General features: G+C 62.7%; 204 protein-coding genes, 3 tRNA genes, 1 other RNA gene, 4 pseudogenes and 1 riboswitch (1 of these 213 running past the window's edge). Of the genes and pseudogenes, 85 read left to right on the top strand and 127 right to left on the bottom strand.

The window, feature by feature from the left end; genetic code table 11:
• Nucleotides 1–55: 55 nt before the first annotated feature.
• Complete coding sequence (gene tnpA, locus NKJ17_RS02085) at nucleotides 56–409, bottom strand: IS66-like element accessory protein TnpA (protein ID WP_352686684.1); 354 nt, start codon at nucleotides 407–409, stop codon at nucleotides 56–58.
• Nucleotides 410–781: 372 nt separating this feature from the next.
• Between tnpA and NKJ17_RS02090 the strand changes: the two genes are divergently transcribed.
• Nucleotides 782–857: transfer RNA gene (locus NKJ17_RS02090), tRNA-Phe, on the top strand.
• 37 nt (nucleotides 858–894) lie between these two features.
• On the opposite strand, the pseudogene NKJ17_RS33995 reads toward NKJ17_RS02090, so the two are convergent.
• Nucleotides 895–1,076: pseudogene (locus NKJ17_RS33995) on the bottom strand (transposase); the annotation flags it as partial.
• A gap of 126 nt (nucleotides 1,077–1,202) precedes the next feature.
• On the opposite strand from NKJ17_RS33995, the gene NKJ17_RS02095 reads away from it, so the two are divergent.
• Nucleotides 1,203–1,568, top strand: a complete 366-nt coding sequence (locus NKJ17_RS02095) for a VOC family protein (RefSeq protein ID WP_352506221.1) — start codon at nucleotides 1,203–1,205, stop codon at nucleotides 1,566–1,568.
• Between the two features lie 76 nt (nucleotides 1,569–1,644).
• Here the strand turns inward: NKJ17_RS02095 and NKJ17_RS02100 are convergent, their stop codons facing one another.
• Nucleotides 1,645–2,118, bottom strand: a complete 474-nt coding sequence (locus NKJ17_RS02100) for a hypothetical protein (RefSeq protein WP_352686687.1) — start codon at nucleotides 2,116–2,118, stop codon at nucleotides 1,645–1,647.
• Between the two features lie 106 nt (nucleotides 2,119–2,224).
• On the opposite strand from NKJ17_RS02100, the gene NKJ17_RS02105 reads away from it, so the two are divergent.
• Nucleotides 2,225–3,109: a sigma-70 family RNA polymerase sigma factor gene (locus NKJ17_RS02105; protein ID WP_352506220.1), complete on the top strand. Its 885-nt coding sequence runs from the start codon at nucleotides 2,225–2,227 to the stop codon at nucleotides 3,107–3,109.
• A 149-nt stretch (nucleotides 3,110–3,258) separates the two neighbouring features.
• Here NKJ17_RS02105 and ggt (NKJ17_RS02110) read toward each other — a convergent pair whose 3' ends face one another.
• The 8 genes from ggt (NKJ17_RS02110) to NKJ17_RS02145 all read right to left on the bottom strand — a co-directional run bounded on the left by ggt (NKJ17_RS02110) (nucleotide 3,259) and on the right by NKJ17_RS02145 (nucleotide 10,278).
• Complete coding sequence (gene ggt / locus NKJ17_RS02110; RefSeq protein WP_352686692.1) at nucleotides 3,259–4,851, bottom strand: gamma-glutamyltransferase; 1,593 nt, start codon at nucleotides 4,849–4,851, stop codon at nucleotides 3,259–3,261.
• A gap of 21 nt (nucleotides 4,852–4,872) precedes the next feature.
• Nucleotides 4,873–5,592, bottom strand: coding sequence for an ABC transporter permease (locus tag NKJ17_RS02115; RefSeq protein ID WP_352506235.1), 720 nt, complete (start codon nucleotides 5,590–5,592; stop codon nucleotides 4,873–4,875).
• Nucleotides 5,589–6,302, bottom strand: coding sequence for an ABC transporter permease (locus tag NKJ17_RS02120; RefSeq protein WP_352686695.1), 714 nt, complete (start codon nucleotides 6,300–6,302; stop codon nucleotides 5,589–5,591). The genes NKJ17_RS02115 and NKJ17_RS02120 overlap by 4 nt, the downstream gene beginning before the upstream one ends.
• Nucleotides 6,303–6,371: 69 nt before the next feature.
• On the bottom strand, nucleotides 6,372–7,217 hold the full coding sequence (locus NKJ17_RS02125; RefSeq protein ID WP_352506234.1) for a transporter substrate-binding domain-containing protein: 846 nt from the start codon (nucleotides 7,215–7,217) through the stop codon (nucleotides 6,372–6,374).
• Between the two features lie 83 nt (nucleotides 7,218–7,300).
• Nucleotides 7,301–7,972: a GntR family transcriptional regulator gene (locus tag NKJ17_RS02130; RefSeq protein ID WP_352506217.1), complete on the bottom strand. Its 672-nt coding sequence runs from the start codon at nucleotides 7,970–7,972 to the stop codon at nucleotides 7,301–7,303.
• A gap of 547 nt (nucleotides 7,973–8,519) precedes the next feature.
• Nucleotides 8,520–8,897, bottom strand: coding sequence for a VanZ family protein (locus NKJ17_RS02135; protein WP_352686698.1), 378 nt, complete (start codon nucleotides 8,895–8,897; stop codon nucleotides 8,520–8,522).
• 637 nt (nucleotides 8,898–9,534) lie between these two features.
• Nucleotides 9,535–9,801: a DUF6894 family protein gene (locus NKJ17_RS02140; RefSeq protein ID WP_352686701.1), complete on the bottom strand. Its 267-nt coding sequence runs from the start codon at nucleotides 9,799–9,801 to the stop codon at nucleotides 9,535–9,537.
• 102 nt (nucleotides 9,802–9,903) lie between these two features.
• Nucleotides 9,904–10,278, bottom strand: coding sequence for a DUF3606 domain-containing protein (locus NKJ17_RS02145; RefSeq protein WP_352686704.1), 375 nt, complete (start codon nucleotides 10,276–10,278; stop codon nucleotides 9,904–9,906).
• Between the two features lie 229 nt (nucleotides 10,279–10,507).
• Here NKJ17_RS02145 and NKJ17_RS02150 point away from each other — a divergent pair, with 229 nt between their 5' ends.
• From NKJ17_RS02150 to NKJ17_RS02160, 3 genes are all read left to right on the top strand, one after another.
• Nucleotides 10,508–10,807, top strand: a complete 300-nt coding sequence (locus tag NKJ17_RS02150) for a DUF1236 domain-containing protein (protein WP_352686707.1) — start codon at nucleotides 10,508–10,510, stop codon at nucleotides 10,805–10,807.
• Between the two features lie 136 nt (nucleotides 10,808–10,943).
• Nucleotides 10,944–11,393 carry a hypothetical protein gene (locus tag NKJ17_RS02155; RefSeq protein WP_352686710.1) on the top strand — a complete coding sequence of 150 codons (450 nt, stop codon included), beginning with the start codon at nucleotides 10,944–10,946 and terminating at the stop codon, nucleotides 11,391–11,393.
• 178 nt (nucleotides 11,394–11,571) lie between these two features.
• Entirely contained in the window at nucleotides 11,572–11,913 is a 342-nt protein-coding gene (locus tag NKJ17_RS02160; RefSeq protein ID WP_292663955.1) for a hypothetical protein, read from the top strand.
• Between the two features lie 90 nt (nucleotides 11,914–12,003).
• On the opposite strand, the gene ggt (NKJ17_RS02165) is transcribed toward NKJ17_RS02160, so the two are convergent.
• The 3 genes from ggt (NKJ17_RS02165) to NKJ17_RS02175 all read right to left on the bottom strand — a co-directional run bounded on the left by ggt (NKJ17_RS02165) (nucleotide 12,004) and on the right by NKJ17_RS02175 (nucleotide 17,529).
• Nucleotides 12,004–13,740 (bottom strand): gamma-glutamyltransferase, encoded by a 1,737-nt coding sequence (ggt, locus tag NKJ17_RS02165; protein ID WP_352686713.1) that lies wholly within the window; start codon nucleotides 13,738–13,740, stop codon nucleotides 12,004–12,006.
• 279 nt (nucleotides 13,741–14,019) lie between these two features.
• A complete protein-coding gene (rhaI, locus tag NKJ17_RS02170; RefSeq protein ID WP_352686716.1) occupies nucleotides 14,020–15,312 on the bottom strand; it encodes an L-rhamnose catabolism isomerase in 1,293 nt (430 codons plus the stop codon).
• A 114-nt stretch (nucleotides 15,313–15,426) separates the two neighbouring features.
• Entirely contained in the window at nucleotides 15,427–17,529 is a 2,103-nt protein-coding gene (locus tag NKJ17_RS02175) for a bifunctional rhamnulose-1-phosphate aldolase/short-chain dehydrogenase (protein WP_352686718.1), read from the bottom strand.
• 187 nt (nucleotides 17,530–17,716) lie between these two features.
• Here NKJ17_RS02175 and NKJ17_RS02180 point away from each other — a divergent pair, with 187 nt between their 5' ends.
• From NKJ17_RS02180 to NKJ17_RS02210, 7 genes are all read left to right on the top strand, one after another.
• On the top strand, nucleotides 17,717–18,526 hold the full coding sequence (locus NKJ17_RS02180) for a DeoR/GlpR family DNA-binding transcription regulator (RefSeq protein WP_352686721.1): 810 nt from the start codon (nucleotides 17,717–17,719) through the stop codon (nucleotides 18,524–18,526).
• A gap of 54 nt (nucleotides 18,527–18,580) precedes the next feature.
• Complete coding sequence (rhaS, locus tag NKJ17_RS02185; RefSeq protein ID WP_254820009.1) at nucleotides 18,581–19,576, top strand: rhamnose ABC transporter substrate-binding protein; 996 nt, start codon at nucleotides 18,581–18,583, stop codon at nucleotides 19,574–19,576.
• Between the two features lie 83 nt (nucleotides 19,577–19,659).
• Entirely contained in the window at nucleotides 19,660–21,201 is a 1,542-nt protein-coding gene (locus NKJ17_RS02190; protein WP_352686724.1) for a sugar ABC transporter ATP-binding protein, read from the top strand.
• Nucleotides 21,198–22,175, top strand: a complete 978-nt coding sequence (locus NKJ17_RS02195) for an ABC transporter permease (RefSeq protein ID WP_254820007.1) — start codon at nucleotides 21,198–21,200, stop codon at nucleotides 22,173–22,175. Before NKJ17_RS02190 ends, NKJ17_RS02195 begins: the two co-directional genes overlap by 4 nt.
• A complete protein-coding gene (locus NKJ17_RS02200) occupies nucleotides 22,172–23,173 on the top strand; it encodes an ABC transporter permease (RefSeq protein ID WP_352686727.1) in 1,002 nt (333 codons plus the stop codon). Before NKJ17_RS02195 ends, NKJ17_RS02200 begins: the two co-directional genes overlap by 4 nt.
• Nucleotides 23,173–23,490 carry an L-rhamnose mutarotase gene (rhaM, locus tag NKJ17_RS02205; protein ID WP_352686730.1) on the top strand — a complete coding sequence of 106 codons (318 nt, stop codon included), beginning with the start codon at nucleotides 23,173–23,175 and terminating at the stop codon, nucleotides 23,488–23,490. Before NKJ17_RS02200 ends, rhaM begins: the two co-directional genes overlap by 1 nt.
• A complete protein-coding gene (locus tag NKJ17_RS02210) occupies nucleotides 23,487–24,857 on the top strand; it encodes an FGGY-family carbohydrate kinase (RefSeq protein ID WP_352686732.1) in 1,371 nt (456 codons plus the stop codon). Before rhaM ends, NKJ17_RS02210 begins: the two co-directional genes overlap by 4 nt.
• A 36-nt stretch (nucleotides 24,858–24,893) precedes the next feature.
• Here NKJ17_RS02210 and NKJ17_RS02215 read toward each other — a convergent pair whose 3' ends face one another.
• A complete protein-coding gene (locus NKJ17_RS02215; RefSeq protein WP_352686735.1) occupies nucleotides 24,894–26,144 on the bottom strand; it encodes a D-amino acid dehydrogenase in 1,251 nt (416 codons plus the stop codon).
• A gap of 43 nt (nucleotides 26,145–26,187) precedes the next feature.
• Nucleotides 26,188–27,183 (bottom strand): UDP-glucose 4-epimerase GalE, encoded by a 996-nt coding sequence (gene galE / locus NKJ17_RS02220; protein ID WP_352686738.1) that lies wholly within the window; start codon nucleotides 27,181–27,183, stop codon nucleotides 26,188–26,190.
• A 265-nt stretch (nucleotides 27,184–27,448) separates the two neighbouring features.
• Here galE and hemA point away from each other — a divergent pair, with 265 nt between their 5' ends.
• The gene (gene hemA / locus NKJ17_RS02225; RefSeq protein ID WP_254816350.1) at nucleotides 27,449–28,726 is read left to right on the top strand and encodes a 5-aminolevulinate synthase; all 1,278 of its coding nucleotides are present in this window, start codon (nucleotides 27,449–27,451) and stop codon (nucleotides 28,724–28,726) included.
• Between the two features lie 36 nt (nucleotides 28,727–28,762).
• Here hemA and NKJ17_RS02230 read toward each other — a convergent pair whose 3' ends face one another.
• Both NKJ17_RS02230 and mscL read right to left on the bottom strand, forming a co-directional pair.
• A complete protein-coding gene (locus NKJ17_RS02230; protein ID WP_352506201.1) occupies nucleotides 28,763–29,929 on the bottom strand; it encodes a pyridoxal phosphate-dependent aminotransferase in 1,167 nt (388 codons plus the stop codon).
• A 112-nt stretch (nucleotides 29,930–30,041) separates the two neighbouring features.
• Nucleotides 30,042–30,464: a large conductance mechanosensitive channel protein MscL gene (gene mscL / locus NKJ17_RS02235; protein WP_352506200.1), complete on the bottom strand. Its 423-nt coding sequence runs from the start codon at nucleotides 30,462–30,464 to the stop codon at nucleotides 30,042–30,044.
• Nucleotides 30,465–30,697: 233 nt separating this feature from the next.
• Here mscL and NKJ17_RS02240 point away from each other — a divergent pair, with 233 nt between their 5' ends.
• Nucleotides 30,698–34,186: a PAS domain-containing hybrid sensor histidine kinase/response regulator gene (locus NKJ17_RS02240; protein WP_352506233.1), complete on the top strand. Its 3,489-nt coding sequence runs from the start codon at nucleotides 30,698–30,700 to the stop codon at nucleotides 34,184–34,186.
• 3 nt (nucleotides 34,187–34,189) lie between these two features.
• Here NKJ17_RS02240 and NKJ17_RS02245 read toward each other — a convergent pair whose 3' ends face one another.
• Together NKJ17_RS02245 and NKJ17_RS02250 are read right to left on the bottom strand one after the other, a co-directional pair.
• Nucleotides 34,190–34,852 carry a response regulator transcription factor gene (locus NKJ17_RS02245; protein ID WP_502896127.1) on the bottom strand — a complete coding sequence of 221 codons (663 nt, stop codon included), beginning with the start codon at nucleotides 34,850–34,852 and terminating at the stop codon, nucleotides 34,190–34,192.
• 119 nt (nucleotides 34,853–34,971) lie between these two features.
• Entirely contained in the window at nucleotides 34,972–35,403 is a 432-nt protein-coding gene (locus tag NKJ17_RS02250; RefSeq protein ID WP_352506198.1) for a hypothetical protein, read from the bottom strand.
• A gap of 126 nt (nucleotides 35,404–35,529) precedes the next feature.
• On the opposite strand from NKJ17_RS02250, the gene NKJ17_RS02255 reads away from it, so the two are divergent.
• Together NKJ17_RS02255 and NKJ17_RS02260 are read left to right on the top strand one after the other, a co-directional pair.
• Nucleotides 35,530–35,880, top strand: a complete 351-nt coding sequence (locus tag NKJ17_RS02255; RefSeq protein ID WP_352506197.1) for a DUF952 domain-containing protein — start codon at nucleotides 35,530–35,532, stop codon at nucleotides 35,878–35,880.
• Nucleotides 35,877–36,953 carry a quinone-dependent dihydroorotate dehydrogenase gene (locus NKJ17_RS02260; protein WP_352506196.1) on the top strand — a complete coding sequence of 359 codons (1,077 nt, stop codon included), beginning with the start codon at nucleotides 35,877–35,879 and terminating at the stop codon, nucleotides 36,951–36,953. Before NKJ17_RS02255 ends, NKJ17_RS02260 begins: the two co-directional genes overlap by 4 nt.
• Before the next feature lie 3 nt (nucleotides 36,954–36,956).
• Here NKJ17_RS02260 and NKJ17_RS02265 read toward each other — a convergent pair whose 3' ends face one another.
• On the bottom strand, nucleotides 36,957–38,381 hold the full coding sequence (locus NKJ17_RS02265; protein WP_352506232.1) for an MATE family efflux transporter: 1,425 nt from the start codon (nucleotides 38,379–38,381) through the stop codon (nucleotides 36,957–36,959).
• 50 nt (nucleotides 38,382–38,431) lie between these two features.
• Between NKJ17_RS02265 and NKJ17_RS02270 the strand changes: the two genes are divergently transcribed.
• A complete protein-coding gene (locus NKJ17_RS02270; RefSeq protein WP_352686741.1) occupies nucleotides 38,432–39,334 on the top strand; it encodes a histone deacetylase family protein in 903 nt (300 codons plus the stop codon).
• A 3-nt stretch (nucleotides 39,335–39,337) separates the two neighbouring features.
• On the opposite strand, the gene NKJ17_RS02275 is transcribed toward NKJ17_RS02270, so the two are convergent.
• A complete protein-coding gene (locus tag NKJ17_RS02275; RefSeq protein ID WP_352475918.1) occupies nucleotides 39,338–39,601 on the bottom strand; it encodes a DUF6460 domain-containing protein in 264 nt (87 codons plus the stop codon).
• A gap of 133 nt (nucleotides 39,602–39,734) precedes the next feature.
• On the opposite strand from NKJ17_RS02275, the gene NKJ17_RS02280 reads away from it, so the two are divergent.
• Nucleotides 39,735–39,808: transfer RNA gene (locus tag NKJ17_RS02280), tRNA-Gly, on the top strand.
• Between the two features lie 287 nt (nucleotides 39,809–40,095).
• Here NKJ17_RS02280 and NKJ17_RS02285 read toward each other — a convergent pair.
• Nucleotides 40,096–41,085: a LysR family transcriptional regulator gene (locus NKJ17_RS02285; protein WP_352475919.1), complete on the bottom strand. Its 990-nt coding sequence runs from the start codon at nucleotides 41,083–41,085 to the stop codon at nucleotides 40,096–40,098.
• 317 nt (nucleotides 41,086–41,402) lie between these two features.
• On the opposite strand from NKJ17_RS02285, the gene chvE reads away from it, so the two are divergent.
• The 4 genes from chvE (at nucleotide 41,403) to araD1 (ending at nucleotide 46,572) form a co-directional block, all read left to right on the top strand.
• Complete coding sequence (gene chvE / locus NKJ17_RS02290; RefSeq protein ID WP_023719486.1) at nucleotides 41,403–42,467, top strand: multiple monosaccharide ABC transporter substrate-binding protein; 1,065 nt, start codon at nucleotides 41,403–41,405, stop codon at nucleotides 42,465–42,467.
• Nucleotides 42,468–42,566: 99 nt separating this feature from the next.
• Nucleotides 42,567–44,099: a multiple monosaccharide ABC transporter ATP-binding protein gene (gene mmsA, locus NKJ17_RS02295; protein ID WP_352506194.1), complete on the top strand. Its 1,533-nt coding sequence runs from the start codon at nucleotides 42,567–42,569 to the stop codon at nucleotides 44,097–44,099.
• A complete protein-coding gene (mmsB, locus tag NKJ17_RS02300) occupies nucleotides 44,096–45,388 on the top strand; it encodes a multiple monosaccharide ABC transporter permease (protein ID WP_352506193.1) in 1,293 nt (430 codons plus the stop codon). The genes mmsA and mmsB overlap by 4 nt, the downstream gene beginning before the upstream one ends.
• Before the next feature lie 191 nt (nucleotides 45,389–45,579).
• The gene (gene araD1 / locus NKJ17_RS02305; RefSeq protein WP_352475920.1) at nucleotides 45,580–46,572 is read left to right on the top strand and encodes an AraD1 family protein; all 993 of its coding nucleotides are present in this window, start codon (nucleotides 45,580–45,582) and stop codon (nucleotides 46,570–46,572) included.
• Between the two features lie 55 nt (nucleotides 46,573–46,627).
• Here araD1 and NKJ17_RS02310 read toward each other — a convergent pair whose 3' ends face one another.
• Nucleotides 46,628–47,722, bottom strand: coding sequence for a 2'-deoxycytidine 5'-triphosphate deaminase (locus NKJ17_RS02310; RefSeq protein ID WP_352506192.1), 1,095 nt, complete (start codon nucleotides 47,720–47,722; stop codon nucleotides 46,628–46,630).
• 135 nt (nucleotides 47,723–47,857) lie between these two features.
• Nucleotides 47,858–47,935, top strand: a riboswitch (SAM riboswitch).
• Between the two features lie 69 nt (nucleotides 47,936–48,004).
• Here NKJ17_RS02310 and NKJ17_RS02315 point away from each other — a divergent pair.
• Nucleotides 48,005–49,195: an O-succinylhomoserine sulfhydrylase gene (locus NKJ17_RS02315; protein WP_352506191.1), complete on the top strand. Its 1,191-nt coding sequence runs from the start codon at nucleotides 48,005–48,007 to the stop codon at nucleotides 49,193–49,195.
• 35 nt (nucleotides 49,196–49,230) lie between these two features.
• Here NKJ17_RS02315 and NKJ17_RS02320 read toward each other — a convergent pair whose 3' ends face one another.
• The gene (locus NKJ17_RS02320; RefSeq protein WP_352506190.1) at nucleotides 49,231–50,385 is read right to left on the bottom strand and encodes a ceramide glucosyltransferase; all 1,155 of its coding nucleotides are present in this window, start codon (nucleotides 50,383–50,385) and stop codon (nucleotides 49,231–49,233) included.
• A gap of 228 nt (nucleotides 50,386–50,613) precedes the next feature.
• On the opposite strand from NKJ17_RS02320, the gene apaG reads away from it, so the two are divergent.
• The gene (gene apaG, locus NKJ17_RS02325) at nucleotides 50,614–51,006 is read left to right on the top strand and encodes a Co2+/Mg2+ efflux facilitator ApaG/CorD (protein WP_352506189.1); all 393 of its coding nucleotides are present in this window, start codon (nucleotides 50,614–50,616) and stop codon (nucleotides 51,004–51,006) included.
• 6 nt (nucleotides 51,007–51,012) lie between these two features.
• On the opposite strand, the gene NKJ17_RS02330 is transcribed toward apaG, so the two are convergent.
• The 3 genes from NKJ17_RS02330 to NKJ17_RS02340 form a co-directional block, all read right to left on the bottom strand.
• Entirely contained in the window at nucleotides 51,013–52,023 is a 1,011-nt protein-coding gene (locus NKJ17_RS02330; RefSeq protein ID WP_352506188.1) for an Hsp33 family molecular chaperone, read from the bottom strand.
• Nucleotides 52,024–52,200: 177 nt separating this feature from the next.
• The gene (gene argF, locus NKJ17_RS02335) at nucleotides 52,201–53,112 is read right to left on the bottom strand and encodes an ornithine carbamoyltransferase (protein ID WP_352506187.1); all 912 of its coding nucleotides are present in this window, start codon (nucleotides 53,110–53,112) and stop codon (nucleotides 52,201–52,203) included.
• 14 nt (nucleotides 53,113–53,126) lie between these two features.
• Nucleotides 53,127–54,326, bottom strand: a complete 1,200-nt coding sequence (locus NKJ17_RS02340) for an aspartate aminotransferase family protein (protein ID WP_352506186.1) — start codon at nucleotides 54,324–54,326, stop codon at nucleotides 53,127–53,129.
• A 355-nt stretch (nucleotides 54,327–54,681) separates the two neighbouring features.
• Between NKJ17_RS02340 and NKJ17_RS02345 the strand changes: the two genes are divergently transcribed.
• A complete protein-coding gene (locus tag NKJ17_RS02345) occupies nucleotides 54,682–55,206 on the top strand; it encodes a GcrA family cell cycle regulator (RefSeq protein WP_352475925.1) in 525 nt (174 codons plus the stop codon).
• Between the two features lie 110 nt (nucleotides 55,207–55,316).
• Here NKJ17_RS02345 and NKJ17_RS02350 read toward each other — a convergent pair whose 3' ends face one another.
• The 3 genes from NKJ17_RS02350 to NKJ17_RS02360 form a co-directional block, all read right to left on the bottom strand.
• The gene (locus tag NKJ17_RS02350) at nucleotides 55,317–56,324 is read right to left on the bottom strand and encodes a magnesium and cobalt transport protein CorA (protein ID WP_023677347.1); all 1,008 of its coding nucleotides are present in this window, start codon (nucleotides 56,322–56,324) and stop codon (nucleotides 55,317–55,319) included.
• A 117-nt stretch (nucleotides 56,325–56,441) separates the two neighbouring features.
• Nucleotides 56,442–57,167, bottom strand: coding sequence for a phosphate signaling complex protein PhoU (gene phoU / locus NKJ17_RS02355; protein ID WP_352506185.1), 726 nt, complete (start codon nucleotides 57,165–57,167; stop codon nucleotides 56,442–56,444).
• Between the two features lie 117 nt (nucleotides 57,168–57,284).
• Complete coding sequence (locus tag NKJ17_RS02360; protein ID WP_352506184.1) at nucleotides 57,285–58,550, bottom strand: sensor histidine kinase; 1,266 nt, start codon at nucleotides 58,548–58,550, stop codon at nucleotides 57,285–57,287.
• A 213-nt stretch (nucleotides 58,551–58,763) separates the two neighbouring features.
• Here NKJ17_RS02360 and ppk2 point away from each other — a divergent pair, with 213 nt between their 5' ends.
• Nucleotides 58,764–59,666, top strand: a complete 903-nt coding sequence (gene ppk2 / locus NKJ17_RS02365) for a polyphosphate kinase 2 (RefSeq protein ID WP_352506183.1) — start codon at nucleotides 58,764–58,766, stop codon at nucleotides 59,664–59,666.
• 24 nt (nucleotides 59,667–59,690) lie between these two features.
• On the opposite strand, the gene NKJ17_RS02370 is transcribed toward ppk2, so the two are convergent.
• The 3 genes from NKJ17_RS02370 to NKJ17_RS02380 all read right to left on the bottom strand — a co-directional run bounded on the left by NKJ17_RS02370 (nucleotide 59,691) and on the right by NKJ17_RS02380 (nucleotide 61,923).
• Nucleotides 59,691–60,440, bottom strand: coding sequence for an enoyl-CoA hydratase-related protein (locus NKJ17_RS02370; protein ID WP_352506182.1), 750 nt, complete (start codon nucleotides 60,438–60,440; stop codon nucleotides 59,691–59,693).
• Between the two features lie 15 nt (nucleotides 60,441–60,455).
• Nucleotides 60,456–61,094 (bottom strand): acyl-homoserine-lactone synthase, encoded by a 639-nt coding sequence (locus tag NKJ17_RS02375; protein WP_023677342.1) that lies wholly within the window; start codon nucleotides 61,092–61,094, stop codon nucleotides 60,456–60,458.
• 97 nt (nucleotides 61,095–61,191) lie between these two features.
• Nucleotides 61,192–61,923 (bottom strand): helix-turn-helix transcriptional regulator, encoded by a 732-nt coding sequence (locus tag NKJ17_RS02380; RefSeq protein ID WP_352686753.1) that lies wholly within the window; start codon nucleotides 61,921–61,923, stop codon nucleotides 61,192–61,194.
• Nucleotides 61,924–62,193: 270 nt separating this feature from the next.
• Between NKJ17_RS02380 and NKJ17_RS02385 the strand changes: the two genes are divergently transcribed.
• Nucleotides 62,194–63,045, top strand: coding sequence for an ABC transporter substrate-binding protein (locus NKJ17_RS02385; protein ID WP_352686756.1), 852 nt, complete (start codon nucleotides 62,194–62,196; stop codon nucleotides 63,043–63,045).
• An 8-nt stretch (nucleotides 63,046–63,053) separates the two neighbouring features.
• On the opposite strand, the gene NKJ17_RS02390 is transcribed toward NKJ17_RS02385, so the two are convergent.
• Nucleotides 63,054–63,464 (bottom strand): tellurite resistance TerB family protein, encoded by a 411-nt coding sequence (locus tag NKJ17_RS02390; RefSeq protein ID WP_352506179.1) that lies wholly within the window; start codon nucleotides 63,462–63,464, stop codon nucleotides 63,054–63,056.
• A gap of 248 nt (nucleotides 63,465–63,712) precedes the next feature.
• Between NKJ17_RS02390 and NKJ17_RS02395 the strand changes: the two genes are divergently transcribed.
• A complete protein-coding gene (locus NKJ17_RS02395) occupies nucleotides 63,713–65,368 on the top strand; it encodes a lysine--tRNA ligase (RefSeq protein WP_352506178.1) in 1,656 nt (551 codons plus the stop codon).
• Here NKJ17_RS02395 and NKJ17_RS02400 read toward each other — a convergent pair.
• The 8 genes from NKJ17_RS02400 to NKJ17_RS02435 form a co-directional block, all read right to left on the bottom strand.
• The gene (locus tag NKJ17_RS02400; RefSeq protein WP_352686759.1) at nucleotides 65,331–66,170 is read right to left on the bottom strand and encodes a thermonuclease family protein; all 840 of its coding nucleotides are present in this window, start codon (nucleotides 66,168–66,170) and stop codon (nucleotides 65,331–65,333) included. The two genes, NKJ17_RS02395 and NKJ17_RS02400, sit on opposite strands and share 38 nt — an antisense overlap.
• A gap of 11 nt (nucleotides 66,171–66,181) precedes the next feature.
• Nucleotides 66,182–66,826, bottom strand: a complete 645-nt coding sequence (locus NKJ17_RS02405; protein ID WP_352686762.1) for a S24 family peptidase — start codon at nucleotides 66,824–66,826, stop codon at nucleotides 66,182–66,184.
• An 81-nt stretch (nucleotides 66,827–66,907) separates the two neighbouring features.
• Entirely contained in the window at nucleotides 66,908–69,127 is a 2,220-nt protein-coding gene (locus NKJ17_RS02410) for a 3-hydroxyacyl-CoA dehydrogenase NAD-binding domain-containing protein (protein ID WP_352686765.1), read from the bottom strand.
• Nucleotides 69,128–69,139: 12 nt separating this feature from the next.
• Complete coding sequence (locus NKJ17_RS02415; RefSeq protein WP_352686767.1) at nucleotides 69,140–70,348, bottom strand: acetyl-CoA C-acetyltransferase; 1,209 nt, start codon at nucleotides 70,346–70,348, stop codon at nucleotides 69,140–69,142.
• A 17-nt stretch (nucleotides 70,349–70,365) separates the two neighbouring features.
• Nucleotides 70,366–70,821, bottom strand: a complete 456-nt coding sequence (locus NKJ17_RS02420; protein ID WP_254816313.1) for an OsmC family protein — start codon at nucleotides 70,819–70,821, stop codon at nucleotides 70,366–70,368.
• 8 nt (nucleotides 70,822–70,829) lie between these two features.
• Nucleotides 70,830–71,999 carry an acyl-CoA dehydrogenase family protein gene (locus NKJ17_RS02425; RefSeq protein ID WP_352686770.1) on the bottom strand — a complete coding sequence of 390 codons (1,170 nt, stop codon included), beginning with the start codon at nucleotides 71,997–71,999 and terminating at the stop codon, nucleotides 70,830–70,832.
• A gap of 237 nt (nucleotides 72,000–72,236) precedes the next feature.
• Nucleotides 72,237–74,033 carry an acyl-CoA dehydrogenase gene (locus NKJ17_RS02430; protein ID WP_352686773.1) on the bottom strand — a complete coding sequence of 599 codons (1,797 nt, stop codon included), beginning with the start codon at nucleotides 74,031–74,033 and terminating at the stop codon, nucleotides 72,237–72,239.
• 248 nt (nucleotides 74,034–74,281) lie between these two features.
• Nucleotides 74,282–74,743 (bottom strand): MerR family transcriptional regulator, encoded by a 462-nt coding sequence (locus tag NKJ17_RS02435; RefSeq protein WP_352506231.1) that lies wholly within the window; start codon nucleotides 74,741–74,743, stop codon nucleotides 74,282–74,284.
• Between the two features lie 551 nt (nucleotides 74,744–75,294).
• On the opposite strand from NKJ17_RS02435, the gene NKJ17_RS02440 reads away from it, so the two are divergent.
• The 4 genes from NKJ17_RS02440 (at nucleotide 75,295) to NKJ17_RS02455 (ending at nucleotide 82,430) form a co-directional block, all read left to right on the top strand.
• Nucleotides 75,295–79,158 (top strand): peptidoglycan-binding protein, encoded by a 3,864-nt coding sequence (locus NKJ17_RS02440; RefSeq protein WP_352686775.1) that lies wholly within the window; start codon nucleotides 75,295–75,297, stop codon nucleotides 79,156–79,158.
• Nucleotides 79,159–79,349: 191 nt separating this feature from the next.
• A complete protein-coding gene (locus NKJ17_RS02445; protein WP_254816309.1) occupies nucleotides 79,350–80,273 on the top strand; it encodes a sulfite exporter TauE/SafE family protein in 924 nt (307 codons plus the stop codon).
• Nucleotides 80,273–81,064: a TIGR02186 family protein gene (locus NKJ17_RS02450; RefSeq protein WP_352686777.1), complete on the top strand. Its 792-nt coding sequence runs from the start codon at nucleotides 80,273–80,275 to the stop codon at nucleotides 81,062–81,064. The genes NKJ17_RS02445 and NKJ17_RS02450 overlap by 1 nt, the downstream gene beginning before the upstream one ends.
• Before the next feature lie 109 nt (nucleotides 81,065–81,173).
• Entirely contained in the window at nucleotides 81,174–82,430 is a 1,257-nt protein-coding gene (locus tag NKJ17_RS02455) for an Hsp70 family protein (protein WP_352686779.1), read from the top strand.
• A gap of 5 nt (nucleotides 82,431–82,435) precedes the next feature.
• Here the strand turns inward: NKJ17_RS02455 and NKJ17_RS02460 are convergent, their stop codons facing one another.
• Complete coding sequence (locus NKJ17_RS02460; protein WP_352506168.1) at nucleotides 82,436–83,338, bottom strand: LysR substrate-binding domain-containing protein; 903 nt, start codon at nucleotides 83,336–83,338, stop codon at nucleotides 82,436–82,438.
• Between the two features lie 279 nt (nucleotides 83,339–83,617).
• Here NKJ17_RS02460 and NKJ17_RS02465 point away from each other — a divergent pair, with 279 nt between their 5' ends.
• Genes NKJ17_RS02465 through NKJ17_RS02475 form a run of 3 tightly spaced genes read left to right on the top strand, consistent with a single transcriptional unit; the run spans nucleotide 83,618 to nucleotide 88,228 of the window.
• Nucleotides 83,618–86,551 (top strand): molybdopterin oxidoreductase family protein, encoded by a 2,934-nt coding sequence (locus NKJ17_RS02465; protein ID WP_352686781.1) that lies wholly within the window; start codon nucleotides 83,618–83,620, stop codon nucleotides 86,549–86,551.
• The gene (locus tag NKJ17_RS02470; protein ID WP_352506166.1) at nucleotides 86,548–87,282 is read left to right on the top strand and encodes a 4Fe-4S dicluster domain-containing protein; all 735 of its coding nucleotides are present in this window, start codon (nucleotides 86,548–86,550) and stop codon (nucleotides 87,280–87,282) included. Before NKJ17_RS02465 ends, NKJ17_RS02470 begins: the two co-directional genes overlap by 4 nt.
• A 10-nt stretch (nucleotides 87,283–87,292) precedes the next feature.
• Nucleotides 87,293–88,228, top strand: a complete 936-nt coding sequence (locus tag NKJ17_RS02475; RefSeq protein WP_352686783.1) for a dimethyl sulfoxide reductase anchor subunit family protein — start codon at nucleotides 87,293–87,295, stop codon at nucleotides 88,226–88,228.
• 2 nt (nucleotides 88,229–88,230) lie between these two features.
• On the opposite strand, the gene pdeM is transcribed toward NKJ17_RS02475, so the two are convergent.
• The 5 genes from pdeM to NKJ17_RS02500 form a co-directional block, all read right to left on the bottom strand.
• Entirely contained in the window at nucleotides 88,231–88,947 is a 717-nt protein-coding gene (pdeM, locus tag NKJ17_RS02480; protein WP_352506163.1) for a ligase-associated DNA damage response endonuclease PdeM, read from the bottom strand.
• A complete protein-coding gene (locus NKJ17_RS02485) occupies nucleotides 88,944–91,466 on the bottom strand; it encodes a ligase-associated DNA damage response DEXH box helicase (protein WP_352686786.1) in 2,523 nt (840 codons plus the stop codon). The genes pdeM and NKJ17_RS02485 overlap by 4 nt, the downstream gene beginning before the upstream one ends.
• 67 nt (nucleotides 91,467–91,533) lie before the next feature.
• A complete protein-coding gene (locus NKJ17_RS02490) occupies nucleotides 91,534–92,394 on the bottom strand; it encodes a C40 family peptidase (protein ID WP_352686789.1) in 861 nt (286 codons plus the stop codon).
• Between the two features lie 29 nt (nucleotides 92,395–92,423).
• Complete coding sequence (locus NKJ17_RS02495; protein WP_023676939.1) at nucleotides 92,424–92,774, bottom strand: MarR family winged helix-turn-helix transcriptional regulator; 351 nt, start codon at nucleotides 92,772–92,774, stop codon at nucleotides 92,424–92,426.
• 69 nt (nucleotides 92,775–92,843) lie between these two features.
• On the bottom strand, nucleotides 92,844–94,208 hold the full coding sequence (locus NKJ17_RS02500; protein WP_352506160.1) for a leucyl aminopeptidase family protein: 1,365 nt from the start codon (nucleotides 94,206–94,208) through the stop codon (nucleotides 92,844–92,846).
• A gap of 123 nt (nucleotides 94,209–94,331) precedes the next feature.
• Between NKJ17_RS02500 and NKJ17_RS02505 the strand changes: the two genes are divergently transcribed.
• A complete protein-coding gene (locus tag NKJ17_RS02505; RefSeq protein WP_254816398.1) occupies nucleotides 94,332–95,153 on the top strand; it encodes a tetratricopeptide repeat protein in 822 nt (273 codons plus the stop codon).
• 114 nt (nucleotides 95,154–95,267) lie between these two features.
• Here NKJ17_RS02505 and NKJ17_RS02510 read toward each other — a convergent pair whose 3' ends face one another.
• The 9 genes from NKJ17_RS02510 to NKJ17_RS02550 all read right to left on the bottom strand — a co-directional run bounded on the left by NKJ17_RS02510 (nucleotide 95,268) and on the right by NKJ17_RS02550 (nucleotide 104,331).
• The gene (locus tag NKJ17_RS02510; RefSeq protein WP_254816298.1) at nucleotides 95,268–96,284 is read right to left on the bottom strand and encodes a type II secretion system F family protein; all 1,017 of its coding nucleotides are present in this window, start codon (nucleotides 96,282–96,284) and stop codon (nucleotides 95,268–95,270) included.
• Between the two features lie 9 nt (nucleotides 96,285–96,293).
• Nucleotides 96,294–97,307, bottom strand: a complete 1,014-nt coding sequence (locus tag NKJ17_RS02515; RefSeq protein ID WP_352506159.1) for a type II secretion system F family protein — start codon at nucleotides 97,305–97,307, stop codon at nucleotides 96,294–96,296.
• Between the two features lie 29 nt (nucleotides 97,308–97,336).
• A complete protein-coding gene (locus NKJ17_RS02520; RefSeq protein WP_352475953.1) occupies nucleotides 97,337–98,842 on the bottom strand; it encodes a TadA family conjugal transfer-associated ATPase in 1,506 nt (501 codons plus the stop codon).
• Between the two features lie 29 nt (nucleotides 98,843–98,871).
• On the bottom strand, nucleotides 98,872–100,155 hold the full coding sequence (locus NKJ17_RS02525) for a CpaE/TadZ family protein (RefSeq protein ID WP_254816295.1): 1,284 nt from the start codon (nucleotides 100,153–100,155) through the stop codon (nucleotides 98,872–98,874).
• Nucleotides 100,156–100,210: 55 nt separating this feature from the next.
• Nucleotides 100,211–100,945, bottom strand: a complete 735-nt coding sequence (locus tag NKJ17_RS02530) for a CpaD family pilus assembly protein (RefSeq protein ID WP_352506158.1) — start codon at nucleotides 100,943–100,945, stop codon at nucleotides 100,211–100,213.
• A 14-nt stretch (nucleotides 100,946–100,959) separates the two neighbouring features.
• Nucleotides 100,960–102,489 (bottom strand): type II and III secretion system protein family protein, encoded by a 1,530-nt coding sequence (locus NKJ17_RS02535; protein WP_352506157.1) that lies wholly within the window; start codon nucleotides 102,487–102,489, stop codon nucleotides 100,960–100,962.
• The gene (gene cpaB / locus NKJ17_RS02540; RefSeq protein ID WP_254816292.1) at nucleotides 102,486–103,301 is read right to left on the bottom strand and encodes a Flp pilus assembly protein CpaB; all 816 of its coding nucleotides are present in this window, start codon (nucleotides 103,299–103,301) and stop codon (nucleotides 102,486–102,488) included. The genes NKJ17_RS02535 and cpaB overlap by 4 nt, the downstream gene beginning before the upstream one ends.
• Before the next feature lie 188 nt (nucleotides 103,302–103,489).
• Nucleotides 103,490–104,008 carry an A24 family peptidase gene (locus NKJ17_RS02545; protein WP_254816291.1) on the bottom strand — a complete coding sequence of 173 codons (519 nt, stop codon included), beginning with the start codon at nucleotides 104,006–104,008 and terminating at the stop codon, nucleotides 103,490–103,492.
• A gap of 152 nt (nucleotides 104,009–104,160) precedes the next feature.
• Entirely contained in the window at nucleotides 104,161–104,331 is a 171-nt protein-coding gene (locus NKJ17_RS02550) for a Flp family type IVb pilin (RefSeq protein WP_254816290.1), read from the bottom strand.
• 335 nt (nucleotides 104,332–104,666) lie between these two features.
• On the opposite strand from NKJ17_RS02550, the gene NKJ17_RS02555 reads away from it, so the two are divergent.
• The 3 genes from NKJ17_RS02555 to NKJ17_RS02565 all read left to right on the top strand — a co-directional run bounded on the left by NKJ17_RS02555 (nucleotide 104,667) and on the right by NKJ17_RS02565 (nucleotide 106,453).
• Nucleotides 104,667–105,089: a pilus assembly protein N-terminal domain-containing protein gene (locus NKJ17_RS02555; RefSeq protein WP_352506156.1), complete on the top strand. Its 423-nt coding sequence runs from the start codon at nucleotides 104,667–104,669 to the stop codon at nucleotides 105,087–105,089.
• Nucleotides 105,090–105,241: 152 nt separating this feature from the next.
• Nucleotides 105,242–105,802, top strand: a complete 561-nt coding sequence (locus NKJ17_RS02560; RefSeq protein WP_352506155.1) for a TadE/TadG family type IV pilus assembly protein — start codon at nucleotides 105,242–105,244, stop codon at nucleotides 105,800–105,802.
• 30 nt (nucleotides 105,803–105,832) lie between these two features.
• Entirely contained in the window at nucleotides 105,833–106,453 is a 621-nt protein-coding gene (locus tag NKJ17_RS02565) for a TadE/TadG family type IV pilus assembly protein (RefSeq protein ID WP_254816287.1), read from the top strand.
• Between the two features lie 102 nt (nucleotides 106,454–106,555).
• Here the strand turns inward: NKJ17_RS02565 and NKJ17_RS34000 are convergent.
• Nucleotides 106,556–106,684 (bottom strand): annotated as a pseudogene (locus tag NKJ17_RS34000) (phosphate/phosphite/phosphonate ABC transporter substrate-binding protein); the annotation flags it as partial.
• A gap of 157 nt (nucleotides 106,685–106,841) precedes the next feature.
• Here NKJ17_RS34000 and NKJ17_RS02570 point away from each other — a divergent pair.
• The 9 genes and pseudogenes from NKJ17_RS02570 to NKJ17_RS02610 all read left to right on the top strand — a co-directional run.
• On the top strand, nucleotides 106,842–108,083 hold the full coding sequence (locus NKJ17_RS02570) for a phosphopentomutase (protein WP_352686796.1): 1,242 nt from the start codon (nucleotides 106,842–106,844) through the stop codon (nucleotides 108,081–108,083).
• A complete protein-coding gene (gene mutM / locus NKJ17_RS02575; protein WP_352506154.1) occupies nucleotides 108,076–108,966 on the top strand; it encodes a bifunctional DNA-formamidopyrimidine glycosylase/DNA-(apurinic or apyrimidinic site) lyase in 891 nt (296 codons plus the stop codon). Before NKJ17_RS02570 ends, mutM begins: the two co-directional genes overlap by 8 nt.
• A 24-nt stretch (nucleotides 108,967–108,990) precedes the next feature.
• Nucleotides 108,991–109,764, top strand: a complete 774-nt coding sequence (locus tag NKJ17_RS02580) for an enoyl-CoA hydratase (protein ID WP_352506153.1) — start codon at nucleotides 108,991–108,993, stop codon at nucleotides 109,762–109,764.
• A gap of 159 nt (nucleotides 109,765–109,923) precedes the next feature.
• A complete protein-coding gene (gene rpsT, locus NKJ17_RS02585) occupies nucleotides 109,924–110,190 on the top strand; it encodes a 30S ribosomal protein S20 (RefSeq protein ID WP_023676922.1) in 267 nt (88 codons plus the stop codon).
• A gap of 839 nt (nucleotides 110,191–111,029) precedes the next feature.
• Complete coding sequence (gene dnaA, locus NKJ17_RS02590) at nucleotides 111,030–112,577, top strand: chromosomal replication initiator protein DnaA (RefSeq protein WP_502899814.1); 1,548 nt, start codon at nucleotides 111,030–111,032, stop codon at nucleotides 112,575–112,577.
• Between the two features lie 199 nt (nucleotides 112,578–112,776).
• Nucleotides 112,777–113,895: a DNA polymerase III subunit beta gene (dnaN, locus tag NKJ17_RS02595; protein WP_023676920.1), complete on the top strand. Its 1,119-nt coding sequence runs from the start codon at nucleotides 112,777–112,779 to the stop codon at nucleotides 113,893–113,895.
• 26 nt (nucleotides 113,896–113,921) lie between these two features.
• Complete coding sequence (gene recF / locus NKJ17_RS02600; protein ID WP_352506151.1) at nucleotides 113,922–115,070, top strand: DNA replication/repair protein RecF; 1,149 nt, start codon at nucleotides 113,922–113,924, stop codon at nucleotides 115,068–115,070.
• Nucleotides 115,071–115,149: 79 nt separating this feature from the next.
• Nucleotides 115,150–115,911: a molybdopterin-synthase adenylyltransferase MoeB gene (locus tag NKJ17_RS02605; protein WP_352506150.1), complete on the top strand. Its 762-nt coding sequence runs from the start codon at nucleotides 115,150–115,152 to the stop codon at nucleotides 115,909–115,911.
• Nucleotides 115,908–116,390: pseudogene (locus tag NKJ17_RS02610) on the top strand (GNAT family N-acetyltransferase); the annotation flags it as partial. The gene NKJ17_RS02605 and the pseudogene NKJ17_RS02610, both read left to right, overlap by 4 nt.
• A 71-nt stretch (nucleotides 116,391–116,461) precedes the next feature.
• On the opposite strand, the gene NKJ17_RS02615 reads toward NKJ17_RS02610, so the two are convergent.
• Nucleotides 116,462–117,463, bottom strand: a complete 1,002-nt coding sequence (locus tag NKJ17_RS02615) for a 2-hydroxyacid dehydrogenase (protein WP_254816279.1) — start codon at nucleotides 117,461–117,463, stop codon at nucleotides 116,462–116,464.
• 155 nt (nucleotides 117,464–117,618) lie between these two features.
• On the opposite strand from NKJ17_RS02615, the gene NKJ17_RS02620 reads away from it, so the two are divergent.
• Nucleotides 117,619–118,176, top strand: coding sequence for an SH3 domain-containing protein (locus NKJ17_RS02620; protein WP_023676915.1), 558 nt, complete (start codon nucleotides 117,619–117,621; stop codon nucleotides 118,174–118,176).
• Nucleotides 118,177–118,429: 253 nt separating this feature from the next.
• Here NKJ17_RS02620 and irrA read toward each other — a convergent pair whose 3' ends face one another.
• Nucleotides 118,430–118,861, bottom strand: a complete 432-nt coding sequence (gene irrA, locus NKJ17_RS02625; RefSeq protein WP_023676913.1) for an iron response transcriptional regulator IrrA — start codon at nucleotides 118,859–118,861, stop codon at nucleotides 118,430–118,432.
• Between the two features lie 240 nt (nucleotides 118,862–119,101).
• Here irrA and fabA point away from each other — a divergent pair, with 240 nt between their 5' ends.
• The 3 genes from fabA to fabI all read left to right on the top strand — a co-directional run bounded on the left by fabA (nucleotide 119,102) and on the right by fabI (nucleotide 121,791).
• On the top strand, nucleotides 119,102–119,620 hold the full coding sequence (gene fabA / locus NKJ17_RS02630) for a 3-hydroxyacyl-[acyl-carrier-protein] dehydratase FabA (protein ID WP_352506149.1): 519 nt from the start codon (nucleotides 119,102–119,104) through the stop codon (nucleotides 119,618–119,620).
• A 124-nt stretch (nucleotides 119,621–119,744) separates the two neighbouring features.
• The gene (gene fabB / locus NKJ17_RS02635) at nucleotides 119,745–120,965 is read left to right on the top strand and encodes a beta-ketoacyl-ACP synthase I (RefSeq protein ID WP_352686801.1); all 1,221 of its coding nucleotides are present in this window, start codon (nucleotides 119,745–119,747) and stop codon (nucleotides 120,963–120,965) included.
• Between the two features lie 13 nt (nucleotides 120,966–120,978).
• Nucleotides 120,979–121,791, top strand: coding sequence for an enoyl-ACP reductase FabI (gene fabI, locus NKJ17_RS02640; RefSeq protein ID WP_352475969.1), 813 nt, complete (start codon nucleotides 120,979–120,981; stop codon nucleotides 121,789–121,791).
• 36 nt (nucleotides 121,792–121,827) lie between these two features.
• On the opposite strand, the gene NKJ17_RS02645 is transcribed toward fabI, so the two are convergent.
• The 10 genes from NKJ17_RS02645 to rimP all read right to left on the bottom strand — a co-directional run bounded on the left by NKJ17_RS02645 (nucleotide 121,828) and on the right by rimP (nucleotide 134,210).
• Nucleotides 121,828–122,841, bottom strand: coding sequence for a class I SAM-dependent methyltransferase (locus tag NKJ17_RS02645; RefSeq protein WP_352686806.1), 1,014 nt, complete (start codon nucleotides 122,839–122,841; stop codon nucleotides 121,828–121,830).
• An 88-nt stretch (nucleotides 122,842–122,929) separates the two neighbouring features.
• Nucleotides 122,930–125,077, bottom strand: coding sequence for a polyribonucleotide nucleotidyltransferase (gene pnp, locus NKJ17_RS02650; RefSeq protein WP_352686808.1), 2,148 nt, complete (start codon nucleotides 125,075–125,077; stop codon nucleotides 122,930–122,932).
• Nucleotides 125,078–125,485: 408 nt separating this feature from the next.
• Complete coding sequence (gene rpsO, locus NKJ17_RS02655) at nucleotides 125,486–125,797, bottom strand: 30S ribosomal protein S15 (RefSeq protein ID WP_280940423.1); 312 nt, start codon at nucleotides 125,795–125,797, stop codon at nucleotides 125,486–125,488.
• A 140-nt stretch (nucleotides 125,798–125,937) separates the two neighbouring features.
• Nucleotides 125,938–127,032, bottom strand: a complete 1,095-nt coding sequence (corA, locus tag NKJ17_RS02660) for a magnesium/cobalt transporter CorA (RefSeq protein WP_352686811.1) — start codon at nucleotides 127,030–127,032, stop codon at nucleotides 125,938–125,940.
• A gap of 147 nt (nucleotides 127,033–127,179) precedes the next feature.
• Entirely contained in the window at nucleotides 127,180–128,133 is a 954-nt protein-coding gene (truB, locus tag NKJ17_RS02665; RefSeq protein ID WP_352686814.1) for a tRNA pseudouridine(55) synthase TruB, read from the bottom strand.
• Nucleotides 128,133–128,558, bottom strand: coding sequence for a 30S ribosome-binding factor RbfA (gene rbfA / locus NKJ17_RS02670; RefSeq protein ID WP_352470068.1), 426 nt, complete (start codon nucleotides 128,556–128,558; stop codon nucleotides 128,133–128,135). The genes truB and rbfA overlap by 1 nt, the downstream gene beginning before the upstream one ends.
• 124 nt (nucleotides 128,559–128,682) lie before the next feature.
• Nucleotides 128,683–131,250 (bottom strand): translation initiation factor IF-2, encoded by a 2,568-nt coding sequence (gene infB, locus NKJ17_RS02675; protein ID WP_352686817.1) that lies wholly within the window; start codon nucleotides 131,248–131,250, stop codon nucleotides 128,683–128,685.
• Nucleotides 131,247–131,897, bottom strand: coding sequence for an RNA-binding protein (locus tag NKJ17_RS02680; RefSeq protein WP_352644408.1), 651 nt, complete (start codon nucleotides 131,895–131,897; stop codon nucleotides 131,247–131,249). The genes infB and NKJ17_RS02680 overlap by 4 nt, the downstream gene beginning before the upstream one ends.
• Before the next feature lie 38 nt (nucleotides 131,898–131,935).
• Complete coding sequence (gene nusA / locus NKJ17_RS02685) at nucleotides 131,936–133,531, bottom strand: transcription termination factor NusA (protein ID WP_352686820.1); 1,596 nt, start codon at nucleotides 133,529–133,531, stop codon at nucleotides 131,936–131,938.
• Nucleotides 133,532–133,577: 46 nt separating this feature from the next.
• The gene (gene rimP / locus NKJ17_RS02690) at nucleotides 133,578–134,210 is read right to left on the bottom strand and encodes a ribosome maturation factor RimP (RefSeq protein ID WP_254816265.1); all 633 of its coding nucleotides are present in this window, start codon (nucleotides 134,208–134,210) and stop codon (nucleotides 133,578–133,580) included.
• Nucleotides 134,211–134,491: 281 nt separating this feature from the next.
• On the opposite strand from rimP, the gene NKJ17_RS02695 reads away from it, so the two are divergent.
• On the top strand, nucleotides 134,492–134,656 hold the full coding sequence (locus NKJ17_RS02695; RefSeq protein WP_254816264.1) for a hypothetical protein: 165 nt from the start codon (nucleotides 134,492–134,494) through the stop codon (nucleotides 134,654–134,656).
• 59 nt (nucleotides 134,657–134,715) lie between these two features.
• Here the strand turns inward: NKJ17_RS02695 and trmB are convergent, their stop codons facing one another.
• From trmB to NKJ17_RS02780, 17 genes are all read right to left on the bottom strand, one after another.
• Nucleotides 134,716–135,417 (bottom strand): tRNA (guanine(46)-N(7))-methyltransferase TrmB, encoded by a 702-nt coding sequence (gene trmB, locus NKJ17_RS02700; RefSeq protein ID WP_352686823.1) that lies wholly within the window; start codon nucleotides 135,415–135,417, stop codon nucleotides 134,716–134,718.
• An 11-nt stretch (nucleotides 135,418–135,428) separates the two neighbouring features.
• A complete protein-coding gene (metK, locus tag NKJ17_RS02705) occupies nucleotides 135,429–136,718 on the bottom strand; it encodes a methionine adenosyltransferase (RefSeq protein ID WP_023719567.1) in 1,290 nt (429 codons plus the stop codon).
• A gap of 331 nt (nucleotides 136,719–137,049) precedes the next feature.
• A complete protein-coding gene (locus NKJ17_RS02710; RefSeq protein WP_023676895.1) occupies nucleotides 137,050–137,469 on the bottom strand; it encodes a helix-turn-helix domain-containing protein in 420 nt (139 codons plus the stop codon).
• Nucleotides 137,470–137,606: 137 nt separating this feature from the next.
• Nucleotides 137,607–139,193: an apolipoprotein N-acyltransferase gene (gene lnt / locus NKJ17_RS02715; RefSeq protein WP_352686826.1), complete on the bottom strand. Its 1,587-nt coding sequence runs from the start codon at nucleotides 139,191–139,193 to the stop codon at nucleotides 137,607–137,609.
• A 69-nt stretch (nucleotides 139,194–139,262) separates the two neighbouring features.
• The gene (locus tag NKJ17_RS02720; RefSeq protein WP_352448597.1) at nucleotides 139,263–140,336 is read right to left on the bottom strand and encodes a hemolysin family protein; all 1,074 of its coding nucleotides are present in this window, start codon (nucleotides 140,334–140,336) and stop codon (nucleotides 139,263–139,265) included.
• 28 nt (nucleotides 140,337–140,364) lie between these two features.
• Nucleotides 140,365–140,862, bottom strand: coding sequence for an rRNA maturation RNase YbeY (gene ybeY / locus NKJ17_RS02725; RefSeq protein ID WP_352506137.1), 498 nt, complete (start codon nucleotides 140,860–140,862; stop codon nucleotides 140,365–140,367).
• Nucleotides 140,863–140,879: 17 nt separating this feature from the next.
• Nucleotides 140,880–141,872, bottom strand: a complete 993-nt coding sequence (locus NKJ17_RS02730) for a PhoH family protein (protein WP_352464821.1) — start codon at nucleotides 141,870–141,872, stop codon at nucleotides 140,880–140,882.
• A gap of 83 nt (nucleotides 141,873–141,955) precedes the next feature.
• On the bottom strand, nucleotides 141,956–143,365 hold the full coding sequence (gene miaB, locus NKJ17_RS02735) for a tRNA (N6-isopentenyl adenosine(37)-C2)-methylthiotransferase MiaB (protein WP_352686829.1): 1,410 nt from the start codon (nucleotides 143,363–143,365) through the stop codon (nucleotides 141,956–141,958).
• A 62-nt stretch (nucleotides 143,366–143,427) separates the two neighbouring features.
• Nucleotides 143,428–144,228: a lyso-ornithine lipid O-acyltransferase gene (gene olsA, locus NKJ17_RS02740; protein WP_352506135.1), complete on the bottom strand. Its 801-nt coding sequence runs from the start codon at nucleotides 144,226–144,228 to the stop codon at nucleotides 143,428–143,430.
• A gap of 21 nt (nucleotides 144,229–144,249) precedes the next feature.
• Nucleotides 144,250–144,744, bottom strand: coding sequence for a ribosomal protein S18-alanine N-acetyltransferase (gene rimI / locus NKJ17_RS02745; protein WP_254816257.1), 495 nt, complete (start codon nucleotides 144,742–144,744; stop codon nucleotides 144,250–144,252).
• Complete coding sequence (tsaB, locus tag NKJ17_RS02750) at nucleotides 144,744–145,436, bottom strand: tRNA (adenosine(37)-N6)-threonylcarbamoyltransferase complex dimerization subunit type 1 TsaB (RefSeq protein WP_352506134.1); 693 nt, start codon at nucleotides 145,434–145,436, stop codon at nucleotides 144,744–144,746. Before tsaB ends, rimI begins: the two co-directional genes overlap by 1 nt.
• A 159-nt stretch (nucleotides 145,437–145,595) precedes the next feature.
• A complete protein-coding gene (locus NKJ17_RS02755) occupies nucleotides 145,596–146,702 on the bottom strand; it encodes a DUF1513 domain-containing protein (protein ID WP_352506133.1) in 1,107 nt (368 codons plus the stop codon).
• 2 nt (nucleotides 146,703–146,704) lie between these two features.
• Nucleotides 146,705–147,778, bottom strand: coding sequence for an imelysin family protein (locus NKJ17_RS02760; protein WP_352644427.1), 1,074 nt, complete (start codon nucleotides 147,776–147,778; stop codon nucleotides 146,705–146,707).
• A complete protein-coding gene (locus tag NKJ17_RS02765; RefSeq protein ID WP_352506131.1) occupies nucleotides 147,778–149,382 on the bottom strand; it encodes a di-heme oxidoreductase family protein in 1,605 nt (534 codons plus the stop codon). The genes NKJ17_RS02760 and NKJ17_RS02765 overlap by 1 nt, the downstream gene beginning before the upstream one ends.
• A 12-nt stretch (nucleotides 149,383–149,394) precedes the next feature.
• The gene (gene bfr, locus NKJ17_RS02770; RefSeq protein ID WP_023676883.1) at nucleotides 149,395–149,880 is read right to left on the bottom strand and encodes a bacterioferritin; all 486 of its coding nucleotides are present in this window, start codon (nucleotides 149,878–149,880) and stop codon (nucleotides 149,395–149,397) included.
• Nucleotides 149,846–150,157 (bottom strand): (2Fe-2S)-binding protein, encoded by a 312-nt coding sequence (locus NKJ17_RS02775; RefSeq protein WP_352506130.1) that lies wholly within the window; start codon nucleotides 150,155–150,157, stop codon nucleotides 149,846–149,848. The genes bfr and NKJ17_RS02775 overlap by 35 nt, the downstream gene beginning before the upstream one ends.
• A 54-nt stretch (nucleotides 150,158–150,211) precedes the next feature.
• On the bottom strand, nucleotides 150,212–151,504 hold the full coding sequence (locus tag NKJ17_RS02780; protein ID WP_352506229.1) for an imelysin family protein: 1,293 nt from the start codon (nucleotides 151,502–151,504) through the stop codon (nucleotides 150,212–150,214).
• 422 nt (nucleotides 151,505–151,926) lie between these two features.
• Between NKJ17_RS02780 and NKJ17_RS02785 the strand changes: the two genes are divergently transcribed.
• Together NKJ17_RS02785 and NKJ17_RS02790 are read left to right on the top strand one after the other, a co-directional pair.
• Nucleotides 151,927–153,177 carry an NAD(P)/FAD-dependent oxidoreductase gene (locus NKJ17_RS02785; protein ID WP_352506129.1) on the top strand — a complete coding sequence of 417 codons (1,251 nt, stop codon included), beginning with the start codon at nucleotides 151,927–151,929 and terminating at the stop codon, nucleotides 153,175–153,177.
• A 120-nt stretch (nucleotides 153,178–153,297) separates the two neighbouring features.
• A pseudogene (locus NKJ17_RS02790) lies at nucleotides 153,298–153,900 on the top strand (sulfotransferase family protein).
• Between the two features lie 63 nt (nucleotides 153,901–153,963).
• Here the strand turns inward: NKJ17_RS02790 and NKJ17_RS02795 are convergent.
• The 12 genes from NKJ17_RS02795 to ffs form a co-directional block, all read right to left on the bottom strand.
• Nucleotides 153,964–155,241: a 4-aminobutyrate--2-oxoglutarate transaminase gene (locus tag NKJ17_RS02795; protein ID WP_352686833.1), complete on the bottom strand. Its 1,278-nt coding sequence runs from the start codon at nucleotides 155,239–155,241 to the stop codon at nucleotides 153,964–153,966.
• Nucleotides 155,242–155,385: 144 nt separating this feature from the next.
• The gene (locus NKJ17_RS02800; protein ID WP_352686836.1) at nucleotides 155,386–156,135 is read right to left on the bottom strand and encodes an ABC transporter ATP-binding protein; all 750 of its coding nucleotides are present in this window, start codon (nucleotides 156,133–156,135) and stop codon (nucleotides 155,386–155,388) included.
• Nucleotides 156,132–156,965: an ABC transporter ATP-binding protein gene (locus tag NKJ17_RS02805; RefSeq protein WP_254816190.1), complete on the bottom strand. Its 834-nt coding sequence runs from the start codon at nucleotides 156,963–156,965 to the stop codon at nucleotides 156,132–156,134. The genes NKJ17_RS02800 and NKJ17_RS02805 overlap by 4 nt, the downstream gene beginning before the upstream one ends.
• On the bottom strand, nucleotides 156,962–157,882 hold the full coding sequence (gene nikC, locus NKJ17_RS02810) for a nickel transporter permease (RefSeq protein ID WP_352686838.1): 921 nt from the start codon (nucleotides 157,880–157,882) through the stop codon (nucleotides 156,962–156,964). The genes NKJ17_RS02805 and nikC overlap by 4 nt, the downstream gene beginning before the upstream one ends.
• Entirely contained in the window at nucleotides 157,879–158,946 is a 1,068-nt protein-coding gene (locus NKJ17_RS02815; protein ID WP_352686841.1) for an ABC transporter permease, read from the bottom strand. The genes nikC and NKJ17_RS02815 overlap by 4 nt, the downstream gene beginning before the upstream one ends.
• Before the next feature lie 18 nt (nucleotides 158,947–158,964).
• On the bottom strand, nucleotides 158,965–160,608 hold the full coding sequence (locus NKJ17_RS02820; RefSeq protein ID WP_254816193.1) for an ABC transporter substrate-binding protein: 1,644 nt from the start codon (nucleotides 160,606–160,608) through the stop codon (nucleotides 158,965–158,967).
• Between the two features lie 200 nt (nucleotides 160,609–160,808).
• On the bottom strand, nucleotides 160,809–162,086 hold the full coding sequence (locus NKJ17_RS02825) for a lytic murein transglycosylase (RefSeq protein ID WP_352686843.1): 1,278 nt from the start codon (nucleotides 162,084–162,086) through the stop codon (nucleotides 160,809–160,811).
• A 191-nt stretch (nucleotides 162,087–162,277) separates the two neighbouring features.
• Nucleotides 162,278–162,883 carry a recombination mediator RecR gene (gene recR, locus NKJ17_RS02830; RefSeq protein ID WP_352686846.1) on the bottom strand — a complete coding sequence of 202 codons (606 nt, stop codon included), beginning with the start codon at nucleotides 162,881–162,883 and terminating at the stop codon, nucleotides 162,278–162,280.
• Nucleotides 162,884–163,029: 146 nt separating this feature from the next.
• On the bottom strand, nucleotides 163,030–163,968 hold the full coding sequence (locus tag NKJ17_RS02835; RefSeq protein WP_352686849.1) for a cell wall hydrolase: 939 nt from the start codon (nucleotides 163,966–163,968) through the stop codon (nucleotides 163,030–163,032).
• 420 nt (nucleotides 163,969–164,388) lie between these two features.
• Entirely contained in the window at nucleotides 164,389–164,712 is a 324-nt protein-coding gene (locus NKJ17_RS02840; RefSeq protein ID WP_254816197.1) for a YbaB/EbfC family nucleoid-associated protein, read from the bottom strand.
• A gap of 31 nt (nucleotides 164,713–164,743) precedes the next feature.
• Complete coding sequence (locus NKJ17_RS02845) at nucleotides 164,744–166,570, bottom strand: DNA polymerase III subunit gamma/tau (RefSeq protein WP_352686851.1); 1,827 nt, start codon at nucleotides 166,568–166,570, stop codon at nucleotides 164,744–164,746.
• Between the two features lie 104 nt (nucleotides 166,571–166,674).
• Nucleotides 166,675–166,771, bottom strand: an RNA gene (gene ffs, locus NKJ17_RS02850) — signal recognition particle sRNA small type.
• A gap of 359 nt (nucleotides 166,772–167,130) precedes the next feature.
• Here ffs and NKJ17_RS02855 point away from each other — a divergent pair.
• The 3 genes from NKJ17_RS02855 to NKJ17_RS02865 are packed head-to-tail and all read left to right on the top strand — an operon-like array spanning nucleotide 167,131 to nucleotide 168,858.
• On the top strand, nucleotides 167,131–167,550 hold the full coding sequence (locus NKJ17_RS02855) for an HIT family protein (protein ID WP_023676868.1): 420 nt from the start codon (nucleotides 167,131–167,133) through the stop codon (nucleotides 167,548–167,550).
• 38 nt (nucleotides 167,551–167,588) lie between these two features.
• Nucleotides 167,589–168,530, top strand: a complete 942-nt coding sequence (nudC, locus tag NKJ17_RS02860) for an NAD(+) diphosphatase (RefSeq protein ID WP_352686854.1) — start codon at nucleotides 167,589–167,591, stop codon at nucleotides 168,528–168,530.
• A 25-nt stretch (nucleotides 168,531–168,555) separates the two neighbouring features.
• Nucleotides 168,556–168,858, top strand: coding sequence for a Dabb family protein (locus tag NKJ17_RS02865; protein WP_254816201.1), 303 nt, complete (start codon nucleotides 168,556–168,558; stop codon nucleotides 168,856–168,858).
• Between the two features lie 25 nt (nucleotides 168,859–168,883).
• On the opposite strand, the gene NKJ17_RS02870 is transcribed toward NKJ17_RS02865, so the two are convergent.
• The 9 genes from NKJ17_RS02870 to NKJ17_RS02910 form a co-directional block, all read right to left on the bottom strand.
• Complete coding sequence (locus tag NKJ17_RS02870; protein ID WP_352686856.1) at nucleotides 168,884–169,825, bottom strand: 2-hydroxyacid dehydrogenase; 942 nt, start codon at nucleotides 169,823–169,825, stop codon at nucleotides 168,884–168,886.
• 95 nt (nucleotides 169,826–169,920) lie between these two features.
• On the bottom strand, nucleotides 169,921–171,549 hold the full coding sequence (locus NKJ17_RS02875; protein WP_352686858.1) for an ABC transporter ATP-binding protein: 1,629 nt from the start codon (nucleotides 171,547–171,549) through the stop codon (nucleotides 169,921–169,923).
• Complete coding sequence (locus NKJ17_RS02880) at nucleotides 171,546–172,046, bottom strand: type II toxin-antitoxin system VapC family toxin (protein ID WP_352506117.1); 501 nt, start codon at nucleotides 172,044–172,046, stop codon at nucleotides 171,546–171,548. The genes NKJ17_RS02875 and NKJ17_RS02880 overlap by 4 nt, the downstream gene beginning before the upstream one ends.
• Nucleotides 172,046–172,279 (bottom strand): hypothetical protein, encoded by a 234-nt coding sequence (locus NKJ17_RS02885; RefSeq protein WP_352506116.1) that lies wholly within the window; start codon nucleotides 172,277–172,279, stop codon nucleotides 172,046–172,048. The genes NKJ17_RS02880 and NKJ17_RS02885 overlap by 1 nt, the downstream gene beginning before the upstream one ends.
• A 224-nt stretch (nucleotides 172,280–172,503) precedes the next feature.
• A complete protein-coding gene (locus tag NKJ17_RS02890; protein WP_352506115.1) occupies nucleotides 172,504–173,643 on the bottom strand; it encodes an ABC transporter permease in 1,140 nt (379 codons plus the stop codon).
• A complete protein-coding gene (locus NKJ17_RS02895; RefSeq protein ID WP_254816205.1) occupies nucleotides 173,643–174,737 on the bottom strand; it encodes a microcin C ABC transporter permease YejB in 1,095 nt (364 codons plus the stop codon). Before NKJ17_RS02895 ends, NKJ17_RS02890 begins: the two co-directional genes overlap by 1 nt.
• Before the next feature lie 30 nt (nucleotides 174,738–174,767).
• Entirely contained in the window at nucleotides 174,768–176,636 is a 1,869-nt protein-coding gene (locus NKJ17_RS02900) for an extracellular solute-binding protein (protein ID WP_352686862.1), read from the bottom strand.
• The gene (locus NKJ17_RS02905) at nucleotides 176,636–178,519 is read right to left on the bottom strand and encodes an extracellular solute-binding protein (RefSeq protein ID WP_352686864.1); all 1,884 of its coding nucleotides are present in this window, start codon (nucleotides 178,517–178,519) and stop codon (nucleotides 176,636–176,638) included. The genes NKJ17_RS02900 and NKJ17_RS02905 overlap by 1 nt, the downstream gene beginning before the upstream one ends.
• 173 nt (nucleotides 178,520–178,692) lie before the next feature.
• Nucleotides 178,693–179,346: a c-type cytochrome gene (locus tag NKJ17_RS02910; protein ID WP_352476004.1), complete on the bottom strand. Its 654-nt coding sequence runs from the start codon at nucleotides 179,344–179,346 to the stop codon at nucleotides 178,693–178,695.
• A 192-nt stretch (nucleotides 179,347–179,538) separates the two neighbouring features.
• On the opposite strand from NKJ17_RS02910, the gene NKJ17_RS02915 reads away from it, so the two are divergent.
• On the top strand, nucleotides 179,539–180,267 hold the full coding sequence (locus NKJ17_RS02915; RefSeq protein WP_352686866.1) for a 3-deoxy-manno-octulosonate cytidylyltransferase: 729 nt from the start codon (nucleotides 179,539–179,541) through the stop codon (nucleotides 180,265–180,267).
• Nucleotides 180,268–180,300: 33 nt separating this feature from the next.
• A complete protein-coding gene (locus tag NKJ17_RS02920; protein WP_254816209.1) occupies nucleotides 180,301–181,164 on the top strand; it encodes a prephenate dehydratase in 864 nt (287 codons plus the stop codon).
• A gap of 7 nt (nucleotides 181,165–181,171) precedes the next feature.
• On the opposite strand, the gene NKJ17_RS02925 is transcribed toward NKJ17_RS02920, so the two are convergent.
• Together NKJ17_RS02925 and NKJ17_RS02930 are read right to left on the bottom strand one after the other, a co-directional pair.
• A complete protein-coding gene (locus NKJ17_RS02925; RefSeq protein WP_352476005.1) occupies nucleotides 181,172–181,528 on the bottom strand; it encodes a hypothetical protein in 357 nt (118 codons plus the stop codon).
• Between the two features lie 55 nt (nucleotides 181,529–181,583).
• Nucleotides 181,584–182,528 carry a class I SAM-dependent methyltransferase gene (locus NKJ17_RS02930; RefSeq protein ID WP_352686870.1) on the bottom strand — a complete coding sequence of 315 codons (945 nt, stop codon included), beginning with the start codon at nucleotides 182,526–182,528 and terminating at the stop codon, nucleotides 181,584–181,586.
• 108 nt (nucleotides 182,529–182,636) lie between these two features.
• Here NKJ17_RS02930 and NKJ17_RS02935 point away from each other — a divergent pair, with 108 nt between their 5' ends.
• Nucleotides 182,637–183,647 (top strand): ligase-associated DNA damage response exonuclease, encoded by a 1,011-nt coding sequence (locus NKJ17_RS02935; RefSeq protein ID WP_352686873.1) that lies wholly within the window; start codon nucleotides 182,637–182,639, stop codon nucleotides 183,645–183,647.
• Nucleotides 183,648–183,885: 238 nt separating this feature from the next.
• A complete protein-coding gene (locus tag NKJ17_RS02940) occupies nucleotides 183,886–185,487 on the top strand; it encodes a cisplatin damage response ATP-dependent DNA ligase (RefSeq protein ID WP_352686876.1) in 1,602 nt (533 codons plus the stop codon).
• 101 nt (nucleotides 185,488–185,588) lie between these two features.
• On the opposite strand, the gene NKJ17_RS02945 is transcribed toward NKJ17_RS02940, so the two are convergent.
• Entirely contained in the window at nucleotides 185,589–186,734 is a 1,146-nt protein-coding gene (locus tag NKJ17_RS02945) for a hypothetical protein (protein WP_352686879.1), read from the bottom strand.
• Between the two features lie 341 nt (nucleotides 186,735–187,075).
• Between NKJ17_RS02945 and NKJ17_RS02950 the strand changes: the two genes are divergently transcribed.
• A tRNA-Thr gene (locus NKJ17_RS02950) sits at nucleotides 187,076–187,151 on the top strand.
• Nucleotides 187,152–187,343: 192 nt separating this feature from the next.
• Here the strand turns inward: NKJ17_RS02950 and NKJ17_RS02955 are convergent.
• The 5 genes from NKJ17_RS02955 to NKJ17_RS02975 form a co-directional block, all read right to left on the bottom strand.
• Complete coding sequence (locus tag NKJ17_RS02955; RefSeq protein WP_352686882.1) at nucleotides 187,344–188,933, bottom strand: indolepyruvate oxidoreductase subunit beta family protein; 1,590 nt, start codon at nucleotides 188,931–188,933, stop codon at nucleotides 187,344–187,346.
• The gene (locus NKJ17_RS02960; protein WP_352686885.1) at nucleotides 188,926–191,079 is read right to left on the bottom strand and encodes a thiamine pyrophosphate-dependent enzyme; all 2,154 of its coding nucleotides are present in this window, start codon (nucleotides 191,077–191,079) and stop codon (nucleotides 188,926–188,928) included. The genes NKJ17_RS02955 and NKJ17_RS02960 overlap by 8 nt, the downstream gene beginning before the upstream one ends.
• A gap of 44 nt (nucleotides 191,080–191,123) precedes the next feature.
• A complete protein-coding gene (locus tag NKJ17_RS02965) occupies nucleotides 191,124–191,603 on the bottom strand; it encodes a MarR family winged helix-turn-helix transcriptional regulator (RefSeq protein ID WP_352455076.1) in 480 nt (159 codons plus the stop codon).
• Entirely contained in the window at nucleotides 191,603–193,174 is a 1,572-nt protein-coding gene (locus NKJ17_RS02970; RefSeq protein WP_352686888.1) for a phytoene desaturase family protein, read from the bottom strand. Before NKJ17_RS02970 ends, NKJ17_RS02965 begins: the two co-directional genes overlap by 1 nt.
• A gap of 312 nt (nucleotides 193,175–193,486) precedes the next feature.
• Nucleotides 193,487–194,278, bottom strand: coding sequence for a cyclase family protein (locus NKJ17_RS02975; protein ID WP_352506100.1), 792 nt, complete (start codon nucleotides 194,276–194,278; stop codon nucleotides 193,487–193,489).
• Nucleotides 194,279–194,395: 117 nt separating this feature from the next.
• Here NKJ17_RS02975 and NKJ17_RS02980 point away from each other — a divergent pair, with 117 nt between their 5' ends.
• The 16 genes from NKJ17_RS02980 (at nucleotide 194,396) to NKJ17_RS03055 (ending at nucleotide 211,359) form a co-directional block, all read left to right on the top strand.
• Nucleotides 194,396–195,970: a phytoene desaturase family protein gene (locus NKJ17_RS02980; RefSeq protein WP_352686891.1), complete on the top strand. Its 1,575-nt coding sequence runs from the start codon at nucleotides 194,396–194,398 to the stop codon at nucleotides 195,968–195,970.
• 108 nt (nucleotides 195,971–196,078) lie between these two features.
• On the top strand, nucleotides 196,079–197,605 hold the full coding sequence (locus NKJ17_RS02985; RefSeq protein ID WP_352686894.1) for an ABC transporter substrate-binding protein: 1,527 nt from the start codon (nucleotides 196,079–196,081) through the stop codon (nucleotides 197,603–197,605).
• Between the two features lie 64 nt (nucleotides 197,606–197,669).
• Entirely contained in the window at nucleotides 197,670–198,677 is a 1,008-nt protein-coding gene (locus NKJ17_RS02990; RefSeq protein WP_352506097.1) for an ABC transporter permease, read from the top strand.
• A complete protein-coding gene (locus NKJ17_RS02995) occupies nucleotides 198,670–199,518 on the top strand; it encodes an ABC transporter permease (RefSeq protein ID WP_352506096.1) in 849 nt (282 codons plus the stop codon). The genes NKJ17_RS02990 and NKJ17_RS02995 overlap by 8 nt, the downstream gene beginning before the upstream one ends.
• Complete coding sequence (locus tag NKJ17_RS03000) at nucleotides 199,515–200,405, top strand: ABC transporter ATP-binding protein (protein ID WP_352506095.1); 891 nt, start codon at nucleotides 199,515–199,517, stop codon at nucleotides 200,403–200,405. Before NKJ17_RS02995 ends, NKJ17_RS03000 begins: the two co-directional genes overlap by 4 nt.
• Nucleotides 200,398–201,228: an ATP-binding cassette domain-containing protein gene (locus tag NKJ17_RS03005; RefSeq protein ID WP_352686898.1), complete on the top strand. Its 831-nt coding sequence runs from the start codon at nucleotides 200,398–200,400 to the stop codon at nucleotides 201,226–201,228. Before NKJ17_RS03000 ends, NKJ17_RS03005 begins: the two co-directional genes overlap by 8 nt.
• 80 nt (nucleotides 201,229–201,308) lie before the next feature.
• The gene (locus NKJ17_RS03010; protein WP_352686901.1) at nucleotides 201,309–201,908 is read left to right on the top strand and encodes a VOC family protein; all 600 of its coding nucleotides are present in this window, start codon (nucleotides 201,309–201,311) and stop codon (nucleotides 201,906–201,908) included.
• Between the two features lie 143 nt (nucleotides 201,909–202,051).
• Nucleotides 202,052–204,346: a bifunctional salicylyl-CoA 5-hydroxylase/oxidoreductase gene (locus NKJ17_RS03015; RefSeq protein WP_352506092.1), complete on the top strand. Its 2,295-nt coding sequence runs from the start codon at nucleotides 202,052–202,054 to the stop codon at nucleotides 204,344–204,346.
• The gene (locus NKJ17_RS03020; protein WP_352506091.1) at nucleotides 204,343–205,116 is read left to right on the top strand and encodes an SDR family NAD(P)-dependent oxidoreductase; all 774 of its coding nucleotides are present in this window, start codon (nucleotides 204,343–204,345) and stop codon (nucleotides 205,114–205,116) included. Before NKJ17_RS03015 ends, NKJ17_RS03020 begins: the two co-directional genes overlap by 4 nt.
• A complete protein-coding gene (locus NKJ17_RS03025) occupies nucleotides 205,110–205,580 on the top strand; it encodes a MarR family winged helix-turn-helix transcriptional regulator (protein ID WP_254816232.1) in 471 nt (156 codons plus the stop codon). The genes NKJ17_RS03020 and NKJ17_RS03025 overlap by 7 nt, the downstream gene beginning before the upstream one ends.
• Entirely contained in the window at nucleotides 205,577–206,389 is an 813-nt protein-coding gene (locus NKJ17_RS03030; RefSeq protein WP_352506090.1) for an enoyl-CoA hydratase family protein, read from the top strand. The genes NKJ17_RS03025 and NKJ17_RS03030 overlap by 4 nt, the downstream gene beginning before the upstream one ends.
• Nucleotides 206,390–206,626: 237 nt before the next feature.
• The gene (locus NKJ17_RS03035) at nucleotides 206,627–207,775 is read left to right on the top strand and encodes an acyl-CoA dehydrogenase family protein (protein WP_352506089.1); all 1,149 of its coding nucleotides are present in this window, start codon (nucleotides 206,627–206,629) and stop codon (nucleotides 207,773–207,775) included.
• 73 nt (nucleotides 207,776–207,848) lie between these two features.
• Nucleotides 207,849–208,244, top strand: a complete 396-nt coding sequence (locus NKJ17_RS03040; RefSeq protein ID WP_352506088.1) for a RidA family protein — start codon at nucleotides 207,849–207,851, stop codon at nucleotides 208,242–208,244.
• A 176-nt stretch (nucleotides 208,245–208,420) separates the two neighbouring features.
• Nucleotides 208,421–209,212 carry an ABC transporter substrate-binding protein gene (locus tag NKJ17_RS03045; RefSeq protein WP_352506087.1) on the top strand — a complete coding sequence of 264 codons (792 nt, stop codon included), beginning with the start codon at nucleotides 208,421–208,423 and terminating at the stop codon, nucleotides 209,210–209,212.
• A gap of 108 nt (nucleotides 209,213–209,320) precedes the next feature.
• Nucleotides 209,321–209,995 carry an amino acid ABC transporter permease gene (locus NKJ17_RS03050; protein ID WP_292656040.1) on the top strand — a complete coding sequence of 225 codons (675 nt, stop codon included), beginning with the start codon at nucleotides 209,321–209,323 and terminating at the stop codon, nucleotides 209,993–209,995.
• 71 nt (nucleotides 209,996–210,066) lie between these two features.
• On the top strand, nucleotides 210,067–211,359 hold the full coding sequence (locus NKJ17_RS03055) for a cysteine desulfurase-like protein (RefSeq protein ID WP_352506086.1): 1,293 nt from the start codon (nucleotides 210,067–210,069) through the stop codon (nucleotides 211,357–211,359).
• Here the strand turns inward: NKJ17_RS03055 and NKJ17_RS03060 are convergent.
• Nucleotides 211,290–212,162, bottom strand: coding sequence for an NAD(P)H-dependent oxidoreductase (locus NKJ17_RS03060; RefSeq protein WP_352506085.1), 873 nt, complete (start codon nucleotides 212,160–212,162; stop codon nucleotides 211,290–211,292). The genes NKJ17_RS03055 and NKJ17_RS03060 overlap by 70 nt on opposite strands.
• Nucleotides 212,163–212,255: 93 nt before the next feature.
• Here NKJ17_RS03060 and NKJ17_RS03065 point away from each other — a divergent pair, with 93 nt between their 5' ends.
• The gene (locus NKJ17_RS03065; protein WP_352506084.1) at nucleotides 212,256–213,176 is read left to right on the top strand and encodes a LysR family transcriptional regulator; all 921 of its coding nucleotides are present in this window, start codon (nucleotides 212,256–212,258) and stop codon (nucleotides 213,174–213,176) included.
• A gap of 22 nt (nucleotides 213,177–213,198) precedes the next feature.
• Here the strand turns inward: NKJ17_RS03065 and NKJ17_RS03070 are convergent, their stop codons facing one another.
• The 6 genes from NKJ17_RS03070 to NKJ17_RS03095 all read right to left on the bottom strand — a co-directional run bounded on the left by NKJ17_RS03070 (nucleotide 213,199) and on the right by NKJ17_RS03095 (nucleotide 218,924).
• Entirely contained in the window at nucleotides 213,199–214,029 is an 831-nt protein-coding gene (locus tag NKJ17_RS03070) for a dipeptide ABC transporter ATP-binding protein (RefSeq protein ID WP_352506083.1), read from the bottom strand.
• A complete protein-coding gene (locus NKJ17_RS03075) occupies nucleotides 214,026–214,901 on the bottom strand; it encodes an ABC transporter ATP-binding protein (RefSeq protein WP_352506082.1) in 876 nt (291 codons plus the stop codon). Before NKJ17_RS03075 ends, NKJ17_RS03070 begins: the two co-directional genes overlap by 4 nt.
• Nucleotides 214,902–214,905: 4 nt before the next feature.
• Nucleotides 214,906–215,823: an ABC transporter permease subunit gene (locus NKJ17_RS03080; protein WP_023676823.1), complete on the bottom strand. Its 918-nt coding sequence runs from the start codon at nucleotides 215,821–215,823 to the stop codon at nucleotides 214,906–214,908.
• A 1-nt stretch (nucleotide 215,824) separates the two neighbouring features.
• On the bottom strand, nucleotides 215,825–216,832 hold the full coding sequence (locus tag NKJ17_RS03085) for an ABC transporter permease subunit (RefSeq protein WP_352506081.1): 1,008 nt from the start codon (nucleotides 216,830–216,832) through the stop codon (nucleotides 215,825–215,827).
• Nucleotides 216,833–216,890: 58 nt separating this feature from the next.
• A complete protein-coding gene (locus NKJ17_RS03090) occupies nucleotides 216,891–218,483 on the bottom strand; it encodes an ABC transporter substrate-binding protein (RefSeq protein WP_254816244.1) in 1,593 nt (530 codons plus the stop codon).
• Between the two features lie 165 nt (nucleotides 218,484–218,648).
• On the bottom strand, nucleotides 218,649–218,924 hold the full coding sequence (locus NKJ17_RS03095) for a hypothetical protein (protein ID WP_352506080.1): 276 nt from the start codon (nucleotides 218,922–218,924) through the stop codon (nucleotides 218,649–218,651).
• A 39-nt stretch (nucleotides 218,925–218,963) separates the two neighbouring features.
• Here NKJ17_RS03095 and NKJ17_RS03100 point away from each other — a divergent pair, with 39 nt between their 5' ends.
• Entirely contained in the window at nucleotides 218,964–220,925 is a 1,962-nt protein-coding gene (locus tag NKJ17_RS03100; RefSeq protein WP_352506079.1) for a long-chain fatty acid--CoA ligase, read from the top strand.
• An 86-nt stretch (nucleotides 220,926–221,011) separates the two neighbouring features.
• Nucleotides 221,012–221,668 carry a class I SAM-dependent methyltransferase gene (locus tag NKJ17_RS03105; protein ID WP_352506227.1) on the top strand — a complete coding sequence of 219 codons (657 nt, stop codon included), beginning with the start codon at nucleotides 221,012–221,014 and terminating at the stop codon, nucleotides 221,666–221,668.
• Here the strand turns inward: NKJ17_RS03105 and NKJ17_RS03110 are convergent.
• The 3 genes from NKJ17_RS03110 to NKJ17_RS03120 all read right to left on the bottom strand — a co-directional run bounded on the left by NKJ17_RS03110 (nucleotide 221,652) and on the right by NKJ17_RS03120 (nucleotide 224,272).
• On the bottom strand, nucleotides 221,652–222,374 hold the full coding sequence (locus NKJ17_RS03110) for an HAD family hydrolase (RefSeq protein ID WP_352506078.1): 723 nt from the start codon (nucleotides 222,372–222,374) through the stop codon (nucleotides 221,652–221,654). The genes NKJ17_RS03105 and NKJ17_RS03110 overlap by 17 nt on opposite strands.
• Nucleotides 222,375–222,379: 5 nt before the next feature.
• Nucleotides 222,380–224,023, bottom strand: coding sequence for a glucose-6-phosphate isomerase (gene pgi, locus NKJ17_RS03115; RefSeq protein WP_352686912.1), 1,644 nt, complete (start codon nucleotides 224,021–224,023; stop codon nucleotides 222,380–222,382).
• Between the two features lie 93 nt (nucleotides 224,024–224,116).
• Entirely contained in the window at nucleotides 224,117–224,272 is a 156-nt protein-coding gene (locus tag NKJ17_RS03120) for a hypothetical protein (protein WP_254816186.1), read from the bottom strand.
• A 5-nt stretch (nucleotides 224,273–224,277) separates the two neighbouring features.
• Between NKJ17_RS03120 and pdxR the strand changes: the two genes are divergently transcribed.
• Nucleotides 224,278–225,771, top strand: a complete 1,494-nt coding sequence (gene pdxR / locus NKJ17_RS03125) for a MocR-like pyridoxine biosynthesis transcription factor PdxR (RefSeq protein ID WP_352506076.1) — start codon at nucleotides 224,278–224,280, stop codon at nucleotides 225,769–225,771.
• A gap of 191 nt (nucleotides 225,772–225,962) precedes the next feature.
• Nucleotides 225,963–226,790: the 5' portion of a trimethylamine methyltransferase family protein gene (locus NKJ17_RS03130; protein WP_352686915.1), read on the top strand. 762 nt of this gene lie beyond the right edge of the window; only the first 828 of its 1,590 coding nucleotides appear in the window; its start codon is at nucleotides 225,963–225,965; its stop codon lies beyond the right edge, outside the window.

Here is a 226,790-nt window from a genome sequence, read left to right on the forward strand (position 1 = left end):
CGCATATCGGTCCGGCCGACCGCCAACCAGATCCGCACCTGGCTCGGAACCGGGATCATGAAACGCCCAGCGCCTTCACCATCGCCGCCGCCAGTGTCGGCGGCGTGGTCAGCGGAATCCGCAGCCGCACCTTGCCGGCGATCTCCAGCTCGATCACCGCTGGCGGCGCCGCCGGCACCGAAGCGGCGACAGGTTCATCGGGAACCACGACAACTTCGGCAAAGCCCGTCTCGCGGGCTCTCACCGTGCGGCGCCACTTATAGATCAGGCTGGTCGCGACATCGCACTGACGCGCCACCGCCGCCACCGTGGCTCCGGGCGCGAATGCCGCGGCCAGTATCCGGCACTGATCCTCTTCACTCCAACGACGCCGCCGCTCCGGCCCGGTCAATAATGTCACATGGCTCATGCTGTGCTGCTAGCTACGGTCGTAAGGACGATCTTAAGAGCGCAGCCTCGCTACCGTGCCGTGCTCGCGCAAGGCGGCCTTCGCCGGAGGCGTACTTTTGTCTGAGCATGATCTTTTCCGAAAACCGGATTCCACTTTCGGGATCATGCTTTTTGTCTGAGCATAATCTTTTTCCGAAAACCGGATTCCACTTTTCGGGATCATGCTTTTTGTCTGAGCATAATCTTTTTTCCGAAAACCGGATTCCACTTTTCGGGATCATGCTCTAAGCGCTGGACAGGCCGAATTCCCGTGCTATAACCCACGCGCTTTCAAGGGGTGCCGACGGCGCTTTCATGAACCCGGTGTGCAGATTGCCGCCCGCCGGAGCAGGCCCAGATAGCTCAGTTGGTAGAGCAGCGGACTGAAAATCCGCGTGTCGGTGGTTCGAATCCGCCTCTGGGCACCATCCACCTCCGGTCCATTCTGGACACATAGGTTACGGTTTATACCGGAGACATGGGTGACAACCTCGTGCCGAACGGGTTGTCGATGGTCTGCAACGTTCTCTGTTCCAGGTCGATATATCCCAGATCATAGTCCACGAAACTGACCAGCCAGATATGGTCCTCGCCCTGTTTGATGCCGACGGTCTGGTCAGCGAAGACCTGCTGAGGTTGATCTTTTTGTCCAAAAACCTCATCCGACTTTTTCGGCTGGCATCCAGAAGGCCCGCTTCTGCACTCAGCTCGACCGACAGGGAAACCTTTGCCGAAGTTGACTGTTGTAGCTCCAAGACAGAGGAGAAGGTTGAATGGCTTCCGTCCGATACATCGTTGCGGACGTCGATGAGGCGGTCGCATTCTATCGAGACTATCTCGATTTCAAGATCGAAATGCACAATCCGGGCAAGTTCGCCGCGCTGCTGCGTGACGACTTGACGCTGTATCTCAGCGCCCCAGGTGCGGGGAGCGGTGGTCAGGCGGGCGGCGATCCGAAGCCGGGCGGGTGGAACCGATTTATGATCGTTACGAAGGGACTCGATGTGCTCATTGAGCGGTTGCGCCGGGCTGATGCAAGATTCCGCGGCGACATCAGCGACGGCGGTGCCGGTCGCGCCATCTTGCTCGAAGATCCATCGGGCAACGTCATCGAGCTATTCGAGTTCAAGAAGGACTGAGCTTGAACAAATAGCCGGTGGTTGAGGGAATACGAATTCCCGCGATCAATGTGGATTGCCGCGCGTTTGCGAGTTGTTACGCCATAGTTCGACTCAGAACCACGCAGAGGAGCGCGAGCCCAAGCACGACCGTTGTCACGACGTTGACCCTTTCGGCTTTGGCGATTGCTGTCGCCACGTCGCTGCCTTGGTCTCCTGTTGCAGAGCCCCGGATGGTCCCGACCAGGTGGACCCACTTCCTCTCGGCGATCCGATTGGCCGATGCACCGAGAAACAGCGCCAGTGTTGCCAAGCCTACGCTCAGCGTTGTCCACACGCCGCGGGCACCGGCCACGTACATCCACATGCCGGTCGCAACCGTCAGAAAGGCCAAGACGGCATAGAAGGGGCCGGTGCCGTAGCGTCGCGCGAGCGTCTGCAGGAATCCGACGCCGGACGGCCCCGCTTGAACGACGGCGGGGGCTATGACCACCACATAAAACACGGCTGCGCCGAACCAAGTCCCGAGCAAGGCAACAAAGATCGGAATCAGTGGGTTGGTCGGTTCCATGATGATATCTCCTTTGTCTCACCCCAGGCCGTTGAAAGGGAGTTGTCACATCGGATGAGCCTCCTCCGTCATCACTGTGACGGACAGCGATGGGAAAATGTGACAGATGGAACCGGATGAATGGCTGGCAGAGCGCTTCGAAGCTGACCGCACGCGTCTGCGGAAGGTTGCATACCGCCTGCTCGGTTCATCGACAGAGGCCGACGATGCAGTGCAAGAAGCGTGGCTGCGCCTCAGCCGCTCAGATGCCCGGAGCGTCGACAATCTTACCGCTTGGCTCACTACTGTCGTTGCGCGCGTCTGCCTCGACATGCTGCGGGCGCGCAAATCACGCGCGGAGACTCTGCAGGCGCTCTCCGCGTGGGGCGCGGATTCGGGAGACGCCGCGGACCTCGACAAGGAATTAGCGATTGCCGATTCGGTCGGCCTTGCGTTGAGTGTCGTACTCGAAAAGCTTGCTCCTGCCGAACGTGTCGCCTTCGTGCTGCACGACGTCTTTGATGTGCCCTTCGAAGAGATTGCCCCTATCGTCGGCCGCACCCCGGTCATGGCGCGGCAACTGGCAAGCCGAGCTCGTCGTCGCATACGGGGTCAGCCCACTGTTTCCGCTGCTGAATTGAACGGGCGGCGGCGGCTTGTGGATGAGTTTCTTAACGCAGTTCGTTCCGGCAACATTGATGCGATCGTGGCCCTCCTCGACCCGGACGTCGTTATCCGTGTTGATTCGTCTGCGGCTCCTGACGGAAGAGCGGTGGAAGCACATGGGTCCACAACAGTTGCGAGGGGGGCTCTTGCCTTCGCGGCACGTACGCAATTCGCGACGCCAATGCTTCTGAACGGGGCGCCAGGGATTGTTGTGGCGCCGACCGGACGTGCGCGATATGCACTGACGATAGACGCGGCAGGGGAGAAAATCCGAGCCATTGAAGTGATCGGCGATCCCGCTCGCCTGAGTCAGATCGATTTTGCCACGCTCAATTCACCAGATTAGCCCAAGTCGCGACTTATGATTTGTCGCTACATCCGGCTGCCTGCCGTTGTCGATGGCGTGCGAGAATTATCTGGACCATGGCGCCAGCGACGCCGGTCAAATGTCGATGAAAACGTCTTCGGCATCTCGGATCCCGCTCTGGCCACAACCTACAGACCGAGGGCGCAGCCGTCCTTGCGCGGTTCAGAACCGCCCAGCAGGGTCCCGTTTGCCCAATCGATGCGAATGGCCTGCGCACCGCCGATCGGGTCCGTGGCGGGAATGATTTCGAAACCGCGTCGGCTAAGTTCAGCTAGGGTTTCGCCAGCAAGCCCGTGTTCGGCCTGGACCTTCATCGTGCCGCTGACGGGGGCGATCCGCGGAAGATCGATCGCCTCCTGCAGATCCATCCCGAAGTCGAGCACTTTCGTCAGCAGGTGCGCATGGCCCATTGCCTGGTAGTAGCCACCCATGACACCAAAAGGCATTTCTGCCCGGCCGCCTCTCGCAAGCATCCCGGGTATGATGGTATGCAAAGGTCGCTTGTTCGGTGCCACCGCATTGGGGTGCCTGGGGTCAAGCGAAAAGCTTTGCCCGCGATTGTGCAGGACGACACCGGAGCGTGGCGAGACCAGGCCCGAGCCAAAGCTGTCGAAGACCGAGTTGATGAAACTGACCGCATTGCGATCCTTGTCGACAACCGAAATATAGACCGTGTCGCTGTGCAGCGGCATATCGAACGCCGGCAGATCCGCGCGGGCGCGCTTTAGGTCAATCATGCCGGCCAGACGATCGGCCCAGGCATTCGACAACATGTCGGCCACCGGGACCTCGGACATGTCGGGATCGGCGACGAGCAGGTCACGCGCGGCGTAAGCGAGGCGCGTTGCTTCAATTTCCAGGTGAAGCCGGTCCGCGGATTGCGGATCGCCGTGGGCTTCGAAGCGCGAGAGGATGTTTAGAATCAGCAGGGCGATCACACCCTGGCCATTCGGCGGACATTCGAACACATCGCAGCCTCGAAACGCCGCGCTGATCGGGGTCACGTACTCGCCTGTTGCCGCGGCGAAATCTTCGAGTGTGTGCAATCCGCCGAGCCCACGAAGATAGGCGACCATGTCTTCGGCCACAGGGCCAGTGTAGAAGGCCTCTCGTCCCTTCTTGGCGATCAGCCGCAGCGTTGCAGCCAACTCAGGCTGGCGATGCACTTCGCCAACGTCTGGCGCGCGGCCGTTTGGCAGGAAAATCCGTTTCGCCGTAACATCAGAGGCCAGAAGTTCTTCTTCCAACGCCCAATCACGATGGACCCGCGGTGAAATGGCGTAGCCTTCCTCGGCGAAACGTATAGCGGGGGCCAGGATTTGATCGAAGGGCATATGCCCGTGATCAGCGTGCAATCTGGTCCAGGCATCGGTCGCCCCCGGGATGGTGACGGAGCCAGGAGAATTACGGGCCACCTCCGCCATGCCACGTTCAAGGAACCAGTCAATTGTCAGGGCGGCGGGTGTCCTGCCCGATCCGTTGTAGGCGATGACCTCGCCGGATCCGTTTCGCGACAGAAGAGCGAAGCAGTCGCCTCCAATGCCGGTCGAGGCTGGCTCGACGACACATTGCACCGCGCAGGCTGCGATGGCGGCATCCATGGCGTTGCCGCCGGCCGCCATGATCTCCACCGCCGTCAGGGTCGCCGACGGATGAGAGGTGGCGGCCATGGCCTCGCGTGAAACGACAACCGAGCGCGTTGGTTTCTCAAAATTTCGCATGCTATGCCCTTCTGGTCGTGCTCAAGAGGCGGCGTCGCTCATCGTCGAGGGGCGGTGCCGCAGATGCCGCGACATCCAGTATTCGAGTGCCGCCAAGGCACGGATGATCGCGAAGTTCAAAGTGAGATAAATGGCGCCCGCGCAGATGAAGACTTCAAAGGCGCGGTAGGTCTGGGAGATCAATCCCTGGGCAATTCCAGTCACCTCCATCAAGGTTACGATGGAAGCCAGAGACGTGCCCTTGATCATCAGGATGATTTCATTGCCGTAACTCGGCAGCGCCTGGCGAAAGGCCAGCGGCAGGATAACGTGCCGATAGGTCAAACAGGTGGACAGGCCGACAGACCGGGCCGCTTCGACAAGGCCGTGTGGCACCGATTGAATCGCGCCGCGCAGGATTTCGCTGCCATAGGCGGTGGTGTTGAGTGTCAGCGCGATGATTGCGCACCAGTAGGGTTCGCGGAAAACGGCCCATAATCCAATTGCCGACAGTTGGTGCCGGAACTGACCAAGGCCATAATAGGTCAGAAAAATCTGCACCAGCAGGGGCGTCCCCCTGAACACGGCAACGAAGCCACGGATCGGTAGGACGACGAAGGGCGATTCCGATTGCTGGGCAAGCGCCAATGTGACGGCAAGAACGAAGCCGGCAACGATGGAAGTCAGGGCCAGTTCCATCGTAAGCGGCAGGCCGGCGAGTAGTTTCGGCAGGATTTCGAGGAAAAACCTGAAATCTATCATGCCGACCGGACGCGCCACGGCGCCTTTCCTTCCAGACGGTAAAAGGCATTGCCCGTGACGGAAGCGATAGCCAGATAGAGCAAGGCTGCAGCAATGTAGAAGATGAACGGTTCACGGGTCGAACCTGCGGCGATCTGTGCCTGGCGCATCAGTTCAACGAGGCCGATTACCGATATCAGCGACGAGTCCTTCAGAACCAATTGCCACACATTGCCGAGGCCTGGCAGCGCGTATCTCAGGAGCTGGGGAAAAATAATCTGGCGCAGCCGCTGCAGCCGGTTGAGACCAAGCGCGCAAGCGGCATCGTGCTGTCCCTGGTCGATGGCGACGTAAGCCCCTCGATAGACCTCGGCTTGATAGGCGCCCGAGATGATTGCGATAGCCAAGGTTCCAGTGGCAAAGGCCGGAACGCCAACGAATCCGGACCCGCCCAGGCTATGACCAAGCGAGGTCAGGGCGACACTACCTCCATAGTAAAGCAGATAAATGGTCAGAAGGTCGGGCACGCCCCTGAAAACCGTGCAATAGCCAAGGGCCAAGAACCTTAGCAGTTGGGAGTTGTGGAGACGCCCGGCCGCTGCCAGCCCGCCAAATACAGCGCCAAGCGCAAAGCCCAGCACAGACAGGAGCACGGTGATCGAGGCCGCCATGAGAAGAGCAGCCCCCCAACCTCCGTTCTGGAAACCAAGCAGCCGGAATGCGTCAACCATTGATATCCCCGGCAGGACGAACGGCTCAGCTCCGAAACGGGTCAGGAATGGCCGTTCGCCGGCAAGCGCCTACTTGACTGGAGTGACGTCGCTCTTGAGCCATTTAAGCGACAGGGTTTTGATCGTGCCGTCGGCGGTCGCGGCGTCGATGGCGCCGTTGAGCATGTCTTTCAGCTTGGTGTCCTCTTTGCGGATACCGGCCCCGGAGCCAAGACCGAAGAGACCCCCGACAAATCCTGGTCCTGCAAGCGTATAGTCGCTGAACTCCGGTTTGCTCAGCGTGGCAGCCAGCGCTGTCTGCTGTGCGAAGAGCGCGTCGATGCGACCCGCGGCGAGATCGAGATCGTGTTGCTCGGTGGTCTTGTATTCGCGAATCTCGGCGACGTCCGAGAAGTATTTTCTTACAAATTCCAGGTTTGCCGTCGCAGCCTGAACTCCAATGATCTTTCCCTTCAGCAATGGCTTGAGCCTGTCGATTGCCGCTTGCGCAGAGGCTTCATTGTCCAGCTTGAACCGCTCGTTGGAAATGCCGAGCTTGCCCAGTTCGCTATCCTTGGCGACCGCGAAACCTGAGGGATCCACCGCATATGGCTGGGTAAAATCGATGACCTTCAGACGTTTTTCGGTGATGAACATGCTCGCCATGATCACGTCGAACTTGCCGACGGTCAGCGCGGGGATCATGCCGTCCCAGTCCTGTGCGACTATCTTGCACTCGATCTTCATTCGCCCGCACAGATCATTGGCGAGATCGACCTCGAAGCCGTCCAGTTTGCCGTCGGCCGTTGTGAAGTTCCAAGGCGCGTAGGCTCCTTCGGTGGCAATGGTAATTGCCTTTGGCGTTTCTTGTGCGACAGCGGCGTGGACCAGGCCGAACAGGACCGACGCAATGGCTGCGATGCGGCTAATTTTCATGTCAATCTCCTCTTTTGCCGGTGTGGCAGTTCCCTTTCGTCGTGCCGGATTATCTTCCGGCTTCAACGATTTAGATGGTATTCCTAGCGGCGGCCGGGACTTGCAAAGCTAGCCAGAAGCGGCGCTGTCTCGACGATATGATCCCGCATGACGATCTCTGCCTTGCCGGCATCACCTGACCGCAACACCTCGATCAGGATCTCGTGCTCGGCGCGCGCGCTGGCGGGTTTGTCGACATAGTCGAACCAGATGCGCAGGTAGGGCTCGATCACGACGTGCAGGCTGGCAATCTGCCGGACCAGCTTGGCTCTGTTGCTCAATTGGCAAATCTGCAGATGGAAGGCCTGATGGCGCACGACCCAGTCGCTGCTGCCGGTCTGGCTGGCGCGCTCCATCCGGTCGAGCTGGCGTTCCAGTTCTTCAAGCACTTCGACATCGATGTGCGGCATGGCAAGCCTCACCGCCAACCCTTCGAGCACGGAGCGTATTTCAAAGGTTTCGTAGATCTCATCGAGGGTAAGCCCGGCGACGATGCAGCCACGGTTCGGGCGAATGACCACAAGACCTTCCGCAGCCAGTTGGCGGAATGCTTCGCGAACCGGCATGCGGCTCATGCCGATTTCCGTCGCGATCTCTTCCGGGATCAGCCGGTCCCCGGCCCGGTAACGCCCCATCCTCAGAGCCCGCTGAATGTGGCGATAAGCCTCCTCCTCGGCGGTCGTGATACCCAACGGCTCGATTGCGTCTGCTGCCACGTCCTTGGTCCGGTCAAAAGCGTATCTGTGTATCCACTTATCCAATTGTCGAGACCTGTGTCAAGCACAGAAGCTTGCGCGCGTTAGAATTTCTCTTGTGAGAATAAGCACTTGATCGGGGAAATCGGGCAAGCGCACCGTGGTCAGCTAAGCCGCTGATCGGCCGCTTTTCGACGCCCACGCGTCGGAAACCTTCGACGCCACCGAACTTTCAAAAAAAGGCCCGCCGCTCCATTTGCGAAGCGGCGAGGCCCCATATTCGGGGACGATCGCCGGAGTGTTCCCCGGCATTGCTTACAGTGCAATTCAGGTGCCAGAATTGTTGACCCAAAACGGGTCACCGCACCGGAGGCGCGAGCGCGGACATTCCGCGATCACGCTACTGCCGCGCATTGCCATTCCTGCTACGTTACTTTGCGGCGGATCTGATTTTTCCGCCTGGCCGGCGCCCGATCAGGCAACTTACCCCAACGCGCCCCCCAAGTGGCGCCGGCCATTTTCACAACCCTGGAGCGCGGGTGCGCCGGCGACGTTAGGCTCTCAGCACCTATGGCAATCCGCCAGCGAGCCGCTTTGTCCAGCCTGCAACCATCAGTCCGCACGCAATTCCCACGCAGTCGGCAACCCAGTCGAACAGATCCGGGTCGCGCCCTATCAGTTGCACGGCCTGAAGCCCCTCGATCGCTGCGCCCGTGAGAACGAGCAGTACGATCAGCTTCGCCTTGCGTTCCGGCCAGCCGAGACTTCCGAGAGCCGCCAAGACGACGAAGGCGGCGGCGTGATTGAGCTTGTCGTGATCAAACGTGAAAGCCAGGCCAAGACCCAGCAGGAGCTGCTCCGGCAAAAGGGCGAACAGCAGAACGCCGGCAAACGCGGCCGGAAAGGCAATCCTTGCCACGATCTGATAGGAATCCAGGCGCAACAAGGATAAAATGGCCTTTCGTCCGAAATCTGCGGGGGAACACCACCGGCCAGAGCGAGCGCGGCGTCCAATTTCCGCCGTCGGGGCGTCCGGTGCATCGTCAGAATGAATGAATGCCTCGGGTCAGCCGCTGCACAGGCGGGCTCGTGGCGAGTGCAATAGGCCAGCGGCAGCTTCCGCGATCACGCAATTCCCTGCCGCGCTGACCCGGCTACTATCTGGCTGCGGCGGACCTGATTTCCGCTTGGCCGGCGCTGCGTCGGGGCACCTCATCCATGCCACACGAATTGGCGCCGGCCAGAATTCCACCGATTGCGCACAGCGTCAAAAGCCCGCCGCCCTGTCGGACGACGGGCTCCGTTGCCTGGGCGCCAGGGCGCCGCGGTAGCGACTGATGCTACGAATGCTCCCGCAGGTCTCCAATATGCTGCTGCCGAACGGCGTTGCGCATCGGCTAAACAAACGAAGCCCGCGCCTCTGGCGGAGGGCGCGGGCCGACCGGGTTTGCACCCCGATCTGCAGCAGAAACCCGGGAGGTTCCCGCTGCTTAGGATAACAATTAGAGACTTCTAATGTTCCAGTCTAGAGAAGATGCGGCTGCACCAGAAACCTCATGGTCGGCGCGATGACGATCGAGGCGTCAGTTCGTGCGCAAGTCGATCTGGAAAATACGCTCGTCGAAATGCCGCGTTTCGACGGCAAAGGTCAAAGCCACTTCAAGGACCAGACCGCCACGGTCGTCCCGGACCTTGACTGCAATCCTGCGGTGAGGAAGGCCATCCCTGGCCATCTCGGCCAATGTGCGAAGGGCTTCTTTCCTGACCAGCGGGAAATCGTCATATAAGGTTCCCTGATCGTCGGAATAGACGATTCCGTCTTCATCGGAATCAAGGAAGTAGCGGGGCATTGCGCTTGGCCGAAGCTCGGCATCCGGGAACGTTGTCGGCCGATGGCCGCGATCTCGGCCAATCGCGATCAGTGCCTCTCCACCGTTGGCTTCGCCACCATCTCACTTGCGCTCGCGCAATGCCTTCACCGCCTGCGAGAGGATCATCCGGTCACCGCCGGTCCTTTTGATCAGCTTGCTCACCTGGCTGGGCGAAACACCATTTTCCCGCGCGAAATATTCGACCTCGTAATACTCATCCACCGAAACACGCTTGCGGTCGCTGAAGTCTCGCTTGCTCTTGTCGTCGGCCATTTCTGTTCTCCTCGCCCCTTCTCTTCGGGGGTCAGCTTTGATGCACGCAGCAATTTGAGGGTTCGCTCGCCGCAAGGTGACGGGCGAACCTATCGGCGCAGGAAGGGACAGGCTGCGCAGCAGCCGGGTTGGATCGGAGTGGAAACAGCCAAGATCGGTGCGAGCAACCGTCGACTTTTCCATGGAATCCTCCCGGAACGTGCAGCCAGCAACGGCTAGGCGCCGCCGCGGTTCCGGGTCACGCGGCGAACCCACCCTTTGCGCGCAAGGATCAGACTTAGGTCCTGCGGCAACACGTCGGTTGGTCCCTGCCGGACGGGACCGAAGCCCCGTCGACGGAACGTTTTCAGCTGCCTTCCGTTCGAGTGAGCCTTGGCGTGAAGAGCGGACCGAGTTCGCAAAGGAGACGACCATGAGAATGCATTTATCCACCGCAGTGGCGGGATTTCTGCTGCTGGCAGGCGTCGGCGCCGCTGCGGCGCAAGACGTCGTGATCGAGCCGGAGCAGGAAACGGTCATCAAGGAGTATGTGAAGAAGCAGCCGCTGGCCTCGGTGAAAATCCCTGGGGTGGAGCTCAATATCGGCTCGACGCTTCCCGATACCGTCGAGCTTCATGAGGTCCCCAACGTCAAATACCGCTATGTCGTCGTCGACAACCGCACCGTCGTCGTCGACCCCGGCACGCGCAAGATCGTCAAGATCATCGAGTGACGTGAAATTCAGGCAGCCGTCACCCGCCGCTCAGAACGAGCGGCGGGTGACGTTTGCGTTAGGCGGCTCCGCGGCGTCGTCGCTCGGCAGGAACCCGCCGTACATGGACGGCCGGGGGTCCTCACAGGCAGTTTCAATGCGAACAATCAGCAGACTTTTCGATTCCCATGACCAGGCCGCGCGTGCCGTCGAAACGCTTCAGGCGGCAGGAATTGCGCGCCACCAGATCAGCGTCATCGGACCCTACGATGATGAAATCGGCGCCGTCTTGCGCGGTCCAGGCAGCGGTGCCGCCCTTGGCGCGGCGGCGGGTTTGTTGGCCGGCCTCGGCGCCTTCGATATCCCAGGCATCGATCCCGTCGGCGCGGGATGGCTGGCATCGGCCCTCGTCGGCGCGGTCCTGGGCTGCGTTGCCGGCAGGCTTTTCGACACATCGTCCGCTAGCGGCAGGCAGCCAGGCCGGCGGGATGCCGAACAGGGTGTGATTCTGGTGCTGGCGCATGTCGATGAAAGGCAGGCCGACACCGCACAGGCGGTGCTTGGAGCTTCCGTTCAGGCAACGCAGTCTTTGGCCAGAGCGGCATGAAGATTCAACTCCTGCAAAGCGCTTGACCAGACCGCACAGCGGGGCGATCAAGGCACGCACCCAAAAATCTCTGGCAAGCCGCCGCCAGAAAGTGTTGAACACCGTGCCAATCACATTCGGCGAGCGGTTGCGCTCGGCGAGGCTTGATGATTTGCTGTCGGTTTGCGGAGAACGAATAATGCATGAGCCTGTCGGTCAAGACGAATATGGGTCGACCAGCCCGTTCGATCCGGACGATCTGTCGAGGTTGAACGCAATCGGCCCGAGCGCCGGCAGCAACGATTTCGAAAAATACGCAGTCGCCGTGATCATCGTGTTCGGCGCTCTGATCATCGGCGGCCTGATGGCTGCGGGCTTGAGCTTCGGGCGCCGCAGCACCTTCTTTTTCGCCCTTGGCGGCGCCACCGCGGCATGGATCTCCGGCAATGCGCTTCTGCTCGACCGGCCGCGCATCTATGCGCTGTTCGTCGGCATCGCGGCGCTGATGCTGATTGCGTCGACGATCGCGCTGGTCACCTGAAGCAAGGCGCAATCTTCTTGTTGACCATGATCTTATCCGAAACCGGTTCCCACTTTTTGCTGCGCTGACCCTTCGGTTCGGGATCATCGTCTAATACCCGATGGCCTCGCCGGCTGCGGCGCGGCTGTCGATGGCGCCATTGTAGCGGGCGCCGCCACCTTTCTCGATTTCCGCCAGGCTCTTGCCGCCGACCAGGATGCCAGCCGCCTGGCCCCAGGTCGTGTCGGCAATATCGAGGCGGTAGCCCATGCCGGTAAGCAGCTTTTCAGTATCCGGCGACAGGCCGAAGGGTTCGATATAGACCGTGTCGGGCAGCCATTGGTGGTGGATGCGCGGCGCGTCGATCGCCTCCTGGATGTTCATGCCGTGATCGATGACGTTGACGATCGCCTCCAGCGTGATGGTGATGATGCGTGAACCGCCGGGGCTGCCGATGACCATGAACGGCTTGCCGTCTTTGGCGAGGATGGTCGGGCTCATCGACGACAGCGGCGTCTTTTTCGGCGCGATCGCATTCGCCTCGCCCTGGACCAGGCCATAGAGATTGGGTACGCCGGGTTTCTGCGTGAAGTCGTCCATCTCGTTGTTGAGCAGGAAGCCGGTGCCGGCGGCGACGACGCCGGCGCCGAAAGAGCCGTTCAGCGTGTAGGTCACCGCGACGGCGTTGCCGTCCTTGTCGATGATCGAATAATGCGTCGTCTCGCTGCTCTCGCCAAAGCCCTTCGGCATCAGTTCCTGCGACACCTCGGCCCGGAACGGATCGATCTTTTCGCGGATTTCCCTGGCGTAATTCTTGTCGAGCAGTTTTGCGACCGGATTGTCCACGAAGCCGGGATCGCCGAGCGCCGAATTGCGGTCGACATAGGCGTGGCGCATCGCCTCGACCATGACGTGAACCGTCTCGGCCGAACCGGCACCTAGATAGGACAGCGGGTAGAACTCAAGCACGTTGAGTATCTCGCAGATGATGACGCCGCCGGAGCTTGGCGGCGGCGAGGAAATGATCTCGTAGCCGCGATAATTGCAGGTCACCGGTTTGAGCTCGCGCACGGCATAATTTTCGAAATCCGCCTTGGTCAGAATGCCGCCCTTCTCGCCGCTAGCCTTGACGATGGCGTCGGCGATCGCACCTTTATAGAAGGCATCCACGCCGCGTTCCGAAATCGCGGCAAGCGAGGCCGCGAGATCGGTCTGGATGAGGCGCTCGCCGACGGCATAGGGCTTGCCGTCCGGCTTGAGGAAAATGGCGGCCGCCGCTGGGTCCCTGGCCAGCCGCTCGGCGCCGCCCAGGAGCGAGGCCACATCGCCCTGCTCCAGCACGAAACCGTCCTTGGCATAGCGGATAGCCGGCGCCAGCAAATCCTGCCGCGTCAGCGTGCCGTATTTCTCCCGCGCCATCTCGAAGCCGGCCACCGAACCGGGCACGCCGACCGCCAGATAGCCGTCGAGACTGGCGCCCTTTACCGGCTTGCCGTCCTTGTCGAGATACATGGTTTTGGTCGCGGCGAGCGGCGCGCGCTCGCGGAAATCGACGAAGGTCGAACGGCCGTCCTTGAAGCGGATGGTCATGAAGCCGCCGCCGCCGATGTTGCCGGCGGTCGGGTAGACGACAGCCAGAGCGTAGCCGACAGCGACCGCTGCATCGACCGCGTTGCCGCCCTTCTTCAGCACCTCGACGCCGACTTCCGACGCCAGATGCTGGGCGGTCACCACCATGCCGTGCTCGCCCTTCGCCGGCTGCGGCGAGGCGGCAAAGGCGAGGAACGGCACGAAGGTCAGGGTGAGGGAAAGGGTGACGGCGATTAGGGTTTGGCGGGTGTTGTGCATGGCCGTTCTCCGAGGCGTGGGTTGGCCTAGGAAACGCGCTTGGAGAGGTTGAGTCTACTGACATTAATGGGAAGATACGGCGACGCTTGCACCTTCTATCGACACCATTCATGGCACCCATTCATGGCGGAGAGGAACCCAAGCTGAAATGAAGCCACGATCCAACGCTGACAAGCAATTTTGTTCTTGCTTTGTGCCGGCAGCTATGCTACTAATTTGGGTATGGTGCTATTTGGCTCCAACGACCCGCCTCAGGCGGGTTTTTCATTTTCACCAGCATCAAACAATCCCGCCGCCGACGCTCGCCACCGCCGGCCGTTCCGCTGCAACCTTCGCCCGGTAGCCGGCGGCGCGGTAGGCGGCGACCGGATCGATGGCGCCGCCTGTCTTCAGCCGTGCCGTGGCAAGTATCGGCTCGACATCGGTGCGATAGGCTATCTTCAGCGCCTGCGTCGCCATCAGCGCGTCGTTGGTATCCTGGAAGCCTTCGAGCGCCCTGCGGTCGACCAGCAGCGCCTGCGCATAGGCGCGCTGCACTTCTATCGCCGACAGCATCAGGCTTTCGATCGGATCGGTGATGTTGTGGCTCTGGTCGAGCATGTGGGCCGGATCGAAGCCTTCGGAGCCTGAAAGCTCGGCATCGACCAGTTCGTTGAAGACCAGAAAGAGGCGGTAGGGATCGATCGAGCCGGCGTCGAGGTCGTCGTCGCCATATTTCGAATCGTTGAAGTGGAAGCCTCCGAGTTTTTTGAACTGGATCAGCCGCGACACGATCATCTCGATATTGACGTTGGGGGCGTGATGGCCGAGGTCGACCAGGCAGAACGCCTTGTCGCCAAGCTCTTTGGCGATGATGTAGTTGGTGCCCCAATCCTGCACGACGGTCGAATAGAAGGCCGGCTCGTACATCTTGTGCTCGGTGAACAGCTTCCAGTCGTCCGGCAGCCCGGCATAGATCTCCTTCATCGCGTCGATATAGCGCTCGAATGCCTTGGCGAAGTTGACCTGGCCGGGGAAGTTCGAGCCGTCGCCGATCCACACCGTCAGCGCTTTCGAGCCCAGCGTCCTGCCGATCTCGATGCATTCGAGGTTGTGCTCGACCGCCTGCCGGCGTGTTGCTGCATCGGCATGTGACAGCGAGCCGAATTTATAGGAAAGCTTCTGGTCGCTGGCGTCGGAGAAGGTGTTGGAGTTGATGGCGTCGAAGCCGAGACCGAAGCGGGATGCCGCCTGCTTCAGCCGGTTCGGATCGGCCTTGTCCCAGGGAATATGCAGCGAGACGGTCGGCGTCGCCTGCGTCAATTGCCGGATGACGGCGCAGTCCTCGATCTTGTCGAAAATGTCGCGCGGCTCGCCGGCGCCGGGACAACGGGCAAAGCGGGTGCCGCCGGTGCCGACGCCCCAGGACGGGATCGCCACGGCGAATTTCTCGACCTTGTCTCTGACAGCGTCGATGGCGATGCCGCGGCGGGCGAGGCGCTCGCCGAGAGAGTCGTAATCGCGCTTGAGGTCGGCGTTGCGCGCGGCATTATGCTTGTCGACGAGGTCGACGGAGATGATGGTTTCGGACATGGTTCCTCCCAAATGCGTTCGGTTGGCGCTGCCCCTTATCCGCCTGCCGGCACCTTCTCCCCGGGGAGAAAGGTAAAGCTCCGGCCTCGGCGCCAACCCCTCAAAGACGGTCGCTTATCGCGTAAAACTCTGCGCGTTGCCGGCGTCGACGTTGATGATGTTGCCGGTCGATTTTGCCGACATATCGGAGGCGAAGAAATAGATCGCTTCGGCGATGTCCTCTGGGAATACCGAGCGCTTCAGCATCGAACGCGAGCGGTAATGCTCCTCGAGATCGTCGGTCGACATCTTGTAGGCGGCGGCGCGCTGTTCCTTCCACTCGCCGCTCCAGATCTTCGAGCCGCGCAGCACGGCGTCGGGATTGACGACATTGACCCTGATCTGTGCTTCCGCGCCTTCCAGCGCCAGGCAGCGTGCCAGATGGATCTCGGCGGCCTTGGCCGTGCAATAGGCGGCGGCGTTGGGCGATGCGGCAAGCCCGTTCTTGGAAGCGACGAAGACGACGTTACCGCCGATCTTCTGCGCCCGGAACAGCCGGAACGCTTCGCGCGAAACCAGGAAGTAGCCGGTCGACAAGATGTCCATGTTCTTATTCCACAGCGCCAGCGTGGTTTCCTCGATCGGCGCCGAGGAAGCCAGGCCGGCATTCGAAACGAGGATATCGATGCCGCCGAATTCGACAGCCGTCTCGGCAAAGCCGGAGATCACCTGGTCCTCGGACGTGACGTTGATGACGACGGGCCGCACGAAATCCTTGCCATAGGCCTTGGCAAGCTCGTCATTGGCGCTGGCAAGGGCTGCTTCGTCGATGTCGGCCAGCACGACGCAGGCGCCTTCGCGCAGCAGCCGGTTGGCGGTGGCCCGGCCGATGCCGCCGGCGCCGCCGGTGACCAGCGCGATCTGGCCGGCAAGGGCCTTTGGTTTCGGCAGGCGCTGCAGCTTTGCCTCTTCGAGCAGCCAGTATTCGATGTCGAAGGCTTCCTGGTCGGGCAGGCCGACATAGGCCGACACCGTCGAGGCGCCGCGCATGACGTTGATGGCGTTGACGTAGAATTCGCCCGAAATGCGCGCCGTCGCCTTGTCGCCGGCGAAGGTGAACATGCCGACGCCGGGCACCAGATAGACGACGGCGTTGGGATCACGCGCCGGCGGCGAATCCGGGTGCTTGCAGCGGTCATAATAAGCTTGATAGCCGACGCGATACTCCGCCACGTCATCGGCAAGACGGGCAATGACGGCATCGACATCGGGATTTTGAGGGTCGAACTCGATGACCATCGGCCGGATCTTGGTGCGCAGGAAATGGTCCGGGCAGGACGTGCCGAGTGCCGCCAGCGGCCGCAAATCCCTGGAATTGACGAATTCGAGCACGGCAGGGGAATCGTCGAAATGGCCGAGCTTGTGGCTGTTCTGGGAGATCAGGCCGCGGATCCTCGGCATCAGTTTTGCGGCCACGGCGCGACGCGCCGGCGCATCGAGCGATTTGACGACTTCGCCGCCGAAGATCGGCTTGCCCTGGCTCTTGCGCTCGAACCAGTCGATTGCCTGATTGATCACCGAGATCGTCGTCTCGTAGCATTCCTTCGGCGTGTCGCCCCAGCTGAACAGACCATGGCTGGCCAGCACGACGCCCTTGGCGTCGGGGTTCTCGAGGCAGAATTTCTCCAGCCACAGGCCGAGTTCGAAGCCCGGACGTTTCCATGGCAGCCAGCCGATCGTGTCGCCGAAGATCTCCTTGGTCAGCGCCTGCGAATCCTTGGCAGCGGCAATGGCTATGATGGCGTCGGGATGCATATGATCGACATAAGGCTTCGGCACGAAGGCATGCAGCGGCGTGTCGATCGAGGCCGCGCGCGGGTTGAGATTGAAGGTGCAATGAGGCAGATAGCCGACCATCTCGTCTTCATGTTCGAGGCCGCGATAGAGACCCTTCAGCGCCCGCAGTTTATCCATGTAGAGCGTGGCGAAGCCGTCGAGCTTGATCGAGGCGCTGTCGCCGCCCGAGCCCTTGACCCACAGCACTTCCACGCTTTCGCCGGTGAGCGGATCGTTTTGCCAGATCTTGGAGGAGGTGTTGCCGCCGCCATAATTGGTGACGCGCTGGTCGGAGCCAAGAACATTCGAGCGATAAACCAGACGTTCGGGCTCGCTCATTGCTTGCGCTTTTGCGTCATCCCAAAGATTGGCGAGGCGCGTGCCGGAGCGCTTGTCGAGCATAGGTATCCTCCCTTTGGGACACGCAAACGGCGCCGGTCCCTTTTGTACGAATTTCTACGCAAGCGGCTGCCTTGTCAATCACAAACGATCAATATCAGTCATATTGCATTGCACAATGAAATTATCTGATCGGAAATGATTGACACTGCGCGCTTTGGGTGCCTAGATGCTCAAGCAGGGAGGAACCATGCACGAGAAAGAGCGCCACAGGATCATTCTGTCCGCCGTCCAGGAAAAACCTGTGGTGACGGTGCAGGAGATGGTCGACCTGACGGAGTCGTCCGAGGCGACGATCCGGCGCGACATCGCGGCATTGCACGTGCAAAAACGCCTGCGCCGGGTGCGCGGCGGTGCAGAGGCGCTTTCGCCGCCGCAGTTCATCGGCCTTGCCGGCAGGCCCTTTTCCGTCAACGAGACCATCAACGCTTCGCAGAAGCGGGCAATCGCGCGGGAAGCCGTGGATCTGTGCAAGGACGGCGAGCCGATCATCATCAATGGCGGCACCACCACCTTCCAGATGGTGCATTTCCTGACCGGCCGCCGCATGCCGATCTTCACCAATTCCTTCCCGATCGCGGAGCATTTGCTCAGGCACTCCAAGAACACGGTGATGCTGTCGGGCGGCACCATCTACCGCGAGCAGAACATCATCCTGTCGCCGTTCGACAATGACGTGACACGCAATTTTTACGCGCGCCGCATGTTCATGGGCGCGCAGGGACTGGGACCGCTCGGTCTGATGGAAGGCGACCCGCTGCTGATCCAGGCCGAGCAGAAGCTGATCGATCAGGCAGACGAGTTGGTGGTGCTGGTCGATTCCTCGAAGTTCCGCAAACGCTCGAGCCTGATCCTGTGCGGCCTGTCGCGCATCGCCACGGTGATCACCGACGACGGCATCGAGGATCGCGAAGCCAAGATGCTGGAGACCGCCGGCGTGACGCTGATCATCGCCCGCACAACGGCACGCAATAAGGAAGAATCTTCGCTGCAGGCCTGAGAAAACTCGCGCCCGCAGCGGCGATGGAATGCAACGCTCAAGGGAGGATATTCGATGAGCTTCTTTAGGAAATTGATGGTTACGGCGGCGTTCTCCGCCGCCATGTTCGTGAATGCCGCCTATGCCGAGAACGTCAAGATCGCGCTGGTGGTGAAGTCGCTCGGCAACGGCTTCTTCGACGCCGCCAACAAAGGCGCCGAAGAGGCGGCCAAGGAACTAGGCGATGTCGACATCATCTACACCGGCCCGACCAAGGCGACCGCCGAAGCGCAGATCGAAGTGGTCAATTCGCTGATCGCACAGAAGGTCAACGCCATCGCCATTTCGGCGAACGACGCCGACGCGCTGGTGCCGGTGCTCAAGAAGGCGATGGAGCGCGGCATCACCGTCATCTCGTGGGATTCGGGCGTCGCGCCGGAAGGACGCCAGCTTCACCTCAACCCCTCCGACACCAACCTGATCGGCGAGACCATCATCAAGCTTGCCGCCGACTACCTGCCTGAAGGCGGCGACGTCGCCATCCTGTCGGCTTCGTCGACGGCGACCAACCAGAATGCCTGGATCGACGCGGCCAAGAAGGTGCTGCCGGAGAAGTTCCCCAAGATCAAGCTTGTCGCGACCGTCTATGGCGACGACGACTCGGCCAAAAGCACGGATGAAGCCAAGGGTCTTTTGAAGTCCTATCCGAACCTCAAGGCGATCATCGCACCGACCACGGTCGGCGTCGTTGCCGCCGCGCAGGTGGTTACCGACGAAGGCCTGATCGGCAAAGTCAACGTCACCGGCCTGGCGCTGCCGTCGGAGTTCAAGAAGTTCATCGACAATGGCGCCAGCCAAGCGGTTGCCCTGTGGAACCCGATCGATCTCGGCTACTCCGCCGTCTACCTCGCCCACGACCTGGCGGTGAAGAAGGAAGAAGCCAAGCCCGGTGCTACGCTGTCGATCGGCCGCGTCGGCAAGGTCACGCTTGACGACACCAACTCGGCTGCCATGGCTCCGCCCTTCCAGTTCGACAAGTCGAACATCGAAAAGTTCTCCAAGATCTATTGATCCTGGAGCCTTCGAAACCGCGCGGCGGGGCTCGGGTCCCGCCGCGCTTTCAAACGAACCTTGTTTCAGGGCTTGATACGATTATGGACACGACAGCCCAACACGAAATGGCGAAGGAAGCGCCTTTGTCTTCCGGACCGCGCCTGACGCTGTCCGGCATCTCGAAAAGCTTTCCCGGCGTACGCGCGCTGCACGACGTCGGCCTGTGGCTCTATCCCGGCCACGTAACCGCGCTGATCGGCGAAAACGGCGCCGGCAAGTCGACGCTGGTCAAAATAATGACCGGCATCTACCAGCCGGATTCTGGCACCATCAGCATCGACGGCCAGCCGGTCACACTGCCCAGCGCGCACGCCGCGTTCGGGCACGGCATCACCGCCATCCACCAGGAAACAGTGCTGTTCGACGATCTGACGGTGGCCGAAAACATCTTCCTCGGCCATGCCCCGCGCACGCGTTTCAAAACCATCGACTGGCGCACCATGCGCAAGAATGCCCGCGAGGTGCTCGACACGATGGGCGCCGGCCATATCGAAGCCGACGCCAGGCTGAAGGATCTCGGCATCGCCAACAAGCACCTCGTGGCGGTTGCCCGCGCCATGTCGATCGACGCCCGGATCGTCATCATGGACGAGCCGACGGCAGCGCTTTCGATGAAGGAGATCGAAGAGCTTTTCCTGCTGATCGAATTCCTCAAGAGCGACGGCAAGGCGATCCTGTTCATCAGCCACAAATTCGATGAGATCTACCGCATCGCCGACCGCTATACCGTGTTCCGCGATGGCGAGATGGTCGGCGAAGGCCTGATCAAGGACGCCGGCCAGAGCCAGATCGTGCGCATGATGGTCGGCCGCTCGGTCGATCACATCTTTCCGCAGCGCAAGGCCGAGATCGGCGCGCCGGTGCTGGCCGTCTCCGGCCTGTCGCACCCGACCGAGTTCGACGACATAGGCTTCGAGCTGCACAGGGGCGAAATCCTTGGCTTCTACGGCCTTGTCGGCGCCGGGCGCAGCGAGGTGATGCAGGCGATATCGGGCATCACCCGCACCAGCCGCGGCACGATCACGCTGGAAGGCAAGGCAATCGCGCCGAAATCGGCGGCGGATTCGATCGATGCCGGCATCGTCTATGTGCCGGAGGAACGCGGCAAACAAGGAGTGGTGATCGGCCTGCCGATCTTCCAGAACGTTTCGCTGCCTTCGCTCAAACGGACATCCAAATCCGGCATATTGCGGCTGGCCGAAGAGTTCGCGCTGGCCCGTTCCTACACAGAGCGGCTCGATCTGCGCGCCTCTTCGCTCAGCCAGGACGTCGGCACGCTGTCGGGCGGCAACCAGCAGAAGATCGTCATCGCCAAATGGCTGGCGACCGCGCCCAAGGTGATCATCCTGGACGAGCCGACGAAGGGCATCGACATCGGCTCCAAGGCGGCCGTGCACGGCTTCATGGCCGAGCTCGTCGCGCAAGGCCTGTCGGTGATCATGGTGTCGTCCGAACTGCCGGAAATCCTCGGCATGTCCGACCGCGTCGTCGTCATGCGCGAGGGCCGCATTGCCGCGGTCTACGACAATAGGGGGCTCGACGCCGAAACCTTGGTCAGGACGGCAGCGGGGATCGCGTCATGAAGGCTTTTCTCAGATATCGCGAGGTCTGGTTGCTGGCGGCAATCGTCGTGCTGATCGGGCTGATCTCAACGCGGTTTCCAGGTTTTGCCGATCCGGCCAATCTGCGCCAGGTGTTCAACGACACGTCGATCCTGATGATCCTGGCGCTCGGCCAGATGGTCGTCATCCTGACCCGCTCGATCGACCTGTCGATGGCTTCCAACCTCTGCTTCACCGGCATGGTGGTGGCGATGCTGAACGCCGCGCATCCGGCGATCCCGATCCCGCTGCTGATCGTCATCGCACTGCTGGTCGGCCTCGTGCTCGGCGCCATCAACGGCCTGCTGGTATGGCGGTTGAACATTCCCTCGATCGTGGTAACGCTCGGCACCCTCACCATCTACCGCGGCGCCACCTTCGTCATATCAGGCGGCGCCTGGGTCAACGCCGACCAGATGAGCGCTGAGTTCATCGGCCTGCAGCGCGCCGCTTTCCTCGGCATTCCGGTTCTGTCCTGGATCGCCATATTGGTCATTGCATTGTTTTTCCTCGTGATGACGCGCACCGCGCTCGGCCGCTCGATCTATGCCATCGGCGTCAACCCGACCGCATCGGTCTATGCCGGCATCGATGTCGGCCGGACGAAATTTATCGTCTTCTGCATCTCGGGGATGATCGGCGGCCTCTGTGGCTATCTGTGGATTTCGCGCTACGTCATCGCCTCGGTCGAGGTCGCGAATGGTTATGAGCTCAATATCATCGCCGCCTGCGTCATCGGCGGCATTTCGATTGCCGGCGGCATCGGTTCGGTCGGCGGCGCGGTGCTCGGCGCGCTGTTCCTCGGCATCATCTCCAACGCGCTGCCGGTGATCAACATCTCACCCTTCTGGCAGATGGCGATTTCAGGCAGCGCCATCATCCTGGCCGTGGTGCTCAACGCGCGCGGCGAACGCCGGCAAGGCCGCATCATTCTCAAGAAGGCGGAAGCGGCATGACCGACACCCCTGCTCCACGCCATATTCCCGACCGGCTCGACAAGCCTTTCACTGCGGCGATTTTTTCATGGGAAGCGCTGCTGGTCGCCGTCGCGGTGGCCATCTTTGCCGTCAACAGTTTTGCCTCGCCCTATTTCCTCGACGCTTGGTCGCTCTCGGACCTGACCTTCAACTTCACGGAAAAGGCGCTGATCGCGCTGGCCATGGCGCTGCTGATCATCTCCGGCGAAATCGACCTGTCGGTCGCCGCCATCATTGCGCTGGCGTCAACGATGATGGGCATGGCAGTGCAGGCCGGCGCCGGCACTCCGGCGCTGGTGGCAATCGGCCTCGTCGTCGGGCTCGGCTGCGGCGCCTTCAACGGCGTGCTCGTCACCAGGCTCGGCTTGCCGTCGATCGTCGTCACCATCGGCACGATGAGCCTGTTTCGCGGCATTGCCTTCATCATCCTGGGCGACCAGGCCTACAAGGGCTATCCCGCGAGCTTCGCCTTCTTCGGCCAGGGCTATGTCTGGTGGGTGGTGTCGTTCGAACTGACGCTGTTCCTGATCGCGGCAGTCGTCTACTGGTTCCTTCTGCACCGGACGAGCTTCGGCCGCCGGATCTTTGCCATCGGCAACAACCCGGTCGCGGCGCAGTTTTCCGGCGTACGTGTCGGCCGCATCAAATTCATCCTGTTTTGCCTGACCGGCCTGATGGCGGGCATCGCCTCGGTGCTGATCACATCGCGGCTCGGCTCGACCCGGCCGTCCATCGCGCAGGGCTACGAGCTGGAAGTCATCACCATGGTGGTGCTCGGCGGCGTCAGCATCCTGGGCGGCGCCGGCAGCATTCTGGGTGTGGTGCTGGCGGCGTTCATCATGGGACTGGTGACCTTCGGCCTCGGCCTGCTCAACGTGCCGGGGATCGTCATGTCGATCTTCATCGGCCTGCTGCTGATCATCGTCATCGCACTGCCGATCCTGTGGCGGCGCGTACGGCGGGAGCGCTTTGCCTGATGCCCGAAAAATATGCGTTCAAGATGAAGCTCAATCCGGGCATGAAGGCCGAATACAAGAGGCGCCACGACGACATCTGGCCGTCACTCGTAGCGTTGCTGAAACAGGCCGGTATCTCCGATTATTCGATCCATCTCGACGAGGAGACCAACATACTGTTCGGCGTGCTGTGGCGACGCGATGACCACGGGATGGACGAATTGCCGAAGCATCCGGTGATGCAGCGTTGGTGGGCCGAGATGGCGGACATCATGGAGACCAGGCCGAACAACGAGCCGGTGGCGGTGCCGCTGGAAGCAATGTTCCATATGGAATGACCAGCAACGTCGCCGTCATCGATATCGGCAAGACCAACGCCAAGGTGGCGCTGGTCGATCTCGCCACATCGAGCGAAGTGGCCCTGCGCACGGTGGCGAACGAGCCTGTTCGGCAAGGCCAGTACCCCCACCATGACGTCGAGCGGTTATGGGCGTTTATCCTCGGCAGCCTGGCCGAGATCGATCGCGAGCAGCGCATCGATGCGATATCGATCACCACCCATGGCGCAACGGGCGTGCTGGTCGACGCATCAGGCGAACTGGCGCTGCCGGTGCTCGACTACGAATTCGACGGGCCGGATGCCCTTGCCAGGGACTATGACACGATCCGTCCCGCGTTCTCCGAGACCGGCACGCCGCGCCTGCCGGCCGGCCTCAATCTCGGTGCGCAGCTGTTCTGGCAGCAGAAGCGCTTTCCGGCGGATTTCGCCAAAACCGCCGCGATGCTGATGTACCCGCAATACTGGGCCTTGCGCCTGACCGGCGTCGCAGCCAGCGAAGTGACGTCGCTCGGCTGCCACACTGATCTATGGAACCCGTGGAAAGCGGATTTTTCCTCGCTGGTCGACCGGCTGCAATGGCGACGGCTAATGGCGCCGGTGCGGCAGGCCAAGGACCGCCTGGGCCCGATCCTGCCCGCTCTGGCGCGGCAAACCGGCCTCGACCCGCAAACGCCGGTGTTTTGCGGCCTGCACGATTCCAACGCCTCGCTGCTGCCGCATCTCCTATCCAGCAAGCCGCCTTTCTCCGTCGTCTCGACCGGCACCTGGGTGGTGTCGATGGCGGTCGGCGGCAGCAAGGTCACGCTCGATCCGGCACGCGACACGCTGGTCAATGTCAACGCACTCGGCGATCCCGTGCCGTCGGCGCGCTTCATGGGCGGCCGCGAGTTTTCCGTGCTGACCGAGGGCCAATCGGAGAACTGGACGGAAGACGATGTTGCTACCGTGCTGGCGCGCAAGACGTCTCTATTGCCTTCCACGCAACAAGGTTCGGGGCCGTTTCCGCATCGTACCGCATCATGGTTTAACGCGGACGGTATGAGCGCCGGCCAGCGCTTTGTCGCCATCTCGTTCTACCTGGCGCTGATGACCGCGACCTGCCTCGATCTGATCGGCGCGGACGGTCCCACCGTAGTCGAAGGACCCTTCGCCCGCAACCGGCTGTTCACCCGCATGCTGGCTGCGGCGACTGCGCGCGCCGCCATTGCCTCCGAGGCTGCGACAGGCACCAGCATCGGCGCCGCGCTGCTGGCGTCGGACCGGGGGACACCGCAAGGCAGAGGCGAAAGGACCGAACCCTCGGCCGATCCGGTCTGGACAAGTTACGTGCGCTCCTGGCGTTCGGCGTTCGACGAACGAGCCTGACCGCCGAGCTCATGGCGTCCTGATGTTCGGAGATGCCTAGCCCACGTAGAGCAATCCTTGTGGATCGATCTCCGGCTTGCGGCCGGCAACGAGGTCGGCGAGGAACTTTCCCGAACCGCAGGCCATGGTCCAGCCGAGATGGCCGTGGCCGGTGTCGAGGTAGAGATTGTCGTACCGCGCCCGGCCGATGACCGGCACGGAGTTCGGCATCATCGGGCGAAGTCCAGCCCAGAGCTCGGCCTTGCTCTCGTCGAAAGCCCCGGGGAACAGGTCTTTGCCGGTGTTCAGGATCGAGTTGAAATCGCGTGGCTTGAACGTGCGGTCGAAACCGGTGAACTCCGCCGTCGAGGACATCCGCAGCCGGTTTCCCAGCCTGGAATAGCCGATCAGCCGGTCCTCGTCGGCGCCGCCCATGATCGGCCCCTTGCTTTCATCTTCCAGCGGAACAGTCACGGTATAGCCCTTCACCGGATAGACGGGCAGATCGATGCCGTAGCGGCGGCCGAGCAGACCGCTCTCCGGCCCCATGGAAATGACCACCGCGTCACCGGCCACCGGGCCGGCCGAGGTCATCACGGCGCGCACGCGGCCGCCGTCGATGTCGAGGCCTTCGACCGTGGTGCCGTAGAGGAATTGGACCCCGAGTTTCTCGGCGGCATAGGCAGCGAGGCGCTGCGTGAATTGGCTGGAGTCGCCGGTCTGGTCGATCGGCGAATAGACGCCGCCGGCAATCTTGTCCTTGGCGCCGGCGAGGCCCGGCTCGAGCTCGACCAGCCGGTCGCGGCCGACGATCTCGATCGGCAGGCCGTGTTCGCCGAGATAGCGGTAATTGTCGGTGCCGGTATCAAAGCTCTGCTGCGAGCGGAAGAAATACAGAATGCCCTTCTTGCGCTCGTCATAGTGGATGCCGGTCTCGGCGGAGACGGCGTTGATGCAGTCGCGCGAATAAAGCGCCAGACGCAGCTTGACATCGGTGTTGGCGCGCATGCGCTTATGCGTGCACTGGCGCAGGAAGCGCAGGCTCCAGGCGAAAAAATACGGATCGAAGCGCAGCCGCACCTTGATGCCGAGATCGTGGTTGTAGAGGCCGCGCAGGAACGTCTTCAGCGCGGCTGGCGAGGCCCAAGCGGTGGCGTCTCCGGGCGACACCAGGCCGGCATTCGACCGGCTGGTGCCGCGTGCTGCCGCCGGATGGCGCTCGATCACCGTCACCTCATGGCCGTCGCTGGCCAGATAATAGGCCGCCGCCGTACCGACGACGCCGGCCCCAAATACCAGGATTTTCATTCCGCCCCCAGCGCGCCGAACCAACCTTTGCGGAGAGCCCGCTTCACCCCAGAGCCGAATTCTTGCTGGTCAGGATGCGCTCCCAGGCAAGCGCATCGGCAACGATCTGGTCGAGGTTGTCGCGCTGCGGGGTCCAGCCGAGCTCACCGCGCGCCAGCTCCGAATTGGCGACGACCGCGGCGGCGTCGCCGGCGCGGCGATCGCCCATCCGTACCTCGAAATCATGGCCGAAGACGCGGCGGACGCTGTCGATGACCTCGAGCACCGAATAGCCGTGGCTGTAGCCACAATTGGCGACCAGGTTCGATCCGCCGGCACGCAGCCGCTGAAGCGCCAGCCGATGCGCCGCCGCCAGGTCGCTGACGTGGATATAGTCGCGCATGCAGGTGCCGTCCGGCGTCGGATAGTCGGTGCCGAACACCTGCATGAAGGAGCGCTTGCCGAGCGCCGTCTCGCAGGCGACCTTGATCAGATGCGTGGCACCGGGCGTCGACTGGCCGGTGCGGCCCTTCGGATCGGCGCCGGCGACGTTGAAATAGCGCAGCGCCGTATAGCGCAACCCATGGGCAATCGCCGCGTCGCGCAGCATCCATTCGCTCATCAGCTTGGACAGGCCATAGGGCGATTCCGGCGCAAGCCGGGCATCCTCGCGTACCGGCTCCAGGCCGGCGCCGCCATAGACGGCGGCGGTCGAGGAAAAGATGAAATTGGGCACGCCTTCGCGCACCGCGGTCTCGATCAAGGTGCGCGTCTTGCAGGTGTTGTTCTCGTAATAGGCAAGCGGGTCGGCGACCGATTCGGGAACCACGATCGAGCCGGCGAAATGGATGATCGCGTCGACCTTATTGTCGCGGATGATCGAGGCAACCAGTTCCCTGTCGGCGACGTCGCCGACGACGAGCTTTGCTTCCGGAGCCACTGCCCATTCAAAGCCGGTGGAAAGCCGGTCGAGGACGACGACGCTGTCACCCGTGTCCAGCAATTCCCAGACCATATGGCTACCGATATAGCCGGCCCCGCCTGTCACCAAAACCGTCATCCGCATCCTCGCTATTCATGATTTGTCGGAACTGTCTCAATCGTCGCCTTACTGGAAAACCTGCCGCCGAGCCATTAGAACCTGCGGTAACCGGTCTCATCGGCGCGTGGCATTGTCCTGAAACAAGATTGATCCACATCAAGGGAATAGGCCACGTTCCGTGGTCGTTAGGAACAGGCTCGGGGCGTGGCATTTTGACCAAAAAGGCCAAGTGGACGACGAATGGGCCAATGACTATGATCGCGCGCAAAATTGGGAAGGCGACATGAACTACCAGCGGTTTTTCGAGGAAGCGATCGACCAGCTCCATGCGGAGCGTCGCTACCGCGTCTTCGCCGACCTTGAGCGTATCGTCGGGAAATTCCCGCGCGCCATCTGGCGCGCCAATGGCCGCGCCGAGGAAATCACCGTCTGGTGCTCCAACGATTATCTCGGCATGGGCCAGCATCCCGACGTCATTGCCGCGTTCCAGAAGGCGGCAGGCAAGATGGGGTCGGGTGCCGGCGGCACCCGCAACATCTCCGGCACCAGCAACCCGCTGGTCGAGCTCGAACTGGAGCTTGCCGACCTGCACGACAAGGAAGCGGCACTGGTTTTTACCTCCGGCTTCGTTTCAAACGAGGCGTCGATCTCGACCATTGCAAAGCTGCTTCCCAATTGCCTGATCATCTCGGACGAACTCAACCACGCTTCGATGATCGAGGGCGTGCGGCGCTCGGGCGCCGAGAAGAAGATCTTCCGCCATAATGACGTGGCACATCTCGAAAGCCTGCTGCAGACGGCTGGCCGCGAGCGCGCCAAGCTGATCGTCTTCGAGAGCGTCTATTCGATGGACGGCGACATCGCGCCGATCAAGCAGATCGTCGAACTCGCCGAGCGTTACAACGCCATGACCTACATCGACGAGGTCCACGCCGTCGGCATGTACGGGCCGCGCGGCGGCGGCATCACCGAGCGCGAAGGGCTGGCCGACCGCATCGACATCATCGAGGGCACGCTGGCCAAGGCGTTCGGCACGCTTGGCGGCTACATCGCCGGCAACACTGCGGTGATCGACGCGGTGCGTTCCTATGCGCCGGGCTTCATCTTCACCACGGCGTTGCCGCCAGCGATCGCTGCAGCGGCAACCACCTCGATCCGCCATCTCAAGCGTTCGCAGGCCGAGCGCGACGCGCAGCTGCGTCAGGCGACACGGACCAAGCAAGTGCTGGCCGCAGCCGGCCTGCCGGTGATGGAATCGCCTACCCACATCGTGCCGCTTCTGGTCGGCGATCCCGAGCTCTGCAAGATGGCCAGCGACCGCTTGCTCGGTGTGCACGGCATCTATATCCAGCCGATCAACTACCCGACAGTGCCGCGCGGCACCGAGCGGCTGCGCATCACGCCTACACCGTTCCATTCGGACGCGCTGATTGCCTCCCTGCAGGACGCGCTGGTCGAGACATGGGACGCGTTGGGGATTCCCTACGGTTCGGCCGGCCGGCCTTCAGTAGCCAAGAGCGACCGCGTCATTCCGTTGCTGGTGCCGAAGTCGGGCGGGTGAAGCCCGTTTGAAACTCTACTCAGGCTTTGAGGCAGCTCACACACTCGTCATCCATTTCGCCAGCCGGTGCGCGGCTTCTTCGAGCTGGTCGAGGCGGCGGTGGAAGCACAGCCTGAGGAAGGCTTCGCCGCCGGGGCCGAAGGCGGTGCCGGGGGCCAGGCCGACATTGGCGCGGTCGACCATGTCGAAGGCGGCGGCGCGGGAATCGGTGACGCCGTCGACCGCGAAGAACAGATAGAATGCGCCCTGCGGCACGGTGAAGCGCGCCCGGCCGGTTTCGGCAAGAATACCGCAGACCAGGTCGCGCGCCGCCCTCGCCCGCTCCACCTGCTCGACGATGAAGGCATCGCCCTCATCCAGCGCAACGACGGCCCCGCGCTGCATGAACTGGGCAACGCCGGAAGTCGAATACTGGACCAGGTTTTCGAACACCTGCTGCAAGGTGGGATGGATCTTGATCCAGCCGATGCGCCAGCCGGTCATCGCCCAGTTCTTGGAAAAAGAATTGACGAACAGAATGCGGTCCTCATCGGCCATGATGTCGATGAACGACGGCGCGCGGCCGTGGCCGTAATGAAACAGCGAGTAGATCTCGTCGGCGATAATCCACAGACCCCTTTGGCGGGCAAGATCGAGGATCGCCTGCAACGTTTCCTTGTCGGCAGTCCAGCCGGTCGGGTTGGACGGCGTGTTGACGAACAGCGCCTTGGTCCGTGGCGTGATCGCCGCTGCGATCTTGTCGACATCGCAGGACCAGCCATTGCCCGACTGATCGAGCGTCACCGCGACTGGCACGGCGCCGGCTACCCCGGCGGCGGCGGCGAAGTTCGGCCATGCCGGCGACAGGTAGACGAGTTCGTCGCCCTTGCCGGCCACCGCGTCGATGGCCAGCTGGATGGCATGCATGCCGGAGCCGGTGACGATGAATTCTTCGTTGGCGAAAGTCTTGCCGAAATGCCTGGTGTAGTAGCGGGCGAGCGCCTGCCTGAGTTCGGGAATGCCTCTCTGCCAGGTATAGAAGGTTTCGCCGCCGGCGAGTGCCTTGGCGGCGGCATCGGTGATGAAGGCGGGCGTCGGCAGGTCACCCTCGCCGGCCCAGAGCGGGATCATGCCGTCGCGGCCGCGGCCACGGTTCATGACGGCGACAATGCCGCTTTCAGGCGCCGCCCGAGCCTCGGCGCGCAAGGTATCGATCAAGGTCATGGATAGGTCCGTTTTCGTTTGCTCGACTGCTAGCGTGTTTCAGGGCGGGCGAAAACAGAAAACCCCGGCCGCAAGCGACCAGGGTTTTGGTCCAGAGAGGTTCTCGCAAGTGCTATTTTCTGGCGAGGAGATCGCGAATTTCGGTGAGCAGCGCGACGTCGGCTGGCGGCGGAGCGGCCGGGGCAGCCGGTTTTTCGCGCTCCAGCCGCTGGCGCAGATTGTTCACCGCTTTGATCATCAGGAAGATGATGAAAGCGAGGATAAGGAAGTTCAGCGCCACGGTGATGAAGCTGCCATAGGCGAAGACAGCGCCCTGTTTCTTCGCATCGGCCAGTGAGGTTGCATTCACCGCGGAAGACAGGGGTATGAAGTAGTTGTTGAAGTCCAGTCCTCCGAAGATCGCGCCAACAATAGGCATGATGATGTCGTCGACCAGCGAGGTGACGATCTTGCCGAAGGCAGCGCCAATGATGACGGCGACGGCCAGGTCCATCACATTGCCCCTGGAAATGAATTCCTGAAACTCTTTCAGCATTCGACTCCTCCTTGTCCTGACCGGCCGTTCTGCCGTCCGCTCCTCGGCATTGACCGGCCAGCAGAATAGCAAAAACCTGCGGTTGCAACAGGAGCAAAAGCTGGTTTCAGCCGGTCACGATTGCCTGACGCAGCCGCTATAATACGCCGAAAGCCGCGATGGACTCGATCGCCAAGCTGTGATTGCGTCAGCAAGGCCGGATGAAAAGCCGGCGCAGGGAGGAAGTTCGAGGCGTGCAGGGCTGGTTCATCGTCATCATCGCGATTGCCTATGTGACGTTGCTGTTTGCCATCGCCAGCCTGGGCGACCGGCGCTCGACTTCATCCGGCCCCGGCCGCGCCCGGCCCTTCATCTATGCGCTCAGCCTTGCCATCTACTGCACCTCCTGGACCTTCTTCGGCTCGGTCGGGCTGTCCTCCGAGCGCGGCCTCGAGTTCCTCGGCATCTATATCGGACCGGTGCTGGTGTTTGTGTTCGGCTTTCCGCTGCTGCAGCGCATCGTCAGGCTGGCCAAGACCGAGAAGATCACCTCGATCGCCGACTTTCTCGGCGCCCGCTACGGCAAGAGTTTTGCTGTCGCGGCGATCGCCACACTGATCGCGACCATCGGGGCGGTGCCCTATATGGCGCTGCAATTGAAGGCAATCTCCGGCTCGGTCAGCCTGATGGTCGAACACTATACCGGCGCGCCGCCCTCCTTCGATCCGTTCGTCAGCGACATCTCACTGGTCGTGGCCATGCTGCTGGCGCTGTTCGCGGTGCTGTTCGGCACGCGCCATGCCGACGCCACCGAACACCAGGACGGGCTGGTGCTGGCTGTGGCAGTCGAAACGGTGGTCAAGCTCGCCGCCTTCCTGGCGATCGGCCTGATGGTCACGTTCTTGATCTTCGGCGGGCCGGGCGACATGTTCGACCGGCTCGCCGAAAACACGCAGGTGCGCCAGGCGATGGGCTACAACACCTCCCTCGCTACCTGGCTGGTGCTGACATGCCTGAGCGGCTTTGCCATCCTCATGTTGCCGCGCCAGTTCTACGTCACCATCGTCGAAAACCGCAGCGAGGCCGAGCTGCGCACCGCGACATGGGTGTTTCCGCTCTATCTGGTGGCGATCAACCTGTTCGTGCTGCCGATCGCGCTGGCCGGCCTGGAACTGGTCGGCACGAGAACCAGCAGCGACCTCTATGTGCTGTCACTGCCGCTGTTCAGCGGCCACGACGTGCTGGCCATGGCCGCCTTCATCGGCGGCCTGTCGGCGGCGACCGCAATGGTGATCGTCGAGAGCGTCGCGCTGTCGATCATGATCTCCAACGATCTGGTCATTCCTCTGTTCGTGAGGCGATTGCTGCGGACCACGACCTCCGAGAACGAGGACTGGTCGACGCTCATCTTGAATGTGCGGCGGGCGGCGATCTTCATCATGCTGTTTATCGCCTTCCTCTACTACCGCGAGAGCACCAACAACGCGCGTCTGTCCTCGATCGGCCTGATGTCATTCGCCGCGATCGCGCAGTTCGCGCCGGCAATGATCGGCGGCCTGGTCTGGCGCGGCGCCAACGGCCGGGGTGCCGCACTCGGCATGGTCGCCGGCATCGTCGTCTGGAGCTACACGCTGCTGCTTCCCTCGCTCGTCGCGCCCGATACCGGCATCCTCGTCCACGGCCTGTTCGGCTTAGATGCGTTGCGGCCGCAAGCTCTTTTCGGCACCGTCGCCGAGCCGCTGAACCATGGCGTGCTGTGGAGCCTGTCGATCAACACGCTGTTTTTTGTGTTCGGCTCGCTGTCGCGGGCGTCGGTGCCGCTGGAGCGCATCCAGGCGTCGATCTTCGTGCCGCGCGAGGCGGGGCCGCTGCCGAGCCTGCGCCGCTTCCGCACCACCATCACCGTCAACGACCTCAAGGACACGATCGCGCGCTATCTCGGTGTCGAACGCACCGAGCGGTCATTCCAGTCATTCGAAAAGAGCAGCGGCACTTCACTGCACGGCAACGAGCAGGCCAGCATGGATGTCATCCGTTTCTCCGAGCAGCTTCTGGCCAGCGCCGTCGGCTCGTCCTCGGCGCGGCTGATCCTGTCGCTGCTGCTGCGCCGCAACGACCGCGAATCCAAGGACGCCTTCCGCCTGCTCGACGACGCCACCGAGGCGCTGCAGCACAATCGCGACCTGCTGCAGATCGCGCTCGACCAGATGGAACAGGGCATCACTGTCTTCGACCGGGATTTCCGGTTGATCTGCTGGAACCGCCAGTACCGGGCGCTGTTCGACCTGCCCGACGAGATGGGCCAGGTCGGCGTCTCACTCGATCGTATCCTGCGCCACCTTGCCGAGCGCGGCGATATACCGGCAGATCAACGCGTTACCATGCTGAACCGCCTGACCAGCTTCGTCAGCCCCTGGCAGATGGAGCTGAAGACCAGCGGGCGCATTCTCGAATTGCGCTCCAACCCGATGCCGGACGGCGGCATCGTCGCCACCTACGCCGACATTTCCGGACGCGTCGAGCAGGATCTGGCGCTTAAGCGCGCCAACGAATCCCTGGAACAGCGGGTGAAGAGCCGCACCGCCGAGCTCACCCGCGTCAACGAGGAGCTGGCGCAGGCGCAGATGCTGGCCGAGGAGGCCAATCTCGGCAAGACCCGCTTCCTCGCTGCCGCCGGCCACGACATCTTGCAGCCGTTGAACGCCGCCCGCCTGTATTGCTCGTCGCTGATCGAGAAGACCGGCAAGGGGCCTGCCGGCAAGGCGGCGATGAACATCGAATCGTCGCTGGAATCGGTCGAGACCATCCTCGGCGCGGTGCTCGACATTTCGCGCCTCGATGCTGGCGCGATGAAGCCGGACGATACGACCTTCGGCCTCGACGGGCTGCTGCGCCAGATCGGCAACGACTTCCGGCCGCTTGCCGCCGAAAAGAAGCTCGAGCTCTCGATCATGCCGTCGTCGCTCAGCGTGATGACGGACCGCAATTTGCTGCGCCGCCTGATCCAGAACCTGGTCTCCAACGCCATCAAGTATACGCGCCGTGGCCGTATCCTGGTCGGCGTGCGGCGGCGCGGCGAACTGGCCGAGATCCAGGTGATCGACACCGGCATCGGCATTGCCGGCGACAAGCTGAACACCGTGTTTCGCGAATTCACCCGGCTGGACGAGGGCGCGCGCGAGGCGGAAGGCCTTGGCCTTGGGCTCTCCATTGTCGACCGCATCGCCCGCGTCCTGCGCCTCGAAATCCGGATCTTCTCCAACCCCGGCAAGGGCACACGCTTTTCCGTGCTGCTCCCTGCGGCGGCCGTGCAGGCGCCGCGACGCGAGGCCGAGGCGAAGCCGCCTGCCCGTGCCGCGGCCTCGCTTGCCGGGCTCAATGTGCTCTGCATCGACAATGACGGCCGCATCCTCGACGGCATGCGGCTCCTGCTCGAGGGCTGGGGCTGCAGCGTCGACACGCTATCCGGCGCGGAGGAGCTCGACAGGTCCGGCATGCATCGGCCGGACATCGTGCTTGCCGACTATCATCTCGACAACAGGACCGGCCTCGAATTGATCGCCCAGTTGCGTGCGATCCATGGCGAGGACCTGCCGGCCGTGCTGGTCACCGCCGACCGTTCCAGCGAGGTTCGCGCCGCCGCCGGCAGGCTCGACGTGCCGGTGATCAGCAAACCGCTGAAACCGGCGATGCTGCGCTCGATGATGGCCAGGGTCAGGCCGCTGGCGCCGGCGGCCGAATAGGGATCAGCCGGCCGTCTGCAGCGGGTCGCTGCCTATTTTGGACAAAAGGATGACTGCCTGGGTGCGGCTGTCGACGCCGAGCTTCTGCAGGATGGCCGAGACATGCGCTTTGATCGTCGCTTCGGAGACCCCGAGCTCATAGGCGATCTGCTTGTTGAGCAGTCCCTCAGCCAGCATGCCGAGCACGCGCGTCTGCTGTGGGGTCAGCGCCTGCAGCCGCTTGATCAGGTCGGAAATCTCGGGATCGCGCTCGACGCCGAGATCGACCCCGGCGGGCGCCGCGATATCACCTGCGAGCACCGACTGCACCGCATTGCGGATCTCCTCCATGCTGGCCGATTTGGAGATGAAGCCGGAGGCGCCGAGATCGAGCGCGCGCCGGATCGTCACCGGATCGTCATGCGCCGAGACCACCATCATTGGCACCGCCGGATGGATGCCGCGCAACGAAATCAGGCCGGAAAGACCGCTTGCCCCCGGCATCGAGAGATCGAGCAGCACCAGATCGACATCCTCATTGGCCAGGACCAGCGCCTTGGCGCTTTCGAAGTCGCCGGCCTCGTGAATGGCGGCAACGTCTCCGATGCCCGCGAGTGCCTCCCTCAATGCCCCGCGAAAAAGCGGATGATCGTCGACAATGACGAATGTGTAGCCCAACGGTGATATCCCTCCCCCAATCCCGTTGGCGATTTTCCGCCTTGCAGGATCTGAACGATCATAACGCTACGCCTGCTGTTCGGCGTGGCCGGCTTGCTGTTCCCGCCCCAGGTCTTGTTGCGAATTGCCTAGGTCTTTTGCGAATTGGGCTTGGCGCCGTCTTCGTCCTTGTCCATGTCCTTGACGATGTCCATGAAGCTACGCAGGAAGCGCTCCATGTAGCCCATCGTCTTGTTGAAATCCTCCTCGCTGGGCAAAGTCGATTCGAAACGCGCGGCAAGCGAATTTTCGAGCTTGGCGACACGTTCGTCGAGCGCCTTCACCGAATTTTGCAGCCGGTCGACCTCATCCTGGAAGGCGGCACGTTCGTCGGCCGCCGTCTTGCAGACAAGCTGACCGGAGCGCTCCTCGCAGAGCGACATGGCGCCGGTTTGCGTATCCATGCGGACATAGCCATTGGCCGATTTTTCCAGCCGGTAGCGATCGGCTTCCTCGGAAAAGGCCGACGCCGTTATAAGCGAGACCAGTGCTGCGGGGATCAAGACGTGTTTCAGACGCATGTTTTCCTCCATGAGCCATCCAGCGCAATCTATCACAGTTTGCGCCTGAAATGGGGACGAACCTGAAATGGGGAAGAACACGGGCCTGCCCTTCCCCGCGTGGTCGGTTCGGACTATAGCGCAACCATGTCCGAGATCATCTACAAGATAGTTCCCGAGGCGCTGTGGCGCGAGGCCGAAAGGGAAGGCCGCTTCACCGGCGCGCCGATCGACGTCGCCGACGGTTTCATCCATTTTTCCACCGCCGGGCAGGTTCGGGAAACGGCGGCCAAACATTTCGCCGGCCAGGGCGGGTTGCTGCTGGTCGCCGTCGACGGCGCGCACCTTGGCAATGCGCTGAAATATGAGGTCTCGCGCGGCGGCGCCTTGTTCCCGCATCTCTACGACGCGCTCGGCCTCGATGCGGTCGTTTCGGTGCGGGCATTGCCGCTCGGCGCCGACGGGCAGCATGAATTCCCGGCGCTGGAGGCCGAATGAGCGCGCTCGGCCGGATCGGCCAGAAACTGCTGTTCACGCTCGATCCGGAAACCGCGCATGGACTGTCGATCGCCGCGCTGAGATGCGGGCTGCCGGTCGCCGGTCGTCCGCCGCAGGACAACAGGCTAAAGGTCAACCTTTGCGGACTCGATTTCCCGAACCCGCTCGGCATGGCGGCGGGTTACGACAAGAATGCCGAAGTGCCGGACGCGCTGCTCGGCCTCGGCTTCGGCTTCGCCGAGGTCGGCACGATCACGCCGCTGCCGCAGGGCGGCAATCCGAAGCCGCGCGTTTTCCGGCTGCCTTCGGACGGGGCGGTGATCAATCGGCTGGGCTTCAACAATGAGGGCCACGACGCCGCGGAAAAGCGCCTTGCCGCCCGCATGGGCCGTGCCGGCATCGTCGGCGTCAACATCGGCGCCAACAAGGACAGCACTGACCGCGTCAGTGACTATGAACGCGGCGTGGTCCGGTTTGCGCGATATGCCAGTTATCTGGCAATCAACATCTCCTCGCCGAACACGCCGGGCCTGCGCAACATGCAGGCACGCGAACAACTTGGCGAACTTCTGTCGCGTGTCATGGCCGCGCGTGAGGCAGCATCCGCGAGACCACCCGTCTTCCTCAAGATCGCACCGGACCTGGTCGAGGCCGAGTTGGAGGACATCGCCGCCGAGCTCACCGAGAAGCAGATTGACGGCCTCATCGTCTCCAACACCACGATCGCGCGATCCGGCCTGCGCAGCGCCGGCCTTGCCAGCGAGGCTGGCGGGCTTTCGGGGAAACCCTTGTTCGAGCGCTCGACCATCGTCCTGGCAAGGATGCGAAAACTGCTTGGCCCGGATCCCACTATCCTTGGCGTCGGCGGCGTTGATTCCGCCGAGACGGCCCTGGAAAAGATCCGCGCCGGCGCCGATCTCGTGCAGCTCTATACCGGCATGATCTATGCTGGGCCCGCGCTGCCGGGGCGCATTCTTTCCGGCATGGCCCGTTTCATGGACAGTCAAGGGCTGAAGTCGCTGCGCGAGCTTCGCGACAGCCGCCTCGATCAATGGGCGGTGAAACCGCTTTAGCGATCAGTTAAAGGCGGTGCGCACCCGCAGCCGCAATATGGCGAGCAGGCTGAAGCCGCGTACCAGCAGGAAGACATGCAACGCCGCCCACAATCCGTGATTGCCGAAGGCCGGCACCAGAATCAGCAGGGCGGCGCTGAACGACAGGAACGACACCAGCATCATGTTGCGCATGTCGCGCGACCATGTTGCGCCGATGAAGACACCGTCCATCTCGAAAGCCAGCACGCCGCTGAGCGCGGTGAACGCCGCCCATGGCAAGTAGATGTCGGCAATGGCGCGAACGTCCGTCGAGGTCGTGATCAGGGCGACGAGATCGGTGCCCTCCAGCAGGAAGAAGAGCGTCGCCGCGCCCGCCAGACCGAGCCCCCAAAGCAGCGTCAGCCGCACCGCCTGGTTAAAGGCGGTGGCGGCGCGCGCTCCAATGGCGCGGCCGGCGAGCTGCTCGGCGGCAGTGGCGAAACCATCGAGGAAATAGCCGGCAACCAGGAAGAGGTTCATCAGCACGGCGTTGGCGGCCAGCGTCAGCGTGCCGAACTGCGCGCCTTGACGCGTGAACAGCGCAAAGGCGGCGAGCAGCGAAAAGGAGCGGATCATGATATCGCGATTGAGCGACATCATGCGCAGGAATGCCGGCAAGTCGAGGACGCGGTGGCGCGGCAGCGTGGGCGCTGCCCAAAAGCGCCGGCCGACAATGGTAAGACCAAGCAGCATGGCGACGAATTCGCCGGTGACCGTTGCCCAGGCAACGCCGGCAACGCCCCAGCCGAGCTCCAGCCCAAGCAGGAAGCAGAGAGCGATATTGATGCCGTTCAGTATCAATTGCAGCATCAGCCCGAGCCCGCCCTCGCCGCGCCCAAGCACGTAGCCAAGGATGGTGTAATTGATCAGCGAGAACGGCGCTGCGAGCATCCTGATGCGGATATAGACGTCCATCGCCGCGCTGACGCGCGGTTCGGCGCCGATGAACCATTGCCCGGCGGCGGAAACCAGCGGCGCAAGCGCGGCAAGCACGACGCCGGCGACGACCGCGATCAGCACGGCGCGCCAGAACACCGCCTGCTCCTCCAGCGCATCGCCGCGCCCGAAGGCCTGGGCGACGAGGCCGGTGGTGCCGGAGCGCAGGAAGTTGAAGGTGGTGAAAACGACGTCGAAGATCAGGGCGCCGGCCGCCAGGCCGCCGAGAAGGGCGGCATCGCCGAACTGCCCAACCACCGCCGTGTCGACGATTCCGAGCAACGGCGTCGTCAGATAGGCGAGCGTCATCGGCACGGCGATGGCGAGCACCGAGCGGTTGGTGACGACGAAGGCCCTGGCTTCGGTGGCGTGGGCTTCGGTGGGTAAAGCCTGCTCCAAACGCGTGTTGCTTCCTGTTGCGGCTTGATCGGCTGGCCGATGTGCCCCAATTTGGGGACCTCGCGCAACCATCCACCCCGCTATGGTCAACCGAAACCCGCCTCTGGCGCACCGCCCGTCCCATGCCCTTGCAGATCGTTCATCATCCCGACTACGACGCCGGCTTCGCGGTCAACCACCGCTTCCCGATGAGCAAATATCCGCTGCTGATGGATGCCTTGCGGGCGCGCGGCCTGGCGCAGCCCAAAGCGCTCAACATGCCGGAGGCGGCGCGGCCATCATGGCTGAAGCTTGCCCACGCGGCAGACTATGTCGACCAGGTGCTTGCCTGCGAAGTGCCGGTGAGGATCGAGCGCGAGATCGGTTTCCCCATTGGACAGCGGGTTTCGCTGAGGGCGCAGCTCGCAACGGCCGGCACGGTGCTGGCGGCGCGGCTGGCCTTGCTGACCGGCACCGCCTGCAACACCGCCGGCGGCAGCCATCATGCGCGGCGCGCGCACGGCGCCGGCTTCTGCACCTTCAATGACGTAGCCGTTGCCGCGCTGGTGCTGCTTGCCGAAGCTGCTGCCCAAAACATCCTGGTCGTCGACCTCGACGTGCATCAGGGCGACGGCACGGCCGACATCCTGGGCGACGAGCCGCGCGTGTTCACCTTCTCCATGCATGGCGACCGCAACTACCCCGCGCGCAAGATCGCCTCCGATCTGGACATCGCCCTGCCCGACGGCGCCGGCGATGCAGCCTATCTGGAGCGGCTGAACGCCATCCTGCCGGAGCTGTCGGCGCGAAGGCGCTGGGATCTCGTCTTCTACAATGCCGGCGTCGATGTCCATGTCGAGGACCGGCTCGGCAGGTTGTCGCTCACGGATGACGGGCTGCGCGCCCGTGACGATATGGTGATCCGCCATTTCCGCACGCTCGATATCCCGGTGTGCGGGGTCATCGGCGGCGGCTATTCGGCGGATGTCGCAGCACTCGCCGCACGCCACGCCATCCTGTTCGAGCTGGCTGCGGAATACGCCTGAAATTCACTTCCTGAAATTGGCGATCCTGAGCAGGATGAAGGCCGGCACGACGATTGCAGCACCGAGCAGGATGTAGCCGAGGAAACGGTCGATGGCGTGGAAGCCCAAGTTCCACAGGTCGATGAAGAATTTGCGGATGCCGTAAAGCACGTCCATCGGCGACCAGCCGAAGGCATTCATGACCAAGCCGACGAGGAACGACACCACAAGCAGCTTAAGGATCACCCGGAGCGGCGTATCGCCGAGAAAGCGGTTCAGTGCGGACAAGGCCTGTCTCCACAGTCGGGTGCCGCGATTCGGGCACATGCCCAGAAATACGCAGTTGACAGCCCTGCATCAAGCCGAGCCCTCAAACCGGGATTGCGCATCGGCGCCGGGCCATGATATCGGAGGAACCAGCGCGGGTATGATGTAATGGTAGCTTGTCAGCTTCCCAAGCTGAACGCGCGGGTTCGATTCCCGCTACCCGCTCCAGCTTTTGCCCCAGTGCATTGCACTTGTTTTGGCCAATCTGAAAACCAGCGGATTTATAGGCAGTTTTTTGCAACCCGGCTGGCCGCCTTTCATCTGTTTGGCCGATGTACCGGTTCCTGGAATATTTCACATTGAGGGTCGGCGGGGCCTCGAATGACCCCAACCGGAATGTCTACCCTTTGCCCGCTGGCTTCTGCTGGCGGGCTTTTTTGAGCATCCTCGCTATTGCCAACGTGCACCGGCGCCGCTCGGGGCCACGGAATGCGCCCCGCTATTCGCTCCAAGCCTCAGCCCACCTCTCGCAAAATGAAATCGTGCAGCATCTTGGCTGCCGGCGACAGCGCGCGGTTCTTCACCGTGATCAGGCTGTAGGGTCTGACCTCGATGTCGAACTCGGTCTGGACAACATCGATGGCGCCGGCCAGGCCTTCCGGGTTCTGGATGAACTTCGCGACCTGGATCGAAACCGGCGCGATGGCGTCGGATTGCGCGACCATGACCAGAGTCAATAGCAGCGAGCTGGTATTGAGGATGCGGTCCGGCAACGCGATATTTCGGTTCAGAAAGTTGCTCTCCATCGCCTGGCGCAGCGGCGAGCCGCCCGACTGGAAAACCCAGTCATAGGCGGCGGTGTCTTCCAGCCGCACCACCTTGCCCTTGGTCAGCGGGTGGCCGCGGCGCACGATCAGGCAGGCCTTCTCGACGCCGATGACGCGGGCTTCGAACAGCCGCGGATTGAGGTCGTCGGGGATGCGGGCGATGATGAAATCGTGGCGCGAGGCGATCAGCTCGCGCGCCAACACGTTCGAGGTCTCGACCTGCATGGTGATTTCGATGCGCGGATAGAGGCGCCGGATCTCGCGGATCGCCGGTACCGCCAGCTCGATCGCCGGTGCTGTTACCGCTCCCAGGAACACCGAGCCGCCCTTGCCCGCCTTGAGCTCGAAAATCTCACGGTCGACCTCGCGCATCTCGAGCAGGATCGATCGCGCGCGCCGTGCCAACGCCTTGCCATAGGGCGTCAGCGTGATGCCGCGCGGCAGCCTTTCGCAGAGCTTGACATCGAGCACGGCCTCCATCTCGGCGATCATGCGCGAGGCCGCCGGCTGCGAGATGTTCATGACCTGGGCCGCGGCGCTCACCCGGCCGTGCTCGTCGAGGGCTGCGATCATGCGCATGTGACGCAGGCTCAAGCCGCTGCGCAGCAAGGTTCCGCCATCGCCCGGGATTTCATCGTAACCGGCTGATATTCCGCCAGGATTTCGCAGCGCCGCCATGATTTTTCCCTACTCGCACGCCCGGCGCCCCGGCAAAATCCGGCAGCGTCCTCACTAGCCTAAGCCATATCAGTCTCGATATAGCAACCATCAAAGATCGCATTTGACAGTTATGGCAAAGCGACACACCCTTCGCGCGTCCTGACACTTGACGATCGGCGACGAGAGAAAACTCGTATCGATTGAACCCAGAGTTTCGGGGCCGATTGGGAGGATACCGGAGATCGATTGACGGCAGCGGCGCCTTTGGCGCTCCTGCACGATTGCGCGGCCCACGAAACCCAAGGGTACGCGTCCATCAACCAGGGAGAGTTAATGTGAAGATTATCAAGACACTGGCCGCCGTCGCGGCCCTAGGCATCGCGGCTATGACGCTGCCGGCGCAGGCGGGCGAAGGCCTGGTCGGCGTGCTGATGCCCACCAAGACCTCGCAGCGCTGGATCAACGATGGCGACGCCGTCAAGTCCCAGCTCGAGGCTCTGGGCTACACTGTCGACCTGCAATACGCGCAGGACGACATTCCGAACCAGCTCAGCCAGCTGGAAAACGAAATCACCAAGGGCCCGAAGGCGCTGATCATCGCTTCGATCGACGGCACCACGATGGGCGATGCGCTGCAGAAGGCGAATGACGCAGGCGTCGTCGTCGTCGCTTACGACCGCCTGATCAAGAAGACGCCAAATGTCGATTACTACACCACCTTCGACAATTTCGGCGTCGGCGTCATCCAGGCAAAATCGCTGCTCAAGGGCCTCGGCTATCCCGAGAAGAAGGGTCCGTTCAACATCGAGCTGTTCGGCGGTTCGCCGGACGACAACAATGCGTTCTTCTTCTATAACGGCGCCATGTCGGTTCTTCAGCCGCTGATCGACGACAAGACCCTCGTCGTGAAGTCCGGCCAGATGGGCATGGACAAGGTCGGCACGCTGCGCTGGCTGGCGGCAACCGCCCAGGCCCGCATGGACAATCTGCTCTCCGCCAACTACTCGGACGGCAGCCGCGTCGATGGCGTGCTCTCGCCCTATGACGGCCTGTCGCGCGGCATCATCGCTTCGCTGCGTGCCGTAGGCTACGGCACTGCCGATCAGCCATGGCCGATCGTCACCGGACAGGACGCCGAGACCGCTTCGGTCAAGGCGATCATTGCCGGCGAACAGTATTCGACCGTGTTCAAGGACACCCGCGAACTCGCCAAGGCGACGGTCGAACTCGTCGACAAGGTGCTCTCGGGCGGCAAGCCGGAAGGCCTCGACACCACGACCTACAACAACGACGTCAAGGTCGTTCCCTCGATCCTGTTGACGCCGCATGACGTCGACAAGTCGAACTACCAGGCGCTGGTGGTCGACTCCGGCTACATCAAGGCCGAAGAACTGAAGTAATCGCGGTTACAAAGCCTGGGGTCCTGCGCAGGCAGGGCCCCTTTTCGTTGGCGAGCCAGCCCGGTATTGTTTGCGGACCTCGCAGGAGTGGTATTCTCAATGGCATCGACGATTTTGGAGATGCGCGACATCACCAAGACGTTTCCAGGCGTCAAGGCGCTGTCGAACGTCAAGCTCATGGTCGAGGAAGGCGAGATCCATGCCGTGGTCGGCGAGAACGGCGCCGGCAAGTCGACGCTGATGAAGGTGCTGTCGGGTGTGTATCCGTCCGGCACCTATGACGGCCAGATCATCTATCGCGGCGATGAGTGCCATTTTAAAGGCATCCATGACAGCGAGCGCAAGGGCATCGTCATCATCCACCAGGAGCTTGCGCTGGTGCCGATGCTGTCTATCGCCGAAAACATATTTCTCGGCAACGAGCAGGCCAGATACGGCGTCATCGACTGGAATGCCAACGAGACGCGCACCAGCGCCCTGCTCAAGAAGGTCGGCCTCAAGGAAGACCCCAACACGCTGATCACCAATATCGGCGTCGGCAAGCAGCAGCTGGTCGAGATCGCCAAGGCGCTCAGCAAGGAAGTGAAGCTGCTCATTCTGGACGAGCCGACGGCGAGCCTGTCCGAAAAGGACAGCCAGGCGCTGCTCGATCTGCTGCTCGAATTCAAGCGGCAGGGCATCACTTCGATCCTGATCTCCCACAAGCTCAACGAGGTGAACCGGGTCGCCGACAAGGTCACGATCATCCGTGACGGCCGGACCATCGAGACGTTGGCCAAGAAGGACATCTCGGAGGACCGCATCATCACGTCGATGGTCGGCCGTTCGCTCGACGACCGCTACCCGCCGCGAGAGCCGAAGATCGGTGAGACCGTTCTCGAAGTGAAAAACTGGTCGGTCTACCATCCCATCCATGCCGAGCGGCAGGTCATCAAGGGCATCAACCTCAACGCCCGCAAGGGCGAGGTGGTCGGCATTGCCGGGCTGATGGGCGCCGGCCGGACCGAGTTTGCCATGAGCCTGTTCGGCCGGTCCTATGGCCGTCGCATCACGGGCGAGGTGTTCCTTAACGGCAAGCCGATCGATGTCTCTTCGGTGAGCAAGGCGGTGGAACACGGCATCGCCTATGTTACGGAGGACCGCAAGACCTACGGTCTCAACTTGATCGACCATATCAAGCATAACATCACGCTGGCCAACCTGCCCGGCGTCTCGCGCCATGGCGTGATCGAGGATTTGCGCGAGCTTTCCGTCGCCAACGATTATCGCGGCAGGACCAATATCCGCGCCTCAAGCGTCTACCAGATGACCGGCAACCTTTCTGGCGGCAATCAGCAGAAGGTGGTGCTGTCGAAATGGCTGTTCGCCAATCCGGAAGTGCTGATCCTCGACGAGCCGACACGCGGTATCGATGTCGGCGCCAAATATGAAATCTATACGATCATCGCGCGTCTCGCCTCCGAGGGTAAGGCAATCATCGTCATCTCGTCGGAAATGCCCGAACTGCTCGGCATCACCGACCGCATCTACGTCATGAACGAAGGACGCATCGTCGGCGAAATGGCGGCGAGCGACGCCAGCCAGGAAAAGATCATGCGCGCCATCGTCCGTGGAGAAGGGAAAGCATCATGAGCACCGAAAGCGCTCCCGGGCCGCAAACCGGCGTCGCCCAGGATATACAACAGGCACCTCGCATTGCCGTCTCGGCGCTGGTCACCAATCTGCGCGAATACGGGTTGGTGCTGGCGTTGATCGCAATCATGGTGTTCTTCCAGTTCACCACGTCCGGAACGCTGTTCAAGCCGGTGAACCTCAGCAATCTCGTGCAGCAGAACAGCTTCATCATCGTGATGGCGCTGGGCATGCTTCTGGTGATCGTTTCGGGCCATATCGATCTCAGCGTCGGCTCAGTCGCCGGCTTCATCGGCGCACTGGCGGCGATGATGATGGTCATCTGGCCGCTTGGCCCATTGAGCAATCCGCTGGTGGTGTCGATCATCTGCCTGATCGTCGGTGGTGCGATCGGCGCGGCACAAGGCTACTGGATTGCCTATCACCGAATACCGAGCTTTATCGTCACGCTGGCGGGCATGCTGATCTTCCGCGGCATCTGCCAGGCGCTGCTCGGTGGCGGGTCTTCCGTGGGGCCGCTTCCAGTCGGCTTCAAGGCGCTCAGTTCCGGCTTCATTCCGGACCTGATCGGCCCATTGACACTGATACCGCCAACCGTGAACGCCGCCGGCAAAACCATTGTCGGCAGCGGCCTCACGCTGCACCTGACGACGATCGTGATCGGCCTCGTCGCCGTGCTCGCCTATGCCTATTTCGGGCTCAGGGCACGGCGCACCCGCGAGAAGCATGGCTACGAAGCCGAGCCCTTCTCGCTGTTCGTCGTCAAGACCCTGGTGATCAGCGCGCTGGCGCTGTTTCTCGTTTACCAATTCGCCACCTATAGGGGCCTCCCCATCGTTCTCATGGTGATGGGTGTGCTGATCGCGTTGTTCGTCTTCGTTACCAAACGCATGACGATCGGCCGCCGCATCTATGCGATGGGCGGCAATGCCAAGGCAGCCCAGCTATCGGGCATCAAGACCGAACGGCTGACGTTGATGGTGTTCATCAATATGGGCGTGCTGTCGGCACTCGGCGGCCTGATTATCGCAGCGCGCCTGGGGCAGGCTGTGCCGGCGGCCGGCCTCGGCAGCGAGCTCGACGTCATCGCCGCGGTGTTCATCGGTGGCGCTTCGGCGATGGGCGGCGTCGGCCAGGTCATCGGCGCGGTGGTCGGCGGCTTCATCATGGGCGTCATGAACAACGGCATGTCGATCATGGGCGTCAATGTCGACTGGCAGCAGGTGGTCAAAGGCCTGGTGCTGCTCGGCGCCGTCGTCTTCGACGTCTACAACAAGAACAAGGCTTGAGAGGCAACCAGGAGGCATACGGGTCACATCGCGGCGCTGCCGGGCGGCGCAAAGAAGTCCCTCGAGGGACCTGATCCGCGAGCGCAATCCGGACGAAGAATTTCAATCGAGGCGCGGACAACGGTCCGAGCCGCGCCGGGCAGGGTTTGCCAAGAAAGGCACGCCAAGCCCGCAATTCAGAGAGGGTTACCATGCTGATCTCACAGATCCTCGACGACGCCGAGACGATCCGCGTCGTTGCCCGCAACGGCGGCAAGACCCGCGTCATCAACGGCGCGCGCAGCGTCTATTCGCTGGCGATGGAAGCCGCGCGCACCGGCAGCGGGCTTGTCGCCCTGATCGAGCGCAAGGGCTTCGGCGAAACCATCGATCTGGACGCAGCCTACAAGAAGGGACGACTGCTGTCGCCGATCAACCATCCCGATCCGGCGCATCTCCATCTCACCGGCACCGGGCTGACGCATCTCGGCTCCGCCGCGACCCGCGATTCCATGCACAAGAAGCTCAGCACGGACGGCGAGGAACAGCTGACCGATTCCATGAAGATGTTCCGCATGGGGCTTGAGGGTGGCAAGCCGGCGAAGGGCCAGATCGGCGTGCAGCCGGAATGGTTCTACAAGGGCAACGGCACTATGGCGGTGGCGCCCGGTGCGGCGCTTGTGTCGCCGGCCTTCGCCCAGGATGCCGGCGAGGAGCCGGAAATCGCCGGTATCTATGTGATCGGCGACGACGGCGCCCCATTCCGCGTCGGCTTCACCCTGTCGAACGAGTTTTCCGACCACGTCACCGAGCGTGTGAACTATCTCTTCCTCGCCCATTCCAAGCTGCGTAACGCTTCGTTCGGCCCGGAGATCCTGATCGGCGACCTGCCGTCCGATATCCGCGGCGCTTCACGCATCCTGCGCGACGGCAAGCTGCTTTGGGAAAAGCCGTTCCTGTCGGGCGAGGCGAACATGTCGCACACCATTGGCAATCTCGAGCATCACCACTTCAAATACTCGGCCTTCCGCCAGCCGGGTGATGTGCATGTACACATGTTCGGCACGGCAACACTGTCCTTCGCCGACGGCATCAGGACCGAGGCCGGTGACGTATTCGAAATCGAGGCGCAGGATTTCGGCCTGCCGCTGCGCAACCCGCTTGAAATCGAGCAGCCGGTGAAGGTGGCGGTGAAGGCGCTTTGAGGCGTCGATGACAGCGTGATCTCCCCCCTCGTGGGGGAGATTGGCAGTTCCAAACTCATCGCGCGGCGCGGAAATGCTTGGACAGTTTCAGGCCCTGCGCCTGATAGTTCGAGCCGAGATCTGTGCCGTAGAGCGCCTGCGGCCGTTTCAGCATGTGCTCGTAGACCAACCGTCCGACGATCTGGCCGTGGTCGAGGATGAACGGCACTTCGTGGCTACGCACCTCGAGCACCGCCCGGCTGCCGGTGCCGCCCGACGCCGAATGGCCGAAACCCGGGTCGAAGAAACCGGCATAATGGACGCGGAACTCGCCGACCAGCGGGTCGAAAGGCGTCATTTCGGCGGCGTAGAGTGGCGGCACATGGACCGCCTCGCGCGACACCAAGATGTAGAATTCGTCCGGATCGAGCACCAGCTCGCCGGCGCCGCTTTTGTAGAGCGGCTCCCAGAAATCGACGACATCCTGCGCGGCGCGCTTGTCGACGTCGACCAGGCCGGTGTGGTGCTTGCCGCGATAGCCGACCAGCCCGTCCTTGTCGCCGTCGAGATCGATCGACAGCGCGATTCCGCCGCCTGAGATGTTGGGTGGTTCGGTGGCGACCAACATTTCGGCGCGGTGCAACTCGTGCAGCTCGCTTTCCGACAAGAGCGCATTGCCGGTGCGGAACCTGATCTGCGACAGCCGCGAGCCGGTCCGCACGATGATCGGGAAAGTGCGCGGGCTGACCTCCAGATAGAGCGGGCCTTCATAGCCAGCGGCGATCTTGTCGAACTCGTGGCCACGGTCGGTCATTACGCGGGTGAAGATATCGAGCCGTCCGGTCGAGCTTTTCGGGTTGGCGGAGGCGGAAATATGGGCGGGCAGCGCCAGGCTTTCGAGCAGCGGCACGATGTAGACGCAGCCGGTTTCCAGCACCGCACCTTCGGCGAGGTTGATCTCGTGCAGCTTCAGCCGGTCGAGCTTGTCGACAACCCTGTGGTCCGGGCCGGGCAAGAAGGAAGCACGCACTCGCCAGGCCTTGTCGCCGAGCCTGAGGTCAAGGCTGGCCGGCTGGATCTGATCGGCATCGAGCATGCGCGGCGATTTCAGCGCGCCCGTCTGGAACAGCTCGGAAATATGCTGATCGGGAAGAATGCCTGTCTGCCGCAAGGGTCTGGCTCCGTTCGAAGGCCGGGCGAGGTCTTGTTCTGTCGCAGGTCCGACCGTGGACGCCTTTGGCACCTGCTTGGTACAACCCTCTTAATCATGCCGGCAATTGACGCAAGCGTGGCGCGGGTCTAAAGCTCGTTATCCCGTGGTGATTTGGCCGGTCGGCTTGCAGCCACGTTAAACAAGTCGCTAAAGGACCGTCGGCCGCAAGGCCATATGGACCGGTTGCGACTTTCGCGGCCGGTTTTTTGTTGTTTGGACCAATTTTGGTGTTTGGATGGAATGATGACCAAGAAGCGCGACTGGAAGCCTCAGACCGCACTCGTGCATGCCGGGACGCTGCGTTCCGGCTTCGGCGAGACCTCCGAGGCGATGTATCTCACCCAAGGCTATGTCTACGAGACGGCGCAAGCGGCGGAGGCCCGCTTCAAGGGCGAGGAGCCGGGCTTCATCTATTCGCGCTATGCCAATCCGACGGTCGACATGTTTGAGAAACGCATGTGCGCGCTGGAAGGAGCCGAGGACGCGCGCGCGACGGCATCCGGCATGGCGGCGGTGACGGCAGCACTGCTGTGTAGCGCCAAGGCGGGCGACCATATCGTGGCGGCGCGCGCGCTGTTCGGCTCCTGCCGCTGGGTGATCGAGACGCTGGCGCCGAAATACGGCATTGAGGCAACGCTGGTCGACGGCACCGACATCGCCAATTGGGAAAAGGCGGTCAAGCCAAACACCAAACTGTTTTTCCTGGAAAGCCCTACCAATCCAACGCTGGAGGTAGTCGACATTGCCGCCGTCGCGGCACTTGCCAATTCGATCGGCGCCAGGCTGATCGTCGATAATGTCTTCGCTACGCCCTTGCAGCAGAAACCCCTGCAGCTCGGCGCCCACATCGTCGTCTATTCGGCCACGAAGCATATTGACGGCCAGGGGCGTTGTCTTGGCGGCATCGTTCTGTCGGACAAGAAATGGATCGACGAGAATCTGCATGACTATTTCCGCCACACCGGCCCCAGCCTCTCGCCCTTCAATGCCTGGACGCTGCTGAAAGGCCTGGAGACGCTGCCGCTACGCGTACGCCAGCAGACGGAAAGTGCCGGCCGCATCGCGGATTTCCTGGCCGAGCGCCCGCAAATCGCCCGCGTCATCTATCCCGGCCGCGCCGACCACCCGCAAGCGGCCGTGGTCAAGAAGCAGATGTCAGGCGGCTCGACGCTGATTTGCTTCGATGTGAAGGGCGGCAAGCAGGCGGCCTTTGCCTTCCAGAACGCACTCGACGTCGTGCTGATTTCCAACAATCTCGGCGACGCCAAGAGCCTGATCACCCATCCGGCGACGACCACACACAAGAACTTGACTGATGAAGCCCGCGCCGAGCTCGGCATCGGACCGGGAACGCTCAGGCTGTCAGTCGGCCTTGAGGACGCCGACGACCTGCTCGAAGACATCGAGCAGGCACTGAGAGTTGCCGGATAAGGGCGGGCCGAACAGAGGCAGCGGGGACGTGCCGATCAGGCGCCGGACGGGGTCTCTTCCAGCTCCGCGACAGTCTTTGTCTGGATAGTCATCACGTTGCCGCGCCAGTCGACGGCGCCGCTCAGCCATCCGCGCGCCCAAATGGCGGGAAGCATCAGGTCTCGTGCCATCATCGCCGGGATCGTGCGCGGCGACAGGTGCCATCCCTTGGCCGAGGCCAAGGCGCATTCCGGCAGGTAGGCCGCGACCAGCACGGCGATGGCGGTTGCCGGCAGGCTGACGCCGGCGTCAGCCGCAGCGATCAGTGCAAGCACTAGCGGCGGTGCCGCGCCGATCAGGATTTCGGGGGCAAAGAACAGTGCAAAGGTGACGCGGCGCAGCCGCGCCCAGCGCGCCTGCCGTGACCAGATCTCGCCAAGCGTGCGCCGGCCGAGCGGCTGTTCGAAGGGAGAGGCGACAAGATTGACCCGCAGTCCGAGCCCATTGACCAGCTTGGTCGCGGCGGCGTCCTCGGCGATCTCGGCGGCAAGCGCGCGGATGCCGCCATTGGCATCGAGCATTGGCTTGTTCCACAACATGCTCTTACCCTGGGCGAAGCCGAGGCCGAGCGCCTCTCCAGCGTACTGCCAGCGTGCCTGCAGCGTGTTGAGAAAGGCGCATTCGACCTCCCCCCAGAAGCCGTCCGGCCGCGAGCCGATCGGCGTCGAGCAGACGAGGCCAGTGTCGTGCCGCCACGCCGCCATCAGGTACTGGACGTAGTCGCTCGGCATAAGCACGTTGGAATCGGCAAGGATGACCCAGCGATAACGCGCCGCCTCCCAACCCTTCACGCAATTGTTGAGTTTTGGATTGCCGCTGATGCGGTCGTCACCGACCAGAAGGCGGGCGCGAATAGCTGGAAAGCGCGCCATTGCGGCGGTGATCGGCTTGACCACCGGGTCGTCGGCATGGGCGACACAGAAGATGAGTTCGTAGCGCGGCCAGTCGAGTGAGAAGGCGCGCTCCAGCGTCTCTTCGGCAAACGGCTCGACGCCGCGCGCCGGGATGACGATCGATACCGGCGGCGCGTTGGCCGCGGGCGGTGCAATACTGGCTGGTCGCTTCAGCTTCTGCGAAGCTAACAGGATGCTGGCGAGATTTGAAAGAAGGAGGGCTATGGAAAGGAGGGCGGCTGCGTATGTCGGTTCCATCGAGATCTGGTCACTCCAGAAATGCCGGCCGCATGACAGCCGTTTTCAACAATTCGACAGAACGCTGAGTCGTCCGGCACAAGCCTGCACACCATCATTGTCATGTGTCACTCAAATGACATTGTTTTTCGGCACCTGCGCTTGAGATCGGGCAAGAAGATGCTGCGCATCGTTGACCAAACTGCGCTGAGCATCGAAAGTTCCATCTACATTGCTTTGGAGCAGTTTATGTACAGCGCCGTCACCCGCAACATCGAAGTGCAGGTCAGGCCGTTCTATCTGGAGGATCACTCCGATCCGCCGCAAAACCGCTATGTCTGGGGCTACCAGGTGACCATCGACAATCAGTCGGATGAGTTCGTGCAGCTTCTTTCACGCTACTGGCACATCACCGACGGTACCGGCAAAGTCGAGGAAGTGCGCGGCACCGGGGTCGTCGGCGAGCAACCCGGACTCAACCCCGGCGACAGCTATCAGTATACGTCCGGATGCCCGCTCTCGACCCCGTCCGGCATCATGGTCGGGCACTACACAATGCGCAACAAGCGGGGCGAGACGTTCGACGTCGCCATCCCCGCCTTCTCGCTCGATTTGCCGGGCACGCGGCGCACCGTCAATTGAGGGCCGTCATCCAGCCGCTGCAAACTCCGCCGGGTCGAAGTCATATTGCTTCGAGCAGAATTCGCAGGCGACGTGAATGCTGCCATCCTCGGTGCTGTCCCTGATCTCCTCGGCGGAAAAGCCTTCGAGAATGCCGCGGATCTTCTCCCTCGAGCATGAGCACTGGTCGGCGACCGGCACGCCGCCGAACACGCGGACGCCATGCTCGTGGAAAAGCCGGTAAAGCAGCCGTTCGGCGCCGATCGTCGGATCGATCAGCTCGGTCGGTTCAATGGTACCAAGCAGCGCCAGCAGCTCCTGCCAGGAATTGTCGGTCGGGTCATGGATTTCCTCACGCGGATCGCCGTCGCCACCGGGAAGGTCGGGTACGCGCATACGCTCCGCCGACTGCGGCAGGAATTGCGCCAGCAGGCCACCGGCCCGCCATTGCTCGCGGGCACCGCCGACGCCGGGCGTCAGAAGCTTGGCAACCGAAAGGCGGAGGTCCGTCGGAATCTGCTCCGACTGGCGGAAATAGGTGCGTGCGGCATCTTCCAGTGTGACGCCGTCGAGCTGGACGATGCCCTGGTAGCGCTGCGTGTGAGCGCCCTGGTCAATGGTCAGCGCCAGGACGCCGCTGCCGAGCAGCGTCTGCGGTGACGTCTCGCCGGCAGAAGTCAAAGCCTGCAGCCGGTCGGCATCGAAGCGGGCATAAGCGCGCAGCGCGTGCGGCGTGGAGAAATCGGCGACCAGCATGTCGACCGGCCCGTCGGTGCGGGTCTGCAGAATGAACTTGCCCTCGAATTTCAGCGAAGTTCCGAGCAGTACCGTCAGCACACAGGCTTCGGCCAGGAGCCGGGCGACCGGCTCGGGATAGTCGTGGCGGCTGAGAATGGCGTCGAGCATCGGCCCGAGCTGGACGGTGCGGCCGCGCACGTCGAGCGGGCCGACCTCGAACGGCAAGACATGATCGTCGCCGGCGTAGCCGAATTCGCCGAGCTTGGGTTTATGTTCAGCCAATTGATGAGTTTCCAACATGACAAAGCTCCGGGGCGCGGCGATGCCGCCCTCCGGGGCGCATGCGACGAGACGCGCTCGATTTGCGTGATGCGCCTGAGATAGGCACCACCCACTCCCGGATCAAGGCGGCCCAGATCAAGGCGGCCCGGATCAAGGCGGCGCAGATCAGGCCGGCCCGGATCATCGCGGCCCGTATCAAGCGCCCAGGCACCAGGCCAGGACCGCCTTCTGGGCATGGAGCCGGTTCTCGGCCTCATCGAACACCACAGAATGCGGTCCGTCGATGACCTCGTCGGTAACCTCCTCACCGCGATGCGCCGGCAGACAGTGCATGAACAGCGCGTCCGGCTTGGCTTTCGCCATCAGTGCCGCATTGACCTGATAGGGCAGGAAGACATTGTGGCCGCGGGCACGGTGCTCCTGGCCCATCGACACCCAGCAGTCGGTGACGATGCAGTCGGCCTCGTGAACGGCCTCCTCGGGCGAGCGGGTGAATTTCAGCTTGCCGCCATTGGCTTTCGACCAGTCGACATGCTTCTGAGCCGGTTCGCTGCCCTCGGGCACGGCGACGTTCAGCTTGAATTGGAACCGCGCAGATGCCTCCAGGAGCGAATGCAGCACGTTGTTGCCGTCGCCGGTCCAGGCGATCGTCTTGCCGGCCACCGGACCGCGGTGCTCTTCGAAGGTCATGATGTCGGCCATCAGCTGGCAGGGATGGGTCTCGTCGGTCAGCCCGTTGATGACGGGGACCGTAGCGTTTTCCGTCAGTTCCAACAGCCGGTCATGCGAGGTGGTGCGGATCATGATGGCATCGACATAGCGCGACAGCACCTTGGCCGTGTCGGCAATGGTCTCCGAGCGGCCAAGCTGCATCTCGGTGCCGGTCAGCATGATCGTCTCGCCACCCAACTGCCGCATGCCGACGTCGAACGATACGCGCGTGCGCGTCGACGGCTTGTCGAAGATCATCGCCAGCACCTTGCCTTCGAGCGGCTTGCTGCGTTCTCCGGCCTTGAGCCTTGCCTTTCGCACAGCTGCGTCGTCGAGCATGAAGCGCAGATCGCCTTCGGAAACGGCAGAAAGATCGGTAAAATGGCGAAGGGACATCAGGAATTCCAGGATTACTTCGCAGCGGCAGCGACGATGGCATCCGCCAGGCTCTTGGCGCCGGCACGAATGCGCTCGAGCGCCTCGTGGATCTCGGCGTCAGTGACGGTGAGAGGCGGCAGCAGGCGGATAACGTTGTCGCCGGCCGGAACCGTCAAGAGATGCTGGTCACGCAGTGCCACCGTGACCTTGGTGTTGGGCATCGCGCATTTAAGCCCAAGCATCAGGCCGGTGCCCCTGATGCTTTCGATAACATCCGGAAATTCGTCGGCGACACCGGCGAGCCCCTGCTTCAACAGCAGCGCCTTGCGCCGGACGTCCTCGAGAAAGCCGTCTTCCAGCACCACGTCGAGCACGGCGTTGCCGACCGCCATCGCCAGCGGATTGCCGCCGAAGGTGGTGCCGTGCACGCCGGCGGTCATGCCGACCGCCGCCTGGTCGGTGGCGAGGCAGGCACCCATCGGGAAGCCGCCGCCGATGCCCTTGGCCACCGCCATCAGGTCGGGGGTGACGCCCGCCCATTCATGCGCAAACAGCTTTCCGGTGCGGCCGACGCCGCATTGGACCTCGTCGAAAATCAGAAGCAGTCCGTGCTGATCGCAGAGCTGCCTGAGCCGCTTCAGCGATTGTGTCGGCACTTGCCTGATACCGCCCTCGCCTTGCACCGGCTCGATCAGGATCGCCGCGGTTTCAGGCGTGATCGCCTTTTCGGCTGCATCCACATCGTCGAAGCCGACCTGGTCGAAGCCGTCGACCTTGGGACCGAAACCTTCCAGGTATTTGTACTGGCCGCCGGCGGCGATGGTCGCCAGGGTACGGCCGTGGAAGGCGCCTTCGAAGGTGATTGTGCGGTATCGCTCGGGATGGCCCTTGACGAAGTGGTAGCGCCGCGCCGTCTTGATGGCGCATTCGAGCGCCTCTGCGCCGGAATTGGTGAAAAACACCTTGTCGGCGAAGCTGGCGTCGGCCAGCCGCTCGCCGAGCCGGCTCTGTCCCGGAATCTCGTACAGATTGGAGACGTGCCAGAGCTTGGCGGCCTGCTCGGTGAGGGCCGCGACCAAATGCGGATGGCTGTAGCCCAATGAATTGACGGCGATCCCGCCGGCGAAATCGAGATATCGCTCGCCCTTATCGGTGACCAGCCAGGTGCCTTCACCGTGGTCGAAAGCCAGGGGTGCGCGAACAAAGGTCTCGAAAAGCGCCGAACCGCTCATTATATGCGTCTCCGGAACCGGAAAAATCAAAAAGCCGCCAAAGCGGCGGCCCTTGCGGCTTATCGTGTTTTTCGGCCGTGAAGTCAACGAAAAGGTCGCGCAAGGACGTGCGGCAAGCCCTCCAGCATAACGCCGGCTCATAAGCGACCGGGCAAGTTGGGGAAAACCGAAAAAACCGATTCGTGTTGGCCTTGGGACTCTTGTCACCGAGTCAGCGCATAAGGTAATTGTAGTAGAGAAATAACTAGATTTCGTGCGGCGGACCTAATCACCCGATATATGTGGTGTCTGCCCGGCAGAAGCCGGGTCGGGAATGGATTCCGATTGCCGCACGTTTCAGCAGGAGCGCGGTCTCATGAACTGGACTGACGAGCGAGTCGAACTTCTCAGAAAATTGTGGTCGGAGGGCCTCAGCGCCAGCCAGATCGCCGCACAGCTTGGCGGGGTCAGCCGCAATGCCGTCATCGGCAAAGTGCACCGGCTGAAACTGTCCGGTCGCGGACGCACGACCGCCTCACCGGCACGCCAGAAGAAGACGGTACAGGGATCGACGATCCAGAAATCGGTGTCTCGGGCAGCAAGCGCCACGCGCCATGCCACCACGTCGATGTCGATCGGTGCGACCGCGCTCAAGGCGCAGTTCGATGCCGAACCGGTGGCGCGCCACTATATCCGCCCGGTCGAGAACGTCGTCGTGCCGATCTCGCGGCATCTGCAACTCGTCGAGCTGAACGAGCGCACCTGCAAATGGCCGAATGGCGATCCGCTTTCGGAAGATTTCCATTTCTGCGGCAACGACGCCGCCGAAACCGGGCCCTACTGCAAGTACCACGCCCGCGTGGCGTTTCAGCCAGCATCGGAGCGGCGGCGGCATAGATAGGCAGTAGGCAGTAGGGGAAGATAGCGCTTCACAAGGGTCGTTTCGCCAACAACTCACTCCCGTATTGCCTATTCTCTACTGGCTACTGGCTACTGCCTATTCCCTTACCCTTACAGCCACCCATTCTTGCGAAACCGCCAGTAAAGAAACGTGCAGATCAGGGCAATTGCCGCCAGGACGGCCGGGTAGCCATATTCCATCCTCAGTTCCGGCATGTCGCTGAAATTCATGCCATAAATGCCGGCGAATGCCGTGGGCACGGCCAAGATGGCGGCCCATGAGGCAAGCTTCTTGGAAATCGCCGTCTCCTGGCTTTGACCGACCAGAAGGCTCGCCTCGAAGGCGAAAGCGAGAACCTCACGCAGGCTGTCGATCTTTTCCTGGACAGTGCGGATATGGTCGGTGACGTCGCGAAACAGCGGGTGCATGGCTGTGTGGATTTGCGGCAGATCGGCGCTGGTCAGCCGCCGGCAGACCTCCACCAGCGGCAGAGCAGCGTTGCGCAGGCGCAAGAGATCGCGGCGCAGCATGTAAAGCCGCTCGATATCGGAGCCGGTCATCGGTTTCAGCAGAACCTTGTCCTCGATCGCCTCGACCTCGTTTTCGATCTGCTCGAGCACGGGCATGTAGTTGTCGACGATGAAATCGAGAATGGCGTAGAGGACGAAATCCTCGCCCTTGGCGAGGGAATGCGGACAGCTTTCCCAGTGCTGGCGAACGGCGGCGTAGGAGGTCGAGGGGCCATGCCTGACGCTGACGATATAGCCGGCGCCGACGAACAGATGCGTCTCGCCGAAGGTGACACGGCTGTCGATCAACTGCGCCGTGCGGGCAACGATGAATAGGGCATCGCCATATTGCTCGATCTTCGGCCGTTGGTGCGGATGCTCGGCGTCCTCGATCGCCAGCTCATGCAGATGGAATTGCGCCTGGACGCGCAGTAACAAATTGCGGTCGGGCTCCAGCAGTCCGATCCAGACCACGTGGCCCGGCTTCCCGGCCCATTCGCCGGCTTCCTCGATCGGAATGTCGGCGATGCGCCGCCCAGCCGTATAGACGCCGCAAGCGATTATACCCGACATCGGCGGCGCAGGAGCAAACTCGCGGACATATTCCATCGCAGCCTCCTGGAGGCGGGGCCTTCATCGCGGAACTGAGAAGTCAGCGCGTCGAAAGCTTAGCGCAATTTTCTGTCAGGTGGCGAATCCGAAATTCGCATTAGTATCGAGAGACACTCATTTCGCTGGTTGCGTTGCGGGAAGAATAACCTTGTCCGTCTTGTCGCCCTTCGGACGATCGGCCGGCATCTGGTCCCCGGTGACGATATAGTAGATCGTCTCGGCGATGTTGGTGGCGTGGTCGCCGATGCGCTCGATGTTCTTGGCGCAAAACAGGAGATGCGTGCAGGGCGTGATGTTGCGTGGGTCTTCCATCATGTAAGTCAGCAACTCGCGAAACAGCGAGGTGTACATGGCATCGATCTGGTCGTCGCGGTCGCGCACGAAACCGATTTTTTCCACCGACCGCGATGCGTAGACGTCGAGTACTTCCTTGAGCTGTGTCAGCGCCAGATTAGCCAAAGCCTCGAGGCCGCGGAACAGGCTGCTCGGCTGGCGCCCATCAGCGACAGCAACCACTCGCTTGGCGACGTTCTTGCCGAGGTCGCCTACCCGTTCGAGGTCCGCCGAGATGCGGATCGCACCGACGATCTCGCGCAGATCCGTCGCCATCGGCTGGCGCTTGGCGATGATGATGATCGCCTTGTCGTCGATCTCGCGCTGCCCCTCATCCAGAACCAGGTCGTCTCGAATGACTTTCTGGGCAAGTCCCGGATCCGCATTGACCAGTGCCGCGACGGCCTGCTCGACCATGCGCTCGGCATGCCCGCCCATCGCCGCGATGCGCTTCGACAGATATTTCAGCTCCTCGTCATAGGCGCTGACGATGTGCACGGACTGCATGGACCAAATGCCTTCCCGGGATCTTGTGGTTGAGTCGCTCCCTCGAATCCCCGCTGATACGCTAGCCGGATGACAGAAAAAAGAAACGGCCCATCATGGGCTAGAGATAGTACTGCGTCAGCGAGCCGGCAAATGGACGGTGAACGCCGCACCCTTGCCGACTTCCGACCAGATGGAGAGCCTGGCGTTGTGCCGGGTCAGGATATGCTTGACGATGGATAGGCCAAGGCCGGTGCCCTTCTGGGTCCGGCTGTTCTCGACGTCGACGCGGTAGAAGCGTTCGGTGATGCGCGGGATGTGTTCTTCGGGAATGCCGGGGCCGAAATCCCTGATAGTGACGTCGATCCCCGGTTCGGTATCGCTGTCGCTGCGCGTGATCGACACCACGACGCGTCCGCCCGACTGACCATATTTGCAGGCGTTTTCCAGCAGGTTTTCGAAGACCTGGAAAAGCTCGTCCCGATCGCCGGGCACGGCGAGCGGTCCTTCCGCGAAATCACGCTCGATGACGACGCCGTTTTCCTTTGCGAGCGGCCCAAGCGAATCGATTACGCTGTCGATGGCCTGGCGCAGATCGACCTCGGTTCCCAGCTTGAGATAGGGCTTCATCTCCAGCCGTGACAGCGACAGAAGGTCGTCGATGAGGCGCGCCATGCGGCTGGTCTGGTTCTGCATGATCTGCAGGAACTGCTCGCGTGCCGCAGGGTCGTTGCGGGCCGGCCCGCGCAGCGTCTCGATGAAGCCGGCAATCGAGGCGAGAGGCGTGCGCAGCTCGTGGCTGGCGTTGGCAATGAAGTCGGCGCGCATTCTGTCGATCCGGCGCGCTTCGCTCTGGTCCTTAAACACCAGCACGTAGAGATCCGTGGCGTGACCGACAGAAGACGCGCTCACCCGATAGGCTCGTTCGACCGGCAGCCTTTCTATGTAGTCGACGCTGTCCGATGCGACGTTGCCTGCCAAAATATTATCCAGCAAGGACTGCATTTCGGGCGCGCGGAATTTCAGCGACAGCGACATGCCGGGGGCAATCCCGCCAAAGGCTGCAAAGGCGGCGGCGTTGGCATGGACGATGGCGGCGGAACGATCGAAAATGATCAGCGGATCGGCAACCGCTGCCGCGAGATATTCGCCGGAAAGTTGTTGCAAGCCGCTCGCCTCGACGGCCGCGGCATTTTCGGTCGATTGACGGGCGACGCCGGCCGGCAGTATCGCCGCGGCAACCAGCACGGCGCCTGCCAGCAGCACCACATAGCCAGACATGCCGGCAAAACCATAAACGATCAGAACCGCAACGAAGCCGGCCGCTAGCAGCCAGCGGCTGTTCCACAGCCGCATGGCGACGGCTTGCGCCCTGCCTTTCCGCTCTGTGCCGATATCGGCCATTTGCGCTCCGTCGCCTGCGCTCCGTGTGCGGCCAACGCTCAATAACTTCCTGCTGGACCGACGCTAGAGCGCCGTGCGTCCAATTGGGCGCACAAAGGACGCTCTACCGCATTATCTGCTGCATCGTTCTTTCCGAAAATCGATTCCGATTTTCGGGCCGATGCCGTAAGGCTTCCAATAGCATGAGTCCGGAGGCTGGAAAGGTTCGTCTCGATGAAAAACGCCAAAGAAAGCCCCACTGCAGCTTCATCGGGGCCGCTGAAGATCATGATCTACGGCAAGGAGCGGGAGTTCGACATCGAGGCTCCGACGCTTCCCGACTGGATCGAGGACCGCAAGCTCACCGCCGGCGGCTACCCTTACGACAAGAAAATGAAGGGCGAGGAGTATGACGAGAGGTTAGAGAAGCTGCAGATCGAGCTGGTCAAGGCGCAGGCGTGGCTGCAGTCGACAGGCAAGCGGGTAATGTCGCTGTTTGAGGGGCGCGACGCTGCCGGCAAGGGCGGCACGATCTTCGTTTTGCGCCAGTATCTGAACCCTCGCACGGCGCGCAACGTGGCGCTGACCAAGCCAACACCCACCGAGCTTGGACAATGGTACTTCCAGCGTTACGTCGACCACTTCCCGACGTCGGGCGAATTCGTCACCTTCGACCGCTCCTGGTACAACCGCGCCGGTGTTGAACCGGTGATGGGATTCTGCACGCCCGAGCAGCACGAGCAATTTCTGGACGAGGTTCCGCATTTCGAGCGGATGATCCGCAACGAAGGCATCCATTTCTTCAAATTCTGGCTGAACATCGGCCGGGAAACACAGCTCGAGCGGTTCCACGACCGTCGCTGGAGCCCGCTGAAGAGCTGGAAGTTTTCGCCGATCGACATCGCCGGCATCACCAAATGGGACGACTACACCAAGGCGCGCGACCTGATGGTGGAACGCACGCACAAGGAGTTCGCGCCCTGGATCATTGTGCGGGCGAACGACAAGCGGCGCGCGCGGCTGGCCGTCATGCAGCGCATTCTCCTGTCGCTTCCCTATGACGGCCGCGATCTCGACGTCATCGGTAAGGTGGACAAGAAGATCATCGGCGAAGGGCCGACTTTCCTCGAAAAATAAGCTCACCTCATCGATACGCGGCTGTCATGCCGCCAGCCGGGCAATCCGCTGCAGTCGCTTCAGCGTAGTGTCGTCCTGCAGCGCCTGCTGGAAAAGGGAGATCTCCTGGTCGATGCGGTCGCAGAGCGCGCCGGTGTCGCCCCTAAGCAGGTCGCGCGTCTGCTGCAGCGCCGCGACAGGCTTCTTGGCGAGTTGCCTGGCTCTTGCCAACGTGGCTTCCTCGACGCTGGCGTCCGTCACGATCTCGCCGACAAGGCCCAGTGCCCTGGCATCTTCGGCGGCGAGCGTGTCGCCCAGGCAGAAGAAGCGGAACGCCCCGGCATAGCCGAGCTTCTGCGGCGCCAGGATGCTGGTCGCCGCGTCCGGCACCAAGCCGAAATCGACGAACGGCACCCGAAACGTGCTCTTGCTCGAGGCGATCACCATGTCGCAGTGGAACAGGATGGTGCAGCCGACGCCGACGGCGTCGCCGTCGACACAGGCAAGGACCGGTTTCGGGAATGTCGCCAGCGTGCGAAACATATCGGTAACGGCGTCGATCAGTCGCCGATGTTTGGTGGCGTCGAGAAATTCGGAGAAATCGGCGCCGAGGCAGAAGCACCCGGCCAGACCGCGCAGGACCACGACGCGGACGTGGTCGTCGGCAGCGGCTTCATGGAATGTCCTGGCCAGGCTTTCATAGGCCAGCCTGTCCAGCACCGGGCGGCCGTCACCCGACGATACCGTGACGATCAGCGTGTGATTGCGGAATTCTGCTTTTGAATGAACGTTCATGGCCTCTCTCCAATCTCACGAGGCGCGTCTCTGTCCGAGCATGTCCGGGTACCCTCTGGCCAGCACCGGCGCAAAGTGGTTGCGGCGCGAACGCACCACGTCGAGCGTGTGCTCGTTGAAGGTGAGCAGTGTGGCAACCACCTGCTGGTTGCCATAGGTACGCTGGTAACCGAGCGGCGTTGCCAGGAAATGCAGCTGCAGCGCGCGAAGCACCCACATCGGCTCGAATTCGATGATAACCTGGTTGACGTTGCGCTTCAGACCCCACTCGACGAAGCCGGCGATCAGCTCCGTGCCGACCGTCGACACGCCGCGCCGGCCGTCGCGGAACCCCGGTGCAACCGCATAGCGGGTCAGTTCATAGACATTCGGGCCCGACGGTGGGGTTCCCTCATAAAGGTCCGCCAGCACATCGGTTAGAAGATGTGCCCGAGTCGTCGGCAACATCCGCTGGTAACCGGCGAGCTCGCCATTGCGGATGACGATCTGGTGCACTGCCTCGTCGTGGTCGAATTGATCGATCTCGAGGCCGTCGGGGCGCTGCAGATCGGTCCATCCCATCTCTTCGACGAAAACTCTGTAACGCAAACGATGAACTGCCTCCCAGAGGTCGGGCCGTTCCATCAATTCCTGGGTCGTGAGGGAAAAAAGCATTTGCCGTCTCCTAGTTTCAATAGGAAGATACGGCCGTGCTTCCCCGAAAAAATTACGCGATCGCGTAGGCAAGAATTTCTAGGCCGGCGCGGCCGACCTAGTTAATATAGCCGCGCCTTATCGCTTCCGCGACGGCCTGGACCCGGTTGACGGCACCGAGTTTGCTTTTGGCGTTAAGAAGGTGTTTCTCTGACGTGTGTTCCGAAATGCCGAGAATTTGTGAAATCTCCCATTCGGACTTGCCAACGGCGGCCCATTGCAGGCATTCGCGCTCACGCGGCGTCAATTCGACATGGTCGATGGTTTTGCCCGCCATAGTGTGGAGCTGCATGGCGCGGCCAATCGCATAAGTCGAGACCAGCGACACCAGCCCGAATTCGGCGCCCGACAATTCGACAGCCTCGCCGCCCAGCGACACCATGACGATCTGGCCATCGAGCGTGATCAGCGGGAAGGCCAACCCGTCGCGCAGCTTGAATTCGCCGGCGTCACCCATGACATCGCCGCCGCTCTTGCCGATAGGGATGCCCTGAGACGCTTCCCGCCACTGGAATGGCGCTTGAAGCTGCTTCATGTGGCTGACGACTGGATCGTGATCGACGTAGTTGCGCGCAACGTAGCGCTCAAGCCATTCAGCCGGCCAGTCGCAAAGCAGCACATGGTCCTTTTGCCGATTTCTCGGCGTGCCGGGTTGCGGAACCGTCCCGGCCATCAGCGCCGTCAGCCCGAACCCGCTTGTTACCCCCAGCAGCTTTTCGCAGACGGTGGCCGCTGTGCCGGCGTGCTGCAACTGATCTATCAGTTCCAGGGTACGATCGAAATGACCCATCGCAACATCTACCCCATGTTGCCTTCCGCTCTTGAGGCCAATGGCAGTGATCAACCCGCACCACGCCATCAACCCCGGACTGCAAAGCTGCTCCCTTTGTGCGCCCTACCGCTCCTCTTCAGCCGGCATCACACAGTCATTTGCAAACTCACTAAACAATATCCCTAAATCGTCACGATGAAACCAAAAACCGTTGTGCATGCGTTATTTTCGTACAAAAAACTGTGTTACTTCGTACTAAAGTCGGGCAAGATCGGACGGAGTCGTCGCGTGGCGTTTCGGCGCATATCCATTTCATTGATTTCGATATTGATCGGAGCGCAATCGCTTGCGGCTGATGCGCTCGCCGCGGAGCCGCAGGTGCCGGTGTTTTGGGACGCCAAGGAGCGGCTGCCAAAGCCGGACCTTTCGATGCTGCCGCGGCTGCGATTCCTGACCACCACGGATTTCCCGCCGTTCAATTTCCTCGATGGGGCAGGCCGGCTGTCGGGCTTCCATGTCGACCTGGCGCGCGCCATCTGCGCCGAGCTCGGCATTGCCGAAAAATGCCAGATCCAGGCGCTGCCCTGGGCCGAGCTCGAAGGTGCGCTCGGGAAAGGCGAAGGCGAAGCGATCATTGCCGGCATCGCCGCGAGGCCGGAGTCGCGGTCGAAATACGCATTCTCACGCCCCTACCTGCAATTTCCGGCACGCTTCATCATGCTGAAGACACAGGCGCTGACCGAACCAATGTTCGACAGGCTGCGCAGCAAACGTGTCGGCGTGATAGCCGATTCCGCGCATGAGCGGATGCTGCGCACTTATTTCGGCGACGTCCAAATCGTCCCCTTCGCAAAGCCGGAGGAGCTTTATGGCAGGCTGAAAGCCGGCAAGATCGACGCCGCCTTCGGCGACGGCATGCGTTTCGCCTTCTGGCTCGGCGGCTCCGATGCGGCTGGCTGTTGCCGCTTTGCCGGCGGCCCCTATCTGGCGCCCGAATACCTTGGCTCGGGCATGGCGATCGCCACCAGGGCCGACGATCCGGCACTGGCGGCCGCATTCGACTACGCGCTGCAGGAAATTTCGGTGAAAGGTACGTTCGCCGAGTTCTATCTTCGCTATTTTCCGGTCAGCTTTTTCTGACTGCCGGCTCAGGTCAGCGTGCGAAGGCGCGCCTTGGCGGCTCGCGCGATGGCGGCGACCGTCAGCGCATCGAGATCGAGTTCCCGGCGGACGAGCTGCAGCACGCGCACCTCCTCCAGGCGCATTTCGAGATCGACGGCCGCAACCTCGAAGGCGGCGGCATAGGCAGTGTCACGCAAGCGTTCCGGAAGCGCCTCGGCGACACGCGCCAGGACGCCCTCCAGCCCGTCCTTCTCCTGCAGCATTTCCTGGCAGGCCTGAGCGACATCGACCAGCCGCTCCTGATTGAAATCCTCAAACACCGGCCAGGATCGAACGACGTCGCCGATCCGCGCCAGTTCGATGTCGGTCATGTCGCGGTCCGACGCCGAAGTGATGACCATCAGGTAGATCATGGCTTCGTGTGGCGACAATGGCATTTACAACTCCTTGAGATGGGTCCCGAAGTTAGGAACGAGAGACCAGCGCCGCAAGGAAAAACAGCCGCCATCGTTGGCGCTCCGGTCACGCCTTGGAACTTGATCCATCCCGACTAAATTGGGACGGGAGCTCTTAATCTTCTTGCCTGATCGCGGTCCTGCCCTGAAACCGGGTTCCACTTTTCGGGATCATGGTCTAGAGCATGCGGCTGCCGGCATGGATGCCGGCAAGTTGCAGGAATAGCATCATGGTCGAACAACAGCCGATCGATCTCAGCCCGGAAGTCCTTACCGCCGCCGCCGAAAGCAAGGCGTGGCCATTCGAGGAAGCGAAAAAGATCGTCGCTCGCTACGCGATCGGTGGCTACCCGGAAACGGTGCTGTTTGAGACCGGCTACGGCCCGTCCGGCCTGCCGCATATCGGCACCTTCGGCGAGGTGGCGCGCACATCTATGGTGCGCCACGCCTTCCGCGTGCTGACTGAAGACAAGGTCAAGACGCGACTGCTGTGCTTCTCCGACGACATGGACGGATTGCGCAAGGTGCCGGACAATGTGCCTAACAAGGACATGCTGCGCGCCTATCTCGGCAAGCCGCTGACCAGGATACCGGACCCTTTCTCCAATGAGTATCCGTCGTTCGGCGCCGCCAATAACGCACGGCTGCGCGCTTTCCTCGACCGTTTCGGCTTCGATTACGAATTCGCTTCCTCGACCGACTATTATACTTCCGGCCGCTTCGACGCGACGCTGCTCAAGATGCTCGAGCGCTTTGATAAGGTGATGGCAATTATGCTGCCGTCGCTGCGCGAGGAACGGGCGCTGAGTTATTCGCCCTTCCTGCCGATCCATCCCAAAACCGGGATCGTCATGCAAGTCGCGATCGACGAGCGCAAGCTCGACGCCGGCACCATAGTGTGGCGCGATCCGGACACCGGCGAGCGCTTCGAGACGCCGGTGACCGGCGGTCATGCCAAGCTGCAATGGAAGCCCGATTGGGCGATGCGCTGGGCAGCACTCGGCGTCGATTACGAGATGTCCGGCAAGGATCTGATCGATTCCGTCAAGCTCGCCGGGCAGATTTGCCGCGCGCTCGATGCTCCGGCGCCGGAGGGCTTCAATTATGAGCTGTTCCTCGATGAGCACGGCCAGAAGATCTCGAAGTCGAAGGGCAATGGGCTAACCATCGACGAGTGGCTAACTTACGCGCCGACCGAGAGTCTTAGCCTTTATATGTTCCAGCGCCCGCGAACCGCGAAGAAGCTTTATTTCGACGTTATCCCGAAGGCAGTGGACGAGTATTATACGTTCCTCTCTGCCTATCAGAGGCAGGACTGGAAGGAGCGGCTGGGCAATCCGGTCTGGCACATGCATGACGGCAATCCCCCGGCAGTCGACCTGCCGGTTCCGTTCTCGCTGCTGCTCAACCTGGTCAGCGCCTCGAATGCGCAGAACAGGGACGTGCTGTGGGGTTTCATTTCGCGCCACGCGCCGGGTGTGACGCCGACGACCCATCCCGAGCTCGACCGGCTGGCCGAATATGCCATCCGCTATTTCGACGATTTCGTGAAGCCGGCGAAAGTGTACCGTGCTGCCGACGCGGTCGAGCGCGAGGCGCTGACCAAGCTTTCGGAAGCGCTCGCCGCGCTGCCGGCTAATGCCGACAGCGAGGCGATCCAGAACGCTGCCCTCAATGTTGCGCGCAAGATCGAGCGCTACCAGGATCATTCCAAGCAGAGCCCGGAGGGCGGACCCGGTGTCTCCGTCGCCTTCTTCCAGATGATCTATCAGGTGCTGATAGGTCAGGAACGCGGGCCGCGCTTCGGCTCCTTCGCCGCCCTCTACGGCATCGCCGAAACGCGTGAGCTCATTCAGCGGGCGCTGGCTGGTCAGCTGGCGGCATGAGGGCGCCGTCCTGCTCCTCCAGGATCGAGCTAGGCGCTACAGGCGCGGATCGCGACGCAGCAGCCGGGAGCGGCGGCAGGCCTGAAACGCTCGGCGCCGGCCCGAAGACGCCTTTTTTTGCTGCACGCGCCTTCTCGCCGGCTTCTACGTAAGGGCCGCCCTTGGCGGCGCGCGCCCAGCCATTTTCGACCAGCCATTGGCCGATATCCTGATTGCCGATCCGGCACTCGGCGGCGATCAGATCACGACCGCCTTCGGGCGGCACGGCACAGACCACAGCACGACTGCGGAGAAAGGCGCGGAAGGCCGTTCGCGCCCGAATGCCGCAATTCCAGGACTCGCCGCCGTCGGTGCAAGTCTCCTCCTGCTTGACGATGTCGATACCGGAAACCGCAATCGAATACCCCTTTGCTTCGATGACCCCGGCGGCCGACGCGACGGGCTGGAATAGTTTCGTGCCTTTCCAGTCGTCGGGCATTTTCGTTTTTGGCGGCTTGGGCGGTCCGGCCAATGCTAGATCGCTCAACGGGGCGCGCGGCTCTATCCGTTCAAGCTCGTTGGAACCGAGCTGCGGCGGCACCACGATTTCTGGATCGATTGCCCTCGAATGCGCCGCCTGCTTGGCCGGCACTGGTTTCGGGATGGCCGACGTAGCCGGCGCGGCGGGCTGCGGTTCAGCGCCGACCTGGATTTGTTCCCAGGGGCCGCCGCTTTCGCTCTGGACGGCGCGGCCGCCGGCGACAATTGCCGTGGCGATTGCCGGGATCGCCAGAACAGCCAAGGCAAGGTGAGGCAGACGCACCGGCCCCGCGCCTACTGGCTTGCCCAGACAATCCGCGCCACCCATTCGACATCGCGCATGGGGATGTCGCGGTCCGGGTGATCGGGATTGAGGGAGACCAGCGCGATCGACTTCGGTGTCTGGCGGTCGAGCACCTTGGCCATCACCTCGCCGGCATTGGTCTTGACGACGACGCGATCGCCCTTTCGTGTGGTAGCTCCCGGCTCGACGATGAGGACATCGCCATTGCGGTAGAGCGGCAGCATGGAATCGCCTTGGACCTTCAACGCATAGGAGGTTTCGGTTGCCCGTGCCGGCAATTCGATCAGGTCCCATCCCTGCCCCGCCGGAAACCCGGCATCGTCGAATAAGCCACCGGCGCCCGCCTGGGCGAAGCCAAGCAGCGGCACCGACGATTTCTGCACGGGCAGTGCGCCGGAATTACCCCGGCCTTCGACCAGTTCTGCAAATTCATCCAGCGAGGCGCCGGTCGCCTCGATGATCTTGGCCAGCGATTCGGTAGACGGCCAGCGCGGCCGCCCATCTGAGGACAGCCGCTTCGATTTGTTGAAGGCGGTCGAGTCGAGGCCAGCGCGCCTGGCCAGTCCGGAGGCCGAAAGCGAATAACGCTCGGCAAGAGCGTCGATGGCGGCCCAAACGCGGTCGTGCGAGAGCACCTTGCTCTCCTTCGAAACAGGAAAAAATACCTTCGCTGTTCTACCCCTTGGCCGCCATCTTGTCCACCGCCGGAGACGGCGTCAGGCCGCCTCCTTGGCCTCGTTCCTGGTATAGGGATCGAAGTGCTCGTAGAAGGTCTCGCCCTTCTCGGCCATGTCGAGCAGCAGCTTCGGCGCCTTGAACTCGGCGCCGTATTTCTTCTGCAGGCGCTTGGCGAGTTTGACGAATTTCTTCGCGCCGATGCCGTCGATGTAGGACAGTGCACCGCCTGTATAGGGTGCGAAGCCGAAGGCCAGGATCGAGCCGACATCGGCCTCGCGTGGGTCGGTAACGATGCCCTCTTCCATCGCCCGTACCGCCTCAAGCGCGATGGTGACCAGCAGCCGCTGCTTCAGTTCCTCATAGTCGACCTGCTCCGGCGACAGCTGCGGGTAGAGGTCCCTGAGGCCTGGCCACAGCTTCTTCTTCGCCGGTTTTGCCGGATAGTCATAGAAGCCCTTGCTGTTCTTACGGCCCAAGCGACCATGCGTGTCGACCATCGTGTTGATCAGCGCCATCTGCTTCGGATCGACCGCCTTGTCGCCGAGGTCGCGCATGGTCTGCTTCATGATCTTCTGGGCAAGGTCGATCGCCGTCTCGTCGGTCAACGCCAGAGGACCGACCGGCATGCCAGCGGCTTTCGCCGCATTCTCGATCATCGGCGCCGGAACACCTTCGATCAGCATCTTGTAGGCTTCCGACATGTAGCGCAGTACGCAGCGATTGACGTAAAAACCGCGCGTATCGTTGACGACGATCGGCGTCTTCTTGATGGCGCGGACAAAGTCGATCGCGGTGGCCAGCGCCTTGTCGCCGGTTTTCTTGCCGAGGATGATCTCGACCAACATCATCTTGTCGACCGGCGAGAAGAAGTGGATGCCGATGAAATTCTTCGGCCGCGCCGAATTCCTGGCCAGCGATGTAATCGGTATGGTCGACGTATTCGAGGCGAAGATCGCCGACGGCTTGAGTACAGCCTCGGCCTGTTCGGTGGCATCCTTCTTGACGGCCGAGTCCTCGAACACCGCCTCGACCACAAGATCGCAGCCGGCAAGATCAGCGTAATCGGCCGTTGGTGTGATCAGCGACAGCAACCGATCCTTGTCCTGCGGCTTGGCACGGCCCTTCTTCACCTGATCCGAGATCAGGGTTTCGGAATGCGCCTTGCCCTTGGCGGCGGACTCCATGTCGCGGTCGAGCAGCACCACCGGAATGCCAGCCTTGGCCGTTACATAGGCGATCCCGGCGCCCATGAAGCCGGCGCCGAGCACGCCGATTTTCTTGAACGTCGTTTCCGGCACACCAGCTGGGCGGCGAGCGCCCTTGTTCAGTTCTTGCAGCGACACGAACAATGAGCGGATCATCGCCGCCGCTTCCCTGGTCTGCATGACCCCGGTGAAGTAGCGTTGCTCGATCCGCAAGGCGGTATCGAACGGCACCAGCAGGCCCTCGTAGACGCATTTCAGGATGGCGGCGGCAGCGGGATAATTGCCATAGGTCTCGCGGCGCAGAATGGCGATAGCCGGCGGCCACAGATTGGCACCTGCCACCGAATAGATCGGAGCGCCGGGCAGCTTGAAGCCCTTTTCATCCCATGGCGCCACCGGTTTCAAGCCGTTCTTGATCATCGCCTTGGCAGTTTCGACCAGCTTGTCCGCCTCGGCAATCTCATGGATCAAGCCCATTGACTTGGCCTTCTGCGGCGACAGCGTCTGGCCGGACGTCAGCATTTGCAGCGCCTGCTGCTGGTCGGTCAGCCGCGGCACGCGCTGGGTGCCGCCGGCGCCTGGAAAAATGCCGATCTTCACTTCCGGAAGCGCCATCCTCACCTGGTCGGAATCGGCCGCGACACGGCCATGGCAGGCGAGCGACAATTCGAACGCGCCGCCCATGCAGGTGCCGTTGATCGCCGAAACCCACGCCTTGCCCGAGGTTTCCAGTTTACGGAACAGGCCATTCATAGCGCCCGCCTTGTCGAACAGCGCCTTGGTCGCCTTCTCCGGGTCCTTCGCTTTGTCGGCGGCGAAGGTCGCCAGCATCTTCTGCAGCATGGTGATGTCGGCGCCGCCCGAGAACGTATCCTTGCCGGAGGTGATCACCGCGCCCTTTATCACTGCATCGCTTGCCACTTTGTCGACGATGGCGTTCAGTTCGCGCATCACCTCCTCGGTGAAGACGTTCATCGAACGGTCCGGCATGTTCCAGGTGACCAGCGCAATGCCGTCGGCGTCGATGTCGAGGGTGAAATTGGTGTAGCTCATCGTCTCTCTCCGTCAGACGCGTTCGATGATCGTTGCAGTGCCCATGCCGGCGCCGATGCAAAGCGTCACCAGCGCGGTGTTGAGGTCGCGGCGTTCCAATTCGTCCAGCACCGTACCGAAGATCATCGCACCGGTGGCGCCGAGCGGATGGCCCATGGCGATGGCCCCACCATTGACGTTGATCCGGTCATGCGGAATGTCGAAAGCCTGCATGTAGCGCAGCACCACCGAAGCGAAGGCCTCGTTGAGTTCGAACAAGTCGATGTCCTGCAGCTTCATCTTCGCCCGCTTCAACAGCTTCTCGGTGACGTCGACCGGGCCGGTCAGCATCAGCACCGGTTCGGAGCCGATATTGGCGAACGCACGGATGCGCGCGCGCGGCTTGAGGCCGAGCGTCTTTCCCGCCTTTTTCGAGCCGAGCAGCACGGCCGCCGCCCCGTCGACAATGCCGGAGGAATTGCCGGCATGGTGGACGTGATTGACCTCTTCCACCTCGGGATGCTTCTGCACGGCGACGGCGTCGAAGCCGCCCATTTCGCCGGGCATGACGAAGGACGGGTTGAGCGCGGCCAGCGACTGCATGTCGGTCGAAGGCCGCATGTGCTCGTCGTGGTCGAGGATGGTCAGGCCGTTCTGGTCCTTGACCGAGATCACCGAATTCTTGAAGCGGCCCTCGCCCCACGCCTTGGCGGCACGCTTCTGGCTTTCGACCGCGTAGGCATCGACATCGTCGCGCGAAAATCCGTATTTGGTGGCGATCAGGTCGGCCGATATGCCTTGCGGCACGAACCAGCCGGGCAGGCCGACCGAGGGATCCATGAACCAGGCGCCGCCGGAGGCGCCCATGCCGACGCGCGACATTGATTCGACGCCACCGGCAATGACGATCTCGTCGGCGCCTTGCGCGATCTTGGCGGCCCCGAAATTGACCGCGTCCAGGCCCGAGGCGCAGAAGCGCGATATCTGCATGCCGGGCGCCTTGGTGTCGTAGCCGGCTTCGAAAGCGGCGGCGCGTGGAATGACCGCACCCGCCTCGCCAACCGGATCGACGCAGCCGAAGATGATGTCGTCGACGGTGCTAGTGTCCAGCCCATTGCGGTCGCGGATGGCCTCGAGCACCTTGGCGCCAAGCCGCACCGCCGGCACCTCGTGCAGCGAGCCATCCTTCTTGCCCCTGCCGCGCGGCGTGCGCACGGCATCATAGACGTAAGCTTCGGCCATTGGTGATCTCCTGTGATCTAAAATCGGGGCTCGACCACCACTTCGGTCCGCACCGAATTGGCGATGAAACAGGCGTCGTGCGCCTTGTGATGAATGCTCTCGATCATAGCCGCATCTGCGTCGCATTCGACGAGCGGCCGAAGGGTGACATGTGTGATGGCTGTGCGCCCTTCAGCATTCTTGGCCATCAGGCCTTCGGCTTCGTCGTGATAAGATCGGACATTGAGCTTAGCGCGTTTTGCCAGATCCAAGAACCAGAGCATGTGGCAAGAAGAAAGCGACGCGACGAACAGTTCTTCCGGATCGACGATCGTTGCATCGCTAAAAGGTGCCGGCACAATCGACGGCGATGCGGAAGCGGAGATGACCGCGCCACCATCAAAATGAAGTTCATGGACCCGGGAATAGCGGCCGGAAAGGAAATCCTCCCGTGCCCCCGACTTCCAGCGAAGCCCAGCAAAATGCTTCGACATGCGACCTCCTAAAGGCTCCGCCCGATCAGCAATTTCATGATCTCGTTGGTGCCGCCGTAGATGCGCTGGACGCGGGCATCGCGGAACATGCGGGCGATCGGATATTCATTCATGTAGCCATAGCCGCCATGCAATTGAAGGCATTCGTCGACGACTTTTCCTTGCAGGTCTGACAGCCAGTATTTGGCCATCGAAGCCGTCACCGGGTCGAGGCCACCGTTAATATGGCGGGCAACGCAGTCATTATAGAAGACGCGGCCGATGGTCGCCTCGGTCTTCAATTCGGCAAGCTTGAACTGGGTGTTCTGGAATTCGATGATGGCCTCGCCGAACGCCTTACGCTCCTTGACGTAGTCGATGGTAAGCGCCAGAGCCCGCTCGACCATGGCAATAGCAGTGGTGCCGATCTGCAGCCGCTCCTGCGGCAATTGTTGCATCAACTGGACGAAGCCCTGGCCTTCGTCATTGCCGAGCAGGTTCGAGGTCGGCACACGCACGTCGTTGAAGAACAGTTCCGACGTGTCGTTGGCTTTGAGGCCGATCTTGTCGAGGTTACGGCCGCGCTCGAAACCCTCCACCTCGTCAGTCTCGACGACGATCAGCGAGATGCCCTTGGCGCCCTTCTCAGGATCGGTCTTGGCAACGACGATGATGAAATTGGCGAGCTGGCCGTTGGTGATAAAAGTCTTCGAGCCGTTGAGCTTGTACCGGTTGCCGTCCTTTTCGGCGCGCATCTTGATGCCCTGCAGGTCTGAGCCCGCACCCGGCTCAGTCATGGCGATGGCGCCGATCAGCTCGCCGGTCGCCAGCCTCGGCAGCCACTTCTTCTTCTGCTCCTCCGAGCCGTAGTGGAGGATATAGGGGGCAACGATCGAATTGTGCAGGCCAATGCCGAACCCGTCGACGCCGACATGGCCGATCGCCTCGATGATGGCGCTCTCATGCGCGAAGGTGCCGCCCGATCCGCCATATTCCTCCGGCATCGAGGCGCACAGCAGTCCGGCAGCACCCGCCTTCTGCCAGCTTTCGCGGTCGACCATCTCGTTCTTCTCGAACTCGTCGTAACGCGGCGCGATCTCTTCCGACATAAAGCGGTGCGCCATGTCGTAAAGCATGCCGACCTCGTCCGCCGCCCAGGCGGGCTTGGGAAGGCCCAGGATTTCGGCGGGGTTGGTCATGGTTTCTCCCTCGCGCCGACGTCCCCCTCCTCCTCGAGACGAGGGTGGCCGCGAAGCGGCCGGGTGGGGTCGCCGATGACTTGCTCGACCTTATCTTTTACAATCTGCGCCATGTGCCACGGCATTGCGATCATTTTCCTCCAAGGCATGCACCAGAATGGAGGTCGGCGCACTGCACGCAGAACCCCTCCCGGCCCTTCGGGCCACCCTCCCTCGAGGGGCAGGGGAACGCCGAAGCTAGAACGCTTCCGCCGGCAGTGCCATCAATGTGTCGGCACCGCTGGAGATGCGGGCAAGATGCGCCGACGTCTCCGGCATGATCCGCTCTACGAAGAAGCGCGCCGTCACCAGCTTGTTGTCGTAGAAAGACGAAGCGCCGTCGGGGCCATCAGCCAATTTCGCTGCGGCCACCTTGGCCATCCGGGCCCACATATAGCCCAGCGCCACCAGGCCGAAGAGATGCATGTAGTCGGTCGAGGCGGCACCCGCATTGTCGGGCTTGGCTATGCCGTTCTGCACCAGCCACATCGTCGCCGCCTGCAGATCGTCGAGGCCCTTTTTAAGCGCCTTGGTGAAGGGCGCCATCTTCTCGTCGGTGCGGTTCTCCTCGCAGAACTCTCCGACTTCCCTAAAGAAGACCTGGACCGCGCGGCCGCCATTCAAGGCCAGCTTGCGGCCGACGAGGTCGAGCGCCTGGATGCCGTTGGCACCCTCATAGATCATGGCGATGCGGGCATCGCGGACGAACTGGCTCATGCCGTGTTCTTCTATATAGCCGTGGCCGCCGAACACCTGCTGCGCCATTACCGCGTGATCGAAACCCTTGTCGGTGAGCACGCCTTTGACCACCGGCGTCATCAGGCCGGTATAGTCGTCTGCGACCTGGCGATCTTTGTCGTCACCGGAGCGGTGAGCGATGTCGGACTTGATCGCCGTCCACAGCGCCAGCGCGCGGCCGGCCTCGTTGAATGCCTTCATGGTCATCAGGCTGCGGCGGATGTCCGGATGAACGATGATCGGATCGGCCTTCCTGTCCGGCGCCTTCGGTCCTGACAGCGAGCGCCCCTGCAGACGGTCCTTGGCGTAGGAAGCCGCATTCTGATAGGCGACCTCCGATAGCGAGAGCCCCTGCAGGCCGACGCCAAGCCGCGCCTCATTCATCATGGTGAACATTGCTTTCAGCCCGCCATTGGCCTCGCCGAGCAGCGTGCCTTCAGCGTGGTCGTAATTCATGACGCAGGTCGAGTTGCCATGGATACCCATCTTCTCCTCGATCGAGCCACAGGAGACGGTGTTCTTCTCGCCCGGATTGCCTGAGGCATCGAGCTTGAACTTCGGCACGATGAACAGGGAGATGCCCTTCACGCCATCCGGCGCGCCCTCGATACGGGCCAGCACCAGGTGGACGATATTGTCCGACATGTCATGCTCGCCGGCCGAGATGAAGATCTTCTGGCCGGATATCCTGTAGGTGCCGTCGCCATTTGGGACGGCCTTGGTGCGCAGCAGGCCAAGATCGGTTCCGCAGTGCGGCTCGGTCAGATTCATGGTGCCGGTCCAGGCGCCCTCGACCAGCTTCGGCAACCATGTTGCCTTCTGCTCTTTGGTGCCATGGGTGATGATCGCAGCGATCGCGCCTTGCGTCAGGCCCGCATACATCATCAGCGACATATTGGCCGACACCATGTATTCGGCAACCGCGGTGTGCACCGCGTAGGGCAAGCCTTGCCCGCCAAACTCGACAGGTGCGGCGAGCCCCATCCAGCCGCCTTCGCGATACTGGTCGAAGGCCTCCTTGAAGCCTTTCGGCGTCGTTACCGAACCGTCGTCATGGCGCACGCAACCTTCCGTGTCGCCGACACGGTTCAGCGGCTGCATCACGTTTTCAGCGAGTTTCGCCCCTTCGGCAAGGATGGCCTCGAGCACATCCGGCGTGGCGTCGGAAAATCCGGGAAGATTGGAATAGCGCTGATACCCCAGCACTTCGTTCAGCACGAACAGCGTGTCGCGGATCGGCGCCTTGTAGATCGGCATGCGTTTTCCTCCACCATGCGGTCTTGGCCCCGAAATCAGCCCCAGTGTACCAGTGTATGAGGATAGCAGGCGGGCCAGTATGACGGGTCGGAGATAGCAAATGTTGACGTTTGCGTAAACGTCAATTCTGCGGTGCGACGAATTTTCTCCCGCGCGCCAAGACCGCAAACGGCGAAGGACGGCAAACGACGAAGAACCCCGCAGCGAAGGCCGCGCGGCTCTTATCCGTCGGAAATCGAAAGCTTAGTTTAGCTCGCCACGCTGGCCTGCGGCGTCGAGCGCTCGATCAGCATTTGCCGGACGGTCAACATCGAAGCACTCAGTTCGCTGATGGCATCGTCGATCAGCGCCCGCTGCTTCTGCAGACGGGCAAGCTGCTTCTCCGACTTGTCGAGCGCCAGCCGCAATTGCTTTGTGTTGGAGCCGTTCGGATCGTAGAGGTCCATCATCTGCTTGACGTCACGCAGCGAGAATCCGACCTTGCGGCCAAGCAGGATCAGCTTCAGCCGGGCCCTGTCGCGGCGCGTATAGAGGCGGGTCGAGCCGTCGCGCTGCGGGTTGAGTAGACCCTTGTCCTCATAGAAACGCAGCGTACGCAGCGTCACTCCGTATTTCTTGGCCATTTCGCCGATACGGACAAGCTCTTCACCGGTTTCGCTCGACATATCGTTGGTGTTGGCCGCGGCTTGACCGGGCGAAATAAGTTTCATGGTCACTGGCTTTCCCCGTCTGGTGGCGTCGCGGTCGCGGACCTTGCGTCGCCTGAGTGAAAGCGGGGGCGTGCTTCCACTCGTGGTTTCAACAAACAAATCGCAAACGGCGTAATCCGCTCATTTACGTTTACGTCAATTCTATATCGATAGCCGCCTTACCACGCAAGAGCGTTCTAGGCTTGGAACTTTATGCCACAGTGCCGGCGGATAACCTAAAAAGTCGTTGCGATTTCGGGAGCGATCATGCGGCTGATCAAACTTCCACGGCGTCTTTTGTGCGTCCAATAGAAGACACCCGGCACCGTCCGCAGCCAGCCGACAAAGTTGCAACTTCTTAAGCTTGGTTAACGCGTTGTTTACCACGTTGGGGCGAAATGTGCGCATGTCGGTTACCCGTGTCTATCCTGTATTGAATTTTTCACGGTTTTCGGAGCGCGGATGAGACCCGGGAAGCTCGTCTTCCACTGCAACAAGCCAAGCAGTCGCCTTCGTCCCGGCAGGACTTTGGGAACCTGGTGAAAGCCAGCAATTCTGAAACGGGCGCATTGATGAACAGCAAGCGGTCCTACCTCGATACACTCAACGCCGGCAGGCAACGCCGGCCGCACACGACGCTTGAAGAGCTCAACCGCTCCCTGGAAACTCTGGAGCAGCGGCTGGAGCGAACGCGCGAGGAGACGACAAGCCACCCCGATCCGCGCCGACCAGCGGCAGAACCGCGCTATCCCAGCGCTCAACCCTATGGCCAGCAGCGCCGGTATGAAGACCCACGCGAGGCGCAGCGGCCGAAAGGTCCAGCAGCGGCCTTCGACCAGAACTACCAGGCGATCGCCCGCGATATCGACCGGGTGCGCGGTCAGGAGGACGGCGTCGCCTTAGCCGGCAAGATCGCCGGGGAATTGCGCGGCCTGCGCGAAGAGCTGCGCCAGCAGATGACCTCCGGCCTGCAACGCGAGTTCGACGTACTGCGCAAGAATATTGAGCGAGCCTTCCAGTCAAATGGCGGCGGCAAAGGCAGCGCCGAACTCGGTGTCGAGTTCGAGCGGCTTTCCGGCGCCATCCAGACACTGGCCGAAAAAAGCGACGACAGAAGCGTAAATATGCTGCGGCTCGAGCTTGAGCAGGTGAAGGCCGCGCTCGATACGCTAGCGCGCGAGGAGAGCGTGCAGGCGGTCGGCCGCCGCTGGGACGAATTCGACCGGCGCTGGAATGCCTTCGAGGACCGCGTCGACGCCGATCAGCGCAAGCGCTCCGACGCGCCCGGCCTGTCGGCGCTGACGGAGCGGCTCGAACAGATCAGCAATGCCGTCAGCAATCTCCCGGAATCGCTGTCGCTGCGCTCGCTCGAAGAAAAGGTCCGCACGCTTGCCGGAGCGGTCGACCATTTCGCCCGCCAGCAGGACAATCGCGGCAGCGACACATTCAGCCAGATCGACGAGCGGCTCGACGAGATTTCCCGCGCGATCGTCGCCTCGACGGTTGCCGCGCAAGCCAATTCGTTCGACCCCGAGCCCTTCGAACGCATCGAGAAGCGGATCGATTCACTGGCCCAGCAAATCGAAGAAGTGTCGCAGGACCGTCCGGGCCGGGAGGTCATCGACCGTCTCAACACATTGTCGAGCCGCGTGGATGAACTGGCCGGCCGAGCCAATCTGCCGGAACAGGCGATGGAACGCCTTGCCAGGCAAATCGCGCTTATCTCCGACAAGATCGACCACGCACCGGCCATGCCCGACGCCGATTACATCTTCCAGGGGCTCGAACAGCGCTTCGACGTGCTGTCCAGCATGATGGAACGTCGCCAGGGCGACGCCATCGAACAAGGCAACATGCTGTTTCGCGACCTCGAGCGCCGGTTGGACGAGGTCGCCGACAGGCTGGACCAGCGCATGCCGCAGGTCGACAACGCCGACATCATGGATGCCATCGACGCCCGCTTCACCGCACTGGCCAAGCGGATGGAGACACGCGTTCCAGATCCCGCCAACGAGGCGGCGATCCGCGGCCTGGAGAGCCGGCTCGAAGACATCTCAAGCCGGCTGGATTCGTCCGCCGCACAAGTCGCCAGCATCGACCCGGCTTTGATCCGCAGCCTCGAAGCGCAGGTCGCCGGCCTGACGGCGCACCTTTCCAAGCCCGGCACGCCGCTGCCGGAATTCGACGACATCAGCCCGCGTCTCAACGAAATCGAGAAATCGCTGGCCGGAACCCGCGATTCCATCCTCGGCGCGGCGCGCGAGGCGGCCGAGAGTGCCGTCCGCTCGCTGGCCGGATCAAGCGCCAACACGGCGGCCGTTACCGGCCTCGCCCAGGACCTGAAGACGCTCGAGGCGCTGACGCGCCGTTCGGACGAGCGCAATTCGAGGACGTTCGAGGCTATCCACGATACGCTGCTCAAGATCGTTGACAGGCTTGGTTCACTGGAGACCGGCGAACCGGCAAGCGCGGAGTTGAGTAAGCGCTCCGGGCGGGCATCCAAGATCTCGGTGCAGGATGCACCGTCGATGGACCTCGACCAGCCGCTGCCGTTGACGGGCAACATGGCCGATCTCGACGGCCGCGCCGCGGCGCTGGTGCGCGGAGAGCCAGGTCCGCGAACGCCGGCCGAGGCCGCCGCCGCAGCCGCACTGGCGGCTCTCGGTTCAGACACGACACGTGAAAAGAACGAACAAGGCGGCGGCAGGAAATCGATGTTAGGCGGGCTGGCGCGCGCCTTGAAGGGCAAGAAGGAGGCTGAGACGCCGCCGCTTGCAGGCTCGGCGCCGAGCGCCGAGATACCGAGCGTCGATCTCGACGAGCCCCTCGACCCCAAGCTCGCCAACCGGCCACTGGAACCCGGCTCCGGCGCACCCGACCTCAGTGCCATCATGAAGCGCGTGCGCGACGAGCGCGGGCAGCCGGCCAGGGAAGGCAGCGCCGAGGCGGCGAAATCGGACTTCATCGCGGCAGCCAGAAGGGCCGCGCAAGCGGCGGCCGCCGAGGCGGACGCCCTCAAGCGCCAGTCGACGATGAAAGGCCCGGTCAAGGCACTCAGGATCGGCGACCTGCTCAAGGCGCGGCGCAAGCCGATCCTGATGGGGGCAATCGCCATCATGCTGGCGCTTGCCGGCCTGCAACTGGGCAAAGCCTTCTTCTCCGACCCGGTCGAAGTCGCCGACAATGAGGCGGCGCCGGCCGTGGCCGTTCAGCCGGTGGAAACCGCCTCAGCCAGCGTTGCCAGCGAGCCGAAGGCGGACGCGCAGACAACAACACAGGAGAGCGAGCCGTCGCCCACCGTCAGGCAGGCCGAGCCATCCGCATCGATGACCAAGGACGACACTGCGGCGCAAACCGGCCCCGCCACATCGGCAGCCGAGGCATCGACGGCGCCCTCGGCCTCCGCGGCGTCTGCTGACCTGGCGGCGCCAGACACCACGGCCGCAGTGCCCGCGCCGGCAGCGGCGACGGCCAGCGACGCCGCGCCATTGGCCGCCGCGCCTGCTATAGCCACCGCTGCGACGGAGGACAGGACCGGCACTGTGCCGCCGGCGGATGCTGCCCCGGCAGGCGTTGCCAAGATCGAAGTTCCGGCCGATGCCGGTCCGGCCGCCCTGCGCGACGCAGCGGCCGGCGGCGACGCCAAGGCGCTGTTCGAGATCGGCTCGCGCTACGCCGAGTCGCGCAGTGTCAAGGAAGACGTGGCGGCGGCGGCCAAATGGTATGAGAAAGCTGCCGACCTCGGTTTCGCACCGGCAGAATACCGCATCGGCAATTTCTACGAGAAGGGCATCGGCGTCGCACGCGACATCAAGAAAGCGAAGACCTGGTACCAGCTTGCCGCAGAGCAGGGCAATGCCAGCGCAATGCACAATCTTGCTGTGCTGTTTGCGATGGCGGCGGACGGCGTGACCGACAACGAATCGGCAGCACGCTGGTTCCAGGCGGCGGCGGATCTCGGCGTCAAGGACAGCCAGTTCAACCTCGGCATCCTCGCGGCGAAGGGTGTCGGCATGAAGCAGAATCTCGAGGAGAGCTATAAATGGTTCGCGCTCGTCGCCAAGACCGGCGACAAGGATGCAGCGGCCAAGCGCGACGAGATCGCCAAGGCGCTGAGGCCCGAGCAGTTGGAGCGTGCGCGGGCCGCGGCTGAACTGTGGAAAGCCAAGCCGCTCGATCCAGCCGCCAATTCGGCCGACATTCCTGAATCGTGGCAGGACGGCACACCGCAGACCACCGCCGGCATCGATATGAAGAAAGCGGTCCAGAACATCCAGCGCATTCTCAACAAGAACGGCTACGAGGCCGGCAATCCCGACGGCATGATGGGCCTGAAAACCAAGAACGCAATCATGGCCTTCCAGGCCGACAACGATATGAGGGCAACCGGCGCGATCGACGAAAAGCTGGTCAAGGCGCTGCTCGCGCGTAAATAACGGCGGATGCGTCGTTTCCGCGACGCCCTTGCCACAGATTTGCCTGTTAACTGATTGAGTTGTTTTTTGTTTCGGCGGCGCGGCGAAGTTTGACTTCACCGCCCGGCCGGCGCAAGAACGAAATAGCCTTTTGGCGCAAAATGCCCGCAACGGTTGCATTCGCCAGGAGGCAAACTGATCGAGACTGACGGGTGGGCATCTATCTCCCGATCGCGGAAATTTCCGTCAACATCTTCGTGCTGCTGGCCATGGGTGCGGCGGTGGGTTTCCTGTCGGGCATGTTCGGCGTGGGGGGCGGCTTTCTCATTACGCCGCTGCTGATCTTCTACAACATACCGCCGGCAATCGCGGTCGCCACCGGCGCCAACCAGGTCATCGCTTCCTCCTTCTCCGGCGCCCTGTCGCACATGAAGCGCGGCACGCTCGACTTCAAGCTTGGCGGCGTGCTTTTAGGCGGTGGCATCGTCGGCTCGACCGGTGGTATCTATGTCTTTGCGCTCCTGCGCCGGCTCGGCCAGCTCGACCTGTTTATCTCGCTGCTCTACGTCGTGCTGCTCGGCACTGTCGGCGGACTGATGCTCGTCGAGAGTGTCAATGCATTGCGCGCCACTCGCAGCGGCGCCGCACCGGTGTTGAAGAAATCCGGCCAGCACAATTGGATCCACCGCCTGCCGCTGAAGATGCGGTTCAGGGCCTCAAAGCTCTTCGTCAGCGTCATTCCGGTGCTTGGGCTGGGCGCGGCGATTGGCTTCCTGTCGTCGATCATGGGCGTCGGCGGCGGCTTCATCATGGTGCCGGCCCTGATCTACCTTTTGAAAGTGCCTACCAACGTCGTCATCGGCACCTCGCTGTTCCAGATCATCTTCACCTCGGCCTACACCACGCTGGTCCACGCCACCACCAACCAGACCGTCGACGTCATGCTCGCTTTCCTGTTGATGGCAGGCGGCGTAGCCGGCGCGCAATATGGCGCCAAGGCCGGTCAGCGGCTGCGGGGCGAGCAACTCAGGGCGCTGCTGGCGCTGCTGGTACTGGCGGTCGCCATCCGGCTTGCAATCGATCTCTTCGTCACGCCGCCCAATCTCTATTCGCTGTCCGGCGTGGGCCTGAGCTGATGGCTGGCTTCAGGACGCTCGCGGCCGCCGCCTTGCTGTCGCTGCTGGCGGCTGCGCCACCGGCGAAGGCGCAGGCGCCTCTGACCGAAAATATCCAGATCGGGCTTTCGACCGACAATGTCTCGATTACCGCCGGCTTTTCCGGCGCCGACCTTACCATCTTCGGCTCGCTGGAAAATGCGGATCCGCTTGTCGCGCGGCAAGGGCGCTACGACGTGATCGTCGTGCTGGAAGGCCCGGCCCGACCGGTCGTCGTGCGCCGCAAGGACCGGGTGCTCGGCGTCTGGGTCAATCTGGAGTCGGAGACCTTCAAAAACGTACCTGTCTCCTATTCGGTGGCGACGACGCGGCCGCTGCAGGACGTCACCGATCCGAACAGCTACAAGCAGCTGTCGCTTGGCGCCTCGAACCTCTATTTGCAGCCGGCCGACGCCGGCGACAGCCCGGCGACAATCGAGGAGTTCACCGCCGCGCTGCGCGAACGCAAGGCGGCGACCGGCCTCTACAGCGAGAATGTCGGCGGTGTGCAGTTCCTGTCGCAGAACCTGTTCCGCGCCACCGTCAGGCTCGCCCCAAACGTTCCGGTCGGCACCCATAAGGCCCGCGCCTTCCTGTTCAAGAGCGGCCTGTTCATCAAGGAAAGCTCCGCCCAGCTCGAAATCCGCAAGTCCGGTTTCGAACAATCGATCTTCCGCGTCGCCCACGACTACTCGTTCCTCTACGGTGTCTTTGCCGTATCGCTGGCCATGCTGACAGGCTGGCTCGGAAGACTGGTCTTCAGGAAAGACTGAACTCTCGTAAAAGTGGTTTCCCTTTCCGAGGGTATGGGTTAGACCGCGACCCCCGGGCCCGACCGGACACGAGCTGCTGCTCCCCAAATCAGAAATACAGGAACGCATGATGCGACCAGCATTCGCCGGGATCGACTTCGGCACTTCGAATTCCACCGTAAGCGTGGTCAGGAACGGGCAGCCGCGGCTGGTGGCGTTGGAAGACGGCCAGCTCACGCTGCCCAGTGCGGTGTTTTTCAATTTCGAGGACAACCGCACCTATTTCGGGCGACGCGCCCTTGCCAACTATACGGACAGTATCGAAGGCCGCCTGATGCGCTCGTTGAAGAGTGTGCTCGGCAGCTCGCTCGCCCACGAAAAGACCCGCATCAAGGCGCGCTCGATCGGCTTCATGGAGATTGTCGGCCTGTTCGTCGGCCATCTGAAAAAGAAGCTGGAAGAAGAAGCCCATGACGCGGTCGACAGCGTCGTGCTGGGACGGCCCGTGCAGTTCGTCGACGACGATGCCGAGGCTGACGCGAAGGCGGAGCACGAACTCGAAAATGCCGCTCGTGCCCACGGCTTCAAGCACATCGCCTTCCAGTTCGAACCGATTGCCGCGGCACTCGACTACGAACAAAAGGTGACGCGCGAGGAACTGGCGCTGATCGTCGACATGGGCGGCGGCACGTCCGACTTCTCAATCGTGCGCGTCTCGCCCGAGCGCGCCCGCTCGCTTGACCGCAAAGACGACATCCTGGCCAGCCGCGGCATCCACATCGGCGGCACCGACTTCGACCGGCTGTTGAGCATCGCCCATGTGATGCCGCAGCTCGGCTATCTCTCACTGACCAAGGATGGCAAACGTAATCTGCCGGCGAGCTACTTCATCGACCTGGCGACGTGGCAGCGCATCAACCTGGTCTATACCGCGAGGGCGATGACGCATCTGCGCCAGATCCGCTATGAGGCGGAGCGCGCAGACCTGGTCGACCGCTTCATCCACATCGTCGAGCATCGTTACGGCCACGCGCTGGCGGCGCTGGTCGAAAAGGCCAAGATCGAGCTGACGGACCGTTCGTCGGCCGATGTCGAGGTCGCGCTGCCAGAGGTGAGGTTCACGGCAGAAATCACGCGCAAGGGTCTCGAAGCCACCATAGCCAGAGACATTGAGCGTGTTGCGGCTACAGTCGAGCAGACCATCCGCGACGCACAGGTGAAGGCCTCGGACATCACCGCGTTGTTCTTGACCGGCGGATCGACCGCGATCCCGCTGGCCAGGCAGCGGATCCTGGCGCTGGTGCCGCAGGCGTCGGTAATCCAAGGCGATGTGTTCGGCTCGGTCGGGCTTGGGCTGGCGCTCGACGCGCAGCGGAAGTTCGGCTGATCGGCTTAAAGCGGCGCGAGTCTCTCAGCTTTGCCGCCAAGATGCGCCTTGAGCGCCATCTGGGCCAGGCTCGGCTGCCGGTCGCGATGCGTGATCATGGCAAATTCGCGCTTCGGCAGATCGACCGGCACAGAACGCAGGCTACCTTCGGCGACCGCGCGTGCGGCGACGAGTTCCGAGATGATGCTGGCGCCGGCGCCGGCCTCGACCGCCTGGCGAATAGCCTCATTACTCGGCAATACCAGGAATATCTGCAGGTCCGCGAACGAAATCCCGTCGCGTCGGGCAAGGTCCTCCAGCGCCTCGCGCGTGCCCGAACCGCCTTCGCGAATGATCCAGCGAAGCCCGCCAAGATCGGGATGTCCAGGCGAAACTTCCGCGATCTCAGGGTGCGAGCGCGCCACGACCAGCATCATGCGATCGATATCGACCTTGGCACGCCGCAAAATGTCGGATTCGGTGCGCCCCTCGACCAGGCCAAAATCGGCTGCGCCATCAAGTACATTGGTCTCGACCTGCCTGGTGTTGCCAATGCTCACGCTCAGCCTGACGGCAGGATAGGCTTCGTGGAAAGAGGCGAGCCGGCGCGGCAGCCAATAGCTGGCAATGGTCTGGCTGGCAGCGATCGAGAGACTGCCGGTGATCGTTTGCGAGACATGCTCCAGCACGTTGTGGGCGGCCGCAGCCCGCTCGAGGACCGCCTTGGCCTCGGGCAAGAATCGGCGTCCGGTTTCGGCGAGCTCGATGTTGCGGCCGACGCGGTTGAACAACTGGACGCCATGCTGCTGTTCGAGCGAGCGGATCGCGGCGGATGCGGCCGACTGTGAGATGCCCAGCAACTCGGCCGCTTTGGTCATGTGCGCCCGTTCGGCGACGGCGACGAAGATCCGCAACTGGTCCAGGGTCATTCCGACACTAAGAAGCAAATCCGATTGGAATTACAAGAGCAAGTTGTTAGACGGATCGGTCGCTTTGTTCTAAATTTTGGCTCGAAATTGGAAAAAAGTCGCGCCAGAGCAGTCGAGGGTAAAATTGGTGGGGCGGTTCAAATCCGTGTTTGCGCACTGGACCCGCAGCCTGCGGCGGTGGCTCTTGGGTGAACGCTATCGCCCGGAAGAGCATTACATGCGCGGCCCAGGCCCGAAGACGAGAGCCAAGTTCGCGGGGCGCAAGAGGATCACCGGATCATGACCAACAACCTGCTGCGCGGAGCTAATTCGGCACCATCACAACGGCCGCTTGCCGATACGCGAGCGCCCGCTGAACGCGACGGCGTCGATACTTCGCCTGATGTCTCCGACAGCATCGCCAAGACCACCTGCTATATGTGCGCCTGCCGCTGCGGCATCGACGTCCATATCAAAGATGGCAAGGTCCGCTACATCAACGGCAACAAGGATCATCCGGTCAATCGCGGCGTGCTGTGCGGCAAAGGCAGCGCCGGCATCATGCAGCATTACAGCCCGGCCCGGCTGACGAAACCATTGCTGCGCACCGGACTGCGCGGCTCGGGCGAGTTCCGCGAGATCGAGTGGGAGGAAGCTTTGTCGCTCGCGACAGAGCGGCTTTCGAACATCCGCCAGACCGATCCGAAGAAACTCGCCTTCTTCACCGGCCGCGACCAGTCGCAATCGCTGACCGGTTGGTGGGCGAGCCAGTTCGGCACGCCGAACTTCGCGGCCCATGGCGGTTTCTGCTCGGTGAACATGGCAGCCGGCGGCCTCTACACGATTGGCGGCTCGTTCTGGGAGTTCGGCGAGCCCGACTGGGACAACACCAAGTATTTCATGCTGTTCGGGGTTGCCGAAGACCATGATTCCAATCCGATCAAGATCGGCCTCGGCAAGCTCAAGGCGCGCGGCGCCAAGGTGGTTTCAATCAATCCCTGCCGCACCGGCTACAACGCGATTGCCGACGACTGGATCGGCATCCGGCCCGGCACCGACGGCCTGTTTGTGTTCGCCCTCATCCACGAATTGCTGAAGGCAGGGCGCGTCGATCTCGACTACCTCTTGCGCTACACCAACGCCCACATCCTGGTCATTCAGGAGCCTGGAGCCGCCGATGACGGGCTGTTCATGCGCGACGGCGACGGCAATCCGCTGGCTTGGGACAGGGTGGCGAAGACGCCTGTCGACGCCGGCGATACCGACGCAAAGCCCGCACTGACCGGCAGCGTTCTCGTCGACAGCCGCCGCTGCGTGCCGGTCTTCCAACTCGTCGCCGACCGCTATCTGGACGAGTGCTATTCACCCGACGCCGTCGCTGACCGGTGCGGCATCTCCGCCGACACGATCCGACGCATTGCTGCAGAACTCGCTCATGTCGCCTTCGAACAGCAAATCGAACTGCCGGTGGCCTGGACGGACTGGGCCGGCCGCCGGCACAAGACCATCAAGGGTCGGCCGATGTCGATGCATGCGATGCGCGGCATCTCGGCCCATTCGAACGGGTTTCACACTTGCCGCGCCATTCATCTGCTTCAGGTGCTTCTCGGCACGGTGGACGTGCCGGGCGGCTTCCGCTTCAAACCGCCTTATCCGCGGTCCGCGCCGCCGGGTCCAAAGCCCGCCGGCAGGAATGTGAAGCCGATGACACCGCTCGAAGGCATGCCGCTCGGCTTCGTCTGCGGACCTGAGGACCTGCTGATCGAGGAAGGCAGCAGGCCTGTTCGTATCGACAAGGCATACTCCTGGGACGCGCCGCTGGCCGCTCATGGGCTCATGCACACGGTCATCCGTAACGCCTGGGCAGGCGATCCCTACAAGATCGACACTCTGTTCATGTACATGTCCAACATGGCCTGGAACTCGTCGATGAATACGGTCGAGACGATGGCGATGCTGACCGATATCGATGCGGCGGGCGAGTACAAGATCCCGTTCATCATCTATTCCGACGCTTATTATTCCGAGACCGTGCCCTTTGCCGATCTGGTGCTGCCGGACACGACCTATCTCGAGCGTCATGACTGTATCAGTCTGCTCGACCGGCCGATCAGCCACGCCGACGGTCCGGGCGACGCCATCCGCCATCCCGTCGTCGAGCCGGACCGCGACGTCAGGCCGTTCCAGACGGTGCTGATCGAACTCGGCGCGCGGCTCGGTCTGCCCGGTTTCGTCGATGACGACGGCTCCGCCAAATACCGCGACTATGCCGACTACATCGTCAATCACGAGCGTACGCCAGGTGTCGGTCCACTCGCCGGCTGGCGCGGCAAGGACGGGACCCTGGTCGGCAAGGGCGACGTCAATCCCGACCAGTTGCAGCGCTACATCCACAATGGCGGCTTCTGGCACCAGGATTTCGCCGCCGATCAGCGCTACTACAAGATGGCAAACCGCTCCTATCTCGACTTCGCCGAGAGCATGGGCTTCATCCCGAAAGCCGAGCCGATCGTGTTCCAACTCTATTCCGAGCCGATGCAGCGCTTCCGCCTGGCGGCGCGCGGCCATGGCCGGGTGCTGCCGCCGGAAGCCCAGCGTAGCCGCATCGAGACCTATATGGATCCGCTGCCGTTCTGGTATGCGCCCTTCGAAGAGACTGCGGTTGACAGCCAAGCCTATCCGCTGCACGCGCTGACGCAGCGGCCAATGCACATGTATCATTCCTGGGGCTCGCAGAATGCCTGGCTAAGGCAGATCACCAGCCAGAACCGGCTGTTCGTGCATCACCGGACCGCCGCCAGCCTCGGGCTTGTCGATAACGACTGGGTGTGGATCGAGAGCATCAACGGCAAGGTCAAAGGACAGATCAAGCTGGTCGACGGCGTCAACGCCGATACGGTGTGGACGTGGAATGCGATCGGCAAGCGTCGCGGCAGCTGGGGGCTCAAGGATGACGCGGCCGAATCCAATCGCGGCTTCCTGCTCAACCACATCATCGGCGACCAGACCTCCGCCGATGCCAGCGGCAAACGCTATTCGAATTCCGATCCGGTGACCGGCCAGGCGGCGTGGTTCGACCTGCGCGTGCGCATCGTCAAATGCGCGGCCGAGGAAGGCGGCTTCACCGAGCCGCAGTTCGAGCGGTTCCGGCAGCCGCCGCATTTCGAACCCTCGCCTGACAAGCTCACTTTCGGCGCAGAGTTCCGCCGGGAAAGAGAAGCTGCCAGACCATGACCTGCCTTCCCGCCCAAACCGACAAGAAGCTCGGCCTGGTCATCGATCTCGACACCTGTGTCGGCTGTCAGGCCTGCGTCACCGCCTGCAAGGAATGGAACACCGGCGGCCACATGGCGCCGCTGACCGACATCGATCCGTATGGCGGCGACGCCGACGGGGTCTGGTTCAACCGCGTGCACAGCTATGAGCACATGACTGAGATGGGTGGGCGCACGGTCAATTTCCCGCGCTCCTGTCTGCATTGCGAGACACCGGCCTGTGTCACCGTATGTCCGACCGGCGCCTCCTACAAACGGGCCTCGGACGGCATTGTGCTGGTCGACGAGGACAAGTGCATTGGCTGCAAATTGTGCAGCTGGGCCTGCCCCTATGGCGCGCGCGAGTTCGACACCGATGTCGGCGTGATGAAGAAATGCACGCTGTGCGTCGACCGTATCTACAACAACAATCTGGCGGAAGAAGATCGCGTTCCGGCCTGCGTCGCTGCTTGCCCGACCAGCGCGCGGCATTTCGGCGATCTGGGCGATCCGGCATCGGCTATCTCGCAACTGGTGGCCGAGCGCGGCGGTGTCGATCTGATGCCGGAAATGGGCTATAAGCCGACCAACAAATATCTGCCGCCACGTGCCCACACCACCCGCGCCGCATCGGTGCCGGCGCCGGCGCTTGAAGCGGTGCGGGCCGAAGGCGGCTTCCTCGGCTGGGTCGACCGCATGCTTTCGAACTAACCCGCGTCTCATGCATCCAGCATTCTCCGTCGTCTTTTTCACCACCGCCACGGGCGCCGGTTACGGCCTGCTCGCACTACTTGGCGTGCTCGCCGGACAGGGCTTTATCCCGCCCGATTTCTGGCTTGGCCTCACCGGCATGGGGCTGGCGCTTGGCCTGATCTCGGCAGGCCTGCTGTCGTCGGCCGGCCATCTCGGCCGTCCCGAACGCGCCTGGCGTGCCTTCTCGCAATGGCGAAGCTCCTGGCTGTCACGCGAAGGCGTTGCGTCGGTTGCGACCTTCATGCCGGCGGGACTGTTCGGTATTGGCTGGGTGGTCCTCGGCCGTACGAGCGGCTGGGTGGCTGTCGCCGGGCTGCTCGCTGCCATCGGCGCGGTCGCAACCGTCTGCACCACCGGCATGATCTACGCGTCGTTGAAGCCTATCGCCCAATGGCACAGCCGCTTCACCCTGCCCGGCTATCTGATCTTTTCGGCAATGACCGGCTGCGTGCTGCTCAATGCGCTGCTGCAGGGTTTTGCCGTCGGCTCGAATACGCTTCTCGCGGCTGCCCTATTGCTGACCGTGCTCGGCTGGGGCTGGAAGCTGGCGACCTGGCGGTACAACGACCGGCTGGAAATCCCGACCACAGCCAACACGGCGACGGGTCTGGCCGGCGGCACGGTGCGGTCGATGGAATGGCCGCATACCGAGGAAAACTACTTGCTCAAGGAGATGGGCTTCCGCATCGCGCGCAAGCACAGCGTGCGGCTACGCCAGATCACGCAGGTGCTGGCCTTTGCTTTGCCTGCGTTGCTGTTGGTGGCGGCGTTCGCCCTGCCGTGGCCCTATGCGGCGGTTTCGTCGATGCTCGCCTTGATCGCCCAACTCGCCGGCATGCTGGTCGAGCGCTGGCTGTTCTTCGCCGAGGCCAAGCACACCGTCACTTTGTACTACGGCAGGTAGGTTCAGCCCGGCCTGAGCATCGCGTGGGAAATCGCGAAGATGCGTTCGGTGCCAAGCATGTAGGCCATCAGCGTTTCACGGCGGAACAGCCCGGCATAGGCGCGATCAAGCAGATTGAGCGAGCCGGTATAGGCGCCGAAGGCCGGCATGATCATGCGGCCGCCATCGCCGGCAAAGCAGCGCCGCCGCACCGAGCGGCCTTGCTGCACGATGCGGGCGCAAGGATGCAGATGGCCTGATATCTCGCCCTCCACCCTTACCGCCGAAGGCTCGTGCCGGAAGAGCAGAGAGCCGATGGCCAATTCGCGCACGGTCTCGCCGGGCAGGTCGGCCGGTGCTTCAGGATCATGATTGCCGGTGACCCAGAACCAGTCGCGCCCAACCATCAGGCCTTCCAGCCTTTCGCGAAAGCTTGCGTGCATGCGCGCAGCGCCGCCGCCATCGTGAAAACTGTCGCCCAGGCTGATGACGATCGAAGGTTGGTAGTCGGCGATTACCGCTTGCAAGCGGAGTAACGTGGCTCCGGTGTCGTAAGGGGGAACCAGCGTGCCGCGCCTGGCCAGCGAGGAGCCTTTTTCCAGATGCAGGTCGGACACGGCCAGAAGCCGGAATTCGGGAAAGTAGAGCACGCCGCGGCGGTCGCAGACCGCGCGTTCGCCGGCGATATCGACAGAACCCACCTCCGCCAGAGGTGCAGCCATGGCCAGCGCGACAGTCATTTCGTCCCCATGGCCTCCTCGACCAGCGTGGCTGCATCCATCAGCAGCGTGTCATCGGCCTCGCCGTGCACAGGCATTTTGCCGATCTCGAGCATGATCGGCACGGCGAGCGGCGATATCTGCTCGAGGTTCTTATGCATGATTCGGCCCTGGACGCGCGAGAGCATCTCGGCAAGTCTGCTGACATCCAGCAGACCGGTCGCGGCGTCGGCACGCGTCGCCTGCAGCAGGATATGGTCAGGCTCATGGCTGCGCAGCACGTCGTAGATGAGATCCGTCGACACGGTCACCTGGCGGCCGCTCTTCTCTTGGCCCGGGTGGCGTTTCTCGATTAATCCCGAGATCAGCGCGCAATTGCGAAAGGTGCGCTTCAACAACCAACTGCCGGCGAGCCAAGCTTCGAGGTCGTCGCCCAGCATGTCCTCATCGAAGAGCGCTGCCAGCGACGGTTTCTTCGCCCTGAACATCCGGCCCATATCGGCAAGCGACCATATGGCAAGCGCATAGTCTGTGGCGACGAAGCCGAGCGGCTTGGCTCCCGCCCTGTCGAGGCGGCGGGTGAGCAGCATGCCGAGCGTCTGGTGCGCCAGCCTGCCCTCGAACGGATAGGCCACCAGATAGTAGCGGTTGCCGCGCGGAAAAGTCTCGATCAGCAGATCGTCGCGTTTCGGCAGCACCGACTTGTCGGCCTGGAAACGAAGCCAGTCGGCGACCTGCTCCGGCAGCTTCTTCCAGCGCTGCGGATCGTCCAGCATGGCGCGGACCTGTTCGGCCAGGTACGTCGAAAGCGGGAATTTGCCACCGCCGTAATACGGGACCTTGGCGTCGCTGCCGGGTGCATTCGAGACAAAGCACTCATTCTCGCGGATACCTTCGAAGCGCAGCACCTTGCCGGCGAACATGAAGGTGTCGCCATGCGTCAGCGTTTCGAGGAACGCCTCCTCGATCTTGCCCAGAACCCGGCCGCCACGCGAAGCCGCGCCTCTGCTGCCGGGCTGGACGTAGCGGACGTTGAGCGCCGGCACTTCGATGATGGTGCCGACATTGAGCCGGTATTGCTGGGCGACGCGAGGATTTGAGACCCGCCACAGCCCGTCCTTGTTCAACCGGATGCGGGCATAGCGCTCGTAGTTCTTCAGCGCATAGCCGCCAGTGGCGACGAAATCGATGACGCGATCGAATGTCGGCCGATCGAGATTGGCGTAGGGTGCTGCCGTCCGCACTTCCCCAAACAGCGCATCGGCATGCAACGGCGCACCGCAGGCACAGCCCAGCACGTGCTGCGCCAGCACGTCGAGCCCGCCATTGACCAGCGGCGGCGTATCCTGGGCACCGAGATAATTGGCATCGAGCGCCGCCCTGCATTCCAGCACCTCGAAGCGGTTGGCCGGAATCAGGATCGCCTTGGACGGCTCGTCCATACGGTGGTTGGCGCGGCCGATGCGCTGCGCCAGCCGGCTGGCACCTTTCGGCGCGCCGACATGGACGACCAGGTCGACATCGCCCCAGTCGATGCCGAGGTCGAGCGTCGAGGTGGCGACGATCGCACGCAAGGCATTCTCGCCCATCGCCTTTTCGACGCGCCGGCGCTGGGCGACATCGAGCGAACCGTGATGCAGCGCGATCGGCAAGGTGTCCTCGTTGACCCGCCACAACTCCTGGAACAGCAGCTCCGCCTGGCTGCGTGTGTTGACGAACAGCAGGGTTGTCTTGTGGCGCTTGATCTCGTTGTAGATCTCCGGCGTTGCATAGCGGGCCGAATGTCCCGCCCACGGCACGCGCTCCTCCGAATCGAGAATGGAGATGTCGGGCTTGGCGCCGCCGGTGACGACGATCAGGTCGGCCATCGGCCCTGGTGGATTCTGGCTGACCAGCCACCGCCGCAATTCGTCGGGCTCGGCGACCGTCGCCGACAGGCCTATCGTCTGGAGGGCGGGCACAAACGAGCGCAGCCGGGCCAGCCCGAGCGACAGGAGATGCCCGCGCTTCGAGGTCACCAGCGAATGCAATTCGTCGAGCACGACATAGCGCAGGTCCTCGAAGAAGCGCCTGGCATCGGGCGCGGCAATCAGCAGCGCCAATTGCTCGGGCGTGGTCAGGAGAATGTCGGGCGGCGCCAGCTTCTGCCGCTGGCGCTTGTGTGCGGGCGTGTCACCGGTGCGCGTCTCGACGGTGACCGGCAGCCCGATTTCTGCGACGGGTTTGCCGAGATTGCGCTCGATGTCGACGGCCAGCGCCTTCAGCGGCGAGATGTAGAGTGTATGGATGCCTCGATGCGCCTGCCCCGGCCTTCTCCTCGGTCGGCCGGCCAGTTCGGTCAGCGATGGCAAGAACCCGGCCAGCGTCTTGCCGGCGCCGGTCGGGGCGATCAGCAATACCGACTGCCCGTCCTGGGCTTTGGCCAGCAAATCGATCTGGTGAGCGCGCGGCGACCAGCCCTTTTCCGCAAACCATTTGACGAATGGCTCGGGCAGGACGACGGCGGCATTCTGTTGGGCAAGGCGCGGCTGCTCTGTCACGTGCCAGAGGTAGCGCGGCGACGCGCAATCGCCAAGCAGAATCAGAACAAAAGGTGATCGATTCGCGTTATGGCCGGCGAAACCCGGTCGGGCCGCCATAGAGATAACCGATACGGGCGACCGCCTCCCTCAGTCCTTCGCGCGACACCAGCATGGTGTGGCCGTTGGCGTGGATCATGGTCTCCGGATCCGTCATGATCGCGACGTGGCCTTTCCAGAAGACCAGGTCGCCGCGCCGCAACCCGGCAAAACCCGGCCCGGGATCGAGCGGTTCGCCGACGGTCGCCGCCTGCATGTCGGTGTCGCGTAGCACTTGCCTGCCAGCCATGTGCATTGCAAGTTGCACGAGACCGGAACAATCGATGCCGAATCCGGAGACGCCACCCCACAGGTAGGGCGTGCCGAGAAACGACTCGGCGACCGCGACGTAGTCGGGGGCAAACTCGGCGACAGGCCTGAGATGACCCGAGATGACCGCCTGGCCGGACGGCAGCAGAGCATAATGCGTGCCGCGCGTTTCCGCTGAGCCCGTCACCGCCACCAATGACCCCATCGAGAGCTCCCCGCTCACCGGGAACCGCAAATCCGGTCCCGGATACAGGAAAGTGCGCGGCACCGAGACAACATGCGTGGCCGCATGATCCCGACCGCCCAGCACAGTGTCGGCGACATAGCCGACGTAGCCGTCGCGCTCGGCCTGTATCCAGGCCCAGTCCCCAACGTCCTCGAAGACGAGGACGTCTTCGCCGAACAGAAGCTGGGTATCGACGCCGGCGTCCGGCCGCGGCGCCCTGCGGATGTCAGCGACGGAGGCTGATATGCGAGCCGGCCGGCCGGCGACGAAACGGTCGGCGGAAACCTCGCCTTTCAGCCTGGCGTCGGCGAGATCGGAGCGGAAGGCATGGAGGCGGGCATCCCTGGCGGTCAAATCGGCAACTCGTTCAAATGGGCAACTCGTCAAATGGGCAACTCTTGGGCTCTGGCAATGATAACATCGCCAAAGCGCTCGACAAAGAGCGCGCCTTCTACTGTGCGCCTGACCAGCACGTTGCGCTTGTCGAGCTCGTCGCGGTGGCGCGACACCAGTTTCAGCGCCCCCATCGTATCGAGCGCACGGGTGATCACCGGCTTGGTGACGTTGAGCCGGGCGGCTAACCCGCGCACCGTGTGTGGCGGCGGATCGAGATAGATGGTGAACAGGATCGCCGTCTGGCGCATGGTGAGATCGGGCGCGTCGTCACGCACCTCGGATAACACCACCTGTTGCCATAGTCGCAAGGCCTGGCTTGGACGCATGATAATCGACATCCGTCCAGCATGACTGAAAATTGTTTCGGTTCCGTTTCAGTCAATACCTTCGTCGGCTATGCCCGAGAATCAACCGTAGCGGTTCGAAATGGCCTGCTCCAGCGCCCGGATGCCTTGCGCTTCGCCACCGGCAAGACCGTGCGGGCGGTCGGACGGGTTCCAGGCGTAGATGTCGACATGCGCCCAGCCGGCGGTCTTTTCCACGAAGCGCTTCAGGAAAAGCGCCGCGGTGATCGAGCCGGCGAAACCGTCTGACGTGACATTGTTGATGTCGGCCACCTTCGACGCCAGCTTGGCGTCATAGGGCTTCCACAACGGCATGCGCCATAACGGATCCTCGACCGCAACGGAGGCGTCCGCCAGCTCGGATGCAAGCGCCTCGTCACCGGTGTAGAACGGCGGCAGGTCGGGACCGAGCGCAACACGGGCAGCGCCTGTCAGCGTCGCCATATCGACCAGCATCTGCGGCTCTTCGTCATCGGCCAAGGCCAAGGCATCGGCGAGTACCAGCCGTCCTTCGGCGTCGGTGTTGCCGATTTCGACGGTGATGCCCTTGCGGCTCACCAGCACGTCGCCTGGCCGGAAGGCGTTGCCGGCTATCGAATTCTCGACAGCCGGGATGAGCACGCGTAGCCGGACCTTCAGCCCGGTGGCCATAATCATGGAAGCGAGGCCCAGCACGTTGGCAGCGCCGCCCATGTCCTTCTTCATCAAAAGCATGCCCGAGGACGGCTTGATGTCGAGACCGCCTGTATCGAAGCAGACGCCCTTGCCGACCAGCGTTATCCTGGGGGCATTGTTCGGCCCCCAAATCATGTCGATCAGGCGCGGCGCGTCGGCAGATGCCCGACCGACGGCGTGGATCATCGGAAAGTTGGCGGTAAGAAGATCGTCGCCTTTGGTCACCGATATTTCGGCCTTGTGCGTCGCGGCCAAGGTCCGGGCGGCTTTTTCCAGCTGGCCGGGGCCCATATCGCTGGTCGGCGTGTTGACCAGATCGCGCGCCAGGAAAATGCCATTGGCGATGCGGCGGATGCGGGCAGCGTCGGTGCCTGCCGGCAGCGCGAAGCGAAGGCTCTTGCCTGGCTTCTTGCCGTAGCGGGTGAAGACATAGCCGCCGAGCGCCACGGCGAGTGCCGTAAGCTCCGGCTTGGCGGGTGCCGACGCAAAACGCCAGTCGCCCGCGGGCAAGGCTCTCGCCAGTGCGCCGACGGCCAGTGCGCCCTCGTCATCACCGGTGCCGAACAGGGCTCCGGCAATCGCGCCGTTGTCGCCAGGCACGATCAGCGTCCTGCCAGCTTCGCCGGAGAAGCCGTTGGCCTTGGCCCAGGCGACCGAGGATGGCGCAAGGCCCGCTGCCGCCAGAGCATCCTTCGCCACCAGATGGACCGGCAGCGCATTGCTCAATTCTTTCTCGACGAGTTCGACAGGCATTCGCTGGTCTCCGGGTTTTCCGAGTCGGCGTTTCTTAACTCTCCGTTAGGGTTAACAGAATATTTCTGCGGGAGGGAAGATGACCACGCAAATGGTCACGCGATGAACGGAGCCTTGGTGCCGATGCTGACCAACCGCAGGATGAACGCCAGCGCAAACAGGCTGATCAGCACGGCGTTGATGATGGCGCTTGCCGCAGGCGTCGCTGGCTGCGGAACCAGCAAATTGACGACTGGTTCGATTTCTCGTCCAAGCGGCAGGCCGCTGGAAACAATGTCGGCGGGCGAACTGCACAACGCTACGATGGCGCTCGGCCAGTCCTATGCGAAAAACCCCAGCGACAAGCGCATCGCCACAAATTATGCCGCGGCGCTGCAGATGGACGGCGACGCAGACCAATCGCTTGCGGTGATGCGCAAGCTGGCGATCGCCTTGCCGAAGGACCGCGACGTGCTCGCCGCCTATGGCAAGGCACTTGCCGCCAACGGACAGTTCGAACCGGCTCTCGATGCCGTGCGCCGCGCGCAGACCCCTGAATATCCTGATTGGAAACTGGTGTCGGCGGAAGCTGCTATTCTCGACCAGCTGGGCCAGAAGGATGAGGCGCGCCAAGGCTATCGCAAGGCGCTTGACCTCAGGCCGAACGAACCGTCGATCCTTTCCAATCTCGGCATGTCGTACGTGCTGGAAGGCGATTTGCGCACGGCCGAAACCTATATGCGCTCGGCCGCCCAGCAGCCGAATGCAGATAGCCGCGTTCGCCAGAACCTGGCGCTGGTCGTCGGTCTGCAAGGCCGTTTCGACGAGGCCGAGAAGATCGCCTCGCAAGAGCTGTCGCCGGATCAGGCGCAGGCTAACGTCGCTTACCTTCGCCAGATGCTGGCGCAGCAGAATGCCTGGAGCCAGCTCAAGGACCAGGACAAGGCAAAGCCTGCCACCAACTGACCGCTTCGACCGCCGAACCGGCGCGCGAATTCCGCAACATGTCTAACGCAAAGAGCCGCGCTGCACCGGCAGCGTGGCTGAATCGTATCAGCGTTTCTGGCAACGCCGCTGGTGCTACTCGCTGCTGGATTTCGGCTGGTCGCCGAAGATGCCGCGCTGGCTCACCTGGATGCCGGCGGGACCAAGAATGATGGCGAACAGTACCGGCAGGAAGAACAGGATCATCGGCACGGTGAGCTTCGGCGGCAGCGCGGCCGCCTTCTTCTCGGCGGCATTCATGCGCATGTCGCGGCTCTCACTGGCAAGCACCCGCAACGCATGCGCCACGGGCGTGCCGTAGCGCTCGGCCTGAACCAGCGCCTGGGACACCGACCTGACGGATTCCAGGCCAGTTCGGCTTGCAAGGTTCTCGTAGGCTTGCTTGCGCTCCTGCAGATAGGAAAGCTCGGCGTTGGTCAGGATGAATTCTTCCGCCAATGCCACAGATTGCGCGCCGATCTCATCGGCGACCTTGCGAAGCGCCGCTTCCACCGACATGCCGGACTCGACGCATATCAGCATCAGGTCGAGCGCGTCCGGCCACGCCATCTGAATCGACTGCTTGCGCTTGGTAGCGCGGTTGTTGACGTAGAGCACCGGCGCGTAGAACCCCGCATAGGCAACCACGATGCACACGAACAGCTTCACGAAAAACGGCTGCTCGGGCAATCCGCCGAGCACGAACAGATACATCGCCGCCAATGCAAAGCCGATGAAGGGCAGGACGAGACGGAAGAAAAGGAAGCGCGTCAGTGGATTTTGCCCGCGAAAACCCGCCACTTTCAATTTCTGCAAGGTACCTTCATCCGCCAGCGCACGCCTGAGATCCAGGCGATCGACAATATTGCGCATGCCGACCGACTGTTCTTCGCGCAGGCCCTTGCGGCGGCGGTCGGCTTCGATTGCCAGCCGCGCCCGCTGCTTGGCGCGCAGCTCATCGCGCTCCAGCGCCACGGATTTCATGCGCGCCTTGAGCTGGTTCCCGCCAAAGGCGGGCAGCAGCGTGAAGACGGTCGCAAACACCGCTATTCCGACCAGCAGTGCGATCAGCAGGGACGGATCGGTGAGAGTTCTGACGACGTGATCGGTCATACGCGAGTCCTAGACTTCGAAATTCATCATCTTGCGCATTACCAGGACGCCTATCGACATCCACACGCCGGAACAACCGAGGATCAGATTGCCGGTGCTGGTGGTGAATAGGGGCATGATGTAGTTCGGGCTCGTCAAATAGACGAGACAGGCGACGACGAAAGGCAACGCGCCGATAATCACGGCGGATGCCTTGGCTTCCATGGACAACGCCTGGACCTTGGCTTTCATTTTCTTGCGATCGCGAAGCACGCGCGAAAGATTGCCCAGCGCTTCGGAAAGATTGCCCCCGGCCTGAGACTGGATCTGGATGACGATGCCGAAGAAGCTCGCCTCGGTGCACGGCATCGTTTCTGGCATGCGCATGGCCGCGTCGGGGATCGACAAACCCATTTGCTGCGAATCGACGATGCGGCGGAACTCGGTCTTGACCGGCTCCGGGGATTCGTTGGCGATCAGGCGCACGGCATCGTTCAGCGGCAGGCCGGATTTTACCGCACGCACAATGATATCGAGCGCGTTCGGAAATTCGTTGAGGAACGCCTTGACGCGCCGCCCGCGGCGAAACGAGACGAACCAGCGTGGCAGACCCAAGACGCCGACCAGCAGCGCAGCCGGCAAGACCAGCAGCGGTGCGCCGATGAAATATATAAGAGCCGTCAAGACGACGCCGCAGGCCGCCGAGTAGACATAAAAGCGCTCAAGCGAGATCTTCATGCCGGCCTGACGGATTTGGATCTTCAGCGGTGGTTTTTTGACCAGGCTCTGATTGGACTTTTGCTTTTGATCGAGATCCTTCAGCGAATCCTGGACGGACTTGCGACGCTTGGCCGCTTCCGCGACGCGATCGCGCGAAGCCTTGACGACGGAACGATCCGTCTCGGCGGTCTTGATCGATTCAAGCCGCTTACCGACCTGCTTCTCGGTGCTGATCCGGTTGAACAGGAAAGCATAGGCCACAGCGCCGGCGCTGAAGCCGGCGAGCACGACGAATGCCAATACGGTGCCGTCAATTCCGAACATCGATCCTGGCCCCCACGGTTCCGGACGGATCAGTCAGCGCGCTTCTCCATTGCCTCGAGCGCAACGGCGAGGCGCTGCTCCTCGCCGTAATAGCGGGCACGCTCCCAGAAATGCGGACGGCCGATGCCGGTCGACACGTGCTCGCCCAGCAACCTGCCGTTCGCGTCCTCGCCCTTGATGTTATAGAGAACGATGTCCTGGGTGATGATGACGTCGCCCTCCATGCCGATCACCTCGGTGATGTGGGTGATGCGCCGCGATCCGTCGCGCAGGCGTGCAGCCTGTATGATCACGTCGACGGAGCCGACGATGATTTCGCGCACGGTTTTTTGCGGCAGCGTGTAGCCGCCCATGGCGATCATCGACTCTATACGGTTGAGGCATTCGCGCGGGCTGTTCGAATGGATCGTGCCCATCGAGCCGTCATGGCCAGTGTTCATCGCCTGCAGCAGGTCGAACACTTCGGGTCCGCGCACTTCGCCGACGATAATGCGTTCGGGCCGCATGCGCAGACAGTTCTTGACCAGGTCGCGCATGGTCACTTCGCCCTCGCCTTCGAGGTTGGGCGGGCGGGTTTCGAGACGCACCACATGCGGCTGCTGCAATTGCAGCTCAGCCGAGTCCTCGCAGGTGATGACGCGTTCCTCGCGGTCGATATAGTTGGTCAGGCAATTGAGCAGCGTCGTCTTGCCCGAGCCGGTACCGCCCGAGATGACGATGTTGCAACGGACACGGCCGATGATCTTGAGAATCTCGGCCCCTTGCGGCGAAATCGAGCCGAACTTGACCAACTGATCGAGCGTCAGCTTGTCCTTCTTGAACTTGCGGATGGTAAGTGCGGTGCCGTCAATAGCCAAGGGCGGTGCGATGACGTTGACACGCGAGCCATCAGGAAGACGCGCATCGCAGATCGGGCTTGATTCATCGACGCGGCGGCCGACCTGGCTGACGATACGCTGGCAGATGTTGAGGAGCTGCTGGTTATCACGGAACCGGATGCCGGTCTGCTCGACCTTGCCGTTGACTTCGATGTAGACGTTCTTGGAGCCGTTGACCATGATGTCGGCAATATCGTCGCGCGCAAGCAGTGGCTCCAGCGGCCCGTAGCCCAAAACGTCGTTGCAGATGTCCTCGAGAAGCTCTTCCTGCTCGGCGATGGACATCGCGAAATTCTTGATCGCGATGATGTCGTTGACGATGTCGCGGATTTCCTCGCGCGCGCTTTCGGGATCGAGCTTGGCCAGCTGCGACAGGTCGATCGTGTCGATCAGTGCGGCGAAGACCTGGCTTTTGGTGTCGTAGTAGGTTTCGCTCTTTTGGCGCTGGATAGTTTTCGGCTCCGGCGCCAATGGCGGCGGCTCGACTGCACGGCGAACCTGCGCTGCAGGCGCGCCGGACGGCGGCAGCGTCGCGGGTCTGGCAGCTATAGCCGCTTCCATGGGGTTCGCGGCAGCCGGCGCAGCAGCTGCGGGTGCGGGCTGACGGAATTCCGGGATGGTCCGGTTGCCGTCATCGCTGCCTCTTTTACCAAACATGATCGCTTACCAATTCCACCGCTGAGGCATCACTTCTTGTTGCGCGAAAGCTTGCCTATCAGGTTGCCGAGGCCAGCCTTTTTCTTCACCTTGATTTCGCTGCGCCCTGTCAGCACATGGGCGATCTCGTTGATCGTGGCGACGACCGGACTCTTGGCATCCATTTCACCAAGCATACGTCCGTTATTGGCAGCATTTCCGAACAAAAGCGGCTCGAACGGGATGACTGACATCGGCGAAAGGCCGAGGGATTCGGAGAAGTCGGACGGCGTAATCTCGGGACGCTTCGGCACACCGGCCTGGTTGATCACAAGCTTTGGCGCAGGATCGTTCGGACGAAGCCGCTTCAGCATGTCGACCAGGTTCTTCGTGTTGCGCAGATTGGCCAGTTCGGGCGTCGCCGTGATGACGATCTCATCGGCCTTGACCAGCGTGTTCTTGGTCCAGCCGGCCCACAAGTGGGGAACATCGAGCACGAGGAGCGGCGCGCTACGCTGGGCTATGTCGATAAGCTGGGTGAAAGCGTCGGGATCGAAATCGTAGACCCGCTCCAGGGTCGAAGGGGCCGCAAGTAGCGACAGGTGCTCGGCGCATTGGGCGAGCAGTCGGTCGAGATAGACCTCGTCGACGCGTTCCGGCGAGAAGACCGCCTCGGCAATGCCTTGGGCCGGGTCCTGGTCGAAGTTGATATTGGCCGTTCCGAAGGCGAGGTCGAGATCGGCGACAACCACTTCGGATTTGAAAAGGGACGACATGGCCCAGGCCACATTATGGGCTATGGTCGAGGAGCCGACGCCGCCCTTGGCGCCGATGAACGCAATCGAGCGGCCGATCGGCTCAGCTTCCGGATCAACGAAGATCGAAGACACCACGCTGACGATGTCGGCCATCGATACGGGCGCGATGACATATTCGGAGATGCCCGAACGAATGAGTTCGCGATACAGGCCGACATCGTTGTAGTGGCCGACAACCACCACCTTGGAGGTCGGGTCACAATGCTCGGAGAGCTGGGCGAGTTGTTCAAGCAACAGCTTCGGCTCGCTGCGGGATTCAAGCAGGATCAGGTTCGGTGTCGGCGCCGACTGATAGAATTCGATAGCGGTGGGGATGCCCCCCATATGCACCTTCAGATGGGCCTTGGCCATGCGGCGATCCTCGCCGGCGCGCTCGACCGGATTGGCTACGCCTTCGGTCTCGCAAAATGCCTGGATCGAAATGCGCGGGATCGGCCGCAACGCCTGCATCGCGGCAATATCCTGCTCCGAGGTTTCGCCGCCCGGTACCTCTGTGTCATAGGCAAGATTGCTCATTGTCATCACTTTCCGTGACTTGCGCGGCTTAGAGTTTGTTGAGCCTCAACACTCGTTAATAATCGACTTCCGAATTGCCGAGGAATTCGTCCGAAATACCCCTGTCACGATAGACGTCGATCACCGCGCCGCGATTTTCCGCGTCGATCGGCGACGGTTTGCGTGGCCCGATCAGATCGGACGGATTGGCCATCTGGGCAGCCAGGTTGTTCTGATACGAACAGCCGAAATCGGCATAGTGCTTGTTTTCCGAAGTCTGCAGCAGGTCTTCGGGCCAGCGCCCGCATTTATCCGTCTGAGCCTTCACCGAGACATAGGCAACGCGGACCGGTGCGGACGCTTCGGCTGAAACAGACTGATAGGACCGCATGGCGATCCGCTTCCGGCTGATGCCGCTGGCTATGGCGAGCCTGGCGAAATCGCGGCCGGCCGCGGCCGCTGCGATTTCGTTAGCTGAGCCGCTCGGAATCTCGATCGTCAGCACCGGAGCCGCGCTCCTGTCGTATCCGTTGAGAAAGCCCAGGAGCGTGTCACGCTGGGATCTGGTCATGCCACGGTCGCCGGCGCCGACCGGAAGGTCGATCTTCTGGACCTTCTCGGCGATGACGATAGGATGGGTGGTGCGATAGTCGTCCGGTATGGCACCGACCGTGACGCTGTCGCGATTGGCGCAGCCGGCCAGTGATGCCGCTACCGCGATCGCTATGATCGGAACGGCCGGCCGCCAGATCCGCGAATGAACGGACTGTATCGCGGTGACCGCCCTTGCCTTCGATACTGCCTGAGACATGTCGACTTCCCCGCTTACTTGTAGATAAAGCCGACAACGCCGTGATAGCGGCCGTTGGGCTTGTCGGTCTGCATGGTGCCGTAGACGCGGTTGACGCGGCCAAGGAACATGCCGGCGCCATCGCTGGCTGCGTTGAAATTGTCATCCGGCTTGGCAAGATCGTTGCGCGCCACCGGCTTCACCAGATAGGGCGTGATGATGATGACGAGTTCGGTCTCGTTGCGGACGAAATCCCTGCTGCGGAACAGCGTGCCTAGCACCGGTATTTTGGTCAGGCCGGGCAGCCCGGCAACCGCCTGCCTGATGTCGTCGCGGACAAGGCCCGCGATCATCATGGAACCGCCGGAGGGCAATTCCACCGTGGTGTCGGCCAGGCGTTTGCGGATCGACAGCAAAGTGGTGCCGGGTAAGTCGCCGGCTCCTTCCAGGACTGCGGCGCCTTCGGTCGTAGGTTCCGAAACCGACGTCCTCACTTTAAGGCTGATGCGGCCCGCCGAGAGCACGACCGGCTGGAATTCGAGCCCAATTCCATATTCAAGGCGTTCGTGCTCGTAGGTAATCTGGCCAGTTTGATTGTCGTTTGAAACGTTGCTTGTTCGGCCGGTGATGATATTGAATTCGCCGCCGACCTTGAAGGTCGCCTTCTCGCCGGAAACGGCGGTGAGAGTCGGCTCGGCCAGCGTCTTCATGACACCGCTTTGCTCCATGGCGTTTATGTACGCTTGAAGAGTTGAGCTGCCGATCGCCGCCCCCGAATATTGCGACAGTGGCTTTCCCAATCCGTATGCAGGCGTGGTGAGAGCGCTCCAACTGATGCCGTTGCTGCTGCCGTTGCCGACCATGTTGACGCCGAGCTGCTTCATCACCGTGCGGCTGACCTCGGCAACCGTCACCTTCAGCGTCACCTGGTCGTCGCCGATAATCTGCAGCAGGTTGATGATCTGGCTGACGCGGCGCTCGGCATCCGGGTTGTCGATGGCGACGCCGGCTTCGGCCGAACCGCCGGCAGCGGTCTGCGAATATTGACCCGTGGTAGCCTCGCCGCCGGACACGAAGATGTTTGCCAGATCAGCCGCGCGCTTGGCGTCAAGAGGAGTGTCGACGGTTCCGGTCAGAACGACGTTGTCGTTCAGCAACTCGACCTTGACCTCCGATGACGGGATGAAGCGCTTGATATAGTCCTCCAGCCCGGCAACATCGCGTTCGACCGCTAGGTCAAGGCTGACGATCTGCTCGCCATTCGGGCCAAAGACGAAGATGTTGGTCTCGCCGACCGCCTTTCCGAACAGATAGATGCGGCGGGCAGTGCGGGTCACTGCGTCGGCTACAGCGGGGTTGGCGACGAGAATATCATAGGCATCGCTCGGCAGGTCGATGACCACCGATTTATTGAGTCCGAGTTTGACCCGCTGGGTGGCGGTCGAAGCCGTGACCCTAGCATTGCCCGCCGCACTGGCATCGAGGATGCCATATGCATTCGTTCCAACGAGAAACAGGCCGATCGCCGCAGCCAGGGTGAGCGGCAGTTTGGTTTTTAGCCTCATTTCCTTGCCCCCACCTCGGAAACTTCGCCCGACTTGATCAACCGCACGGTGCCGCGCCGGCCATTGCCGGAAACCAGGTAGTCGGCCTCGCCCACATTCTTGTCCTGGCTGTCCTTGATCGAGCGCAGCGCCAGTGTCAGGCGATCCGCCATCTGCTGTGCGACGGTGATGATCTCGGACTGCTGCGGCGTCAGCTCCAGGGTGGCGGTCTGGCCGACTCTGGTCTTCTTGCCTTCCTCATCCTCCTGGATGGTCTGGTCGATCGCCAGGACACGAATGTTTTTGAGGATAGTTTCGGTCGTGAAGCCCGGACCACCGCCATTGGCGGCATCGGTTCTACGGGTCATGATGACGTCGACGAAATCGTTTGGAAGAATGAAGCCACCGGCCGAGGTGTCGGCCGAAATGCTTGTGGCGACAGCCCGCATGCCGGAGGGCAGGATCGACGACATGAAGCTTTGCCCTTCACCGATCAGCTTCGAGCGGCGCAGCGGCTCGCCGGCATAGAGCGCCACGCGGGCGACGGCGCCCTTCAGCTTGTCCAGCGCTTCAGGCTCGGCAGCGCGGGTGATGAAATTTGCGTTGATGCCGGCGGACGGCCATGACTCCCAGGAAATGTTGTTTTCAAGCGGACTGCCCATCGGAACGTCGCCGGAAAGAACAAGCACATCCTGCAGCGCGATCGCCGGCGCCTGAGGACCGGAATCGACAACCGGAGGCGGCGGAGCCACAACCATGTTCTTCGCGACATAGCCTGCACCACCGGCCGCGGCTATCGCCACGCCTAGAATAATTAATCGGGATGCTGGCATCTGTCCGAACCTCGCCTTGGCAAACCACTAGCCAAGCCGGACTTTGCAGCGGCAATCGTCAAAACAAGGTTAATGTTATACTTACGATCGTGATTAATTTAAGGTTTACATAAATTAGAGCGACAACTCTGGCCCGAAGGAAAACGGGGCCAATTCGCCTGCTCGGCGCCAACGGCGGAAAGCGAAATTCAGCCCGCCAGCCTGGTAAGCGCCCAGGCCATCAACGGTGAGTCGGAATAGGTGAGCAGACCGCCAATGCCAAGCGCAATGCCGTACGGAACGCCGGTCGCCTCATCGGCGAAATGGCGCAGGAACCGATTGTGGCTTGTGACGGCGGCAAGCAGCGATTTTCGATAGGCGATGATGGCAAGGGTCAGCAGACCGCCGATGAACGTCGAGGTGACGAGATACTCGACGAGATGGATGTTCAGTCCCATCCATACGGCAGTGGCGGCCAAGAGCTTGGCGTCACCGCCGCCCATGCCGCCAAGCGCGAACAGGCCGAATGTCACTACAAGAACCAGGCCGCCGGCGGCGAAGTGCCCGCCATAAGTGGCCCAGTCCATGCCGGTCAAGGGCGCAACCAAGGCAAAGACAACGACGAGCAGCACAGGCACGCGATTGGCGATCGTCATCGACAGCATGTCGGAGATCGCGGCAAAAAGCATGCAGAATGGAAAGACGACGAAGATCACGGCTTCAAGCATGGGCGTGGCGCCTGTGGTCAAACTGTACCCGGTCCCAGCCTAGGTATGTTCGATTAACGATTGATGAGGTCTAAAGTTCAAAATCATGCGTAGGACTAAATAAGGGCCGCCAGTGCGGCGGCCCTTATTGGGAAGCAACGGAATGTTGTTGCTTACGAAGCGTTGACCTTGGTGGCAATCTTGTCAAACTTGGCGTTCAGCGCGGTGCCGAGCGAGGTGGCGCCGACCATGATGGCGAGCGCGATGAGAGCGGCGATCAGACCGTATTCGATAGCGGTCGCGCCGGATTCGTCCTTCACAAAACGTGCGATGAGGTTAGACATTTGAGCTCCTACTCCAATTGTTACAGCACTTCCGTCAACTTCTCTTGGTGGCTGATCGGATACTGCGAATCTAAGGAGAAGCTGTTTCAATCGGCTTAATAAACAGGCTTACCGATTCCTTTCCCGCTTCGATGGCATTGCGTGGTTAACCCAGAACTAAAATCCCCGCCGCTAGGACCCCGGGCCGACAAAAGGCGCAAAAGGCGCAATTCGGCAAAGACGTTCCAGCCGTGCCGGCTAGGCCCAATGCCGGTTCCTGTGAACTCCAGCCGCTTAACGGTTGGTTCACCAATCTCGTTCATGTTCCGTTGAACAGTTTGCCAGGGGGCGCCTCAATGGCCGGGCCGAGATCATCATTTCCAGTTGCCGTGCTTTGTGCCGCAGCGGCTTTCGCCTTTCCAGCCAAGGCCGGCGTCGGCATCGAGGTGACGATGAACCAGGCAAAGATCATCAAATTGTCGCGCGCCGCCGATACGATTGTCGTCGGCAATCCGGCGATCGCCGACGCCTCCGTGCAGGACGCATCGACGATCGTACTGACCGGCAAGGGATTTGGCGTCACCAATCTTGTCGTCCTCGATCAGGAGGGCAACCCGATCGTCGATGAGCAAATAACCGTCGTGCGGCAGGCGGCGGCGTCGGTCCGCATCTATCGACGCGCCGAAGTGCAGACGATGTCCTGCGCGCCATATTGCGAAAGCTCGTATAAGAGCGATGCCGAAAAGGCCTCTGAAGCCGAGATGAGCGCCGGGCATTAGCTAGCCGACGTCTCCGTCTTTGGCGAGAACGTGCTTCGGTTATGGCCGGGTTAAGGCCTTCCCGTTGAATTTAACGGTCATTCCAACCGGACTTCAATCGGTTCCGACTAAGGGTGGGACCGATACAGAAGCGGCATCGGCGGGCAGAGGACATGAGCAAGGCTGGACGAGCAGGTTCTCCAAGACGGTTTTTAGGCGACCGCCGCGGAAGCACGGCGATCGAATTCGCCATGCTTGCAATTCCTTTCGCACTTCTTGTATTCGCCATACTGGAGAGCTGCATTTCTTTTGCCGCACAGGAAGTGATGGCAAACGCCACAGACGACATCGCGCGTCAGTTGCGTACCGGCCAGCTAAGACCGGCCGATGTGTCCGGGACCAAGCTGCGGGACAAGATCTGCGCCAAGCTGGAGATCATGGTCGCCAAGACCTGTCCCGGACTGCTGGTGGATTTGCGCGAGTATCCGACCTTCGCCGATGCGGCGCTGGCCGGTTTCAAGATCCAGGATGGCGACGTCGTGCTGACCAAGGGCACGAGCACACAGACCTTCACCGTCGCACCTGGCCTGGCGGAGTCGAGAAACATGCTGCGGGTTTTTTACAAATGGCCGGTGATGACCGACTTTATGGCCAAATCGATGGCCAACCTGAAGGACGGCAAAACGCTGCATTTTGCCTCGATCACTTGGCAGAACGAGCCGTTCGACAACTGAGCCACCTAGTCGCTTGAAAAGGGCAAAGCCATGATTCGTGCGGGGGCACAGTTGGGCATCGCAGGGATTTGTACAAGAGCAGTCCGGCTTTGCTCGGACCGCCGCGGTATTGCGGCCGTCGAGTTTGCCCTCATCGTGCCTGTCCTGTTGATCATGTACTTTATGACAATGGAGGCCTCGCAAGCCATCGAGACCAGCAAGAAGGTCAGCCGCATCGGCAGCATGGTAGCGGACCTCGTCACACAGCAGCAGACCATCAAGGCGGCCGATGTCGATGCCATCATGGCGATCGGCAGTTCCACGCTCCAGCCCTACAACCGCTCGAAACCGAAGATCATTATCACGGCGATACAGGTGACGAACGAGACGACGCCGAAAGTCCTGGTCGTGTGGTCGCGCAAACTGGTGGATGGCGTCTCTAGCCTCGACGCGGTCAAGGATTCCACCACAACGGTCCCGAGCGCGCTCAAGATCAAAGGCACTTTCCTCATTCGGGTCGAGAGCGATCTCGCCTACAAGCCAATCATCACCTGGTCGGCGGACGGCCAAAGCCGGTTCGGGTTGAGCTCGGTCTTCAATTCGATATCGATGGCGGAAACTTATTATCTGCGGCCGCGCAGGAGCCCGACCATTCCGTGCAGTGATTGCTGACGCCTGAAGCCCGCTAACCGGTCTTTTGCTATTGGTTGCAACCGCGGGCCGAGACTAGACGCACGATGGCTGCAGCCAGCACATAGTCCCTCGGACCGGCAACGGTTCGGCGACGATACCGATACGGAACGTTCCGATAACATAGCGCCAATCGGCGCGCGCCAGGTTTGCGCAAGACGCATCTAGCAGCAAAGCCAGTACGGCGGCGAATGCTGTCAGGGCAAGCCTCATGCGAGCTCCGCGCCGCGCATTTCCATCCGCAGATCGACCATGCCGCGATTCGTCTCTCCGGGACCAGCATGCCAACCGTGCTGTTTGGGTTTCCGAATTGCCAATGGCGACGCGGAACCCTATGTCTGAGCCAACACAGGCAATGATGAACCTTTCGATGGCACGCGCCTTCCTTTTTGTCCTCGACTCCTTCGGCATCGGCGGCGCGGCCGATGCCGAACGCTATGGCGACACCGGCTCCAACACGTTCGCACACATCGCGCGGGCCTGCGCGGAAGGCCGCGCCGATCGCGAAGGCCTGCGTGACGGGCCCCTTCTTGTACCAAACATGCTCTCGCTCGGCCTCGGCCAGGCCGCGGCAACGGCGACGGGTTTCAGGTTCGAGAATGCCGGCAGTGCGCCGCTTGCCGCCGCCTTTCACGGCGCGGCCCAAGAGGTTTCGAGCGGCAAGGACACGCCATCGGGCCATTGGGAAATAGCCGGCCTGCCGGTCCGTTTCGACTGGGGTTACTTCCCGGACACGATTCCGGCCTTTCCGGCCGAGTTGACCGAAGCAATGGTGCGTGAAGGGAAGGTGCCTGGCATCCTCGGCAATTGCCATGCTCCGGGCACCGAAATCATCGAACGGTTCGGCGAAGACCATATCCGTACCGACAAGCCGATCTGCTACACCTCGATCGACTCCGTCCTGCAGATCGCCGTGCATGAGGTTCATTTCGGCCTGGAACGGCTTTACGAGTTCTGCAAGGTGGTGCGCAGGCTCGTCGATCCGCTTAATATCGGCCGCGTCATAGCACGGCCGTTCATCGGTGAAACCGCCGCCACGTTCGAGCGAACGCATAATCGTCGCGACTATGCCGTACCGCCGCCGGAACCGACGCTGCTCGACCGGCTGACGGCGCGCGGCAGCCGGGTTATCGCGGTCGGCAAGATCGGCGACATTTTCGCCCATCGGGGCATCTCGGAAGTCCGCAAGGCTGCCGGCAACATGGCGATGTTCGACAAAGCGCTTGGCGCCATGGAAGACGCCCGCGACGGCGACCTCGTCTTCGCGAACTTTGTCGATTTCGACACCGAGTTCGGGCATCGGCGCGACGTTGCGGGGTATGCCGCCGCGCTCGAGGCGTTCGACCGGCGCCTGCCCGAGGCATTCGCACGGCTGAGGTCAGGCGATCTGCTCATTTTGACCGCCGATCACGGCAACGATCCGACGTGGCGCGGCACCGACCACACGCGCGAGCGGATTCCGGTTATCGGGACACAGCCGGGTTTCAAAGGCGCAGACATCGGACTGAGGATGACATTTGCCGACATCGGCGAAACCGTGGCCGAACATCTCGGGCTGACGCGCGGCCCTTACGGCACCTCCTTCCATGCGATGATAGGCGGCCATGCCTGAGCTGCCGGAGGTGGAGACGGTCAGGCGCGGTCTGCAGCCGGCCCTTGAAGGTGCCCGCATTGTCGGTGTCGAGGCACGCCGGCCGGATTTGCGGTTTCCGTTCCCCGCGAAATTTTCGGAGCGGCTGACCGGCAAGACGATTGCGGCGCTCGGCCGCCGTGCCAAATATCTGACAATGCACATGGACAACGGCCCGGTTCTGATCTGCCATCTCGGCATGTCGGGTTCGTTTCGCATCGAAACGGCCGACGAGAGCGCAACGCCCGGCGCGTTCCACCACGAACGTTCGAAAAACACTGCTCACGATCACGTCGTCTTCGACATCGCATCCCCTGCCGGCGTCCGCTCTCGCGTGATCTTCAACGACCCGCGCCGCTTCGGGTTCATGCTGTTTTCGGAAGGCGAGCCCGACATGCATCCGATGCTGGCCGGATTAGGCGTCGAGCCTACAGGCAACGCACTGGACGGCACGCTGCTCGCTTCGTTGCTGAAAGGTCGCAAGTCACCGCTGAAAGCGGCACTTCTGGACCAGAGGCTAATTGCCGGGCTAGGCAATATCTACGTCTCGGAAGCGCTTTGGCGGGCCGGCCTGTCGCCGCTGCGCGAAGCGGGCACCCTCGCGAGAGCCGGCAAGAAAGCCAAAGAGCAGAGCGAACGCCTGGCCGAAGCTATCCGCTCGGTCGTCACCGATGCGATCGCCGCCGGCGGCTCGTCGTTGCGCGACTATATGCAGACCGATGGATCGCTGGGCTACTTCCAGCATTCCTTCGCGGTTTACGATCGCGAGGGCGAAGCCTGCTCCAAGCCTGGTTGTGGCGGCCACATCGAGCGTATCGTGCAAAGCGGTCGTTCGACTTTCCACTGCCGGGCCTGTCAGGCTTAAACCAGAAGCGAGGAGGAGCAAAGCATGGGCTATGAAACCATCATCGTCGAAACCCGCGGCAAGGTCGGGCTGATTACGCTGAACCGGCCGCAGGCGCTCAACGCACTGAATTCACAAGTGCTGGCGGAACTGGTCGCGTCGGTGAAAAGCATGGGCGCCAATGCCGACATTGGCGCCATGGTCATCACTGGTTCGGAGAAGGCTTTCGCGGCAGGTGCCGATATCAAGGAAATGCAGTCGATCTCCTATGTGGATGCCTATGTGCAGGATTTCTTCGTCGGCTGGGAAGAATTTACGCGGGCACGAAAGCCGATCATCGCGGCGGTGGCGGGCTATGCGCTGGGGGGCGGCTGCGAACTGGCGATGATGTGCGACTTCATCATCGCCGCCGACACCGCCAAGTTTGGCCAACCCGAGATCACGCTGGGCGTCATGCCCGGCATGGGCGGATCGCAGCGCCTGACCCGCTTTGTCGGCAAGTCGAAGGCAATGGATATGTGCCTGACGGGACGAATGATGGACGCAGCCGAGGCCGAGCGTTCCGGCCTTGTCTCGCGCGTCGTGCCAGCCGGCGAGTTGATCGAGGAAGCGCTTAAGGCAGCAGCGAAGATCGCCGATTTTTCCTTGCCGTCGGTGATGATGGCGAAGGAGGCCGTCAACCGCGCCTATGAGACGACGCTCACCGAGGGTCTGCGGTTCGAGCGCCGGCTGTTTCATTCGCTGTTTGCGCTGGATGACCAGAAGGAAGGCATGGCGGCCTTCACCGGCAAGCGGAAGCCGAATTTCACGAACCGATGAGATGACGAGGCACCGGTCAAAAAGAAAACACTGCAGCGTTGACGTGCCGGAAAAGCTGAACTATAAGCCGCAACAACCGAGGCGGCCCTGTGGCTGCCCGTTTGTTTTTTGCGCCCCGCGGTATCCCGCAAGCGCCCACCAGATCAGAAGAGAGGCACCATGGCCAATACCTCCTCGGCCAAAAAGGCAACGCGCAAGATCGCCCGTCGCGCAGCGATCAACAAGAACCGCCGCTCCCGCGTCCGAACCTACATCCGCCAGGTCGAAGAGGCGCTCGCGGCTGGCGACAAGGCGGCCGCACAGGCTGCCTTCAAGGTGGCCGAGCCGGAACTGATGCGCGCCGCGACCAAGGGCGTGGTGCACAAGAACACGGCATCGCGCAAGGTGTCGCGGTTGGCCCAACGGGTCAAGGTGCTGTCAGCCTGATATATCCATTCTTGAACTGCGCTACTTCAAACCCGGCCAATCGCGCCGGGTTTTTTCGTTTGCCGGCAAGTACTTAAAAGAAAGCCCGCAAAATGGCGCTCCGCGAGCATTTCAAAGTTCGAAATGCTTTGCCGGCATATACATGCCTGCTCATATTCGGAGCCTCCGAAACCGCCAATACGAAAATTTCCGAGCGTCACGGATTACCGTTTCCTTTCAGAAGCTTACCGATGGTGATCCACAGCTTGTTCACATCAGCTGCGGCTGATAGGCGACAATTGGCTGTCAAGTGAATTATTTCAGAAAATTTCGCGTTGTGTGGCCTTTTTCATATTCGCCGGAAAAGGGTTTGAATCACAATGGCTTTGTCAAAATCAACTATTGCAGCATGGCGTTCGAAACGTCCCTTGCTAGTCAGATTCCTTAAAAATCCGTTAGGGGTGGCCTTGCCCTATCCACAGCGATTTCGGTAATGTCTGTCCATCGAAGGGATGGGCCCTTGGCCCTTGACCAGCCTGAAACCGGCCAGCTCAAATTGGCAGAGTTTACAGCGCGGCTTCAACTCCGCGGACGGGGTTGGTTTGTCTTTTCGATACGGTAGGGGACTGGCGTAATTGTACATGGCAGGTCGATGGTGCGCCGGCGGTTTTTCGCCGGACGGCATTTTGTTGCCCTGACATGACCAAAGCGGATCGGCTCTTCGGCGCCGGACCGACAACGAGGCGATTCATCAGCCGGCGGCGGCGATGGTGTCGCAGCCAAGACACGGTCGCCGGAAACATGGATGCAGGAGGCGCATCCCCGGCGGAAAACAGGTACAAGAGACAAGGAACTCGATCATGCAGAGCGGCGGCATCGAAAGGGAGCTTACAGGCGACCTCCCATTTCCTGGAACGTTAGTCGGAAGGAACGACATGGCGGCTTCCAATGAAGCTGAACAGAAGTTCGATCGGGTCAAGGCCCAGTTGAAGGCGCGTCTGGGAACCGAGGTCTATTCGAGCTGGTTCGGGCGCATGAAGGTCGCTGAATGCTCTAAGGGCATTGTTCGCATCTCAGTGCCAACCGCATTCCTGCGTTCATGGATCAACGGCCATTATCTCGATCTCATCACCGAGTTGTGGAAGCACGAAGATCCGGAGATCCTCAAGATCGAGATCGTGGTTCGCACCGCCACACGGCAGGGCCGCAACAGCGTCGAGCCAGAAGTGGCGCCGGCGCGCAAGATGACCAGGCAGACGCAAACCGCGCTCTCTGCGGGCACGGCGAGCCCCAGCAGGGTCGAACGGGTCCCGGCACCCCGCCCGGGGATGCCGGCAGAAACCGAGTTCCGGCACAATGTTCTCGGTTCGCCACTCGATCCACGCTACACTTTCACCTCCTTCATCGAAGGACCATCGAACCGAGTGGCTTTTGCCGCCGCCAAGGCGGTCGCGGAATCGCAGTCGAGCGCGGTGCGTTTTAATCCGCTCTTTCTTCACGCAACGGTCGGACTGGGCAAGACGCATCTGTTGCAGGCGATCGCCGCAGAATCGCTGAAGCAGAATCCGAAATCGCGGGTCGTCTATCTGACGGCTGAGTATTTCATGTGGCGGTTCGCCACCGCGATCCGCGACAACAACGCACTGACGTTGAAAGAACAGCTGCGCGATATCGACCTCCTCATCATCGACGACATGCAGTTCCTGCAGGGCAAGTCGATCCAGCACGAATTCTGCCATTTGATCAACATGCTGCTCGACAGCGCCAAGCAGGTGGTGGTCGCTGCCGACCGGCCGCCGTCCGAATTGGAGTCGCTGGAGCCACGCGTCCGCTCGCGCCTCAACGGCGGCGTCGCGCTGGAAATGTCGGCCCCGGATTTCGCCATGCGTATTGGTATGCTCAAGCTCAGGCTTGCCACCGCCAAGCTCGACGATGCGTCGCTGGATATTTCCGAAGAGATACTCAACCACGTCGCCCGCACGGTGACCGGCAGCGGGCGCGAGCTCGAAGGCGCCTTCAACCAGCTTTTGTTTCGCCAATCCTTCGAACCGCAGATCACCATCGACCGCATCGATGAGATCCTTGGCCACATCTATCGTTCGGGCGAACCGAAGCGGGTGCGTATCGAGGACATCCAGCGCATCGTCGCGCGCCACTACAACGTGTCGAAGACCGAACTGCTGTCCAACCGGCGCACACGCACCATCGTCAAGCCGCGGCAGGTCGCTATGTATCTGTCGAAGGTGTTGACGCCGCGCTCGCTGCCGGAGATCGGGCGGCGTTTCGGCGGCCGCGACCATACGACCGTGCTGCATGCGGTGCGCAAGATCGAGGATCTTTCCGGTGCCGACAACACACTGGCGCAGGAACTCGAATTGCTGAGAAGGCTGATCAACGACCAGGCCTGATGGCCCGAAAAACGCCGGCTCGCGGACTTCGGCCTTTTTATGCCTAGAAAGCCCGCGCAGCCGGTCCGAACCGGTGGCGCGGGCTTGCGTTTGCCGGGTTTTTCCTGTCAGTTTACGCAGATTCTGAGCCTGTTCAGACCTTTCGCGGGGCACCGCTTGCCGGAGACCCGTTCATTCATTCAAGCGAGCCTGTTTCGTCATGCGTGTTATCCTGGAACGGTCAAATCTCCTGAAGTCTCTCAACCATGTTCACCGCGTGGTCGAGCGGCGCAACACCATTCCGATCCTGTCGAACGTGCTGCTCAGCGCCGAGGGGGCCAGCCTTGAAATGAAGGCGACCGACCTCGACCTGGAGGTGACCGAAGCGACGCCGGCAAAGGTCGAGCGCGGCGGGGCGACAACGGTCCCGGCGCATCTGCTCTACGACATCGTGCGCAAGCTTGCCGACGGCGCGGAGGTGGCGCTGAAGACCGACGAAGACGGCAACGCCATGACGGTGACGTCGGGGCGCTCGAGCTTCCGCCTGCAGTGCCTGCCGCAGTCCGACTTTCCCGAACTTTCAGCCGGGTCGTTCTCGCATATTTTCCGGCTCGATTCCGTCGGACTAAAGGGCCTCATCGAAAAGACCCAGTTCGCCATCTCGACCGAGGAGACGCGCTATTATCTGAACGGCATTTATCTGCACACGCACGAGGCCGGCGGCAAGCTGAAACTGCGCTCTGTCGCGACCGACGGCCACCGGCTGGCGCGGGCCGAGATCGATGCGCCGGCAGGCTCTGAGGGCATGCCTGGCGTCATCATCCCGCGAAAGACGGTCAGCGAGTTGCAAAAGCTGGTCGACGATCCCGATGTTGCAGTCACCACCGAGTTGTCCGACACCAAGATTCGTTTCACCATCGGCAGCGTTATCTTGACCTCCAAGCTGATCGACGGCACTTTCCCGGACTACCAGCGCGTCATTCCGACCGGCAACGACAAGAAGCTGATTATCGATCGCCAGAGTTTCGCCGCTGCCGTCGATCGCGTTTCGACCATTTCGTCCGAACGCGGCCGGGCGGTGAAGCTTTCGATCGCCGAAGGACAGGTCACGCTTGCGGTCAACAACCCGGATTCGGGCAGTGCCACCGAGGAACTGGCGGCCGACTATTCGTCTGATCCGATCGAGATCGGCTTCAACGCCAAATACCTGCTCGACGTTGCCGCGCAACTGACCGGCACGGAGGCGAAGTTCATGCTGGCGGATGCCGGTTCCCCGACGCTGATCCACGATATGGCCGACGAGACCGCGCTCTACGTGCTGATGCCGATGCGGGTGTAGGGCCCGAACGGGGCCATCTTGCTGCCGTGACCAAATCTGCAAAACCGCAGCAGACCTACATAAGTAAGCTCACACTTACGAATTTCCGCAACTATGCGGCGTTGGCAATCGACCTTGATCCCGGCGCCGTGGTTTTTTCCGGCGACAATGGCGCCGGAAAAACCAATCTGCTTGAAGCGATCTCGCTGCTCACGCCTGGCCGCGGCTTGCGCCGCGCACCCTATGCCGAGGTGGCGCGCGAAGGCGGTGATGGTGGCTTTGCGCTGCATGCCCGGCTTGACGGGCCGGAAGGCCAGGTCGAGATCGGTACCGGAATAGCGGGCAGCGACGGCGAAGGCGGCCGGCGAGTGCGGATCAACGGCGCGGCGGCACGCTCAGCCGAAGACATGCTGGAATGGCTGCGCGTGGTCTGGTTGACACCGGCTATGGACGGCCTGTTCCCCGGGCCGGCGGCCGATCGTCGGCGCTTCCTCGACCGGCTGGTGCTTGCGATCGATCCCGGCCACGGCCAGCGCGCGCTTGACTACGAAAAGGCAATGCGCGGCCGCAACAGGCTGCTCGCCGACGGTTCGCGCGACAGTGCGTGGTTCGATGCGATCGAGATGCAAATGGCTGAGACCGGCGTGGCAATTGCCGCGGCGCGTGCCGAACTGGTGCGCCTGCTCGCCGCCATGATCGACCGGCTGCCCGGCGACGGACCGTTTCCGCAAGCCGACATCGGCATCTCGGGCGAACTGGAAGGCGAAATCGGTGTTTTACCGGCCGTCGACGTAGAGGAACGGTTCCGTCGCGCCCTTGCCCAGGGGCGCGACCGCGACCGCACCGCCGGGCGCACGCTCGACGGCCCGCACCGTACCGACCTCGTGGTGCGCCACCGGCCCAAAGCGATGCCAGCCGAGCTCTGTTCGACCGGCGAGCAGAAGGCGCTGCTGGTCGGCATCGTCTTATCGCATGCGCGGCTAACCGGCGAAATATCGGGCATGACGCCGATCCTGCTGCTCGACGAGATTGCCGCCCATCTCGACGGCGGTCGACGGGCGGCCTTGTTCTCGATCCTGGAGGAACTGAACTGCCAGGCCTTCATGACCGGGACCGATGCCGCGTTGTTTGACAGCCTCAAGGGACGAGCGCAGTTCCTGACCGTAGATCACGGTAAGGTCAGGCCGACCATTTGACCTTCGGCCATGGCGCGCACTTCTGAGCGGCACGCATTGATGCCTGACAAGTTTTTTCCTCCGTTATATGGTCCCGGGGATGATCACAGCCGCCCTTACCGACGAAGAGCTCGAACGCTACGCCCGCCACATAGTGCTGCCCGAAATCGGCGGCGCCGGCCAGCAGCGGCTAAAGCGGGCGCGGGTGCTGGTCATTGGCGCCGGCGGATTGGGTGCGCCGGTGCTCGAATATCTCGCCGCTGCGGGCGTTGGCACGCTCGGTATCGTCGACGACGACAGCGTCTCCCTTTCCAACCTGCAACGACAAGTGATTCACGGCACGGACATGGTCGGCATGGCAAAAACCGACAGTGCCAAGGCTGCGATCACCCGCATCAATCCAAACGTAGTCGTGGAAGAGCACAATTTCAGGCTGACCGCAGACACCGCCCCTGCCCTCATCGCCCGTTATGACATCGTCGTTGACGGCTCCGACAATTTCGAGGCACGCTACGCAGTGGCCGACGCCTGCGCCGCCGAAAGCCGGCCGCTCGTGCACGCCGCCGTTGGCCGCTTCGACGGCTCGGTCACCGTACTGAAGCCTTTCGAGACCGGCCCGGACGGCAAGTTGAACCCAAGCTACCGCGATCTTTTTCCCGAAGCACCGCCGCCGGGACTGGTGCCGTCCTGCGCGGTGGCCGGCATTGTCGGCGCGCTGACCGGGGTCATCGGCACGCTGCAAGCAATGGAAGCGATCAAGCTGATCACCGGGATTGGCGAGCCGCTGGTCGGGCGACTGTTGCTCTACGATGCGCTGGCGGCACGCTTCGACACGATCCGCTACAAGCGAACCAGCCCGTGAGCCAGTCTGCCGAGGTCTCCATTGTGCAGCTTGCGGCCGATTTCGACCGGTGGGACGAGGTCCTGGCTCTGATCATGCGCGCCTTCGCCTTCATGGACGGCGTCATTGACCCGCCGTCCTCGGCGCATCGCCTTACCGTTGAAAATCTCAGGGCTAGAGCGCTGGAGGAGACAGCATTCCTGGCCCTGAAGGAAAACGAGATCGTCGCTTGCGTCTTCGTCCTTAAGCGCGCAAACGACCTCTATATTGGAAAGCTCGCGGTCGAGCCGACGCTTCAGGGACAAGGCGTCGGAAAACAGCTGATGCAGGCCGTCGAAGATCTTGCCCGCAGCCACAACAGGACCGCCATCGAGCTCCAGACCCGGATCGAGCTGACCGGAAATCACGCAGCCTTTGCCCGCCTCGGTTTTCGTGAAACCGAACGGACAGCGCACAAGGGCTACGACCGGCCGACCTCGATCACCATGCGCAAGATGCTTCCCGTAGGCAAACGCTATCCAAAGACGAACGCGCGGTTGCCGCGGCAAGACCATGCCGGCGCGATGGCAGGTCACGCCCTCAGCGGCAGCACACGGTCGGGCGGACGATGACCGTCGAAGAAGGCGCGGATGTTGATGATTACCTTCTCGCCCATGTCGATACGGCCTTCGAGGGTCGCCGAGCCCATATGCGGCAACAGCACGACCTTGCCTTTGTGGGCAAGTTTCAGCAGCTTGCTGTTCAGCGCCGGCTCGTGCTCGTAGACGTCGAGGCCGGCGCCGGCGATCTTGCCGTCATGGATGAGCTTGACCAGCGATTCCTCATCGATGATATCGCCGCGCGCGGTGTTGACTATGTAAGCTGACGGTTGCAGAAGCGCCAGCCGCCGCGCCGAAAGCAGGTGGAAGGTTGCCGGTGTCGATGGGCAATTGACCGAGATAATGTCCATTCGGGCGAGCATCTGGTCGAGGCTTTCCCAATATGTCGCTTCCAACTCGTCCTCGATTGCCGGAAGCACGCGGTGGCGGTTGTGGTAGTGGATCGAGAGGCCAAAGGCCTTGGCGCGCCTGGCGACGGCGGTGCCGATGCGACCCATGCCGACAATGCCGAGCCGTTTGCCCCAGATGCGCCGGCCGAGCATCCAAGTCGGCGACCAGCCCGCCCATTTCTTGTCGCCGGTCAGCACGTTGGCGCCTTCGGCCAGCCGCCGCGGCACGGCCAGCATTAGCGCCATGGTCATGTCGGCCGTATCTTCGGTCAACACGTTCGGCGTGTTGGTGACGGTGATGCCTTTCTTGGCCGCTGCCGCAACATCGATCTTGTCAACGCCATTGCCAAAATTGGCGATCAGCTTGAGGTTGTCGCCAGCCTGGGCAATCAGCGCCGCATCGATATTGTCGGTGACGGTCGGCACCAGCACGTCGGCCTCCTTGACCGCCGCCACCAATTCCGGCTGCGTCATCGGCCTGTCCTCGACATTCAAGCGGGCGTCGAACAACTCGCGCATGCGGGTCTCGACCGGGTCGGGCAATTTGCGCGTGATGATGACGAGGGGCTTCTTTTTGCCTGCCATTGTTTCCTCGAACCCGATCTCGTTGAGACCTCTTTAACCAAGAACGGCGAAACTGAGAGCCGATCGCGGTACCGGTCATTCATGTAACAAGCGGTTCCGCCGAAGACAAAGAAAAAGGGGCGAAGGCCGATGGGCCGGCGCCGAAAGGAACGAAAGTGTCTGGTTTCGCGTCGCTCCGCCTGACCCTCAGTGCAGCATTCCTCGGCGCTCTCATCCATAGCCCACTGGTGATGGCGCAAAGTGCCGCGGCACCCGCCCAGAGCGTCACGCTCGGACCAAGCGGCTTGCCGCTGCCGCGCTTCGTCAGCCTGAAATCCGGCCGCGTCAACTCGCGCGTTGGGCCGGGCGTCAATTATTCCGTCGACTGGATGTATATGAAGCCAGGCCTGCCGATGGAGATCATCCAGGAGTTCGATACGTGGCGCCGTGTGCGCGATGCCGACGGCTCGGAAGGCTGGATCAATCAGTCGCTGCTTTCGGGCCGCCGCACGGCGATCGTCGCCCCCTGGCAGCGCGGCAAGGACGCTCGCGTCAACCTCCTAGACGACCCGGCAAAAGATGCTGGCGTCATCGCGATCCTCGAACCGGGGGTGATGGGCACGATCAAGTCCTGCGATGGCCAGTGGTGCGAAATGACCTTCGACGGTCATACCGGCTGGCTCGCGCAGTCGCTCGTCTGGGGTGCCTATCCCGGCGAAAAGGTCAAGAACTGACGTTTCTGGACCGCAGGTCGGGCCAGCACGGCAAGCACCGGATCCGGCACTTGTTTCGCTGATCTTCGGTTCGGGGATGGTTTAGCGGCCGATGCGGCCGAGATGGGTATCCTGGAAACTGCTCGACAGCTTCAAGCCATATCCCAAACAACCACCAGGAACACCAGCGATCGCATAGAAGACAAAAGCCGCCACCGCGACGGCGACCCATTCAAAGCCGGAGCGTCAAATCCAGGAATTCATAAGGCGCCGGTCAGTCGCAGCGTTTCGGACGCAGTCTCACCACGATATCGACATTGGCGATCTCCATGCCTTCCGGCGGTTCCGGCAGGTTGGAAACCGTCACCGGGCCGCTGTCGATATCGAAGATCCTGTTTTCGCCCTCGATATAGAAATGATGGTGATCGGATGTGTTGGTGTCGAAATAAGTCTTCGATCCCTCGACGGCAAGGATGCGCAGAAGACCTGCCTGGGTAAACTGGTGCAGAGCATTGTAGACGGTGGCCAGGGACACCGGCACGCCGGCGGCAAGCGCCTCCTCGTGCAGTTCCTCGGCCGAAAGATGGCGGTCGCCCTTGGCGAAAAGCAGATCGGCCAGTGCGATGCGCTGGCGTGTCGGCCTCAGACCGGCCTCGCGAACCCGCTTGTCCACAGCGACATTATCCTTCCGGCAACCCAGATCCATCTATCCGTCGCGCTCACAGTTCCGCCTCAGACACGTCCAACATGGCAGAAATTGAGCATCTGCCGAAACTGGACGTGTCCTGACATATATTCTGTCGACCGAATGCGATCAATAGCGCGCATTGACCCGGGCAGACGGGCAGGTTAAGCGCAAACGCCGGTTTCCGGCCTGAAACAGATTGTGTTAGGAAACCACCGACAAGGGCGCCTTTCGCCCGGGACGATCACGGGGACGAGATTGATGGCGGGTTCGAAATCCAGCTACGGTTACGAGGAATTGCTTGCCTGCGCCCGCGGCGAGCTGTTCGGACCGGGAAATGCGCAGCTGCCCTATCCGCCGATGCTGATGTTCGACCGCATCACCGAGATCAGCGAAACTGGCGGTGCGTTCGACAAGGGTTTCATCCGCGCGGAGTTCGATATCAAGCCGGATTTGTGGTTTTTCGCCTGCCATTTCATCGGCAATCCGATCATGCCGGGATGCCTGGGCCTGGACGCCATGTGGCAGTTGACGGGGTTCTATCTCGGATGGCTCGGTGAACCCGGCAAGGGAATGGCGCTGTCGACCGGGGAGGTGAGGTTCAAAGGCATGGTCACGCCAACGGTCAAGAAGGTGGAGTATGGCGTCGACTTCAAGCGGGTGATGCGCGGTCGGCTTGTGCTTGGTATCGCCGATGGCTGGCTGAAGGCAGATGGCGAGCCCATATATGCGGCAACGGATCTGAAGGTCGGTCTTTCCAAGCAATCGGCCGCCGTCTGAACGAAGACCCTACAGTGCCACGTCTTGGACGTCCAAAGGACGCTGTAGCACTTTAATTTTGCGCATGGTTCCGTTCCGCAAATCGATTTCAGGTTTCGGAGGTCCGCGCTGGAAGGAGTTGCGAATGAGACGGGTCGTAGTCACAGGTCTCGGCATCGTGTCGTCGATAGGCAATAATGCCAACGAGGTGCAGACCTCGCTGCACGATGCCAGATCCGGCATCAGCTTCTCCGACTCTTTCGCCGAGCATGGCTTCCGTTGCCGGGTGTGGGGTGCGCCGACACTGGATCCGTCGGGCATGATCGACCGTCGCGCCATGCGCTTCCTGTCGCAGGGTGCTGCCTGGAACCACGTCGCAATGGACCAGGCGATCGCAGATGCCGGCCTCGACGAGACCGACATCACCAACGAGCGCACCGGCATCGTGATGGGCTCCGGCGGACCGTCGACCCGTGCAATCGTCGAGGCGGCCGAGACCACGATCAAAAACGGCAGCCCCAAGCGGATCGGCCCGTTCGCGGTGCCAAAAGCGATGTCGTCGACCGCGTCGGCGACGCTTGCCACCTGGTTCAAGATCCACGGCGTCAACTATTCCATCTCATCGGCCTGCTCGACGTCAGCGCATTGCATCGGCAATGGCTACGAGCTGATCCAGTGGGGCAAGCAGGACATCGTGTTCGCCGGCGGCCATGAGGATCTCGACTGGACGATGTCGGATCTCTTCGATGCCATGGGCGCCATGTCGTCCAAGTTCAACGACAGGGCATCGGTCGCCTCCCGCGCCTACGACGTCGATCGCGACGGATTCGTCATTGCCGGCGGCGCCGGCGTGCTGATTCTTGAAGAGCTCGAGCACGCAAAAGCGCGCGGCGCCAAGATCTATGCCGAGATCGTCGGCTATGGCGCCACATCGGACGGCTACGATATGGTGGCGCCATCGGGCGAAGGCGCGGCACGCTGCATGCGACAGGCAATGGCGACCGTCACTTCACCAGTCGACTACATCAATACGCACGGCACCTCGACGCCGGTCGGCGACTCCAAGGAAATGGGCGCCATCCGCGAGGTGTTCGGCGACAACATGCCTTTCATCACATCGACGAAATCGCTGACCGGCCATTCGCTAGGTGCGGCCGGCGTGCAGGAATCGATCTACTCGATCCTGATGATGCAAGGCGGCTTCATCGGCGAGAGCGCCCACATCGAGAACCTCGATCCGGAATTCGAAGGCATGCCGATCGTGCGCAAGCGCATCGACAACGCAAGGATCGACACTGTTTTGTCCAATTCGTTCGGTTTCGGTGGCACCAACGCTACGCTGATTTTCCAGCGCTATTCCGCATAAGGATTTGCCGACCATGGACGGATTGATGAACGGCAAGCGCGGGCTTGTCATGGGTGTCGCCAACGATCATTCCATTGCCTGGGGTATCGCCCGCAAACTGTCCGAACATGGCGCGGAACTCGCCTTCACCTATCAGGGCGACGCCTTCGGACGCCGGGTCAAGCCGCTCGCCGAGAAGCTGGGCGCATCGCTGGTGGTGCCTTGCGACGTCGAGGACAGCGCGTCGGTCGCCGCCACCTTCGAGACCTTGGGCAAGGCGTGGGGCGGGCTGGACTTCATCGTTCACGCCATCGGCTTTTCCGACAAGAACGAGCTGAAAGGCCTCTACGCCGACACCAGCCGCGACAATTTCATCCGCACCATGGTGATCTCCTGCTATTCCTTCACCGAGGTTGCCCGCCACGCCGCCACGTTGATGAAGGACGGCGGCTCGATGATCACGCTGACTTATGCGGGTTCGGTTCGCGTCATGCCGAACTACAACGTCATGGGTGTTGCCAAGGCCGGGCTGGAGGCCAGCGTCCGCTATCTAGCCAACGACTACGGCCCGCGCGGCATCAGGGTGAACGGCATATCGGCGGGACCGGTACGGACGCTTGCGGGCGCCGGGATTTCCGACGCACGCCACATGTTCTCCTACCAGCAGCGCAATTCGCCGCTACGCCGTACGGTGACGATCGACGAAGTCGGCGGCTCCGCGCTCTATTTGCTGTCCGACCTGTCCTCCGGCGTCACCGGCGAAATCCACTATGTCGATTCCGGCTATCACATCGTGTCCATGCCGACGCTTGACGAGTTGAAGCAGACTGACGCCGGACGGGAATAGCGCGAGTGACGTGTCGCCGGCTTGCGCCGCAGCGTTTCAGCGTCGCGCCGAGAAGACCTTAAACATGCCGTCACGGGCGAGCTCCGCATGGGTGGAGAAGGCGGCCGCCAGCACCGGTTCGTAGGGAAGCTGACGGTTTGCCACCATGAACAACCGGCCGCCCGGCTTCAGCGCTTTGCCTGCCGCGCGGATCATACCGGCACCGATTTCCGGCTCAGTCGCCCGGCTGCGGTGAAAGGGCGGGTTCATGACGACCACATCGTAGCGGCGCTCCACCGGTTCGCTCAAAAGATCTGTCCAGAAGAAACGTGGCTCCACGCCTGTGTTGCCGACATTGGTTTTGGCGGCCTCCAGCGCCTCGAAATCCGCTTCGTAAAGGTCAAGTGCCGATATGCCGGGTGAGCGGGCGGCGACCTCGGCAGCGACATAGCCCCAACCTGCACAGAAATCCGCAACACTGCCACGCAGATCGTTGGGCAGATTTTCGACCAGCAGCTTCGATCCCGCATCGATCTTGTCGAAGGAAAACATGCCTGGGGCCGTGCGGAAGTGGTCCTCGACCACCAAGTCCGGATTGGCGGCGCGAAGCGTTGCCGCGGCAACGGTATCGGTCGGCCGGCGAAACCAGAAGGCAATGCCGTGATGTTTCGGCAGGTGGCCTTCGAGCCGCACAAGGGCGCCGACATGCTTGCGCAGGCTGGCGACGCCATCGTCCTTGCCGCCGGCGACGACGATCAACCCGCCTGGTACCACGCGTTTGACCGCTTCGGCGACGCGCAACTCGTTTTGGCCGCGATGGCGGCCGGCGAGCACAAATGCCGCGTCGAAAGCCTCGCCTTCGACCTGCGGCGTGACAGTGAAGCCGGAGGCCTGCAAGGCACGAAAATGCGGCCTGAAGCCTTGGACGAGATGAAGCTTGGCATCAAAGCCTGCGGGTAAGCGAAAGCCGGGCTCGGCACCGAGAAAGAGAATGCATTCATCCTTTCGTGGCAGGGACACAGCCCCTGCCTCGAATGGGTGGAAAAGCGTTTTCAGCGGCTCGGCGGACATTCACCACTCTTGAACTGCAAGGCTGTTGTTGAATGCAAACGGGCGCGACCTTCCGGCGCGCCCGCTTCGATTGCATAGTTAGATCAGCTTAGGCGGCGTTTTCTTCGCCTTCGCTCTTTTTGTCGCGAGCGATTTCCTTCCCGGTGGCCTGGTCGACGACCTTCATCGACAGGCGGACCTTGCCGCGCTCGTCGAAGCCCATCAGCTTGACCCAGACCTTGTCGCCTTCCTTGACGACATCGGAGGTCTTGGCGACACGATCATTGGCGAGCTGCGAGATGTGGACGAGACCGTCACGCGGGCCGAAGAAGTTGACGAATGCGCCGAAGTCGGCGGTCTTGACGACCGTGCCTTCGTAGATCTCCCCGACTTCCGGCTCAGCGACGATGGTGTGTATCCACTTCTTCGCCGCCTCGATCTCCTTGGCGTTGGCCGAAGCGATCTTGACCGTGCCGTCATCCTCAATGTTGATCTTGGCACCGGTCTTTTCGACGATTTCGCGGATGACCTTGCCGCCCGAGCCGATCACATCGCGGATCTTGTCGGTCGGAATGTGCATGACCTCGATGCGCGGTGCGAACTCGCCGAGTTCGGCACGCGCGCCGGACAGCGCGTGGGCCATTTCGCCGAGAATGTGCTGACGGCCCTCCTTGGCCTGGTCAAGCGCGATCTTCATGATCTCCTCGGTGATGCCCTCGATCTTGATGTCCATCTGCAGCGAGGTGATGCCGTAGGCGGTGCCGGCAACCTTGAAGTCCATGTCGCCGAGGTGGTCCTCGTCGCCAAGAATGTCGGAGAGCACGGCGAAGCGCTCGCCTTCCTTGATCAGGCCCATTGCAATACCGGCGACCGGCTTGGCCAGTGGCACGCCGGCATCCATCAGCGCCAGCGAGGTGCCGCAGACGGTAGCCATCGATGACGAACCGTTGGACTCGGTGATCTCCGAAACGACGCGCAACGTATAGGGGAACTGGTCGGCGGTCGGCAGCATCGGCCGGATGGCGCGCCAGGCGAGCTTGCCATGACCGATTTCGCGGCGGCCCGGCGAACCCATGCGGCCGGTTTCACCGACCGAATAGGGAGGGAAGTTGTAGTGCAGGAGGAACTTCTCCTTGTACATGCCGGTCAGCGAATCGACATACTGCTCGTCCTCGCCGGTGCCGAGCGTGGCGACGACCAGCGCCTGGGTCTCGCCACGGGTGAACAGCGCCGAGCCGTGCGTGCGCGGCAGGACGCCGACTTCCGAGACGATCTTGCGGACCGTCTTCAGGTCGCGGCCGTCGATGCGCGAGCCGGTGTCGAGGATGTTCCAGCGCACGACCTTGGCCTGGAGCTCCTTGAACACGGTGCCGATCTGTTCGGACGTGTATTTGGCCTCTTCGCCTTCTGCCGGCGCGAACGCGGCCTTGACCTTCGCCTTGACGGCGTCGACGGCGGCATAGCGCTTCTGCTTGTCGGTGATCTTGTAGGCGTCGCGAAGCTCGCCTTCGACGATCTTGAGCATCTCGGCTTCAAGTGTGGAATAGTCCGGCGCGGTGAAGTCGCGCGGGTCCTTGGCCGCGACTTCAGCCAGCTTGATGATCGCGTCGATCACCGGCTGGAAGCCCCTGTGGCCGAACATGACGGCGCCCAGCATAAGGTCCTCGCCGAGTTCCTTGGCTTCGGACTCGACCATCAGCACGGCGTCGGCGGTGCCGGCGACGACCAGGTCGAGCTTCGATTCCTGCATCTCGTCGACGTGCGGGTTGAGCACGTATTCGCCGTTGATGTAGCCGACGCGGGCGCCGCCGACCGGGCCCATGAACGGCACGCCGGACAAGGTCAGGGCGGCGGAGGTGGCGACGATCGACAGGATGTCCGGATCATTTTCGAGATCGTGCTGGACGACGGTGACGACGATCTGCGTGTCGTTCTTGTAGCCTTCGGCGAAGAGCGGGCGGATCGGGCGGTCGATCAGGCGGGAAACCAGCGTTTCCTTCTCGCTCGGACGGCCTTCCCGCTTGAAATAGCCACCCGGGATCTTGCCTGCGGCGTAAGTCTTTTCCTGGTAGTTGACCGTCAGCGGGAAGAAATCGAGGCCGGGTTTCGGCTCCTTCATCGAGACGACGGTGGCGAGAACCTTGGTTTCGCCGTAGGTGGCCAGCACCGCGCCATCAGCCTGACGCGCGATCTTGCCGGTTTCGAGAATGAGCGGGCGGCCGCCCCATTCGATTTCCACTTTGTGGTAATTGAACATGTCTTGTCCTTCGTATGCGGAAAGGGCCGCGCCGTTTCAGCGTGCGCGGATGCCCCTTTCCCTTGGCTTCCTTTCTCGGGCAGCCACGGGCAAGACAACGGGAGGCTCGGCTTATTCGGCGCGGTGCCGCACGAGCGTCCTGCAATCCTGCCCCATGACCGTCCATGGGCGGTTTCGAGTGGCCCTCTGCTGTTTCGAAACCGGGTTGGCCAATCGATCCGACTGGCCTTGCGCGTGAACCCGAAAACCAGGTTTTCGGAAAATATCCTGCGCAAATCTAAACCTCAGAGCGTCCTTTGCGCGTCCAAATCGGTGCGCGGCGCTCTGCTTTCTTCATTGGAGCCTTGGATGATCCGATGCTCCAATGCGCGACCGGCGGGCTCTCGAAAGAACCCGCCGGTCAATTCGTCAACGGCGCAGACCGAGCTTCTCGATCAGCGTCTGATAGCGCGCGTCGTCCTTGCGCTTGAGATAATCAAGCAGGCTGCGGCGCTGGGAAACGAGAGCGAGCAGACCACGGCGGGAATGGTTATCCTTCTTGTGGTCCTTGAAATGATCGGTCAGGTTCTTGATGCGCTCGGAAAGGATGGCCACCTGGACTTCCGGAGACCCGGTATCGCCCTTGGCGGTTGCGAATTCGCCCATCAATTCCTTCTTGCGTTCGGCAGTAATCGACATCGTGTTTTTCCTTGTCTGTTTGAGGAAACGGGACGCCCTCAGCCGGGATGTCGTCCAGCAGGGGCCGGTGCAAGCAACGCGTCAAAGCGCGAGGCTGCGGCGCATATAGTGCAATTCCGACAAAAAGGCCAGCCTAATTCACAAGCCGGCTTTTTGCTGCGTAAACGGGCACTTCCGCCTAGTCAGAGCCATTTCTTCCATTTGAAGTACGCAAAGAGCCCGACCGCAACAAGCGCCATGAAGGCGAGCGACAGCGGATAGCCGTAATAGGCTTTCAGCTCCGGCATGTTCCAGGGCGAGGTGTCGGGGTCGAAATTCATGCCCCATACGCCGACGAGAAAGGTAAGCGGCATGAAGATCACCGAGACGATCGTCAGATAGCTGATGACGTCGTTGGTGCGCGCCTGGCTGAGCGACAAGTGCATCTCGATCAGGCCGGTCAGCATGTCGCGCTGGGTTTCGACCAGTTCGATTAATCGCAGCGAATGATCGAGCGTGTCGTTCAGGAATATCTTGGTTTCGGCCTTCACATAAGAGACGTCGTTGCGGATCATGGTCGCCAGCGCATCGCGCATCGGCCAAAGCACGCCCTTCAGCACATTGGCATCGCGCCGTAATTCGTGAAGCTGCCGCATCTGATGCTTGTGCGCCTGGTTCAGCATCTGGTCCTCAATGCTGTCGACCAATTCGCCGGCAGCCTCGATCGGCGGGAAATAGCTGTCGACGATAGCGTCGATCAAAGCATAGGCGAGATAGTCGGCGCCGCGCGAGCGCAAGCGGTTGGGCACCGAGCTTGCGATCCGCTTGCGCACGGGATCGAACGGGTCGCCTTCGCGCTCCTGGAAGGTGACGACGAAGGTCTTGCCGAAGAAGACGGCGATCTGTTCGTAACGGTGCGCGGTGACGTCGTCGATCATCCTGACGACGACAAAGGCGTGGTCCTCGAAGAAATCCACCTTCGGCCGCTGACCGGTGTTGACGACATCTTCCAGCGCCAGCGGATGCAGGTTGAAGATCCGGCCGATCTCCTCGATCAGCTGGATGTTGGCGAGGCCTGTGCAATCGAGCCAGATAACCGGCCAATTGTGGCAATGGGTGTTGACGTCGTCGATGCTGGCATTGTCGATGGTCTTGAACTTTTCGGGCGAGATCAACGTCAGCCTGAGCTCCGAGCGGCGCGCCGCCGGGTCGGCGATCAGCGTGCCCGGCGAAGCCCCGACCGGCGGCCTCCGTGTTTTGAGCGCCGCTCGTTTGTTGACAGTGTCAGCCTTTGCCATGTGCCCCCCTCGAGTGCAGCGTCGAACGGCACTACAGCGCAGCGCATCCTTTCGGACGGCAAACGACGCCGTAGGCCTGTTGATTTAGCGCATGATCCTTTCCCAAAATAGAATCCGGTTTGGAGATCATGCGCCGGGCGACAGCTGTTACCCGACAAAGACCCGCTTTGGCTTGAAAATGCCTTGCTCGATGGCGCCGATGGCGACCAGCTTGCCGCGCGCGGTGGCGCAGGCCTCCTCCGCTTCTACCGGCGCGTCACGGCCGCGAATGATGACCGGATTGCCGAGGCGGATTTTGGTTGCCGCATCGTCGCTGATCGCAACCTGCGGCAAGCATTCGAGCGCCGCGGCGGTGTCGACCAGAAGTGCATCGATGGTACCGAAGTCGATCGGCGCGTCTGCTGCTTGCGGCTCGCCCTGCTCGCCGAAGCGGGCGGCCTCCAACTCGGCCAAGGTGACGAAATCTTCCTGCGTGAACGGCTCGACCTCGACCCGCCGCAGCTCGGCGATGTGACCAAAACAGCCAAGGTCGCGGCCCATGTCGCGCGCCAGCGAGCGGACATAGGTGCCCTTGCCGCATTCGACCTCGAACATGGTGCGATCTGCCATGTGCTCGACCAGGTCGAGCCGGCCGATCTCAACCTCGCGTGGCGGAATGTCGATTGTCTCGCCATCGCGGGCAAGGTCGTAGGCGCGCTCGCCGGCGATCTTGATCGCCGAAAATTGCGGCGGCGTCTGCATGATGACGCCGGTATATTTCGAAAGCAGCGCCCGTACGTCGGCTTCCGCCGGACGGCGGTCCGAGCTTTTGGTCGCCGGGCCTTCGAGGTCGTCGGTCGAACGCTCCTCGCCCCAGGCAACCGTGAAGCGGTAGACCTTGGCGCCGTCCTGGACGTATGGCACGGTCTTGGTCGCTTCGCCGAGCGCGATCGGCAGCATGCCGGACGCCAGCGGGTCGAGTGTGCCGGCATGGCCGGCCTTTTCCGCCTGGAACAGCCATTTGATCTTGGCGACGGCTTCAGTCGAGCCCATGCCGACCGGCTTGTCCAGTACCAGCCAGCCCGAGATCGGCCGGCCCTTCTTCTTGCCGCGACGCGCCACTATTCGCTGTCCTTCCGGTCGTCTTTGTCTTTGTCGTCGGCGCTGAGATCGCGCGCCACTTCGGGCGAGTGCAGCAATTCGTTGATCTTCTGGAAATTGTCGTAGCTGGTGTCGAGCCGGAAGCGGAATTCCGGCATGTACTTCATCTGCCGCAGCGCACCGGAGACACGGCCGCGGACGAACTTCGCATGCTTGTTGAGCGCTTCGACCACCACGCCGGCATCCTTGGCGCCAAGCGGCGAGACGAAGGCGGTGGCGATCTTGAGATCGGGCGACATGCGCACTTCCGAGACCGACACCACGGCATTCTCGATCAACGGATCGAGGATCTCGCCACGTTGCAAGGTTTCCGACAGAGCATGGCGCACCTGCTCGCCGACGCGCAGCATGCGCTGGGATGGGCCTGATGTGATTGAACGGGGCATTTTTCTCTATCCTGAAATCGTGGGGTGCGGGATAGGACCGCACCACCATGTCTCATATGGTTTGGGCGGCGGTCTTTCGACCACCGCCCGGTCTCGATGGATGCCCGAACTCGAACGTTCGAGCTCAGAGCGTCCTGGTCACCATCTCGACGCGGAAGCACTCGATGACGTCGCCGACACGCATGTCCTCGTAGTTCTGGAAGGCCATGCCGCATTCCTGGCCGCCCGGAACTTCCGAAACCTCGTCCTTGAAGCGCTTCAGGGTCTTCAGCGTGCCTTCGTGGATGACGACGTTGTCGCGGATCAGGCGCACGCCCGCACCACGCTCGACCTTGCCTTCGGTGACACGGCAGCCGGCGATCTTGCCGACCTTGGTGATGTCGAATATCTCGAGGATCTCGGCATTGCCGATGAAGGTCTCGCGACGCTCCGGCGAGAGCAGGCCGGAGAGCGCCGCTTTCACATCATCGACCAGATTGTAGATGATCGAATAGTAGCGGATCTCGATGCCTGCCGCAGCCGCGGCTGCGCGGGCCTGCGCATTGGCGCGAACGTTGAAGCCGATGATCGCAGCCCCCGAAGTTTCCGCCAGCGACACGTCGCTTTCGGTAATGCCGCCAGCCCCCGCATGGACGATGCGGGCGCGCACCTCGTCGGTGCCGAGATTGTCGAGCGCCGCGTTGATCGCCTCGATCGAGCCCTGCACGTCGCCCTTGATGACCAGCGGGAATTCCTTCAATCCGCTGGTCTGCAACTGCGACATCATCTGTTCAAGCGAGCCGCGCTGGCCAGCATGCCTGGCCACCGCCTTCTCACGCGCCAGACGCTGGCGATATTCGGTGATCTCGCGGGCGCGGGCCTCGTTGTTGACCACGGCGAAGCGGTCGCCGGCCTGCGGCGTGCCTTGCAGGCCGAGCACCTCCACCGGCATTGCCGGCGGCGCTTCCTTGACCTGCTCGCCGCGATCATTGACGAGCGCGCGTACCCGGCCCCATTCGTTGCCGGCGACGAGAATGTCGCCCGGCATCAACGTGCCGGTCTGCACCAGCACGGTAGCGACTGGGCCGCGGCCCTTGTCGAGCTGGGCTTCGATGACCACGCCTTCGGCGGTGCGGTCCGGATTGGCCTTCAGGTCGAGGATTTCGGCCTGCAGCAGGATCGCTTCGAGCAACTTGTCGAGATTGATGCCCTTGGTCGCCGACACCTCGACATCCAGCACCTCACCGCCCATCGATTCGACGAACACCTCGTGGCGCAGCAGTTCCGAACGCACCTTCTGCGGGTCGGCGTCATGCTTGTCGATCTTGTTGATCGCCACAATGATCGGAACGCCGGCCGCCTTGGCGTGATTGATCGATTCGATCGTCTGCGGCATGACGCTGTCGTCGGCTGCCACCACCAGGATGGCGATATCGGTCGCCTGGGCACCGCGGGCACGCATCGCCGTGAAGGCGGCGTGGCCGGGCGTGTCGATGAAGGTAATCTTGTGACCGTTCTTCTCGACCTGATAGGCGCCGATATGCTGGGTAATGCCGCCGGCCTCGCCGGAGACGACGTTGGCATTGCGGATGGCATCGAGCAACGAGGTCTTGCCGTGATCGACATGGCCCATGATCGTTACCACCGGCGGACGCGGCTGCAGGTCCTCGGGGCGATCGGCGATGTTGAACAAGCCCTCTTCGATGTCGGACTCGGCGACGCGGCGGACCGTGTGGCCAAATTCGGTGGCGACCAGTTCGGCCGTGTCGGCGTCGATCACGTCACCAGGCTTCAGGATCTGGCCCTGCTTCATGAAGAACTTGACCACGTCGACGGCGCGCTCGGACATGCGCTGCGCCAGCTCCTGGATAGTAATGGTTTCGGGCAGGATCACTTCACGCATGACTTTCTCGCGCGGCTCGTTATGCAACGCGCGCTTGAATTTCTCCTGACGACGGCGCATCGACGAGAGCGAGCGGGCGCGCGCATCCTCGTCGGAAAGAGCCGAATTCAGCGTCAGCTTGCCGCGGCGGCGGTCTTCCTCGCCCTTGGTCGGCTTGGCAGGACGTGCCACTTCGGGCGTGACGAGACGGCGCACCGGTGCACCGGCACCGGTCCGCTTCGGCTTGACCTCTTCCTCGTCATCGACCGTCGCCAGTTCGGCGGCGAGCGGCGCACGGCGGCGCGCCTCTTCCTCGGCACGGCGGCGGGATTCAGCCTCGGCTTGCAGCCGTGCCTCTTCCTCGGCCTGACGGCGAGCCGATTCCTCGCGCTCGCGGCGGCGGCGCTCTTCGTCCTCGCTGCGGCGCTTGGCTTCCTCGATGGCGCGCTGGCGATCCTCGACGTCGCGAACCTTCGAGCCCTCGAGAGCCCGGCGGCGTGCTTCCATTTCCTGGCGCGACAACTCGTTCAGCACCATGCCGCCGCGCTCGACCGACGGCATAGGCGGCGGCGCCTTGGGAGCTTCCTGCACGGCAGGCGCTGCCGCGACCGGCTTCGGCGTGAAAACGGACACAGGCGCTGCCGCCGGCTCCGGCTTGTCGCCAGGCAGCGAGAACTTGCGCTTCTTGGTCTCGACGACCACGGACTTGGTGCGGCCGTGCGAGAAGTTCTGGCGCACCGTGCCCTGCTCCATACCGGGGCGCTTCAGCGTCAAGGTCTTCTTCGGCGTAACACTCAGCGTCTTGTCGTCGCCCGATTTCGTATCGCTCATTCCATATCCTCTGCGGCATCATCTTCGTCAGCAACGGCCGCAAGCATTGCCAGATCGTCCGGGGAACCGCCCCGATATCGGTCGAGCGCAACCATGCGCTTCTGGACCGCCCTGCCCGCGTCTCCCGCGAGAACGGCAGCATGTATCACATTTGTACCCCCCAATGCCAAGCTCAACTCGGCCTCGGAGAAAAGTTTGTAAGCGCGGATCGCAGGCCCGCCGAGGTGGACGGTTGCCCGTCGCGCCTGGCTTATCTTGCGGACGCCATCGTCGGAAGCCTCGGTCGCGTGGAGCACGAAAAGTGCAAGTCCGCCGCGCACGGCACTCTCGACCTTGGTCGCTCCAAGCGCTATGGCGCCCGCCTTGCGGGCCAAGCCAAGCATGCCCAGAGCGGACCTGGAAAGCAGCGCGTCGACCATACCGCCAAGATCGGCTGGCACGCTCACCTGCGCCTTAAAAGCACGGGCAAACAGGTTTTTCGCCGCTGCCTTGTCTATATGTAGGCGGTCGGCCGTCACCCAGCAACCGCGGCCGGGCAGGTTTCTCTTGATGTCCGGAACGACGGCCGAATCCGGGCCGACGACGAAACGGATCAGTTCATCCGGTTCGGCTTGCCTGCGGGTGACGATGCAGGTGCGATCGTTCATCTCGTCCAAGGGCGGGTTCGGTGCGATGCGGTTTCACCTCACGCACCGACGGTTTCGTCAGCCGGCGCGCCCTCGGCGGCAAGCTCGTCTTCGGTGATCCAGCCAGCCTTCAGGCGAGCCGCCAGGACCATCTGCTCGGCATCGGCGCGTGATACGCCATGGTTGGCGAGCACACCCGGGAATACCTTCGTCTCGCCGTCCTTGCGTTCTTTCCAACCGGTCAGGTCGTCGGCGGCGTAGCCGGCGAAATCCTCGATCGTCTTCACGCCGTCCTCGCCGAGCGTCACCATCATGGCGGTGGTGATGCCGGGAATCTCGCGCAATTCATCCTTGACGCCGAGGGCCTTGCGCTTCTCGTCGTGCTCGGCTTCGATCTTCTCCAGATATTCGCGGGCGCGGGTCTGGATTTCCGAAGCAGTGTCCTCGTCGAAGCCGTCGATCGACGCGATTTCGCCGGAATCGACATACGCGACTTCCTCGACGCTGGTGAAGCCTTCGGAAGCGAGCACCTGGCCGACCATCTCGTCGACGTCGAGGGCTTCCATGAACAGCGACGATCGTTCGACGAATTCCTTCTGGCGGCGTTCGCTTTCTTCCTGCTCGGTCAGGATGTCGATATCCCAGCCGGTGAGCTGCGAGGCAAGACGGACGTTCTGGCCGCGACGGCCAATGGCCAGCGACAGCTGATCATCGGGAACGACGACCTCGATGCGCTCGGCATCCTCGTCGAGCACGACCTTGGCGACTTCCGCCGGCTGCAACGCATTGACAATGAAGGACGCCGCCGAAGGCGACCACGGAATGATGTCGATCTTCTCGCCCTGCAATTCACCGACGACCGCCTGGACGCGGCTGCCGCGCATACCGACGCAGGCACCGACCGGATCGATGGAGCTGTCGCGCGAGATGACAGCGATCTTGGCGCGCGAACCCGGATCGCGGGCGACCGACTTGATCTCGATGATGCCGTCGTAGATTTCCGGCACCTCCATGGTGAACAGCTTCGCCATGAACTGCGGATGGGTGCGCGACAGGAAGATCTGCGGGCCGCGCTGTTCGCGGCGCACGTCATAGACATAGGCGCGGACGCGATCGCCATACTTGTAGTTTTCGCGCGGAATCAGCTCGTCGCGGCGGATGATCGCCTCGCCGCGGCCGAGATCGACGATGACGTTGCCGTATTCGACGCGCTTGACGGTGCCGTTGACGATCTCGCCGATACGGTCCTTGTATTCGTCATATTGCCGGTCGCGCTCGGCCTCGCGCACCTTCTGCACGATCACCTGCTTGGCCGACTGGGCGGCGATACGGCCGAAATCCATCGGCGGCAGCTGTTCGGCGATGAAATCGCCGAGCTGGGCGTCCGGATTTCGCTCGCGCGCCGAGGAAATGGCAATCTGGGTCGCGTAGTCGTCGACCTTCTCGACCACTTCCATCAGCCGCTGCAGCTTCATCTCGCCGGTATTCGGATTGATATCCGCCCGGATATTGGTTTCCTGGCCGTAGCGCGAGCGCGCGGCCTTCTGGATCGCATCGGCCATGGCGGCGATGACGATCGACTTGTCGATCGACTTTTCACGCGCGACCGCATCGGCGATCTGCAGCAGTTCAAGCCTGTTGGCGCTTACAACCATCTTGTTTCTCCCGAGCTTGTCGCCGACCTTACCGCCGGCAGCCCAATCACATTTCCTGTTCGGTTTCGTCTTCCGCACCCGCTGGTGCGTCTTCGGGTTCGCCGCGGCGTTTCCTGGCTTCCTTGCGCGCCCGGTTGTCCTTCGACAGTGCATCGCGGATAAGATCGTCGGTCAGAACCAGCCGCGCTTCGGCAATCGCATCGTAGGGAACACGCACCGTCGGCTCCTCGCCGTAAGCGGCCTTGTCGCGCTCGATCACCACACCGTCCGCGTCGCTTTCGGCGATCTTGCCCTTGAAGCGCTTGCGGTCGGCGACGAGGACAGACGTCTCCATCTTCACCAGATGGCCGGCCCAGGCTGCAAAGTCCGATTTGCGGACCAGCGGCCGGTCGATGCCCGGCGACGACACTTCGAGATGATAAGCCTTCTCGATCGGATCATCGACATCGAGCGCCGGCGACACCGCCCGGCTGACCTCTTCACAATCCTCGACCGTCATGGTGCCGTCCTCGCGCTCGGCCATGATCTGCAGCGTCAGCCCGTTCTGGCCCGACAGGTGCACACGTACCAAGCGGAAGCCAATGGCGCGCAGTACCGGCTGAACGATCAGCGCGATGCGCGCATCGATGCCGCTTTCGCGGATGATGCGGTCGTCGCCTTCGCTCGCCGTCACTGTCATTCGGTCCTGTCGCTCGATCCCTGTTGGTCGGCAGGTAATAAAAAAGAGCGGGACCGGGTGGACCCACTCTTCGTCATACCGACCAAGAATTTGAAGCTGATATAGACGATCATGGTCCTCGTTTCAAGCCCGTCCTGCATGACGGCAAGGCACCGAGTCCGCAGCGCTGCGCCAAATGCATGGCGCCCATGCAGTTATCCCCCTTTGAGCACCGGCCACGCACGACTATCTATGTTGCATTGCACAATTGGAGCGCTCACTGCGCTCGAAAGGGTACGATCATGAACAATCGTGGATTTTTTTCAGCCATAGGCGATGTCTTTAGCGTGTTCGGCAGCGCCGTAGCAGCGTCGCGGGCTGTGGAAAACGGTCGCAAGCCGCGTGCGCATGATCTGCGCAATCTCGGCATGGAGCCGGCGGCCTTCGACAAGATCCGTCGCTTCTGAGCCAAGTGAGCGCCGAGAGCCTTCGGCCGCTCGCCTTGTGCTCAGCTCTAATTTCCCGCTTATTTTCGCACGAAGGTCAGATAGGCGGGCCGTCGGCCTTCGCGAATGGCCTTGGCCTCATAGCGTGTCCCCGGCCAGCCATCATAGGGCCGATGCCAGTCGGCTGCTTCGCTCGCCTGCCACGTGAAGGCGCCGTGCGCCCGGCAATGCAGGAGCGTCCAGTTCACATAGCTGTCGATGTCGGACGCAAAGTGGAACTTTCCGCCGTGCTTCAGGACGCGCGCGAAGCGGTCGAGATTGACCGGGCTGACGAAGCGCCGCTTCCAGTGCTTCTTCTTCGGCCACGGATCCGGATAGAGGAGGTCAATGCCGTCAAGCGAAGCCTGCGGCAGCCAGTCCAGCAGGCGCGTGGCGTCGTCATCATAGACGCGCAGATTGGCAAGCGGCCGCTCCCGGACCGCCATCATCATCTTGGCCATGCCGTTGACGAAAGGTTCGACGCCGATAAAGCCGGTCGCCTGGCTGGCCGTAGCACGGTGCAGAAGATGTTCGCCGCCGCCAAAACCGATTTCGAGCTGGACAGCGGAAACTCCGGCTTCGAAAAGGCTGCGCAGATCGGCCGGTGGTCCAACCGTCAGATCGAGCTTGTAGGCGGCAAAGCCGCTCTCCAGCGCCGCTGCCTGCTGTGGTCGAATGGTCTTGCCGCGCCGGCGACCGAAAAAGGCCTCGGTCGCACGGCTTGGCCGGTCCTTCGGGTCCATAGGCGCCGCGGTTAGGCGGCGACTGCTTCGGCGACCGGTTCGGCGAGAGCGTCCTTGAGCGCCTTGGCGAGATCGGTCTTCTCCCAGGAGAAGGATCCGTCGCGGCCGGCCTTGCGGCCAAAATGGCCGTAGGACGACGTCTTGGCATAGATGGGCTTGTTGAGATCGAGGTGGCGGCGGATGCCGGACGGCGACAGGTCCATCACGGTGCGCAGTGCACGCTCGAGCTTTGCCTCGTCGACCTTGCCGGTGCCGTGGAGGTCGACGTAGATCGACAGCGGCTGGGCGACACCGATCGCATAGGAAAGCTGGATAGTGCAGCGATCGGCGAGCTTCGCGGCAACCACGTTCTTGGCGAGATAGCGCGCCGCATAGGCGGCCGAGCGGTCGACCTTGGTGGTGTCCTTGCCGGAGAAAGCGCCGCCGCCATGGGGCGCAGCCCCACCGTAGGTGTCGACGATGATCTTGCGGCCGGTCAGGCCGGCGTCGCCGTCGGGCCCGCCGATGACGAACTTGCCGGTCGGGTTGATGTACCAGTTGCAATTGTCGGCGATCTTCAGGTCGCCCAGTGCTTCGCGAATATAGGGCTCGACGACGTTGCGCACCTTCTTCGAATCCCATGTCTCATCGAGATGCTGGGTCGACAGCACGATCTGCGTCACTTCCGCCGCTTTGCCGTCGACATAGCGGACGGTGACCTGGCTCTTGGCATCCGGCCCGAGCCTGCCTGCATCACCGCTGCCTTCATGGCGCGCAGCGGCCAGCAGTTCGAGGATCTTGTGGCTGTAATAGATCGGCGCAGGCATCAGGTCCGGGGTTTCGCGGCAGGCATAGCCAAACATGATGCCCTGGTCGCCGGCTCCCTCCTCACCTTGCCGGTCGGAGGCGTTGTCCACGCCTTGGCCGATATCCGGCGACTGGCCGTGCAGCAGGACCTCGATCTTGGCCGTCTTCCAGTGGAAGCCGGCCTGCTCGTAGCCGATTTCGCGGATTGCCTTGCGGGCGACCGACTTGAACTTGGCCGGGTTGACAATCGGATGGCCGGCCGCATCCTTCAGGACATTGCCCTCCTTGTCCTTCTTGAGCAGCGTCTCGGGGACGCGCACCTCGCCGGCGATGACAACGCGATTGGTTGTCGCAAGCGTCTCGCAGGCAACGCGGACCTTCCACGGGTCCATGCCGGTCTTTCTGGCTTCGCGATAGACGAGATCGACAATCTCGTCGGAGATGCGGTCGCAGACCTTGTCGGGATGGCCCTCGGCAACGGATTCCGAGGTGAAGAAGTAATTGTGCCGCGTCACGGGTGTCCCCTCTTGAAAAAATATCGGCAGGCCGCCGATTTTGGCGCGCCAGTTGTTAACGGTGCCGGGCGCCGCTCGTCAAGCCATGCAGCCGTTCTGGCATGAATTTTGACGTTATTTATCTCTGCATCCCGAGACGGCGGCAGGGCGCACTGCGATCAGCCCTTGCGCCAACAGACTGAGGGAAAACGACGTCGAGGAAGCGTGTCGAGCAAAATCGATCCGCGCTTTAGCGCATCGGCGGAACGCACATCCCTCGATGCGGGCAAGCGCGAGAAATTGCGTGCCCAGCGACGACGAACTCTACCTCTTTGAACTCTTCGCGAGCCAGTCAATCGACCTCGTCGGTGGAGAGCGACTTCACAAGCTCAATGATCTTACGGCGCACTTTCACGTCGGCGATCTTGACGAAGGCGCGGTTCAGTTGGAGCCCTTCCGGGCTGCCGCAGAATTCGACGGCGGAGGTCATCGACGCATCCTCGGCAAATCCACGGTTGCCCACGGGCTCCTGACCGGGCGCATCCTCAAAAAAGAAGGCGACGGGCACGCCGAGTATGGAGGCGATTGCCTGCAAACGGCTGGCGCCGACGCGATTGGTGCCCTTTTCGTACTTTTGGATCTGCTGGAACGTTATGCCGAGGTTTTCGCCCAGTTTTTCCTGGCTCATTCCCAGCATATTGCGGCGAAGCCGGATGCGGCTTCCGACGTGGATGTCGATCGGATTCGGCTTTTTCTTGTTTTCTTCTGTCATTTTGTCCTCGCCGAATTTTTCCGGCTTTTTCTATTTTGCTGCCCAAACGACGCCGCGGCCCGTGCCCCAACAGAACGACCTTATCGACTTCGAAAATTTTCAGGCGCTTACAGTATGAGTTTCTAATGTGTCGGCTGTCAATTCGCCCGTAGCCTTTGCCTTACGTTCAAAATGCATGCCGCTACGGCGAGCAAAAACATGATCAGCATTCCGTTAATGCGTCGTTGGCTGGAGGAAACGATGGCTTGGTTGGAGATCGGCACACGCACATCGACGGCGCCGCGTGCATCGATTGCCAGCGCGTCGACGATGCGGCCGCGCGGGTCGACAACGGCCGAAATGCCGTTATTAGCCGCGCGCAACAGGGGTACCCCATTCTCCACCGCCCGGATCTGCGCCTGCCTGAAGTGCTGGTACGGCCCTGGCGTGTCGCCGAACCAGGCGTCATTGGTGACGTTCACAATAAGCTCGGCTGACGTTGCGTCAACCGCGACGAGATCGGAGAAGATGACCTCATAGCAAATAAATGGCAGCGCTCGGATCCCGCCGGGCAGCGTGATCGGGTGCCGCTCATTGCCCGCCGCGAAGGTCATCGGACCGGCAACAAGCTGCTCAAGCCCGAAGCGGCCGAGCAGATCGGCGAAAGGCAGATATTCGCCGAAGGGCACCAGGTGGACCTTGTCCACGGCATCGACGATTTCGCCCCTGTCGTCGATCGCCACGACCGAGTTGTAGTAACGGCTGCGGGCCGCCGAGCCGCCTTCCTCGCGAACGACGCCGGCAACCAGCATCTGGCCATCGCCAAGCATCTCTCCGATGGCAGGCAAGGCATCCGGACGTTCGGTGAACAGAAACGGCACCGAGGTCTCCGGCCACAGGATCAATTGCGGCCTGTTATGGCCGGGTTCCGGTGCCTTGGCCGAAAGCCCCATCATGGTAGCGAAGATGCGGTCACGCACCGAGGCATCCCATTTTTCCGTGAGATCGACGGCAGGTTGCACGATACGGACGTCGAGGCTATGGGCCGCCGGTTTTTCGGGGGCGGCGAGCCGGATATAACCGAAGCCGGCATGGGCGGCGACGAGAACGACAAGCAACGCCGCGCCCAGGCGAAGATGCTGGCGCGCCGCAAGCAGCGCCGGCAGCGCGAAGACGAAGACCGCCAGCGCGTTCATGCCGACCATGCCGGTCACCGAGACGCTCTGCATCAGCAAAGGCACCGGCATCGCCGCATAGCCGACGGCATTCCACGGAAAGCCGGTGAACAGGAAGCCGCGCAGCCATTCCGCCAGCGCAAAGCCGAAGGCGAGCGCGGCGATGCGGCCGATGTCGTTGCTCCACAACAGCCGGGCAACCACGGCAGCGAAACCGTAAAAGAAGGCCAGCGCGAGGGGGATGCCGACCACCGCGAACGGCAAGGCCCAGGCAAAGCTGTCGGCCTCGACCAGAAGCGCCGAGCCGACCCACCAGAGACCGGCAAGAAAGTAGCCGAAACCGAACCACCAGCCGACGGCGAAAGCCGGCCGCAAGCGCCGCAGAAAACCGTCCGAGGCTTCGCCGGTCGCGCCATCGAGAAGCCACACCAGCAGTGGGAACGAAACGAAGCAGACGGCGAAGAAATCGTAAGGCGCCTGGGCAAGAACCGCCAGCGCCCCGGCAAGAAACGCCACCAGCGCGCGCCGCCAGCCCCAAAGCAGAATTATCCGGCCGGCCTGGCGCTCCATCAATGCTTCCGAGTCGTGCGAATCAGGACGCAAGATTTATCAGGCCGCGGGCTTGCCTCCAAACAAACCCTAAGCCTGCTCGGTGCGCACGGCGCGGCGCCGCCGCTCGCCCTTCAAGGTCTCGACGATGCGCACGCGCTTGACGCGGCGCGGATCGGCGTCGAGCACATGGAACTCGAAGCCGGGTATGGCCTGCACCACTTCGCCGCGCGCCGGCACCCGGCCAAGCGTATTGAAGATCATGCCGCCGATCGTGTCGACATATTCGCCGTGCTCGCCGGCGGCGAAATCCTCGCCGATCATCTTGGCGACGTCGTCGATCTCGGCCTTGCCGTCGACGATGAAGACGCCTTCGCCGGCCTGGGTGATCATCGGCTCGTCCTCGTCATGCTCGTCCTCGATGTCGCCGACTACCATCTCGACGATGTCCTCGAGCGAGACGAGGCCGTCGGTGCCGCCATATTCGTCGATGACCAGCGCCATCTGGGTGCGCGTCGTCTGCATTCGCCCCATCAGGTCGGAGGCGAGCATCGACGGCGGCACGAACAGCACCGGTCGGATCAGGTTGAGATCGCCGATGGTGCGCGCCAGATCGACCTGGGCGAGATCGAGAACCGTCGCGACCGGGGTTTTCCTGGTCGTCCTGCCCTTTCTGACGCGGGCGACCTTGGTGATATGCGCCAGCACGTCGCGGATATGAACCATGCCGCGCGGGTCGTCGAGCGTCTCCGAATAAACTGGCATGCGGGAGTGGCCGGACTGTTCGAACAGCCCCAGAAGATCGCCGAGCTTCGTCGTGATCTCGACCGCCTCGATGTCGGCGCGCGGCACCATGACGTCCTCGACCCGCACTTCGCGCAGGCGCAGGATGTTGTTGAGCATGGCGCGTTCGCCGGGCGAGAAGGATTCTGCATCGCTCGCCGTTTCGGCAAGCGCACCGGCAATCTCCTCGCGCAGGCTGGTGCCGTTGCGGTGCCTGAAAAGCCCGAGCACGCGATCGAACAGGGAAGGACCGGCAGGCGATGCCTCGCTGGCGAAGCTGCCGGTCGTGGTACTCGGACTCGAGCCCTCTTCCGTCGTTTCGGAAGGCTTGATCACACTGCCGGCGTCGGAGCGGGCGGCAGTCTCTGGTTTGTCGTTCATCATCGTCCGGTCAATTGGTCTTTTGTAATTACGTGTAGGGATCGGGAATGGCAAGCCTCGCAAGTGCTGCGCGCTCTGTCGCTTCCATCAGATCCGCTTCGGCATCCGTTTCGTGATCATAGCCCAGCAAATGCAGCAGGCCATGGATGACGAGATGGGAGATATGGTCCTCGACGGGCTTGTCTTCCAGTGCCGCCTCGCGCGCGACAGTCTCGGCGGCCAGCACGATGTCGCCGAGCATCGGCGGCAGAGGCCCGCCCCTGGTAAAGGGAAAAGCCGGAAAAGACAGGACGTTGGTGGGCTTGTCCTTGCCGCGCCAGCCGGCATTGAGCGTACGGATATGGGCATCGTCGGAGAAGACGATGCTGAGCTCGGAACGGCCGTCCGCACCGGTTTCGACAAAGGCGGCCGATACGGCGTGGTCGACCAGCCGCGTCAGCGTCGTCTCGTCGGGCCAGTCGCCCGCCTCTATGGCGATATCGATCTCGACGGGAAGCGGCCCTCCCGCCTTTTGCTCCTCAGCCATGCGGCCGCATAATCATATCAGCTTTCGACACCTAAGCCCCTGGCCAGCTTGCCGTCACGGTCGTAGGCCTTGACGATCTCGGCGACCAGCGGATGTCTGACGACGTCGCCTTCATTGAAGCGGACCGTCACCATGCCGGTAACGCCGTCGAGAATTCTCAGCGCCTCGACCAGGCCGGACTTGGTGTTCGGCGGCAGATCGATCTGGGTCGGATCACCGGTGACGATCATGCGCGAGTTCTCGCCGAGCCGGGTCAGGAACATCTTCATCTGCATCGGCGTGGTGTTCTGCGCCTCGTCGAGGATGACGGCGGCATGCGCCAGCGTACGGCCGCGCATGAACGCCAGCGGCGCGATCTCGATGACCTCGGCGGCAATCGCCCGCTCGACCTTGTCGGCCGGCATCATGTCGTAGAGCGCGTCATAGAGCGGCCGCAGATAGGGATCGACCTTCTCCTTCATGTCGCCCGGCAGAAAGCCAAGCCGTTCGCCGGCCTCGACCGCGGGGCGCGACAGCACAATGCGTTCGACCATGCCGCGTTCGAGCAGCATTGCCGCGTGCGCCACCGCCAGGTAGGTCTTTCCGGTGCCGGCCGGGCCGATGCCGAAGACGAGTTCCGACCGCTCCAGCGCGCGCATATAGGCGTCCTGGTTCAGCGAGCGGGCATAGATGGTCTTCTTGCGTGTCGATATCTGGGCGGCGGACACCTTGCCCTTGCGCTCCAGCGTCGGCAGCGTCAGCTGGTCGTCGGTGGCGATCGCCATGCGCACCGCGCCGTCGACATCGGACTGGCCGATATCAGTGCCTTTCTGCAGAATGCCGTAAAGATTGTCCAAGGCGCGGCGTGCCTGCTCGGCGGCTGAGGAAGAGCCCTTGATGGTCAATTGGTTGCCACGCGAGCGGATGTCGACGCCGAGCTTCTGCTCGAGCCTGGCCAGATTCTCGTCGAACTGGCCGTAAAGGGCGCTGGCAAGCTTGTTATTGTCGAAAGTCAGTACGATGTGCGCCATATCCGAGGCCCCGGAGGGTAGATTCTGGGGCAGGTTCTTGACTTCAGCAGCGCTCAACCGTCTCTCCTCATCTGCCGAGGCCTTCAGGCCAATTCGGCGAACAGGCTGTTGTAGCCCGCCTTCGTGATTCGTACCTGGATAATGTCACCGATTTCGCCGGCCTTTTCATCAACAATAACCGGCTGCAGCCACGGCGAGCGGCCAACCTTCTGGCCGGCCTGGCGGCCCGGCTTTTCGACCAGCGTGTCGATGGTCCTGCCGACCAGGCTTGCGCCGAAATGCTGCTGCTGTTTCAGAAGCAGCGCTTGCAATCGCTGCAGGCGCTCGTCCTTGACGGCCTCCGGCACCTGATCGTTCATTTCGGCGCCCGGCGTGCCGGGCCGCGGAGAGTATTTGAACGAGAAGGCCGAGGCATAGTTGACGTCTTCCACCAACTGCATCGTCGCCTCGAAATCCGCTTCCGTCTCACCGGGAAAGCCGACGATAAAATCGCCGGACAGTGCGATGTCGTTCCGCGCGGCACGGACGCGGTCGATCAACGTCAGGTAGTCCTTGGCCATATGCCTGCGGTTCATCGCCTTGAGTATGCGGTCCGAGCCGGATTGCACCGGTAAATGTAGATAGGGCATCAGCGCGGGCAAATCACGATGGGCGGCGATCAATTCATCGTCCATGTCGCGCGGATGGCTGGTCGTGTAGCGCAGCCGCGCCAGACCTGGAATCTCTGCGAGCCTGAACAGCAGCCGGCCAAGGCCCCATTCCTCGCTGTCTTCGCCTCTTCCATGCCAGGCGTTGACGTTCTGGCCGAGCAGCGTCACCTCGCGCACGCCGGCATCCGCCAGGCGCTCGGCTTCGGCGACGATCTGTGCCACCGGCCGCGAGACTTCCGAGCCGCGCGTATAGGGTACGACACAGAAGGTGCAGAATTTGTCGCAGCCTTCCTGAACGGTCAAGAACGCCGTCACGCCGCGCCTGATCAGTTCGGCGCGCTTGGGCTGCGGCAGATGCTCGAACTTGTCCTCGACGGCATAGTCGGTCTCGACGATCTTTTCTCCGCTCCGCGCCTTCGCCAGCACACCGGGCAGCCGGTGGTAGGTCTGCGGGCCGATGACCAGATCGACCACCGGCGAGCGACGGATGATCTCGGCGCCCTCGGCCTGCGCCACGCAGCCGGCGACGCCGACCAGCATTTCGCGCCCGGCCTTGGCACGTTCCGCCTTCAACTCACGGATGCGCCCAAGTTCGGAATAGACCTTTTCCGCCGCCTTCTCGCGGATGTGGCAGGTGTTGAGCAGCACCAGATCGGCCTCGCCAATGGCGTCTGTCGCGGCATAGCCGTCGATGGCCAGAGCATCGGTCATGCGCTGCGAATCGTAGACGTTCATCTGGCAGCCATAGGTCTTGACGAAGACCTTCCTGGTCGCGGCAGGCAGAACGACCAGGTCTTCGGCGGCAGCGCCGATGTCGTCGCGTTCTATCGTGTTCAATTCCATTTCGCGGCTTCTAGCGCCTTTCCCTGACAAAAAACAGACGAATCTGGCCGGTACCGAGCAGACTACCGGCTCGGGCGCGGTTCGGCGAGCGCCGCCTGCACCATCTCGCGCACCTGGCGTTCCATCTGCTTTGCCGTCTCCTTGCGGCTGGACCCCTTGGAGAAAGCAATCGCCTCGCCAAAATGCACCTCGACGTCGAGAGCGCCCTCGGCCATCAGCACCTTGAGGTGCGGCATCAGCTCCTCATCGCCGATCCAGGCGGCAACCGGCCGATGCCGGCGGCCGAGTGGCACGCCATGCAGGCGCGTATAAACGATCGCCACCGGCTGGATGAAGACCTGTTCGGCCGCCCCTTCAGCAATCGCCATCGTAGCGGCGCCGAACAGTGTGCTCTTGAACGGCAGGATCATGTTGCCGTCGCCGGTCGAGCCTTCGGCGAACAGCACCATGGCGTCCCCCTTGGCCATCCGGCGGGCGATCTCGCTCGCCTGGTCGCCCGACGAACGTTTGCGCTCACGTTCAATGAAGACGGTGCGTTGCAGCTTCGACAGCATGCCGATCAGCGGCCAGCCGGCCATGTCGGCTCTGGCGATGAACGTCACGTCGACCATCGATCCCAGCACCATGATGTCGGTCCAGGAGATGTGGTTGGCGGCGACCAGCAATGGGCGTTGGCCGGATAGCGCCCCTTTGACATGGATGCGCAGCCCGAGCGCCCTGATGATCATCCTGTGCCAGATCTTCAGGATGAAGGTCTCGCGCCAGAGCCCGGTCTTCATCGACAAGACCTGCAGCGGCACAAGCACCAATGAGCCGACGACAACCAGCCCCAGCGCCAGGAAAATCCTGATTTTTCCGATCATCCGCACCACCCCGGCGTTTGGCTAGCGAAGATCGCGGCGCATGACAAGGGCGCCGGTCGGGCCGTGCTCCGGCGACTTGTAATAGTTGGCGCGCTTGCCGACCTCGCGGAAGCCCAGCCGCCGGTAGAGCGCGATCGCGGCGACGTTGGTCTCGTCGACCTCAAGGAAAAGCGCCTCGGCGCGCTGTGCGTGCAGTTCACGCAGCACCGCATCCATCAATTGCCAGCCGAGCCCCCGGCGCCGGTGCGAGCGTGCCACTGCGACCGTCAGGATCTCCCCCTCGCCGGCGGCCAGCCGCGCCAGGACGAAGCCCACCGGCGGCTTGGCGCCCTGTCCGGTCTCGCGCGCGGCATAGCCGAACACCGTGTCCTGCTCGAGCAGCGCGGCGAATTCGTCGTCGGTCCACGGCCGCGCGAAATCCTCGCGATGCAGCACCGACATGGCCGCGCTGTCGGCAACCGTCAGCGGCTCGATCGCATAGTCCCTGCGACGCGGCTGGAGGAATGGAATACGCATCAGTTTTTTTGCCTGGATAGAACAAAGCCGGCCTGCGGCTTGGCGTCGGCGCCCCGCAGATAAAGCGGTTTCGGCTTTTCGCCCTCGCCGTGTTTACCGGCACCTTGGGCCGCGGCCAGCCGCGCATAGACAGCGATGTCGGCGGTGGCCGCCGTCTCACCGAGATCGAAGCTGCGTCCGGCCGCCGCGGCAATTTGGGTTGCCGCCGTGCCCGCCAGAACCGGAGAGATGTCGATCGCCATGGCTGCGGCGTGCGAGAGCGTGGTCACAGCCGGACCATAGATCAGAACCGACCTCTCATCGTAAAGTGCCGCATGGATCTCCTCGCGGCCTGCATCGAGCGCTGCGATCACGGCGCGGCGGGGAAATATCGCTGCGGTCTCTGCCGCCAGTGCCTCCAGAGTCGTCACGCCGATCGCCGGGATTTTCAGCGCCAGCGCCAGGCCGCGCGCCGCCGAGACGCCGACACGCAGTCCGGTGAAGGAGCCCGGACCGGTTGAAACGGCAATGGCGCCGAGGCTGGCATAATCGCTTCCGGCCGCCTTCAACGCGCCTTCGATGACACCCATCAGATGCTCGGCATGACCCTTGCCGAGATCGAGCACCGAACGGCCGAGTTCTTTCCCGGCCGCCGCGTCGTAGACGCAGGCGGCGCAGAGATTGGCGGCACAGTCGATGGCAAGCAACTTCATGAAGCGGCCGGTTGAGACAGTTTCGAAAACAGCTTCCCTCTGCCCGCCAGAGCTGATCCCCGCAAGGGAATAATGGATAAATCGTCAGGCGACTTGGCTTCGGCGCGGGTCCAAGAATGTAAGTTCCAACGCACGCAATCGCCACAATAGGTATCGGAACTAGCCGACCTGCTCGATACGCAGCAGGTGATTGTCCCAGACATAGTCCGGCTCGGAACGTATCGAGCCACCGGCCTCGACGATTTCGCCGGCGCCGGTCGTCGCCATGAAGCTTTCCCCATCGGGTGCAACGCCGCAGACCTCGACCAGCGCCTTGCTGGCGACGATGCGGCCGCTGGCCGTGTCGATCACGGCAAGCGAATTCCCCTCAGGCGAAGACACGGCGATGGTGCCGGCGGCAGGGTTGGCCGCGACCGAGCCGATATAATTTCTGAAGGCCGAGAGCACGTCCTGCGGCATGTCGAGCAATTTCAAGTCCATGCCGCGCGGCGCGCGGCCGAGCAGTGGGGGACGATCGGTACCCGGCCCCCTGTATTGACAGCCGAACCAGACGGTGCCGGAGCGGTCGGCATCCATATGGCGGATCGACAGTTGGTGCAGCGCTGGCGGCAATTCGTGCTTTTCGGTGAGATCGCCGGTAAGGCGGTCGACCAGAACATAGGAAGGCTTCATCGTTGCGATGTTGAGCTCGGCGCGGCCATAATCCGGATGCGTCTCGATGCCGCCATTGGCCACAGCAATCGTCCTGCCGTCGGAAAGCAGCAAAAGCTCGTGCGGGCCTGTGCCGTAGGTCGGGAACTCGCCGATGCGCTTGAATTTCGCATGCGCGTCATAGACGCCGACGACGCCGTCGGCATTGTCGAAATCGTTCTCGGTTGCGTAGAGCAGCGTGCCATCGGCCGAAAACACGCCATGGCCGAAGAAATGCCGGCCGGCAACGCTGGCAATGGTGTGCGGTTCATCGCGGCCGGTATGGTCGAAGACGACAGCAAAGGTGCCCGGCTGCCTGGCAAACACCACCGAACGCTTAGACACCGGGTCGAAGGTAACGTCGTGGCCCCGATCGGGCAGATCGATCGTGTGCAACAACTTGCCGGCCTCGGACAGGACGGCCGCGCCATAGCTGCCGTCGCGCTTGACGAAAGCCGTGGCGAAGACCGCGTCGGCGTCGAGTGTATTTGCCCAGGCCGACGGCGCCATCGCCGCCACGAAACCAGCGCCCGCGGCCCTCAGGAAATCGCGCCGATCGATCAGCGGCGTCCTCATGATCAGTCGCCATCCAGTGACGAGAACCCGGCGGTCAGGCCGAATTCGGCGGTCAGCCTGGTGCCGATCAGGGTCGTCAGGCTGGATGTCACCAGTGCGAAGTAGTCGAGCTTCTGGCGCAACGTCGGATCGGCTAGTGCCTTGTCGATCGGACCCCTGATCGCCTTGGCGGCCTCGATCCCGTTGGTGAATTGGATGTGGACCGATTCCGCCATCCAGCGTGCATCAGGCGGCAGCGCATCGCCAAGCTGGGAGGCCTGGAACAGCGCATCCATGCCCGCCAGATTGCCGGTCAGCGAGCGTGCGGTGTTCTGCGAGCGCCAATAAATCGCCTGTTTCGGTTTGTCGGCCTCCGGCTTGGCGCCCAGGAAGCCTTTCAGGCGCACGTCGCGAACCATTTCCAACTCGTTGATGAAGACGCCGACCAGTTCGGTCACCGCTTCGGTTCCGTCGTGATAGAGCGCGTTCTGCGGACCGGGATGGGCCCAGAGCGCGGCAAAGCCGTTGGGCTTGTTCCAGGCCTCGCCGACCTCGGCGGCAATCGTCTCGACATTGCCGGCAATGGCTGCACCATAGGCGCAGCGATAGGCGTCGCCCTTGCCGGCCAATTGACCGGCGTCATCGCCGTAGAGCACGAACTCCAATGCGCCGAGCCCTTGCATGGCGACACTCTTTGTCGCCAGTTGGGCCGGATCGGCGGCCGCCGGATCCTTGCCGGCCAGTGCTGCCTGCACCTGCTTCAGGCCGATGCTCTTGCGGTCCGGCCAAAACAGCATGCGCTCAAGCCGGTTGTTTTCGGCGATCGGCCCGAAACGGATGATTTCCACCACCGACCAGGCATCCACGACGCCTGAGAATTCGGCGCGTGCCGCATCGAGAGTATCTTGCGAAGGCGCCTGGCAAAGCGCGTGCATGGTCTTGGCCAAGCTGTCCGCGTGGTCATGCAGCCTGGTATAGGCCGGGCGGACGAAGCCGTCGATCGCCCGCTGGATCACATCCGAAGCCTTCACCGCGGCGGATGCCGGCAGCGCATCGGCGAGGACCAGCATCAGCGCGAGTGCAAGACGCTTCCGCATCAGAGCGACTCCAGAAACTTCATCAGCGCGGCGCGTTCGGCCGCATTGGCAGCGGCAAAGCGGTCACGCGCCTTCTCGCCCTCGCCGCCATGCCACAGGATTGCCTCGGCCAGGCTGCGTGCGCGCCCGTCATGCAGGAAGAAGGTGTTGCCGCTGACGGTCTGGGTGAGCCCGATGCCCCACAGCGGCGGCGTGCGCCATTCGCTTCCCGTGGCCTCGCCCACCGCCTGTCCGTCGGCAAGGCCGGGTCCCATGTCATGCAGCAAGAAATCGGAATAAGGCCAGATCAGCTGGAAGGCGTGCGCTCTGTTCGGGGTTCCGCGACGGGTGACGAATTTCGGCGTATGGCAGGAGATGCAGCCCATATCGTAGAACAGTTTTTTGCCGGCGAGCACATCCGGTCTGTCGAGATCGTGCCGAGCCGGCACGGCAAGGTTTTGCGAATAGAAGGTGACGAGGTCCACGACCGGCGGCGGCGCTTCGACCGGACCGAGGCGCTCCTGTACACCGTTGGGTAGGGCAAGGCAGGTCTTTTCTGCGGCGCTGCAATCGCCCCAGTGCCTCGGCACCTCAGGCGTCGAAATGCCGATATCGCCGGCAAAAGCGTCCGCCGATTGCTGACGGATCGAAGCCGCCTGCGCCTTCCAGCCGAAACGGCCGAGCGTCAGTTCACCGCTGCTGCTGTCGCGTATTATGTTGGGCCTGCCGGAAATCCCGTCACCATCGCGGTCGGTCGCATCGGCATGCGCAAGGATGTCGGCAGGAGCGATCTGCTCCACCAGGCCAAGGCCGATCATCGGCGGTGTCATGCGCGGCGACAGCGTGGTGTGCGGATCGAGCGGCCCGTAGGCGAGACCCTCGACCGAATAGCTCGGCTTGCGCAGCGACACGACGCTGCCGTCCGCCAGTTTTACTTTCTGCTCCTGATAATCGACATGCATCCTGCCTTCGCCCTGCAGGCCGGGAACGGCTAGCTCCTGAAGTTGTGTGCCATAGACCGGGTCGGGAAAGTTGAGCACCTTGTGATCGGCGAGTGCGGCTTTCTCCTCCTCGGTACTGGCTTCCCTTGCCAGGCGCAGGAACATCGAGGTGGTGCCGCTGTCGCCTTCGGGCGGATGGCCGCGGCCGTCCTTCAGATGACAGTTTTGGCAGGCGCGCTCGTTGAACAGCGGACCGAGCCCATCCGAGGCTTGTGTCGAGGATGGCGACGACACCCAGTTCTTGCGGAAAATGGCATTGCCGAGCTTGAAGGTACCCTCTTCCTCGAAGCCGATGTTGGCGGAGGATTGCGAGAAGGCATCCTTGTTGACGTCCTTCTTCGAGGTGCCGGCGCCGCCCTGCATCAATTCGAATTGCTCGGGCTTGGAGAAATCGCTGGTCGGCCTGGTGATCGCGATGACGCGCGCCAGATCCTTCGGCGTCAGATCGGTGCGGCTGGTGGCAAGCCCCGCCGGTTGCGGCGCTCCGGCCAGCGCCGAGGCTGTGAGCGTCGCCACCACGGCAAGAAAAGGGCCGCGAAGGATCCCGTACCGCGGCTTCTTCTGAGGCGGCAGGCCGCAATCTTCGGCCGGCAAGCGGCGCAAGAAATCTAGGGGGCGCCGCATTCCGGCATGTCCTTATTCCGCCTCGTCGGCCGACGCTGCGTTGAGTTGGCCGTACTTTTCCTCGCCGATGGAGGCGAGCAGGTCGAGTTGCGTCTCGAGGAAGTCGATGTGACCTTCCTCGTCAGCCAGCAATTCCTCGAACAGCTTCATCGTCACGTAGTCGCCTGCTTCGTTGCAAACCTCGCGCGAACGCTTGTAGGCGGTGCGCGCGTCATATTCGCCGGCAAGATCGGATTCGAGCACTTCCTTGACATTCTGCCCGATACGCAGCGGCGCCACGGACTGCAGGTTCGGATGGCCCTCAAGGAAGATGATGCGCGCCACGAGCCGGTCGGCATGGTGCATTTCTTCGATCGATTCAGCGCGTTCCTTCTTCGCCAGCTTGGCGTATCCCCAGTCTTCCAGCAGCCGGAAATGCACCCAATATTGATTGACCGCTCCAAGTTCCAGAAACAGAGCCTCGTTAAGCCGCTCTATGATCTGCTGTTCGCCTTTCATGGATTCTGCTCCCGTATTGGACGCGCAGGCCTCTGACGCGATCCAGGTGTGAAACGATGTCCACGCCGCTCGCCGCCGAGCGGGCGTGATAATTTTCGGTGACCCGAATGATCGTTTCGACCACATTTGGGAAGCAGCCGCAACAGCGACCGCGCTTGTGCATGGCATGGTAGACCTTCGCCGGCACGATCAGCTGCCAGGGGTCCTCATCCAGCAGTCCGACGATCGTCTGCTCTATCTCCTTTTCGGTGATGATGTTGCAATGGCAGATCAGCATTTGTCGCTCTGGCTAACGGCGCTCATTGCGCCGCGTGGCTGTTGGTTTCGAAGTTTACTGGAACACCTTGTCCGGTGAATCGAGGCTGTCCGAGCCCTCGAAGGCGATGGCATTGAGCTTCAGGGTGCCGACGGCGCGTTCGATCGACTTGGTCTGATCGACCAGCGCGTCGATCGCCGCCTGCACGGTGGCGTTGCCGTCAGCGTTACCCTCGGCGATCTGCTGGTCATAGGCCTCGCCGGCAAGCGCCCGCGCCTTGATGGCCTCCATCTTGGCGATGGTGATATCCAGTTTAGCCGACAATTCCTTGTCGATCGCCGGATCGGCCGCCTTGACCATGTCGGCCACCGACGGCCCCTCGACGACAGTGCCGTCAAGCCGCGTGTAGCTGCCGTGATAGGCGGCACGGATGCCGATCGCATCGTAGAGATGGGAGTTGTAGGTGTTGTCGGAGAAGCAATCATGCTCCTCTTCCGGATCGTGCAGCAAAAGGCCGAGCTTCATCCGCTCGCCGGCGAGTTCGCCATAGGACAGCGAGCCCATCCCGGTGAAGATGGTCGAAATGGCGGCGTTCGGCTCGCCATCGACAAGGTTCTTGCGGGCGGCGCCGCCTTCCTTCCAGTAGTCGACCATATCCTTTAGATCGGAAACCAGAAGGTCGCTCGCCGATTTCAGGTATCGCGCCCGACGGTCGCAATTGCCGCCGGTGCAATTGGCGAGGTCGTAATCGGTGTAGGGCCGCTCGCCGGCGCCCGGACCGGTTCCGTGCAGGTCCTGACCCCAAAGCAGGAATTCGATGGCGTGATAGCCGGTCGCCACATTGGCCTCGATACCGCCGGCCTCCTGCAGGGTGCCGGAGAGGAACTCCGGCGTCAGATTGGTGGCGTCGACCTTCTTGCCGTTGATCTCGATCGACTTATTGGCGATCACATTGGCGGTGTATAAAGCGTTGGCATCCGACTCGGTGCCGTAGCCCTTGGCGACATAGTCGATCAAGCCCTCGTCGAGCGGCCAGGAGTTCACCTTGCCTTCCCAGTCGTCGACGATGGCATTGCCGAAGCGATAGACCTCGGTCTGCTGATAGGGAACGCGCGATGCCTTCCAGGCCTCGCGGGCGGCGTTCAGCGTCTCGGCCGATGGCTTGGCGAGCAGCGCATCGACAGCCTTGTCGAGCGCCTCGGCCGTGATCAGCGAATCCTCGTATTTGGCGAGCGCGATGTCGGAATAGGTCTTGATGACCGCCTTGGCATCGGTTTGCGCCTTGGCCGGCAGCACGAACACAGCCGCCGTGAGCATCGCGGTGGCCCCGATCGCCGCAAGCCTGCCGCCATACCGTGCCCTGATCATCGTTCTCATGACTGTCTCTCCTCGGGAATCAATGAAATGCCGGCGCCGCGGCGGGCAGCTGCCAGCGGGCAAAGAAGGGTCGCGCCATCGCGCGGTTCGCGGAAGAAAGACACCGAAATGCCTCCAATCGAAAGGGTTCAAGGCCCAGACATCAAAGGGATGCGCTGACGCGCGAGCTTCCATAAAACGGCGAAGACACCGGATGTCAACTGGTGGCGTAGAAAAAATTCAATTGAAACAATAGTTTAGAATTATTCTAAACTAGAACTGTCAACTTTAACACCGATGTATAGGAATGCCGGCGCATGACGCGGTTGACAGGCGGCCGTTCCGGGTGCGACCCGGATCGGCGCTCTTGCGGCGGGACCAGACAATCGCCACCTGGCGTGACGTCCTAGATTTGGGTGAGGAATCGGGCTGTTATGAAGATCGGGGTCGTCATTGTCGGTGCGGGTCATGCGGGCGTGCAAGCGGCCGCCAGTCTGCGCGAAGAAGGCTATGACGGGCCGGTAATCCTGATCGGCGACGAAGACGAATTGCCCTACCACAAGCCGCCGCTGTCGAAGACCTTCATCAAGGATCAGCAAGCAAAGCCGCAACCGTTGCGCGGCGAGGCTTTTTATACCGGCAGCGCCATCGACTACCGGCCAGGCCTGCGGGTCGAGCGGATCGACGTCGCCGGCCGCCGGCTGGAGATATCAGGCGGCGTGCTGCCGTTCGACCGGCTGATCCTCGCCACCGGCGCGCGTCCGCGCCTGCTGCCGCTGCCGGGGTCGGAGCTTTCTGGCGTTGTGTCGCTGCGCTCGCTCAGTGATGCCCGCCTGATCCGCGAATTAAGCGCGCAAAGCGAGGAGGTCGTCATCCTCGGCGGCGGCTTCATCGGCCTTGAGATTGCCGCAACGCTCACCGCCGCCGGCCGCAAGGTCACGGTGGTCGAGGCGGTCGACCGGCTGCTCGGGCGCGCCGTCGCGCCGGTCATCGCCGGCCATGTGCGCCAGCGGCTGGAGGCGACCGGTGTGCGCATCCTTACCGGCACCACCATCGAACGGCTGGAGGGCGAGAACGGCCGTGTTTCGGCTGCAATCACCTCATCTGGCGAAAGATTGCCGGCGCAGATGGTCGTCATCGGCATTGGCGTCGTGCCGAATGTCGAATTGGCCGAAGCCGCCGGCATTGCCATCGCCAACGGCATCCGCGTCGACCAGCAGATGCGCACGTCGGTGCCGGAAATCCTCGCCATCGGCGACGCGGCGTCCTACCGGCACTGGTTCACAGGCGGCGACGTGCGGCTGGAATCGGTGCAGAACGCCACCGACCAGGCGCGGCTCGCCGCTCGCACCATTGCCGGCCACACCGACAATTACTCGGCGGTGCCGTGGTTCTGGTCCGATATCGGCGACATGAAGCTGCAGATGGTCGGCCTGATTGCGGGCGGCGACAGCCATCTCGTGCTGGGCGACGTGGCCGAGAACAAATTCTCTATCTACCACTATGCCGGAAGCCGGCTGCTCGGCATCGAATCGGTCAACCGGCCCGGCGACCACATGCTTGGCCGCAAGATGCTCGGCGCCGGCTTTTCGCCGTCGCCGCAGATTGTCGCGACTGGGCCCGACGGGCTGAAGGCGGCGCTCGCCGCCTTCCAGGAAGAAGAGCCTGTCCGCGCTGCGGGATAAGATCAAACCCAATCACCCTGAATGACCTAGTCTAGTTCGACCGGGAGCTGACCTTCAAACATATAGCGAAGTAAAGGAAACAGCGGTATTTTGACCAATTGAAATCGTCGGGGGGTGCTCATGGCTCTATATGTCATTGGCGCAGGCATGGGTCGCACTGGCACATATTCGCTGAAGCTCGCGTTGGAGCATCTTGGGTTCGGGCCGTGTCATCACATGGCAGATGTCCACGCCAATCCCGAGCAGAAGACGCTGTGGCGCGCAGCCGGCCAGGGACAACTCCCGACCTGGGATGCGGCATATGCCGGCTATCTTTCCGCGGTCGATTGGCCAACGGCGCATTTTTGGCGCGAAGTGAGTGACCACTACCCTGATGCGAAGGTTATCCTGACAGTTCGTGACCCCGAAGCCTGGTATGACAGCATGGCGTAAACAATAGGGCTCACGATGGATGCTGCTACCAATGATCCACAGTCCTTTGGTGTGGCGGTGATTGGAAACACTGTCTTTGGCGGTCGATTTGATAACCGTGATCACGCAATCGCTGTCTATGAAGCACATAACGCTTCCGTGAAATCAACGCTGCCACCTGAACGCCTTCTCACTTATCAGGCCTCCGAAGGGTGGGAGCCGCTTTGTGCCTTTCTCGGTGTACAGTTGCCTTCCGAACCGTTTCCACGCACCAATTCGACTGCCGAATTTCGTGCTCGCATAGGGCGTTGAACGGCGGCTTGCCGCCTATCTCGGCCTTCGCCGCAGTTGAATCCCAGGCCATATCCTCGCCGCTTAGGCGGCGCGGGCGTCGCGGATCGAACTTTCCAGGATGTCGAGCGCCTCGTTCATGACGCCGTCCTGGATGGTGATCGGCGCGAGGAAGCGGATGACGTTGCCGTAGACGCCGCAGGTCAGCAGGATCAGACCCTTGTCGAGCGCCTTCAGCCGGACCGCATTGGCGAGTTCCGGCGACGGCAGGCCCTTCGTCACATCGTTGAACTCGACCGCGTTCATAAAGCCGGGGCCCCTGATATCGACGATCTCCGGCGCTTCGTCACGGATCGATTGCAGGCGCTGCTTCAGACGGTTGCCCAGCGTGTTGGCGCGGTCGCAGAGCTTCTCCTCGTCGATGACGTCAAGCACGGCATGCGCCGCGGCGACGCCGATCGGACTGCCGCCATAGGTGCCGCCGAGCCCGCCGGGGTTCGGCGCATCCATGATCTCGGCACGTCCGGTGACCGCCGCCAGCGGAAAGCCGCCGGCAAGGCTCTTGGCCATGGTGGTGATGTCGGCCGCCACCTCGTGGTGGTCCATGGCGAACATCTTGCCGGTGCGGGCAAAGCCGGTCTGCACCTCGTCGGCGATCAGCAGCATGCCATGCTGGTCGCAGATCTTGCGCAATGCGGTCATGAAGTCGCGCGGCGCCTCGTAGAAGCCGCCCTCGCCCTGCACCGGCTCGACGATGATGGCGGCGACGCGGGCCGGATCGACATCGGCCTTGAACAGCCGGTCGAGCGCCGCCATCGAATCGGCGACCGAGACGCCGTGCAGCGCCACCGGGAACGGCGCATGGAAGACATCCGCCGGCATGGCGCCGAAGCCGACCTTGTAGGGCACGACCTTGCCGGTCAGTGCCATGCCCATGAAGGTGCGGCCGTGAAAGCCGCCGGAAAAAGCGATGACCGCCGGCCGGCCGGTGGCGTTACGGGCAATCTTGATAGCGTTCTCGACCGCCTCGGCGCCGGTGGTGACAAAAATCGTCTTCTTGTCGAACTTGCCGGGCAGCATGCCGTTCAGCCGTTCGGCCAGCCGGATATAGCTCTCGTAGGGCACGACCTGGTAGCAGGTATGGGTGAAGCGGTCGAGCTGCGCCTTGACCGCTTCGATCACCCTAGGGTGACGGTGGCCAGTGTTGACGACAGCGATACCGGACGAAAAATCGATATAGCGGCCGCCTTCGACGTCCCAGATTTCCGAGTTTTCGGCGCGATCGGCATAGATCTGAGTGGTCATGCCGACGCCGCGCGAAATCGACTGGTTCTTGCGTTCGGAAATGGCTGAATTTGTCATCGTATCCCTCACCGGACCGGCGCCCGCTCTCGTTTGATGGCTGTTGAGACTCTTTTGGGCTTATTTCAGGTTTTCCTCAAGTTGGCACCGTCGCCCGGCGATTGGGCCTGTCGATGCCGGTGTCGGCAACCGAAGGCCCGTCGCTCATGCCGTCCTGACAAACCCCTCGCTCGCCCTCAGCAGATTGCGCGTGTAGTCCTTGGTGACGCGGCGCTCGACGAGGTCGCCGGCGGTGAGGTGCTCGACCGCCTCGCCGTTCTGCATCACCATCAGCCGCTCGCACATATGGGTGATGATGGCGAGGTCGTGGCTGACCATCAGGAAGGTCAGCTTGCGCCGCCGCCGGATCTCCTCCAGCAGGTTCAGCACCTCCGCCTGCACCGAAGCGTCGAGCGCCGAGGTCGGCTCATCGAGCAGCAGGATCGACGGTTCGAGGATCAGGGCACGGGCGATTGCCACGCGCTGGCGCTGGCCGCCGGACAATTGATGCGAATAGCGAAAACGGAAGCCGGTGCCCAGGCCGACCTCGTCCAGCGTCCGCTGGATGCGCTTTTCGCCGTCAGCAAAGCCGTGAATGGCGAGCGGCTCCTGCAGCAGGCGGTCGACGGTCTGGCGCGGGTGCAGCGAGCCGTATGGGTCCTGGAAGACCATCTGCACCTCGCGGTAGAACGCCTTGTCGCGGCGGGCGCCGAGCTGTTTGCCGTTGACGGCGATGGTGCCCGAAGCGGCCGGGGCCAGGCCGGCGATTGCCCTGAGTAACGTCGACTTGCCGGAGCCGGACTCGCCGACCAGGCCGAAGGATTCACCGGATTCGACTTCGAGGCTGACGCCCTTCAGCGCGCGAAAACGGTCGAAGACCACCTCCAGCCGGTCAACGGAAAGGGCTGCCGTCATGCCGCCCACTCCGGCTTGCGGTCGAGCACCGGCAGCGGGTGACGGTCGGCGCCGATCTTGGGCATGCAGTTGAGCAGGCCGCGCGTATAGGGATGCTGGGCACGGCCGAGCTCCGAGGCTTTGAGCTGTTCGACCACCTTGCCGGCATACATGACGATGACACGATCGCAGAAAGATGAGACCAAGCGCAGGTCGTGCGAGATGAAGATTAGTCCCATGCCGCGCTCGCTGACCAGCCGGTCGAGGATGCCGAGCACGTCGAGCTGCACAGTGACGTCGAGTGCCGAGGTCGGCTCATCGGCGATCATCATCTCCGGCCCGGCGATCAGCATCATGGCGATCATGGCGCGCTGGCCCATGCCGCCGGAAACCTCGTGCGGATGCAGGTCGAAGACACGGGCCGGATCGCGGATCTGCACAGCCTCCAGCATGGCAAGCGCGCGGTCGCGGGCTTCGGCCTTGGAGACTTTCTCATGCGTGCGCAGTGTCTCGACGATCTGGCGGCCGATGCTCATCACCGGGTCGAGCGAATATTTCGGATCCTGCAGGATCATGGCGATACGCTTGCCGCGCAGTGCGCGGCGCTCGCGCGGCGAGGCGGCCAGCAGGTCGATGCCGTCGAAAGCAAGCGTCTTTGCGGTCACCTCGGCCTGCGGCGGGGTGACGCCCATAATGGCGCGGCCGGTCTGCGACTTGCCCGAACCGCTCTCGCCGACGATGCCGAGCCGTTCGCGGCCGAGCGAGAAGGAAACGCCGCGCACTGCCTCGATCAGGCCGGTGCGCGTCGGGAAGGTGACGCGCAGGTCGTCGACTTCGAGAAGCGTGCTCATTGGTCACCGCTTCGCGGATCAAGCGCGTCGCGCAGGCCGTCGCCGAGCAAGTTGAAGCCGAGACTGACGATGAGGATGGCAAAGCCCGGCGCGCCCGCCACCCACCACTGGTCGAGCACGAAGCGTCGGCCCGACGCGATCATCGCGCCCCATTCCGGCAGCGGCGGCTGCGCGCCGAGGCCGAGGAAGCCGAGGCCGGCGGCGGTCAGGATGATGCCGGCCATGTCGAGCGTCACCCGGATGATCAGCGAGGAGATGCAGAGCGGCATTATGTGGCGAAGCACGATGCGGAACGGCGAAGCGCCCATCAACTGCACCGCCTTGATATAGTCGGAATTGCGCACCGTCAGCGTTTCGGCGCGGGCAATGCGGGCATAGGGCGGCCACGAGGTGATGGCGATGGCAAGCACCGCGTTTTCGATGCCGGGGCCGAGCGCGGCGACAAAGGCCAGCGCCAGGATCAGCTTCGGAAAGGCGAGAAAGATGTCGGTGATGCGCATCAGAATCGCATCGGTCCAGCCGCCGGCATAGCCGGCAACGGTGCCGACCAGCAAGCCGATGGGCGCGGCGATGATGGCGACCAGAATGACGACATAGAGCGTCCAACGCGAACCGAAGATGATGCGCGAATAGATATCGCGGCCGAGATCGTCGGTGCCGAACCAGTGCGCGGCACTTGGCGCCAGCAGCCGCGAGCCCTTGAGGTCGCCGAATGTCGGCGAATAGGGCGCCAGCACGTCGGCGAAGGCCGCGACCACCAGCAGGGCGATGATGATGAGCAGACCGATGAATGCCAGCCGGTTGGCGGAAAAGCGCCGCCAGGCCACATAGGCGCGGCCGAGCCTTGCCTGCACGCGCGACGCCGGCCGCTCGCTGAGCAGCCAATCACGGCGGGTTTGAATCGCTTCTGCGCTCATCCTGCCTTGGTCCTTGGGTCGAGCAGCCGGTAGAGCAGGTCGGACAAAAGATTGATGCCGATGAAGACCGAGCCGATGATGATCGTGCCGCCAAGCACGGCATTCATGTCGGCGTTCTGCAGCGAGTTGGTGATGTAGAGGCCGATGCCCGGCCACGAAAACACCGTCTCGGTCAGCACCGAGCCTTCGAGCAGCCCGGCATAGGACAGAGCGATCACCGTAACCATCGGCACCGCGGCGTTGCGCAGCGCGTGACCCCAGATGATGCGCGTTTCCGACAGGCCCTTGGCGCGCGCCGCCACGATGTATTCCTGGGTGAGTTCGTTCAGCATGAAGGAGCGCGTCATGCGGCTGATGTAGGCGAGCGAGAAATAGCCGAGCAGCGAGGCAGGCAGGATGATGTGGCGGAAGGCATCGGCAAATACGTCCCACTGCCGCTGCCAGAGTGCATCCAGCAGGTAAAAGCCGGTAATCGGCGTGAAGGTGTATTCGTAGACGATATCGAGGCGGCCGGGAAAGGCGACCCATTGCAGCTTGGCGTAGAACAGCACCAGCGCCAGCAGCCCCAGCCAGAAGATCGGCACGGAATAGCCGACAAGACCGATGATGCGCACGATCTGGTCGATGATGCTGCCGCGCCGCACGGCCGCCAGCACACCAAGCGGCACGCCGATCACCGAACCGATCAGCGTCCCCAGTGTTGCCAGTTCCAGCGTCGCCGGAAAGGCGCGGCGGATGTCCGTCATCACCGGATTGGTGGTCAGCACCGAGGTGCCGAAATCACCATTCAAGGCATGTTTGACATAGATGTAGAACTGCTCGACCAACGGCAGGTCGAGACCCATCTCGCGGCGCGTTCGTTCGACGACATTGGTCGGCGCCCGGTCGCCGAGCACCGCCAGCACCGGGTCGATCGGGATCACCCGGCCGATGAAGAAGGTCACCGCGAGCAGACCGAGATAAGTCGTTATCGCGATGACCAGGAACCGGGCGATCGATGAGGCAACGGCAACGGCGCGAGCGCTGCCGCGCCCCGCCGTTGTTTCCCTTTCAGCCAAGCTCATGCGGCGCGTCCGCCGACATCACTCCTTCGAAACAGGGCCGACGAAGTTGGTGTCGAAGCTCGGGCCGAGCGCAAAGCCCTTGAGGTTCTTGCGCAGGCCAGCCACTTCCAGCTGCTGGTGGATGATGACGAAAGGACTGGTATCGAGGATCTTCCTCTGAAGATCCTCGTACATTGCGGCGCGCTTGGCCGAATCCTTCTCGAGCAGGGCCGCTTCCGTCTGCTTGGTCAAGTCCGGAATGTCCCAAGCGTTGCGCCAGGCCAGGGTCTTGGTCTTGGCTTCATCCGAATTGTCCGGGTTGCTGGCAAAGGTCTGGGCATTGGAGTTCGGATCGAAATAGTCCTGGCCCCACTGGCCGATATAGATGTCGTGGTTGCGGGCGCGGTATTTGGTCAGCGTCTGCTTGCCGTCGCCGGGGATGATCTCCAGCTTGATGCCGGCCTGTCCCAGCGTCTGCTGGATCGATTCCGCCATGCCGGTGGTCGGTTGGCCGGTGCGCACGTCCATGGTGACGTTGAAGCCGTCGGCGAGACCCGCCTTGGCAAGCAGGTCCTTGGCCTTGGCGACATCGAGCTTGAACGGGTTTTCGTCGAGAGCACCAAGGTCGCCCTTGGGCAGGAAGGTCTGGTGGATCTCGCCGATGCCCTTGAGGATGGTTGAGCTCAACGCGTCGTAGTCGACCAGATATTTGAAAGCCTGGCGGACCTCGGGCTTGGCGAGGTTCGGGTTCTTCTGGTTGAGGCTGATGTAAAAAACCGTGCCTTTCGGCGCGCTGGTGGTGGTGAGATCGGCGTTCTTGGCGATGGCGTCGAGATCGTTTGGCTCGAGATTGCGGGCGACGTCGATATCACCGGTTTCCAGCGCCAGGCGCTGGCCCGAGCTTTCCTTCATGTTGCGGTAGATGACGCGGGCAAGCTTGGCCTTCTCGCCGTAGTAATTGTCGTTGCGCTCAAGGACGACAACTTCGTTGGCGCGCCATTCGCGCAGCTTGAAGGCACCGGAGCCGGCATAGCCGGTCTTCAGCCAGGCATTGCCGAAATCATTGTCCCATTTGTAGTCGGCGCTCGGCGTGACCGCCGCGACATGCTCCTTGACCAGCTTGGCGTCGACGACCGAGGCGACCGTCGCCGACAGGCAGTTCAGCACGAAGCTCGGCGCATAGGCCTTGTCGACGGTGAACTGGAACGTCGTATCATCAACAGCCTTGGCCTTCTCGGTGACGTTGCCGCCGTCGATGCCGAACTGGCCGATGATGAAGGCCGGGCTCTTGTCGAGCTTGATGGCGCGCTCGAACGAATAGGCGACGTCCGCCGCTGTGATCGGATTGCCGGAGGCGAATTTGAGGCCGGGCTTGAGCTTGAACGTGTAGGTCAGGCCGTCGTCGGAGACGCTCCAGCTTTCGGCGAGATCGCCTTTGACCTTCGAGGTGTCGCTGAGGTCGAGGCGCACCAGGAGATCGTAGGTGTTGCCGGTGACTTCAGCGGTAGACAGTTCGAATGCCTCGCCTGGATCCATGGAGATGATGTCGTCGATGGCGAAACCCTCGACCAGCGTGTCGGCGGGCGTGACCGCGAAGGCAGGCGCACCGGCCAGAAGCAGCGCGGACATGGCGGCGCCCGCGAGCAAGAAGCGGGTGCGTAGAGCAAACTTTTCCATCATCATTTCAACTGTTCCCTGTTTTTGTTGACCTGAGTTCCCGGCTCAGGGTTGTGGCATTTCTTGCCGCGTCGAACGGTGATCCCCGGACCGTCGTATTGGCAATTTTTGTGCGGTTCCAGCTCACCATATCCGGCGGTTTCGAGCGCGGCAACGAGCATTTGCAGAACGGTCGATTGGGCCAGACCGGCGGTGCGAAAATCCGGCTATTTCAGCGCGGTAACCAGGTCGGGGTCGGGAAAGCAGGTAGCGGAACGGCCGTTGCTGGCCTGCCATTTGCCGATCGAGCGGCGCGTCTTGAAGCCAGGCAGGCCGTCGGCGCTGCCGACATCGTAGCCCTTGGCTTCCAGCGCCCGCTGCAGGGCGGCGATGTCGGAGCGGTAGAGCCCGCCGACCGCGCCCCAATTGCCCGAGAAATTGCTGTCGCCATGGGCGATGCGATCGGCGCCATGGCCGATGAACAGGGCATAGAGATCGCTGGTGTTATACTGCTTCAGCACGTAGAAATTGGGGGTCACGATGAAGGCCGGGCCGCTACGCCCGGCCGGCATCAAAAGAAAGCCCTCGGCTTTCAGTTCGCTCGCCGGGAACGGTTTACCCGACACACGCCTGATGCCCATATCAGCCCATTGGGAAATCTTCCTGCCCTGGTCCGGACCTTCGAGCGAGCACGAGACGCTTTCCGGCACCATCACCTCGAAGCCCCAGCCGCGGCCCCTGACCCAGCCATAATGCACGAGATAATTGGCGATCGATGCCAGTATGTCGGGCGTCGAATTCCAGATGTCGGTGTGGCCGTCGCCGTCGAAATCGACGGCATGCTTGAGGAACGACGTCGGCATGAACTGCGGCTGGCCGAGCGCGCCGGCCCAGGACGATTTCATCGCACCGACCGGGGCAAGCCCGCGCTCGACGATCCCCAGCGCCGCCAAGAGCTCGGTGCGGAAGAATTCCTTCTTGGTCGACATGAACGCCTTGGTGCCCAGCACCTCGAAGGCGTCATAAGGCAGCTTCGCTGCGCCGAAGCCGCTCTCGCGGCCCCAGATCGCCAGCAGCACTTCGCCAGGCACGCCGTAGCGTTTCTCGATCGCTGCAAGGGTCCTAGCGTTGGTCGCCTCGCGGGTGCGGCCGCCGGCGGTCACCGCACGGACTATCTTTTCGGCGAAATAGGCGCCGGGCGAACCGAACTCGGCCTGATGCTGCTTCCGCGGCGTCGTCGCCTTCTCGCCAGGCTTTACCAGGTCGGGCAGTTTGAGGTTCGGCTTGACGCCGTCGAAGGCGGCATCGAAGGTTTTCCTGGAGATGCCTTTGGCCTTGGCTTCGGGCCAGAGGTCGTTGCCAAGCCAGGCGCGGAACTGGTCGTCGATCTTTGCCGCGGAGGCGGGTGTGGCGAGGATGAGGGCAAAGAGGACTCCAAGAAGAAACGCGACGGCTATTTTGCGAAAACAGCGATCCGTCCCACCCCCCTCTGTCCTGCCGGACATCTCCCCCGCAAGGGGGGAGATCGGCAGCTTCAATCTCGGCGCCAATTTTGCAACGCTGAAAATTGGCGAAAGCAGAAGCGACGGCCAATCTCCCCCCTTGCGGGGGAGATGTCCGGCAGGACAGAGGGGGGTGGGACGGATCGCCAGCCTTAAAGAATGCTTAGCAACCATCATCCTCCCCGCAACTCCCCTCAAAACACCGTCCGCGAGCGCAGTGCCGCGGCGAGCGTGCCTTCGTCGAGATAGTCGAGTTCGCCGCCGACCGGAACACCGTGCGCCAGGCGCGTCACCTTGACGTTGAAGCCGGAAAGCTGGTCGGTGAGGTAGTGCGCGGTAGTCTGGCCCTCGACCGTAGCGTTGACGGCGAGGATCACTTCCTTGACCTCGCCGCCGGCGACGCGATCGACCAGCGAACGGATGTTGAGCTCATCGGGACCAATGCCGTCGAGCGGCGACAGCGTACCGCCGAGCACATGATAACGCACGTTCATGGCGGTCGCCCGCTCCAGCGCCCAAAGGTCGGCCACGTCCTCGACAACGATGAGCGTGGTGGGGTCGCGGCGCGGGTCGGTGCAGATCATGCATGGATCGGAGGTGTCGACATTGCCGCAGGTCGAGCAGATGCGCACCTTGTCGACCGCCTCGCCCATGGCGGCGGCGAGCGGCGCCAGCAGCTGCTCCTTCTTCTTGATGAGGTGGAGCGCGGCGCGGCGCGCTGAACGCGGGCCGAGCCCCGGCACCTTGGCCAGCAGCTGGATCAGGCGTTCGATCTCGGGACCGGCGATTCGCTTCGACATCGCTCCGGTTTAGGATTTTTCAACGGGTTTTGGAACAGCGCTGAGGCGCGCTGTTCAGCCTGCAAAGAGGCAATCGCCCGGCGTTGCGCCGCCCCCCTTGCCCTGCCGGGCATTTCTCCCCGTACAACGCGCCGACGCCGGCCGCCTCAGTTTTCCTCCAGCGGCCGGGTCTGGCCGGCGATCATCGCGCCGATGGCGTCGGTGTTCTCGGGCGTCGTCTCGAACGACATTGTCGGCTCTGCCGGCGCCGCCTGGAATGATGTGACCGGCCGGGGGTTCACGGTTCCACCGAAACGGGCCGCGTCCGGTTCCTGCATTGGCTCCTGCAGCGCCACAAGGATTGGCTTCTCCGGTGCCGCCCTCGCCGCGGTCGCCATTCCTGCAGTCACCCTAGTCTGCCTTGCCGGCAGCGATGCGGCGGCGGTAACATAGGTTGCCTTGGCGAATGTGGGCTTGACCTCGCGAGCCGGCTCCGCCGAGGCGACAAGTATAGCCTGAGCGGCAGGCGCTTGCGGCTTGGCCTGGGCCATGGCGACCACCGGTTCGTCCGGCAACGGCTGCCAGTTGCGGCCGCGCTTTTCATAAAAGGCATTGCCGCCGGCGACCATGGTGTAGTGCATGTTCTTGTAGGGGAAGCGCAGCCCGGCGGTGTGGAAATACATGGTGTTCTTCAGCTTGGCTTTGCGCTCGCCCTTGAGCACCGCCTCGGCGGCCTCCTCGACGTCGGGCATCGCCTTCGAATTCATCGGCCGTGTCATGACGCCCGGCGCGAACTGGCCGCGCTCGCCAACCACTTCGCAGATGGTGCTGCCGTGCTTGCCCGACCGCAGCCGGTTCATCACCACGGTGCCGACCGCAATCATGCCGTCACGGCTCGACCGGTTGGACTCGAAGAACATCGCCCGCTCCAGGCATTCCTTCTCCTTCGGCGTGGAATTGTAAGAGCGCGAGCTCAGGAAACCCGGCGTAATGGCATCGGTCAGGCTGGACATGCCGTGCGAGGCGGTCTGACTGCAAGCGGCCAAAAACAGCGGCGAGACAACGACGCCGAGCCGCAACGGCGTCTTCCATCGGGTAGAGATCAACAGGTGTCCCCTCATTCTGCTGCCAGCCCGCCCCTGGTTGCGGCAAGAATGAGACACTTTCAGGCAAAAAGATGGCTAAAGCGTTATTAAGTTTGGGGCGTTGCCCAATAGACACAGCTGGCGGGCGAAGAGCGTTGGATCGCTGCCCTCTTCGGTCAAGTGCCCGCATGGTTCCAGGGATTCATGCCGTGACCTTGGAGCGCCGCAATCTGCGCAAGAGGGCTTGCCCAAGCCTGGAGAGATTGGTTCAGTCGACGCGGTAACTGTAAACACAGCTCGAGGTGTGCTGAGATTCAGGTCAGGCCGAGCCGAAAATGGCGGCTTCCGAGAACCGGAGCGGAGCGTACGTTTCGTACGTGAGCACCGGAAGCGCAGGAAGCCGCCGTTTGCAGGCCGGCATCACGTGAATATCAATACACCTTAGAACGGCAGCTTCATTCCCGGGGGGATCGGCAGTCCCGCGGTCAGCGCCTTGGTCTTCTCCTGCATGATCTGCTCGACCTTGGTCCTGGCGTCGTTGTGGGCAGCGAGGAGCAGGTCCTCGAGAATCTCGACCTCGTCCTCCTTGAACAGCGCCGGGTCGATCTTCAGCGACTTCATCTCGAATTTGCCGGTCAGCGTCACACTGACCAGGCCGCCGCCGGCCTGTCCGGTGGCTTCCAGCGTGGCAATCTCATCCTGCATGGCCTGGAACTTGGCCTGCATTTCCTTTGCCTTGCCCATCAGGCCGAGAAGATCTTTCATCGCACGGTCCTTTGCAGTTGGTGCTGGTTGTTCAGGTTTCGTCGTCGTCGGCCGGTGGCTCGACCGGTACTTCGGCCTCTGCCGCATCGGCTTCCGGCGCGTCGGGAATGCGCACGTCGATGATCTTGGCGCCGGGAAAGCGCGCCAGGATGGCGGCGACCGTCGGGTCGCTCTTGGCATCGAGGAAGGCGTTTTCGCGCTTTGTCGATTCCATCTCGGCCAGCGTCTGGCCGCCCTCCTCCTTCGACAGCGACACCAGCCAGCTGCGGCCCGTCCAGGCGCGCAGCTTGGCGGTCAAATCGTTGAGCAGCATCTTCGGCGCATCGTCGGTCAGGCTGACGTCGATACGGCCGGGCTCGATGCGCACCAGGCGCACGCAACGCTTCACCAGCACCTTGAAGGCCATGTCGCGCTGGGCGTCGGCAAGGGCGACAATATCGGCCAGCGATTTCACCGGCACCAGCGGCGCCTCGACCACCGGCTCCGGCGGAGCAACGAAGTTGGTCGGCACGGGCTCGGCCTCGACCAGGCGCATCGTCTGCGCGCCGCCATTGGCCGTCGGCATCCGCGTCTGCGCCACGGCACCGGCACCACCGCTTGCAGGCGCATGGTTTGCGGGGCCGGGGCTTGCCGGCGCGCCATTCACGCGCGGCGCGGCGCCCGGCGGCGAAACGCCGTTCTCCAGCGATTTGAGCGCCTCGTCCAGCGTCGGCAGGTCGGCGGCATGCGCCAGCCGGATCAGCACCATCTCGGCGGCGCTGACCGGGCGGTTGGAAGTCTGCACCTCGGGAATGCCTTTCAAGAGCATCTGCCATGTCCGCGACAGCACCTTGACCGACAGCGTGCTGGCGAAATCGGCGCCGCGCCGACGCTCGTCCTCGGACAGCGAGGCGTCGTCGATGGCAGCCGGCACGAAACGCAGACGGGTGACCAGATGGTTGAACTCGGCAAGGTCGGTCAGCACCGCGGCAGGATCGGCGCCGGTATCGTACTGGGCACGGAATTCGGCAAGCGCGGCCGCGACGTCGCCCTTCATGACATGCTCGAACAGATCGACGATGCGGGCACGGTCGGCAAGGCCGAGCATGGCACGCACCGCTTCGGCGCTGACCGCGCCGCCGCCATGGGCGATCGCCTGGTCGAGGATGGACTGCGCATCGCGCATCGAGCCTTCGGCCGCGCGCGCGATCATCGCCAGCGCGTCGTCTTCAACTTCGATGCCCTCCAGACCGGCTATCCTGGCAAGGTCGGCCTTGATCATTGCCGCATCGATGCGCCTGAGGTCGAAACGCTGGCAGCGCGACAGGACGGTGATCGGCACCTTGCGGATTTCGGTGGTGGCGAAGATGAACTTGACGTGCGGCGGCGGCTCTTCCAGCGTCTTCAGCAGGCCGTTGAAGGCCTGGTTGGAAAGCATGTGCACTTCGTCGATGATGTAGACCTTGTAGCGCGCCGACACCGGGGCGTAGCGCACACGCTCGATGATGTCCCTGATATCGTCGATGCCGGTATGCGAGGCGGCGTCCATCTCGATGACGTCGACATGCCGGCCTTCCATGATCGCCTGGCAATGCTCGCCGAGCACGGCAAGGTCGACGGAAGGCTGGTCGACCGTCGGTGTTTTGTAGTTCAGCGCCCGGGCGAGTATGCGCGCGGTCGTCGTCTTGCCGACGCCGCGCACGCCGGTCAGCATCCAGGCCTGGGCGATGCGGCCGGTGGCAAAGGCATTGGTCAACGTGCGGACCATCGGCTCCTGGCCGATCAGCTCGGAGAAATTCGACGGTCGGTATTTGCGCGCCAGCACGCGGTAGGCGGCAGGCTTGTCCAATTTCCCGGCCTCGTTTCCGGCTTCGCTCATTCGCCCGTCAAGCTCCAAGGGCTGCCACTGGAGGCCGCCGATTCCTGCGCATAGTTTCGCCCGCACGGCTTGGCGCCGTCAATGTCGGGGCAAAAGGCGAAGAGGCGGGAGGCTGGAACAATGACCCGTTCCGGGCTCGTTAGGGCTGCTTCCTTCCGGACCTGACCCGGTTGGCGAGTGGACCGTCCACCACCAACCTCCCAGCATCCATATCGGCAATCCGGCGATGAAATGCAAGTGCGGATGACAGGGGCCTTGAGCGACGGCGAAAGCTGAAACCAAAAACCCGCCTCGGCGGGCGGGTTTTTGGTGCGAATAATCACCATAGCGAGATTAGTAGCATAGCTGCCGGCACAAAGCAAGAACAAAATGTGGCCACGATCAAAATCGTCGACCTCGGCGGGGCAGCGCCAACCTGATGCAATTTGCCCGGGCCTTCACTTCTTCGCGCACAATCAGCGCCGCGACGGCCAATGTTGCTTGCTGCCCCTTGCGGCCCTTCGGAAGCCGCTCTAGCGTCGATAGAGTTCAAAAAATGTCCAAAAGTGAGGGAAACGCCGATGCTGCCGGGCCTCAAGGCCGGATTCACGCTTGACGCCCAGCTGGAAGCCGACAGCGAACAGCTGATGTGGCTCGGCCTGTGCGAATTGCGCGTCATGAACGACCGCCGCTGGCCATGGCTGCTGCTGGTGCCGCAGCGGCCGGGCATCGAGGAAATCCACGATATGACGCCGCTCGACCAGGCGATGCTGACCTTCGAGACCAACATGGTGGCGCTGGCGCTGAAGCGGGTGACCGGCTGCACCAAGATCAATACCGGTGCACTCGGCAACATCGTGCGCCAGTTGCATGTACACGTCATTGCGCGCTCGGAAGGCGATCCCGGCTGGCCCGGCCCGGTGTGGGGGCACGGCCTGCGCGAGCCCTATCAGCGCTCCGACCTTCGCAAGTTTGCGGAAAAGATCAAGGCAGCGCTATAAGCCTCCCCCGTGTCCATCTTGAACCTTCCCGAGTCTGCATGAGCTTTCGCCTGTTTGACGCGCCCTTGCGCGAGCCGAGCCAGTTCGTCGGCTTCGCCGGCAACATTATCGACCGGCAGTCCGAAAACCGCGCCGACGATTCCGTTGAAAAGGCGCTCGCCGATCCTTCGGCGCGGCTTTTGCTGATGCGTGGCGGCCGGCTCTATCTGAAGCTTGCGCAAGGCGCATTCGACCCCTGGTTCGGCGTGGCCGAATGCCGGCCGCTCGAAGCATCGCTCGAAAACCGCGTGCTGCTCGGTTTTTCCGAAAGCGGCCCGGTGCTGGCGGTGCCGGCCGGAGTCGAGCCCGAGCAGCTTCCCGAGACGATCAAGGCCATCGACTATCGCTCGGTCTATATGCAGGGGCTGATCGACGAAGCGGCCGCCGGCGCGCTGGCGCAAGGGGCGGCGCTGCTTGCCTGGCATGCCAGCCATCGCTTCTGCAGCAAGTGCGGCACCGAAGCCGAGATGCGGGCGGGCGGTTACAAGCGGCATTGCCCGGCCTGCGGCACGGAGCACTTTCCGCGCACCGACCCGGTGGCGATCATGCTGACGGCGACGCGCGAAAAATGCCTGCTCGGCCGCGGCCGGCATTTCGGGCCCGGCATGTATTCGGCGCTCGCCGGTTTCATCGAACCGGGCGAGACGATCGAGGCGGCGGTGCGCCGCGAAACGCTGGAGGAAGCCGGCATCCGGCTAGGCCGCGTCGTCTACCACGCCAGCCAGCCCTGGCCGTTTCCCTATTCGCTGATGATCGGCTGCTTCGGCGAACCGCTCAACGACGATATCCACCCCGACTTCAACGAGCTGGAAGATTGCCGCTGGTTCTTTCGCGACGAGGTGCTCTCGATGCTGGCCCGCGAGCATCCGGGCGGCCTGGTGACACCGCCGAAGGGGGCGATCGCCTATAATCTCATCCGCGCCTGGGCCGACAGCGCGTGATACGAAGACATCGCAGGAGCAAAAAATGATCCGTCACACCGTCGTGTTCACGCTAAAGCACCCGCCGCATTCGCTCGAGGAAAAAAGGTTCCTCGCCGACGCCAAGACGATCCTCACGGCGATAAAGGGCGTCACGCATTTCGAGCAGTTGCGGCAGGTCAGCCCCAAGAACGACTACCGTTTCGGCTTCTCGATGGAGTTCGCCGATCAGCGGGCTTACTCCGGCTACAACGACCATCCCGACCACGTCGCCTTCGTCCGCGACCGCTGGATCCCGGAGGTCGAGGCGTTTATGGAGATCGACTACGTGCCGCTCGGCTGGGGCTGAGACTGAAAAGCGACGCTCTAAAAAATCAATACCCCGCGTCGCGATCCACCACATTTTCCAGCGCTTCGCCGCGCTCGAAGGCGTCCATCTGACGCAGCATGATCGGCGCCAGGTGGACCGGATCGGAAGTTGCCGCCGCGTGCGGCGTCACGAACACTTTCGGGTGGCTCCATAGCGGGCTGGTCTTCGGCAGCGGCTCGACCTCGAACACGTCGAGGCTGGCTTCCTTCAGCGTGCCGTCGTCCAGCGCGCGCAGAATGTCGGCGTCCTTCTGCAGCCTGCCGCGCCCGGCATTGATCAGCACCGAGCCGCCGAGGCCATTGGGCTTGCGCAGCTCCTTCAGCACGCCGTGGTTGATGATGCCGTGCGTCTGTGGCGTCAGCGGCAACAGCACCACCAGGATATCGGTGGCGTTGAGGAACGGGATCAGGCCGGCCTCGCCCGCGTAAGTCGAGACACCTTCCATCGGCCGATCGCTGCGCGACCAGCCATTAACGGGAAAGCCGAGCGACAACAGTACCGATGCCGCCGCCCGGCCAAGCGTGCCGAGCCCCATAATGCCGACCGAGATGTCGCCGGCCGGCCGCTGCTGCGGCTCGTGCCAGATCTTCTTCTGCTGCTGGGCGCGGTAGAGCATGCCCTGGCGATGGTGGTCGAGCACCCGCCAGACAACGTATTCGGTCATGTACTGGGTAAGGTTGTCGGCGACCACTTTGACGACCGGTACGTCGGGCAAGGTGGGATCGGCGAAAATGTGGTCGACGCCGGCGCCGATCGAGAAGATAGCCCGCAGATTGGGCAGCGACGACAACAGGTTCGGCCTCTGTTTCCACACCACAGCATAGGTGATCGAGGGATCGCCGGCGCCATTCGGCTCGAGCACCACTTCGCGCTCCGCCGACAGCAGTTCGCGCCAGCGCAGCGGATGAATACCGGTGAGGGCAAGCAGGATGCGGCCTTTTTCCATTGCGGATTGTTTTTCCCTTTTACCAACAGCGTTCGCGTCCGGACTCGCAGGGGCGCGGCAGCGTTTTGATTTAGTGCATGATCTCTGGCGAAAATCTACTCGCTGACGATACCGACCGGCGCCGTTTCGATCTTGAAGGCGGCCGAGATCAACGCCTTTGTATAGTCGGTCCGCGGGTTGCCGAAAATCTGTTCGGAAGGACCGGCCTCGACGATCCTGCCATTACGCATGACGATGACTTCGTTGGCGAGCGCGCGGATGACCCTCAGATCGTGGCTGATGAAGAGGTAGGCGAGATCGTGCTTGGCCTGCAGGCTGCGCAAGAGGTCGACGACCTGCGCCTGCACGCTCATGTCGAGCGCCGAGGTCGGCTCGTCCAGCATGACGAAACGCGGGTTGAGCACCATGGCGCGCGCGATGGCGACGCGCTGGCGCTGGCCGCCGGAGAATTCGTGCGGATAGCGGTTGCGCGTCGCCGGATCGAGGCCGACTTCCTTCAGGACGTCGACGACACGCTCGTCGCGCGCATCAGGAGACAGTTTCGGCTCGTGGATCTTCAACCCTTCCTCGATGATCTCGGCGACCGACATGCGCGGACTGAGCGAACCGAACGGATCCTGGAAGACGATCTGCAACTCGCGTCGCAACGGCCGCATTTCGCTGAAGGACAGCTGATCGATGCCGCGTCCGTTGAACTGGATGGTCCCCGTCGACGAGATCATCCTGGCCAGCGCCAGGCCGAGCGTCGTCTTGCCTGAGCCGGATTCGCCGACGACGCCAAGCGTCTGGCCGGCCCGCACGGTGACGTCGATGCCGTCGACCGCCTTCACATTGTCGACGGTGCGCCGGAAGAAGCCCTTCTTGATCGGAAACCAGACCTTGACGTCCTTGCCGACCATCACCGGCTTGGCGGCCTGGTTGGCCGCCGGCGGCTTGCCTTTCGGCTCGGCGGCAAGCAGATGCCGCGTGTAGGCGTGCTGCGGATTGGCGAATATCTCCTTGGTCGGGCCGGTCTCGACGATCTTGCCCTTGGTCATCACGCAGACCCGGTCGGCGATCTTCCTGACGATGCCGAGATCGTGGGTGATGAACAGCATCGACATGTTCTTGCGGCTTTTCAGGCCGGCCAGCAATTCGAGGATCTGCGCCTGGACGGTGACGTCGAGCGCGGTCGTCGGCTCGTCGGCGATCAACAGTTCAGGCTCGTTGGCGAGCGCCATGGCGATCATGACGCGCTGGCGCTGGCCGCCGGAAAGCTGGTGCGGATAGGCGTCGAGCCGTTTTTCCGGTTCGCGGATGCCGACCTCGTGCAGAAGTTCCAGCGTGCGCGCCTTGGCGTTGCGATCGCCCAGGCCCTGGTGCAGCTTCAGCACCTCGACGATCTGCTGCTCGATCGTGTGCAGCGGGTTGAGCGAGGTCATCGGCTCCTGGAAGATCATGGTGATCTTGTTGCCGCGCACGCGGCGCAAGTCTCTCTCGTCCGCGGCAAGCAGGTCGGCGCCGAGGACCAGGATCTTTCCCGACGGGTGGCTGGCGGTCGGATAGGGCAGCAGCTTCAGCACCGACAGCGCGGTGACCGACTTGCCGGAGCCGGATTCGCCGACCAGCGCCACCGTCTCGCCCTTGGCGAGGTCGAAGGAGATATGGTCGACGGCGACCGACTGGCTGCCGCCTTGCGTGAAGGCGACGCTGAGATCCTGGACCGAGAGGAGAGGGGGGGTCATAGCTCAACTTCCGCGACAACCCTGTCCAAGGCGGAAATTTCCGGTCGTATGATCGAAATTTTGGCTGCCATTTGAGGGGGGACGAGACGATTTGGTGCGATAGAATAGGTCTCTTTCAACCTCGTGTCCGCGGTCAGAAATTGGGTGCAGCCGAAGTGCATCGCTGTGGAAAGATGGATCGCGTCTGGTAATCTCAACGAAAGGAATTCCGAACGTAACTGTGCTGCGTGCCAGAGAACGTCGCGAGTTATCGTCCCAATTGAGATGAAGGCATTGCCGATTGAAATATTGTCGTAGAGCTCGATCAGTCGCTCATTGTTCTTTCTCAAGGGATCGACCATCAACTCCGCGAGCACGATCTCACTCGTCGCCAGGAAAGGCTGCTTTCTGCCCTCGTTCAGTGAAATGAGCTGAAGCAGTTTGTTTGCAAGCGCATCATTGTTTTCAAAGGCATAGATGAAAATGTTGGTGTCGACATAAAGCCGGACTGCAGCCATCAATCCTCCCACTCATCGCGGAGGGCACGAACACGCGCGACAGCCTCGTCGAGGCTTGTTCCCGGCGCGTTGGCCTGAGCATCCCGCATGAGTTCAAGCAATTGTTCGCGGCCAAGGGGCCTGTTGGCCTCCTCCTCCACTGTCACTCTGACCGAGGCGCTCGGCGCTATGCCTTTTCGCAGTTCATCCGGGAGCTTCGATGCCGGGTAGTGTTCAAGGATGATCCTATTCATAACCCTTCCTTCCCCAACGTGCGGATTGACGGACTGCACGGACGCCAACACACCGTCATGGCTCCGGGTTCGCTCATATCGGCCAATTTGCTCTCCAGTGATCGAGCGATGGCTGCCACTGGTGTTTCACCGATCAAAGCCGCCGGTCACTTGAGGGTACGTCCGCTTTTGTCCGGATTGCCATTTCCGGAATATAACATGCCGAATGCCAGCCTGCATCGCCCTCATCTGAACGTCTTGCGCGGATCGAAGGCGTCGCGGGTGGCCTCGCCGACGAAGACCAGCAGCGACAGCATCAGCGAGATGACGACGAAGCCGGAAATGCCGAGCCAGGGGGCGTTGAGGTTGCGCTGCGCCTGCTTCAACAGTTCGCCCAGCGAGGCGGAGCCGGGCGGCAGGCCGAAGCCGAGATAGTCGAGCGAGGTCAGCGTCGAGATCGAGCCGCTGAGCAGGAAGGGCAGGAAGGTCAGCGTCGCCACCATGGCATTGGGAAGCAGATGCCGGAACATGATGGTGATGTTGGGCACGCCGAGCGCGCGCGCCGCATTGACATATTCGAAATTGCGGGCGCGCAGGAACTCGGCCCGCACCACGCCGACCAGCGCCACCCAGGAGAACAGCAGCATCAATCCGAGCAGGATGAAGAAGCCGGGCGGCAGGATGGCGGCGACGATCAAGAGCAGGTACAGCACTGGGATCGCCGACCAGATCTCGATGAAGCGCTGGAAAAGAAGGTCGGTCCAGCCGCCGAAATAGCCCTGCAAGGCGCCGGCCGCCACGCCGATCAGCGCCGAGCCGGCGGTCAGGATCAGGCCGAACAGCACCGATATCCTGAAGCCGTAGATGACGCGCGCCAGCACGTCGCGGGCCTGGTCGTCGGTGCCCAGCCAGTTCCAGTTGCCGACGTTGCAATTGGGGTCCGCTTCGCCTTTCGGATACTGGTTGCATCGCGTCTTCTTGTCGTAGAGCCAGGACGGCTTGGTCGGTGCTGCTTCGGGAATGGCGTTGTTGACGGTCTGGTAGGAGTAGCGCACCGGCGGCCAGACCATCCAGCCATTGGCATTGATCTCGTCCTGGATGACCGGGTCGCGGTAGTCGGTGACCGCATAGAAGCCGCCGAACTTCTCCTCGGGATAGGCGACCAGGACCGGAAACAGGATCTCGCCCTTGTAGGAGGCGATGATCGGCTTGTCGTTGGCGATCAGTTCGGAAACCAGCGACAGCACGAACAGGAACAGGAAAATCCACAACGACCAGTAGCCGCGCCTGTTGGACTTGAAGTTCTGCAGGCGCCGCTGGTTGAGCGGCGACAGAAAGGGCCGCGCGATCCGAGGCGGCGCCGTTTCGGCTGTCGCCTGCTCCATCAGACGTCTCTCCGCTCGAAGTCGATGCGCGGATCGACCCAGGTATAGATCAGGTCGGACAGCAGCCCGACGAACAGGCCAAGCAGCGAGAAGATGTAGAGATTGGCGAAGACCACCGGATAGTCGCGCTGCACCACCGAGTTGAAACCAAGCAGGCCGAGGCCATCGAGCGAAAAGATGTTCTCGATCAGCAGCGACCCGGTGAAGAATGCCGAGATGAAGGCACCGGGGAAACCCGCGATGACGATCAGCATGGCGTTGCGGAAGACGTGGCCATAAAGCACCTGCCGCTCCGACAGGCCCTTGGCGCGGGCTGTGACCACATATTGCTTGCGTATCTCCTCAAGGAAGGAATTCTTGGTGAGCAACGTCGTCGTGGCGAAGGCCGACAGCACCAGCGCCGTCAGCGGCAGGGTCATGTGCCAGAAATAGTCGACGATCCGCTGCGGCCACGACAGCTGGTCCCAATTGTCGGAGGTGAGGCCGCGCAGCGGAAACCAGTCCCAGAACGAGCCGCCGGCAAACAGCACCATCAGCAATATGCCGAACAGGAAGCCCGGAATGGCGTAACCGACAATGACGACGCCGCTGGTCCAGACGTCGAAGGTGGAGCCGTCCTTGACTGCCTTGCGGATGCCGAGCGGGATCGAGATCAGATAGGACAAGAGTGTGATCCACAGTCCGATCGAGATCGACACCGGCATCTTTTCCAGGATCAGGTCGAGCACCGAGATGTCGCGGAAATAGCTGTCGCCGAAATCGAAGCGGAGATAGTTCCACAGCATCATGCCGAAGCGCTCGAGCGGCGGCTTGTCGAAACCGAACTGCTTCTCCAGCTTCTTGATGAATTCCGGGTCGAGCCCTTGCGCGCCGCGGTATTTCGAGCCGACGTCGCCGGCGACATCGAAATTGGCGCCGCCGGCATCACCGCCGCCGCCGCCTAGGCGATCGCTGCCGCCCTGGTTGGTCAGCCTGGCGATGACCTGCTCGACCGGCCCGCCCGGCGCGAACTGGATGACGGCGAAGGATACCGCCATGATGCCGAACAGGGTCGGGATCATCAACAGGATGCGGCGCAGTATATAGGCGCCCATCAGGTTCCCTGCCTCGCTTGTGCGAAAATCTCAGCCTTTGCCAATCTTTGCCGCCTTGTCTTTGTCGAACCACCACGACGTCTCGACCGGAAAGTCGTAATCCGGCTTTTGAGCGGGAAAGCCGAACATGTCCCAGAAGGCTGCTCGGTGATTCGCCAGATGATATGTTGGAATCCAGTCTAGCCGCGCGCGCAAGACCCGATCGAGCGCGTTGAGCGCGGTTACGAGTTCGATCCGGCTCTGCGCCTTGCCGGCTGCCTCGATCAGCGCGTCGATGGCTTTGCTTTCCGTACCCGGATAGTTGCGCATCCCCGGCGTTTTCGCCATTTGGGAAGCGTAGAGAATCTCCAAACCGTCGGCGGTGGGCGTCGCTCCGATCGACCATGCGAGCATGTTGAAGTCGAAGTCGAAATTGCTCTGCCGCGCTTCAAATTGCGTCGAGTCGACCTGCCGGATCGAAGCGTCGATGCCGATCGCCTTCATATTCTCGGACCATGGCGCGAAAATACGAACGAGACCCTCGTCCTCGGCAAGCATTTCCACGCGCAGGCGCTCGCCTTTGTCGTTGAGGACGAAATTGCCCGCTCGCTTCCAGCCGCCTTCGGCAAGCAGCCTCGAAGCCTCGCGCAGCAGCTTACGGTCGTGCCCGGAACCGTCGGAGACGGGTTGCATCACCGGTTCGCCGAAGGTCTCCGGCGGCAACTCGGCTCGAAACGGCTCCAGCAGGGCCAACTCCTTGGGTGAGGGCAGGCCCTTGGCCTTGTAATCCGATCGCTCGAAGTTCGATTGCGAACGCTCGTAGGAGTCGAAAAACAGAACCCGCCTGGTCCATTCGAAGTCGAAGCAATAGGCGATTGCCCGTCTCACGCGAATGTCGCGGAACTGCGGACGGCGCTGGTTCAGCGCGACAGCCTGCATGGATGGCGTTTTCTCGCCAGGAAATTCGCGTTTGACGACCCTGCCATCCTTCAGTGCTGGAAAGTCGTAGCCGGTCGCCCATACCCGCGAGGTGAACTCCTCGCGAAAATGCGTATCCCCTTTCTTGAATGCTTCAAAGGCTGCCTGGCGATCAAGGTAGAAATCGATACGGATGCGGTCGAAATTATAACTGCCGCGGTTCACGGCCAGATCGCGGCCCCAATAGTCGGCGACGCGTTCATATTCGACAGTCTGCCCGGCCACCACCCGTCCAACCCTGTATGGTCCGGAGCTGAGCGGTGGCGTCATCGTCGAGGCGTCGAAATCATTGGCGGTGTAGAACGCTTTCGACACGATCGGCATTACGACGATCGCGAGGATATTCTGCGCGGACTGTTGGCCGTTGAAGGTAAGGTTGACTGTAAGCGGATCGATTGCGACCGCTTCTGTCATGTGCCGCAGCGCTTGGGAAAGGTTCGGATGTCCCCGGTCTTTGTAGAGGTTCAAGGCGAAGGCAATGTCGTCGGCGGTCAGCGGCGACCCGTCATGGAAGCGCGCTTGTGGCCGCAGGCTGAAGCGGTAGCCATTGCGATCCTGCGACAAGGTAACGGATTCGGCAAGCAGGCCGTAGACCGCATCCGGTTCGTCGACTGCCCTTGCCATCAGCGAATCGAAGCAGAGCTCGGTGCGCGGCGGCGAATCCCCCTTCAACACCAGTGAGTTCAGTGTGTTGAAAGTCAGGAAGCTCTGATTGAGGGTGGAGTTCGGCGGGGCGAAATTCATCCGGCCGCCCTTGGGAGCGTCCGGATTGACACAGTCGAAATGCGTGAAATCCGGCCCGTATTTGAGATCGCCAAAAGCCGACAACCCGTGCAGTTTCACGCCGGTTGGAATGGCCGCGAAAGCCCGGCCGGGCAGCAGCGCTGCGGCCGCGGCGGCACCGCCCAGGGCGAGGAAGTCGCGACGGGGCAGCGCCGCCATCAATTGCCGCTCTTGTATTTGGCCGCCAGCGCCTTTTCCTTGGCCGGGTCGATCCACCAGGAATTCTGGTCGACGCCGCTATAGGCGGGCTGCTTTTCCGGCATACCGAACTTGTTCCAGTAGGCGAGCCAGACCACGGCGCGGTAATATTGCGGCACGACGTAGAAATTCCACAACAGCACCCGGTCGAGCGCATGGGTGGCGGCAACGAGATCGTCGCGGTCGGTGGCATAAATGATCCGATCGACCAGCGCATCGACGACCGGATTCTTGATGCCGGCGTAATTGCGCGATCCCGGCGAATCGGCGGCCTTGGAGCTCCAGAAGTCGCGCTGTTCGTTGCCGGGAGAGTCCGACTGGCCGAGTTGCCATATGATGACGTCGTAATCGAAATGCTTGACGCGGTTGATATACTGGGTCTGGTCGATCAGGCGCAGCGTCGCGTCGACGCCGATCTTGCGCAGATTGGCGATATATGGGCTGGCGATGACCTGGTCGGTGTCGTTCCAACCGAGGATCTCGAATTTGAACGGTTCGCCGGTCTTGGCGTTGACCATCTTGCCGCCCTTGATCACCCAGCCGGCCTTGGCGAACAGATCGACCGCGGTCTTCAGGTATTTGCGCTCCGCCTGCGGCGTGTCGTAGACCGGCAGCTTGAATTCCTGGGTGAAGACTTCGGGCGGCAGCTTGTCGCGGTACTGCTCCAGGATCTCCAGTTCCTTGCCTTGCGGCAGGCCGCTCGACGCCAGTTCCGTGCCCTGGAAATAGCTGCTGGTGCGGGTGTTGGAACCGAAGAACAGGGTCCGGTTCATCGTCTCGAAGTCGAACGGGTACATCAGCGCGGCGCGCACCAGGCGATCTTGGAACAGCGGGCGCCTGGTGTTGAGCATGAAGGCCTGCATCGGTTCGGGCGACGCGGTCTTGAATTCCTTCTTGATGACGTCACCGGCCTTGACTGCCGGAAAATCATAGAATGTGTTCCAGCGCCTCGAACTGTTCTCCGGCTTGATGTCGTCCAAGCCGCCCTTGGTAAAGGCCTGCCAGGCGGCGTTGTCGTCCAGAAAATAGCTGAAACGCTGCCTGTCGAAATTCTCGCGGCCGATTTTTACGGGCAGCTTGGCCGCCCAGTAATCGGGTACGCGCTGCCAGATGATTTCGGACCCCGGCTTGAAGCTGGCGATCTTGTAGGCGGCCGATCCCAGCGGCGGCTCCTGCGTCGGTTTGGTGACGTCGCGCTTCTTGCCGCTGGCATCGGTGCCTTCCCACCAGTGCTTGGGCAGCACGACGAGATCGCCGATGATCTTCGGTAGCTCCCGGTTGCCCTTCTGATTGAAATGGAACTCGACCTCGCGGTCGGATATGGCGACCGCGTCGGTGACGTTTTCGAAATAGCGGCTGTATTGCGGACTGTTGGCCTTCAGCACCTGAAACGACCAGATCACGTCGTCGGTGGTGATCGGCTGGCCGTCATGCCACTTGGCCCGCGGATCGAGCCGGTAGGTCGCCGAGGAATAGTCGGCCGGATATTTGTAGGCGTCGGCGATCAGCGGATGGCTGGTGCTGCCTTCGTCGGTCGCCTGCTCCATCAGCGTGTCGTAAAGCAGGCCGCCGCCGAACTGCGCGAAGCCGGCGGCCGGCGAACCCTGCACGATGTAGGGATTGAAGCTGTCGAACGTGCCCAGCACCACCGAATTCACCGTGCCGCCCTTCGGTGCATCCGGATTGACGTAATCGTAATGCTGGAAATTGTCGCCGTATTTGGATTCGCCGATCAGCGACGAGGTCGTGCGCCATTCGTCCGCGAAGGCCGCCTGCAGGCCGCCGGCAAAAGCAGCCAGCATCAGCACTGATTTCAGAAGCGTCCGCGCTCGGCCAACCGTCATGCGTTCTCCTCTTCGCGATATAGCGCCGTCACCATAGCGTCTGGGCCCAATCTAGATCATTTGGCGGCGCTGAAAACCGCAACCGAGTGGCTTTGTCGTCGCATATGCATTTTCCCAAACGAAAAAGCCGGGCTGAACCCGGCTTTTTCAAGGATTATGTCATTACAGTTTTGTTATTTTGCGGGTGCGGCCGGAGCGGCCGGAGCGGCGCCTTCTGCCGGCTTGGCAGGGGCTGCACCTTCGGCCGGCTTGGCGGGCGCGTTCTCGGCCGAGGCGCCGGGGGCCGGCAGTGGCTTCGGATTGTCCGACAGCGTGCGCAGATAGGCGATGACGTTGGCGCGGTCCTCATCCTTCGGCAGGCCGGCGAAGCCCATCGCCGTGCCCTTCACGAACTTCTTCGGCGAGGTGATGAAGTGGTTGAGATTGTCGTAGGTCCACTTCTCGCTGCCGCCCTTGGAGAACTCCTTCATGCCGGCCGAATAGGCAAAGCCCTCATGCTCGGCGACCGGACGGTCGATGATGTCCCACAGATCGGGGCCAACCTTGTTGGGGCCACCTTTTTCGCCGGAGTGGCAGGCCTGGCATTTCTTGAAGATGGCGGCACCCGCTTCGGCGTTGGCGGTGGCCAGCAGCTCGGCGATCGGCTTGGCCTCCGCGGCGGGAGCGGCCGGGCCGCCTTCGGCGGGCTCGGTCGCCTCGATGGCGAAGCCGGGCTTTTCCGGCGTCGGCGAGGCAAACAGCGCGTCGGATACGATGCCAACGGAAAAGACGATGAACACCGTGCCGAGGAAACCGGCGAGCAGCTTGTTGACTTCGTTGGAATCCATACGCCCCAGGCTCCCTTTTCCGGCGGACCGATCCGTCCACTCCGTCCGTCGGTATCGTGAACCACCCTGCGAGGCGGTCAAATCGCGCGGAAACTAGGTCTTTTGCTCCGGCGTTGCAACACCTATAAGGGCGCTGCCAGTGAGACCTTTTGCCACTTTTGTCCCCCTCTTTTTCGAGCCCCTGCCCGCCTCATGTCCACGCTCATCCTGATCCCGGCCCGCATGGCCTCGACCCGCCTGCCGGGCAAGCCGCTGGCCGATATTGCCGGCACTCCGATGATCGTCCACGTCGCCCGCCGTGCTGCCGAGGCGGGGCTCGGCCGGGTGGTCGTCGCCACCGATACGCAAGGCGTTGCGGAGGCGGTGCGCGCGCATGGCTTCGAGGCGGTGATGACGCGGGCGGACCACGAAACCGGTTCCGACCGCATCTTCGAAGCCCTGACCATTCTCGACCCCGGCAAGACGGTCGAGACGATCGTCAATGTGCAGGGCGATCTGCCGACCATCGACCCCCTTGTTATCGGAGCCGCGCGGAAGCCTTTCGAGAACGCAGCGGTGGATATCGCCACGCTCTGCGTCGAGATCGTCCGCGATGAGGAAAAGACCAATCCGAACGTCGTCAAGCTGGTCGGCTCGCCACTCTCGACGACGCGGCTCAGGGCGCTCTATTTCACCCGCGCCACCGCCCCTTGGGGCGAAGGCCCGCTCTACCATCATATCGGCCTCTATGCCTATCGCCGCGCCGCACTTGAACGCTTCGTTGCGCTAAGGCCGTCGCCTCTGGAGCGCCGCGAGCGGCTGGAGCAGTTGCGGGCGCTGGAGGCTGGCATGCGCATCGATGCGGAGATCGTGCAGTCGGTGCCGCTTGGCGTCGATACGCCGGACGATCTCGAACGCGCCAGGGCGCTCCTTTCCAACTAAGAAATTCTTCCCCCAATTCCCGAGACTCCGCGCATGCCTGAAAAGACCAACAAAATATCCTTCCAGGGCGAGCCGGGCGCCAATTCCGACACCGCCTGCCGCAACATGTTCCCGTCGATGGAGCCGTTGCCGTGCCCGACCTTCGAGGACGCCTTCAACGCCGTCGAGACCGGCAAGGCCGATCTGGCCATGATCCCGATCGAGAACACCATTGCCGGCCGCGTCGCCGACATCCATCACCTCTTGCCGGAATCGAAGCTGCACATCATCGGCGAATACTTTCTGCCGATCCACTTCCAGCTGATGGTGCTGCCGGGCGTCAGGCGCGACGAGATCAGGACCGTGCACAGCCACATCCACGCGCTCGGCCAATGCCGCAAATACATCCGCAAGAACGGTTGGAAGGCGGCGGTTGCCGGCGACACCGCGGGCGCCGCCAAGATGGTCGCCGCGATGAAGGACCGCACCATGGCCGCGCTGGCGCCGGCGCTGGCCTCGACCCTGTACGGGCTCGACATCATCGAGGAGAATGTCGAGGACACCGACAGCAACGTCACCCGCTTCGTGGTGCTGACCAAGAACAAGCAATGGGCCGAACGTCCCTCGGCCGACGCCAAGATGATGACGACCTTCATCTTCCGCGTCCGCAACGTGCCGGCGGCGCTCTACAAGGCGATGGGCGGGTTTGCCACTAACGGCATCAACATGACCAAGCTGGAAAGCTACCAGCTCGGCGCGTTTACAGCGACGCTATTCTACGCCGACATAGAGGGCCATCCCGACGATCCGCTGGTGAAGCTGGCACTCGACGAGTTGCGCTTTTTCTCGCGCGAAATGCGCATTCTCGGCGTCTATCCCGCCAGCGCCTCGCGCGAGCAGTGGAAGGTGGCGGATTAGGATCCGGTCAGGTCAGGCCGAGCTTGTTCTTTTTGGCCGGCTTGCCGCATTCGCGGCGGGCAATCGACCGGTTCATGGCGTCGATCTTGCCGCTTGCCTGGTCGGCGTCGCGCTTGGCTTTTGAGCGCATATCCGGCGTGAACGGGCCAAAGCCCGTCGCCGGGTTGGAGAAGGACGGCTTGGCGTCCACCGGCAGATGATATTGCTGCGCCAGGCCGTTTCGTTGCGCCAGCAATTGATCGCAAGGCACCTTGTCATATAGCAGCGAGGACTGGACGTTTTCGTCCTGCCGTTCCGACATCGAATTGCCGACGCAGCCGGCCATCGCCAGGCAAGATGCCAAGACCGTCATGTTCCAGCGCATGAACGTGCTCCTTGTCCTTCGCAGCTGCAGGTTCTCATGCGCAGCGGCAGAAGTCTTAGCCAGATTTTACGCTGCCGGAAAGCAAGCTTGCCACTACGGCCAGCCCTTCGACCGGTTCGCGGCGATCCTGCCGGATGATCGTTGCCTGTAGCGACAGGATCGAAAAGCCGTCGGCATCCAGAACCCGCTCTACATAGCCTCGCGAATGCGCGTAGCGGCGCGACGGCTGCAGAGCGAAGCCGGCGCTGTCAGACGATTCTCCGCCCGGGAGCGTCTCGACGGAGAACGCAAACAGACCGCCGCCGGCAAGCATTCCGGCAATCTTGTTTACCACCCTGCCGAGTGCGCCGACATAGATGAACACATCGGCCGCCGTCACCAGATCGGCTTTCGGGCCAGAATAGCAAAAATCCTGCAGGTCCGTCTTGACGAGCAGATCGTAGAGGCCTTTGGCGCGCGCCTGCCGCAGCATGCCGGCCGAGATGTCGTAACCCTCCAGCCGATCGGCGATCGGCCGCAGCTTCTGGCCCATGAGGCCGGTGCCGCAGCCGAGATCGAGTGCCAGCGAAAACCGGCCCGGCCGTGCTGCCCGAATGGCGCGGTCGAGGCATTCGGGCAGACGGTAGCCGAGCCTGTCGACCAGCTCACCCTCGAAGCTTTCGGCATAGTGGTCGTAAAGCGTCTCGACAAAGGCGCTGGGCGGCGCCTGGGCAGCCGCTGCCCTGCCGATCAATTGCAGCTTGAGCACCGCGCCGAGCCTGTCCGCCGGGTCGAGCCGCAGTGCTGTCGTCCAGGCCTGCGCGGCACGATCGGGCGCGCCCGCCGCTTCCTGCATCTCGCCGAGGCGGAACCAGCCGGCTGGCCATTGCGGCGCCAGTTCGAGCGCGCCGAGCAGCAATTCCGCGGCTGCAGCATGATCGCCGGATGCATAGAGCATTTCGGCATAGTCGGCGCGGCGGTCGGCGTTCAAATCGCCGGACGAGGTCTGGAGCGGTTTCATCGTGATCGAGTTCCGCCGGGTGTTTGCAGCCGGCTTGCGCTCTATGCTGGAGTCAGCAGTGACTTACAACAGGCTTCCCGCGCCGGAATTAGCGCCTATCTTGGGGCCATGCGCGCCAGCGACCTGCTTCATCCCCGGCCGGAAGGGCTGTATTGCCCGCCCGGCGATTTCTTCATCGACCCGGTGCGGCCGGTCAACCGGGCGCTGATCACGCATGGCCATTCCGACCATGCCCGCTCCGGCCACCGCTCGGTAATGGCGACGCAGCAGACGCTCGATATTATGGGGCTGCGTTACGGCGAAGGTTTTGCCGGAACGACGCAAGCCGCCGTGCTCGGCGAGACGATTGCGCTTGGCGGTGTGGCCGTCAGCTTTCACCCGGCCGGCCATGTGCTGGGCTCGGCGCAGATCAAGGTCGCGCATCAGGGCACATGCATCGTCGCGTCCGGCGACTATAAGCGCCAGAAGGACGCGACCTGCGAGCCGTTCGAGCCGCTCAAATGCGACGTCTTCATCACCGAGGCGACGTTCGGCCTGCCGGTGTTCCGGCATCCGCCCGATACAGAAGAGATCGCGCGGCTGCTGAAATCGACCGAGCAGTTTCCCGAGCGCACGCACCTGGTCGGCGCCTATGCACTCGGCAAGGCGCAGCGCGTCATGCGTCTGCTGCGCGATGCCGGCTACGAAAAGCCGATCTACATCCATGGCGCGCTGGCCAAGCTCAGCGAGTATTACCAGGGCGAGAATATCGATCTCGGAACATTGGAACCGGCAACCGTCGAGACCGGCGCGAAAAGCGACTTTGCCGGTGCAATCGTCGTCGGCCCGCCATCCGCCTTCGCCGATCGCTGGGCGCGGCGTTTTCCCGATCCGATGTCGTGCTTCGCCTCAGGCTGGATGCGCATCCGCCAGCGCGCCAAGCAGGGCGGCGTCGAGCTGCCGCTGATGATCTCCGATCACTCCGACTGGGACGAGCTGACAACAACGATCAAGGAGACCGGCGCGGAAGAAATCTGGGTGACGCATGGCCGCGAGGAGGCGCTGGTGCGCTGGTGCGAACTCGAAGGCATCGCCGCCAGGCCGCTGCATCTGGTTGGCTATGAGGACGAGGGCGATTGATGGCAATTGTTGAACCACCAATCGCGGGCGCCGCGATCCTTCAACCCCCCCTCTGGCCTGCCGGCCATCTCCCCCGCAAGGGGGGAGATTGGCTTCTTCGCCGCCGCGCTCATTCCTGCGACGTTCGAGATTGGCGAAACCAGTCGCGACATCCGATCTCCCCCCTCGTGGGGGAGATGTCCGGCAGGACAGAGGGGGGCGCGAAGGATCGCAAACTTCCCCCCTTGGCGCTCCGCTCATGAACCGCTTCGCCGAGCTTCTTGACCGGCTGGTGCTGACGCCGTCGCGCAACGGCAAGCTGACGCTTTTGACCGACTATTTCCGCAGCGTCGAGGATCCGGATCGCGGGCTGGCGCTGGCGGCCATTACCGGCGATCTTTCCATCGCCGCGGTCAAGCCGGCAATGCTGCGCACGCTGGTCGTCGAGCGCATGGATCCCGTGCTGTTCGGCTATTCCTACGACTATGTCGGCGACCTGGCCGAGACCGTGTCGCTGGTCTGGCCGCAAGCGCCTCTCGATATTGCGAACCACGCGCCGACGCTGGCCGAGGTGGTGGCCAAGCTGCAGGCGGCAAGCCGTTCCGACGGGCCGCAGGTGCTGGCCCGGCTGCTCGACAGCGCCAGCACGTCTGCGCGCTTTGCTATCATAAAGCTGGTCACCGGCGGCCTGCGCATCGGTGTCTCGGCGCGGCTCGCCAAGCAGGCGCTGGCCGACTTCGGCAAGGTCGATATCGCCGAGATCGAGGAACTCTGGCACGGGCTGACGCCGCCTTATACGGCTCTGTTCGCCTGGCTGGAGGGCAAGGCGGAAAAACCCAGGAAGACGGCGCTGGCGCTGTTCAGACCAGTGATGCTGTCGAACGCCGTCGGCGACGGCGACCTCGAAAAGCAGGACCCGGCCGACTACGCGGCCGAATGGAAATGGGACGGCATCCGCGTCCAGGCGGTGTGTGAAGGCGGCATTCGCCGGCTCTATTCGCGCACCGGTGACGATGTCTCCGGCGCCTTTCCGGATCTTGCCGAGGCGATGGATTTTTCAGGCGCCCTCGACGGCGAGCTTCTGGTCGGTGACCCCAGGCAGGCGACGGGCACGTTCTCGGACCTGCAGCAGCGGCTGAACCGCAAGAGCGTGTCACCCAAGATCCAGCAGCAATACCCCGCCTTCATGCGCTGCTACGATGCGCTGCAGATTGGTGACGAGGATGTGCGGGGATTGCCCTTCCGCCAACGACGCGGCCGGCTCGAGGCCTTCGTGAGGACACTCGATCCGAGTCGCTTCGATCTGTCGCCGCTGGTCGAATTCACCACCTGGCAGGCGCTGGAGGAATTGCGCCGCAAGCCGCTGCATCCGGTCATCGAAGGCGTCATGCTGAAGCGCTGGGATTCGCCCTATGTGGCCGGGCGGCCGAAGGGCCCGTGGTTCAAATGGAAGCGCGATCCGCACACGGTCGACGCCGTGCTGATGTACGCCCAGCGCGGCCACGGCAAACGCTCGAGCTTCTATTCCGACTACACATTCGGCGTCTGGTCCGGGCCGGAAGGATCGGAGGAGCTGGTGCCGGTGGGAAAAGCCTATTTCGGCTTCACCGACGAGGAACTGAGGCAAATCGACAAATATGTCCGCGACAATACGATTGAGCGCTTTGGCCCGGTGCGCTCGGTACGGGCCGATCGCAGACAGGGCCTGGTGCTGGAGGTGGCGTTCGAAGGGCTCAACCGTTCGACGCGGCACAAATCCGGCGTCGCCATGCGCTTTCCGCGCATTTCGCGGCTGCGCTGGGACAAGCCGGCGGCGGAAGCCGACCGCATCGAGACGCTGCAGGCGCTGCTCGATAGTTAATGCATGTCGCGCAAAAGCGTGCAGCGGTTTTGCGGTAACGACATGCATCAAAACAAGAACCTAAACTGCGTCGCATGAGGCCCGTCCGAACGCGACGTGCTTTACGGAACGACCGAGACGCGAATCTCGTAGATGTCGACCGACTTGCCCTGCTTGTCGAAGTCGGAATTGATGGCGATGGTGCCGGCAGCACCCGGATGCTTGTCGGGAAAGCGCACGTCGAACAGATATTCATTGCGCTCGCGACCGACGGCATAGCGCTTGCGGCCGCAGTCGCCGAGTTCGCCGAAATTGCAATCGACGGAAATCTGCGTCTCCTGGCCCTCCTCGGAGCGCGCGATGATGTCGAATGTGGCATGCTTGCCGGCGAGTTTTTCCAGCACGCCTTGCCCGACGTCGAAGCTGATGGCCGAACCGGATGCACCCGAGCGGATGCGCAGGAAGGAACCGCTTTCGTCCTGGATAACGTCGGCCTTGGCGTCCGACGGTGCATTGACCTGCGTCGGGTCACCCGGCGAAAACACGTTGATCCAGTCGCGCGCCTGGTCCGCCTCGCCCTGCTTTGGCGGCGAAGCGGTGTTGTCCGGCGTGAAATCATCGCCGTCGACCGTTGGCGGCGCTTCCGGCGGCGCCGTGTCGAGTTCGGTCGCCGATTTGAAGACGCCGGTCTGGTTGGCGAAATAAAGGCCGATGCCGGCGGCTGCGAGCAGCGTCACGCCGAAGAAGATCGCGGTCAAAGGCAGGCGCCGCCGCCTCGCCCGCCGGTCGTCGCGGTCGGGCGTCACTTCCGCGTCGTCGGTTTCGGCTTCGGTCGGAGCCGAGGCCCCCATGTCGATCACCGGCGCCTCGGGAACAGGCGCATCGGGCATTATGTCCGGGACGACCGGCAGGACGCGCGACCGGGGCGCATCGGATTCGGGCGGCTGCGGCGGACCGTCAACGACGACATCGGGCGACGGCGCGGGCTCGGCTTCGGCCGGAGGCTCCACCTCCGGTGCTGCCTCCAAACTGTCGGTCGGCGCGGCGACGTCGGTAACCGCCGGCAGGAATTCCGATTCGATTTCGGTGATCTTCGCCTGGACCGCCTTGCGGCGCTTGATGGCGACTTCCACGGTGACGTTTGGATTGGCCTGCAGGGCACGGTCGAGTGCCGCGAAAGCCGATCGGTAGACCCGCTCGCGAAACGCCCGGTCGTCGGCATTGCCTTTCTCAAAGGCGTTGCGGATCGCTTTTTCGATCGCGTCCAAACGAATTCCCTCTGCAATTCCACTCACATTGTCATGATCGTTAGCCGCAGGCGACCAATCAATCAACAAGCGAGCGGCTGCATTCTGCCTTGCCGAGGGATACAAAGCTCATTTCGGCGGTTTTCGGTAAAGAAATCAACCTTTTTCGCTGATTTTTCCGTCACGGCCCCGACGTGACGGACGGGGCGGCCTGCCGATACGGCATCGCATCGGCGCGGCGGCTGCCCTTGCGCCCGGCCTGGGACGGAGACGAATTGCTCGTCCTGAATTCGCGCAGCCATCTTGAATTCGCGGCCGGTTGCGTCTATCACCCAGCCCATCTTGGAAGCACGGCTTCCCGGGCCGCTTTAGCTCAGTTGGTAGAGCACATCATTCGTAATGATGGGGTCGCGTGTTCGAGTCACGCAAGCGGCACCAGTTATCCTTGGAATTGCCGGCAAATTTAGCCTGTCTGTTAGAAAGTTATTTGGACGCAAGCCCAAATAAGCGAAATCCATGTCCGTAACCGACACGTCGGGCAGTCCGGATTTCCAGGGTGCCCTTCGTAGACTGCCGCGTCGAAGGCGACATGGACGACAGACTGAGTTGCAGCCGGGTCGAAGGAGCGCCTCACCTCACCGGATTGTCGCCCAGCGACGCCACGGTCTTCAGCGCGCCGTCGAGCATGTCGCCCTTCTCGTCCTTCAGCGCCGCTTCGCGCAGGCGCCGGATCCAGTCGGCGGCGTCCGGGCGGCCCTTGACCAGGTCGAGCGCCGACAGCACCCGGTCGAATTTCGACTGCGCGCGGGCGTGGGTGTCGCTGTAACCCTTGATCAGCCGGCGGCAGTTGAGGATCTCCGTACCAAGCGCGTAGTCCTGGCCGACTTGGCCCAGCGCCAGCGCATACCAGCGATCGAGATGCGCGGTCTCGACCTTGTGGCGCAACAGGCGGCGGCGCCAGCGGCGCAGGCCGCCGATGAACCACAAAGCGGCAAAGCCGGCGAAACTGTCGGTGCGGATGTGGCGGCCGCGATTGATGCGGCGGTCGAGAAAGGCGGCGAGCTTCGGCCGGTCCTCGATGTAGCTGCCGAGCCCGGCCGGCAGCGTGCCGCAGAATTCCTCGATGCGTGGATGGAAATATTCGGTCACCTGCAGGACTGAGCCTTGCTTGACACCGACTTCGCGGCGTACGCGCTGGTCGCGCGTCGAGCGTGTCTTCAGATCGGCGACGCGGATCATGTCGTCGTAGCACATGGCGTTGGCCAGATGCTTGGCCGCGGCGATCGACAGCACGTAGTCGTGGTCGGCATTGTCCAGGACGACCGCCCGGTCGAGCCGGTCGAGATACTCGCCGCCATAGGCGACGTCCTGGTAGTCGACGACTTTTTTCAGGCCGCGAAGCGCCATGTCGTGCACGGGTAAAGGCAAAGCAGCGACGCGCGCCGCCAGTTGTTGCCAGCCCTTCAACAGGCTTTCCGGGCCGCTGACATTTGTCGCCGCGGCCGAGCGGGTTTCAGCGGCCGCCGGCTGTGCAGTCTTGTCGCCCGAAGGCGCACTCGCGATGGCGCGCGCCCGATCGTAGGCGGCGGCGAAGGCGGCGAGGCTTGCCTTGACGCCGCGGCCGCCGGCGCCGATGGCCTGCTCATAGCTCTCGCGTGTGAACGGCAAGGCATCGGACCCGGCCAGCGCGCCGAGCAGGCTGGCCGAGATCATCGAGCCGTTATCGACGGCGATCTTCTCCATGTCGAAGGCGATGAAGCGCTTGGCCGCGGCTTCAGCCGTGGCGTGCACCTTCGAGGACGATGCGCGGCCGTCGCCGGGTTCGATCTTCTCGGAGACCGCTGCGATGCGGTGCGACGAGGCGATCAGCGTGGTGCGCTCCGGCGTGACGAACCCGCGGATGATGGCGCGGCCGGCTTCCATCAGTTCGGCGGCGATCAATATATCGACGTCGCCCTGCGACGGCGACAGCGCGAAGACCGGCAGCCGGCCGGTGTCGCGGCACATTTCGACATAATAGATGGTGGCGCCGGTGCGCTGGGCGACGCCGGCAACCGAGGTCGATTGGGCGACGTAGCCGTTGCGCTCGGCGACGTCGGTGATCCAGTCGGCCAGCACGCCGCCGCCCTGGCCGCCGACCGCCAGCACGGCAAGCTTTATGACGCGCTCATCGTCCAGCGCGCCGGCCTTGGAACGGGTTGATGGGACAGCGTCAAGCATCGGCAAATATCAGCCGCCGGCTTTCGCGGCGGCGCTGCAAGAGGCGGATCGTGGCGCGCCGCGCGGTTTCAAGCAAACGGTCCCAGCGGCTTGGATTATGCACCACGTCGGCGCGGTAGAAGGATGGGCACAGCACCGCCGCATCGGCAACCTCGCCGCAATTGCCGCAGCCGACGCAGCTCTGATCGATATGCGCCACCGGATCATCGCGCAGCGGGTCATCGAGCGACTTCACCGACAGCGACGGACAGCCGGAGAGCCGCATGCAGGCATGGTCGCCGGTGCAGATGTCCTCGTCGACGCCGAATTTCGGCTTGACGACCCGCTCACCGCCCTTGATCGCCTTGTCGACCAAAGGCTTCTCGCGACGCTGGCGGTTGAGCATGCATTCGGACGAGGCGACGATGACTTTCGGGCCCTTCTCGTCCGTCGTCAGCGCCTCGCGCAGCGTGTCCTGCATCCTGGTCACATCATAGGTGCGGTCGATGTGGCGCAGCCATTTGACGCCCATGCCTTTCACCGCCTCGGTGATCGGATGCTTGGTCGACTTCGTCTTGTTGCCGGCGCGGGAGGAAAGGATATCCTGCCCTCCCGTCGCCGCCGAATAGAAATTATCGACGATGACGATGACGCCATCGTTCTTGTTGAACACGGCATTGCCGATCGAGGACGTCAGGCCGTTGTGCCAGAAGCCGCCGTCGCCGACGAAGGAGATCGAGCGGCGCTTGGCATCGGGCGAGTTGAACGCCGAGGCCGAGGCCGGCCCCAGCCCGTAGCCCATGGTGGTGGCACCGAGCTCGAAAGGCGGCATGATCGAGAACAAATGACAGCCGATGTCGGAGGCGATGTGGTGCTTGCCCAGCTCCTGCTCGACCAGCTTGGTGGCGGCGAAGATCGGCCGCTCCGGGCAGCCGACGCAGAAGCCGGGCGGCCGGCCCGGGACGACGTTGATCAGGTCGGCGGTGTCGAGCCCGTCGCCGATCTTGTTGGGCGCGCGGACCTCGCTTGGCAGCAGATGCGGGATGGTGGCACGCAGGAACGATCCGATGCCGTCGAGCATCACCTGGCCGGTATATTCGCCGGCCATAGGCAGATGTTCCTTGCCAACGAGCTTGGTGCCGCGGCCGGCCTTGTGCAGCATCGCGGCAAAGGCCTGTTCGATGTAGTTGGGCTGGCCTTCCTCGACGACGAGCACGGCGTCCTTGCCTTCGCAGAAGGACAGGAATTCGTCATCGACCAGCGGGTAGACGGCGTTCAGCACATAGAGCGGCACGTCGGTGTCGCCATAGGTGTCGGCGAGGCCGAGCCGCTGCAGCGCCCGGATGACCGAATTGTACATGCCGCCCTGCATGACGATGCCGACCGAGCCGTGCTCCGGGCCGAAAAACTCGTTGATCTTATTGGTACGGATGAAATCGACCGCCGCCGGCCAGCGTTTCTGCACCTTTTCTTTCTCGTGCAGGAAGGACGCGGGCGGCAGCACGATGCGGCCGGTGTCGCGGCGCGGCGCCTCGAGCGCATCGGCCACCGTCATCGCCGGGCGCTTGTTGTCCTTGGCGATGAAATGGCCGTGGACATGGCAGCAGCGAATGCGGACCTGCAGCATGACCGGCGTGTTGGAAACCTCGGACAGCTCGAAGCCGTCCTCCACCGTCTTGACGATCGACGGCAGGTTCGGGCGCGGGTCGAGCAGCCAGACCTGACTCTTCATGGCGAAGGCGTGGCTGCGCTCCTGCATGATCGAGGAGCCTTCGCCGTAATCCTCGCCGACGATGATCAATGCACCGCCGGTGACGCCGCCGGAAGCGAGATTGGCGAGCGCGTCGGAGGCGACATTGGTGCCGACCGTAGACTTGAAGGTGGCCGCGCCACGGATCGGATAGTGCACCGATGCCGCCAGCATGGCGGTGGCGGTGGCTTCCGAGGCGCTCGCCTCGAAATGCACGCCGAGCTCGCCCAGAATATCCTGCGCGTCGGCCAGCACGTCCATCAAATGGCTGATCGGTGCACCCTGATAGCCGCCGACATAGCCGACGCCGCATTGCAGCAGCGCCTTGGTGAGGGCGAGAATGCCTTCGCCGGAAAACTCCTCGCCGGCGCCGAGCCTGAGCTTTTCGACTTCCTTGGCAAAAGACCGTTCGGCCATTTTGGACTCCTTCCGTTGCCGCCGGGATCCGGCGGCGCGTAAGCTTAGATGTCGTGCTTGCGAATGTTCTTCAGCATCTTCTGCAATGTCGCGATCAGCGCCGCGTATTCGGCATCGTCGACATCGTCGAACATTGCCTCGAAAGCATCGTGCATGGCCGGCCAGGCGCGCGCGAACTCGGCGCGGCCATCGTCGGTCAGGAACACATGGCGGATACGGCTGTCGGTGACCCCCTGCTCGCGCCGAACAAACCCTTGCCCCTCCAGCGTGTCGAGCGTGCGGCTCAAGGTCGACTGCTCGATGACGGTATAGACCGAGAGATCGTTGACGGTGACGCCATCGGTGACCGACAACACGGCGAGCGTGCGCACCTGCGGAATGGTCAGGCCTTGCTTGCGGAAATTGTCGCGCAGCGTGGCGTTGTAGCGGCCCATGATGCGGTTCATCAGATAGGGCGCGAACTGCTGCAGGCCGATCTGGCCCAAAGTCGAGATGCGCTGGCGTTTTTCAACCTTCTGTTCCATCACAGCCTCCCCGCCACGAGAAAGCCGGAGCCGCCGCCCAAGCCAGCACCCGGATGGGTCGAGGCCCCGATGTGGTAGAGACCCCTGACCCCGGTTTCGTGATTGCGGCTCGTCTTGAGCGGCCGCCACAGAAACGACTGGTCGATGGTCGAGGAACCGCCATAGGGGTCGCCGCCGACCAGATTGATGTTCATCGCTTCCAGGTCAGCCGGCGAACAGGCGCGGCGCGCGATGACGCTGTTCTTGAACCCATCGATATGGCTGGCGAGGATCGCTTCGGCACGGTCGGCGTAGGCTTCGCGCAGCGCCTCGGTCCAGCGACCGTCTGCCGGTGTTTGCAGTTTGCCGGCGGCATCGCCCTTGATATGGCGTGGCGCCTCGGGCAGTTGCAGCCACAGGATCGCCTTGCCGTCCGGGCAGCGCGATGGGTCGAGCGCGTGCGGCTGGCCGACGCAGATGGTCGGCACCTCCGGCAGCATGCCGCGCACGGCTTCGTTGCAGGCCTTCGAGACGCCGTCGAGCCCCGGTGTCAGATGCAGCAGCGCGACCTTGTCCAGGCCCTCGCCGCGCCATGCCGGCGGCTTGTCCAAGGCGTAGTGGATCTGGAAATCGCCCTTGCCATAGCGGTATTTTTGCGCTGCCTCGACGTCGGCTTTCGGCGCCGCGTCGCCGAGCAGCCGCTCGTAGAGCTGGGTCGGCGTGACCGAGCAGATGACGCTCTTGTTCACGCTGATCGTTTCGCCCGAAGCCAGCCGCACGCCGGCGGCGCGGCCGCCGCTTTGGACGATGGCCGCGACGTCGGCGCCGGTGCGGATTTCGCCGCCACGTTCCCTGATCAGGGCTTCGAAGGCAGACAGCAGATTCCTGGCGCCGCCCTTGACGATCGGCGCGCCGGCCGCTTCAAGCGCGAAGGCGATTACCTTGGCGATCTGGCCGGAGAACGCGTCCTCAGGCCCGAGGCCGGCATGCAGCACCCAGGGCGCCCACAGCGCGCGCATGGTTTCCGACTGGTAGGTGCTTTCCAACCAACCGCGCGCCGGCACCAGCGCGCTGCCGAGAAAGGCGGCAAGGCCGCGCGGGCCGCGCCGCCAGGCTTCGCCCGCCAGCAGCTTTGCCGTCGGGTAAGACCACAGGCTTCCGCCGAGCAGACCGAACAGCAGGCCAGCATTGCGCTCGATCTCGCCGACATCATTTGCGTGCCGGTCGCCGTCGCCCGCGGCAAGCGCATTGGCCGCCGTGACATTGGCGATACGATCGGTGCGCAGGATGGCGTGGCTGCCGTCCGGGCGCAGCACGCCGGTCGGCGTGGAGGTGTTGCAAAACTCCAGGCCGTGCCGCGCCAGATCCTTGCCCAGCGCCGCATAGGCCGGCGAGGTGATGAACAGGACAAAGGTCGTCGCCATCACGTCGTGGATGAAGCCGGGCGCGGTGATTTCTTCGGTGCGCATGCAGCCGCCGATGCGGTTGTTGCGCTCGAGCACCAGCACCTTCGCCTCCTTGCCGCCAAGCATCGCCGCGCAGACCAGCGCGTTGATGCCGCTGCCGACGATGATGTGATCGATATCGCTCATCGAGGGTTGCTCCGGGTGAGCGGAAGGTGGAATTCATTTGCGTGAATTGCCGTTCCCTCGCGCCCCCCTCTGTCCTGCCGGACATCTCCCTCACTTGGCGGGAGAACGGCTGTCACCGCGGCCTTCGACACTCTCCTACGTCGCAGGAATGAGCGAGGCGCCGAAACTGCCAATCTCCCCCCAAGTGAGGGAGATGTCCGGCAGGACAGGGGAGGGCGCCGTAGAGCCGCAGCCTTGCAAGACTGCCGCTCCCAACCCGTCACCACAGCATTGCCTGCAAGCATGATCTTCTCCCGAAGACCGCCAGTTGCCCTATTGTCTCGGCACGAGCGCCAGTGCGCGGATCGGGCTGCCGGTGCCGTGCTCGATCTTGAGCGGTGCGGCGATCAGGATCGCGCCCTTCGGCGGCAGCCGGTCGAGGTTGCACAGGCTGGCGAGCCCATAGCGGTTGGCCTTGTGCATCAGGCTGTGCGCCGGGAATGGCGGCTCCATTCCCCCTGCTTTGCCAGCATCCGTGCCGATCGTCTCGCTGCCCCAGCCCTTGATGTCCTTGCTGATCAGATACTGGATGGCCTCGGCCGTCGGTCCGGGCGTGTGCGGTCCGGTCTCATTGGCGTTGAGGAACTCGGCTTCCGAGCCGTTGCGCTTGTACCAGTCGGTGCGCATCACCACCCATTCGCCCGCGTTGATAGCGCCATGTTTGGCTTCCCAGGCCTTGATGTGGTCGACGGTGAGCAGGAAGTCGTGATCGGCGGCGGCTTGCTTCGAGCAGTCGATGACATTGACCGGGCCGACGAAATTCTGAACCGGAATGGTGTCGGTGGCACCGTCCGGATAATCCTTGCCGGTGATCCAGTGCTGCGGCGCGTCGAAATGCGTGCCCGAGTGTTCGCCGAGCTTCAGCCAGTTCCAGGCCCACCACGGACCGTTCTTGTCATAGTGGGAGATGGCGTGGATCTCGACCTTCGGCGTGTCCACCGCCAGCTCCGGCGGCAGCTTAATCAGCGGCGTGTTGGGCCCGAGCGGCGCCGTCAGGTCGACCACCTGGATGGCGCCTGAAAGAAGCTGGCCGGCGACGTCGCCGAGGAGTTGTTGTGTGTCCATGGTCTCTGTTCCCTCTTTCTCGATGGTTCTGAAGGCTCTCGCGGCCCTTAATATCCTACTAGACGAAAACATATGCATCTGCAATTATCTTTAAGCATAAAGGAAATGGGACGGGGCGTGAGCGAGTTCGACGCCATATTTGTCGGGGCAGGCCACAACAGTCTGGCATGCGCCGCGCATCTGGCGCTCAAAGGCTGGAAAACAGCGGTTTTCGACCGCAATCCAACGATCGGCGGCGCCGTCCAGACGCGTGAATTCACGCTTCCAGGCTTCCGGCACGATTTCGGCGCAATGAATCTGAGCCTGTTCGCCGGCTCGGCCTTTCACAAGAAATATGCAAATGAATTGAAAACCCACGGGCTGGAATTCGTGCCGGTGGCCGACTGTTTTGCCAGCGTCTTCCCCGACGGTCGCTGGTTCGGCGTCAGCAGCGACCTGGAGAAGACCACTGGACGGATGGCCGCCTTCTCCGCGACCGACGCAGCCACATGGGGCCGTCTGGTTGCGGCATTCCCGGCGGAGGCCGAGCATCTGTTCCGGCTGCTGGGCTCGCCGATGAGTGGGCGTGCGCTCGCCGGCACGGCCTGGAAGCTCTGGCGCAAGAAGGGTATTGGCGGCGCGCTCGATACCGGCCGATTACTGCTTTCCTCACCCCGCGCGTGGCTCGAGCAGACTTTCGAGTCACCGCATGTCAGGGCGACGCTGGCCACCTGGGGCATGCATCTCGATTTCGCGCCAGACATCGCTGGCGGCGCGGTATTTCCTTACCTCGAATCCATGGCCAACCAGTGCTTCGGCATGCTGCTCGGCAGAGGCGGCGCCGACACGATCATCCACGCTTTGTCGGGCATGCTCACGGCCGCCGGCGGCAAGATCGTCACTGGGGCTGATGTCGCCGAGATCACGGTTTCGGCCGGCAAGGCGATCGGCGTGCGGCTCGCTTCCGGCGAGACTCACACCGCCACCAGGGCCGTCATCGCCGGTGTCGCGCCCAAGGCGCTGACCGGGAAACTTCTGCCCAATGGATCGGGCGACGCCGGCTTCGACACGGCCATGAAAAAATTCCGCCACGCGCCGGGCACGATGATGATCCATCTGGCACTCGACGATTTGCCGGACTGGCGCGCCGGCGCCGAGCTTCGGCAGTTCGCCTATGTGCATCTCTCGCCGTCGCTCGACGCCATGTCGCGAACCTATCAGCAGGCGATGGCAGGCATGCTGCCAGACGAGCCGGTGCTGGTCGTCGGCCAGCCGACGGCGATCGATCCGTCGCGCGCGCCGGACGGCAAGCATGTGCTCTGGGTGCAGGTGCGCATGCTGCCGGCCGAGATTGTGGGCGATGCGGCGGGCATGATCGCGCCGGCCCACTGGGACGAGGGTAGGGAGCACTACGCCGAGCGCGTCCTCGACATTATCGAGCGCTATGCGCCCGGCCTTCGCCGGAAGATCCTCGGCCGCGCCGTGTTCTCGCCCATCGACCTCGAACGCGAGAATCCCAACCTGGTCGGGGGCGACCAGGTCTGCGGCAGCCATCATCTGGTGCAGAATTTCCTGTTCCGGCCGGCGCGCGGTTACGCCGGCTGGAACACGCCGATCGGCAATCTGCACCTGACCGGGGCGGCAACATGGCCGGGCGCCGGCACCGGGGCGGCGTCGGGCTTCATGCTCGCACAACAACTTGGCGGGAGGTAGGCTCCATTTTTCATCCAGGGTGAAGGAGGACAAGGCGCGGTTGCCCAAGGAAGCCTGAACCCACCGATTGACAACGACACCGCGCATAAAAGCAACAGGGGAACGACCATGACAATCAACAGACGAGAATTGCTCGGATACGGCGCGGCCGCACTTGGCGCCACGGCGCTCGGCCTGCCGCGAATCGCCAAGGCTGCCGGCGAACTGACTATCGCCTACAACGTCAACCTACCGTCCTGGGACCCGACCACCGGGCCTTCGGCGGTCAACCCGACCATCCAGGGTCTCTACCAATCGGTGTTCGACCAGTTCATCCCGCAGAAGCCGGACCTTTCTTTCGCGCCCGGCCTGCTCACCGAATGGGGCTGGAACGAGGATCGCAGCAAGATCATGATGACGGTGCGCGAGGGCGTCACCTGGCATGACGGTTCGCCATTCACGGCCGAAGACGTGGTCTGGTCGCTGCAGCGGGCGGGCGATGAAAAGACCGGCAACCCGATCCAGTTCGTCTGGAAGAACGTCAACAACTTCAAGATCGACGGCAACAAGATCACCGGCGACGTCGTGCAATTCGACCCGGTGTATTTCAAATGGATGTCGTTCCTCACCGGCTACATCATGCCGAAGGCCTATTACGAAAAGGTCGGCGCCGAGGGTTTTGAGAAAGCCCCGATCGGCACCGGGCCCTATATGGTCGACAAATTCGAGCGCAACGCCTTCCTGCGGCTCAAGGCCAACCCGAACTACTGGGGCGGCAAGCCGGCCTTCGAAAACGTAACCATCAAGTTCGTCACCGATGCGGCGAGCCGCGTCGCCGAGATCGAGTCCGGCTCCTCGCAGGTGACTCTCGAAATCCCCTATGAGGAATATGACCGCCTGATCGCCAAGGACGGACTTACCGGCTCATGCAAGAATGTTTCCGACATCGGCATGATCTTCTTCAACGACATCGACGTGATGCTGGACAAGAACGTGCGCCAGGCAGCGGTGATGGCGGTCGATAAAAAGCTTTTGGTCGACCGGCTGCTGCGCGGTTACGGCCAGCCCATCGATACGCTGGAGACGCCGGAATACGCCGCCTACGATGCGTCGATCAAAGCCGAGCATAACCCGGAAAAGGCCAAGGAATTGCTGGCCGCCTCCGGCTATTCGCCGGAAAAGCCGGTCAAGTTCACGATACAGACGACCAAGGGCTTCAAGCCCAAGGACTACGAGATGATCCAGGCGATCGTAGGCATGTGGCGCAAGGTCGGCATCGAGGCGACGATCGAGGTCTACGAGATCGCCAAGCACTATGAGTTGCGCGCCGCCGACAAGCTGGCGCCGGCCGCCTTCTACAATTGGGGCAACGCCATCGGCGACCCGACCACCTCGACCGGCTTTGCCATGTATGGCCCGAGCCCGCATTCGGTGTGGGACAGTCAGGATCTGATCGACATGATCAACCCGCTGTGGGGCGAGAAGGACGAGGCCAAGCGCATTGCCGGCTGGAAGGCCGTCGACAAGTACATTGCCGAGCAGGCCTATGTCCTGCCGCTGATCCAGTATGCGCAGCCGATCGTGCATGCCAAGGGCGTCAATGTCGTGCAGCATGTGTCGGGCGCGCTGTTGCCGGCGCTGATGAGCCCGGCCTGAGACAGTCTTCGGCTTGCCGCGCGCCGTCCGGAATGACGGCGCGCATTTTCTGTCACGGGCGACCATGCTGCTGCAAAGATTCCTGATCCGTCTTCTGACGATGGCGATCACGCTGTTCGGCGTGGCCGTCGTCGTCTTCGTCGTCATCCGTGTCGCGCCAGGCGATCCGATCGCGATGATGCTGCCGCCCGGTGCAACCGATGCCGACATCGCGCGTCTGCGCGCGCTTTACGGGCTGGACAAGACCATCGTCCAGCAATTTTTCATCTGGCTGGCAGGTGTCGTCAGGGGCGATTTCGGCACCTCGATTTCGCTCCGGCAGGATGTTCTGGGCCTGGTCCTCAACCGCCTGCCGGCGACGCTGGAACTCGCGATCGTCGCGCTCTTGATGGCGCTGGCAATCGGCGGCACGACGGCGATCCTCGGCGCGCGCGAACGCGGCACCGCAGTCGAGGCTGGCATCGACATCGCCAGCGGTGCGGCGCTCTCGATTCCCGATTTCCTGTGGGGTTTGGTGCTGATCCTTCTGTTCGGCGTGCTGGTGCCGGTTTTCGACATTTCCGGCCGGGTGTCGCCGCAGCTCGATCTGCCCTTCGTCACGCAGTTCTATTTGTTCGAGAGCATCGTGCGGCTGCGCTTCGACCTGACCAAGGACCTGCTGGCGCATATGCTGATGCCGGCCGTGGCTTTGGCGCTGCCACTCGCCGCAATCATCTCGCAGCTGCTGAAACAGTCGTTGAAGGAAGTGCTCGACCTCGACTATGTCGTGTTGGCGCGGGTAAAGGGCTTTTCGGAAACGCAGGTCATCCTGCGCGAGGCGTTGAAGAACGCCGCCCTGCCGACGCTCACTCTGGTCGGCGTGCAGTTCACCTTCCTGATCGGCGGCACGGTCATCGTCGAGCGGCTATTTTCCTATGAGGGTCTCGGCAACATGGCGATCGATGCCGTCATCAACCGCGACCTGCCGCTGATCCAGGGCATCGTGCTGGTGTTCGCGCTGTTGTTCGTGCTGATCAACCTCAGCGTGGACATGATATATGCGCTGCTTAATCCGAGGCTGCGCCGTGGATGAGGCCCGCATTTCAAGACATGGCTCGCGGGCACGCCTGTGGCTGGCCGGCGGTTGGCTGCTGATTGCGCTGCTGGCCGCGATTTTTGCGCCGTTGGTCGCGCCGCAGGACCCACTGGCGCAGGATTTGATGCTGGAGCGGCTGCCGCCGTTCTGGCTGAGCGATGCTGAGCCCGGCTACTGGCTCGGCACCGACAGCCTCGGCCGCGATCTTCTGTCACGGCTGATCTTCGGTGCCCGCATCGCCTTCATCGTCGCCTTCGCGGCAGCCCTTGCCGCCTGCCTGGTCGGCTCGACGCTGGGGCTGATCGCCGGCTATTTCGGCGGCTGGGCCGACCGCATCATCTCGCGTATCGTCGATGTCTGGATGGCGTTTCCCCCGGTGCTGTTTGCCATCCTTCTGGTCGCAGTGCTCGGCACCGGCTTGAGCTCGGTTATCATTGCCATTGCCGTCATCGACTGGACGCGCTTCTGCCGGGTGATCCGCGCCGAGACGATGGGCCAGTCGCGCATGGACTATGTCGAGAACGCCCGCATCGCCGGTTACGGCCGCATCGGCATCATGCTGCGCGAAGTGCTGCCCAATGTGGTGCCGTCGATCGTGGCGCTGCTGTCGCTGGAGATGGGCATTGCCGTCATCGTTGAGGCGATCCTGTCCTTCGTCAATCTGTCGATCTCGACCGACGACCCGACCTGGGGCGGCATCATCGCAGAGGGTCGCTTGTCGGTCCATCAGGCCTGGTGGGTGCTGGTGTTCCCGCTGGTCACCCTGATCCTTACGGTGCTGTCGTTCAGCCAGTTCGGCGAAGGTCTCAGGGCACGTTTCGATCCGGTGCTGCGATGAACGCGCTGGCGAAATCCTGCCTCGACATACGCGACCTTAGCGCGGTGCTGCCTAATGGCTTGCGCGTGTTGCGCTCGGTATCGCTTTCCGTTCAACCCGGCGAGGTCCGCGCGCTGGTCGGCGAGAGCGGCGCCGGCAAGACGATGATCGGCAAGGCGGTGCTCGGCGTGCTGCCACCCAGCGTGCGCATTGTCGAAGGCGACATGCTGCTCGAGGGCGAGGACCTCGGCAAGCTTCAGCCGAAGGCAAGGCGCCCGTTGATCGGCGCGCGCACCGCGCTGATCCCGCAGGACCCGCTGACCGCGCTCAATCCGTCACGGCGAATCGGCCCACAGATGACCGACCGGCTGGTGCGCATCCTCGGCTGGAGCGGTGAGAAGGCCGATACACGCATCCGCCAATTGCTGGACGAGGTGCAGATCCGCGACCCCGAGCGTGTCCTCAAATGCTATCCGCACGAGCTGTCCGGCGGCATGCGCCAGCGCGTGCTGATCGCCGCGGCGTTCGCAGCCGAACCAAGGCTGATCGTCGCCGACGAGCCGACCACGGCGCTCGACGTGACCGTGCAGAAGCAGATCTTGCGGCTGATCGCGCAATTGCAGCGCGAGCATGGTACGGCGATCCTGTTCGTTACCCACGATCTCGGCGTCGTCGCCAAGATAAGCCAGAAAGTTTCAGTGCTCTACGCCGGCAAGGTGGTGGAGGAGGCCGAGACGGCTGCTCTCTTCGCTGCCCCGCAGCACCCCTATACGCGGGCGCTGATGGCCGCGACGCCGCGCTACACCGATCCCCTCGCTTCGCTGAAACCCGTGGACGAGGCGGTACTGGCCGGGCTAGCCGCGGAGATCGCCGCCGCCGATCAGGCCTGGAGGCACCCGCATGGCTGAGCCGCTGTTTTCCGTGCGTGGGCTGAAGGTTGCCTTACCCGACATGACGCGCAAGCCGTTGTTTGGCCGCGCTCCGCTGGCCGAGATCCTGAAAGGCCTGGACTTCGATCTGCCCAGGGGATCGGTGACCGGCATCGTCGGCGAATCCGGGTCGGGGAAATCGACGCTCGGCCGCGCGCTGGTGCGTCTGCTGGAGCCCAGCGCCGGCAGCGTCAGCTTCGACGGCCGCGACATCACGCATCTGCCTGAGGCGGAGCTACGGCCCGTCCGCCGCGATCTGCAGATGATCTTCCAGGACCCGATGTCGTCGCTTAACCCACGCCGCACCATCGCCAGCATCATCGCCGCACCACTCAAACAGAATGGCCTCGGCGACAATCTGAAAGCCCGAGTTGCTGAAGCGCTTCAGCGCGTCGGCCTGCCTCAAGGCTTCGCCAGCCGCTATCGTCATGAATTGTCGGGCGGCCAGCGCCAGCGCGTCGGCATGGCCCGCGCGCTGGCGCTGTCGCCGAAATTCGTGCTGGCCGACGAAATCGTCTCAGGCCTCGACGTGTCGACGCAGGCACAGATCCTGACGCTGCTGGAAAAACTCGCCGCCGAGATGGGCCTGACCGTTGCGTTCATCAGCCATGACCTGTCAGTGATCCGGCGGCTCTGCCGGCAAGTGATCGTCATGCGCGAAGGCGCGATCGTCGAAGCCAGTGCGACGGATACTTTGTTCGAGAAGCCGCAGCAGGCTTACACGCGCGACCTCCTCGCCGCCATTCCGCTGCCCGAGATCGATGACGCCTGGCTGCTTCCCGCCGCAAAGGCGCCGGCATGAACACATTCCTACTCGCACGCCGAAGAGCGGGCCCCCGACGTGCGCCGACAAGTCAGCTCGCGAAACGGAGGAGAACTGGAATGAAATACGCAATCAGAAACACGATGCTTGCGGCCGCTCTGGCCGGCTCGATGGGAGCAGCCTCGGCTGATTCGATACCCGGCATGCATGGCCACGACCACACCGGCGTCACCGTCCCCGACATGCAGCAGGCCGTCGAGTTTTTTATCAAGGTGGTCGGCTGCAAGAAGGCGATGTCGTTCGGCCCGTTCGCCGACGACAAGGGCACGTTCATGCAGGATCTGCTGGGCGTCGATCCTAGGGCAGTGATCGAGGAGATCACCCTGGTCCGCTGCGGACACGGGTCGAACATCGAGCTGTTCAAATACACCGCGCCGGACCAGAAGGACCTGACGCCTCGCAACAGCGACATAGGCGGCTTCCACATCGCCTTCTATGTCGACGATATCGCCGCCGCAAAAGCCTATCTTGACGGCAAAGGCGTCAAGACGCGGATGGGGCCGCTGCCGGTTACCGAAGGCCCGGCCGCCGGCCAGACCATCCTCTACTTCCAGGCGCCCTGGGGCTTGCAGTTGGAAGCGATCAGCTATCCCAATGGCATGGCCTATGAAAAAGATGCGGAGACGGTGCTGTGGAGCCCGAAGAACCCGGAGAAATAGCCCGGAGCTTCCCTGGCCAGCGCAAGCCGACTGCCGGCAAGCTTGGTTTCTGAGGCGGATTGTTTCAATCCTGAAACTTCAAGGTTGAATTAATCTGCTTCAGGCGTAAACTCGACAAACAGAAGCGAAGAGGAGATCGCACGATGAAAGTTGCGGTTCTCGGTGGCGGACCAGCCGGGCTCTACTTTGCAATCTCGCTGAAGCTCAGGGATGCCGCGCATGAGGTCACGGTATTCGAGCGCAACCGTGCCGATGATACGTTCGGCTGGGGCGTCGTGCTGTCGGCCGAAACGCTGGAGAACCTGACCAAAAACGACCCGGTCAGCGCCGTCTGGATCCGCAAGCATTTCGCCTATTGGGACGACATCGCCGTCATCCATGACCGCGTGCGAACGGTCTCGACCGGTCATGGCTTTTGCGGCATCGGCCGCAAGCGGCTGCTCACCCTGCTGCAACGGCGGGCGCGCGAGCTCGGCGTCAAGCTGGTCTTCGAAACCGACATCGCCGATCCAAAGCCGTTTATGGAGACGCACGACCTGGTTGTCGCCGCCGACGGGCTGAACTCGAAAGCGCGGGGCACCTTCGTCGACGTGTTCAAGCCCGATATCGACATCCGTAAATGCAAGTTCGTTTGGCTCGGCACCCACCAGAAATTCGACGACGCCTTCACGTTCATCTTCGAGAAAACCGAGCATGGTTGGGTGTGGGCGCATGCCTACCAGTTCGACAGCGATACCGCGACCTTCATCGTAGAATGCAGCGAGCAGACCTGGCAGCGCTTCGGCTTCGGCGCGATGTCGCAGCAGGAATCAATCGCCGTCTGCGAGCGCATCTTTGCCCGTCATCTCGGCGGCCACGCGCTGATGACCAACGCCAATCATATCCGCGGCTCGGCGTGGATCAATTTCCCGCGCGTCTTGTGCGAACGCTGGTCCTACAAGAACCTGGCGCTGATGGGCGACGCGGCGGCGAGCGCGCATTTCTCGATCGGTTCCGGCACCAAGCTGGCGCTGGAAAGCGCGGTGGCGCTGGCCGACTATGTCGAGTCCGAACCGGACCTCGAAGCAGCCTTCCGCAAATATGAGGACGCCCGCCGCACCGAAGTGCTGAAGCTGCAGTCGGCGGCGCGCAATTCGCTCGAATGGTTCGAAGAGGTCGAGCGCTATCTCGGCCTCGATCCGGTGCAGTTCAACTATTCGCTTTTGACGCGTTCGCAGCGCATCAGTCACGAGAATTTGCGGCTGCGCGATGCCGAATGGCTGGCCGGCGCCGAGGAATGGTTCCAGCGTCAGGCCGGCGCCGGCGGCAACAATCTGCGTCGCGCGCCGATGTTCGCGCCGTTCCGGCTGCGCGGCATGGCGCTGCAGAACCGCGTCGTCGTCTCGCCGATGGCGCAGTACAAAGCGGTCGACGGCTGTCCGACTGACTGGCATTTCGCCCATTACGCCGAACGGGCCAAGGGCGGCGCCGGTCTCCTCTACATCGAGATGACCTGCGTCAGCGCGGAGGGCCGCATCACGCCTGGCTGCCCCGGTTTCTATGCGCCCGAGCATGAGGTCGCCTGGAAGCGGCTGGTCGAGTTCGTCCATGCCGAAACCGAGGCCAAGATCTGCGCCCAGATCGGCCATTCCGGTGCCAAAGGGTCGACCAGGCTCGGCTGGCAGGGAACCGACGTGCCGCTGCCCTCAGGCAATTGGCCGGTCATGGCAGCCTCTTCCGTGCCGTGGTCGCCGGAAAACCAGGTGCCGAAGGCGATGGACCGCGCCGACATGGATATGGTGCGCGACCAGTTTGTCGCTTCGGCCGAGATGGCGGCGCGGTGCGGCTTCGACATGCTCGAAATCCACGCCGCGCACGGCTATCTCCTGTCCTCCTTCATCACGCCCTTGACCAACCGGCGCACCGACTCCTATGGCGGCTCGCTGGAAAACCGCATGCGCTATCCCTTGGAAATCTTTCATGCGGTGCGCGCCGCATGGCCGGCCGAGAAGCCGATCTCGATGCGCATATCCGCCAATGACTGGCTGGGTATCGAAGGCGTGACGCCGGCCGACGCCGTAGAGATCGCGCGGCTGCTGCATGAGGCCGGCGTAGACATCTGCGACGTATCGGCCGGCCAGACTTCGGCCGTGGCAAGACCGGTCTATGGCCGCATGTTCCAGACGCCGTTTTCCGATCGCATCCGCAACGAGGTCGGCATGGCGACGATGGCGGTCGGCAATATCTATGAGCCGGACCACGTCAACTCGATCCTGATGGCGGGCCGCGCCGATCTCGTCGCACTGGCTAGGCCGCATCTTGCCGATCCGTACTGGACACTGCACGCGGCCGTCACGCTTGGCGACCGCGGCGTCAAATGGCCGGATCCCTATCTGCCCGGCCGCGACCAGCTCTACCGGCTGGCCGAGCGCGAAGCGGCAGCGGGGTTGAAAGTATGAGTGCCGTGGCGATGATTTCGGGACGTCATGCGCTGGTCACCGGCGGCGGCTCCGGCGTCGGCCGCGCGATCGCGCTGGCGCTGGCCGGCGCGGGCATTAACGTGACCATCTGCGGCCGGCGCGTGGAGCCGCTTGCCGAGGTTGCCGCCGAGAACAAGCGCATCTTCGCAGTTGCCGCCGACGTCACCGACGAGGCATCGATGACGGCACTCTACGAGGCCGCGGAAGCGGCACACGGAGCGTTCGACATCGTCGTTGCCAATGCCGGAATGTCCGGCAGTGCTCCGGCGCAGCGGACCTCGCTGGCAGACTGGCAGCGCACGCTCGACGTCAACTTGACCGGTGCGTTCCTGACGGTGAAGCCGGCGCTGGCCGGCATGGCAGTGCGCAAGACTGGCCGTATCATCTTCGTCGCTTCCACCGCCGGACTGAAAGGCTATCCCTATGTCGCAGCTTACGTTGCCGCCAAGCATGGCGTCGTCGGCCTGATGCGGGCACTCGCCGTCGAGACCGCCAAGTCCGGCATAACAGTGAATGCCGTGTGCCCAGGGTTTGTCGAAACCGAGATGCTGGAGAGCACCGTCCAGCGCATCGTCCAAACGACCGGCCGCTCGTCCGAGCAGGCACGGACAAGCCTAGCCGCGACCAACCCGCAAGACCGCTTCATCCAGCCGGAGGAAATTGCGGCCGCGGTACTTTATCTGTGTGGCGACGCCGCCCGGTCGATTACCGGGCAGACGATTTCGATCTCCGGAGGTGAGACATGGTAGCCGGTCCCCTACCCGCCCCGTCCGGACCCGGCAAGGACCGCCTGCGGCTGTGGATTCGCCTGCTGCGCGCCTCGCGCACCATCGAGGCCGAACTGCGCGAACGACTGCGGCAAGAGTTCAACACAACGCTGCCACGCTTCGACGTGATGGCCGCGCTCTACCGCGCGCCGGAGGGCATGCTGATGAGCGATCTTTCGCGCTTCCTGCTGGTGTCCAACGGCAATGTCACCGGCATCATCGACCGGCTGGTCTCGGAAGGGCTGGTGATGCGGGCCCGACGCAATGGCGACCGCCGCACTTCGATGGTGCGGCTGACGGAAGAGGGATCGAAGACTTTCGCCGTGATCGCCGCCGCGCATGAAAAATGGGTCGGCGAGTTGCTGGGCAATGTGAGCGAGGACGAGGCGCGCCGGCTGACCGGCATGCTGACCTCCTTCCGCAGCAATTGGGAGGGACGGGAATGACGAAGCTGGCCGGCCGCAAGCCGAAGCATTTCCTCTGGCAGGTCGAAGGCAAGATCGCAAAGATCCGGCTCGATCGACCGGAGCGCAAGAACCCGCTGACCTTCGACGGCTATGCCGAATTGCGCGACATATTTCGCGACCTTGTCTACGCCGATGATGTCGATGCTGTGGTGTTCCTGCCCAATGGCGGCAATTTCTGCTCGGGCGGCGATGTCCACGAAATCATCGGCCCACTGGTCAAGATGGACATGAAGGCGCTGCTCGCCTTCACCCGCATGACCGGCGATTTCGTCAAGGCGATGCTGAATTGCGGCAAGCCGATTATTGCGGCGGTCGATGGCGTGGCGGTCGGCGCCGGCGCGATTATCGCCATGGCCTCCGATATTCGCATCGCCACGCCCCAGGCCAAGACAGCATTCCTGTTCACCCGCGTCGGCCTTGCCGGCTGCGACATGGGGGCCTGCGCGATCCTGCCGCGCATCATTGGCCAGGGCCGCGCCGCCGAGCTGCTCTATACCGGCCGCACGATGAGTGCCGAGGAAGGCGAGCGCTGGGGCTTCTACAACCGGCTGGTCGATACCGCAACGCTTGAGGCCGACGCGCTCGACATGGCCGCGCGCGTCGTTTCCGGCCCGACCTTCGCCCACGGCATGACCAAGACGCAGCTGAATCAGGAATGGTCGATGGGGCTTGACCAGGCTATCGAATCGGAAGCGCAGGCGCAGGCGATCTGCATGCAGACACGCGATTTCGAACGGGCGTACGAGGCTTTCGTCGCCAAGGAAAAGCCGGTGTTCGAGGGGAATTGAGGATGTTTTCTTCGATAAAGACCGACAGGTTCGCGGGACAGCGCCCCCCTCTGTCCTGCCGGACATCTCCCCCTCAAGGGGGGAGATCGACTTTGGTTCCCACCTTAGCCAATCGCAACCGCCGCAAGATGCGGGCGGACGCCGGAGCTGCCAATCTCCCCCCTAGAGGGGGAGACGGCCGGCAGGCCAGAGGGGGGCGCCGTAGAGCGCGAGGCCCGAAGCATAGCGGAGGCAGAAATGCCTGACCGCTCTTTCCTCAACTGGCCGTTCTTCGAGGACCGCCATCGTGAACTGGCCGAGCGGCTGGACGCATGGTGCTCCAAGACCCTGCCGGTCGCCCATGACGATGTCGACGCCGCTTGCCGCGAGCTGGTGGCCAAGCTCGGCCGGGACGGCTGGCTGAAGCCGACGGCGCTCGACACCGAAAACCCCTCGCCGCTCGACGTGCGCACGCTCTGCCTCACGCGCGAGACGCTGGCCCGGCATGATGGGCTGGCCGATTTCGCCTTCGCCATGCAAGGGCTCGGCACTGGCGCGCTCAGCCTGTTCGGCTCGCCCGACCAGCAGAGCTGGCTGGCGAAGACACGGGCCGGCAAGGCGATTTCGGCTTTCGCGCTGTCGGAGCCGCGCTCGGGCTCGGACGTCGCCAATATGGAAATGACGGCCATGCGTGACGGCGACAGCTATCTCCTATCCGGCGAAAAGACCTGGATCTCCAACGGCGGTATCGCTGACTTTTATGCTGTCTTTGCCCGCACCGGCGAAGCGCCCGGCGCCAAGGGGCTTTCCGCCTTTGTCGTGCCTTCCGACACCGAGGGGCTGATCGTTGCCGAGCGGCTGGAGGTGATCGCGCCGCACCCGCTCGCCCGGCTGTCCTTCGACAATGCACGCATTCCAGCCTCGGCGCTGATCGGCAAACCCGGTGACGGTTTTCGCATCGCCATGTCCGTGCTCGACGTGTTCCGTTCGACCGTCGGCGCAGCGGCGCTCGGCCTTGCCCGGCGCGCGCTGGACGAAAGCATCACAAGAGTGGCCGAGCGCAAGCTGTTCGGTGCACCGATGGCCGAGCTGCAGATGGTGCAGGGCCATATCGCCGACATGGCGCTGGATGTCGATGCCGCCGCCTTGCTGGTCTACCGCGCCGCCTGGACCAAGGACATGGGCGCGGCCCGGGTTACCCGCGAAGCCGCCATGGCCAAGCTGTTCGCTACCGACAAAGCGCAGGAGGTGATCGACAAGGCTGTACAGCTGCATGGCGGCGACGGCGTCCGCAAGGGCCATATCGTCGAAAGACTGTATCGCGAGATCCGGGCACTGCGCATCTACGAGGGAGCGTCCGACGTGCAGAAGGTGGTGATTGCACGGCAGGTGATGGGGGCGGCCTGAGACGGAGTTGTGTGGAAGAATTGATTGTCTTTGAGTTTTAAGCGACCGGATTTGAGCATTGGGAGGTTTTGACATGCACACCATCCTGCAGCCGGAAGGCTGGGCGAAACCCGTCGGCTACGCCAATGGCGTCGCCGCGCGTGGACAGCTTGTCTTCGTCGGCGGGCAGGTCGGCTGGAACGGACAGGGCCGCTTCGAGACGGATGATCTTGTCGGCCAGGTGCGGCAGACGCTGGCCAATATTGTCGCCGTGCTCGCCGAGGCCGGCGCCACGCCTGAGCATATCACCTCGATGACCTGGTACTTTACCGACAAGGCGGAATATCTGGCCAATCTCAAGGGGATCGGCGAGGCCTATCGCGAGGTGATCGGCCGGCATTTTCCGGCGATGGCCGCTATCCAGGTGATGGCGCTTGTCGAGGACCGCGCCAAGGTTGAGATCCAGGCCACGGCGGTTATTCCGGAGTGACGGCAACACGCGGCAAATTTTTTAAGCTTAAAACTTTCGCCTTGAAAAGCGCGGTACTTTGGATAGCATCCGATCTTACGACTGCCGTGCCGGGAGGGCTTTCCGGCAGTCCGGCCACTTGGCGTATCAAAGCCGTGCGGGGCCAACCCGTCCGATCACAACCAGAGGGAACGAAAATGAACTTCACCCGTCGCAACCTGCTGCTTCTTGCTGCCGCCATCGGCATCGCCGGCGGCCCGGCCTATGCCGAAGGCACGCTGAATGTCGGCGCCTATCCGACCAATCCGCCTTTTGAATACAAGAACGAGAGCGGCACGTTCGAGGGTTTCGAAGTCGACATCATCAATGAGGCGGCAAAGCGTATCGGCATGACCACTGATATCGCCGACCTCGGTTTCCAGGCGCTGTTCGCCGCCACCACCTCGAAGCGCATCGACGTCGCCATCTCGTCGATCACCATCACGCCGGAGCGGCTGAAGTCGCAGTCGTTCACGCAGCCCTACTATGATTCCGACATGGGCATCGCCGCGAAGGCCGACAGCCCAATCAAAGCCGAGGCCGACCTCAAGGGCAAGATCGTCGGCGTGCTGTCCGGCTCGACCGGCGAAGCCTGGGTCAAGGCCCACCAGGAAGCGGACGGGTTCAGTGACGTCAAAGGCTACGACACGCAGCAGAATTTGCTGCTCGACCTCAGCTCCGGCCGCGTCGATGCGGCGGTCAGCGATATTCCGGGCCTGGAATATTCTTTCACCAGGATGAAGGATCTCGCCGTAAAAGAGCGCATCAAGACCGGCGAGCAGTACGGTCTGATGATGACCAAGGACCACCCGCTGCTCGGCAAGCTGAACGACGCGCTGACCGCGATGAAGAAGGACGGCACGCTGGCCGCGATCCACAAGAAGTGGTTCGGCAGCGACGCACCGGCCGATTCCTCGACCGTCAAGGACATGCCTATGCCGAAGGCCTGAGCGGCAGTTCGCGCTTAAATGTCGTGCCGGCTTTCGTGCCGGCACGATTTCGGATTTCGGGCTCGGGCTCGAGCGTCGCGGGACGCCAAACGTTTCGGGAATGCTGCGATGTCGCTGCTGGACACCTTCTTCAACGCCGACGTCATGGTCTCCAGCCTGCCGGCGCTGCTGCGCGGTTTCCTGAACACCCTGCTGCTTGGAATCATGAGCATCGGCATCGGTATTCCCGTCGGCCTCGCGATCAGCCTAGTGCGGCTCTATGCGCCAAAGCCGCTTCGGCTGCTGGCTGTCGGCTACATCGACATTTTCCGGGCGATGCCGGTGCTGGTGGTGCTGATCCTGATCTACTATGCGCTGCCGTTCCTCGGCATTCGCCTGTCATCGTGGACTTCCGCGGTGATGGCCTTCGCCATCATCATGGCGGCCTATTCGGCCGAGGTGTTCCGCTCCGGCATAGAGAGCATTCCGCGCGGCCAGTTCGAGGCGGCGCAGGCGCTCGGCCTGCCGTTCTTGCTGACCTTGCGCAAGGTAGTGCTGCCGCAGGCGATCCGCGTCGTCATTCCGCCAATGACCAGCAATTGCGTGTCGATGTTCAAGGACACCTCGCTCGCCTCCACGGTAGCATTGCCTGAACTGCTGAAGGAAGCGACCAACGCGCAATCGCTCTATGCCAATCCCTCACCGCTGATCGGCGCGGCGCTGGTCTATCTGATCTTTCTCTGGCCGATGGTCCGACTCGTCAGCCTCCTGGAACGCCGCTTCCAGACCGAAAAGACCCGCTGAGGTCGCCAACGATTTCCGTCCGCCAATTCCCCGAATATCAACTTCCGTTAGGCACTTCGCAGGAGACGAGCTTGAACCAGCATCAGATTTCGAAAACCGGCGATGCCGCAGCTTTCCCGGTCGAGACGATCCGCGCCATGTTTCCCGCCTTGCAGCAAGCCGGAGACTTCGTCTTCATGGACAATGCCGCCGGCGCGCAGATCCCGCAAAGCGTGCTCGATGCGGTCACCAACCATTTGGTCGCGCATAATGTGCAGCGCGGCGGCCGCTATGGCCGCAGCGTCACCGTCGATCAAGCAGTGGCCGGCGCGCGCGAAAGCGTGGCCTTGCTGATCAACGCTACCAACCCGGCGGAGATCTGCTTCGGCATGAACGCCACTTCGTTCATCCGCCTGGTCAGCCTCGGCATCGGCCAGATGCTTTCCGAGCGCCCAAACGGGGAGCGTGACGAGATCGTCATCACCGACATGGATCACGACGCTAATATCGCGACGTGGCTGGCGCTGGCGCCCGCCGGCGCCAAGTTCAAATGGTGGCGGATGCGCGAGGACGGCAATCTGCATGTCGACGATTTGCGCCCGCTGGTCTCAGAGCGCACCCGGCTCGTCGCCTGCACGGTGACGGCGCATTCGATCGGCTCGATTGTCGACGTTGCTTCCGTGGCTAGGATTGCGCATGCGGCAGGCGCCGAAGTGTTCCTAGACTGCGTGCATTACGGCCCGCACGGGTTGATCGATGTGCAGGCCTGGGATTGCGATTATCTGGTCTGCTCCGGCTACAAGAATTTCTCGCCGCATATGGGCTTCCTGTGGGGCCGCTTCGAAACACTGAAGCGCTTGCCGACCTTCCGCGAGGATTTCATCCCCGACGAGCCGCCTTACAAGATCGAGGCCGGTACCTTCATTTACGAGAACGTCTCCGGCATGGATGCCGCGGTGCGCTATCTCGAGTCGATCGGCCGCAATTTCTTGTCCGAGAATAACCGGTCGCGTCGCGACAACATCGTCGCCGGCATGAATGCCATCCGCGATTACGAGCAGGTGCTGGCGCGCGAAATGCTGGCGGTGCTCAAGGGTTGCGGCGCGACGATCTATGGTGTCGCCGACGAAGCACGCCTCAGCGAGCGCGTGCCGACTTTCTGTTTCAACATCGGCACGCTGTCGCCGCAGAGGATCGTCGAGGAAATGGCCGAGATGCAGATCGGCATTCGCGACGGCCATATGTATGCGCCGCGCCTGATGAAGCGGCTCAACTTAAGCATGGACAGCGGCGCCGTCCGCGCCTCGCTGGTGCATTACAATACGATTGAGGAAGTTCGGCGTTTCGGCGAGGCGCTGCGTACCGTCATCGCCCGGCTGTCCTGATCGGGCTGTCCGGCTGCGCTTGCGCCGTTCTGGTGGAGCGCGAAAGCGGTTGCACCCGGGCTCTCCAGGCCGGGGCGCAACTGCATGCTTGGGATCAGGTAATCGCCGCCATTCTGCTGCCGATAAGGAATGGGCCGGATTGTCTCGAGCGTCCGCATCCTCTCGCGCAGCCGCTCCGCGACAGGCTCGAAATCGGCTTCCCCAAAACGGTCCACCCTGTAAACCACGAACGGCGGAAGCACGTCGTAGCCCGGATAATAGAGAATTCCGTGATTGATCGGGAACAGCACGTCGTCGATCGGGCCGTTGACGCCGCGGGCAGAATAATGCTCCTCCCAGCCGCCGGTGGTCACGATCAGCATTGCGCGCTTGCCGGCGAGCGTTCCCTCACCAAAGCGGTCACCCCACCGCTTGTCGCTGTGCTCGCCAACGCCATAGGCGAAGCCGTAGGCGTACACGCGATCGACCCAGCCCTTGAGGATCGCCGGCATGGCGTACCACCACAGCGGGAACTGGAGGATCAGGGTGTCGGCCCATAGCAGCTTGTCGATCTCGGCTTTGACGTCATCGGTCAGAGTGCCGCTCGCAAAAGCTTTTTTGGAGGCGCCGGCCGGCAGGAAACGTGCTTCCGGCGGCCACGACGGAAAGTCGGCACGGTCCACCTCGGATTTCCAGCCATCGGCATAGAGGTCGGACACCCGCACCTCGTGGCCCTGGGCCTGGAGTTCCCTGATGGCGACGTCACGCAGCGCGCCGTTGAGCGAACGCGGCTCAGGATGAGCAAAAACAAGCAGGACTTTCATGGGTCTACTCCGAAGAAGGACGATAGACACCAAAGATAGCCAGCCGCGGGCGGATCCACTATATGTAGGAAATGTATAAGATTATGCCGAATAATGGATAGATCGGACGTCACTCTCGAGCGCATGCGCACCTTCGTTCGCGTCGCCGAGCGCGGCAGCCTCTCGGCGGTGGCGCGCGAGCTCGGAGTTGGGCAGTCGACGGTCACACGGCATTTGCGAGAACTCGAGGAGGCCGTCGGCGTGCCCTTGCTCAGCAGGACCACCCGGCGTGTGACGATGACCGATGAAGGCAGCCGTTACTATGCCGACAGCGTCCAGATCCTGCGCCTCGTTGAGCAGGCCGGCGATGAGGCGCGGGGCACGCGCGGCGCGTCGGCCGGCACGATCCGGATATCCTGCACGGCGGCGCTCGGGGTCTTGCACGTCAGCCGGTTGATCTTCGCCTTTCAGGACCGCTATCCCGATATCGGCATCGATCTTAGCCTCACCGACGAGCGCATCGACCTTGTGCGGGAGGGCGTCGACATTGCGCTTCGCCTGGGTCCGCTCACCGACAGCTCGATGAAACTGCGGGCGCTCGGGCAATCCCGGCGTCTGCTGGTGGCGGCGCCGGCCTATCTGGCGGCGCGGGGCAGACCGGCTGTCCCGCAGGGTCTGCCTGGCCATGAAGGCATCCGGATGTCGAACATCGCGGGAAGCGACACACTCACCTTGCAGGGGCCAGGCGGCGAGACCTTTGCGGTGCCCTTTGGCGGTCGATTTCGAGTCGACCATGGGCTTGCCGCGCGCGAAGCCCTTGTCGCCGGACGCGGCATCGCACCCGCCCACCATTGGCTTGTCGACGATCTCCTGACGGCCGGCCGGCTGGAAGTGGTCCTGCCGGGCTGTTTTCCGCCCCCCGTCCCGCTGAGCATGCTGATCGTCCCGGAACGCGCCGGCATTGCCCGGGTGCGGCTGCTGGTCGACTTTCTCGTCGAGCAGATCTCCAGCATTCCGGGGATCGAGAAGCCGTAGCCGGCCGGCAAACCTCGCCGGATCAGGCGGCCTTCTTTTTCGCCAACCTTGCCTTGATGCTGGCGACGTCGGCACGCGGCGTCGCCGCGAACAGCGTCCTGGTGTAGCTGTGCTTGGGGTCGGCGAAGACCTCGTCGCGCGAGCCGTATTCGACCGCCTCGCCGAAATACATCACCATCACGTCGTCGGCGATATAGCGTACCACCGACAGGTCGTGGCTGATGAAAACATAGGTCAGCTGAAACTCATCCTGCAGGTCGGCGAGCAGGTTCAGCACCTGCGCCTGCACCGAAAGATCAAGTGCCGAGACGGGCTCGTCCAGCACCAGAAGGCTGGGGTTGAGCATCAGCGCGCGGGCAATGGCGATCCGCTGGCGCTGGCCGCCCGAAAACATATGCGGGTAGCGATTATAGTGCTCGGGGCCAAGACCGACCTTCTTCAGCATCTTCATGGCGAGATCGCGCCGTTCGTCGGCCGTGCTGTCGGTGTTGATGAGCAGCGGCTCGCCAAGCACGTCGCCGATCTTCTGGCGTGGATTGAGCGAACCATAGGGGTTCTGGAAGACGATCTGCACCTTGCGGCGCATTTCCTTCGACAGACCATCCCTCGCGATGTCGACGTTCTTGCCGTCGATGAAAAGCTCGCCGGAGGTCGCCGGGTCGATCAGGGTGATGATGCGGGCGAGTGTTGACTTGCCGCAGCCGCTCTCGCCGACGATGGCCAGCGTCTTGCCCTTGTCGACGCTGAACGAAACACCCTTGACCGCATGAACCGTACGGGAAGGGCGGAAAAGCCCGCCGCCGACATGATAGTCGCGCACGATGTTCTTGCCTTCGACTACCGTCACGCTCATGAGGCGGTTCCTCCTGCGGATCGGGCTGCGACTACAGATGGGGCCGGCTCGAACAGCATGTCGGAAACAGTCGGCAACCGGTCGCCGACGGCGTTTTCCGGCAGCGCCGACAGGAGCGCGCGCGTGTAATTGCTCCTGGGGGATTCGAACAGCGACAGCACGTCGGCCTCTTCCATCTTGCGGCCCTTGTACTGGACGATGACACGGTCGGCGGTCTCGGCAACCACCCCCATATTGTGGGTGATCATGATCAGGCCCATGCCGTATTTGGCCTGCAGGCCGACCAGCAGATCGAGGATCTGCTTCTGGATGGTGACGTCGAGTGCCGTGGTTGGCTCGTCGGCTATCAAAAGCTTCGGATTACAGGCGATGGCGATGGCAATCATGACGCGCTGGCACTGGCCGCCCGACATCTGATGCGGGAACGAGCCCAGCCGTTCCTCGGGGTCGGCGATGCCAACGAGCTTCATCAGTTCAATGGCGCGCGCCCGGCGCTGAGCACGGTCCATGCCCATATGAAAGCGCAGCACCTCCTCGATCTGGAAGCCGACGGTGAAGCATGGGTTGAGGCTGGCGACCGGTTCCTGGAAGATCATCGAAATGTCCTTGCCGACGATCTTGCGCCGCTCGGATGGGCCGAGCTTTAGCAGGTCGATGCCGTCGAAGGCCATGCGGTCGGCCCTCACCGTCGCCGTGTTGGGCAAGAGCCCCATCACCGCCAGCATCGCCACCGATTTTCCGGAACCGGATTCGCCGACGATCGCCAGCACCTCGCGCGGTTCGACCGACAGGTCGATGCCTTGTACCGCCATGAATGGTCCGGCGGCGGTGTCGAAGGAAACGGTCAGGTTCTTGATCTCGAGAAGAGGCATTGGATCATGACCTCTTCAGCTTGGGGTCGAAGGCATCGCGCAGGCCGTCGCCGATCAGATTGATTGCAAGCACAGTGATCAGGATGGCAAGGCCGGGGAAGGTCACCACCCAAGGCGCGCGCAGGATGAATTCGCGCGCCGAAGCGAGCATCGTGCCCCATTCCGGCGTCGGCGGCTGCGCACCGACACCGAGGAAGCCGAGCGCCGCAGCCTCAAGAATAGCGTTGGAGAAGGACAGCGTGGCCTGCACGATCAGCGGTGCCAGGCAGTTCGGCAAGATCGTCCTCACCATCAAGCGAAGATGACCGGCGCCGGCCACCTTGGCGGAGATCACATATTCGCGGTTCTTTTCGGCCATCACGGCGGCGCGGGTGAGGCGTGCGAAATGCGGCTGCAGCACCAGTGCGATCGCCAACATGGCATTGAACAGGCCCGGGCCGAGGATCGCCACCAGCACCAGCGCCAGAAGCAGCGACGGGAAGGCCAGGATGATATCCATGATGCGCATGATCAGCGTGTCGACCCAGCCGCGGAAATAGCCTGCGAGCACGCCAAGCACGATGCCGCTGGTGAGTGAGAAGACGACGACCACCAGGCCGATGAAAAGAGAAAAACGTGCCCCGAAGATCAACCGCGAAAGCATGTCGCGGCCGACGGCATCGGTGCCGAGCAGGAACATCGATTTGCCGCCTTCCTGCCAGGCAGGAGGCGCCAGCAGTGCATCGCGAAACTGCTCGTCGGGCGAATGCGGGGCGACGAACGGCGCAAAGATCGCGACCAGCACCAGCGCCGAAAACACGACAAGACCGATGACGGCCCCGGTGTTCATCGAGAAGTAATGCCAGAACTCGGCAAACGCCCTTTGCCTGCCGCCTGTCGGGATGGAGGCAGCGGTGGCTTCGGCGGCGGATTCGTCGGTCATCTCACTGCACCCGGATGCGCGGATTGATGACCGCGTAGAGCACGTCGACGATCAGGTTCACCGCCATGACGATCAGCGCGATGATCAGCAATCCGCTCTGCACGACGACATAGTCGCGCTTGCCGATGGCGTCGATCATCCATTTGCCGATGCCTGGCCAGGAAAAAATGGTTTCGGTCAGAATGGCGCCTGCCATCAACGTGCCGACCTGCAGTCCAATGGTGGTGACCACCGGGATCAGCGCGTTGCGAAAAGCATGCAGCCCGATGACACGGCGCGGCGCCAGGCCCTTGGCACGCGCGGTGCGGACATAGTCCTCGCCCAGCACCTCAAGCATCGCCGAGCGCGTCTGGCGCGCTATGACGGCGAGCGGGATCGTCGCCAGTACGATCGATGGCAGGATCAGATGGCTGACGGCGGATTTGAAGGCGCCGCTCCTGCCGGAGATCAGGCTGTCGATGAGCATGAACCCGGTCGTGGGCCTGAAGAAATACTGCAGGCCGATACGGCCGGAAACCGGCGTCCAGCCGAGATAGCCGGAGAAGAAGATAATGAGCAGCAGCCCCCACCAGAAGATCGGCATCGAATAGCCGGTCAGCGCGACACCCATCGTCGCCTGGTCGAACCAGGAGCCGCGCTTGACCGCGGCGAAAATGCCGGCGGGGATGCCAAGCAGGATGGCGATGAGCAACGCCACCGTCGCCAGTTCCAGCGTGGCCGGAAACAGCGCCTGGAATTCGCCGAGCACTGGCCGCTTGGTGGCAATGGATATGCCGAAATCGCCGGTGAGGACCCTGCCGATATATTCCAGGTACTGGATGACATAGGGCCGGTTGTAGCCAAACTGCTCGATGAGCTGGGCGTAGCGTTCGGGGCTGACGCCGCGCTCGCCGGCCAGGGCCAGGATGGGATCGCCGGGCAGAAGCCGGACGAAAGCGAACGCCGCCAGCGATATGCCGAACACGGTCGGGATGATCAAAGCGAGCTTGTGGAGGAGATAACGGAGCATCTTGCTTCATAGAACGGCGGCGCGGGAAGTCCAGCGCCGCCGTTCAATTTCTCAGGACTTATTCGGTGACGTCGACGCCGTCAAACCGATGAATGCCGAGCGGGTCCATAACGAAGCCCGACACCTTCTTGTTCATCGGCATGAAGACCTTGGAGTGGGCGATGGTCAGCCACGGAGCCTCACGCTTGAATACCACCTGAGCTTCCTCGTAGATCTTGGTGCGCTCGGCGACGTCCGTCGTTGCCTTGCCTTTTTTCAGCAAGGCTTCAAATTCCTGGTTGCACCAGATCGCATAATTGGACTGGCCGATGGCATCGCAACCGAGCAGGAAAAAGAAGTTGTCCGGATCGCCATTGTCACCGGTCCAGCCCAGTTGGAAGGCGCCATCGCGATCCTTGGCCTTGCCGCGCTGGCGATACTCGGTCCATTCGTAGCTGACGATCTCCGCCTTGACGCCGACGGCGGCATAGTCGGCCTGGATCAACTCGGCAACGCGCTGGGCGTTCGGGTTGTAGGGGCGGCTGACTGGCATAGCCCAGATCTTCATCGACAGATCCTTGACGCCGGCGTCGGCCAGCATTTTCTTGGCCGCCTCTGGATCATAGGGATCGTCCTTGATGTCCTTGTTATAGGACCACATGGTCGGCGGGATCGGGTTGATGGCCGGCGTGCCGGCACCCTGATAGACCGCGTCGATGATTGCCTTCTTGTTCACCGCCATGTTGAGGGCCTTGCGGACCTCGACCTTATCGAAGGGCGGCTGCGTTGTGTTATAGGCCATGTAGCCGATATTCAGGCCTTCTTGCTCATCGACCTTGAGGTTCGTGTCGGCCTGCAGTCCGGCAATGTCGGCTGGCGCCGGGTACGACATGATATCGCATTCGCCCGCCTTCAGCTTCTGCGCGCGCACGGCGGGATCGGGCGTGATGGCGAAGATCAGATCGTCGATCTTCTGGCGGCCGCCATAGTAGCCGTCCCATGCCGCGTAGCGGATGACCGCGTCGACCTGGTAGTCGACGAACTGGAACGGACCGGTGCCGACCGGCTTCTGGGTGAACTGCTGCCTGGTGCCGGCCTTGTCGAGCTGGTCGGCATATTCCTTGGAAACGATCGAGGCGAAATCCATGCCGAGGTCCGGCAGGAACGCTACTTCAGGCTTGTTCAGCACGAATTTCACCGTCAGGTCGTCGACCTTGACGATTTCCTTCAGGAGATCGGGGAAGCCCATGCCGGTGAAATATTCCCAGCCGGTGCCTTCCAGATAGCTGTACCACGGGCTTTCTTTCTTCCACTGGCGTTCGAAGGAAAAGATCACGTCGTCGGCGTTGAGGTCGCGCGTCGGTGTGAAATAATCGGTCGTCTGGAATTTCACACCCGGGCGAAGCTTGAAGGTGTATTCGAGACCGTCGTCGGAAACCGTCCAGCTCTCTGCCAGGCCGGGCGAGATGGTGGTCTTGCCATGCTCGAACTCGACCAGGCGCGAATAGATGGTGCGCGATGAGGCGTCGAAGTCGTTGCCGCCGCTCCATGGCGACGGGTCGAAGCCGGCCGGCGAAGCCTCCGAGCAATAGACCAGTTGTTTTGCATTGGCCATGCCGCCGAGGACGCTTGCAGCCAGCAACGCGGCTGCAAAAGTCAGTTTCTTTTTCATTGAGCACTCCCTGATGTTCTTCCAAGCCCCTCTATCAGGCTCGCGAAGGCCGCATATAAGCACCGTTTTTCTAGCTTTGGAACTGCTTGTTTGCCTAACCCACGGGAAGCAGAAAAAAATTCCGGCACGCGGCAAATTGTGGAAAAAACGAGCCGAATCCGCAGATCACGACATTATTAGCGACTTCAATTTTTTGTTGATCGGCGATGCCGCCAATTGTGGGAATCGAGCCTTTCGGTTCAAGAGACCCGCGTCCGAAAACCGGTCGCGGCCTAGAGGTTTGACGGCAAGTCTTACCGCACTCCTGGTGGCGAAGGCTTGCATGGCCGCCGCTTGTGGCAATACATAGATAGATGGGCAGCGTGCCGGATTTTCCCGGGTTTCGGGCATCGCGGCAAGCGTTGGGATATCTTTGTTGATCAGGGCGGTGGTGGCGCGCAAGCATGCCGAAACAATAAGAAACGATTGAGGGAGCGACAGGTGGCAAAACCGGCAAAGACAACCAGCGCGGCGAAAGCAAAGGCCGAGGCAACATCGAAAGCAGTCAAGTCAAAAGCGGCCGACGCCAAGCCGGCGGCTACCGCGAAGGCAAGCGCGAAGCCGGCGGCGAAGACCACGGCTGGAACGGCTGCTAAACCGGCAACCCGCAAGATGGCGCCTGCTGCAAAGTCTGCCGCCAAGCCGGCGGCGAAGGCAGTGCCGACAGCGCCCCGACCGTCGGCAGGTCCGGCCAAGAGATTACCAAAGGCGATCATGTCGCTGGCCGCCGGCCTGCCGGAAAAACCGTGGCTCAAGAGTTATCCAAAGATCGTGCCGGCCGAGATCGGCGCTCTGCCCTCCAGCTCGATCGGCGACTTTCTCGTCACCGTGTGCAAGCAGTTTGCGAATCGGCCGGCCTTCGTCTGCATGGGCAAATCGATCACCTATGCCGACCTCGAGCGACAGTCGGCCGCCTTCGGCGCCTATCTGCAATCAACGGGGCTGCAGAAGGGCGCGCGCGTCGCACTGATGATGCCGAATGTGCTGCAATATCCGGTGGCGATCATGGCAGTGCTTCGCGCCGGCTATGTCGTGGTCAACATCAATCCGCTCTACACGCCGCGCGAGCTGGAGCACCAGCTCAAGGATTCCGGCGCTCAAGCCATTGTCATCCTCGAAAATTTCGCTTGCACCCTGCAGGCGGTGATCGCCAGGACCGCGGTCAAGCATATCGTGGTCGCCTCGATGGGCGACATGCTCGGTGGGATCAAGGGACCAATCGTCAACTTCGTTGTACGCCGCGTCAAGAAGATGGTGCCGGCATGGTCGCTGCCCGGCCATGTCAAATTCAGCGCCGCGCTGAAGGCAGGCGCCGGCATGGCCTTCAGGCCCGCAAAGGTCGCGGCCGACGACATCGCCTTCCTGCAATACACAGGCGGCACGACCGGCATCTCCAAGGGCGCGATGCTTTTGCACAGCAACATTTTGGCGAATGTCGCGCAGAACGCGCTGTGGGCCGAAGACGCCTTTACCGTCAAGCCTAAGCCGGCGCATCTGAACTTCCTCTGCGCGCTGCCGCTCTATCACATTTTTGCGCTGACGGCGAACGTGCTGGTAGGCATGCAGCAAGGCGCACAGAATGTCCTCATCCCCAATCCGCGCGACATTCCCGGCTTCGTCAAAGAGCTGCAGAAATACCCGATCCACATCTTTCCGGGCCTCAACACGCTGTTCAATGCGCTGCTCAACAATGAGGATTTTCGCAAGCTCGATTTCAAGCCGCTGATCCTGACGCTGGGTGGCGGCATGCCGGTGCAGAGGGCCATCGCCGAACGCTGGAAGGCGCTGACCGGCTGCCCGATCAGCGAGGCCTACGGGCTTACCGAAACCTCACCGGGGACAACCATCAACAAATTCAGCGACGGCGTTTACACCGGCACGATCGGCCTGCCGCTGCCCTCGACCGAGATCGCCATCCGCGACGACGACGGCAACAATTTGCCGCTCGGCGAAGTCGGCGAAATCTGCATCCGCGGACCGCAAGTGATGGCCGGCTACTGGAACCGGCCGGACGAGACCGCCAAGGTGATGACCGAGGACGGCTTCTTCAAGTCGGGCGACATGGGCTTCATGGACGAGCTTGGCTATACCAAGATCGTCGACCGCAAGAAGGACATGATCCTGGTTTCCGGCTTCAACGTCTATCCGAACGAACTCGAGGAAGTGGTGGCGCAGCATCCGGGCGTACTCGAAGTGGCGGCGATCGGCGTGCCGGACGAGCATTCGGGTGAAGTGCCGAAGCTGTTCGTCGTCAAGAAGGACCCTGGGCTGACCGCCGAAGTGCTGGCGGCTTATTGCAAAGAGAACCTGACCGGCTACAAACGCCCCAGGCATATCGAGTTCCGCACCGAGCTGCCCAAGACACCGGTCGGCAAGATCCTGCGACGGGCGTTGCGGGGCTAAGGCGCAGCTTGAGCGATTGCATCGCCGGCGCCAACGTGGTGGGCATAGGTTCGCGCCCAGACCCGGCAGAGTTCATCCGGGCGAACATGCGGGTCGCGGCAGTACCTGCGATTCCCGAAATTCGGCTTTACACCGCCCATCCGGAAAGCGGGCTCAGGCGGCTTGTCGAGTGGAACCAACACGCTACCGAAGAAGACGGACCTGAACCGGAGCCACCGTATTGGGCCTATGTCTGGGCCGGCGGCGCGGTGCTCGCCCGCCATATTTTCGACCGGCCGGAGACCGTGACCGGCCGTCGCGTGCTCGACCTCGGCGCCGGCTCGGGCCTCGTCGGCATCGCAGCGGCAAAAGCCGGCGCAAGCGCGGTGATCGCGGCCGAGATCGACCGCAACGGCGTTGCCGCGATCGGCCTCAATGCGATGGCGAACGGCGTTGTGATTGCGACGATCGGCGGGGACATAACCAGCGGTCCGCCGCCACCGGTGGATGTCGTGGTGGTCGGCGACCTGTTTTACGCCCATGATCTTGCCGGCCGGGTCGTTCCCTTCCTCGACCGCTGCCTCGCTGCCGGCATCGAGGTGCTGGTCGGCGATCCGGGCCGCGCCTATCTGCCCCGCTCGCGGCTTCGCCTGCTGGCCGAATACGAGGTGCCGGATGTCGGCGAAGGCAGGAATGCGGCGATGAAACCGAGTGGCGTGTTCTCGTTCGGACAGTTTAGCTGCGAGTCTAGACCGTCTCGCTGACTCGGGCCGCAAGAAAATCGGGCAGATCGGCAACTGAATCGAGGATGACGTCGGCGATCTGCGACAGCGATTCCCGTGTGCCGGTGCCGGACAGCACGCCGATCGCCAGGCCACAGCCGCCGGCCCGCGCCATCTCCAGATCGTGGCGATTGTCGCCGACCATTGCGATCGTCGCCGGCCTGAGCCCTGTCAGATCCGAGAAGGCAAGGATCGTATCCGGCGCCGGTTTTGGATTGGCCACCGCATCGTAACCATAGGCGGCGTCGAAAAGCTGCGCGACGCCCAGAGTGACCAAGGTCTTTTCCGCGCCGCTGGTCGAGTCGTTGGTGGCGACGCCAAGCCGGTAGGATTTTCTGTGAAGCAGGCCAAGCGTCTCGACCACGCCCGGTAGCGCCACTGCCATTGCCGATCCCTGCGCCGAAGTGATGGCGTTGAAGCGGGCGACGGCAAGCATCTGGTCCTCGTCGGACAGCCGTGGAAACCACAGCTCGACGACGTCCATGTTGGTCCCCGAGGCAAAAATCGAATCCGGCTTGAAGCGCTTGCTGGCGAAGTCGAAGCCCGCCGCCGCAAGCAGCCTGTCTGCTTTCCAGCGATCGCCTTCGGCCGCATCCATCGCCATGAAGTCGGCGATGCCCAGCCATGTCGCGTTGAAATCTACGAGCGTGCCGTCCTTGTCGAACAATATTCCCTTGATGTCCGCCAAGCTTTTCACTCCAGGCCGCGCAAGCGGTGGATGTATTCCACCAGTCCGGCAGTCGAGGCGTCCCGCTTTGCGGCGTTCTCCTTGCCTTCAACGACGGGCAGCAGCCCGGTCGCCAGTTCCTTGCCGAGTTCGACGCCCCATTGGTCGAAGGAGTTGATGTTGAACAGCGTGCCTTCGACGAAGACGCGGTGCTCGTAGAGCGCAATCAGCCGTCCGAACGTGTGGGGGTCGAGCTTTCTGTAGAGGATCGTCACCGAGGGGCGGTCGCCGGAGAAGACGCGGTGCGGAGCAATCCTGTCGACATCAGCCGGCTTCATGCCTTTCGCCAGCATCTGTGCGCGGGCTTCCTCCAGCGTGCGGCCCTTCATGAAGGCTTCCGACTGCGCCAGGCAATTGGCAAGCAGAAGGTCGTGGTGATGCTTCAGTTCCGGCTCGTGGCCTACGGCAGCGGCGAGGAATTCGACCGGAATGAAATCGGTGCCCTGATGCAGAAGCTGGAAGAAGGCGTGCTGGCCATTGGTGCCGGGCTCACCCCAGACCAGCGGGCCGGTCGGCGTCGTCACAGCGCCGCCGTCCAGGGTGACGCTCTTGCCGTTCGATTCCATGTCGAGCTGCTGCAGATAGGCCGGGAGCCTGGACAGACGCTGATCGTAAGGGATGACGGCGCGAGCGGGGTATTTGCAGATCACGCGGTGCCACCAGCCGATCAGCCCCATCAGCGCCGGCAGGTTCCTCGCCAGCGGCGCGGTGCGGAAGTGCTCGTCCATTTCATGGGCGCCTTCGAGAAAGGCGCGAAAATCCTTCGGGCCGATGGCGATCATCACCGGCAGGCCGATCGCACCCCAGACGGAATAGCGGCCGCCGACCCAGTCCCAGAAGCCGAAGACGCGATCGGGCGCGATGCCGAACTTGGCGACCAGGTCGAGCGCCGTCGAGACGGCGGCGAAGTGCTTGCCGACCGCTTCCTTGCCGAGCGCCTTCTCGACCCATCCGCGCGCGGTCTCGGCATTGGTCATAGTCTCGACCGTGGTGAAGGTCTTGGAGGCGATGATGAACAGGGTGGTTTCGGCGGAAAGTCCCTTCAGCGTGTCGTGGATATGCGCACCGTCGATATTGGATACGTAATGCGCGCGCGGCCCGTCATGATAGGGCGCCAGCGCCAGCGTCGTCATGGCAGGGCCGAGATCGGAGCCGCCGATGCCGATGTTGACGATGTCGGTGATCTTCTTGCCGGTCGCGCCGGCCGCCTTGCCGGAACGCACCGCGTCGGCGAAGGCACCCATCGCGTCGAGTACGGCAAGGACTTCCGCCTTCACGTCCTGGCCGTCGAGCACGATGCCCTTGCCGGTCAGGTTGCGTAGTGCCGTGTGCAGCACGGCGCGGCCTTCGGTGACATTGATCTTCTTGCCGGCAAACATCGCGTCGCGCCGGCCTTCGAGGTCGGCGGCCTCGGCCAGCTTCTCCAGCAACTCCATCGTCCGCGCATCGACCGCACATTTCGACCAGTCGAGCAGCACGTCGCCGTCGCTGGCGGAGAATTTCTCGAAGCGCTGCGGATCGGCGGCGAAAGCCTCGCGCATCGAGCCCGATTTGGCCGCACGATGATCGCGCAACGCGCCGAGCTGCTTTTGAAAGGACGGTTGATCCACTGCCTCGCTCCGGTTCTTGAGGTGCATCTTATCAGGCCGGATGTTTCCGGCGCGTGTCGTCGCGGCAAACTATCGGGTCGAATTCCATCTGTTTCAATGCGCAGCGATGCCGCAGCGCAGCGCGGGCCGGCGCAAAGGATCACTGGCATAAATCCCAGCGATCAGAAAAATTGATTGGCGCAACACCTTGTGCCACCGGTACATTCGACTGGTCCAGCCAAGTGAAAAAAGCTGGCCATCGAGGAACATCTCCCATGCCACAGCGAAACGACACGGCCATATGGTCCGGCCTGTTCCGGATTTCGGCGGACTCCGGTCAGACCCTGCAGGCGCAGATCCGCCAGGCGATCGTCGCCGCCATCCTCGACCGGCAGATCGCGGCTTCGATGCCGCTTCCGTCCTGCCGGATTCTTGCGGAAAAACTCGGCGTAGCGCGCGGCACCGTGGTGCTGGCGTTCCAGCAGCTGGTCGACCAGGGCTTTCTGGTGGCGCGCGAGCGCCGCGGCCATTTTGTCAATCCCGAGGTGCTGGCGACGCCGGCCAAGCCGCACCAGAAGGCGCCCGACCAGGCCAACGAGATCGACTGGAAGGCGCGCCGGCAGATCGCAGCGAGCGACATGCCACCGCCGGCCAAGCACGACAACTGGATCAAGTCGTCCTACCCCTTCGTCTACGGCCAGTTCGACCCGGCGCTGTTCCCGACCGCCGAATGGCGCGAGTGCAACCGCATGGCGCTGGCGGTGCTCGAAATCCGCAACTGGGCATCCGACATGGTCGACCGCGACGATCCGCTCCTGATCGAGCAGATCCAGGCCCGGCTGCTGCCGCGGCGCGGCATCTTCGCCAATCCGGACGAGATCATCGTGACGCTGGGCGCGCAGAACGCGCTTTACATGCTGGCCACGCTGTTGATGACCAAGGGCTCCAAGGTGGCGATGGAAGACCCCGGCTATCCCGATGCACGCTCGATCTTCCGGCTGGCCGGCGCCGATATTCAGCCGGTTCCAGTCGACCACTCCGGCATCGTAACCTCTGCTATTCCCACTGATTCCGGCTTCGTCTTCGTCACGCCCAGCCACCATTGCCCGACCATGGTGCCGCTGTCGGCGGAGCGGCGGCAGGATCTTCTGGCGCGCGCCAACCGGCACAACCAGATCATCATCGAGGACGGCTATGACAGCCAGCTCCTGGACGAGGCGCCGCAGCAGGCGCTGAAGAGCCTCGATCGGTCCGGCCGCGTCGTCTACGTCGGCTCGATGTCGAAGACGCTGGCTCCCGGCCTCAGGCTCGGCTACATCGTCGCCTCGGCCGGGCTGATCTCCGAGCTTCGGGCGCTACGCCGCTTCATGCTGCGCCATCCGCCGGCCAACAACCAGCGTGCCGTGGCGCTCTTCCTGTCGCTCGGCCATCACGAGGCGCTGGTGCGACGGCTGTCGAGCGCCTTCGACGAGCGGCGCAAGCGTCTGGTCCATGCGATTTCCGCCTTCCTGCCTGAGTGGCGCTCGACCGATTCGGCCGGCGGTACGTCGCTCTGGCTCGAGGGGCCGCGCGGCACCGATTCGCGCGGACTGGCGGAGGCCGCGGCCTCGCGCAGCGTCATCATCGAGCCCGGCGACCGCTTCTTCGACCGCACCGAAAAGCCTTCGCGTTTCATGCGCTTGGGCATTTCATCGATCGCGCTGCAGCACATCGAACCCGGCATCCGCGAACTGGCGACGGCAGCTGGACGCAGGCCGGCAGCGGCTTGATCACCCTTCCCCGACCGGAGCCGGCGCATGTGGCGCGGCTCCGGTTCTTTAGCACCTTGGCATATGCGACGGGATCGGCTGGCACATAGGCTGTGCCAATGCCGGCGGCATAGTCGGAGTATAGGGGACGAAGCAGGCAGATGGTGGACCAACCGCCGCGCCCGCTCCGCAGCTAAAGTTGGAGTGCCTTCATGCCAATGGCCCATGAGAAGCAGGACGTGTCCGCAGACCAGCGTTCGCGGCGGTCCGGCGGGCGCGAGGCGCGCCGCGCCATGCGGGCGGCACCGCTTGCCGACGACGTCAAGCCGGTGCGCGCCGGCCTCGAAGGCGGGAGCTACAGCCCGCTCAGCGGCAATGATTGCGAACGTATCCACGAGGCCGTGCTTACCCTTCTGGAGACGGTCGGCTTCGCTAATGCCATCCCCTCCTGCATCGAGGCACTGACCAAGGCGGGTGCGACCCTCGGTGAGGACGGCCGCCTGCGCTTTCCTCGCGGCCTTGTGCTCGACACCATCAAGAAAGCGGCGCGGCATTTCACCCTGCACGGCCAGTATCCGAAGCACGACATGGTGATCCAGGGCAAGCGTGTGCATTACGGCACGGCTGGTGCTGCGGTGCATCTGGTCGATGTCGAAAAGCGTGAGTATCGCGAGTCGCTGCTGCAGGACATTTACGATGCCGCGCGCCTGGTCGAAGGGCTCGACAACATCCATTTCTTCCAGCGGCCGATGGTGCCGCGCGACATTCCCGACCCGCTCGATATGGATTTCAACACGCTCTACGCCTGCGTCTTGGGTACGTCGAAGCATGTCGGCACCTCGTTTACCGTGCGCGAGAACGTCAAGCCGGCGCTCGATATGCTCTATGCGATCGCGGGCGGCGAAGCGAATTTTCGCGCCCGGCCTTTCGTCTCCAATTCGAACTGCTTCGTCGTGCCCCCAATGAAGTTTGCCGAGGACGCCTGGGGCGTTCTCGAAGCCTGCGTCGAGGGCGGCATTCCGATCCTGCTGCTGTCGGCA

It is taken from the genome of Mesorhizobium sp. M0208, assembly GCF_040322015.1.
Classification (GTDB): domain Bacteria; phylum Pseudomonadota; class Alphaproteobacteria; order Rhizobiales; family Rhizobiaceae; genus Mesorhizobium.

Excerpts from the sequence above, each read along its gene's own strand:
- NKJ17_RS02525 (WP_254816295.1), bottom strand. The coding sequence starts at position 100,155 with ATGAGCAATCTTGCCTATGACACAGAGGTACCGGGCGGCGAAACCTCG.
- ppk2 (WP_352506183.1), top strand. The coding sequence starts at position 58,764 with ATGAAAAACGCCAAAGAAAGCCCCACTGCAGCTTCATCGGGGCCGCTG.
- NKJ17_RS02815 (WP_352686841.1), bottom strand. The coding sequence starts at position 158,946 with ATGAGCTTGGCTGAAAGGGAAACAACGGCGGGGCGCGGCAGCGCTCGC.
- NKJ17_RS02320 (WP_352506190.1), bottom strand. The coding sequence starts at position 50,385 with ATGGAACCGACATACGCAGCCGCCCTCCTTTCCATAGCCCTCCTTCTT.
- irrA (WP_023676913.1), bottom strand. The coding sequence starts at position 118,861 with ATGGATCTGGGTTGCCGGAAGGATAATGTCGCTGTGGACAAGCGGGTT.
- NKJ17_RS03060 (WP_352506085.1), bottom strand. The coding sequence starts at position 212,162 with ATGAAAGTCCTGCTTGTTTTTGCTCATCCTGAGCCGCGTTCGCTCAAC.
- NKJ17_RS02530 (WP_352506158.1), bottom strand. The coding sequence starts at position 100,945 with ATGTCTCAGGCAGTATCGAAGGCAAGGGCGGTCACCGCGATACAGTCC.
- NKJ17_RS02920 (WP_254816209.1), top strand. The coding sequence starts at position 180,301 with ATGCCTGAAAAGACCAACAAAATATCCTTCCAGGGCGAGCCGGGCGCC.
- argF (WP_352506187.1), bottom strand. The coding sequence starts at position 53,112 with ATGTCCCTTCGCCATTTTACCGATCTTTCTGCCGTTTCCGAAGGCGAT.
- rpsT (WP_023676922.1), top strand. The coding sequence starts at position 109,924 with ATGGCCAATACCTCCTCGGCCAAAAAGGCAACGCGCAAGATCGCCCGT.
- NKJ17_RS02125 (WP_352506234.1), bottom strand. The coding sequence starts at position 7,217 with ATGAAAATTAGCCGCATCGCAGCCATTGCGTCGGTCCTGTTCGGCCTG.
- NKJ17_RS02795 (WP_352686833.1), bottom strand. The coding sequence starts at position 155,241 with ATGACAAATTCAGCCATTTCCGAACGCAAGAACCAGTCGATTTCGCGC.
- apaG (WP_352506189.1), top strand. The coding sequence starts at position 50,614 with ATGTACAGCGCCGTCACCCGCAACATCGAAGTGCAGGTCAGGCCGTTC.
- NKJ17_RS02930 (WP_352686870.1), bottom strand. The coding sequence starts at position 182,528 with ATGAAACCGCTCCAGACCTCGTCCGGCGATTTGAACGCCGACCGCCGC.
- ggt (WP_352686692.1), bottom strand. The coding sequence starts at position 4,851 with ATGCGAAATTTTGAGAAACCAACGCGCTCGGTTGTCGTTTCACGCGAG.
- mmsB (WP_352506193.1), top strand. The coding sequence starts at position 44,096 with ATGAGCACCGAAAGCGCTCCCGGGCCGCAAACCGGCGTCGCCCAGGAT.
- NKJ17_RS02710 (WP_023676895.1), bottom strand. The coding sequence starts at position 137,469 with ATGACAGAAGAAAACAAGAAAAAGCCGAATCCGATCGACATCCACGTC.
- dnaA (WP_502899814.1), top strand. The coding sequence starts at position 111,030 with ATGCAGAGCGGCGGCATCGAAAGGGAGCTTACAGGCGACCTCCCATTT.
- rhaM (WP_352686730.1), top strand. The coding sequence starts at position 23,173 with ATGCCCGAAAAATATGCGTTCAAGATGAAGCTCAATCCGGGCATGAAG.
- NKJ17_RS02905 (WP_352686864.1), bottom strand. The coding sequence starts at position 178,519 with ATGACGGTTGGCCGAGCGCGGACGCTTCTGAAATCAGTGCTGATGCTG.
- NKJ17_RS02375 (WP_023677342.1), bottom strand. The coding sequence starts at position 61,094 with ATGCTTTTTTCCCTCACGACCCAGGAATTGATGGAACGGCCCGACCTC.
- NKJ17_RS03045 (WP_352506087.1), top strand. The coding sequence starts at position 208,421 with ATGAACTTCACCCGTCGCAACCTGCTGCTTCTTGCTGCCGCCATCGGC.
- NKJ17_RS02450 (WP_352686777.1), top strand. The coding sequence starts at position 80,273 with ATGGCTGGCTTCAGGACGCTCGCGGCCGCCGCCTTGCTGTCGCTGCTG.
- NKJ17_RS02120 (WP_352686695.1), bottom strand. The coding sequence starts at position 6,302 with ATGGTTGACGCATTCCGGCTGCTTGGTTTCCAGAACGGAGGTTGGGGG.
- NKJ17_RS02760 (WP_352644427.1), bottom strand. The coding sequence starts at position 147,778 with ATGCGGAAGCGTCTTGCACTCGCGCTGATGCTGGTCCTCGCCGATGCG.
- phoU (WP_352506185.1), bottom strand. The coding sequence starts at position 57,167 with ATGCAGTCCGTGCACATCGTCAGCGCCTATGACGAGGAGCTGAAATAT.
- NKJ17_RS02215 (WP_352686735.1), bottom strand. The coding sequence starts at position 26,144 with ATGAAAATCCTGGTATTTGGGGCCGGCGTCGTCGGTACGGCGGCGGCC.
- NKJ17_RS02825 (WP_352686843.1), bottom strand. The coding sequence starts at position 162,086 with ATGTCCGGCAGGACAGAGGGGGGTGGGACGGATCGCTGTTTTCGCAAA.
- pnp (WP_352686808.1), bottom strand. The coding sequence starts at position 125,077 with ATGTTCAATTACCACAAAGTGGAAATCGAATGGGGCGGCCGCCCGCTC.
- NKJ17_RS02580 (WP_352506153.1), top strand. The coding sequence starts at position 108,991 with ATGGGCTATGAAACCATCATCGTCGAAACCCGCGGCAAGGTCGGGCTG.
- NKJ17_RS02395 (WP_352506178.1), top strand. The coding sequence starts at position 63,713 with ATGGTCGAACAACAGCCGATCGATCTCAGCCCGGAAGTCCTTACCGCC.
- ybeY (WP_352506137.1), bottom strand. The coding sequence starts at position 140,862 with ATGGCTGAGGAGCAAAAGGCGGGAGGGCCGCTTCCCGTCGAGATCGAT.
- NKJ17_RS02970 (WP_352686888.1), bottom strand. The coding sequence starts at position 193,174 with ATGAGCGATATCGATCACATCATCGTCGGCAGCGGCATCAACGCGCTG.
- NKJ17_RS02910 (WP_352476004.1), bottom strand. The coding sequence starts at position 179,346 with ATGGATTCCAACGAAGTCAACAAGCTGCTCGCCGGTTTCCTCGGCACG.
- NKJ17_RS02780 (WP_352506229.1), bottom strand. The coding sequence starts at position 151,504 with ATGATCAGGGCACGGTATGGCGGCAGGCTTGCGGCGATCGGGGCCACC.
- rimI (WP_254816257.1), bottom strand. The coding sequence starts at position 144,744 with ATGCGTATTCCATTCCTCCAGCCGCGTCGCAGGGACTATGCGATCGAG.
- trmB (WP_352686823.1), bottom strand. The coding sequence starts at position 135,417 with ATGGACCCGAAGGACCGGCCAAGCCGTGCGACCGAGGCCTTTTTCGGT.
- mmsA (WP_352506194.1), top strand. The coding sequence starts at position 42,567 with ATGGCATCGACGATTTTGGAGATGCGCGACATCACCAAGACGTTTCCA.
- NKJ17_RS02560 (WP_352506155.1), top strand. The coding sequence starts at position 105,242 with ATGAGCAAGGCTGGACGAGCAGGTTCTCCAAGACGGTTTTTAGGCGAC.
- NKJ17_RS02755 (WP_352506133.1), bottom strand. The coding sequence starts at position 146,702 with ATGAGGACGCCGCTGATCGATCGGCGCGATTTCCTGAGGGCCGCGGGC.
- NKJ17_RS02265 (WP_352506232.1), bottom strand. The coding sequence starts at position 38,381 with ATGGTTGCGCGAGGTCCCCAAATTGGGGCACATCGGCCAGCCGATCAA.
- NKJ17_RS02720 (WP_352448597.1), bottom strand. The coding sequence starts at position 140,336 with ATGAACGACAAACCAGAGACTGCCGCCCGCTCCGACGCCGGCAGTGTG.
- NKJ17_RS02885 (WP_352506116.1), bottom strand. The coding sequence starts at position 172,279 with ATGAATAGGATCATCCTTGAACACTACCCGGCATCGAAGCTCCCGGAT.
- NKJ17_RS02915 (WP_352686866.1), top strand. The coding sequence starts at position 179,539 with ATGTCCACGCTCATCCTGATCCCGGCCCGCATGGCCTCGACCCGCCTG.
- NKJ17_RS03005 (WP_352686898.1), top strand. The coding sequence starts at position 200,398 with ATGGCTGAGCCGCTGTTTTCCGTGCGTGGGCTGAAGGTTGCCTTACCC.
- NKJ17_RS03010 (WP_352686901.1), top strand. The coding sequence starts at position 201,309 with ATGAAATACGCAATCAGAAACACGATGCTTGCGGCCGCTCTGGCCGGC.
- NKJ17_RS02880 (WP_352506117.1), bottom strand. The coding sequence starts at position 172,046 with ATGGCTGCAGTCCGGCTTTATGTCGACACCAACATTTTCATCTATGCC.
- NKJ17_RS02260 (WP_352506196.1), top strand. The coding sequence starts at position 35,877 with ATGAGCGCGCTCGGCCGGATCGGCCAGAAACTGCTGTTCACGCTCGAT.
- NKJ17_RS02285 (WP_352475919.1), bottom strand. The coding sequence starts at position 41,085 with ATGGCGGCGCTGCGAAATCCTGGCGGAATATCAGCCGGTTACGATGAA.
- corA (WP_352686811.1), bottom strand. The coding sequence starts at position 127,032 with ATGGCAAAGGCTGACACTGTCAACAAACGAGCGGCGCTCAAAACACGG.
- tnpA (WP_352686684.1), bottom strand. The coding sequence starts at position 409 with ATGAGCCATGTGACATTATTGACCGGGCCGGAGCGGCGGCGTCGTTGG.
- mscL (WP_352506200.1), bottom strand. The coding sequence starts at position 30,464 with ATGCTGAAAGAGTTTCAGGAATTCATTTCCAGGGGCAATGTGATGGAC.
- NKJ17_RS03035 (WP_352506089.1), top strand. The coding sequence starts at position 206,627 with ATGCCTGACCGCTCTTTCCTCAACTGGCCGTTCTTCGAGGACCGCCAT.
- NKJ17_RS03000 (WP_352506095.1), top strand. The coding sequence starts at position 199,515 with ATGAACGCGCTGGCGAAATCCTGCCTCGACATACGCGACCTTAGCGCG.
- NKJ17_RS02820 (WP_254816193.1), bottom strand. The coding sequence starts at position 160,608 with ATGATGATGGAAAAGTTTGCTCTACGCACCCGCTTCTTGCTCGCGGGC.
- NKJ17_RS02470 (WP_352506166.1), top strand. The coding sequence starts at position 86,548 with ATGACCTGCCTTCCCGCCCAAACCGACAAGAAGCTCGGCCTGGTCATC.
- NKJ17_RS02845 (WP_352686851.1), bottom strand. The coding sequence starts at position 166,570 with ATGAGCGAAGCCGGAAACGAGGCCGGGAAATTGGACAAGCCTGCCGCC.
- NKJ17_RS02680 (WP_352644408.1), bottom strand. The coding sequence starts at position 131,897 with ATGAACGATCGCACCTGCATCGTCACCCGCAGGCAAGCCGAACCGGAT.
- NKJ17_RS03085 (WP_352506081.1), bottom strand. The coding sequence starts at position 216,832 with ATGCTCCGTTATCTCCTCCACAAGCTCGCTTTGATCATCCCGACCGTG.
- NKJ17_RS03040 (WP_352506088.1), top strand. The coding sequence starts at position 207,849 with ATGCACACCATCCTGCAGCCGGAAGGCTGGGCGAAACCCGTCGGCTAC.
- NKJ17_RS02345 (WP_352475925.1), top strand. The coding sequence starts at position 54,682 with ATGAACTGGACTGACGAGCGAGTCGAACTTCTCAGAAAATTGTGGTCG.
- NKJ17_RS02455 (WP_352686779.1), top strand. The coding sequence starts at position 81,174 with ATGCGACCAGCATTCGCCGGGATCGACTTCGGCACTTCGAATTCCACC.
- NKJ17_RS02210 (WP_352686732.1), top strand. The coding sequence starts at position 23,487 with ATGACCAGCAACGTCGCCGTCATCGATATCGGCAAGACCAACGCCAAG.
- NKJ17_RS02765 (WP_352506131.1), bottom strand. The coding sequence starts at position 149,382 with ATGCGGCGCCCCCTAGATTTCTTGCGCCGCTTGCCGGCCGAAGATTGC.
- NKJ17_RS02415 (WP_352686767.1), bottom strand. The coding sequence starts at position 70,348 with ATGGCCGAAGCTTACGTCTATGATGCCGTGCGCACGCCGCGCGGCAGG.
- NKJ17_RS02430 (WP_352686773.1), bottom strand. The coding sequence starts at position 74,033 with ATGCCGATCTACAAGGCGCCGATCCGCGACACGCTGTTCGTGCTGAAC.
- NKJ17_RS02730 (WP_352464821.1), bottom strand. The coding sequence starts at position 141,872 with ATGGCGCACATCGTACTGACTTTCGACAATAACAAGCTTGCCAGCGCC.
- nusA (WP_352686820.1), bottom strand. The coding sequence starts at position 133,531 with ATGGTTGTAAGCGCCAACAGGCTTGAACTGCTGCAGATCGCCGATGCG.
- NKJ17_RS03080 (WP_023676823.1), bottom strand. The coding sequence starts at position 215,823 with ATGACCGACGAATCCGCCGCCGAAGCCACCGCTGCCTCCATCCCGACA.
- NKJ17_RS02420 (WP_254816313.1), bottom strand. The coding sequence starts at position 70,821 with ATGTCGAAGCATTTTGCTGGGCTTCGCTGGAAGTCGGGGGCACGGGAG.
- lnt (WP_352686826.1), bottom strand. The coding sequence starts at position 139,193 with ATGGAGCGCCAGGCCGGCCGGATAATTCTGCTTTGGGGCTGGCGGCGC.
- NKJ17_RS02340 (WP_352506186.1), bottom strand. The coding sequence starts at position 54,326 with ATGAGCGGTTCGGCGCTTTTCGAGACCTTTGTTCGCGCACCCCTGGCT.
- NKJ17_RS02195 (WP_254820007.1), top strand. The coding sequence starts at position 21,198 with ATGAAGGCTTTTCTCAGATATCGCGAGGTCTGGTTGCTGGCGGCAATC.
- NKJ17_RS02605 (WP_352506150.1), top strand. The coding sequence starts at position 115,150 with ATGATCACAGCCGCCCTTACCGACGAAGAGCTCGAACGCTACGCCCGC.
- NKJ17_RS02900 (WP_352686862.1), bottom strand. The coding sequence starts at position 176,636 with ATGGCGGCGCTGCCCCGTCGCGACTTCCTCGCCCTGGGCGGTGCCGCC.
- NKJ17_RS02990 (WP_352506097.1), top strand. The coding sequence starts at position 197,670 with ATGCTGCTGCAAAGATTCCTGATCCGTCTTCTGACGATGGCGATCACG.
- NKJ17_RS02495 (WP_023676939.1), bottom strand. The coding sequence starts at position 92,774 with ATGTCGATTATCATGCGTCCAAGCCAGGCCTTGCGACTATGGCAACAG.
- NKJ17_RS02180 (WP_352686721.1), top strand. The coding sequence starts at position 17,717 with ATGCACGAGAAAGAGCGCCACAGGATCATTCTGTCCGCCGTCCAGGAA.
- NKJ17_RS02440 (WP_352686775.1), top strand. The coding sequence starts at position 75,295 with ATGAACAGCAAGCGGTCCTACCTCGATACACTCAACGCCGGCAGGCAA.
- NKJ17_RS02955 (WP_352686882.1), bottom strand. The coding sequence starts at position 188,933 with ATGCTTGACGCTGTCCCATCAACCCGTTCCAAGGCCGGCGCGCTGGAC.
- araD1 (WP_352475920.1), top strand. The coding sequence starts at position 45,580 with ATGCTGATCTCACAGATCCTCGACGACGCCGAGACGATCCGCGTCGTT.
- NKJ17_RS03030 (WP_352506090.1), top strand. The coding sequence starts at position 205,577 with ATGACGAAGCTGGCCGGCCGCAAGCCGAAGCATTTCCTCTGGCAGGTC.
- NKJ17_RS02500 (WP_352506160.1), bottom strand. The coding sequence starts at position 94,208 with ATGCCTGTCGAACTCGTCGAGAAAGAATTGAGCAATGCGCTGCCGGTC.
- NKJ17_RS02255 (WP_352506197.1), top strand. The coding sequence starts at position 35,530 with ATGTCCGAGATCATCTACAAGATAGTTCCCGAGGCGCTGTGGCGCGAG.
- NKJ17_RS03070 (WP_352506083.1), bottom strand. The coding sequence starts at position 214,029 with ATGAGCGTGACGGTAGTCGAAGGCAAGAACATCGTGCGCGACTATCAT.
- NKJ17_RS02175 (WP_352686718.1), bottom strand. The coding sequence starts at position 17,529 with ATGCTCGACAAGCGCTCCGGCACGCGCCTCGCCAATCTTTGGGATGAC.
- NKJ17_RS02270 (WP_352686741.1), top strand. The coding sequence starts at position 38,432 with ATGCCCTTGCAGATCGTTCATCATCCCGACTACGACGCCGGCTTCGCG.
- NKJ17_RS02100 (WP_352686687.1), bottom strand. The coding sequence starts at position 2,118 with ATGGAACCGACCAACCCACTGATTCCGATCTTTGTTGCCTTGCTCGGG.
- NKJ17_RS02160 (WP_292663955.1), top strand. The coding sequence starts at position 11,572 with ATGCATGAGCCTGTCGGTCAAGACGAATATGGGTCGACCAGCCCGTTC.
- olsA (WP_352506135.1), bottom strand. The coding sequence starts at position 144,228 with ATGATCGGAAAAATCAGGATTTTCCTGGCGCTGGGGCTGGTTGTCGTC.
- infB (WP_352686817.1), bottom strand. The coding sequence starts at position 131,250 with ATGAGCGATACGAAATCGGGCGACGACAAGACGCTGAGTGTTACGCCG.
- NKJ17_RS02190 (WP_352686724.1), top strand. The coding sequence starts at position 19,660 with ATGGACACGACAGCCCAACACGAAATGGCGAAGGAAGCGCCTTTGTCT.
- NKJ17_RS02785 (WP_352506129.1), top strand. The coding sequence starts at position 151,927 with ATGAAGATCGGGGTCGTCATTGTCGGTGCGGGTCATGCGGGCGTGCAA.
- NKJ17_RS02545 (WP_254816291.1), bottom strand. The coding sequence starts at position 104,008 with ATGCTTGAAGCCGTGATCTTCGTCGTCTTTCCATTCTGCATGCTTTTT.
- NKJ17_RS02805 (WP_254816190.1), bottom strand. The coding sequence starts at position 156,965 with ATGAGCACGCTTCTCGAAGTCGACGACCTGCGCGTCACCTTCCCGACG.
- ggt (WP_352686713.1), bottom strand. The coding sequence starts at position 13,740 with ATGCACAACACCCGCCAAACCCTAATCGCCGTCACCCTTTCCCTCACC.
- NKJ17_RS02370 (WP_352506182.1), bottom strand. The coding sequence starts at position 60,440 with ATGAACGTTCATTCAAAAGCAGAATTCCGCAATCACACGCTGATCGTC.
- NKJ17_RS02380 (WP_352686753.1), bottom strand. The coding sequence starts at position 61,923 with ATGGGTCATTTCGATCGTACCCTGGAACTGATAGATCAGTTGCAGCAC.
- tsaB (WP_352506134.1), bottom strand. The coding sequence starts at position 145,436 with ATGAAGTTGCTTGCCATCGACTGTGCCGCCAATCTCTGCGCCGCCTGC.
- NKJ17_RS02360 (WP_352506184.1), bottom strand. The coding sequence starts at position 58,550 with ATGGCCGATATCGGCACAGAGCGGAAAGGCAGGGCGCAAGCCGTCGCC.
- galE (WP_352686738.1), bottom strand. The coding sequence starts at position 27,183 with ATGACGGTTTTGGTGACAGGCGGGGCCGGCTATATCGGTAGCCATATG.
- NKJ17_RS02890 (WP_352506115.1), bottom strand. The coding sequence starts at position 173,643 with ATGGAGCAGGCGACAGCCGAAACGGCGCCGCCTCGGATCGCGCGGCCC.
- NKJ17_RS02870 (WP_352686856.1), bottom strand. The coding sequence starts at position 169,825 with ATGGAAAAAGGCCGCATCCTGCTTGCCCTCACCGGTATTCATCCGCTG.
- NKJ17_RS02555 (WP_352506156.1), top strand. The coding sequence starts at position 104,667 with ATGGCCGGGCCGAGATCATCATTTCCAGTTGCCGTGCTTTGTGCCGCA.
- NKJ17_RS02895 (WP_254816205.1), bottom strand. The coding sequence starts at position 174,737 with ATGGGCGCCTATATACTGCGCCGCATCCTGTTGATGATCCCGACCCTG.
- NKJ17_RS02150 (WP_352686707.1), top strand. The coding sequence starts at position 10,508 with ATGAGAATGCATTTATCCACCGCAGTGGCGGGATTTCTGCTGCTGGCA.
- NKJ17_RS02645 (WP_352686806.1), bottom strand. The coding sequence starts at position 122,841 with ATGTCCGCCGAGCCGCTGAAAACGCTTTTCCACCCATTCGAGGCAGGG.
- dnaN (WP_023676920.1), top strand. The coding sequence starts at position 112,777 with ATGCGTGTTATCCTGGAACGGTCAAATCTCCTGAAGTCTCTCAACCAT.
- rimP (WP_254816265.1), bottom strand. The coding sequence starts at position 134,210 with ATGACAGTGACGGCGAGCGAAGGCGACGACCGCATCATCCGCGAAAGC.
- NKJ17_RS02535 (WP_352506157.1), bottom strand. The coding sequence starts at position 102,489 with ATGAGGCTAAAAACCAAACTGCCGCTCACCCTGGCTGCGGCGATCGGC.
- NKJ17_RS02510 (WP_254816298.1), bottom strand. The coding sequence starts at position 96,284 with ATGACCGATCACGTCGTCAGAACTCTCACCGATCCGTCCCTGCTGATC.
- NKJ17_RS02115 (WP_352506235.1), bottom strand. The coding sequence starts at position 5,592 with ATGATAGATTTCAGGTTTTTCCTCGAAATCCTGCCGAAACTACTCGCC.
- NKJ17_RS02390 (WP_352506179.1), bottom strand. The coding sequence starts at position 63,464 with ATGCCATTGTCGCCACACGAAGCCATGATCTACCTGATGGTCATCACT.
- NKJ17_RS02960 (WP_352686885.1), bottom strand. The coding sequence starts at position 191,079 with ATGGCCGAACGGTCTTTTGCCAAGGAAGTCGAAAAGCTCAGGCTCGGC.
- NKJ17_RS03120 (WP_254816186.1), bottom strand. The coding sequence starts at position 224,272 with ATGTTCCTCGATGGCCAGCTTTTTTCACTTGGCTGGACCAGTCGAATG.
- NKJ17_RS02875 (WP_352686858.1), bottom strand. The coding sequence starts at position 171,549 with ATGACCCCCCCTCTCCTCTCGGTCCAGGATCTCAGCGTCGCCTTCACG.
- NKJ17_RS02105 (WP_352506220.1), top strand. The coding sequence starts at position 2,225 with ATGGAACCGGATGAATGGCTGGCAGAGCGCTTCGAAGCTGACCGCACG.
- NKJ17_RS02140 (WP_352686701.1), bottom strand. The coding sequence starts at position 9,801 with ATGCCCCGCTACTTCCTTGATTCCGATGAAGACGGAATCGTCTATTCC.
- miaB (WP_352686829.1), bottom strand. The coding sequence starts at position 143,365 with ATGGAATTGAACACGATAGAACGCGACGACATCGGCGCTGCCGCCGAA.
- NKJ17_RS02155 (WP_352686710.1), top strand. The coding sequence starts at position 10,944 with ATGCGAACAATCAGCAGACTTTTCGATTCCCATGACCAGGCCGCGCGT.
- NKJ17_RS02565 (WP_254816287.1), top strand. The coding sequence starts at position 105,833 with ATGATTCGTGCGGGGGCACAGTTGGGCATCGCAGGGATTTGTACAAGA.
- NKJ17_RS02840 (WP_254816197.1), bottom strand. The coding sequence starts at position 164,712 with ATGAAAGATCTTCTCGGCCTGATGGGCAAGGCAAAGGAAATGCAGGCC.
- NKJ17_RS03020 (WP_352506091.1), top strand. The coding sequence starts at position 204,343 with ATGAGTGCCGTGGCGATGATTTCGGGACGTCATGCGCTGGTCACCGGC.
- NKJ17_RS02800 (WP_352686836.1), bottom strand. The coding sequence starts at position 156,135 with ATGACGGCAGCCCTTTCCGTTGACCGGCTGGAGGTGGTCTTCGACCGT.
- NKJ17_RS02965 (WP_352455076.1), bottom strand. The coding sequence starts at position 191,603 with ATGGAACAGAAGGTTGAAAAACGCCAGCGCATCTCGACTTTGGGCCAG.
- hemA (WP_254816350.1), top strand. The coding sequence starts at position 27,449 with ATGAACTACCAGCGGTTTTTCGAGGAAGCGATCGACCAGCTCCATGCG.
- NKJ17_RS02985 (WP_352686894.1), top strand. The coding sequence starts at position 196,079 with ATGACAATCAACAGACGAGAATTGCTCGGATACGGCGCGGCCGCACTT.
- NKJ17_RS02145 (WP_352686704.1), bottom strand. The coding sequence starts at position 10,278 with ATGGAAAAGTCGACGGTTGCTCGCACCGATCTTGGCTGTTTCCACTCC.
- NKJ17_RS02695 (WP_254816264.1), top strand. The coding sequence starts at position 134,492 with ATGAACAATCGTGGATTTTTTTCAGCCATAGGCGATGTCTTTAGCGTG.
- NKJ17_RS03025 (WP_254816232.1), top strand. The coding sequence starts at position 205,110 with ATGGTAGCCGGTCCCCTACCCGCCCCGTCCGGACCCGGCAAGGACCGC.
- NKJ17_RS02615 (WP_254816279.1), bottom strand. The coding sequence starts at position 117,463 with ATGGCAGGCAAAAAGAAGCCCCTCGTCATCATCACGCGCAAATTGCCC.
- NKJ17_RS02515 (WP_352506159.1), bottom strand. The coding sequence starts at position 97,307 with ATGTTCGGAATTGACGGCACCGTATTGGCATTCGTCGTGCTCGCCGGC.
- bfr (WP_023676883.1), bottom strand. The coding sequence starts at position 149,880 with ATGAAAGGCGAACAGCAGATCATAGAGCGGCTTAACGAGGCTCTGTTT.
- NKJ17_RS02865 (WP_254816201.1), top strand. The coding sequence starts at position 168,556 with ATGATCCGTCACACCGTCGTGTTCACGCTAAAGCACCCGCCGCATTCG.
- NKJ17_RS02925 (WP_352476005.1), bottom strand. The coding sequence starts at position 181,528 with ATGCGCTGGAACATGACGGTCTTGGCATCTTGCCTGGCGATGGCCGGC.
- NKJ17_RS02095 (WP_352506221.1), top strand. The coding sequence starts at position 1,203 with ATGGCTTCCGTCCGATACATCGTTGCGGACGTCGATGAGGCGGTCGCA.
- fabI (WP_352475969.1), top strand. The coding sequence starts at position 120,979 with ATGGACGGATTGATGAACGGCAAGCGCGGGCTTGTCATGGGTGTCGCC.
- NKJ17_RS03015 (WP_352506092.1), top strand. The coding sequence starts at position 202,052 with ATGAAAGTTGCGGTTCTCGGTGGCGGACCAGCCGGGCTCTACTTTGCA.
- NKJ17_RS02425 (WP_352686770.1), bottom strand. The coding sequence starts at position 71,999 with ATGACCAACCCCGCCGAAATCCTGGGCCTTCCCAAGCCCGCCTGGGCG.
- NKJ17_RS02505 (WP_254816398.1), top strand. The coding sequence starts at position 94,332 with ATGCTGACCAACCGCAGGATGAACGCCAGCGCAAACAGGCTGATCAGC.
- fabA (WP_352506149.1), top strand. The coding sequence starts at position 119,102 with ATGGCGGGTTCGAAATCCAGCTACGGTTACGAGGAATTGCTTGCCTGC.
- NKJ17_RS02975 (WP_352506100.1), bottom strand. The coding sequence starts at position 194,278 with ATGGACACACAACAACTCCTCGGCGACGTCGCCGGCCAGCTTCTTTCA.
- NKJ17_RS02940 (WP_352686876.1), top strand. The coding sequence starts at position 183,886 with ATGAACCGCTTCGCCGAGCTTCTTGACCGGCTGGTGCTGACGCCGTCG.
- pdxR (WP_352506076.1), top strand. The coding sequence starts at position 224,278 with ATGCCACAGCGAAACGACACGGCCATATGGTCCGGCCTGTTCCGGATT.
- NKJ17_RS02315 (WP_352506191.1), top strand. The coding sequence starts at position 48,005 with ATGATGACCAAGAAGCGCGACTGGAAGCCTCAGACCGCACTCGTGCAT.
- NKJ17_RS02775 (WP_352506130.1), bottom strand. The coding sequence starts at position 150,157 with ATGCTGATCTGCCATTGCAACATCATCACCGAAAAGGAGATAGAGCAG.
- NKJ17_RS02550 (WP_254816290.1), bottom strand. The coding sequence starts at position 104,331 with ATGTCTAACCTCATCGCACGTTTTGTGAAGGACGAATCCGGCGCGACC.
- NKJ17_RS02465 (WP_352686781.1), top strand. The coding sequence starts at position 83,618 with ATGACCAACAACCTGCTGCGCGGAGCTAATTCGGCACCATCACAACGG.
- NKJ17_RS03050 (WP_292656040.1), top strand. The coding sequence starts at position 209,321 with ATGTCGCTGCTGGACACCTTCTTCAACGCCGACGTCATGGTCTCCAGC.
- NKJ17_RS02570 (WP_352686796.1), top strand. The coding sequence starts at position 106,842 with ATGGCACGCGCCTTCCTTTTTGTCCTCGACTCCTTCGGCATCGGCGGC.
- rhaS (WP_254820009.1), top strand. The coding sequence starts at position 18,581 with ATGAGCTTCTTTAGGAAATTGATGGTTACGGCGGCGTTCTCCGCCGCC.
- NKJ17_RS02935 (WP_352686873.1), top strand. The coding sequence starts at position 182,637 with ATGCGCGCCAGCGACCTGCTTCATCCCCGGCCGGAAGGGCTGTATTGC.
- NKJ17_RS02475 (WP_352686783.1), top strand. The coding sequence starts at position 87,293 with ATGCATCCAGCATTCTCCGTCGTCTTTTTCACCACCGCCACGGGCGCC.
- nikC (WP_352686838.1), bottom strand. The coding sequence starts at position 157,882 with ATGAGCGCAGAAGCGATTCAAACCCGCCGTGATTGGCTGCTCAGCGAG.
- fabB (WP_352686801.1), top strand. The coding sequence starts at position 119,745 with ATGAGACGGGTCGTAGTCACAGGTCTCGGCATCGTGTCGTCGATAGGC.
- rhaI (WP_352686716.1), bottom strand. The coding sequence starts at position 15,312 with ATGTCCGAAACCATCATCTCCGTCGACCTCGTCGACAAGCATAATGCC.
- NKJ17_RS02330 (WP_352506188.1), bottom strand. The coding sequence starts at position 52,023 with ATGTTGGAAACTCATCAATTGGCTGAACATAAACCCAAGCTCGGCGAA.
- NKJ17_RS02520 (WP_352475953.1), bottom strand. The coding sequence starts at position 98,842 with ATGTTTGGTAAAAGAGGCAGCGATGACGGCAACCGGACCATCCCGGAA.
- NKJ17_RS02460 (WP_352506168.1), bottom strand. The coding sequence starts at position 83,338 with ATGACCCTGGACCAGTTGCGGATCTTCGTCGCCGTCGCCGAACGGGCG.
- NKJ17_RS03090 (WP_254816244.1), bottom strand. The coding sequence starts at position 218,483 with ATGAAAAAGAAACTGACTTTTGCAGCCGCGTTGCTGGCTGCAAGCGTC.
- NKJ17_RS02230 (WP_352506201.1), bottom strand. The coding sequence starts at position 29,929 with ATGACCTTGATCGATACCTTGCGCGCCGAGGCTCGGGCGGCGCCTGAA.
- NKJ17_RS03105 (WP_352506227.1), top strand. The coding sequence starts at position 221,012 with ATGCGGGTCGCGGCAGTACCTGCGATTCCCGAAATTCGGCTTTACACC.
- NKJ17_RS02410 (WP_352686765.1), bottom strand. The coding sequence starts at position 69,127 with ATGAGCTACACCAATTTCACCCTCGACATCGACGCCGACGGCATTGCG.
- cpaB (WP_254816292.1), bottom strand. The coding sequence starts at position 103,301 with ATGCCAGCATCCCGATTAATTATTCTAGGCGTGGCGATAGCCGCGGCC.
- NKJ17_RS02350 (WP_023677347.1), bottom strand. The coding sequence starts at position 56,324 with ATGGAATATGTCCGCGAGTTTGCTCCTGCGCCGCCGATGTCGGGTATA.
- mutM (WP_352506154.1), top strand. The coding sequence starts at position 108,076 with ATGCCTGAGCTGCCGGAGGTGGAGACGGTCAGGCGCGGTCTGCAGCCG.
- NKJ17_RS02435 (WP_352506231.1), bottom strand. The coding sequence starts at position 74,743 with ATGAAACTTATTTCGCCCGGTCAAGCCGCGGCCAACACCAACGATATG.
- nudC (WP_352686854.1), top strand. The coding sequence starts at position 167,589 with ATGAGCTTTCGCCTGTTTGACGCGCCCTTGCGCGAGCCGAGCCAGTTC.
- NKJ17_RS03075 (WP_352506082.1), bottom strand. The coding sequence starts at position 214,901 with ATGCCTCTTCTCGAGATCAAGAACCTGACCGTTTCCTTCGACACCGCC.
- NKJ17_RS02855 (WP_023676868.1), top strand. The coding sequence starts at position 167,131 with ATGCTGCCGGGCCTCAAGGCCGGATTCACGCTTGACGCCCAGCTGGAA.
- NKJ17_RS02250 (WP_352506198.1), bottom strand. The coding sequence starts at position 35,403 with ATGCGTCTGAAACACGTCTTGATCCCCGCAGCACTGGTCTCGCTTATA.
- NKJ17_RS03065 (WP_352506084.1), top strand. The coding sequence starts at position 212,256 with ATGGATAGATCGGACGTCACTCTCGAGCGCATGCGCACCTTCGTTCGC.
- rbfA (WP_352470068.1), bottom strand. The coding sequence starts at position 128,558 with ATGCCCCGTTCAATCACATCAGGCCCATCCCAGCGCATGCTGCGCGTC.
- pdeM (WP_352506163.1), bottom strand. The coding sequence starts at position 88,947 with ATGACTGTCGCGCTGGCCATGGCTGCACCTCTGGCGGAGGTGGGTTCT.
- recR (WP_352686846.1), bottom strand. The coding sequence starts at position 162,883 with ATGTCGAAGCGAATCGCCGGTCCCGAGATCGAACGCCTGATCCAGCTG.
- NKJ17_RS02200 (WP_352686727.1), top strand. The coding sequence starts at position 22,172 with ATGACCGACACCCCTGCTCCACGCCATATTCCCGACCGGCTCGACAAG.